245 protein-coding genes, 1 tRNA gene, 2 pseudogenes, 1 riboswitch and 1 other annotated feature (1 of these 250 only partly in view) are annotated in these 225,939 nt (G+C 53.9%); of the genes and pseudogenes, 219 read left to right on the forward strand and 29 right to left on the reverse strand.

Annotated elements, in window-relative coordinates; translation table 11 throughout:
* Positions 1 to 217, reverse strand: a 217-nt coding sequence (locus BLO51_RS00005) for a transposase (protein WP_143006794.1), incomplete at its 3' end; no start/stop codon positions are given.
* Positions 218 to 330: 113 nt separating this feature from the next.
* On the opposite strand from BLO51_RS00005, the gene BLO51_RS00010 reads away from it, so the two are divergent.
* Together BLO51_RS00010 and BLO51_RS00015 are read left to right on the forward strand one after the other, a co-directional pair.
* Positions 331 to 885, forward strand: coding sequence for an SMI1/KNR4 family protein (locus tag BLO51_RS00010; protein WP_090665507.1), 555 nt, complete (start codon positions 331 to 333; stop codon positions 883 to 885).
* Positions 886 to 940: 55 nt separating this feature from the next.
* Complete coding sequence (locus BLO51_RS00015; RefSeq protein ID WP_090665510.1) at positions 941 to 1,495, forward strand: O-acetyl-ADP-ribose deacetylase; 555 nt, start codon at positions 941 to 943, stop codon at positions 1,493 to 1,495.
* A 124-nt stretch (positions 1,496 to 1,619) separates the two neighbouring features.
* Here BLO51_RS00015 and BLO51_RS00020 read toward each other — a convergent pair whose 3' ends face one another.
* Positions 1,620 to 2,216 (reverse strand): pentapeptide repeat-containing protein, encoded by a 597-nt coding sequence (locus tag BLO51_RS00020; protein WP_090665512.1) that lies wholly within the window; start codon positions 2,214 to 2,216, stop codon positions 1,620 to 1,622.
* Between the two features lie 117 nt (positions 2,217 to 2,333).
* On the opposite strand from BLO51_RS00020, the gene BLO51_RS00025 reads away from it, so the two are divergent.
* Entirely contained in the window at positions 2,334 to 2,663 is a 330-nt protein-coding gene (locus BLO51_RS00025; RefSeq protein ID WP_090665514.1) for a hypothetical protein, read from the forward strand.
* A gap of 276 nt (positions 2,664 to 2,939) precedes the next feature.
* Here BLO51_RS00025 and BLO51_RS00030 read toward each other — a convergent pair whose 3' ends face one another.
* Positions 2,940 to 3,524: a LysE family transporter gene (locus BLO51_RS00030; RefSeq protein WP_090665517.1), complete on the reverse strand. Its 585-nt coding sequence runs from the start codon at positions 3,522 to 3,524 to the stop codon at positions 2,940 to 2,942.
* Between the two features lie 301 nt (positions 3,525 to 3,825).
* Positions 3,826 to 4,386 carry an NAD(P)H oxidoreductase gene (locus tag BLO51_RS00035; protein WP_090665519.1) on the reverse strand — a complete coding sequence of 187 codons (561 nt, stop codon included), beginning with the start codon at positions 4,384 to 4,386 and terminating at the stop codon, positions 3,826 to 3,828.
* 209 nt (positions 4,387 to 4,595) lie between these two features.
* Here BLO51_RS00035 and BLO51_RS00040 point away from each other — a divergent pair, with 209 nt between their 5' ends.
* The 6 genes from BLO51_RS00040 (at position 4,596) to BLO51_RS30710 (ending at position 7,193) form a co-directional block, all read left to right on the forward strand.
* Complete coding sequence (locus tag BLO51_RS00040) at positions 4,596 to 4,964, forward strand: winged helix-turn-helix transcriptional regulator (RefSeq protein WP_174551166.1); 369 nt, start codon at positions 4,596 to 4,598, stop codon at positions 4,962 to 4,964.
* On the forward strand, positions 4,951 to 5,370 hold the full coding sequence (locus tag BLO51_RS00045) for a ribosomal maturation YjgA family protein (protein WP_090665523.1): 420 nt from the start codon (positions 4,951 to 4,953) through the stop codon (positions 5,368 to 5,370). The genes BLO51_RS00040 and BLO51_RS00045 overlap by 14 nt, the downstream gene beginning before the upstream one ends.
* A gap of 111 nt (positions 5,371 to 5,481) precedes the next feature.
* The gene (locus tag BLO51_RS28375; RefSeq protein ID WP_143006795.1) at positions 5,482 to 5,862 is read left to right on the forward strand and encodes a hypothetical protein; all 381 of its coding nucleotides are present in this window, start codon (positions 5,482 to 5,484) and stop codon (positions 5,860 to 5,862) included.
* 10 nt (positions 5,863 to 5,872) lie between these two features.
* Positions 5,873 to 6,295: a GNAT family N-acetyltransferase gene (locus BLO51_RS00050; RefSeq protein ID WP_167670059.1), complete on the forward strand. Its 423-nt coding sequence runs from the start codon at positions 5,873 to 5,875 to the stop codon at positions 6,293 to 6,295.
* A gap of 131 nt (positions 6,296 to 6,426) precedes the next feature.
* Complete coding sequence (locus BLO51_RS00055; protein WP_090665527.1) at positions 6,427 to 7,083, forward strand: HAD family hydrolase; 657 nt, start codon at positions 6,427 to 6,429, stop codon at positions 7,081 to 7,083.
* Positions 7,068 to 7,193: a hypothetical protein gene (locus tag BLO51_RS30710; RefSeq protein WP_281180301.1), complete on the forward strand. Its 126-nt coding sequence runs from the start codon at positions 7,068 to 7,070 to the stop codon at positions 7,191 to 7,193. The genes BLO51_RS00055 and BLO51_RS30710 overlap by 16 nt, the downstream gene beginning before the upstream one ends.
* A gap of 114 nt (positions 7,194 to 7,307) precedes the next feature.
* Here BLO51_RS30710 and BLO51_RS00060 read toward each other — a convergent pair whose 3' ends face one another.
* Complete coding sequence (locus BLO51_RS00060; RefSeq protein ID WP_090665529.1) at positions 7,308 to 8,411, reverse strand: UDP-N-acetylmuramoyl-tripeptide--D-alanyl-D-alanine ligase; 1,104 nt, start codon at positions 8,409 to 8,411, stop codon at positions 7,308 to 7,310.
* Between the two features lie 169 nt (positions 8,412 to 8,580).
* Here BLO51_RS00060 and BLO51_RS00065 point away from each other — a divergent pair, with 169 nt between their 5' ends.
* The 3 genes from BLO51_RS00065 to BLO51_RS00075 all read left to right on the forward strand — a co-directional run bounded on the left by BLO51_RS00065 (position 8,581) and on the right by BLO51_RS00075 (position 11,857).
* Positions 8,581 to 9,729 carry an aminotransferase class I/II-fold pyridoxal phosphate-dependent enzyme gene (locus tag BLO51_RS00065; protein WP_143006797.1) on the forward strand — a complete coding sequence of 383 codons (1,149 nt, stop codon included), beginning with the start codon at positions 8,581 to 8,583 and terminating at the stop codon, positions 9,727 to 9,729.
* On the forward strand, positions 9,726 to 10,685 hold the full coding sequence (locus BLO51_RS00070; RefSeq protein WP_167670060.1) for a 2-hydroxyacid dehydrogenase: 960 nt from the start codon (positions 9,726 to 9,728) through the stop codon (positions 10,683 to 10,685). Before BLO51_RS00065 ends, BLO51_RS00070 begins: the two co-directional genes overlap by 4 nt.
* 86 nt (positions 10,686 to 10,771) lie before the next feature.
* Complete coding sequence (locus BLO51_RS00075; protein WP_090665535.1) at positions 10,772 to 11,857, forward strand: CapA family protein; 1,086 nt, start codon at positions 10,772 to 10,774, stop codon at positions 11,855 to 11,857.
* Between the two features lie 13 nt (positions 11,858 to 11,870).
* Here the strand turns inward: BLO51_RS00075 and BLO51_RS00080 are convergent, their stop codons facing one another.
* Positions 11,871 to 12,203: a low molecular weight protein tyrosine phosphatase family protein gene (locus BLO51_RS00080; protein ID WP_174551174.1), complete on the reverse strand. Its 333-nt coding sequence runs from the start codon at positions 12,201 to 12,203 to the stop codon at positions 11,871 to 11,873.
* Between the two features lie 157 nt (positions 12,204 to 12,360).
* Between BLO51_RS00080 and BLO51_RS00085 the strand changes: the two genes are divergently transcribed.
* The 11 genes from BLO51_RS00085 (at position 12,361) to BLO51_RS00135 (ending at position 28,596) form a co-directional block, all read left to right on the forward strand.
* Positions 12,361 to 13,134 carry a DeoR/GlpR family DNA-binding transcription regulator gene (locus BLO51_RS00085; protein ID WP_090665540.1) on the forward strand — a complete coding sequence of 258 codons (774 nt, stop codon included), beginning with the start codon at positions 12,361 to 12,363 and terminating at the stop codon, positions 13,132 to 13,134.
* Between the two features lie 290 nt (positions 13,135 to 13,424).
* Positions 13,425 to 15,119, forward strand: a complete 1,695-nt coding sequence (locus tag BLO51_RS00090) for an amylo-alpha-1,6-glucosidase (RefSeq protein WP_090665542.1) — start codon at positions 13,425 to 13,427, stop codon at positions 15,117 to 15,119.
* Positions 15,120 to 15,164: 45 nt separating this feature from the next.
* A complete protein-coding gene (locus tag BLO51_RS00095; RefSeq protein ID WP_090665544.1) occupies positions 15,165 to 15,947 on the forward strand; it encodes an SDR family NAD(P)-dependent oxidoreductase in 783 nt (260 codons plus the stop codon).
* A 23-nt stretch (positions 15,948 to 15,970) separates the two neighbouring features.
* Positions 15,971 to 17,362 carry an aminomethyl-transferring glycine dehydrogenase subunit GcvPA gene (gcvPA, locus tag BLO51_RS00100; RefSeq protein ID WP_090665546.1) on the forward strand — a complete coding sequence of 464 codons (1,392 nt, stop codon included), beginning with the start codon at positions 15,971 to 15,973 and terminating at the stop codon, positions 17,360 to 17,362.
* Between the two features lie 33 nt (positions 17,363 to 17,395).
* Complete coding sequence (gene gcvPB, locus BLO51_RS00105) at positions 17,396 to 18,973, forward strand: aminomethyl-transferring glycine dehydrogenase subunit GcvPB (RefSeq protein WP_090665547.1); 1,578 nt, start codon at positions 17,396 to 17,398, stop codon at positions 18,971 to 18,973.
* A gap of 216 nt (positions 18,974 to 19,189) precedes the next feature.
* Positions 19,190 to 20,899 carry a sensor histidine kinase gene (locus tag BLO51_RS00110; protein WP_245719471.1) on the forward strand — a complete coding sequence of 570 codons (1,710 nt, stop codon included), beginning with the start codon at positions 19,190 to 19,192 and terminating at the stop codon, positions 20,897 to 20,899.
* A complete protein-coding gene (locus BLO51_RS00115; RefSeq protein ID WP_090665551.1) occupies positions 20,896 to 22,083 on the forward strand; it encodes a response regulator transcription factor in 1,188 nt (395 codons plus the stop codon). The genes BLO51_RS00110 and BLO51_RS00115 overlap by 4 nt, the downstream gene beginning before the upstream one ends.
* A 165-nt stretch (positions 22,084 to 22,248) precedes the next feature.
* Positions 22,249 to 23,532 (forward strand): ABC transporter substrate-binding protein, encoded by a 1,284-nt coding sequence (locus tag BLO51_RS00120; RefSeq protein WP_090665554.1) that lies wholly within the window; start codon positions 22,249 to 22,251, stop codon positions 23,530 to 23,532.
* Between the two features lie 131 nt (positions 23,533 to 23,663).
* Positions 23,664 to 24,533, forward strand: coding sequence for a carbohydrate ABC transporter permease (locus BLO51_RS00125; RefSeq protein WP_425415793.1), 870 nt, complete (start codon positions 23,664 to 23,666; stop codon positions 24,531 to 24,533).
* 26 nt (positions 24,534 to 24,559) lie between these two features.
* Positions 24,560 to 25,369: a carbohydrate ABC transporter permease gene (locus tag BLO51_RS00130; RefSeq protein ID WP_090665558.1), complete on the forward strand. Its 810-nt coding sequence runs from the start codon at positions 24,560 to 24,562 to the stop codon at positions 25,367 to 25,369.
* A gap of 104 nt (positions 25,370 to 25,473) precedes the next feature.
* Positions 25,474 to 28,596 (forward strand): glycoside hydrolase family 2 TIM barrel-domain containing protein, encoded by a 3,123-nt coding sequence (locus BLO51_RS00135; RefSeq protein ID WP_090665560.1) that lies wholly within the window; start codon positions 25,474 to 25,476, stop codon positions 28,594 to 28,596.
* Positions 28,597 to 28,888: 292 nt separating this feature from the next.
* Here BLO51_RS00135 and trxA read toward each other — a convergent pair whose 3' ends face one another.
* Positions 28,889 to 29,242: a thioredoxin gene (gene trxA / locus BLO51_RS00140; RefSeq protein WP_090665562.1), complete on the reverse strand. Its 354-nt coding sequence runs from the start codon at positions 29,240 to 29,242 to the stop codon at positions 28,889 to 28,891.
* Positions 29,232 to 29,621 (reverse strand): MerR family transcriptional regulator, encoded by a 390-nt coding sequence (locus BLO51_RS00145; RefSeq protein WP_090666146.1) that lies wholly within the window; start codon positions 29,619 to 29,621, stop codon positions 29,232 to 29,234. The genes trxA and BLO51_RS00145 overlap by 11 nt, the downstream gene beginning before the upstream one ends.
* A 109-nt stretch (positions 29,622 to 29,730) precedes the next feature.
* Between BLO51_RS00145 and BLO51_RS00150 the strand changes: the two genes are divergently transcribed.
* The 3 genes from BLO51_RS00150 to BLO51_RS00160 all read left to right on the forward strand — a co-directional run bounded on the left by BLO51_RS00150 (position 29,731) and on the right by BLO51_RS00160 (position 32,019).
* Complete coding sequence (locus tag BLO51_RS00150) at positions 29,731 to 30,234, forward strand: GNAT family N-acetyltransferase (protein ID WP_090665564.1); 504 nt, start codon at positions 29,731 to 29,733, stop codon at positions 30,232 to 30,234.
* Between the two features lie 27 nt (positions 30,235 to 30,261).
* Positions 30,262 to 30,546, forward strand: a complete 285-nt coding sequence (locus tag BLO51_RS00155) for a hypothetical protein (protein WP_090665566.1) — start codon at positions 30,262 to 30,264, stop codon at positions 30,544 to 30,546.
* Between the two features lie 216 nt (positions 30,547 to 30,762).
* Complete coding sequence (locus BLO51_RS00160; RefSeq protein ID WP_090665569.1) at positions 30,763 to 32,019, forward strand: aspartate kinase; 1,257 nt, start codon at positions 30,763 to 30,765, stop codon at positions 32,017 to 32,019.
* A 1-nt stretch (position 32,020) separates the two neighbouring features.
* Here BLO51_RS00160 and BLO51_RS00165 read toward each other — a convergent pair whose 3' ends face one another.
* From BLO51_RS00165 to comA, 3 genes are read right to left on the reverse strand one after another with little or no spacing between them, the layout of a single operon-like run.
* Positions 32,021 to 32,485: a DUF441 domain-containing protein gene (locus BLO51_RS00165; protein ID WP_010499056.1), complete on the reverse strand. Its 465-nt coding sequence runs from the start codon at positions 32,483 to 32,485 to the stop codon at positions 32,021 to 32,023.
* Between the two features lie 60 nt (positions 32,486 to 32,545).
* Complete coding sequence (locus BLO51_RS00170; protein ID WP_090665572.1) at positions 32,546 to 33,295, reverse strand: 2-phosphosulfolactate phosphatase; 750 nt, start codon at positions 33,293 to 33,295, stop codon at positions 32,546 to 32,548.
* 21 nt (positions 33,296 to 33,316) lie between these two features.
* Positions 33,317 to 34,156, reverse strand: coding sequence for a phosphosulfolactate synthase (comA, locus tag BLO51_RS00175; protein WP_090665574.1), 840 nt, complete (start codon positions 34,154 to 34,156; stop codon positions 33,317 to 33,319).
* 136 nt (positions 34,157 to 34,292) lie between these two features.
* Here comA and BLO51_RS00180 point away from each other — a divergent pair, with 136 nt between their 5' ends.
* From BLO51_RS00180 to BLO51_RS00320, 29 genes are all read left to right on the forward strand, one after another.
* Complete coding sequence (locus tag BLO51_RS00180) at positions 34,293 to 34,565, forward strand: YqhV family protein (protein ID WP_090665576.1); 273 nt, start codon at positions 34,293 to 34,295, stop codon at positions 34,563 to 34,565.
* Positions 34,566 to 34,634: 69 nt separating this feature from the next.
* A complete protein-coding gene (gene spoIIIAA / locus BLO51_RS00185; protein WP_090665578.1) occupies positions 34,635 to 35,621 on the forward strand; it encodes a stage III sporulation protein AA in 987 nt (328 codons plus the stop codon).
* A 34-nt stretch (positions 35,622 to 35,655) separates the two neighbouring features.
* Entirely contained in the window at positions 35,656 to 36,174 is a 519-nt protein-coding gene (gene spoIIIAB / locus BLO51_RS00190; protein WP_090665580.1) for a stage III sporulation protein SpoIIIAB, read from the forward strand.
* A gap of 34 nt (positions 36,175 to 36,208) precedes the next feature.
* The gene (spoIIIAC, locus tag BLO51_RS00195; protein WP_010499062.1) at positions 36,209 to 36,412 is read left to right on the forward strand and encodes a stage III sporulation protein AC; all 204 of its coding nucleotides are present in this window, start codon (positions 36,209 to 36,211) and stop codon (positions 36,410 to 36,412) included.
* A 15-nt stretch (positions 36,413 to 36,427) separates the two neighbouring features.
* Entirely contained in the window at positions 36,428 to 36,817 is a 390-nt protein-coding gene (gene spoIIIAD / locus BLO51_RS00200) for a stage III sporulation protein AD (protein WP_090665582.1), read from the forward strand.
* A gap of 63 nt (positions 36,818 to 36,880) precedes the next feature.
* The gene (spoIIIAE, locus tag BLO51_RS00205; RefSeq protein WP_090666147.1) at positions 36,881 to 38,113 is read left to right on the forward strand and encodes a stage III sporulation protein AE; all 1,233 of its coding nucleotides are present in this window, start codon (positions 36,881 to 36,883) and stop codon (positions 38,111 to 38,113) included.
* Positions 38,114 to 38,151: 38 nt separating this feature from the next.
* A complete protein-coding gene (gene spoIIIAF, locus BLO51_RS00210; protein ID WP_245719472.1) occupies positions 38,152 to 38,877 on the forward strand; it encodes a stage III sporulation protein AF in 726 nt (241 codons plus the stop codon).
* Between the two features lie 5 nt (positions 38,878 to 38,882).
* The gene (gene spoIIIAG / locus BLO51_RS00215) at positions 38,883 to 39,515 is read left to right on the forward strand and encodes a stage III sporulation protein AG (protein ID WP_090665586.1); all 633 of its coding nucleotides are present in this window, start codon (positions 38,883 to 38,885) and stop codon (positions 39,513 to 39,515) included.
* Between the two features lie 64 nt (positions 39,516 to 39,579).
* Positions 39,580 to 40,551 (forward strand): SpoIIIAH-like family protein, encoded by a 972-nt coding sequence (locus tag BLO51_RS00220; protein ID WP_090665588.1) that lies wholly within the window; start codon positions 39,580 to 39,582, stop codon positions 40,549 to 40,551.
* 343 nt (positions 40,552 to 40,894) lie between these two features.
* Positions 40,895 to 41,386 carry an acetyl-CoA carboxylase biotin carboxyl carrier protein gene (accB, locus tag BLO51_RS00225; protein WP_090665590.1) on the forward strand — a complete coding sequence of 164 codons (492 nt, stop codon included), beginning with the start codon at positions 40,895 to 40,897 and terminating at the stop codon, positions 41,384 to 41,386.
* Positions 41,387 to 41,406: 20 nt separating this feature from the next.
* Positions 41,407 to 42,765, forward strand: a complete 1,359-nt coding sequence (gene accC, locus BLO51_RS00230) for an acetyl-CoA carboxylase biotin carboxylase subunit (RefSeq protein WP_090665592.1) — start codon at positions 41,407 to 41,409, stop codon at positions 42,763 to 42,765.
* 92 nt (positions 42,766 to 42,857) lie between these two features.
* Positions 42,858 to 43,268, forward strand: a complete 411-nt coding sequence (locus BLO51_RS00235) for an Asp23/Gls24 family envelope stress response protein (protein WP_090665595.1) — start codon at positions 42,858 to 42,860, stop codon at positions 43,266 to 43,268.
* A gap of 76 nt (positions 43,269 to 43,344) precedes the next feature.
* Positions 43,345 to 43,905: an alkaline shock response membrane anchor protein AmaP gene (gene amaP, locus BLO51_RS00240; RefSeq protein ID WP_090665597.1), complete on the forward strand. Its 561-nt coding sequence runs from the start codon at positions 43,345 to 43,347 to the stop codon at positions 43,903 to 43,905.
* 14 nt (positions 43,906 to 43,919) lie between these two features.
* On the forward strand, positions 43,920 to 44,159 hold the full coding sequence (locus BLO51_RS00245; RefSeq protein WP_090665599.1) for a DUF2273 domain-containing protein: 240 nt from the start codon (positions 43,920 to 43,922) through the stop codon (positions 44,157 to 44,159).
* A 131-nt stretch (positions 44,160 to 44,290) separates the two neighbouring features.
* Entirely contained in the window at positions 44,291 to 44,749 is a 459-nt protein-coding gene (nusB, locus tag BLO51_RS00250) for a transcription antitermination factor NusB (RefSeq protein ID WP_090665601.1), read from the forward strand.
* A 29-nt stretch (positions 44,750 to 44,778) separates the two neighbouring features.
* Positions 44,779 to 45,639 (forward strand): bifunctional methylenetetrahydrofolate dehydrogenase/methenyltetrahydrofolate cyclohydrolase FolD, encoded by an 861-nt coding sequence (folD, locus tag BLO51_RS00255; protein WP_090665603.1) that lies wholly within the window; start codon positions 44,779 to 44,781, stop codon positions 45,637 to 45,639.
* Positions 45,640 to 45,656: 17 nt separating this feature from the next.
* The gene (gene xseA / locus BLO51_RS00260; protein ID WP_090666149.1) at positions 45,657 to 47,045 is read left to right on the forward strand and encodes an exodeoxyribonuclease VII large subunit; all 1,389 of its coding nucleotides are present in this window, start codon (positions 45,657 to 45,659) and stop codon (positions 47,043 to 47,045) included.
* Positions 47,020 to 47,277 (forward strand): exodeoxyribonuclease VII small subunit, encoded by a 258-nt coding sequence (gene xseB, locus BLO51_RS00265; protein ID WP_090665606.1) that lies wholly within the window; start codon positions 47,020 to 47,022, stop codon positions 47,275 to 47,277. Before xseA ends, xseB begins: the two co-directional genes overlap by 26 nt.
* Positions 47,274 to 48,179, forward strand: coding sequence for a polyprenyl synthetase family protein (locus BLO51_RS00270; RefSeq protein ID WP_090665608.1), 906 nt, complete (start codon positions 47,274 to 47,276; stop codon positions 48,177 to 48,179). The genes xseB and BLO51_RS00270 overlap by 4 nt, the downstream gene beginning before the upstream one ends.
* A 172-nt stretch (positions 48,180 to 48,351) precedes the next feature.
* Entirely contained in the window at positions 48,352 to 50,259 is a 1,908-nt protein-coding gene (gene dxs, locus BLO51_RS00275) for a 1-deoxy-D-xylulose-5-phosphate synthase (RefSeq protein WP_174551168.1), read from the forward strand.
* Between the two features lie 22 nt (positions 50,260 to 50,281).
* Positions 50,282 to 51,118: a TlyA family RNA methyltransferase gene (locus BLO51_RS00280; RefSeq protein ID WP_090665611.1), complete on the forward strand. Its 837-nt coding sequence runs from the start codon at positions 50,282 to 50,284 to the stop codon at positions 51,116 to 51,118.
* Between the two features lie 70 nt (positions 51,119 to 51,188).
* The gene (locus tag BLO51_RS00285) at positions 51,189 to 51,671 is read left to right on the forward strand and encodes a hypothetical protein (protein WP_090665613.1); all 483 of its coding nucleotides are present in this window, start codon (positions 51,189 to 51,191) and stop codon (positions 51,669 to 51,671) included.
* Between the two features lie 14 nt (positions 51,672 to 51,685).
* Positions 51,686 to 52,135: a transcriptional regulator AhrC/ArgR gene (ahrC, locus tag BLO51_RS00290; protein ID WP_090665615.1), complete on the forward strand. Its 450-nt coding sequence runs from the start codon at positions 51,686 to 51,688 to the stop codon at positions 52,133 to 52,135.
* Positions 52,136 to 52,154: 19 nt separating this feature from the next.
* Complete coding sequence (gene recN, locus BLO51_RS00295) at positions 52,155 to 53,855, forward strand: DNA repair protein RecN (RefSeq protein WP_090665617.1); 1,701 nt, start codon at positions 52,155 to 52,157, stop codon at positions 53,853 to 53,855.
* A gap of 147 nt (positions 53,856 to 54,002) precedes the next feature.
* Positions 54,003 to 55,340: a SpoIVB peptidase gene (spoIVB, locus tag BLO51_RS00300; RefSeq protein ID WP_174551175.1), complete on the forward strand. Its 1,338-nt coding sequence runs from the start codon at positions 54,003 to 54,005 to the stop codon at positions 55,338 to 55,340.
* Positions 55,341 to 55,624: 284 nt separating this feature from the next.
* Positions 55,625 to 56,419, forward strand: coding sequence for a sporulation transcription factor Spo0A (gene spo0A, locus BLO51_RS00305; RefSeq protein WP_090665619.1), 795 nt, complete (start codon positions 55,625 to 55,627; stop codon positions 56,417 to 56,419).
* A 329-nt stretch (positions 56,420 to 56,748) separates the two neighbouring features.
* Positions 56,749 to 56,916 (forward strand): hypothetical protein, encoded by a 168-nt coding sequence (locus BLO51_RS28980; RefSeq protein ID WP_167670061.1) that lies wholly within the window; start codon positions 56,749 to 56,751, stop codon positions 56,914 to 56,916.
* A gap of 574 nt (positions 56,917 to 57,490) precedes the next feature.
* Positions 57,491 to 58,852: a hypothetical protein gene (locus tag BLO51_RS00310; RefSeq protein WP_090665621.1), complete on the forward strand. Its 1,362-nt coding sequence runs from the start codon at positions 57,491 to 57,493 to the stop codon at positions 58,850 to 58,852.
* A gap of 675 nt (positions 58,853 to 59,527) precedes the next feature.
* Positions 59,528 to 60,439: a copper amine oxidase N-terminal domain-containing protein gene (locus BLO51_RS00320; protein WP_217266669.1), complete on the forward strand. Its 912-nt coding sequence runs from the start codon at positions 59,528 to 59,530 to the stop codon at positions 60,437 to 60,439.
* Positions 60,440 to 60,491: 52 nt separating this feature from the next.
* Here BLO51_RS00320 and BLO51_RS00325 read toward each other — a convergent pair whose 3' ends face one another.
* Complete coding sequence (locus tag BLO51_RS00325) at positions 60,492 to 60,746, reverse strand: helix-turn-helix domain-containing protein (protein WP_342672318.1); 255 nt, start codon at positions 60,744 to 60,746, stop codon at positions 60,492 to 60,494.
* Positions 60,747 to 60,936: 190 nt separating this feature from the next.
* Here BLO51_RS00325 and BLO51_RS00330 point away from each other — a divergent pair, with 190 nt between their 5' ends.
* On the forward strand, positions 60,937 to 61,251 hold the full coding sequence (locus tag BLO51_RS00330) for a hypothetical protein (RefSeq protein ID WP_090665631.1): 315 nt from the start codon (positions 60,937 to 60,939) through the stop codon (positions 61,249 to 61,251).
* A 98-nt stretch (positions 61,252 to 61,349) separates the two neighbouring features.
* On the opposite strand, the gene BLO51_RS00335 is transcribed toward BLO51_RS00330, so the two are convergent.
* Together BLO51_RS00335 and BLO51_RS00340 are read right to left on the reverse strand one after the other, a co-directional pair.
* Complete coding sequence (locus BLO51_RS00335) at positions 61,350 to 61,529, reverse strand: DUF2524 domain-containing protein (RefSeq protein WP_090665633.1); 180 nt, start codon at positions 61,527 to 61,529, stop codon at positions 61,350 to 61,352.
* 80 nt (positions 61,530 to 61,609) lie between these two features.
* On the reverse strand, positions 61,610 to 61,930 hold the full coding sequence (locus tag BLO51_RS00340) for a hypothetical protein (protein ID WP_090665635.1): 321 nt from the start codon (positions 61,928 to 61,930) through the stop codon (positions 61,610 to 61,612).
* Positions 61,931 to 62,112: 182 nt separating this feature from the next.
* Here BLO51_RS00340 and BLO51_RS00345 point away from each other — a divergent pair, with 182 nt between their 5' ends.
* The 4 genes from BLO51_RS00345 to BLO51_RS00360 are packed head-to-tail and all read left to right on the forward strand — an operon-like array spanning position 62,113 to position 65,171.
* On the forward strand, positions 62,113 to 62,457 hold the full coding sequence (locus BLO51_RS00345) for a carboxymuconolactone decarboxylase family protein (RefSeq protein ID WP_090665637.1): 345 nt from the start codon (positions 62,113 to 62,115) through the stop codon (positions 62,455 to 62,457).
* Between the two features lie 14 nt (positions 62,458 to 62,471).
* Positions 62,472 to 63,542: a putative cytokinetic ring protein SteA gene (gene steA, locus BLO51_RS00350; protein ID WP_245719473.1), complete on the forward strand. Its 1,071-nt coding sequence runs from the start codon at positions 62,472 to 62,474 to the stop codon at positions 63,540 to 63,542.
* 19 nt (positions 63,543 to 63,561) lie between these two features.
* On the forward strand, positions 63,562 to 64,260 hold the full coding sequence (locus BLO51_RS00355) for a glycosyltransferase family 2 protein (protein ID WP_090665639.1): 699 nt from the start codon (positions 63,562 to 63,564) through the stop codon (positions 64,258 to 64,260).
* The gene (locus BLO51_RS00360; protein ID WP_167670062.1) at positions 64,254 to 65,171 is read left to right on the forward strand and encodes a hypothetical protein; all 918 of its coding nucleotides are present in this window, start codon (positions 64,254 to 64,256) and stop codon (positions 65,169 to 65,171) included. Before BLO51_RS00355 ends, BLO51_RS00360 begins: the two co-directional genes overlap by 7 nt.
* Positions 65,172 to 65,206: 35 nt before the next feature.
* Here the strand turns inward: BLO51_RS00360 and BLO51_RS00365 are convergent, their stop codons facing one another.
* Positions 65,207 to 65,467: a DUF2627 domain-containing protein gene (locus tag BLO51_RS00365; protein WP_090665643.1), complete on the reverse strand. Its 261-nt coding sequence runs from the start codon at positions 65,465 to 65,467 to the stop codon at positions 65,207 to 65,209.
* A gap of 148 nt (positions 65,468 to 65,615) precedes the next feature.
* Between BLO51_RS00365 and lpdA the strand changes: the two genes are divergently transcribed.
* From lpdA to BLO51_RS00385, 4 genes are all read left to right on the forward strand, one after another.
* The gene (lpdA, locus tag BLO51_RS00370; RefSeq protein WP_090665645.1) at positions 65,616 to 67,037 is read left to right on the forward strand and encodes a dihydrolipoyl dehydrogenase; all 1,422 of its coding nucleotides are present in this window, start codon (positions 65,616 to 65,618) and stop codon (positions 67,035 to 67,037) included.
* 148 nt (positions 67,038 to 67,185) lie between these two features.
* Entirely contained in the window at positions 67,186 to 68,196 is a 1,011-nt protein-coding gene (locus BLO51_RS00375) for a thiamine pyrophosphate-dependent dehydrogenase E1 component subunit alpha (RefSeq protein WP_090665647.1), read from the forward strand.
* 3 nt (positions 68,197 to 68,199) lie between these two features.
* Positions 68,200 to 69,180 (forward strand): alpha-ketoacid dehydrogenase subunit beta, encoded by a 981-nt coding sequence (locus BLO51_RS00380; protein WP_090665649.1) that lies wholly within the window; start codon positions 68,200 to 68,202, stop codon positions 69,178 to 69,180.
* 12 nt (positions 69,181 to 69,192) lie between these two features.
* Positions 69,193 to 70,575 carry a dihydrolipoamide acetyltransferase family protein gene (locus BLO51_RS00385; RefSeq protein ID WP_090665652.1) on the forward strand — a complete coding sequence of 461 codons (1,383 nt, stop codon included), beginning with the start codon at positions 69,193 to 69,195 and terminating at the stop codon, positions 70,573 to 70,575.
* A 56-nt stretch (positions 70,576 to 70,631) separates the two neighbouring features.
* On the opposite strand, the gene prli42 is transcribed toward BLO51_RS00385, so the two are convergent.
* A complete protein-coding gene (gene prli42, locus BLO51_RS28985; RefSeq protein ID WP_167670063.1) occupies positions 70,632 to 70,727 on the reverse strand; it encodes a stressosome-associated protein Prli42 in 96 nt (31 codons plus the stop codon).
* Between the two features lie 68 nt (positions 70,728 to 70,795).
* Between prli42 and BLO51_RS00390 the strand changes: the two genes are divergently transcribed.
* Together BLO51_RS00390 and BLO51_RS00395 are read left to right on the forward strand one after the other, a co-directional pair.
* Positions 70,796 to 71,929, forward strand: coding sequence for a M20/M25/M40 family metallo-hydrolase (locus tag BLO51_RS00390; RefSeq protein WP_090665654.1), 1,134 nt, complete (start codon positions 70,796 to 70,798; stop codon positions 71,927 to 71,929).
* Between the two features lie 108 nt (positions 71,930 to 72,037).
* The gene (locus BLO51_RS00395) at positions 72,038 to 73,246 is read left to right on the forward strand and encodes a DUF3866 family protein (protein ID WP_090665656.1); all 1,209 of its coding nucleotides are present in this window, start codon (positions 72,038 to 72,040) and stop codon (positions 73,244 to 73,246) included.
* On the opposite strand, the gene mciZ is transcribed toward BLO51_RS00395, so the two are convergent.
* On the reverse strand, positions 73,134 to 73,391 hold the full coding sequence (gene mciZ / locus BLO51_RS00400; protein ID WP_090665658.1) for a Z-ring formation inhibitor MciZ: 258 nt from the start codon (positions 73,389 to 73,391) through the stop codon (positions 73,134 to 73,136). The genes BLO51_RS00395 and mciZ overlap by 113 nt on opposite strands.
* Positions 73,392 to 73,548: 157 nt before the next feature.
* Between mciZ and BLO51_RS00405 the strand changes: the two genes are divergently transcribed.
* The 25 genes and pseudogenes from BLO51_RS00405 to sigF all read left to right on the forward strand — a co-directional run bounded on the left by BLO51_RS00405 (position 73,549) and on the right by sigF (position 92,665).
* A complete protein-coding gene (locus BLO51_RS00405; protein ID WP_025846519.1) occupies positions 73,549 to 74,118 on the forward strand; it encodes an NUDIX hydrolase in 570 nt (189 codons plus the stop codon).
* The gene (locus tag BLO51_RS00410) at positions 74,115 to 75,305 is read left to right on the forward strand and encodes an endonuclease Q family protein (RefSeq protein ID WP_090665660.1); all 1,191 of its coding nucleotides are present in this window, start codon (positions 74,115 to 74,117) and stop codon (positions 75,303 to 75,305) included. Before BLO51_RS00405 ends, BLO51_RS00410 begins: the two co-directional genes overlap by 4 nt.
* A 77-nt stretch (positions 75,306 to 75,382) precedes the next feature.
* Positions 75,383 to 76,030 (forward strand): stage II sporulation protein M, encoded by a 648-nt coding sequence (gene spoIIM, locus BLO51_RS00415; protein WP_090665662.1) that lies wholly within the window; start codon positions 75,383 to 75,385, stop codon positions 76,028 to 76,030.
* A 105-nt stretch (positions 76,031 to 76,135) separates the two neighbouring features.
* Positions 76,136 to 76,585 (forward strand): ferric iron uptake transcriptional regulator, encoded by a 450-nt coding sequence (gene fur / locus BLO51_RS00420; protein WP_036680872.1) that lies wholly within the window; start codon positions 76,136 to 76,138, stop codon positions 76,583 to 76,585.
* 133 nt (positions 76,586 to 76,718) lie between these two features.
* Positions 76,719 to 77,843: an alanine dehydrogenase gene (gene ald, locus BLO51_RS00425; RefSeq protein WP_090665664.1), complete on the forward strand. Its 1,125-nt coding sequence runs from the start codon at positions 76,719 to 76,721 to the stop codon at positions 77,841 to 77,843.
* A gap of 148 nt (positions 77,844 to 77,991) precedes the next feature.
* Entirely contained in the window at positions 77,992 to 78,237 is a 246-nt protein-coding gene (locus BLO51_RS00430) for a DUF4227 family protein (protein ID WP_090665666.1), read from the forward strand.
* A gap of 91 nt (positions 78,238 to 78,328) precedes the next feature.
* Positions 78,329 to 79,225, forward strand: a complete 897-nt coding sequence (gene xerD / locus BLO51_RS00435; RefSeq protein WP_090666157.1) for a site-specific tyrosine recombinase XerD — start codon at positions 78,329 to 78,331, stop codon at positions 79,223 to 79,225.
* Positions 79,226 to 79,463: 238 nt separating this feature from the next.
* Entirely contained in the window at positions 79,464 to 80,639 is a 1,176-nt protein-coding gene (gene deoB, locus BLO51_RS00440; RefSeq protein WP_090665668.1) for a phosphopentomutase, read from the forward strand.
* A 31-nt stretch (positions 80,640 to 80,670) separates the two neighbouring features.
* The gene (locus BLO51_RS00445) at positions 80,671 to 81,501 is read left to right on the forward strand and encodes a purine-nucleoside phosphorylase (RefSeq protein WP_090665670.1); all 831 of its coding nucleotides are present in this window, start codon (positions 80,671 to 80,673) and stop codon (positions 81,499 to 81,501) included.
* 70 nt (positions 81,502 to 81,571) lie between these two features.
* Entirely contained in the window at positions 81,572 to 82,423 is an 852-nt protein-coding gene (locus tag BLO51_RS00450) for a purine-nucleoside phosphorylase (RefSeq protein WP_090665672.1), read from the forward strand.
* Positions 82,424 to 82,673: 250 nt separating this feature from the next.
* Positions 82,674 to 83,006 carry a hypothetical protein gene (locus BLO51_RS29640; RefSeq protein ID WP_090665674.1) on the forward strand — a complete coding sequence of 111 codons (333 nt, stop codon included), beginning with the start codon at positions 82,674 to 82,676 and terminating at the stop codon, positions 83,004 to 83,006.
* Positions 83,007 to 83,084: 78 nt separating this feature from the next.
* Positions 83,085 to 83,375: a hypothetical protein gene (locus tag BLO51_RS00460; protein WP_245719474.1), complete on the forward strand. Its 291-nt coding sequence runs from the start codon at positions 83,085 to 83,087 to the stop codon at positions 83,373 to 83,375.
* A gap of 53 nt (positions 83,376 to 83,428) precedes the next feature.
* Positions 83,429 to 83,761 (forward strand): hypothetical protein, encoded by a 333-nt coding sequence (locus BLO51_RS00465; RefSeq protein ID WP_245719475.1) that lies wholly within the window; start codon positions 83,429 to 83,431, stop codon positions 83,759 to 83,761.
* A gap of 114 nt (positions 83,762 to 83,875) precedes the next feature.
* Positions 83,876 to 84,028 (forward strand): annotated as a pseudogene (locus BLO51_RS31105) (glutathione peroxidase); the annotation flags it as partial.
* Positions 84,029 to 84,186: 158 nt separating this feature from the next.
* Complete coding sequence (locus BLO51_RS00475) at positions 84,187 to 84,555, forward strand: GntR family transcriptional regulator (protein ID WP_090665682.1); 369 nt, start codon at positions 84,187 to 84,189, stop codon at positions 84,553 to 84,555.
* A complete protein-coding gene (locus BLO51_RS00480; protein WP_090665684.1) occupies positions 84,552 to 85,448 on the forward strand; it encodes an ABC transporter ATP-binding protein in 897 nt (298 codons plus the stop codon). The genes BLO51_RS00475 and BLO51_RS00480 overlap by 4 nt, the downstream gene beginning before the upstream one ends.
* Complete coding sequence (locus tag BLO51_RS00485; RefSeq protein ID WP_090665686.1) at positions 85,445 to 86,131, forward strand: hypothetical protein; 687 nt, start codon at positions 85,445 to 85,447, stop codon at positions 86,129 to 86,131. The genes BLO51_RS00480 and BLO51_RS00485 overlap by 4 nt, the downstream gene beginning before the upstream one ends.
* 108 nt (positions 86,132 to 86,239) lie before the next feature.
* Positions 86,240 to 86,572: a chaperone CsaA gene (csaA, locus tag BLO51_RS00490; RefSeq protein ID WP_090665688.1), complete on the forward strand. Its 333-nt coding sequence runs from the start codon at positions 86,240 to 86,242 to the stop codon at positions 86,570 to 86,572.
* Positions 86,573 to 87,074: 502 nt separating this feature from the next.
* A complete protein-coding gene (locus tag BLO51_RS00495) occupies positions 87,075 to 87,452 on the forward strand; it encodes a cupredoxin domain-containing protein (RefSeq protein ID WP_090665690.1) in 378 nt (125 codons plus the stop codon).
* Between the two features lie 132 nt (positions 87,453 to 87,584).
* Complete coding sequence (locus tag BLO51_RS00500) at positions 87,585 to 88,916, forward strand: pyrimidine-nucleoside phosphorylase (RefSeq protein ID WP_090665692.1); 1,332 nt, start codon at positions 87,585 to 87,587, stop codon at positions 88,914 to 88,916.
* A gap of 122 nt (positions 88,917 to 89,038) precedes the next feature.
* Positions 89,039 to 89,554: a YhcN/YlaJ family sporulation lipoprotein gene (locus BLO51_RS00505; protein ID WP_167670064.1), complete on the forward strand. Its 516-nt coding sequence runs from the start codon at positions 89,039 to 89,041 to the stop codon at positions 89,552 to 89,554.
* A 154-nt stretch (positions 89,555 to 89,708) separates the two neighbouring features.
* Entirely contained in the window at positions 89,709 to 90,887 is a 1,179-nt protein-coding gene (locus BLO51_RS00510) for a D-alanyl-D-alanine carboxypeptidase family protein (RefSeq protein WP_090665696.1), read from the forward strand.
* 213 nt (positions 90,888 to 91,100) lie between these two features.
* Entirely contained in the window at positions 91,101 to 91,454 is a 354-nt protein-coding gene (gene spoIIAA, locus BLO51_RS00515) for an anti-sigma F factor antagonist (protein WP_090665698.1), read from the forward strand.
* Complete coding sequence (gene spoIIAB, locus BLO51_RS00520) at positions 91,451 to 91,897, forward strand: anti-sigma F factor (protein ID WP_090665699.1); 447 nt, start codon at positions 91,451 to 91,453, stop codon at positions 91,895 to 91,897. Before spoIIAA ends, spoIIAB begins: the two co-directional genes overlap by 4 nt.
* Positions 91,898 to 91,909: 12 nt before the next feature.
* Entirely contained in the window at positions 91,910 to 92,665 is a 756-nt protein-coding gene (gene sigF / locus BLO51_RS00525; protein ID WP_090665701.1) for an RNA polymerase sporulation sigma factor SigF, read from the forward strand.
* Between the two features lie 120 nt (positions 92,666 to 92,785).
* Here sigF and BLO51_RS00530 read toward each other — a convergent pair whose 3' ends face one another.
* Positions 92,786 to 93,001 (reverse strand): DUF378 domain-containing protein, encoded by a 216-nt coding sequence (locus BLO51_RS00530; protein WP_090665703.1) that lies wholly within the window; start codon positions 92,999 to 93,001, stop codon positions 92,786 to 92,788.
* A 181-nt stretch (positions 93,002 to 93,182) separates the two neighbouring features.
* Between BLO51_RS00530 and BLO51_RS00535 the strand changes: the two genes are divergently transcribed.
* The 25 genes and pseudogenes from BLO51_RS00535 (at position 93,183) to BLO51_RS00655 (ending at position 117,374) form a co-directional block, all read left to right on the forward strand.
* Positions 93,183 to 93,824 (forward strand): stage V sporulation protein AA, encoded by a 642-nt coding sequence (locus tag BLO51_RS00535; RefSeq protein ID WP_090665705.1) that lies wholly within the window; start codon positions 93,183 to 93,185, stop codon positions 93,822 to 93,824.
* The gene (locus BLO51_RS00540) at positions 93,821 to 94,246 is read left to right on the forward strand and encodes a stage V sporulation protein AB (protein WP_090665707.1); all 426 of its coding nucleotides are present in this window, start codon (positions 93,821 to 93,823) and stop codon (positions 94,244 to 94,246) included. Before BLO51_RS00535 ends, BLO51_RS00540 begins: the two co-directional genes overlap by 4 nt.
* 45 nt (positions 94,247 to 94,291) lie before the next feature.
* Entirely contained in the window at positions 94,292 to 96,112 is a 1,821-nt protein-coding gene (locus BLO51_RS00545; protein ID WP_090665709.1) for a spore germination protein, read from the forward strand.
* 136 nt (positions 96,113 to 96,248) lie between these two features.
* A complete protein-coding gene (gene lysA, locus BLO51_RS00550; RefSeq protein WP_090665711.1) occupies positions 96,249 to 97,583 on the forward strand; it encodes a diaminopimelate decarboxylase in 1,335 nt (444 codons plus the stop codon).
* Positions 97,584 to 97,759: 176 nt separating this feature from the next.
* Complete coding sequence (locus BLO51_RS00555) at positions 97,760 to 98,191, forward strand: peptidylprolyl isomerase (RefSeq protein ID WP_090665713.1); 432 nt, start codon at positions 97,760 to 97,762, stop codon at positions 98,189 to 98,191.
* 227 nt (positions 98,192 to 98,418) lie between these two features.
* A riboswitch (FMN riboswitch) is annotated at positions 98,419 to 98,581 on the forward strand.
* A gap of 314 nt (positions 98,582 to 98,895) precedes the next feature.
* Entirely contained in the window at positions 98,896 to 100,011 is a 1,116-nt protein-coding gene (gene ribD, locus BLO51_RS00560) for a bifunctional diaminohydroxyphosphoribosylaminopyrimidine deaminase/5-amino-6-(5-phosphoribosylamino)uracil reductase RibD (RefSeq protein WP_281180307.1), read from the forward strand.
* Positions 100,012 to 100,061: 50 nt separating this feature from the next.
* Complete coding sequence (gene ribE, locus BLO51_RS00565; RefSeq protein ID WP_090665716.1) at positions 100,062 to 100,736, forward strand: riboflavin synthase; 675 nt, start codon at positions 100,062 to 100,064, stop codon at positions 100,734 to 100,736.
* Between the two features lie 40 nt (positions 100,737 to 100,776).
* A complete protein-coding gene (locus BLO51_RS00570) occupies positions 100,777 to 101,991 on the forward strand; it encodes a bifunctional 3,4-dihydroxy-2-butanone-4-phosphate synthase/GTP cyclohydrolase II (RefSeq protein ID WP_090665719.1) in 1,215 nt (404 codons plus the stop codon).
* 37 nt (positions 101,992 to 102,028) lie between these two features.
* Positions 102,029 to 102,499, forward strand: a complete 471-nt coding sequence (gene ribH, locus BLO51_RS00575) for a 6,7-dimethyl-8-ribityllumazine synthase (protein ID WP_090665720.1) — start codon at positions 102,029 to 102,031, stop codon at positions 102,497 to 102,499.
* A gap of 38 nt (positions 102,500 to 102,537) precedes the next feature.
* On the forward strand, positions 102,538 to 103,323 hold the full coding sequence (locus BLO51_RS00580) for a segregation and condensation protein A (RefSeq protein ID WP_090665722.1): 786 nt from the start codon (positions 102,538 to 102,540) through the stop codon (positions 103,321 to 103,323).
* Positions 103,292 to 103,906, forward strand: a complete 615-nt coding sequence (scpB, locus tag BLO51_RS00585; RefSeq protein ID WP_090665724.1) for an SMC-Scp complex subunit ScpB — start codon at positions 103,292 to 103,294, stop codon at positions 103,904 to 103,906. The genes BLO51_RS00580 and scpB overlap by 32 nt, the downstream gene beginning before the upstream one ends.
* Positions 103,907 to 104,027: 121 nt before the next feature.
* A complete protein-coding gene (locus BLO51_RS00590) occupies positions 104,028 to 104,702 on the forward strand; it encodes a DUF2953 domain-containing protein (RefSeq protein ID WP_167670065.1) in 675 nt (224 codons plus the stop codon).
* 151 nt (positions 104,703 to 104,853) lie between these two features.
* Positions 104,854 to 105,348 carry a GerW family sporulation protein gene (gene ytfJ / locus BLO51_RS00595; protein ID WP_090665729.1) on the forward strand — a complete coding sequence of 165 codons (495 nt, stop codon included), beginning with the start codon at positions 104,854 to 104,856 and terminating at the stop codon, positions 105,346 to 105,348.
* 273 nt (positions 105,349 to 105,621) lie between these two features.
* Positions 105,622 to 106,722, forward strand: a complete 1,101-nt coding sequence (locus BLO51_RS00600; RefSeq protein ID WP_090665731.1) for an HD-GYP domain-containing protein — start codon at positions 105,622 to 105,624, stop codon at positions 106,720 to 106,722.
* 23 nt (positions 106,723 to 106,745) lie between these two features.
* Positions 106,746 to 107,423: pseudogene (locus BLO51_RS00605) on the forward strand (SOS response-associated peptidase).
* Positions 107,424 to 107,611: 188 nt separating this feature from the next.
* A complete protein-coding gene (locus BLO51_RS00610; protein ID WP_090665733.1) occupies positions 107,612 to 108,784 on the forward strand; it encodes a D-alanyl-D-alanine carboxypeptidase family protein in 1,173 nt (390 codons plus the stop codon).
* Positions 108,785 to 108,802: 18 nt separating this feature from the next.
* The gene (locus BLO51_RS00615; protein ID WP_090665736.1) at positions 108,803 to 109,402 is read left to right on the forward strand and encodes a nucleoside recognition domain-containing protein; all 600 of its coding nucleotides are present in this window, start codon (positions 108,803 to 108,805) and stop codon (positions 109,400 to 109,402) included.
* 6 nt (positions 109,403 to 109,408) lie between these two features.
* Positions 109,409 to 109,942, forward strand: a complete 534-nt coding sequence (locus BLO51_RS00620; RefSeq protein WP_054977572.1) for a spore maturation protein — start codon at positions 109,409 to 109,411, stop codon at positions 109,940 to 109,942.
* Positions 109,943 to 110,080: 138 nt separating this feature from the next.
* The gene (locus BLO51_RS00625) at positions 110,081 to 110,422 is read left to right on the forward strand and encodes a peptidoglycan recognition protein family protein (protein ID WP_090665738.1); all 342 of its coding nucleotides are present in this window, start codon (positions 110,081 to 110,083) and stop codon (positions 110,420 to 110,422) included.
* A gap of 19 nt (positions 110,423 to 110,441) precedes the next feature.
* A complete protein-coding gene (locus BLO51_RS00630) occupies positions 110,442 to 111,203 on the forward strand; it encodes a pseudouridine synthase (RefSeq protein ID WP_090665740.1) in 762 nt (253 codons plus the stop codon).
* 73 nt (positions 111,204 to 111,276) lie between these two features.
* Complete coding sequence (gene resA / locus BLO51_RS00635; RefSeq protein WP_090665742.1) at positions 111,277 to 111,816, forward strand: thiol-disulfide oxidoreductase ResA; 540 nt, start codon at positions 111,277 to 111,279, stop codon at positions 111,814 to 111,816.
* 2 nt (positions 111,817 to 111,818) lie between these two features.
* Positions 111,819 to 113,498 (forward strand): cytochrome c biogenesis protein ResB, encoded by a 1,680-nt coding sequence (gene resB, locus BLO51_RS00640; protein WP_090665744.1) that lies wholly within the window; start codon positions 111,819 to 111,821, stop codon positions 113,496 to 113,498.
* Positions 113,495 to 114,742, forward strand: a complete 1,248-nt coding sequence (ccsA, locus tag BLO51_RS00645) for a cytochrome c biogenesis protein CcsA (protein WP_090665746.1) — start codon at positions 113,495 to 113,497, stop codon at positions 114,740 to 114,742. Before resB ends, ccsA begins: the two co-directional genes overlap by 4 nt.
* 69 nt (positions 114,743 to 114,811) lie before the next feature.
* Entirely contained in the window at positions 114,812 to 115,528 is a 717-nt protein-coding gene (locus tag BLO51_RS00650; protein WP_025846431.1) for a response regulator transcription factor, read from the forward strand.
* Between the two features lies 1 nt (position 115,529).
* Entirely contained in the window at positions 115,530 to 117,374 is a 1,845-nt protein-coding gene (locus tag BLO51_RS00655) for an ATP-binding protein (RefSeq protein WP_090665748.1), read from the forward strand.
* A 108-nt stretch (positions 117,375 to 117,482) separates the two neighbouring features.
* Here the strand turns inward: BLO51_RS00655 and serA are convergent, their stop codons facing one another.
* The gene (gene serA / locus BLO51_RS00660) at positions 117,483 to 119,066 is read right to left on the reverse strand and encodes a phosphoglycerate dehydrogenase (RefSeq protein WP_090665750.1); all 1,584 of its coding nucleotides are present in this window, start codon (positions 119,064 to 119,066) and stop codon (positions 117,483 to 117,485) included.
* A gap of 73 nt (positions 119,067 to 119,139) precedes the next feature.
* Positions 119,140 to 119,381 (reverse strand) — a binding site (T-box leader).
* A 161-nt stretch (positions 119,382 to 119,542) separates the two neighbouring features.
* Here serA and BLO51_RS00665 point away from each other — a divergent pair.
* Positions 119,543 to 119,863: a rhodanese-like domain-containing protein gene (locus BLO51_RS00665; RefSeq protein WP_090665752.1), complete on the forward strand. Its 321-nt coding sequence runs from the start codon at positions 119,543 to 119,545 to the stop codon at positions 119,861 to 119,863.
* Positions 119,864 to 119,924: 61 nt separating this feature from the next.
* Here the strand turns inward: BLO51_RS00665 and BLO51_RS00670 are convergent, their stop codons facing one another.
* Positions 119,925 to 120,839, reverse strand: coding sequence for a hypothetical protein (locus BLO51_RS00670; protein WP_090665755.1), 915 nt, complete (start codon positions 120,837 to 120,839; stop codon positions 119,925 to 119,927).
* A 71-nt stretch (positions 120,840 to 120,910) separates the two neighbouring features.
* Between BLO51_RS00670 and BLO51_RS00675 the strand changes: the two genes are divergently transcribed.
* Both BLO51_RS00675 and BLO51_RS00680 read left to right on the forward strand, forming a co-directional pair.
* Positions 120,911 to 121,507 (forward strand): CPBP family intramembrane glutamic endopeptidase, encoded by a 597-nt coding sequence (locus BLO51_RS00675; RefSeq protein ID WP_090665757.1) that lies wholly within the window; start codon positions 120,911 to 120,913, stop codon positions 121,505 to 121,507.
* On the forward strand, positions 121,504 to 121,734 hold the full coding sequence (locus BLO51_RS00680) for a hypothetical protein (protein WP_090665759.1): 231 nt from the start codon (positions 121,504 to 121,506) through the stop codon (positions 121,732 to 121,734). The genes BLO51_RS00675 and BLO51_RS00680 overlap by 4 nt, the downstream gene beginning before the upstream one ends.
* On the opposite strand, the gene BLO51_RS00685 is transcribed toward BLO51_RS00680, so the two are convergent.
* A complete protein-coding gene (locus BLO51_RS00685; protein ID WP_090665761.1) occupies positions 121,724 to 122,545 on the reverse strand; it encodes a polysaccharide deacetylase family protein in 822 nt (273 codons plus the stop codon). The two genes, BLO51_RS00680 and BLO51_RS00685, sit on opposite strands and share 11 nt — an antisense overlap.
* Before the next feature lie 120 nt (positions 122,546 to 122,665).
* Here BLO51_RS00685 and BLO51_RS00690 point away from each other — a divergent pair, with 120 nt between their 5' ends.
* The 63 genes from BLO51_RS00690 to BLO51_RS00990 all read left to right on the forward strand — a co-directional run bounded on the left by BLO51_RS00690 (position 122,666) and on the right by BLO51_RS00990 (position 173,944).
* Entirely contained in the window at positions 122,666 to 123,007 is a 342-nt protein-coding gene (locus BLO51_RS00690; RefSeq protein ID WP_090665763.1) for a hypothetical protein, read from the forward strand.
* 291 nt (positions 123,008 to 123,298) lie between these two features.
* Positions 123,299 to 123,898: a genetic competence negative regulator gene (locus BLO51_RS00695; protein ID WP_090665765.1), complete on the forward strand. Its 600-nt coding sequence runs from the start codon at positions 123,299 to 123,301 to the stop codon at positions 123,896 to 123,898.
* Between the two features lie 89 nt (positions 123,899 to 123,987).
* Positions 123,988 to 125,493 carry a DnaB-like helicase C-terminal domain-containing protein gene (locus BLO51_RS00700; RefSeq protein WP_090665767.1) on the forward strand — a complete coding sequence of 502 codons (1,506 nt, stop codon included), beginning with the start codon at positions 123,988 to 123,990 and terminating at the stop codon, positions 125,491 to 125,493.
* Between the two features lie 202 nt (positions 125,494 to 125,695).
* Positions 125,696 to 126,388, forward strand: coding sequence for a glutamic-type intramembrane protease PrsW (gene prsW / locus BLO51_RS00705; RefSeq protein ID WP_090665769.1), 693 nt, complete (start codon positions 125,696 to 125,698; stop codon positions 126,386 to 126,388).
* A gap of 54 nt (positions 126,389 to 126,442) precedes the next feature.
* Entirely contained in the window at positions 126,443 to 126,607 is a 165-nt protein-coding gene (locus BLO51_RS28990; protein ID WP_167670066.1) for a hypothetical protein, read from the forward strand.
* A gap of 144 nt (positions 126,608 to 126,751) precedes the next feature.
* The gene (gene ypeB / locus BLO51_RS00710; RefSeq protein WP_090665771.1) at positions 126,752 to 128,113 is read left to right on the forward strand and encodes a germination protein YpeB; all 1,362 of its coding nucleotides are present in this window, start codon (positions 126,752 to 126,754) and stop codon (positions 128,111 to 128,113) included.
* Between the two features lie 343 nt (positions 128,114 to 128,456).
* Complete coding sequence (locus BLO51_RS00715; protein ID WP_174551169.1) at positions 128,457 to 129,110, forward strand: flagellar brake protein; 654 nt, start codon at positions 128,457 to 128,459, stop codon at positions 129,108 to 129,110.
* Positions 129,111 to 129,176: 66 nt separating this feature from the next.
* The gene (locus BLO51_RS00720; RefSeq protein WP_090665773.1) at positions 129,177 to 129,410 is read left to right on the forward strand and encodes a hypothetical protein; all 234 of its coding nucleotides are present in this window, start codon (positions 129,177 to 129,179) and stop codon (positions 129,408 to 129,410) included.
* Positions 129,411 to 129,530: 120 nt separating this feature from the next.
* Entirely contained in the window at positions 129,531 to 130,211 is a 681-nt protein-coding gene (cmk, locus tag BLO51_RS00725; protein ID WP_090665775.1) for a (d)CMP kinase, read from the forward strand.
* Between the two features lies 1 nt (position 130,212).
* Positions 130,213 to 130,794 carry a lysophospholipid acyltransferase family protein gene (locus tag BLO51_RS00730; RefSeq protein ID WP_090665778.1) on the forward strand — a complete coding sequence of 194 codons (582 nt, stop codon included), beginning with the start codon at positions 130,213 to 130,215 and terminating at the stop codon, positions 130,792 to 130,794.
* A 91-nt stretch (positions 130,795 to 130,885) separates the two neighbouring features.
* A complete protein-coding gene (rpsA, locus tag BLO51_RS00735; protein ID WP_090665780.1) occupies positions 130,886 to 132,103 on the forward strand; it encodes a 30S ribosomal protein S1 in 1,218 nt (405 codons plus the stop codon).
* Positions 132,104 to 132,154: 51 nt separating this feature from the next.
* Positions 132,155 to 133,207 carry a type 2 isopentenyl-diphosphate Delta-isomerase gene (fni, locus tag BLO51_RS00740; protein ID WP_174551176.1) on the forward strand — a complete coding sequence of 351 codons (1,053 nt, stop codon included), beginning with the start codon at positions 132,155 to 132,157 and terminating at the stop codon, positions 133,205 to 133,207.
* Positions 133,208 to 133,282: 75 nt separating this feature from the next.
* A complete protein-coding gene (locus tag BLO51_RS00745) occupies positions 133,283 to 133,921 on the forward strand; it encodes a YphA family membrane protein (RefSeq protein WP_425415788.1) in 639 nt (212 codons plus the stop codon).
* A gap of 43 nt (positions 133,922 to 133,964) precedes the next feature.
* The gene (locus tag BLO51_RS00750) at positions 133,965 to 134,879 is read left to right on the forward strand and encodes a YIEGIA family protein (protein WP_090665786.1); all 915 of its coding nucleotides are present in this window, start codon (positions 133,965 to 133,967) and stop codon (positions 134,877 to 134,879) included.
* Between the two features lie 5 nt (positions 134,880 to 134,884).
* Positions 134,885 to 135,067: a capping complex subunit for YIEGIA gene (locus BLO51_RS00755; RefSeq protein WP_090665788.1), complete on the forward strand. Its 183-nt coding sequence runs from the start codon at positions 134,885 to 134,887 to the stop codon at positions 135,065 to 135,067.
* A 178-nt stretch (positions 135,068 to 135,245) separates the two neighbouring features.
* Entirely contained in the window at positions 135,246 to 136,568 is a 1,323-nt protein-coding gene (gene der, locus BLO51_RS00760) for a ribosome biogenesis GTPase Der (RefSeq protein WP_090665790.1), read from the forward strand.
* A 12-nt stretch (positions 136,569 to 136,580) separates the two neighbouring features.
* Positions 136,581 to 137,180, forward strand: a complete 600-nt coding sequence (plsY, locus tag BLO51_RS00765) for a glycerol-3-phosphate 1-O-acyltransferase PlsY (RefSeq protein WP_090665793.1) — start codon at positions 136,581 to 136,583, stop codon at positions 137,178 to 137,180.
* A gap of 24 nt (positions 137,181 to 137,204) precedes the next feature.
* Entirely contained in the window at positions 137,205 to 138,254 is a 1,050-nt protein-coding gene (locus BLO51_RS00770; RefSeq protein WP_090665796.1) for an NAD(P)H-dependent glycerol-3-phosphate dehydrogenase, read from the forward strand.
* A gap of 82 nt (positions 138,255 to 138,336) precedes the next feature.
* Positions 138,337 to 138,615: a stage VI sporulation protein F gene (locus BLO51_RS00775; RefSeq protein WP_090665798.1), complete on the forward strand. Its 279-nt coding sequence runs from the start codon at positions 138,337 to 138,339 to the stop codon at positions 138,613 to 138,615.
* Positions 138,616 to 138,728: 113 nt separating this feature from the next.
* Positions 138,729 to 138,908, forward strand: a complete 180-nt coding sequence (locus BLO51_RS00780; protein WP_090665800.1) for a DUF2768 family protein — start codon at positions 138,729 to 138,731, stop codon at positions 138,906 to 138,908.
* Positions 138,909 to 138,923: 15 nt separating this feature from the next.
* Positions 138,924 to 139,217 (forward strand): 2Fe-2S iron-sulfur cluster-binding protein, encoded by a 294-nt coding sequence (locus tag BLO51_RS00785; RefSeq protein ID WP_090665802.1) that lies wholly within the window; start codon positions 138,924 to 138,926, stop codon positions 139,215 to 139,217.
* Positions 139,218 to 139,244: 27 nt separating this feature from the next.
* Entirely contained in the window at positions 139,245 to 139,859 is a 615-nt protein-coding gene (locus BLO51_RS00790; RefSeq protein WP_090665805.1) for a nucleotidyltransferase family protein, read from the forward strand.
* 16 nt (positions 139,860 to 139,875) lie between these two features.
* The gene (locus BLO51_RS00795; protein ID WP_090665807.1) at positions 139,876 to 140,217 is read left to right on the forward strand and encodes a 2Fe-2S iron-sulfur cluster-binding protein; all 342 of its coding nucleotides are present in this window, start codon (positions 139,876 to 139,878) and stop codon (positions 140,215 to 140,217) included.
* A complete protein-coding gene (locus tag BLO51_RS00800; RefSeq protein WP_090665810.1) occupies positions 140,217 to 140,942 on the forward strand; it encodes a DUF3939 domain-containing protein in 726 nt (241 codons plus the stop codon). Before BLO51_RS00795 ends, BLO51_RS00800 begins: the two co-directional genes overlap by 1 nt.
* A gap of 255 nt (positions 140,943 to 141,197) precedes the next feature.
* Positions 141,198 to 142,676, forward strand: coding sequence for a stage IV sporulation protein A (spoIVA, locus tag BLO51_RS00805; protein WP_090665812.1), 1,479 nt, complete (start codon positions 141,198 to 141,200; stop codon positions 142,674 to 142,676).
* 193 nt (positions 142,677 to 142,869) lie between these two features.
* Positions 142,870 to 143,142: an HU family DNA-binding protein gene (locus BLO51_RS00810; RefSeq protein ID WP_010494971.1), complete on the forward strand. Its 273-nt coding sequence runs from the start codon at positions 142,870 to 142,872 to the stop codon at positions 143,140 to 143,142.
* 168 nt (positions 143,143 to 143,310) lie between these two features.
* Positions 143,311 to 143,384 (forward strand) — tRNA-Pro (locus BLO51_RS00815).
* Between the two features lie 169 nt (positions 143,385 to 143,553).
* Positions 143,554 to 144,462 (forward strand): HPr(Ser) kinase/phosphatase, encoded by a 909-nt coding sequence (hprK, locus tag BLO51_RS00820; protein WP_090665814.1) that lies wholly within the window; start codon positions 143,554 to 143,556, stop codon positions 144,460 to 144,462.
* A 198-nt stretch (positions 144,463 to 144,660) separates the two neighbouring features.
* Complete coding sequence (locus BLO51_RS00825; protein ID WP_090665817.1) at positions 144,661 to 145,587, forward strand: phosphatase PAP2 family protein; 927 nt, start codon at positions 144,661 to 144,663, stop codon at positions 145,585 to 145,587.
* Between the two features lie 88 nt (positions 145,588 to 145,675).
* Entirely contained in the window at positions 145,676 to 145,897 is a 222-nt protein-coding gene (gene mtrB, locus BLO51_RS00830; RefSeq protein ID WP_090665819.1) for a trp RNA-binding attenuation protein MtrB, read from the forward strand.
* Between the two features lie 107 nt (positions 145,898 to 146,004).
* The gene (locus tag BLO51_RS00835) at positions 146,005 to 146,526 is read left to right on the forward strand and encodes a hypothetical protein (protein WP_090665821.1); all 522 of its coding nucleotides are present in this window, start codon (positions 146,005 to 146,007) and stop codon (positions 146,524 to 146,526) included.
* An 88-nt stretch (positions 146,527 to 146,614) separates the two neighbouring features.
* Positions 146,615 to 147,478 (forward strand): heptaprenyl diphosphate synthase component 1, encoded by an 864-nt coding sequence (locus BLO51_RS00840; protein WP_090665823.1) that lies wholly within the window; start codon positions 146,615 to 146,617, stop codon positions 147,476 to 147,478.
* Positions 147,479 to 147,488: 10 nt separating this feature from the next.
* A complete protein-coding gene (locus BLO51_RS00845; protein WP_090665825.1) occupies positions 147,489 to 148,229 on the forward strand; it encodes a demethylmenaquinone methyltransferase in 741 nt (246 codons plus the stop codon).
* Between the two features lie 4 nt (positions 148,230 to 148,233).
* Positions 148,234 to 149,109 (forward strand): UbiA-like polyprenyltransferase, encoded by an 876-nt coding sequence (locus BLO51_RS00850; RefSeq protein WP_090665827.1) that lies wholly within the window; start codon positions 148,234 to 148,236, stop codon positions 149,107 to 149,109.
* A complete protein-coding gene (locus BLO51_RS00855; RefSeq protein WP_090665828.1) occupies positions 149,106 to 149,711 on the forward strand; it encodes a UbiX family flavin prenyltransferase in 606 nt (201 codons plus the stop codon). Before BLO51_RS00850 ends, BLO51_RS00855 begins: the two co-directional genes overlap by 4 nt.
* Positions 149,704 to 150,567 carry a menaquinone biosynthetic enzyme MqnA/MqnD family protein gene (locus BLO51_RS00860; protein ID WP_090665830.1) on the forward strand — a complete coding sequence of 288 codons (864 nt, stop codon included), beginning with the start codon at positions 149,704 to 149,706 and terminating at the stop codon, positions 150,565 to 150,567. The genes BLO51_RS00855 and BLO51_RS00860 overlap by 8 nt, the downstream gene beginning before the upstream one ends.
* Positions 150,564 to 151,538 carry a polyprenyl synthetase family protein gene (locus tag BLO51_RS00865; protein ID WP_090665833.1) on the forward strand — a complete coding sequence of 325 codons (975 nt, stop codon included), beginning with the start codon at positions 150,564 to 150,566 and terminating at the stop codon, positions 151,536 to 151,538. The genes BLO51_RS00860 and BLO51_RS00865 overlap by 4 nt, the downstream gene beginning before the upstream one ends.
* 239 nt (positions 151,539 to 151,777) lie before the next feature.
* Positions 151,778 to 152,221 (forward strand): nucleoside-diphosphate kinase, encoded by a 444-nt coding sequence (ndk, locus tag BLO51_RS00870; RefSeq protein ID WP_090665835.1) that lies wholly within the window; start codon positions 151,778 to 151,780, stop codon positions 152,219 to 152,221.
* Positions 152,222 to 152,239: 18 nt separating this feature from the next.
* Positions 152,240 to 153,019 carry a CheR family methyltransferase gene (locus BLO51_RS00875; protein ID WP_090665837.1) on the forward strand — a complete coding sequence of 260 codons (780 nt, stop codon included), beginning with the start codon at positions 152,240 to 152,242 and terminating at the stop codon, positions 153,017 to 153,019.
* Between the two features lie 84 nt (positions 153,020 to 153,103).
* On the forward strand, positions 153,104 to 153,268 hold the full coding sequence (locus BLO51_RS28995; RefSeq protein WP_167670067.1) for a hypothetical protein: 165 nt from the start codon (positions 153,104 to 153,106) through the stop codon (positions 153,266 to 153,268).
* A gap of 204 nt (positions 153,269 to 153,472) precedes the next feature.
* Entirely contained in the window at positions 153,473 to 154,636 is a 1,164-nt protein-coding gene (gene aroC, locus BLO51_RS00880) for a chorismate synthase (RefSeq protein ID WP_090665839.1), read from the forward strand.
* A 17-nt stretch (positions 154,637 to 154,653) separates the two neighbouring features.
* On the forward strand, positions 154,654 to 155,751 hold the full coding sequence (aroB, locus tag BLO51_RS00885) for a 3-dehydroquinate synthase (protein ID WP_090665841.1): 1,098 nt from the start codon (positions 154,654 to 154,656) through the stop codon (positions 155,749 to 155,751).
* Positions 155,752 to 155,754: 3 nt separating this feature from the next.
* Positions 155,755 to 156,132 (forward strand): chorismate mutase, encoded by a 378-nt coding sequence (aroH, locus tag BLO51_RS00890; RefSeq protein WP_090665843.1) that lies wholly within the window; start codon positions 155,755 to 155,757, stop codon positions 156,130 to 156,132.
* Between the two features lie 318 nt (positions 156,133 to 156,450).
* Complete coding sequence (gene trpE, locus BLO51_RS00895; RefSeq protein ID WP_090665845.1) at positions 156,451 to 157,992, forward strand: anthranilate synthase component I; 1,542 nt, start codon at positions 156,451 to 156,453, stop codon at positions 157,990 to 157,992.
* A 30-nt stretch (positions 157,993 to 158,022) separates the two neighbouring features.
* Positions 158,023 to 159,066 (forward strand): anthranilate phosphoribosyltransferase, encoded by a 1,044-nt coding sequence (gene trpD, locus BLO51_RS00900; RefSeq protein ID WP_090665847.1) that lies wholly within the window; start codon positions 158,023 to 158,025, stop codon positions 159,064 to 159,066.
* Positions 159,056 to 159,865 (forward strand): indole-3-glycerol phosphate synthase TrpC, encoded by an 810-nt coding sequence (trpC, locus tag BLO51_RS00905; protein WP_090665849.1) that lies wholly within the window; start codon positions 159,056 to 159,058, stop codon positions 159,863 to 159,865. Before trpD ends, trpC begins: the two co-directional genes overlap by 11 nt.
* A 7-nt stretch (positions 159,866 to 159,872) precedes the next feature.
* Complete coding sequence (locus BLO51_RS00910) at positions 159,873 to 160,565, forward strand: phosphoribosylanthranilate isomerase (RefSeq protein ID WP_090665851.1); 693 nt, start codon at positions 159,873 to 159,875, stop codon at positions 160,563 to 160,565.
* Positions 160,558 to 161,763, forward strand: a complete 1,206-nt coding sequence (trpB, locus tag BLO51_RS00915; protein WP_090665852.1) for a tryptophan synthase subunit beta — start codon at positions 160,558 to 160,560, stop codon at positions 161,761 to 161,763. Before BLO51_RS00910 ends, trpB begins: the two co-directional genes overlap by 8 nt.
* Positions 161,750 to 162,562, forward strand: coding sequence for a tryptophan synthase subunit alpha (trpA, locus tag BLO51_RS00920; protein ID WP_090665854.1), 813 nt, complete (start codon positions 161,750 to 161,752; stop codon positions 162,560 to 162,562). The genes trpB and trpA overlap by 14 nt, the downstream gene beginning before the upstream one ends.
* Before the next feature lie 46 nt (positions 162,563 to 162,608).
* Positions 162,609 to 163,709, forward strand: coding sequence for a histidinol-phosphate transaminase (gene hisC / locus BLO51_RS00925; protein ID WP_090665856.1), 1,101 nt, complete (start codon positions 162,609 to 162,611; stop codon positions 163,707 to 163,709).
* On the forward strand, positions 163,706 to 164,794 hold the full coding sequence (locus tag BLO51_RS00930) for a prephenate dehydrogenase (RefSeq protein ID WP_090665858.1): 1,089 nt from the start codon (positions 163,706 to 163,708) through the stop codon (positions 164,792 to 164,794). Before hisC ends, BLO51_RS00930 begins: the two co-directional genes overlap by 4 nt.
* Before the next feature lie 396 nt (positions 164,795 to 165,190).
* The gene (locus BLO51_RS00935) at positions 165,191 to 165,784 is read left to right on the forward strand and encodes an RNA polymerase sigma factor (protein WP_090665860.1); all 594 of its coding nucleotides are present in this window, start codon (positions 165,191 to 165,193) and stop codon (positions 165,782 to 165,784) included.
* Positions 165,781 to 166,407 (forward strand): anti-sigma factor family protein, encoded by a 627-nt coding sequence (locus BLO51_RS00940; RefSeq protein ID WP_090665861.1) that lies wholly within the window; start codon positions 165,781 to 165,783, stop codon positions 166,405 to 166,407. The genes BLO51_RS00935 and BLO51_RS00940 overlap by 4 nt, the downstream gene beginning before the upstream one ends.
* Positions 166,408 to 166,473: 66 nt before the next feature.
* Positions 166,474 to 167,064 carry a histidine phosphatase family protein gene (locus BLO51_RS00945; protein ID WP_090665863.1) on the forward strand — a complete coding sequence of 197 codons (591 nt, stop codon included), beginning with the start codon at positions 166,474 to 166,476 and terminating at the stop codon, positions 167,062 to 167,064.
* A 187-nt stretch (positions 167,065 to 167,251) separates the two neighbouring features.
* The gene (locus BLO51_RS00950) at positions 167,252 to 168,379 is read left to right on the forward strand and encodes a hypothetical protein (RefSeq protein WP_090665865.1); all 1,128 of its coding nucleotides are present in this window, start codon (positions 167,252 to 167,254) and stop codon (positions 168,377 to 168,379) included.
* 86 nt (positions 168,380 to 168,465) lie between these two features.
* Positions 168,466 to 168,978 (forward strand): gamma carbonic anhydrase family protein, encoded by a 513-nt coding sequence (locus tag BLO51_RS00955; RefSeq protein ID WP_090666163.1) that lies wholly within the window; start codon positions 168,466 to 168,468, stop codon positions 168,976 to 168,978.
* Between the two features lie 54 nt (positions 168,979 to 169,032).
* Positions 169,033 to 169,224 (forward strand): IDEAL domain-containing protein, encoded by a 192-nt coding sequence (locus tag BLO51_RS00960; RefSeq protein ID WP_025846329.1) that lies wholly within the window; start codon positions 169,033 to 169,035, stop codon positions 169,222 to 169,224.
* Positions 169,225 to 169,340: 116 nt separating this feature from the next.
* Positions 169,341 to 169,793 (forward strand): DUF2487 family protein, encoded by a 453-nt coding sequence (locus BLO51_RS00965; RefSeq protein ID WP_090665867.1) that lies wholly within the window; start codon positions 169,341 to 169,343, stop codon positions 169,791 to 169,793.
* 240 nt (positions 169,794 to 170,033) lie between these two features.
* On the forward strand, positions 170,034 to 170,579 hold the full coding sequence (locus BLO51_RS00970; RefSeq protein ID WP_090665869.1) for a Rieske (2Fe-2S) protein: 546 nt from the start codon (positions 170,034 to 170,036) through the stop codon (positions 170,577 to 170,579).
* Between the two features lie 19 nt (positions 170,580 to 170,598).
* Entirely contained in the window at positions 170,599 to 171,270 is a 672-nt protein-coding gene (gene qcrB / locus BLO51_RS00975; protein ID WP_090665871.1) for a menaquinol-cytochrome c reductase cytochrome b subunit, read from the forward strand.
* A 57-nt stretch (positions 171,271 to 171,327) separates the two neighbouring features.
* Positions 171,328 to 172,224 (forward strand): c-type cytochrome, encoded by an 897-nt coding sequence (locus tag BLO51_RS00980; protein WP_090665873.1) that lies wholly within the window; start codon positions 171,328 to 171,330, stop codon positions 172,222 to 172,224.
* A gap of 157 nt (positions 172,225 to 172,381) precedes the next feature.
* Complete coding sequence (locus tag BLO51_RS00985; RefSeq protein ID WP_090666166.1) at positions 172,382 to 173,005, forward strand: DUF1405 domain-containing protein; 624 nt, start codon at positions 172,382 to 172,384, stop codon at positions 173,003 to 173,005.
* Positions 173,006 to 173,059: 54 nt separating this feature from the next.
* Positions 173,060 to 173,944 (forward strand): sporulation protein YpjB, encoded by an 885-nt coding sequence (locus BLO51_RS00990; RefSeq protein ID WP_090665875.1) that lies wholly within the window; start codon positions 173,060 to 173,062, stop codon positions 173,942 to 173,944.
* A 7-nt stretch (positions 173,945 to 173,951) separates the two neighbouring features.
* Here BLO51_RS00990 and BLO51_RS00995 read toward each other — a convergent pair whose 3' ends face one another.
* On the reverse strand, positions 173,952 to 174,818 hold the full coding sequence (locus BLO51_RS00995; protein ID WP_090665877.1) for a YitT family protein: 867 nt from the start codon (positions 174,816 to 174,818) through the stop codon (positions 173,952 to 173,954).
* A gap of 209 nt (positions 174,819 to 175,027) precedes the next feature.
* Between BLO51_RS00995 and BLO51_RS01000 the strand changes: the two genes are divergently transcribed.
* The 14 genes from BLO51_RS01000 to BLO51_RS01065 all read left to right on the forward strand — a co-directional run bounded on the left by BLO51_RS01000 (position 175,028) and on the right by BLO51_RS01065 (position 188,444).
* Positions 175,028 to 175,363 (forward strand): nucleotide pyrophosphohydrolase, encoded by a 336-nt coding sequence (locus BLO51_RS01000; RefSeq protein WP_090665880.1) that lies wholly within the window; start codon positions 175,028 to 175,030, stop codon positions 175,361 to 175,363.
* Between the two features lie 81 nt (positions 175,364 to 175,444).
* The gene (locus BLO51_RS01005) at positions 175,445 to 175,975 is read left to right on the forward strand and encodes a tetratricopeptide repeat protein (RefSeq protein ID WP_245719476.1); all 531 of its coding nucleotides are present in this window, start codon (positions 175,445 to 175,447) and stop codon (positions 175,973 to 175,975) included.
* A gap of 44 nt (positions 175,976 to 176,019) precedes the next feature.
* Complete coding sequence (gene dapB / locus BLO51_RS01010; protein WP_090665882.1) at positions 176,020 to 176,823, forward strand: 4-hydroxy-tetrahydrodipicolinate reductase; 804 nt, start codon at positions 176,020 to 176,022, stop codon at positions 176,821 to 176,823.
* Between the two features lie 91 nt (positions 176,824 to 176,914).
* Positions 176,915 to 177,334 (forward strand): methylglyoxal synthase, encoded by a 420-nt coding sequence (gene mgsA, locus BLO51_RS01015; RefSeq protein ID WP_174551178.1) that lies wholly within the window; start codon positions 176,915 to 176,917, stop codon positions 177,332 to 177,334.
* Entirely contained in the window at positions 177,331 to 178,035 is a 705-nt protein-coding gene (bshB1, locus tag BLO51_RS01020; protein WP_090665886.1) for a bacillithiol biosynthesis deacetylase BshB1, read from the forward strand. Before mgsA ends, bshB1 begins: the two co-directional genes overlap by 4 nt.
* A gap of 44 nt (positions 178,036 to 178,079) precedes the next feature.
* Positions 178,080 to 179,246 carry an N-acetyl-alpha-D-glucosaminyl L-malate synthase BshA gene (bshA, locus tag BLO51_RS01025; RefSeq protein WP_090665888.1) on the forward strand — a complete coding sequence of 389 codons (1,167 nt, stop codon included), beginning with the start codon at positions 178,080 to 178,082 and terminating at the stop codon, positions 179,244 to 179,246.
* A 22-nt stretch (positions 179,247 to 179,268) separates the two neighbouring features.
* Entirely contained in the window at positions 179,269 to 180,564 is a 1,296-nt protein-coding gene (locus BLO51_RS01030; protein WP_090665890.1) for a CCA tRNA nucleotidyltransferase, read from the forward strand.
* Positions 180,561 to 181,535, forward strand: a complete 975-nt coding sequence (locus BLO51_RS01035) for a biotin--[acetyl-CoA-carboxylase] ligase (RefSeq protein ID WP_245719477.1) — start codon at positions 180,561 to 180,563, stop codon at positions 181,533 to 181,535. The genes BLO51_RS01030 and BLO51_RS01035 overlap by 4 nt, the downstream gene beginning before the upstream one ends.
* Positions 181,536 to 181,868: 333 nt before the next feature.
* Entirely contained in the window at positions 181,869 to 182,747 is an 879-nt protein-coding gene (panB, locus tag BLO51_RS01040) for a 3-methyl-2-oxobutanoate hydroxymethyltransferase (RefSeq protein WP_090665892.1), read from the forward strand.
* A 21-nt stretch (positions 182,748 to 182,768) separates the two neighbouring features.
* Positions 182,769 to 183,656: a pantoate--beta-alanine ligase gene (panC, locus tag BLO51_RS01045; protein ID WP_090665894.1), complete on the forward strand. Its 888-nt coding sequence runs from the start codon at positions 182,769 to 182,771 to the stop codon at positions 183,654 to 183,656.
* Between the two features lie 54 nt (positions 183,657 to 183,710).
* Positions 183,711 to 184,094 (forward strand): aspartate 1-decarboxylase, encoded by a 384-nt coding sequence (gene panD, locus BLO51_RS01050; protein WP_010501035.1) that lies wholly within the window; start codon positions 183,711 to 183,713, stop codon positions 184,092 to 184,094.
* A 119-nt stretch (positions 184,095 to 184,213) separates the two neighbouring features.
* A complete protein-coding gene (locus BLO51_RS01055; protein ID WP_090665896.1) occupies positions 184,214 to 184,861 on the forward strand; it encodes a tetratricopeptide repeat protein in 648 nt (215 codons plus the stop codon).
* A gap of 113 nt (positions 184,862 to 184,974) precedes the next feature.
* Positions 184,975 to 187,827, forward strand: coding sequence for an ATP-dependent DNA helicase DinG (dinG, locus tag BLO51_RS01060; protein WP_090665898.1), 2,853 nt, complete (start codon positions 184,975 to 184,977; stop codon positions 187,825 to 187,827).
* The gene (locus BLO51_RS01065) at positions 187,824 to 188,444 is read left to right on the forward strand and encodes a redox-sensing transcriptional repressor Rex (RefSeq protein WP_090665900.1); all 621 of its coding nucleotides are present in this window, start codon (positions 187,824 to 187,826) and stop codon (positions 188,442 to 188,444) included. Before dinG ends, BLO51_RS01065 begins: the two co-directional genes overlap by 4 nt.
* A 91-nt stretch (positions 188,445 to 188,535) precedes the next feature.
* Here BLO51_RS01065 and BLO51_RS01070 read toward each other — a convergent pair whose 3' ends face one another.
* On the reverse strand, positions 188,536 to 189,537 hold the full coding sequence (locus BLO51_RS01070) for an inorganic phosphate transporter (RefSeq protein WP_090665902.1): 1,002 nt from the start codon (positions 189,535 to 189,537) through the stop codon (positions 188,536 to 188,538).
* 57 nt (positions 189,538 to 189,594) lie between these two features.
* A complete protein-coding gene (locus tag BLO51_RS01075; RefSeq protein WP_090665904.1) occupies positions 189,595 to 190,215 on the reverse strand; it encodes a DUF47 domain-containing protein in 621 nt (206 codons plus the stop codon).
* Positions 190,216 to 190,528: 313 nt separating this feature from the next.
* On the opposite strand from BLO51_RS01075, the gene BLO51_RS01080 reads away from it, so the two are divergent.
* From BLO51_RS01080 to gyrA, 19 genes are all read left to right on the forward strand, one after another.
* Positions 190,529 to 191,788 (forward strand): amidohydrolase, encoded by a 1,260-nt coding sequence (locus BLO51_RS01080; protein WP_174551179.1) that lies wholly within the window; start codon positions 190,529 to 190,531, stop codon positions 191,786 to 191,788.
* A 36-nt stretch (positions 191,789 to 191,824) separates the two neighbouring features.
* Entirely contained in the window at positions 191,825 to 192,319 is a 495-nt protein-coding gene (locus tag BLO51_RS01085) for a cell wall elongation regulator TseB-like domain-containing protein (protein ID WP_090665908.1), read from the forward strand.
* A gap of 263 nt (positions 192,320 to 192,582) precedes the next feature.
* Positions 192,583 to 193,116: a hypothetical protein gene (locus BLO51_RS01090; RefSeq protein WP_245719478.1), complete on the forward strand. Its 534-nt coding sequence runs from the start codon at positions 192,583 to 192,585 to the stop codon at positions 193,114 to 193,116.
* Positions 193,109 to 194,608 (forward strand): AAA family ATPase, encoded by a 1,500-nt coding sequence (locus BLO51_RS01095; RefSeq protein ID WP_090665911.1) that lies wholly within the window; start codon positions 193,109 to 193,111, stop codon positions 194,606 to 194,608. The genes BLO51_RS01090 and BLO51_RS01095 overlap by 8 nt, the downstream gene beginning before the upstream one ends.
* A 217-nt stretch (positions 194,609 to 194,825) precedes the next feature.
* Positions 194,826 to 196,688 (forward strand): N-acetylmuramoyl-L-alanine amidase family protein, encoded by a 1,863-nt coding sequence (locus BLO51_RS01100; RefSeq protein WP_090665913.1) that lies wholly within the window; start codon positions 194,826 to 194,828, stop codon positions 196,686 to 196,688.
* 13 nt (positions 196,689 to 196,701) lie between these two features.
* Entirely contained in the window at positions 196,702 to 197,301 is a 600-nt protein-coding gene (locus tag BLO51_RS01105) for a GerMN domain-containing protein (protein WP_090665916.1), read from the forward strand.
* Positions 197,302 to 197,347: 46 nt separating this feature from the next.
* Positions 197,348 to 200,107 (forward strand): S-layer homology domain-containing protein, encoded by a 2,760-nt coding sequence (locus tag BLO51_RS01110; RefSeq protein ID WP_090665918.1) that lies wholly within the window; start codon positions 197,348 to 197,350, stop codon positions 200,105 to 200,107.
* Between the two features lie 170 nt (positions 200,108 to 200,277).
* Entirely contained in the window at positions 200,278 to 200,985 is a 708-nt protein-coding gene (nth, locus tag BLO51_RS01115; protein WP_090665920.1) for an endonuclease III, read from the forward strand.
* 21 nt (positions 200,986 to 201,006) lie between these two features.
* Entirely contained in the window at positions 201,007 to 201,279 is a 273-nt protein-coding gene (locus BLO51_RS01120) for an NAD/NADP transhydrogenase alpha subunit (protein WP_090665922.1), read from the forward strand.
* Positions 201,280 to 201,378: 99 nt separating this feature from the next.
* Positions 201,379 to 205,131, forward strand: a complete 3,753-nt coding sequence (locus tag BLO51_RS01125) for a dynamin family protein (RefSeq protein WP_245719479.1) — start codon at positions 201,379 to 201,381, stop codon at positions 205,129 to 205,131.
* 414 nt (positions 205,132 to 205,545) lie between these two features.
* Positions 205,546 to 207,414 (forward strand): ABC transporter ATP-binding protein, encoded by a 1,869-nt coding sequence (locus BLO51_RS01130; RefSeq protein WP_090665924.1) that lies wholly within the window; start codon positions 205,546 to 205,548, stop codon positions 207,412 to 207,414.
* Positions 207,411 to 209,261: an ABC transporter ATP-binding protein gene (locus BLO51_RS01135; RefSeq protein ID WP_425415789.1), complete on the forward strand. Its 1,851-nt coding sequence runs from the start codon at positions 207,411 to 207,413 to the stop codon at positions 209,259 to 209,261. Before BLO51_RS01130 ends, BLO51_RS01135 begins: the two co-directional genes overlap by 4 nt.
* 115 nt (positions 209,262 to 209,376) lie before the next feature.
* The gene (locus BLO51_RS01140) at positions 209,377 to 210,144 is read left to right on the forward strand and encodes a sugar phosphate isomerase/epimerase family protein (protein ID WP_090665926.1); all 768 of its coding nucleotides are present in this window, start codon (positions 209,377 to 209,379) and stop codon (positions 210,142 to 210,144) included.
* 165 nt (positions 210,145 to 210,309) lie between these two features.
* A complete protein-coding gene (locus tag BLO51_RS01145) occupies positions 210,310 to 211,728 on the forward strand; it encodes a M23 family metallopeptidase (protein WP_090665929.1) in 1,419 nt (472 codons plus the stop codon).
* Between the two features lie 171 nt (positions 211,729 to 211,899).
* Positions 211,900 to 212,862, forward strand: coding sequence for a GDSL-type esterase/lipase family protein (locus BLO51_RS01150; protein ID WP_174551170.1), 963 nt, complete (start codon positions 211,900 to 211,902; stop codon positions 212,860 to 212,862).
* A gap of 18 nt (positions 212,863 to 212,880) precedes the next feature.
* Positions 212,881 to 213,858, forward strand: coding sequence for an ABC transporter ATP-binding protein (locus BLO51_RS01155; RefSeq protein ID WP_090665931.1), 978 nt, complete (start codon positions 212,881 to 212,883; stop codon positions 213,856 to 213,858).
* Complete coding sequence (locus BLO51_RS01160) at positions 213,851 to 214,843, forward strand: ABC transporter permease subunit (RefSeq protein ID WP_090665933.1); 993 nt, start codon at positions 213,851 to 213,853, stop codon at positions 214,841 to 214,843. The genes BLO51_RS01155 and BLO51_RS01160 overlap by 8 nt, the downstream gene beginning before the upstream one ends.
* A gap of 54 nt (positions 214,844 to 214,897) precedes the next feature.
* A complete protein-coding gene (gene parE / locus BLO51_RS01165) occupies positions 214,898 to 216,871 on the forward strand; it encodes a DNA topoisomerase IV subunit B (protein WP_090665935.1) in 1,974 nt (657 codons plus the stop codon).
* 14 nt (positions 216,872 to 216,885) lie between these two features.
* Positions 216,886 to 219,321 carry a DNA gyrase subunit A gene (gene gyrA / locus BLO51_RS01170; protein WP_090665938.1) on the forward strand — a complete coding sequence of 812 codons (2,436 nt, stop codon included), beginning with the start codon at positions 216,886 to 216,888 and terminating at the stop codon, positions 219,319 to 219,321.
* Here the strand turns inward: gyrA and BLO51_RS29000 are convergent.
* Positions 219,318 to 219,485 (reverse strand): hypothetical protein, encoded by a 168-nt coding sequence (locus BLO51_RS29000; RefSeq protein ID WP_167670068.1) that lies wholly within the window; start codon positions 219,483 to 219,485, stop codon positions 219,318 to 219,320. The two genes, gyrA and BLO51_RS29000, sit on opposite strands and share 4 nt — an antisense overlap.
* Before the next feature lie 193 nt (positions 219,486 to 219,678).
* On the opposite strand from BLO51_RS29000, the gene BLO51_RS01175 reads away from it, so the two are divergent.
* Both BLO51_RS01175 and BLO51_RS30720 read left to right on the forward strand, forming a co-directional pair.
* Positions 219,679 to 220,098 (forward strand): MarR family winged helix-turn-helix transcriptional regulator, encoded by a 420-nt coding sequence (locus BLO51_RS01175; RefSeq protein ID WP_425415790.1) that lies wholly within the window; start codon positions 219,679 to 219,681, stop codon positions 220,096 to 220,098.
* Positions 220,099 to 220,248: 150 nt separating this feature from the next.
* Entirely contained in the window at positions 220,249 to 220,332 is an 84-nt protein-coding gene (locus BLO51_RS30720) for a putative holin-like toxin (RefSeq protein WP_220389023.1), read from the forward strand.
* A gap of 41 nt (positions 220,333 to 220,373) precedes the next feature.
* On the opposite strand, the gene BLO51_RS01180 is transcribed toward BLO51_RS30720, so the two are convergent.
* The 4 genes from BLO51_RS01180 to BLO51_RS01195 all read right to left on the reverse strand — a co-directional run bounded on the left by BLO51_RS01180 (position 220,374) and on the right by BLO51_RS01195 (position 223,535).
* Positions 220,374 to 220,577: a hypothetical protein gene (locus tag BLO51_RS01180; protein WP_143006799.1), complete on the reverse strand. Its 204-nt coding sequence runs from the start codon at positions 220,575 to 220,577 to the stop codon at positions 220,374 to 220,376.
* A 102-nt stretch (positions 220,578 to 220,679) separates the two neighbouring features.
* The gene (locus BLO51_RS01185; protein ID WP_090665942.1) at positions 220,680 to 221,387 is read right to left on the reverse strand and encodes an RluA family pseudouridine synthase; all 708 of its coding nucleotides are present in this window, start codon (positions 221,385 to 221,387) and stop codon (positions 220,680 to 220,682) included.
* Between the two features lie 3 nt (positions 221,388 to 221,390).
* Positions 221,391 to 222,254 carry a class I SAM-dependent methyltransferase gene (locus tag BLO51_RS01190; RefSeq protein ID WP_090665944.1) on the reverse strand — a complete coding sequence of 288 codons (864 nt, stop codon included), beginning with the start codon at positions 222,252 to 222,254 and terminating at the stop codon, positions 221,391 to 221,393.
* Between the two features lie 153 nt (positions 222,255 to 222,407).
* Positions 222,408 to 223,535, reverse strand: a complete 1,128-nt coding sequence (locus BLO51_RS01195; protein ID WP_090665946.1) for a peptidylprolyl isomerase — start codon at positions 223,533 to 223,535, stop codon at positions 222,408 to 222,410.
* Between the two features lie 213 nt (positions 223,536 to 223,748).
* Here BLO51_RS01195 and glgB point away from each other — a divergent pair, with 213 nt between their 5' ends.
* Positions 223,749 to 225,689, forward strand: coding sequence for a 1,4-alpha-glucan branching protein GlgB (glgB, locus tag BLO51_RS01200; RefSeq protein ID WP_174551180.1), 1,941 nt, complete (start codon positions 223,749 to 223,751; stop codon positions 225,687 to 225,689).
* On the forward strand, positions 225,682 to 225,939 hold the beginning of the coding sequence (locus BLO51_RS01205; protein ID WP_090665951.1) for a glucose-1-phosphate adenylyltransferase. 912 nt of this gene lie beyond the right edge of the window; only the first 258 of its 1,170 coding nucleotides appear in the window; its start codon is at positions 225,682 to 225,684; its stop codon lies beyond the right edge, outside the window. The genes glgB and BLO51_RS01205 overlap by 8 nt, the downstream gene beginning before the upstream one ends.

Below are 225,939 nucleotides of genomic sequence, written 5' to 3' on the forward strand. Positions count from 1 at the left end.
CTTTGCTCCACAAACGAAAACGGGAATATACGGTTTTCCAAGGACCAAAACGTTCCGGCAAATCACGCCAAGGAGCCCCTGTTTTTACTTTCCAAAGCATTCCATTCAGCATGACTCGATTGGGCTTCGAGGGTCTGCCTTCGCCTGTATTTTCGGGTGGCAATAGACCTTGGATCCGTTCCCAATCCTGGTCCTTGATTTCGTGGCGTCGTAGCATAATTTTACAGGCCTCCTCGTGATCTCGTCCCTGTAAAATTATGCTACGGTTTCTTCTTTGAAGCAATAGATAGTTTTCAGACACGTCCTAGTCAAAAAGGCGCCGTTCAATATTTGGAAAGCAACAACATTCCATTCGCCAAATCAGATCGGTATCAGGAAAACGACAGGAAAGAGCTGGACGAATCCGTCAAGGCGAAAAAGGAACGAAATAAACGGAAATGGAAGCAGTTGCAGGAGGAGCACCCCCGGCTTATTGAAGCGTATCCCAAATTTGCAAGTTCGTTAAAAAACGGTTTTTCCGAAGACGACAGCTTCGAAGCGAACGCAACCATCCAGGATATAAAAGAATACGAGCGTTTGATGAACATTCAGTTGCCCCAAGACGTGGCTAATTTTTTGCTGACCGTTTCGCGAATTTCATTGGAAGGTATTCAAATTGCACTGGGCGATGTGTATATGCTCGATTTGTTAGGCAAACGCTATGGCGTCCTCGGCGAGTTTTGGAAAGAAGCGGACGGCGATTTGATTCTGTTTGATGGCTCCGGGAGCAATACAGCTACGACCTTCTACTATTACGCTCACGAAGAGAATAAAGTGAAACCGCTCGCCAAGAGCCCGGAAGAACTTATGGAAAAAGTGTTTACCCGTTATCTTCGGAGCCTATAGATACTATCGTCTTTAGTTCAACTAATATAGAAAATATTTGCTTGGAGGTTCAATCATGGAAGAGATAAAGCTGCAAACGACTACCGTAAAGTTACTCCAAGGAGATATTACAAAAATAGCCGCGGATGTCATCGTGAATGCCGCGAATACAAGCTTGCTTGGCGGTGGCGGGGTTGACGGAGCCATCCATAGGGCTGGCGGCAAGCAGATTTTGGAGGAATGCAGGAAGATCAGAGATCAGCAGGGCGGCTGCCAGATCGGAGAAGCCGTTGTGACGACAGCGGGAAATTTACCGGCGTCATTTGTGATTCACACCGTAGGACCAGTTTGGAACGGCGGAAAGAGCGGTGAGGAACAGAAATTAATGAACTGCTATGTAAACACATTGAATTTAGCCTGCAAAAATCATGCCCGCAGTATCGCTTTTCCTAATATCAGTACCGGCATTTATCGGTTTCCGAAGGCTTTGGCTGCCAAAATTGCTTTAGAGGCAGTATCCAATTTCATCCGTGGCCATCACGAGTCGAGTCTAGAGCAGATTTTGTTCGTCTGCTTCGATGAGGAAAATTGCCGGATTTATCGGGAGCGTTTGCGGGAGTATGTGATATAAAAGAAGTATTTCCGAGCTAAATAATGGTGCTTACAGTTGATGGAAATTTACGGTGTGACGAGTGCTTGCCGGAAGACCATGGATGGTCGTTTTAACAAAGGGCAGGTGGGACTATGGGATAAGGTTAGTCGCCGTCGATCAATTGGATATCCATGCAATAGAGCAAAGATATCGCTTCGGGCAGCGTAAATTTGGCTTTCCGGATTGGATTGAGTCCCGGGTCGATCATGTAGTTGGTTGCAAAGGAGAAGTCCGCGGCCGTCAAGTTCGTCCGGTCAAATAGACTTTCGGAGAAATCCGTAGAACTCATGTTCGCTTCCGTAAAGTCGGCTTCCCTGAAATCTACATTCTTTGCCGTGCATTTTGTGATTACGCACTTCGGCAGCGTCAGTCCGATGAAAGTGGAATGACTTAGGGTGCATTCTTCGAATCGGAGCAGACCGGACCCGATTTTTCGGGGCGGAGCCATCTCGGACCAGTTGATGCCAATCAATTTGGAATGGGTGAAGGAAACCTGGGAGAAGTCGCAGTCGAGCACTTGAATTAAGCTTAAATTACAGCTTTCAAAGGTGCATCCCGAAAATTTGCAATCCTTAAAGACCGTCTCGCTGAAATCGCATTTGGTAAATGTGCAATCGTAGAACCGGATTGAGGTTACTTCCTTCTGCGAGTATTGGGCCTCCAAAAAGTGCTCGTCATAATATTCTTCTTCTATAAACAAAACGCATCACATTCCTTAGAGGTGTTTTTTCCTCAGTATACCATATCATAAACGTCTTAAGAGTTCATTTGAGCACGAATTAAATGGGGCTTCACAAAAAACTTAACGGAGGAATTTATGGAAGAATCCGATTTTATCTCTTATGTAGGTGATTATAGAGTCCACGACAGCACGATTGTCGAAATTCTGGATGATGGGCAGGGGCTTATTATTACATTACATGGCATGGAAGGAGAGAATTTGACCCTTTATTTAAGGGATGTGCTAACAATTAATATGCATAAAGCGGAAGGCATGATGTTGTACGCGATAAGTGAATATAAGTATCCGGCGCCGTACAGGAAATTTATTTTTGCTAATTGGAGAGACAATGATGACGCCTTCTTAGAAGTGATCGCCAAAGACTTTGTATTGGAGCCTGAATTAATAATGCCGGTAGAAGGGTGATGCCGATGTCGGAACAAAACACGGTAAACATGGAAGAGCATTGTGTACAATCCTGGGTAAAAACAGCGGAGGTATGATCATGAGAATTGCTGTGGCTCAAATGAGACCCCAAAAGGGAAATATTTTGGAAAATATCGAAAAACATAAAAAATGATATCGACTGCAATTTCTTATCAAGCGAATGCCATATTTTTTCCGGAGCTTTCTGTAACCGGCTATTTTATAAAAACACCCCGGGGCGTTCTCGGATGCTTGTTTGAACAGCGATCGGGCAGCTTACAAAAAGATGGAGATTGCGCTGTACAGCAGTAATAACCCCATGGCGATATGAAAGGGCCGTTCATAGTTGGACAAAAACTTTTGAAACAACGAACCGAACACCGCCCACATGAACGTGGACAGGAATCCGACAAACGCAAGCAGCACGGAAAAGAGCAGCAAGCTAAGGCCGGACTTGTAGAACGGAATGACGAAGGTGGAGATGGCCGTGATCCCGTACAAAATCCCCTTGGGGTTAATAAATTGCAAAATAAATCCCGTAAAGAACGAGTTTAACGTGTCGTTAACTTGTTCTTTATTTTGTGTTTTATGAACTTTCATAATTTTGAAGGCGAGATAGGCCATATACAGACTCCCCAACAGGTTCATTACGAATTTAATCCGCGGGATATAGTTGTATAAAACCAGATTGAAAAAGCTGGACAACAGCATAATGGCAAAAAATCCGACGGTGACGCCAAAAATAAATCGAAATGTTTTTCTTAGCCCGTGTTTATTCGCGTTGGACATCGCCATGATGTTATTGGGGCCGGGCGTGAAGCTCGTCGCTATGATGTACGACAGGAAAGGAAGGATAAGCATCATTCGCACCTCTATGTATGTTATAGTAAAATAACCATATGTTATGACATATATTCGTGCGTTATGATTATACAACAATAAGGTTATATTGCACAACCGCCATTTCAAGGGAGTTTGCTTGCGTTTTTTCGCGGGCGCCGAACAGGATCGACGGAACTTTGGAGCTGGGGATCGGGCGACGATCAGGGAGGTGGAGCAAAGAGTCCGGGCCGAAGCAGCGGCTGCTGCGGCCCGCAAAGCGTGGAGGACTGCACTGACCTTTATGCAAAGAAACCTTGCCTGATGGGGCAAGGTTTACTTATCATTCGTACTCGCGTCCTAGCTGATAAGCGCGTTCCAACAAACTCGCAATATGCTCCTTGGATTCCGAAAGGGTGTTGCATAGTAGCTCAACCCTGGATTCCTGCATGCGGGCGTAGCCAGAAACCGCTACATTGAGATAGTGCGTCAGCATCTCCTCGCGTTTGTATTTTGACATATGCTCTTGATCCCCGCCAGCCAGGCAGATCCACAGCACTTTTTTATTACTCACTTTCCCGAACAGCCCCAAGTTCCATACTTTGTCCAAGTACCCTTTAAGCATCGAAGGCACGCTGTACTGCCATAACGGGAACACGAAAACAAGCGTGTCCGCCGCTAGAATCCGGTCCATTTCCTTGCGAACCTCGGGAGGGTAGATTTTGTCAGGATTGATCCAATCTTTCTCATCTTCAGCCGTATATACAGGATTGAATCCGTCGTGGTACAAGTCCAACAGATCAACTTCGTGGTTGTTTTGCTTCAAGCCTTCGATAAAACGGTTCATTACAGCGTGCGTAAGCGAATTTTGGCGGGGGTGAGTGACGGTGACAAGAGCTTTCATGGGTTAACGACCTTCCTTTGTGTATTTTCCCGGCGGCTTCAATGGATAACAGTTCGATGCGGTAGTCAATGGCCGGTTACAGATGTTATTATGGATGATATAAAATATGGTGTGAAGTACGCACTTCAAAGTGCAGTAGGCACTTTCAGGTTCTGTAGTATCCTTTTTATACCGATCCTATTACCTTGGGAAGGCGAGGGAGCGTAACCTTGAAGAAATATCGCATTGGAGTAGAGGTCACGCTGGAAGTCATCGGGGGAAAATGGAAAAGCATCATCCTATACCATTTGACAACCGGCAAAAAGCGCACCAATGAGCTGAGAAGATTAATACCCGACATCACCCAAAAAATGCTGACGCAGCAGCTTCGCGAGCTCGAAAAGGATGGCATCATCCACCGGATCGTTTACCATGAAATTCCTCCCAAAGTGGAGTATGAGCTTAGCGAATACGGCTTGAGCCTGAAAACGGTTCTGGAGAGCTTTTGTGCGTGGGGAGAAAGGCATTTGGATAAAGTTTATGGAGACAGATCGGCCGTCTTGGAAGATTGTCCGGACTATACCTATGAGCACATTTAACGAGAGCTCCGCACGGCGACGGAGAGTCCGGATTGCCTATATCGTGGCCGTTTTCGCTGCTATGGCGTTAGGCTTAGGGTCCAGAACGTTCGCCGACCGTTTGCCTGTCTTTGTGGCTGAGCACTTTGGCGATGCATTGTGGGCTTCCATGATTTACTTTGGCTTTCGCGCATGCTTTGTACATAAGAAGATTTCTTTCGCGTTGTGGTGCAGCCTCGCGTTTTGCTTTGCGATCGAGTTCAGCCAGCTGTACCAGGCCGGTTGGATCAATCGGATCCGGGAGACCACCCTTGGGGCGTTAGTATTGGGAAAAGGCTTTTTGGCGGCGGACCTCGTGCGGTATAGCGCGGGAATTGCTGTCTCTTCCCTGCTCGACATGGTTTGGCATTGGCGCAAACGCTCGTGATGTTGACGGATGTCCGTGTCGGATGAAAGCTCCGCGAACGACACGGCGATGATCGAGAGCGACTTGCGAACGCTAAAGCGAATCATGGAAAAGTAAAGGGGTCACAATGTTATGTACGAACTGTCTCGGGATCATTTTTATAAGATTGCGCCCCTTCTTGAAAATGGTCATCCTCATCCTGAGGTTCAATCCATTTTAGAAAACAATAATCCGGGGTGGATATTTACCGATCGAATCGACTCGCCAAGAACCGCCTTAGTATGGAGCAAGGGTATGAAAGGATTTTATCTTATCGGAGACGAAACCAATGATGCTTTTACCGACAAGCTTGATGGCATTATAGGAAGCAGTATTGCACCAAGGATGGGGGAACTTGGCATGAACTATTTTGAAGTTTCAGGCCATCATGATCGATGGAGGCCTGAATTCGTTATTTGCTGCGAGGGAACTGCATCTATGGGATCAAATCGTGTACGTGTCATCCTATTCTGAAGCACCCGCTGTGAATCTTTCTAGTGATGGTAGTTTCCAGACCGTTAATTTACGATCACAAGAATGGAGAAATCAAGATTTCCTCAATCGGGAATTTGTGTATGCTCACATTGACCAGTTCTGGGAAACACAAGAGGATTTTTATAATAAAGGTTACGGTTATGCCGCAATTGAAGGTTCTACAATTATCGGTGTTTGCTATTCCAGCTTTGTAACTAAGGAAACGCACGCGATCGGGATTGAAACTCTTCCTCAGCATCATAAAAGAGGAGTGGGCGCATGTCTGGCAAGTCTGGTAGTGAAAGATATTGCCCAGAGTGGCTTTTCTTCCTACTGGGATTGTTCACAGAGCAACGAAGCGTCGAATAAATTAGCACTCCGGCTTGGATTTCAACAGGTGCACCAATACAAGTGCGTAGGCTTCGCTTTATAGGCTGCTGAAAAATGGTATGGTCGATTTTTTCATTTGGACGAACTGCGGCGTCATCTTTCACGGCAGGAAGATTGACGTTGTGCTGCGGGTGCTTGCTTAAAATAAACTAAAACGGGAAGCGGGGAACTTCGATGCGCGATAATCGCAAATATAAAGGCATTATTTTCGATATGGACAATACGCTGCTGCAATCCCGCATCGATTTTGCGGCAATGAAGGAAGACATCTACCGGCAATTGGTCGGGCACAGTATTTTGACGGAGCGGTTCCCGCTCCATGAGCATACGACATCCACCATGCTTGAACAGGCCAAGCAAGCCGGTATGGACCAAGCCTTATACCTCTCCTGTCTGAACATCGCGGAAAAGCATGAAGTGCGCGGGATGGAAGGCGCGGGGCTGGAGAAAGGCGTGCCGGAGCTGATCGAATCGTTATTCGGCAAGTTCGTATTGGTCGTGGTCACGAACAATTCGCTTTCCGCTGCCCTGAAGGCGCTCGAAGTAACGGGAATCAAGTCTTATTTCGACTCCATCATCGGCAGAGAGCAGATGGAAGCGCTGAAGCCGTCCCCTTCCGGTTTTACGTATGCCTTGAATCAGTTCCGTGCCATTGCGGCGGACGAATGGATATCGGTGGGTGATTCCTGGATTGACGGCAAAGCGTCCGCCGGGGCCGGCATTCCGTTTATCAGCTACAGGACGAGTATGGAAGCGATGATGGATAAAGGGGTTAGCCCAATAACGAGAATCGGCCATATTTCGGAGGTTCAGGATTGGATCTACGGTTGAACATTATGCTGAGCGTGACGGAAGTGACCGAAGAGACGCAGGAGCAGGCAAGACGGATCGTTTGCGCGGGGCTGGAGGAAAGATTCGGGGAACGTTCTATTATGTTATGAATGGTGGCTGGCATGGGGGAGAGCGCGATTCCCCCTCCACTACCGCTGAAAAACATACCGGCTTGCTGCGGCAAGGCGGTTTTTGTGCATGCGCCGGGACTTGCCGGGTCTGTCTTAGGACCGCTTCCCGGATAAACTTCGTTTCAGGAAGGAAACGGTCTTCTCCAGCTTTAATAAATGGGTGCCCTTGACTAGAATCGCGGTGTCCGGCTTGATCGTCCCGGCAAGCGCTCGCTGAAGCTGCGGCCTGGACGCGAAGCTGCGGATGCGTGTTGCGGGGAAGCCCGCGTTTCTGGCGCCCGATGCGATATGCCTCGCGAGCTTTCCGACCGTATAGAGCCGGGTGAGTCTTTTTCGGGCGGCATACTTTCCGACTTCATCGTGAGCACGGACGGCGTATTTTCCCATGTCCTTCATATAGCCGATGATGGCGATTTTGTGCTTTCGGTTTACCGAGGCGAGCGTGTCGAGGGCAGCCTTGGTCGCATCGGGATTGGAGCTGAACGTATCGTCGATCAAGGTGATTCGCCTCGGCAGCTCCGTTCGAACTAAGCGGCGATACGGAATCGGATAGTTCGCCAACCCCTTGCGGATTTTGCCCGCCGTGAATCCCATGCTGTGCGTAATGGCGATCGCATTAAGCGCGTTGTACACGTTATGAACCCCCAGACACGGAATGAAAAATCGCTCCTCTTTCCCGTTCAGCCGAACCCGGAAGGCCACCCCCCGGCCCAAGAACCGGATGCCGCGTGCCTTGTAATGGGCTTTGTTGCGGATGCCGACCTTCAGCAGCCTGCCTTGAAATCCTTTGACGGACAACAGCCTGGAATTCGCATTATCCGCATTCAGGACGAGCGTTCCGGTCTTCCGCATGTGCCGGATCAGCTCTGATTTCGCGGCCGCGATGCCTTGGACCCGGTGTCCGACATTGCCGATATGCGCCGTTCCGACATTGGTAATTATACTGTAGCCCGGTTTGATCAAGCGGCAATGCTCGCGAATATGCCCTTTGCGAAGCATTGCGAATTCAAGCACGGCCGCCCGGTGCCGGGCATGAATCTGCTTGGCGTACTTGCGCGTGTTCGGCGGCAAATTCCAGTTCGACACCGATTTGAAAATGGTCCACCGTCTCCGCAGGATGGAAGCGATCATTTCTTTCGTGGTCGTTTTTCCCGCGCTGCCTGTCACAGCGATGACGGGAATGTTCCGAGCCGGCATGCAAATCCCACCTTTTCACAGCGAATATACGCTTTAGTCTACGCCGGGCGCAAGCGGATGGAGTGGGTATGTGGGAAAAAATGGGCGTTTGTACGAGTCCGGCGGCAGGGGAATACCCATATGGTGTAAGATGACTGACCCTTGATTCTGCAGGTGGAGAGTGAGACAAGTGAAATCATTAATGCGGATGCCGAATTTGACGAGGTATGAATCGATCGGCATCAATCAGTTGTTTAACGTAGCCGACGGCCACGCCCATCAGCCGCAAAGCGATGCGCAGCGGCAAATTATCGGGCGGCTGCCCGACTTGTTCGATCAGGCGGAAACGGCGAGGCAAGCGGAGTTGGAAGACGAGTTCCGCCGTCTGTTCTACACCTTGGCCGGACAGCCGACCGCCGCCGGTCTTACCCGGACGCTGTTCTGTTATTCGGCTTCGTTGTCGACCGATTTGATCGCTACCTATTTGGCTTCGCGGGGATTGACGACCGCGCTGCTGCATCCCTGCTTCGACAATCTGGCGACGCTGCTGCAAAGAAGAAACGTAGCCTTGACGCCGCTGCATGAGGAGGAGCTCAGGCTCGACCGGATGGAAGAGACGTTCGCAGGACTGGCGGCGGATGCGGTGTTCGTTACGCTTCCCAACAACCCGACGGGCTTCGAGCTGTCGCGGGAAGAATGGGAGAGGCTTGTTGCAATGTGCGGTCAATACGGCAAGCTGCTTATCGTTGACTGCACGTTCCGATTTTTCTCAAGAAAGCCTTTATGGGATCAGTATGAGCTGCTGGAAAAGTCGAACATGAGCTATTTGATGGTGGAGGATACGGGAAAGACATGGCCGACCCAGGATCTGAAATGCAGCATTTTGGCAATGAGCGAAGATTTGGCCGATGACGTGCTTGAGCTTCACAACGATATTTTGCTTAACGTTTCGCCCTTTATCCTGCAGCTGCTGATCGAATATTTGAAGGACACCGCGCGGCACGGATTGCAGTCCGTCATATGGGAAACCATTGACCGGAACCGCAAGACGCTGCGGGAAGCCATTCGCTCCTCAGGGCTAGTCTTGAACAATCCGGGTTCGACGATCAGCGTCGAATGGCTTCGCATCACCGACCCCAACGTCCGCAGCTTGGACATGGTGGACCGTCTGCAGCGGCTGGGGCTCGGGATTTTGCCGGGGGACCACTTCTACTGGCACGACCACGGACAGGGGGAGCGATATATCCGGATTGCGCTTGCCCGATGCCCGAATATGTTCGCCGAGGCCTGCAACATCTTGCAATCGGCACTGATGACGAACAGGATGGATTCGGTATGAGAATCATCTATCTGGATCAGCCTACCTACCTGCCGGACAATTTTGTGCGAGAGATGGAGAAGCTCGGAGAGTTTGAAGTGTATTACGACCGCCCAGACGCAACGACGGCCGCTCTACGATTGTCAAAGGCGGACATTGCGATTGTGGAATGGACGCGGCTTCGGGAATTGGCGTTCGGGAAGCTGCAGAGGCTGAAGCATATCGCCCTCGTCATGACCGGATACGATCTGGTCGATATCGAGGCGGCCGGAGCCGCGGGAATTTCGGTGTCAAATTGTCCGACGTATTCGGCGCAAGCGGTCGCGGAGCATGTGTTTGCGCTTCTGCTCGCGGTCAATCGTCGCATCATCCGGGCGGATCGTCTTGTCCGGCAAGGGGAGAGCCATGTGTACGGCCCTTTCCTCGCGGGCGAACTGGCAGGCCGAACGTTAGGGCTGATCGGCACAGGCCGCATCGGGCAGGCGGTGGCGCGGATCGCCCGGGGCTTCAGGATGCAGGTGATCGGCGCGAACCGGTCCGGAAGGGCCGTCCCAGGGGTGGAAACGGCGGATATCCATGAGGTGATGCGGCGAAGCGACGTCGTCTCGCTGCATGTGCCGTTCCATGCCAAGACGAAAGGGATGATCACCTCGGAGCTGCTGTCTTTGATGAAAAAGACGGCCCTGTTCATCAACACGAGCCGGGGCGGTCTGGTGGACGAAGAAGCGTTGTTTGCCCTGCTTCGGGACGGGAAAATCGCCGGCGCGGGCCTTGACGACCTGGCACAGGTGACCGGCAACCCTTTGTATAAGCTCGATATCGTTGTATTTACGCCCGGCACGGCGTGGTATACGGATACTGCCCGGGAAGCCAATATGAAGGAGTTGCTGGATAACATTCGAGGATATATAAGCGGAATGCCGCGGAATATCGTGAATGAGGAGTTTCTGGCCTCGAAGAAACCGGAAAGCGAATGATCACGTGTTGTCCCGGCTGAACCAATCCGGCGGTATTGCATATAGTGGATGGAGAATTTCAGCCCAGCTATAGTGAGGACGATGGTATGTCGCGAGAGATTATCATTGCCGCTGTTGGCGATCTTTTGATGAAGCCGCTGCTGATTCGACTGATGCGTACCGGTGACAAACCGCGTGACTCCGTCGGCAATAAAGGCGGACTTTATAAGTTCGAGCAGGCGTTTGAATCGGTTGCCCGTTATTTGCAGGATGCGCATCTGACGATCGGAAATCTCGAAACCACCTTCGCCGGGGGACCGGAAGACGGCTACATGAAGACGAAGCGCAATCCGAAGACCGGCAATCCGTCCTTCAATTGTCCGGATGCCTTCGCCTCCGCGCTGAAGGCGTCCGGCTTCAATGTGCTTGCTACGGCAAATAACCATTGCATGGACTATGGCATCCGCGGGCTCAGACGGACGCTCGAAGTGCTCGACAAGAACGGGATCGCCCATGTCGGAACGTTCCGGAACCGACAGGAGTCCCGATCGCTCTTTGTTCAAAATGTCGAGGGGGTCCGTATCGGCATTGTATCCTATACGAGAGACACGAACGGGATACCGATTCCGAAGAACCAGCCGGCCGGCGTCAAGAAGCTTGTCCGTGCGAGTATGAAGAAGGATCTGAAGCGGTTACGGGCTATCTCGGATTTCATTGTTGTGTGCATGCACTGCGGCTACGAATATCATCAAAGTCCATCCGCTCACCAGAAGGAGCTGGTCCGGTTTTTGTTTCGTCAGGGGGCTGATGTGGTGCTTGGTTCGCATCCGCATGTTCTTCAACCGGCGGTGTGTCGCACGGTGAAAGACGTCGACGGCCGGACACGAGACCGGTTCGCGATCTACTCGCTGGGTAACTTTATTTCCACCCGGCTGCACAGCAAGGATGCTGCTTTAAGCGGGTTGATCGTCCGTATTCGAATTCGCAAAGCATCCCGTGGTTCCGTCCGGCTCGCAGGGGTCGAGTACGTCCCGACATGGGTATGCATTGCAAGGAATGGCAAGCAAAAAAAGTGCCGGATTGTGCCGCTTCGGAAGGCCATTGCGCAGCCAGAACCCTTTTTCGCCGGGCAGCTGGACCGGATGAAACGGGCCTACCGCAGCACGCTTCGCATGTATAATCCAAAGGAGTAAGCCGCTGCCGGGTTCAATTGTCCGGCAGGTCGATATGCTCGGAAACTCTGGATTTGAGAATTTCGATCAAGTCTTCGTCCATGTATTTGTATTCGTCCGGGATGTCCAGACAAATCATCTTTTTGCTTGCGGCGGCATGGGGGAATTTCTGGCGAATCCTTGCCACATGCTTCTTCTCCATCACAAAAATAAGTTCCGCCCAGCCGATATGCCCCTCGGTTATCTTGATCCGGGCTTGTTCCTCCGTCCCCGCGGACCGGACGTCATATCCGTTACACTGGTGAAAGATTTTTTCGGCCGTCAGACTCCGCCACTTGTTTCTGCTGCATACAAATAATAGTTTTATCGGTTTCAACCTGCCTTTTCCGCTTGTTTTTAGAGGAAATGGTCCCCGTCTTACGACATCAAATGGTTTGACATCCCTCTAGCTGCACGTTACCATAAAGCAATAAACAACACAAACATTCAACAATAAGCATAAATCAAAGAAGGGCGGGGCGGCGGTGTCATTAACGTTCGAGGAACGCAAAAAAACGATTATGGGGCAGCTGACGCAGGACGAAAAAGTGCAGGTGCATGCGCTGGCCGAGCAGTTGAACGTGTCGCCGGAAACGATCCGGCGGGATCTGGACAGGCTGGATAAGGAAGGCCTGCTCAAAAAAGTGTACGGCGGTGCGGTCAAAACCCGCATGGACAGCTGGGAGCCGCCGTTCATCCAACGGGAGCAAATGAACAACAGCGCCAAGACGTCCATCGGCAAGCTGGCGGCTTCGTTGGTCAAAGAGGGCGAAACGATCATGATCGACAACGGAACGACAACGATGGAGATCGTCCGTCATTTGCAGCACCGGCCCGATGTGACCGTCGTGACCCATTCCGTGCCGGTGCTGCTTTTGGCGATGGAGCTGTTCAAGGGCCGGATTATTTTTGCCGGCGGGGCGGTCAACGTGAATCAGCAATCCGTCGGGGGGACGCTGACCGAAGCGATGCTTCAGCAATTCAAAGTGCACAAAGCGTTCATTTCCGTCGGCGGCATCTCGCTCGTCGAAGGGATTACGGATTATGACTTAAACGAAGCGAGCGTCTCGCGCAAAATGATCGAGCGGGCCGAAGAATCGGTCGTATTGGCCGATCATTCGAAATTCGGAAAAACGACATTCGCCAACATTGCGGCGTTGCAAGATATTTCGATGATCATCACCGACAGGGAATGTCCAGCCGACTGGATTCATCAGCTGAGAGAGAAAGACATCGAGATTCTTATTGCGGAGGACTAAATAGTAAGATCGTGTGGAACCTAGAGCGAGCGGCCGGCTTGCTCTATTTTTGTTGTAGCTACATAAGAGCGTTCGTTATCGGATAAACTTACGATCCGCTGCGAACAAAATGACACCCTGGCGGGCTTCCGGAACGGTCCTGCGGAAAAACGTGCAAACAGACACGAAGCAGCGAACAGAAAGCCGTTTTGCGGGAAACGCATTTTACTTATAATTCATGTAAACGCTCTCTTACTCTTTTCGTTTGAGAGAGCCGATAACAAGACGACGGGGGGGCTATCGGAATCTGCATGTGGTTCGATCTTCATACCGTGCCGTTCAGCCGTTTCGGTTCGTATTTTGCCTTTTCGATGCTTACGGCGCATCCCGAGAGGGAAGCCGGTCTGTACTTGAGGCTCGTGCGGGGCGGGGATCAAGATATCGGAGCCGTGTTCCGAATCGAGCTGCTCGTAGGCGGCCAAGCCGTTCCTTTTACTTGCTCCGCTTCTCCGACGTTATTGCTTCTTGAAGCGAAGGAAGGAACAGCCGAGTGGTGCATACCGGAGCCGGATTTTATACGTGTTCGCACGCAGGGTGTCGGCGTGCGGTTGACCTGCGCGCCCGGCGTATACGATTATGCGTTTCCGCTCGGGGAGCGGGGCTGGGAGTTCAACAGCTTCGTGCGGGAACGACGCTTTCTGCTTTCCCCTGTAGCCGGGTCGATTCACGAGGATGTGCGCTGGGACGGGGTGAAGGCGCAGCGGCTTGCGTTCGACGGCGTGCCGGGCAGCGACGGGAGGCTGGAGCTTACGCTGGAGGAATACCGCACCGTTCCGCGCCCGCCGCGCCCCGGATCGTTCGACCAAGGGCTTGCGCAGGTGGGCGGCGAGTACGCCGCCTGGCGAAGCCGGATGCCCGCCGCTGCCGCGGTCTGGTCCGAAGCCGAGGAGCTGGCCGCTTATATTACTTGGTCCTGCGTTGTGCAGGCCGACGGGTATTTGCCCCGTCCGGCGATGTATATGTCTAAAAACTGGATGACGAACATTTGGAGCTGGGACCACTGCTTCAATGCGATGGCGCTGGCCGCAGCCGATCCCGATCTGGCTTGGGACCAGTTTGCAATCTTTTTTGACCGGCAGGACGATAGCGGGATGCTGCCGGATTTCATGAACGATAAATATGCGCTGTGGAACTGCTGTAAGCCGCCGATCCACGGCTGGACGCTGCGATGGCTGATGAACCGTTCCGAGGCCGTTACGCAGGAGCGGCTTGCGGAAATTTACGAGCCGCTGGCCCGCTGGACGCAGTGGTGGTTCGATTACCGTGACGACGACCGCGACGGCGTACCACAGTACAATCATGGCAACGACTCCGGGTGGGACAACAGCACGGTCTTTTTGGCGGCGATTCCCGTGGAAAGTCCCGATTTGTGCGCCTTTCTTATTTTGCAAATGGAGGCGCTTGCCGCAGTGGCGACCAGACTGGGACGCGCCGGGGAAGCGGAACGGTGGGAGCGCCGGTCACAGGAGCTGTTGACGCGGATGATTGAACATTTTTGGCGCGGCGACCGCTTCCAGGCCGTACAGTCCGGCACGCATGCCGGAGCCGGCGAAGGCGACAGTTTGATGGCGTATTTGCCTGTTGTTTTGGGCAAGCGTCTGCCAGAGCCGATTCTGCACAAGCTGATCGAAGGGCTGCGCGAGGAAGGGCGCTTTCTGACGGCGCACGGCTTCGCCACCGAAAGCGTCGGAAGCCCGCTGTACGCGCCGGACGGCTATTGGCGGGGACCGATCTGGGCCCCGGTCATGCTGCTGCTCGTGGAAGGGCTGAAGGAGGCGGGCGAGGAGCAGTTCGCGGCCGACGTTGCGAGGCGTTTTTGCCGGATGGCGACTTCCGCAGGCATGGCCGAAAACTTCGACGCGCTCGAAGGGCGCGGGCTGCGGGACCGGGCGTTCACGTGGACGTCCAGCGTCTTTCTGCTGCTGGCCCGGGAGTATGGGGCGTAAGCCGCTTAAACGGAGCTTGTCCGAGGATAAGGGGGAACAAGGGAGATGCAATCGACAGAACAATGGCTTGCATTGGATGGAAAAGTCGCTGCGGTCACCGGAGGCGCTTCGGGGATCGGACTCGCTACGGTGCGGAAGCTGGCCCGGCACGGGGCGTCCGTCGTCATCCTCGACGTGAACGAGAAGGCCGGCGGTCAAGCCGCAGAAGAGCTTCGGAGCGAAGGGCTTGCGGCCCGCTTCGTCGGCTGCAACGTAACATCTTCGGCCGACTGCGAAGCAGCGGTAGAAACGATACGCCGGGAATACGGCCGGTTGGATATTTTGTTCAATAACGCTGGAGTTATCCGGCGGCGCACCGTCGTTGAAATGACGGAGGAAGAATGGGACGCGGTGGTCGATATTTCGCTCAAGGGCGCTTTTTTGCTCTCGAAATACGCGGTTCCGCTCATGGCCGAAGGCGGCGGAGGCAGCATCATCAACACCGGGTCCGGCTGGGGGTTGAAAGGCGGCGACCGGGCCGCCGCCTACTGCGCCGCCAAGGCGGGGATCGTCAATCTGACGAAGGCGATGGCGATCGACCATGGCGGACAACAGATCCGGGTCAACTGCGTCTGTCCCGGAGATACGGATACGCCGTTGCTGCGGGACGAAGCGAAGCAGCTCCAGCGGGAAGAGCAGTCGTTTGTGCAAGCGTCGGCGCTCGAACGGCCGCTGAAGCGCATCGGCACGCCGGACGACATCGCTAACGCCGTGCTGTTTCTCGCGAGCGACATGTCCTCGTGGGTGACCGGCTCGGTGCTTGTCGTCGACGGTGGAGGACTGGCATAACGAAAAAGGAGGAATTGCGACGCATGGCCACGCTTAAAAAAACAACGTCTCATCCGTATATCCCCAACACCGTGCCTGAGGTCCAGCGGGCGATGCTAGACGAAATCGGCGTCTCCGATATTGACGAGCTGTACCGCATGGTGCCGAAGGAGCTTCGTCTGACGGGCCCGCTGAACGTGGAGCCGGCGCTGTCCGAGTACGAGCTGCAGCGTTATGTCGATAGGTTGCTGGAGCGCAACCGGAGCGCGAAGGAAACGATCAGCTTTCTCGGAGCGGGCTGCTGGCAGCATTTTGTGCCGGCCGTTTGCGATGAAATCAACCAGCGCTCGGAGTTCGTCACCGCGTATGCGGGCGAGCCTTACGAGGACCATGGCCGCTTCCAGGCGCTGTTCGAGTACCAGAGCCTGTTGGCGGAGCTGGTCGACATGGACGTCGTGAACGTGCCGACGTTCGACTGGGCGCAGGCGGCTTCCACCGCGCTGCGGATGGCGGGCCGTATCACCAGCCGCCGTACAGCGCTGCTTCCGGCAACGATGCATCCCGAGCGGCTGCGGGTCATCCGCAATTATTTGTCGCCGCAGATGGACTGCGTGCTCGTCGATTACGCGCCCGACACCGGACTCCTCGACATGGCCGACCTGAAGGCGAAGATGTTGGCCGACACGGCCGCCGTATATATCGAGAATCCGTCCTACATCGGACATATCGAGACGAAGGGCCGTGAAATCGCCGATCTGGCGCATACGGCAGGCGCGCTTTTCGTCGTCGGCGTCGATCCGATCTCGCTCGGCCTGCTTGAGCCGCCGTCCCGGTACGGCGCAGATATCGTCTGCGGCGACCTGCAGCCGCTCGGTATCCGCATGCAGTACGGCGGCGGTCAATCGGGCTTTATCGCCACGCGCGACGAGGAGCAATTCGTCATGGAATATCCGTCCCGCCTGTTCGGCATTGCTCCGACCGTGGTCGAAGGCGAATACGGCTTCGGAGACGTCGCTTATGAGCGGACTTCTTTTGCCAAGCGGGAGAAGGGAAAAGAATCAGTCGGGACCCAGACCGCGCTGTGGGGAATTACGGCAGGCGTCTACTTGGCCTTAATGGGGCCTCACGGCATGCGCGAGGTTGGCGAAACGATCATCCGGCAGGCGCGCTATGCAGCGGGCAGGCTGGCGGAGCTGGAGGGGGTGCGGATTCGGTTTCAGGCGTCGTCGTTCAAAGAGTTCGTCGTCGATTTCAACGGGACGGGGCGCACAGTGAGCGACATCAACAAGCGGCTGCTGGAGCACGGCGTCTTCGGAGGCAAGGATTTGTCCGGCGAATTTCCGGCCTGGGGCCAATGCGCGCTCTACTGCGTTACCGAAATCCACACGAAAGAAGATATCGACGCGCTTGCGGCCGCTCTGAAGGCGGTCCTGTAAGCCCGAGGGCAGAAGGGAGCCACGCGAATACCTATGAAACGGATACCTAGAAACCGGAACGTGCGTCAATTTCATCAGGCCAAATGGGACGAACCCGTCATTTTCGAGCTGCATCAGCCGGGCGAGCGGGGCGTCATCCCGCCGTCCGTCAGCGAGGAAGTGGCGGCGGCCGTAGGGGACGCCGAAGCTTGCGTGCCGCAAGGCATGCTGCGCAATCAAGCTCCGGCTTTGCCGGAGATCGGGCAAGCCCGGGTGCTGCGCCATTATCTGCGCTTGTCGCAGGAGACGCTGGGCTCGGATTTCAACGTCGAGATCGGGCAGGGTACCTGCACGATGAAATACATTCCACGGGTCAACGAAATGCTGGTCCGCAATCCGAAAATTTCCGAGCTGCATCCGCTGCAGGACGAGTCGACCGTACAGGGGATGCTGGAGGTGTACCACCGACTGGACCTCGCGATGCGCGAGATTTCGGGCATGGACCGGTTCACGTTCCAGCCGGGGAGCGGGACGCAGGCGTTATTTGCGATGGCGTCCATCGTGCGGGCCTACCATGAAGCGAACGGCGAAGGCGACAAGCGGGACGAAATCATAACCACTATATTTTCCCATCCGTCACAAGCGGCGACAGCCGCCGTCAAAGGCTACAAAATCATTACGCTGTACCCTGACAAGGACGGATTCCCGGATTTGGAAGCGCTGCGGGGGGCAATCTCCGAGCGGACGGCGGGCTTCGTCGTTGCCAATCCGGAGGATACGGGCATCTTCAACCCGCGGATTCGCGAGTTTACCGACCTTGTGCACGCCGCAGGCGGGATATGCTATTACGACCAAGCGAACGCGAACGGGCTGCTCGGCATTACCCGGGCGAAGGAAGCGGGCTTCGACATGTGCTTTTTCAACCTGCACAAAACGTTCGCCGCCCCTCATATGTGCGGGGGCCCGGCGACGGGAGCGCTCGGCGTAACGGAGCGGCTGGCCCCGTTTCTGCCCGGCCCGCTCGTCGAAACGGACGGAACCCGCTACACGCTGAACCATTCGCCCGCCCAAAGCATCGGCAAAGTCCGCATGTTCCAAGGCGTGGCCCCGACGGTGCTCCGCGCGTACGCGTGGATTCGCGCGCTGGGACCGGAAGGGCTGCTGAACGCGGCGAAGGTGGCGGTCCTGAACAACAACTATTTGTACAGCCGCATCCTGAAAATTCCAGGCGCCAGCGCCCCGTACGTGGAGGGCGGACGGCTGGAGCAGGTGCGCTACAGCTGGGAGCGGCTGACCAAGGAAACCGGCATTACGACGGAAGACGTGCAGCGCCGCATGTGCGACTTCGGCCTCCATTACTGGACCAGCCATCATCCGTACATCGTGCCGCAGCCGTTCACGCTGGAGCCGACCGAATCGTATTCCAAGGAAGACTTGGACGAATATGTGAGCGCCCTGGAGCAGATCGCCAAGGAAGCCTACGAGCAGCCGGACATCGTCCGCAGCGCCCCGCACAACAGCACCGTGCACCGGATCGACGAATCGAGCTTCGACGACCCGGCGAAATGGTGCATCACCTGGCGGGCTTATCTCAAAAAGACCGCCCCGGCCGAAGCCGGTATCGAGTCCTGAGCAAAAAAATAAAGCCGGGGTGATCCCGACCATGTGAGCAGCAGCCGGAATCCGCCTTGGAGTCCGGCTTTTTGCTTCATGTGACGTGGCCGCAAAGGGAAAAGTATCCGGCAGGCGCTGGTCCTGCGCTTGATGATGGCGGTCTTCGGGGCGTGGTATTATAAAGAGAGAAAGCGCTTACTAGATCACAAAAACAACTGCTTGCGGGGGATGTCCATGCTGCCTGGAAACGGATTGAAACTGCCGCGGGGTGTCCGAAGTACCCTGCAGACCAAGCTGATGCTGCTTATTGCGCTTGCTGCCGCGATTCCGCTGCTGACGCTTGGATACGTACTGTATCACAAATCGTCGGGAACGATCAACGAGCAATTTGGCCGCTACGGGGAAAACTCCGCCTCGCAGCTGCAATTTCAGATCGATTCCACCTTGGGGCAAATGAAGTATACGGTCAGCGACATTTTGTCGTACTTGCTCGACCCAAAGTTTACGGTGCTGCACGAGGAGGTGCCGACGACGTACAAGGGCTTCCAAGAGGAGCAGCAGCTTGAGCAGTATTTGAAAGCCCATAAGTCTTTGGATATGAAGGGCATTTTCCTGATTACAAAATCGGGCTACTATTACGGCGATCGGATCATCCGCTTCGATCTGCTCAAGGCGGAGCCTTGGTTTCGTGACGATGCCGACGGCTACCGCTTCGACCTGTACGAGCCGAACCATTATAACGACACGGCCCGCATTCCCGGGGAGAAAGTCATCGGTCTGCTGTTCCGCATCCGCAATCAGGTGGGGGTGCTGGAGAACAGCAGTATTTTGATCGAAACGAACGCCAACAAGCTGCTGCGGATGTTTCACGAATTCGAGGAGGATACCGGCTCGCAGCTGACGATCACCGGCGGCGGCAAAACGGTTTACCAGACGCAGGGCTCGTTTGCGAAGCGGGACGACGATGTCGTCTGGACGAAGCATTCAGACGAGACGGACTGGACGATTGAGGTGCGGACGCCGTACGAGCAATTTTATAAGCCGTCGCTTCTGATCCGCACCTTTACGTTTTCTGCGGTCAGCCTGTCGATTATGTTCGCGTTCGTACTGGCTTATATGTGTTCGGCTCCGCTGCTCAAGCGGGTCAAGAAAATGAAAGAATCGATCCGGCGGGTCAGCCTTGGAAAGCTCGATACGCGGATCGACGTGGAGTCCGAAGACGAGCTTGGGCTGCTCGCTCACAGCTTCAACCGGATGGTGGGGCAGCTTCAGACGCTGTTTCAAGAGGTGAAACAGGTCGAACGCCAGAAAAAAGAAGCCGAGCTTCGCGCGCTGCACCATCAGATCAACCCGCATCTGCTCATCAATACGCTCGCTTCCATTCAATGGAAGGCCAGATTGGCAGGTGCCACCGACGTCAACAAAATGATTTATCATTTAACCAACGTGCTGGACGGCAACCTGAATGTCGACCGGGAGCTCGTTACGCTGGCGCGGGAGCTTGAGGTGATCGATCATTATTTGAATTTACAGGAGCTGCGGTACGGCAGCGTGTTCGCTTACCGGATCGAAACTGCCGGGATCGACCTGTCCGCCGTGGACGTTCCGCGAATGACGCTTCAACCGCTGGTGGAGAACGTGTTTTTTCACGCGTTCGAGGACGGGGAGGGGACGATCGTGCTGCGCGTCGAAGCGGACGGCGCGGATGTGCTGGTCTCCGTGATCGACGACGGAAAAGGCATGGGCGAGCGCACGCGTCAGCAACTGCTTCAGCCGCACCCGGACGGCGTCCGAAAACGCCGAAGCATCGGGCTCCGCAATGTGGAGGAGCGCATTAAGCTGCATTTCGGCGAGGCTTACGGGCTGTCCGTTCAATCCGCGTCGGGAGCGGGGACCTGCATCGTTATCCGATTGCCGATCAAAGCCAAGGAGGGAATCGCATGAATGCCAAACCGATTAAAGTGCTAATTGCCGACGATGAAGTCATCATCCGCCGGGGGCTGATTTCGACGGTGCCGTGGGAGAAGTACGGAATGACCGTCGTAGCGGACGTGCCTAACGGCAGCCGGGGCTGGGAAGCGTTTCTGGAGCACCGGCCGGATGTGGTTATCACCGACATCGTCATGCCCGAGATGGACGGAATCGAGCTCGCCCGCAAAGTGAAAACATATGAGCCCCGGACTAAAATATTGCTGCTCAGCTGTCACCGCGATTTCGAATATGCGCAGCAGGGGATTAAGCTGGGCGCTTCCGGCTATTTGCTGAAGACGTCGTTCAACGACGAGGAGCTGGAGGAGTTTTTGGCTGCCTTCCGTCAAGAGCTCGGTGCGGCTGGCGCCGAGGCTCCACGGAACACCGCCGCCGAGCTTGCCGCCCCCGCGATTTCTGGGATGCTGCTCGAATGGTTGTACGGCGTCGGCGACCGGTTTCCAGCCGAGCTGGACCGGCTGCTTCAAGGGGCGTGGAACTGGATGAATGCGCCGACCGCGCTGTATCTGATCTCCGCGCCCGGGAAATGCGGCGGGACGCTGGAGCGCGAGCTGCGCGGCAGCGCGCCGGGCGAACCTTGCGAGGTGCTTCTCTTCGGGGACGGACACCTGCTGTTGTTTGTGCCCGAAGCCGAGCAGCGCGAGTGGGACAGCCGGCTGAGCGAGCGCAAGGCCGAGCGGCCGGAGCTGCATTGGTCCCGGCTAGCGCCGCTGGCCGGACGAGAGGCATGGATCGACGCCGTGCGCAAAGCCCGTGGGCAGATGGAGTTGGAGAAGCAGTATCGCATCAGCGTCGGGCAATGGCCCGCTCCGATTGCCGAAGCGGTGCAACTGATCGTCCGGCATGCGGATACCCAGCTGTCCGTGTCCGTGGTGGCGCATGAGGTAGGGCTGAGCCGCAGCCATTTCAGCACGCTGTTCAAAAAGACGGTCGGCGAAAGCTTCGTCACGTTCACGTACCGGGCGAAGCTAAAAATCGCCTGCGAGCTGCTTGCCGCCAAAGGGATTACCGTTCAGGAGATCGCGGATAAGATCGGCATGCCCGACGCCAAATATTTCAGCAAATGGTTCAAGCGCTGCACCGGTAAAACGCCGAGCCAATACCGGAGCGAGCGGCGTGAAGAACGAAGCGCCATCTAAAAACACGGCTCTCATCGAACGAAAAGACACCTTTGCTTGGCAGAGGCCGTTCGTGCAGCCGATGATGCACGATTTTCCGAACATCCCTCCGTTTTGTATGCGCTTTACTCTCGTTACAATAAGCATGTAAGCGGTTAACTAACAGACGTTCAGGGGGAATTCGAAATGAACCGAAGGATGCTTCTTGTTACGACAGCGATATTGTCCGCTTCAGTCATGGCCTCCGGGTGCAGCAAGCCGGCAAGCGAACCTCAAAACGGCGCAGCAGGGGCGCAGACGCCATCGTCCGAATCAGGCAAGCAGGTGACGCTGCGTTTTGCTACGTGGGATACGGGCGATCTGCTCAAAATCCAGGAGACGATTGCGCGCCAATTCGAAGCGAAGCACCCCGGCGTCAAGGTGCAGGTGGAGGCGTACGGGGACGGCTTCGACCAGAAGCTGGCCGCTTCAATCGGAGCGAACAACGCGCCTGACGTGATGTACATGTGGGATTTTCCGACCTATTCCCAGAACCTCGAACCGCTGGATGCGATGATGTCCGCCGATGCCGGGTTGAAGCCGGACGATTTTTATCCCGGACTGTTCAACTACGTGAAGATCGGCGGCAAGACATACGGCATGCCGGCCGGGTTTACGACCCGCGTTATGTACTATAACAAGAAGCTGTTCGACGAGGCGAACGTACCGTATCCGAAAGCGGGCTGGACGTGGGACGACTTCAAGGAAACGGAGAAAAAGCTGACGAACCCCGCCAAGAAGCAGTACGGCTTTGGGGTCCGGGCGGAGAACGATCCGTATGATCTGCAGGGGGTGATCTGGAGCAACGGCGGCAGCTTTATCAGCCCGGACGGCAAGTCGATCGAAGGGTTCATGAACGGTAAAGAAACGGCCGAAGTGCTGCAACTGTTCGGCAGCTTGGTCAAGGACAAAACGGCTGTCATTGTCGGCGGCAAAAACCAGCAGTCCGGTGACGACATCTTCAAAGCGGGCAAAATCGCCATGTGGGAAAGCGGCGTATGGCCGCTGGGCGGCTTCAAGGAGGCAAAAATCGACGTCGGTACGGTCATTATGCCGGCCTTCCCGGGCAAGAAGCTCAAGGGCGTCATCTCCGAATCGGCGGTATCCATCTCCAAATCGTCCAAGAACAAAGAGCTGGCTTGGGAATTCGTCAAGTATTATGCGTCCGACGAGGCGATTAAGCTGCGGACCTCCGACCTGCCGGTGCGCAAAAGCGTCGTAACCGAGAAAAAGCTCGACGAAGACCCGCTCTACCAATCGTTCTACAAAATGCTGGAGACTTGCGACGATACGCCGGCGTTCCTGCTGAATCCGAAATGGAACGAAGTGAACCGCAACCTCAAGTCGGCGATCAGTACGATGATGCTCGGTCAGAATGGGAAGGATTCGCTTGACAAGGCCGTCAAAGACTCGGAGAAATTTTTCAAATAAAGCCGTCAGGCGAAAAACGGAAGAAGGATGGACCTATGGATACGACCGCCGTTCGACAGGCAGCTAGGAGGCCGGGCATCCGATTGAAACGAAGAGGCTGGCTTACGCCTTACCTCTTCGTTCTTCCCTGGATGATCGGTTTCGTTTCCTTCACGCTGGGGCCGCTGCTGTTTTCGCTGGTGATCAGCTTGTACGATTGGCCGATTGCCGGAGAGCGTACGTTTGTCGGGTTGCAAAATTATACCCGGATGTTCACCGACGACCCGCTTTTCTGGGAGTCGCTCGGCGTTACGCTCAAATTCGCCGCGATCTTTGTGCCGCTGAATTTATCGGTAGCGCTGCTGCTCGCCTTACTGCTGAATCAAAAAGTGCGGGGAAGCGGCATATTCCGCACGATCTTTTATTTGCCGTCCGTCATCTCCGGCGTCGCGCTCGCGATGATTTGGGCGTGGGTATACAGCGGGGAGTACGGCATTCTGAATTACTTTTTGTCGCTCGTCGGCATTGCCGGACCGGATTGGCTTCGGGAGCCGGGCTGGGCGCTGGCGGCTATGGTAGGCGCGAGTCTATGGGCGCAGGGTTCGATGATGCTGATCTTTTTGGCCGGGCTTAAGAACATCCCGGGCGATCTGTATGAGGCAGCCTCCATCGACGGGGCCGGCGTGTTCACCCGATTTTTCCGGATCACGCTGCCATTGCTCAGCCCGACGCTGCTGTTCAACCTCGTCACCTCGATCATCGGCGCGTTCCAGCAGCTGACGCTGGCGTTGACGCTGACCGGTGGAGGGCCGTCGAACTCGACGTATTTTTACGCCATGTATGTTTATGAAAATGCTTTTAAATATTTTCATATGGGCTACGCCGCAGCGAATGCATGGATCATGTTCCTGATCATCTTGACGCTAACGATGCTCGTCTTCCGCTCCACCGGCATGTGGGTGTACTACGAGGGCGAAGTGAAGGCAAAACGGGCGGGCAAGCAGCGGCGGAAAGCCGCTTAAAGATGCTGGGGGAGGAGGGACCGGAGATGAAAAAAACGCTTACGTACGGGCTGCTCGTCTTGTTCTCGCTGCTGTTTCTGATGCCGTTCTTCTGGCTCGTGACGACGGCCGTGAAAGGACCGGATGAAGTCTACATGTACCCGCCCAAATGGATTCCGTCGGAGATTCAGTGGGGCAACTTCGTCAAAGCTTGGACGATTCAGCCGTTCAATACCTTTTTGCAAAATTCCTTGACCGTGACGATTCTGTCCAATATCGGGCAGCTGATTTCCTCCTCGCTGGTGGCGTACGGTTTTGCGCGCTACCGGTTCCCGGGACGCGACGCGCTGTTTCTGATCGTGCTGGCAACGATGATGATCCCGTGGGACGTGACGATGATTCCGCTGTATATGGAATTCAACTTTCTCGGTTGGATCAATACGCTCAAGCCTTTGATCGTCCCGGCCTGGTTCGGCTCGGCCTTCTATATTTTTCTGCTGCGGCAGTTTATTATGACGATTCCGACGGAGCTGGAGGAGGCGGCGAAGATCGACGGAGCCAGCGATTTCGGTATTTTCATCCGGGTGATCGTCCCGCTAATGCTGCCCGCCTTGATTCTTGTGAGCGTGTTCAACATGCTTGATACGTGGAACGATTACCTCGGCCCGCTGATTTTCCTGAACGACTCCAGCAAATATACGCTGACGCTCGGACTCGCCCAGTTCAAAGGGGTGCACGGCGTCGATATGACGTCCGTGATGGCGGTAACGTCGATCATCTGCCTGCCGCCGCTGCTTGTATTTTTCGGCGCGCAGCGGTACATCGTGGAAGGCATTGCACAGACGGGGATAAAATAGCGCGACGGCGGCGGGTGATACGGAAGCGAAGGCAACAACCCCGTTCTATGCCGTACAACACTACTAAAACAGAGTGATGAGATATGTTTATTAGGAGGTTTATCATGAGCGACCATCTGGCAAGACGGGATTGGCAAAATTTGAACGTACCGGAGCGGAATCGGCTGCCTGCCCGCGCCTCGTTTGTTCCGTACGGCGCTGCGGACGCGGCGCTGACGTACGACCGGGGCAGCTCGGACCGGTTCATGCTGCTGAACGGCGAGTGGGTGTTTCATTACGCCGGACGTCCCGAGGATGCCCCGACCTCGTTCTACATGCCGGAATTCGACGATAGCGGCTGGGATCGGCTTGTGGTGCCGAGCCACTGGCAGCTTAACGGATACGGCGCGCCGCATTACACGGATTTGTATTATCCGTTCCCGGTCTGTCCGCCCGAAGTGCCTGCGGATAACCCGACCGGGACGTACCGGCGGACGTTTACGCTGCCGGAGGGCTGGCTGTCCCGGAACGTGTTCTTGCAGTTTCAAGGCGTAGACAGCGCTTTTCACGTCTGGCTGAACGGCAGCTATGTCGGCTACAGTCAAGGCAGCCGCCTGCCGTCGGAGTTCACGATTGCCCCGTTTGTGCGCGAGGGTGAGAACGTGCTGGCGGTGCAGGTGTACCAATGGTCGGACGGCAGCTATTTGGAAGATCAGGATATGTGGTGGCTGAGCGGCATTTTTCGCGATGTTGCCTTGGTTGCTCAGCCGAAGACGTATCTAAGAGATTACACGGTCGTCGCCGATCTGGACGCAGATTGCCGCGTTGGATTGCTCCATGTACGGGCGCAGGTGGCTAAGGAGCGGACGATGACGGGAAACGTCGTTCTGGAGTGGCGGCTGACGGACGGGGAACAGGGGACGGAAGCCGCTTCCGGTGTTTGCCCCGTGGACGGCTGGAGCGAAGAAGGTGACGAAGCGGCGGCGAGTTTCCGGGCGCAGCTGAGCGACGTCCGCCCGTGGACGGCGGAAACGCCGGCTCTGTACGATCTGCTGCTCACGCTCAAGACGGAGGACGGCGATACGCTCGAAGTTGTGCCGACACGCGTCGGCTTTCGCCGGGTGGAAGTACGGGGCGGCAGGCTGCTCGTCAACGGGAAGCCGGTTCGGCTGCGCGGCGTGAACCGCCACGATCATCATCCAGAGCGCGGCCGGGCGGTCACGGTGGAGACGATGGAGCAGGACGTCGTCCTGATGAAACGGCACAACATCAACGCGGTGCGGACGGCGCATTACCCGAACGATCCGCGGTTTTACGACCTGTGCGACCGGTACGGGCTGTATGTGATGGACGAGACCGACCTAGAGACGCACGGCTTCGAGCTTGTAGGGGACGCCGACCGGCTGAGCAATGATCCCGCATGGGAGGAAGCTTATGTCGAGCGGATACGCCGGATGGTCGAGCGGGACAAAAATCATCCGAGCATCCTGTTCTGGTCGCTCGGCAACGAATCCGGCTTCGGCTGCAATTACGAGGCGATGGCCGCCTGGTGCCGCAGCGCCGATCCGACGCGGCTCATTCATTACGAAGGCGACCGCGAAGCGAAGGTGTGCGACGTATTCAGCACGATGTACTCGACCGTGGAGAAAATGATCGGCTTCGGGCAGCTCGACAACGAGGAGAAGCCGCATGTGCTGTGCGAATACGCGCATGCGATGGGCAACGGTCCCGGCGGGATGCTCGAATACGAGGAAGTGTTCCGCACCTATCCCCGGCTCGCCGGCGGCTTCGTATGGGAGTGGATCGACCACGGCCTTAGCCGCAGAACGGCGGACGGGCGGACGTACTACGCCTACGGAGGCGATTACGGCGACGAGCCGAACAACGGCAACTTCGTCATCGACGGGCTGGTCACGCCGGACCGCACCCCTTCGCCCGGACTGTTGGAGTACAAAAAGATCATCGAGCCGGTAACCGTGGAAGCGTTCGATGCTGAGGAAGGAACGGTCACGATCCGGAACCGGTACGATTTCCGTGACCTGAGCCATCTGCACCTCGCATGGACCGTATTGGCGGACGGCGCACCGCTTGCGAGCGGCAGCGCGCCGCTGCCGGACGTGCCGCCGGGCGGCACAGCGTCGCTGACGCTTCCGCCGCAAAGACCGGCGCGCCCGCTGCCCGGCGCGGAGTACCGGCTCGAGCTGCGCTTCGTGCTCGCCTCGGACACAAGCTGGGCGCCGTACGGCCACGAAGTGGCCTGGGCACAGCTTGAGCTGCCGGGCCGGGCAGCCGGGACGCACGCCCTTCCAACTGCTGCGCCTGCGCCGCACCCGCTGCTCGCGGAAGAGCGCGCGGGCGAGCTTGTCCTGCGCGGCGCGGACTTCGCGCTCAGCTTCGATCTCGCGCGCGGTGATATCCGCTCGTGGACCGGCGCGGGCCGTCCGCTGCTTCACCGAAGCCCCGCGCTTACGCTATGGCGGCCGCCGATCGACAACGACATGTACGTCGTGGCCGATTGGCGCAAGGCGTGTCTGCACTTGCTGCGTGACGATTGCCGCTCGTTCGTCTGGGAGCGGGTCGACTCCGGCACGGTGCGCTGCATCCGCCGCATACGCACGGCTCCGCCCGTGTACGACTGGGGCTATGAGTCCGTGTGGACGTATACGGTCCACGGCAGCGGTCTTGTCGAGCTTCGGGTGCAGGGAACGCCGTATGGCAAGCCGCCGGAGATGCTTCCGCGCATCGGGCTGCGGATGGAGCTGCCGGGCGATTATGACCGTGTCATCTGGTACGGCCGGGGGCCGGGAGAGTCGTACCCGGACAGCAAGCAGGCGGCCCGGTTCGGCCGATATGACTGCTCCGTCGACGGGCTCGGCTTCCCTTACGTGTATCCTCAAGAGAACGGCAACCGCTCGGACGTCCGGTGGGCCGCTTTTCTGAGCGGCAGTGGCGCAGGGCTGCTGGCCGCCGGGATGCCGCAGTTCGATTTCGGCGCGCACTGGCATACGCCGGAAGACATCGAGCAAGCAAAGCATACGACCGATTTGGTCAAACGGGATTTCATTACCGTGCACCTCGATTACCGGCACAATGGCCTTGGGAGCGCCAGCTGCGGGCAGGGACAGCTTCCGCCTTACCGGCTGGAGCCGCATGAATTTACGTTCGCAGTCCGGCTGATGCCGGTCAACGAGCAGGGCGCAGCGCTTGAGGTAACCGCCAGACGTCTACGTGCGGGAGAAGTGCGTTAAGCGAGATCGACACGTGCCAAGCATCAATCCCGCTTGAAATACGACCGCCTCCCGGCATCGATTCAAGCGGGACTGCGTTTCGCCGTTACCTCACATCCGGCACCTTCAGCTTCACGGATACATAACCTTTACTTCCTCATCTTTCGGTAAACTTAACCAATTTAACCCTAATTTTACATATGATATGACGTGACGAAAATAACTTCGTTACAGGCGTTTCAGCAAAGACAAACACGGGAATTCCACCATGCGCCAAAATATGGTACGATGAACAAGAAAAACGGGTGGCGGTCTACGACTGGTGCCCAACTGCTTGGCGGGCAGCCACAGCCGAATACTTGGCAATCAAGCTACGGTAGGTCTCTTTCGGCCTCAAGCCGACCAGCCTTTCGACAGGTTCGCCATCCTTGAGCAGGATGACCGTCGGCATCGACATCACCCCGAATCGGGCCGCAATATGCGGCGAAGCGTCGACGTCCACCTTCAGGATCGTCACGCGCTCTCCCAGCTCTTGTCCGAGCTCCTCCAGCAGCGGGTTCAGCCTTTTGCATGGCGGGCACCACGCGGCGGTAAAATCGACCAGCGTCAATTCAGATTGGCGGATATCCTCGGAAAATTCGGCATCGTTGCTTGTTTTAAGACTCATCGTTCGTTCCCTCCATGGATTCGTTATCGGTTTGTTCCGATACAATAGATTGTATGCGCTCCTCCAGATTGGACCTGATCCGGACCAACGTCTGGATTTGCTCGTCGATTTCCTTCAGCTTCTGCTGGTAAACGGGCAATATCTCGTTGCAGAACACTTCTTTGTTCGTGAGCACGCAGTGCAGAAAACCGGCAATCTGCTCGGTAGACAAGCCCAGATTCAGATACAACCGGATCGTTTTGACCTGCTCTACGGCAAATTTGTGATATTCCCGGTAGCCGCTTTCGGTACGGAGCGGTGCGATAAGCCCTTGCTTCTCATAATAGCGGAGCGATCGGATACTGGCTCCGGTCGCCTTGGACAGCTCGCCGATTTTCAGAGCACATCCCTCCTTCAGGCGGATTGTGGATCGTAGTTTTATTATAGACCGTGACATTAATGTCAGAGTCAATCGTTTTTTTACATCAATTAAAAAGTGAGGATGAGTCATGATACTTCGTAAACTGGAGCCTCAAGACGTGGAGGCATTTTGGAGCTTGCGGTTAAAATCGCTGAAAGAACATCCGGAATCGTTCGGATCGAACTATGAGGACGCGTCGCTTACTGGAATGGACGAGGTTCGCCGCCGTTTTCCGAATACGGCGGATCAATTTCTGCTGGGAGCGTTCGGAGAGAACAACGAGCTGATGGGCATGATCGGCTTTCGGCGGGAGCCTTCGCGCAATCTGGCTCATAAAGGCATACTGTGGGGAGTGTATGTAGATAGCGCCCATCAGGGGAAAGGGATCGCCCAAGCGCTGCTTCGGCATGTGCTGGAGGAGGCACGCTCGCTGGACGGGCTGGAGCAGGTTTATTTGTCCGTGGTGACCGTCAACGAACCGGCGGTCCGATTGTACCGTTCGGCCGGATTCGAAATCTTCGGAACGGAAGCGAACGCGTTGAAAATCGGTGACCGGTCGTTCGACGAATACTGGATGGCATGCAAATTATAGATGACGGGGATTCAAGGAGAGAAACGGATGGTTAAAACGATAAGGAACGCCCTTTTGTTCGCAGCGGCAGTTCATATTCTATATGTTATCGTGCAAGTCGTTTCGGGGATGCTTCTCACCATGTGGCATGTGCCCAAGATCGTCGACGCTTATTCAAGCAAGCAAGTGCTGGAATCGCAGGTTTCCTTCGGGGTGATGACGAGCCCATCCATATGGCTTTACGTGCTGACGTTCGCCGGCAGCGCCGCCTTGTACGCCTTCGTCCTGCAGCCCCTGCTGCGGAGATGGGCCAATCGACGGAACCGTTCGTAGCTTCACCGACGGCGCTTACGGCAGGCAGCATGAGGGACGCGCCGGTTCCGTATAAATGAACAGTGCTTACAGGAACGGGCCGGGCCTATCAGGCGCATCCGGCAGCTTCGCGTTATCTATCTGCTCGGGTTGATATTTTACTATTTCAAGAGAGACAGGGCTTATGATATAATAACTCACTAGTTATGTAAAAGTTTGCGTAGGGAGTGAGCAGCTTTGTCTCTGATAGTGATGAAATTCGGCGGGAGCTCCGTAGGTGACGCGGAGCGGATGAAGCGGGTGGCGAACCGCATCGTGGAAAGAAAGCTTGAAGGCCACGGTTGTGTCGTCGTCGTTTCGGCCATGGGAGATACAACAGACGATTTGATCGATTTGTCCAAACAACTGTGCCCCGGCACGCCGCCGGCGCGAGAAATGGACATGTTGCTGACAACGGGCGAGCAGGTTTCAGTTGCGCTATTGTCGATGGCGATCCACAGCCTCGGGCACGCCGCCGTTTCGTTTACGGGCTGGCAAGCCGGCATGTACACGGAAGCGCTTCATGGCAAGGCGCGCATTAGCGATATCCGCCCGGATCGTATCCGCGATGCGATCGCAGCCGGCAAAATCGTCATCGTTGCGGGCTTCCAAGGCATGACGGAGGAAGGCGAGATTACGACGCTCGGACGCGGCGGATCGGATACGACGGCCGTAGCGCTGGCGGCTGCCATTGAAGCGGACGTCTGCGAAATCTTCACCGATGTGGACGGCATCTATTCCACCGATCCGCGGATCGTGAAATGCGCACGCAAGCTGAGCGAAATTTCGTACGACGAAATGCTGGAGCTTGCCAATCTCGGGGCAGCGGTTCTGCATCCGCGCGCTGTGGAATACGCCAAAAATTACAACGTACAGCTGGTCGTCAGATCCAGCTTCAATCATAATGAGGGCACGAATGTGAAGGAGGAAGCGGCGATGGAACAAGGCATCGTAGTACGCGGCATTGCTTACGACAAAAATGTGGCGAGAATCAGTATTTTGGGAGTGGAAGAAAAGCCGGGGCAACTGGCTAAAGTTTTCACCGCCTTGGCCAATGCGCAAATCGATGTGGATATCATCGTCCAAAGCGGCGTACAGAACGGTCTCGCCGATTTCTCCTGCACCGTATCGCTGTCCGATCAAGAAAAGGCGCTTCAAGTCATCGAAGGAATTCGTCCGGAAGTCGGCTTCCGTCAAGTGACCTCGGAGACCAATCTGGTCAAAGTATCCATCGTTGGCGCGGGCATGGTCAGCACACCGGGCGTCGCGGCCAAAATGTTCGAGGTCATCTCCGAGCTCGGCATTAGCATCCTGCTGGTGAGCACGTCCGAAATCAAGACGTCCTGCGTCATTGAAAACGACCGTTTGAACGAAGTGATCGCGGCGCTGCACAGCGCTTACGGTCTCGATACGGATCAGGCCGTATTCGTGGGCGGTCCTTCCGAGCGAAGATAAGCTAACGCAGCTTATCGAAGACGAACGTAAACAGCTTAAACAGAAAAGCGGTAATTCCGGCGGCCATCAGCGGCCCGACTGGAATGCCTTTCAAGAAAATAATCCCGAAGATGGAGCCAATGACAAGACCCACAATCAATTGTGGGTCTATTTTTAACAGCTCCAAGCCTTTGCCGTTCATGTACGTTGCGATTGCGCCCCCGACTAAGGCCAAGATTCCCGGCCAAGTGGTGAACATCGATGTCACGTCTTTAATGGAAATTCGTTCGCTGGCGAACGGAACCAACACCCCCATCGTCAAAAACAGCAGCCCTAGTTCCAGCCCTCTCCGTTCGATGGTAGGCAAATACCGTTCCAAACTAATAAGCTTAATAATCAACAGCACGCAGGCGGCCGTTGTAATAATATGGGAGCGGCCGATCAGACCGATGATGATCAGCGCCACCAGCAAAATGTCTCCGTTCATGGTCAGGCCCCTTGTCCATTGGTTTCTTTTCCAGTGTATGAACGAGGGCTTGGTTTAGAACTAGAGCAAGGCGGAGGCGTGCTCCGGCTCCAGCTTCCCGGCACGTACGACAGGGGCCAAGGACAATACGTCGATTTGCGAGCAGTACGTCACATCGTGGCGGAAGCCGAGCTTGGTCAGCCGTCGTCCGCCGGCGCAGGAGACCAGCGTTTCGGGCAGACAGTCCTGCACCTGCCGGTAGGCGTGCAGCATCGCCAGGCCGAAATCGCCGACCGACTGCGCGGCGGCCGGAGTGTCCGGGTCGCAGCCGGACAGCCGGAGCAATTCGCGCACAAGCAGACCGGCGCAGAGGCCATCTTCCAGCGAGAATACGTCCTGGGCCCCCGAGCAGACCAGCACGATTTCCTGATCCAGCGAAGCCGCCTTGCGGGCGCAAGCCCCGGCGTTCAGGAAAGCGCCGATCAGTACGTGATCCGCCTTCCGGGCCTTATGAATCGCCCGGGTGCCGTTTGTCGTCGTCATGATTAGCGTTTTTCCGGACACGGCTTCAGGCGTATACTCGAGCGGAGAATTGCCGAAGTCGAAGCCGGGAATTTTTTTGCACGAACGTTCGCCCCCCAGCAAAGTTCCCGGGCCCTGCAAGCTTTTCGCCTGGCTCACTGTTTCCACCGGGACGAGCGTCCGGCATCCCCCGGCAAGCGCTGTCAGTATTGTGGATGTCGCACGAAGCACATCGATGACGATAACGGTTTTGTGCTGAAGATCGTCGGACCTCGCTTCGTTAATGGAGGCGATCACTTGAATATTCATGGAAACCGAACCTCCCCCGCTTCAAATTTGCCAATCCCACGAATGGCCGACGGCAACGGACTGCAGCCCTTCGGGAAGCATCGTATCCGAACGGAGCCCCCGACGGAGCGCCTCGAGCGAGATGACTTCCGAAGGAGCGACGTTGCCGAGATGAACGTCGGCTCCCAGCATTTGCATCAGATGCACCTGCTGCTCCTTTTGCGGCGCTTCCCAGAGCAGAACGCCCGGACTCGGCACCTGACTCAGCACCTGCGCGATTTCCTTATCCTTGCAAGCGCCTTGAGCGTCGTAGATGCCGACGCCTTTGCCGGATTCCCGGCCTTCGATCGTGACAAGCGCGGCGCCAAGTCCGGTATCCACGATCACCGTTTCAATCAATTCGTCCAATTCGATGGTGGAGCCCCACCCTTTTTTCCCGTATTCGGTGATGACCGTAAGCCCTGCTTCCACGCCTCGGGAGATCAGCTCGCTGCGCAGACTCCGAGAGACCTCGATGGTTCCGTCCGACACTTCCACACCGCTGAAGCCCATGTAAGCTGCCATATCAAAGTAATGGTCGACCGCATCCTGCCGGATCGCCACCTCCAGAAAAGTACCTCCGGGATAGACCATAATGTCGTGGGCTTTGGCCATTTCGATTTTGCGCTTAAGCAACCCCGTCTTATAAAGCGGCGAAGTGCCGAATCCGATTTTCAGCATGTCGATATAGACGCCGGCCGTCTGCAGCAAATCCTCAAGCGCATGAAGTCCAAGGCCCTTGTCGATCACCATCGTTTTGCCTAAGGCTCGCGGCTTATCCGTACGACGCCCGGTCGGATCGCTGAGCAGGGTGTTCCACTGCAGCGGTGATGTAACCTCCATCTTGTATCGCCTCGCAGTAACTTAAAGTTGAATTACGGTGTCATCATATGCATTTTGGGCGAATGGTGTGCCCTACAAGCCTAAAATGAGACGAGCCGGCATAACATGAGATAAGGAAAGCGAAGGGGGGAAACGCATGTCGGTCATTAACAAAATCGTCCTCAGCATGGCGTTAATCCGAATCTTCTCGGGGAGCATCGAGATCATGGCGGGGCTGCTTATGCTGCGCTATAACCAGATTGAGAAAGCGCTCCTGGTCAATTCGGGGCTGGCGCTGGTTGGACCTTTCGTGCTGCTTACGACGACGACGATCGGTCTTGTGGGGATGGCCGATAAGCTGTCGGCGGGCAAAATGTTATGGGTGCTTATCGGCGTGAGCTGCATTTTTATTGGAATCTTAAAAAAGTAATCGGTCATAGTTCAGTAGATTGCATCATACATATGATTGTAAAAGATGGACAGCTTGGGAGGGATAGCCATGATCCGGTCGCTGCTGCCGTTCTTCTCTGCCGATATGCGGCAGATCCTAGCAACTCTACCAACCCGCATTGAAGCCGAGCTGCAAGAAATCCGGATTCGCGAAGAGAGGCCTCTGGAAGTCGTCTGGGCTTCGGGCTGCGGCTTCGTATCGGACAAGGGCGGCTTGAGCGCTGATCCCGGGCAAGCCTACCGGCCGACGCGCCGGGACTGCGCCGAGCTGCTGGAGCAGCTGACGCAGCATTCGATGTACACGTTCGAAGAGGAGCTGAAGCGGGGATTCATCACCGTCTCCGGCGGACACCGGATCGGCCTCGCCGGACGAACCGTCCTCGAACAGGGAAAGGTGAAGTACATCAAGGATGTCAGCAGCTTCAACGTCCGGCTGGCACGGGAATGGAAACATGCTGCCAAGTCGGTCCTACCCTATCTGCTCGAACCGGGCGGCGAGCGGGTATACCGCACGCTGATCGTCTCTCCTCCGCAGCAGGGAAAGACGACGCTGATCCGCGATCTGGCCCGAATGCTTGGCACGGGAGGAGCGGACAACGGCTTGCGCCGGTCCTTCAAGATCGGCATCGTCGACGAACGGTCCGAGATTGCCGCCTGCGTCAAAGGGGTGCCCCGCTTCGATGTCGGGTACCGGACGGACGTGCTGGACGGCTGCCCGAAGGCGGAAGGCATGATGATGATGATCCGCTCCATGTCACCGGAGGTGCTGATTGCCGACGAGATCGGCCGGGCCGAGGACGCGCTTGCGATTCACGAAGCGCTGCACGCAGGCGTTGGCGTCATCGCAACGGCCCACGGCCGGGATGCCGCGGAGCTCAAGCGTCGTCCGATTCTGCGTGAGCTGCTCGAAGACGGCGTGTTCGACCGCTTCGTGGTGCTGGCCCGACCGCCGGGAGCGAGCCCGGAAACGGCTGTCTATGACAAGCAGGGCAAGCGGCTGGACGACAGGCTGGCTTGGAGAGGGGGGTTGAACTGATGAAACGAACCGGCGAAGAGGACGAGGACCCCGCATGCTGAAGCTGCTCGGCGCCATGCTGATATTGCTGGCAGGCACGCTGCTCGGCTTTTACCAAGCTTCTCAATTGTCGCGCCGACCGAGGCAAATCGCCGAGCTGATTCGCATACTGCTGCGGTTGGAAACGGAAATCGTCTACGGATTCACGCCGCTGCCGGATGCGCTCCGGCGCGCCGCAAGAGCGGATGACTCCCCAGTGGGCGCTTTGTTTGCGGCCGCGTCGGAGGAACTCGGCAAGCCCGGCGGCCGTTCCGTACAGGCCGTTTGGGAGCAGACGGTGAGCCGGGGATGGAAAACGACGTCGATGAAAGCGGCGGAGCGGGACATTTTGCTGCAGCTTGGCTCTACGCTGGGGCTGACGGATCGCGATGACCAGGTGAAGCACCTGAGGCTCACCGTCAGCAGCTTGCAAGGGGAAGCGGACATTGCGCGGGACGAGCGGGAGCGGTACGAGCGGATGTGGAAAAGCCTCGGCCTGCTGATGGGCGCGTTAGTCGTCATTTTAATGTATTAGAAGCAGAGCCAGGCTTAAGGGTGAGGTGCCGCCAATGAACGTGGACGTAAACGCGATATTCCAGATCGCCGGCATCGGCATCATTATCGCAATGATTCATACCGTGCTGAAGCAGATGGGCAAAGAAGATATGGCGCATTGGGTCACCGTGATCGGCTTCGTCGTCGTGCTGTTTATGGTGGTCCGGCTGCTGGACAGCTTGTTTAAAGAGATCAAGACGATTTTTCTCTTCCAATAAAAGCAGGTGAAGCCCGTGGAGATTATTCAAATCGTAGGGCTCGGGTTGGTGACGACCGTGCTGGTGCTAATCATCAAGGAGCAAAAGCCAATGTTCGCCTTCCTGCTGACGGCCTTCACCGGCATTACGATCTTCCTGTTCCTGATCGGCAAAATATCCGGCGTGATCGGAGTGCTGGAGGAGCTGGCCAACAAGGCGAACATCAACCTGATATTTCTCAAGACGATTCTGAAAATCATCGGCATCGCCTACATCGCCGAATTCGGCGCCCAGATCGTCCGGGACGCAGGTCAGGAAGCGGTGGCCTCCAAAATAGAGCTGTCCGGCAAAGTTCTCATCATGGTGATGGCGATTCCGATCGTCTCGGCGATCATCGAAACGGTCGTCAAGCTGCTTCCCGCGTAGCTCCGGAGAGGGGCAGCTCGGCATGAAAAAGCGGGTGGAGGCGAAGCGATGAGGCGGCGCTGGATGCAAAGGTTACGACATTCGTGCGGCAGACTGGCCGCCAGTGGCACACTCCGGCTCGGACTGCTGCTTGGCATGGCATTCCTCTCAGCGCTCATGCTGGACGGGGGAGTGGGCTGCTGCGGCGCCGCGTTTGCCGCCGTACCGGCGGAAGAGCTGATCCGGGAGCAGGCGCAGCGGCTGCCGCTCGATCAGGTCGAGCAATTCTGGAGCCGGCTGACCCGGCAGTACGGCGGATATTTTCCCGACAGCCGGGCCCCGAGCTTCATGGAGCTGCTGCTCGGAGCCAAGGATTTCGGCCTCGGTTCGGTATTCTCGGGATTGTTCAAATATTTGTTTCACGAGCTTCTCTACAATGGCAAGCTGCTGGTTTCCATCGTCATTCTTACAGTATTCAGCATGCTGCTGGAAACGCTGCAAAGCTCCTTCGAGAAAAATAACGTCAGCAAGATCGCTTACGCCATTTCGTTTCTGGTCCTGATGATTATGGCGGTCAACAGCTTCAGCGTCGCGATCGGCTATGCGAAATCGGCGATAACCGATATGATCCACTTCATGATCGCCGTCGTGCCGCTGTTGCTTACGCTGCTCGCTTCCATGGGCAACGTGGTGTCAGTCACCGTCCTGCACCCGCTGATCGTATTCATGATCCACGCCGTCGGGACGGCGATCTACTTCATCGTATTTCCGCTGCTGTTTTTCTCGGCGGTGCTGCATATTGTCAGCTCGCTGTCGGACAAATACAAGGTGACCCAGCTAGCCAATTTGCTGCGAAACGTCAGCGTAGGATGTCTTGGAGTTTTCGTTACGGTATTTTTGGGGGTTGTTTCGGTACAAGGCATCGGCAGCGCCGCGGCGGACGGGGTGACGATCCGGACGGCCAAGTATATTGCAGGCAACTTCGTGCCGGTGGTCGGGCGGCTGTTCTCGGACGCCTCGGAGACCGTGATCGGCGCCTCGCTGCTGGTGAAAAACGCGGTAGGGCTGGCGGGGGTCGTCATTCTTCTGGTGCTCTGCGCTTTCCCGGCGCTCAAAATATTGGCGCTTGCCTTCATTTATAATGTATCGGCCGCGGTGATGCAGCCCTTGGGAGATAACCCGATGATAACGTGCTTGGAAACGATTGGAAAAAGCTTGATTTTCGTATTTGCGGCGCTTGCCGTCGTCGGGCTGATGTTCTTCCTGGCGATCACCATTGTCATTGCCGCCGGCAACGTATCCGTCATGATGCGCTGAACCCCGCCCCACGAAGGAGAGGATGACGATTGGACTTCATGAGCGGGTGGCTCAAGTCGATCGTCATGGTCATCTTGCTCGCCACCTTCGTCGATCTGCTGCTGCCGAACCAGTCGATGCAGCGCTACGTCAAAACTGTGATCGGCCTGTTCCTGCTGCTTACGCTGCTGCAGCCGCTCTTTTCACTGCTTGGCCAGCGCTCCCAATTGGATGAGCGCGTCAAGGATGCGCTGTTCAAAAGCGGAGCCGCGAACCCGGAACGGATGGCGAGCGGAGAGGTCGAGTCGCTGCCGGTCACCCTGCAGCGGGCCGAAGCGCTGAAAGCCAAGCAGCAGGAGCAATCGCGCAAGCTGGTGGAGGCGCAGGCTGCCGGTCTGATGAAGCGAAGCATTGAGCAGAAGGCCGGGGTGAAGGTGCGAAGCATTCAGGTGGAGACCGCCGCCGATCGCGAAGGCCAGCTTATCATCCGCAGCGTCTCCCTCGCCTTGGAGCCGCAGCCGCCGGTTACTTCCGTTACGGATACGGCTTCAAGACCGGGTAGAGGGATCGAGCCGGTCAAACCAGTCGCGCCCGTTGCCGGTGTCGATATCCGCATCGGACAGCCGCAATCGAGTCCCGTTTCCCGAATGAGCAACAGGGAATCGGATGAAAATAAGCTGCCGCCTGAATGGATGCAGAAAAAGACGCAAATATTACTGATGTTGGAGCAGGATTGGCAGGTAGGCGAAGATCAAATCCGGCTGGAGCTGGCGGTGGGGAGGTGATGCGGATGGGAGAGATGCGGAGAAGGATGCAATCGTGGCTTGGCGGTGGCCCGGGCGGTCCGAAGCGGGTGCAGGCGTTTCGATGGGTGCTGTTGCTCGGGCTCGTAGGCGCTGCGCTTATGATTCTGAACTCGTTTATAACCGTGAAGGAGGTGGACCCCACCGGCACGGGACGGGCGTCTCCTCCCGATCAGACCAAGCCGGCCTTCGGTCAGGGCAACAAAGAGCGAAGCATGTTCAAAGATTATGAGGAAGCGTATGAAACCGAGCTCAGGGACGTATTGTCGAAAATTGTCGGAGTGGGCGATGTGGAAGTGCTGGTGACCATAGAGTCGACGGAGGAACTGAACGTTGAGCGCAACACCAAGGAAACGCAGCAAATTACCAATGAAAAAGATCCGCAGGGGGCCACGAGACATATCACCGACGTGACCCGGAACGGCGAAGTTGTGCTCTACGAAATTTCGGGCGGCAAGCAGCCGCTCGTCGTCAAGACGATTAAGCCGAAAATCCGCGGCGTGCTCGTCGTCGCCAAGGGCGCGGAAAATCTGACGGTGAAAAAAATGATTACCGAAGCGGTAGAACGCGGGTTGGATGTTCCTGCCCACCGGATATCGATCCAGCCTCGCAAGCAGTAAGCCGTACGAGGCCGGTGCGATACATTCAATATTAAACAAGGATAAACGTTAAGGAGGATATGCAATGAATTCGAAAAGACAAACCATTTGGCTTGTATCCATGCTTAGTTTGATGGTGGTGCTGTCCGCCTACTACCTGTTTACGGAAGACGTGGGCAATGTGGAAGTGACGGGAACGACACCGAAGGAAATGACGATCAGCGCCGGGCAAACGGATGCGATGCATCCCGCAGCGACGGATGCGAACACTGGTCCGAGAGGCGAGCAAAAGCCGGGGCAAAAACCGGAAGTGAAGCCCGAACAGAAGCCTGAGGTGAAACCGGAGCAGAAGCCTGAGATCAAGCCCGAGCAAAAGCCCGAGATAAAACCCGAACAGAAGCCTGAGATGAAACCGGAGCAAAAACCGGAAATGAAGCCCGAACAAAAGCCCGAGATGAAGCCCGAGCAGAAGCCTGAGATGAAGCCTGAGATGAAGCCTGAGATGAAGCCGGAGCAAAAACCGGAAATGAAGCCCGAACAGAAGCCCGAGATGAAGCCGGAAGGCAAACCGGAGCAAAAGCCTGGAAAGGGTGAAAAACCCAGCAGCGCGGGAGCGGAGACGTCGTCGATCGCCGCTCAGCCGGTCTCCAAAAACAAAACGGACGCCACAGTGCTGCAGCAGGTGCAAGCGCAGGCCCATGCCCAATCGGGGAAGGACTATTTTGTAAACCTCCAGTTGAAGCGCAACGAAGAGATGGCTAAGAAAGCCGAGCAGCTCCTGACGATTATCGCGGACCCGAAACAGACGTCCGAAGCAGCCGTCAAGGCGCAGGAAGAGCTGCGGAAAATCGAAGATATGGAAGCCAAAGTTACGAATCTCGAAGAAAGCTTGACGAAAGATTTCCCGCAGGCTGTTGTCACACAAGACTCCAACAAATGGAAGGTTACCGTCCAAGCAGGCAAGCTGGAGAAAAGCCAAGCGCTCAGCATCATTGACAAAACAATCAAAGAACTGAGCGTTGGTCCCGACAGCGTATCGGTGCAAATGATTCCTTAACCGGAATCTGAAGCCGATAGACAGGAAGAATGCGCATGTAAGGAGAGTCCGGAATGAATGAATCCAGGCTCTTCTTTTTTTGCATTATTCGACTGTTTTCGTCATTTACTTTTCTTATTCGCGGTGACTTTTCCGTCTTCCGGACGGGACCGGATACCGCGCGTTATTCCCGGAGAAGGAAACTCTTTTCTTACCGAAAGATTGTGATATAATAACAACGTCGTTTGTTTTACGGTGTTGACCGCTGCCGCGGGACAAGCCGTCGGTTTGCGCGCCGCTTGGCCGGGGCGTGCCGCAGCTTGCATGAGCAGTTGTCAACAAGATGCCTAAAGGAGTGAATTCCGTGTTTAAGTTAAGCGAAATTAAAGAATTGATCAAGCTGGTGGATCAAACATCATTGCAAGAACTCGAGATCGAAAACGAAGGCTCCCGCCTTTTAATCCGTAAACCGAATAAAACCGAGCAAGTCGTCGTCACCGCCGCACAGCCTGCGGCCAGCCTCGTCGCCCAGCAGCCTGCTCCTCAAGCCGTCGTTCAGACGTCCGCGGCAGTCAACATACCTGCAGCCGAACCTCCGGCAGCAGCCCAATCCAATTTACATACGATTGTTTCCCCTATGGTCGGCACCTTTTACGAAGCCTCTTCTCCGGGAGCGGCGCCGTTCGTTTCCAAGGGCACTAGCGTGAAGGAAACGACGATCGTCTGCATCATCGAAGCGATGAAGCTGATGAACGAGATCGAAGCCGAAGTCAAAGGCCAGATCGTCGAAGTGCTTGTCGAGAACGGGCAGTTGGTGGAGTACGGCCAACCGTTGTTCCTGGTGAAACCGGAATAATCCGCTAGGAGGAGAACCCATTGAAGTTTCAAAAAGTATTGATCGCCAACCGTGGGGAAATCGCCGTGCGCATTATTCGCGCATGCCGTGAGCTCGGAATTTCTACGGTCGCGGTTTACTCGGAAGCGGACCACGAAGCGCTGCATGTCCGTTTGGCGGACGAGGCCTATTGTATCGGACCTACAGCTTCCAAAGACAGCTATTTGAATTACATGAATCTGATGAGCGTCGCGACGTTGACGGAGACCGACGCGATTCATCCGGGATACGGCTTTTTGGCGGAGAACGCCGACTTCGCCGAAATTTGCGAGAGCTGCAACATTACGTTCATCGGTCCTTCGCCGGAAGCGATCAGCAAGATGGGCGACAAATCCGTTGCGAAGCAGACGATGAGAGAAGCGGGCGTTCCCGTCATCCCCGGCTCCGACGGCCTTGTCGAGGATATGGACGAAGCGGTCCGACTGGCCCGCGAGATCGGCTATCCGGTCATTATTAAGGCGACGGCCGGAGGCGGAGGCAAAGGCATTCGTCTGGCCGAGAACGAAGAGATGCTGATTCAGCAAATTACGACCGCCCAGCAGGAAGCGCAAAAAGCTTTCGGCAATGCAGGCGTCTATTTGGAGAAATATTTGACGGGGATGAAGCACGTCGAAATTCAAGTGCTGGCCGACAAGCACGGCAACGTGGTGCATTTGGGCGAGCGCGACTGTTCGGTGCAGCGCCGCCGCCAGAAGCTGGTGGAGGAAGCGCCTTGCCCGATTCTGACGCAGGAAATCCGCGACCGGATGGGTGAAGCGGCCGTTCGCGCGGCCAAAGCCGTCGATTATTCCGGCGCCGGTACGCTCGAGTTTTTGCTCGGACAGGACGGACAGTTTTACTTTATGGAGATGAACACCCGGATTCAGGTAGAGCATCCGGTTACGGAGCTGATTACGGGCATCGATATTATTAAAGAAATGATCCGCGTCGCGGAAGGCGAGCCGCTTTCGTTCACTCAGGACGAGGTCCGCATCGACGGCTGGGCGATCGAGTGCCGGATCAACGCAGAAGACCCGGATCGCAACTTTATGCCGTCCGCGGGTCAAATCAAGTTTTATTTGCCGCCCGGCGGCTTCGGCGTCCGTGTTGACAGCGCCGCATACCCGGGCTACACGATTCCGCCTCATTACGATTCGATGATCGCGAAGCTGATCGTGTGGGGAGCGGACCGCAACGAAGCGATCCAGCGAATGAAGCGCGCTCTGGCCGAATTTACGATCGAAGGCATTCATTCGACGATCCCGTTCCATCTGAAGCTGCTAGAGCATAAAAAGTTTTTGGCCGGCGACTTCGATATTAAATTTTTGGAAGAGCATGACGTGAACGATCCGGATTCGTAAGCAGGTTTACTGCGTTGTCATATAGTAATGGGAATGGTATAGTAATACAATAACACTAGGTGTGGGCAAGCCAAATTTAGGAGGTCCTGACCATGAGTACATTGGCAGAGGATTATGAGAAGACCGAGATGGGCACGATTCAGATCGCTCCGGAGGTGATCGAGATTATCGCCGGTATGGCGGCCGCGGAAGTGCCCGGCGTTGCAGGCATGAGCGGCGGATTTGCCGGAGATATCGCCGAGTTTCTCGGACGCAAAAATATGGCCAAAGGCGTAAAAGTCGAAGTAGGCCAACGCGAAGCGTCGATTGACGTGTCTGTCGTCATCGAATTCGGCATGCGGATTCCGGAGGTTGCAAGCGGGATTCAGCATAATGTCAAGCAGGCCATCGAATCGATGACCGGACTTAACGTCGTACAAGTGAACGTTCACATTCATGACGTCGTTTTCAAAGGTGCGGACAAAGTCGAAGAGCCGGAAACGCCCGCACAGCGCGTAAAATAATTTATAAATACCCCGGTTGAACCCCCATCCTTCACCGTTTGGGGGTTTCCTCCATCTTAGGAAGGAGTCAGGATTCGTGGTAAAAATTCTCGACAGACTGCTGCTCTTTATTTTCAGCTTGGCCGTGCTGATCGCAACGTTCATTCTGTTGTTCGCTGCATTTGGCCTGATTTCCTTCGACACGGCGGGCAACTTCGCTCACGACGTGTATTACGATTTAAAAACGGCGATTATTTTCATTAGCTCCACGGTGGTGGCTGCTCTGTTAAGCCTTCGCTTACTGTATTTGTCCGTACGGCGCGGCAAATCTTCGTCGCCCTCGATCGATCAGCGCACCGAATTCGGGGATATCCGGATTTCGCTGGATACGGTGGAGAATTTGTCGTTGAAAGCGGCAGGCCGGACGCGCGGGGTTCAAGATTTGCGCGCCCGCGTCAAAGTGAATCAATCCGGACTTGAGATCGTCATTCGCGCCATCGTGGACGGCGATACTTCCATTCCGGCGATGACCGAAGAGATGCAGGCGAACGTGAAACGGCATATTGAGGAAATTACCGGGATTCCCGTGGCTTTCGTCACGGTATTTATCGCGAATATTCAACAATCGTCCCCGACCTTCAAAAGTCGAGTGGAATAGAGGTGAGCCCCCGGATGTGGATGCGAATTTGGGAGCAGCTATGGGAACAGCACAGGGGTAAGACGATCGGCGTTCTGGCCGGGAGCGCCTTTGGCCTCATTTATTTGTTCTTCGGCTTCTGGCGTATGTTAATCTTTGTCCTGATCGTATATACTGGATACTACATAGGGAAAAGGTTGGACCGGAACGAGCCGGTGTTTCCCGCAGAAGACACTTGGCGCTGGCTAATGGACAAATGGAGACCGTTCCGCTAAAATCCTTGGATGACGCCCAAGGATTTTTTTCGGTTGATAACAATGTATAAGAGTCTTCAACTTAAGACAAGGAAGACGCAGCCGGTTTATTCTGGTGAAGCAAGTGCGAACCCACAGGAGGATTTGATCGGATGAGACGAAGATTGGCAAGGGAGCTTGCGGTGCAAAGCTTATATCAGATCGAAATGAACGAAGCGACAGCGGCCGATGCCATCGCGCACGTCATCGAAGAAGCGCGGACGGAGGACGAGGCGCAGCTTACGCGGGAGCGCGATCAGATTGCGCCTCATGAGGTGCTTGAGCTCGTGGAAGGCACGATGCAACACAAGCGGCAAATCGACGGCCTGCTTTCCGATTATTTGAAGGGCTGGCAGATGGACAGGCTGTCCAAGGTAGACCGGGAAATTATGCGGCTTGCCACGTATGAAATGGTATTTCGGGAAGATGTGCCGCCGAAGGTCGTCGTGAACGAAGCAATTGAAATGGCCAAAAATTTTGGCACGGAAGAGTCGGGGAAGTTCGTCAACGGCGTGCTCGGCAAAATGATCAAAGACCTGGAGACGATTCGCAACCGTTCGTCTGAAGTGTAGAAGCTACCGAGCGAAAGGGGAAATCAAGCATGTCCGCGCAAATCATTAACGGCAAAGAAATCGTCAGTTCTTACCGCGCCGATATTAAGCAGCAAGTCGAGCAGTTGAAGCAGCAAGGGGTACAGCCAGGACTTGCGGTGGTCATCGTCGGAGACGACCCGGCCTCGCACGTCTACGTGCGCAATAAAGCGAAAGCCTGTGAAGAAGCGGGCATGCATTCCGAAGTGTACAAGCTTCCGGAACAAACGCCGGAGGCGGATGTGCTGGATCTCATCTCCAAGCTGAATGGCGATCAGGCGATTCACGGGATTCTTGTCCAGTCGCCGCTGCCGGGACATATCTCGGAGGAACGGGTGGTCGAAGCGATTGCGGTCGAAAAAGACGTTGACTGCTTCCATCCGGTCAATGTGGGCAACCTTATGATCGGCAAGGAAGGGCCGGCTCCTTGCACGCCTGCTGGCGTCATTGAGATTCTCAAAAAAGTCGGCGTTGAAATTGCCGGCAAGCATGCCGTTGTGATCGGCCGCAGCAACATCGTCGGCAAGCCGATGGCGATTCTGCTGCTTCGCGAGAACGCGACAGTAACGGTGTGTCACTCGCGCACGAAAAATATGGAAGAAATTACGCGGCAGGCGGATATTTTGATCGCGGCAGTCGGCAAGGCCAAGATGATCAACCGCAGCCATATCAAGCCGGGAGCCGTTGTCGTCGACGTGGGCATCAACCGGCTCGATACCGGCAAGCTGGCGGGAGACGTCGATTTTGACGACGTTCTGGAAACGGCAAGCTATGTCACGCCGGTACCGGGCTGCGTCGGTCCGATGACGATTACGATCCTACTTCGCAATACGCTTGAAGCGGCACAGTGTGCGGCTTCGGCAACCAGCTAGCGGTAACGGGCGTAGTTATGAAAGAAAAACAAATTTTATCGATCAAAGAGCTGAATCGATACATTAAGATGCTGCTTGAGGGCACCGACCGGCTGCAGGACGTTTGGGTGCGGGGCGAGATTTCTAATTTTACCCACCATTCCAGCGGACATATGTATTTTACGTTAAAAGATGCGGACAGTCGGTTAAAAAGCATTATGTTCGCCTCCTACAACCAACGGCTTCCGTTCCTTCCCCGGGAAGGGACGAAGGTGATCGCCTGCGGGAACATCTCGGTGTACGAACGGGACGGGCAGTATCAATTCTATGTCACGCAAATGCAGCCGGACGGCATCGGGAGCTTGTATCTGGCATTTGAACAGCTGAAAAAAAAGCTGGAATCCGAAGGGCTGTTCGCGCCTGCGATCAAGAAGCCGATTCCGCGCTTTCCGCGGGCGATCGGGGTCATCACGTCGCCGACGGGCGCGGCGGTTCGCGATATTATTATCACCCTGCAGCGCCGTCATCCTACCGTTCCCATTCTGCTGTATCCGGCGCTTGTGCAGGGGAAGCAGGCGGCTCCTTCGATTGTGAGAGCGATCGAGGAGATGAATGCAAGAAACGAAGTCGACGTGCTGATCGTCGGCCGTGGCGGCGGATCGCTTGAGGAGCTGTGGGCTTTCAATGAAGAAGCGGTCGCCCGGGCGATCTTCGCTTCAAGTCTGCCGATTATTTCGGCGGTCGGCCACGAAACGGATTTCACGATCGCGGATTTCGTCGCCGACCTGCGCGCGCCGACTCCGACGGCGGCTGCCGAGCTGGCCGTTCCGCATCATCTGGAGCTGAAGCAGCAGCTCGGCTACTTGAGCCAGCAATTGTACGGCGGATTGACGCAGCAGCTGGAGCGAAGCAAAGAGCGCCTGAAGCGGCTCCAGCGGTCGCCTTACCTGACGAATCCCCGCCGACAGCTGCTGCTGCAGCCTGCGGAGCGTCTCGACCGCATGCGCGAGCAGCTCGGCTACAAAATGCGAGGCCGCCTGACGAAAAGTCACGAGCGGCTGATGAAGGCCGACCGGCAGCTCGCTTCGTTTAATCCGAAGGAGCAGGTCGTCTACTCCCGGAAGCGGCTCGACTCGTCCGCCCGTCTGCTTCGCCAGACGATGCAGGCGGTGCTGAGGCGCAAACAGCAGGAGCTCGTATCGTCCATTCGCCAGTTGGATGCGCTTAGCCCGCTCAAGATCATGCAGCGGGGATATAGCCTTGTCTATGACGAGAAAGAGAAACAGCTCGTGAAATCGATCCAGCAGGTGCAAATTGGGGATATTTTGAAGCTGCGCCTGATGGACGGACGGATCGATTGTCATGTTTGGTCTATGGAGGAGAAGACGGAGGAGAAAAGCGATGTCAAATCAGGAAGCGACGCCTAGCTTCGAGCAGGCGATGGACCAGCTTGAGCGCATTGTGGCACAGCTCGAAAGCGGGGATATTCCACTGGAGAAGGCGATAGAGCTGTTTCAAGAAGGAATGAAGCTGTCTCAATTGTGCGGGCAAAAGCTGGAGCAGGTGGAGCGAAAAATCGAAATTTTGCTGGAAGAAGAGGGCGGTTTGGCGAAAAAGCCGTTTCAGCCGCAGGAAACCGATAAAGGGGATAACCGATGAACGAGTCATCCGGCATCCGAGAATATATTCGAGACATGGCTTCGCTCATAGAGCGGGAGCTGCAGCAGTCGATTCCATCGTCGTGGGCGATTCCCGCCCCGCTTCGCGAATCGATGATGTACTCCTTGATGGCCGGCGGCAAGCGGCTGCGGCCGATTCTGGTGCTGGCCGCGGCCGAAGCGCTGGGCGGCAGCCCGGAAGCGGCCGTGCCCGCAGCGTTGGCCGTAGAGATGATCCACACGTATTCGCTTGTTCATGACGATCTACCCGCCATGGACAACGACGACTTTCGGCGGGGCAAGCCGACGAACCATAAGGTTTACGGCGAAGCGATGGCGATTTTGGCCGGGGATGCCTTGCTGACCCATGCGTTCTTCTCGGTCGTTCAATCCGCGAGGAAGCATAACATTCCGGCCGACCGGGTGATCGACATCGTCGAAGAGCTGTCCCGGCTGTCCGGAGCCCCCGGCATGGTCGGCGGTCAAGCGGCAGACATGCTCGGAGAGCAAGGGGTAACGAAGCTGGAAGAGCTGGAGTACATCCATCTGCACAAGACGAGCGACTTGGTCGTCTTTTCCTTGAAAGCCGGCGGCAGGATCGCAGGAGCAGCCGAAGCCCAGCTTGCCGCCTTGGAGCGGTTCGGCACGTGCATCGGGCTGGCGTTTCAAATTCAGGACGACGTGCTCGATCTGATCGGGGACGAAAGCAAGCTCGGCAAACCCGTACAGAGCGACGTCAAGCAGCAGAAAGTGACCTACCCTTATTTTATCGGGATTGAAGCATCGATTGCGAAGGTCGGGGAGCTGACGCGCGAGGCGAAGCAAGCAATCTTGGCGGCGGATTTCCCGCGCCCGGAGCGGCTGCTGGAGCTTGCGGATTATTTAATGAAGCGCGATCATTAGCGCTTTACCCTGTTCAGACGCCCGTGGCGGCTGCTGCTTTTGCACCGGTTCCGTTTGAGCGCGTGACGGTCCTGTGCTATAATGACATCGTATTCAAGCACATTACATAGCCTATGTAAGGAAGCGGATCGTTATCGACTCTTACCTGCCATTCGTTAGGCATACTCCAACTATGGAAAGCGAGGGAACAAGCGTGCTGCTCGATCACATTCATCAGCCTGAGGACTTGAAACGTCTGACTGTGGAACAGCTGGAGCAAGTGGCTGCGGAAACGAGACATTTTCTTGTCGAGAAGCTTTCGGTCACCGGCGGTCACCTCGCGCCCAACCTTGGCGTTGTCGAGTTAACGATTGCTATGCACTATTTGTTCGACAGTCCGAAGGATAAATTTATTTTCGATGTCGGCCATCAGTCGTATGTTCACAAGATTTTAACCGGTCGAAAAGATAAGTTCGATACATTGCGCAAATATAAAGGCCTGTGCGGCTTCGTGAAACGTTCCGAAAGCGAGCATGACGTCTGGGAAGCCGGTCACAGCAGCACTTCGCTGTCCGCTGCGATGGGGATGGCCGTCGCCCGCGATTTGAAGGGCGAGACGAACCGGATCATTGCCATGATCGGCGACGGAGCGCTCACAGGCGGTATGGCTCTGGAGGCTATAAATCATATCGGCCACGAGAAGCGGAAGCTGATGGTCATTCTGAATGACAACGAAATGTCCATCGCCCCGAATGTCGGGGCGCTCAGTCATTATTTGGCGCGCATTCGTTCGGACCGGCACTATGTGAAGGCCAAGGAAGAATTCGAGCACCTGATCAAAAAGATTCCGGCCATCGGCGGTACCTTGGCGAAGACGGCGGAACGGGTGAAGGACTCATTCAAATATTTGGTTGTCCCCGGCGTATGGTTCGAAGAGCTCGGCTTTACGTACCTGGGACCTGTAGATGGCCACAACTTGCCGCTGCTGCTCGAAACGATGAAGCAAGCGGATAAGGTCAACGGGCCTGTTCTTGTGCATGTGATCACGACGAAAGGCAAGGGCTATTCGCCGGCCGAGTCGGATTCCCACAAATGGCACGGCATCAGCCCATACAAAATCGAATCCGGCCAAGTCCTGAAGACGGTCGGCCCTCCGATGTATACGGAAGTGTTCGGCAGCACGCTCATTGAGCTGGCGAAGCAGGACGAGCGTATTGTGGCGATTACCCCGGCGATGCCCGGCGGTTCAGGGCTGCTCGGCTTTGCAAAGGCATTTCCAAGCCGGGTGTTCGACGTAGGGATTGCGGAGCAGCATGCCGCTACGTTTTCGGCCGGTTTGGCGGAAGAAGGGTTGAAGCCGGTGTTCGCGGTCTATTCGACCTTCCTTCAGCGCGCTTACGACCAAGTCGTGCATGATATTTGCCGCGCAAACCTTAACGTGGTATTTGCGATTGATCGTGCGGGCTTTGTCGGTCCGGACGGCGAGACGCATCAAGGGGTATACGATATTGCGTATTTGCGCAGCATTCCGAATATGGTGCTGATGATGCCGAAGGACGAAAACGAGATGCGGCATATGATGAAGACGGCTTTCGAGTACAACGAAGGGCCGATCGCTTACCGTTATCCGCGGGAAAACGGACTTGGGGTGCCGATCGATGAGACGCTTCAGCCGATTCCGATTGGTACATGGGAAGTGCTTCGTCCGGGGAGCGATGCGGCGATTCTGGCCGTCGGTCCGATGATTCCGCTTGCGCTGGAAGCGGCCGAGGTGATGAGCAAGGAAGGCGTTCAAGTTCGCGTCGTCAACGCGCGGTTTATCAAGCCGATGGACGAAGCGATGCTTCTCCAGTTGGCCAAAGAAGACATCCCGATCCTGACTCTGGAGGAAGGGGCGGAGCTCGGAGGCTTCGGCAGCGGCGTGCTGGAGCATTACTCGCAGCAAAATGTGTACGGCCTGCGAATCAAAATTATCGGCGTGCCGGATTATTTCGTCGAGCACGGCTCCGTCAAGGAACAGCGTAAAGAGGTTGGATTTACAGCCGAGCGGCTCGTATCGGAACTGCAGGCGCTCGTTCCGCGCAGACGGCAGCGGGCCTAACAATACGAGGTAGGAGCAATTCATGGCTGCGGACAAAGCGGAAAAAGAACGACTTGATGTCCTGCTCGTCGAGCAGGGCTATTATGAAACAAGAGAAAAGGCCAAGGCGGCCATCATGGCCGGCTTGGTGCTGGTTGACGACGTTCCGGTCGACAAAGCCGGAACGAAGATTGCCCGGAAGTCCCGGCTGATTGTCAAGGGTGCGGTGCATCCTTACGTCAGCCGCGGCGGGTTGAAGCTGGAGAAGGCGATCCATGTGTTTGGCATCAACCTGCAAGGGGTTACGATGCTGGACATCGGCGCATCGACCGGAGGATTTACCGATTGCGCGCTGCAGAACGGGGCGCTTCACGTCTATGCGGTCGATGTCGGCTACAATCAGCTGGATTGGTCGCTGCGCAAGGACCCCAGGGTTAGCGTCATGGAGCGGACCAATTTTCGCTATATGCAGCCGGGCGACTTGCAGGGACCCGAGCCGGCATTTGCCTCGATCGACGTGTCCTTCATTTCCTTAAAGCTCATTTTGCCTCCGCTGAAGCAACTGCTTGCGCCGAAAGGGCAAGTCGTTGCGTTAATTAAGCCGCAATTTGAGGCGGGCCGGGAGAAGGTTGGCAAATCCGGCGTCATCCGTGACCCCCGGGTCCATCAAGAAGTGCTGGAGGATATCCTCCAGCTTGCCCAGGAAATCGGTTATGTCATTCGGGGGCTGACATACTCCCCGATCAAGGGCGGCGAGGGCAACATTGAATTTTTAGTACATCTTCTCCATACGGACGAGCCCGGGTTGTCCGGTCCCGAATTGGACCGGTTGATCCGAGAGGTCACCCAAGAGTCGCAAAGCATGCAGAGCTCATCTTGACGGATGAGTTTTTTTGCCTTTACACAGGAATTTGGATACGGTTTCTCGAATATTCCTTCGAGGTGATTCCATGCAAAGCGGGGACGGCTTGATCGTGTTTTTGGTGGCGCTGGCACTGGGGGCATGGGTGTATGTTTACGCCCGAAGCAAGCTGAAGGAAGCCGTAGAGGATGAGCCTCCGTTCGAATTTCTCGCCGACGCGGAGGTGCCGGAGGATGAAGCGACGGAGCTTCTCAAGGCGCGCGGCTATTCGGTCCTTAGCGGGAAGAAACGCATTCCCGTACACATCAAAGTCAACCGCAGCGAAACGCTTCAAAGCCGGCTGTTCGTCGATTATACCGTTGAGAAAAACGGCCGGTATTACATCGCCAAAACAGCAAAAGAGCGTAAACCGATGGAGCGGACCGGAAGCTGTGTCCGCGACTTTCTGCTCGTGTATCAACTGCTATACCCGAAAACGGCAGGAGTATTATATGTAAATGTGCCTGAACAAACGGTGGATTGCTATGTGTTCGAGATGCAAGCCGAAGATGACGATACCGAGACCCCATAACCAGGGAGGATGCTATGAAAGGCCAACGACATGTTAGAATACGCGAAATCATCACCAACAACGAAATCGAAACGCAGGACGAGCTCGTCGAGCAGCTTCGCAAAGCGGGCTTTCATGTGACGCAGGCGACGATTTCTAGAGATATCAAAGAAATGCACCTGATCAAAGCGCCGCTGGACGACGGAAGGTACAAATATTCCATGCCGGCCGATCAGCGTTACAATCCGCTGCAGCGCTTGCGGCGGGCGCTCAACGATCATTTTATGCATATTGACCATACCGAGAATCTCGTCGTGCTCAAAAGCTTGCCGGGGACAGCCAGCGCGATTGCGGCGCTCATTGACAGTCTGGAATGGAATGAAATTATGGGGACGATCAGCGGCGACGACACGATTCTGATCATTTGTCGGACCAAGGATCACAGCTCACATATCGTTAATCAAATCTTGGGAATGCTCAGTTAACGTCAGAGAGGTGTAGTCTATGCTGCTGGAACTATCCATTCGCCATCTGGCGGTAATCGAACATGTCGAATTACATTGCAAAACCGGATTCCATGTCTTGACAGGCGAAACGGGTGCGGGCAAATCGATCATCATCGACGCACTCGGTCTGATTGCGGGAGGCCGCAGTTCGTCTGATCTGGTTCGCTACGGAAGGGACAAAGCGTCGATCGAAGCGTTGTATCAGATCGGGAAGGATCATCCCGTTTGGAATATTTTGTCCGGCGTGGGAATAGAAGCCGACCCGGAGGAGCATCTTATTATTCGCAGAGAAATAACGGCTCAAGGCAAAAGCACCAGCCGCGTAAACGGACAATTGGTCAACCGGGCGGTGCTTAGGGAGATCGGCGATTGGCTTGTCAATATCCACGGACAGCACGAGCATCAATCGTTGTTCCGGGTGGAGGAGCATATCCGGTGGCTCGACATGTTCGGCGAGCCGCAGATTTTGCCTGCCAAGCTTGCTTATCAGGAAGCGTACGATGTGTACCAGGGAATCCGCAAGCAGCTCAAGGAGCTTCAGGAAACCAGCAAGCAAGCGCTGCAAATGATGGATTTGTACCGGTTTCAGGTCGAGGAGATCCGTTCGGCCAAGCTGAAAGCGGGAGAAGACGAGGCGCTGGCCGATGAGAAACGAAAGCTGGTCAATGCGGAACGGCTGTTCCAGAACGCCTCCGACGCTTACGATCTGCTGTACGGAGGAAGCAAAGGGCTGGATGCCGTTGGCCGCGCTGTCCAGAAGCTTCAGGATATCGCCGCACTCGACCCCGCTAAGCTTCAGCCGCTGCTGGAGCAGGTGCAAGGGGCCTTCTATCAATTGGAAGACGCGGCTTACCAAGTGCGCGATTACCGGGATGAAGTGGAGTTCAACCCTTCCAGACTCGATTTTATCGAGCAAAGGCTGGATACGATTTCGTCGCTTCGCAGAAAATATGGAGAATCGGTTTCGGATATCCTTGCTTATGTTGAAAAGATTGAACGGGAATTGGACCTGATCGAGAACAAGGACGAAAAGCTTCAGCAGCTGCAAAAAGAGGAATCGGCGGCCCTTGAACAGGTACAACGGCTGGCTTCGGTTCTGACCGAGCAGCGTATGATCGTAGCGGACAAGCTCGCGGCGGAAATCGTGGCGGAGCTACGCGAGCTGCAGATGGAGCGGACGCAATTCCGGGTGCATTTTGCTGTGAATGGGGAGAAGAAGCTGACGCGCGAAGGCGCCGATCAGGTCGAGTTTCTGATTTCGGCCAACCCCGGAGAACCGATGCGTGCGCTCAGCAAAATCGCTTCCGGCGGAGAAATCTCCCGCGTCATGTTGGCGCTTAAATCGATTTTTGCCCGGGTGGACAGTATTCCGGTGCTTGTCTTCGACGAAGTGGATACCGGGGTAAGCGGACGCGCGGCTCAGGCCATAGCCGAGAAGATGTCCAAGCTGTCCCGGAGCTGTCAAATCTTCTCCATTACGCATCTGCCGCAGGTCGCCTGCATGGCGGACGTGCATTACCGCATTCATAAAACGACGGATGGAGACCGCACTTATACGAATATTGACGACTTGAATACAGAAGAACGCATTCACGAGCTCGCCCGGATGCTGGGAGGCGTCGAAGTGACCGACAAAACGCTCCAGCACGCGCAAGAAATGCTCGTCCTTGCCGATAACATGAAAGCAAAGATGAGCTAGTCAAGGGAGCATTTTGGAGTTATAAAAGAAAAGGGCGGGGGTTACCTTAAAGGTACACAAACGGCGGTGCAGCCAGCTTTGAAGCCGGAAGCCGGAAGTCGCAAGCCGCGTGCCGCAAAGCAAAGGAAGCAAGGGAGCGTGAGCGAATTGGGTTCCAACCACAGAAAAAGATTGATTGGATTACTGCTCGTCCTCTTCGTTTGTTTGGGTAGCCTCACCACCCCTTTCCGCAGTTTTGCCTCATTCCCCGAGGAGCTCCGGCTTTTTACTGGACAGCAAACCCAACTAAAGCTGGCGATGCCCGTCAGCGCGCAAGTGACGGTCAACCATCCGGAAGTACTCAAGGTCAATGGCTCGGCAAGGCACTCATTCCAAGTGGATCTTCATCATCCTATTGCACTTGAATCTTATCAAGCCGGACAAGCTGAAATGAAGCTGAAGCTATTCGGTAAAATTCCTTTTAAGACGGTTAAAGTCAATGTCGTCCCGGATTTAAAAGTGATTCCCGGCGGTCAGACGATCGGCGTGAAGCTGAAATCGGCCGGGATTATGATCGTCGGGCATCATTTGGTGGCGATCGCGGATGACCGCAAAACGTCTCCGGGCGAAGAAGCCAAGATACAACTAGGCGATCTCATTGTCAAAATGAACAGCAAAACCGTAAGCGACGTAAGCCGGGTAGCGGATCTCGTCAAAGCGGCGGGAGAGGGCAAAAAGCCGATTATGCTGACGATCCGCCGCGGAAGCGAAACGCTCGACATTCCGATTACACCTGCGTATGATATCGTGGACAAGGCATACAGGCTCGGGCTGTATATTCGCGATTCGGCCGCCGGAGTCGGGACGCTGACCTTTTATGCCCCGGATCAAGGCGTCTACGGAGCGCTGGGCCACGTCATTACCGATATGGACACCCAAGTGCCGATTAGGGTAGGCAACGGAGAGATCGTGCATTCAAACGTCACCTCGATTTCGAAGAGCCAGAACGGGGAACCTGGGGAAAAGCGCGCTCAGTTCTCTAAGGAAAGCAGATCCATTGGCAACATTGAGAAAAATACGCAGTTCGGCATTTTCGGTAAAATGTTTGATACGCCGGGGCATAGCTATAGCGACAAGGCACTGCCTGTCGCCTTCGCCGAAGAGGTGAAAGAAGGTCCTGCGCAGATTTATACGGTGGTCAATGGCCAGAAGGTCGAGAAATTCGATATCGAGGTCGTTCATGTAGCGAAGCAAGATTATCCGGCTACCAAAGGGATGGTGATTAAAATTACTGACTCCCGCCTGCTGGACAAGACCGGAGGGATTGTGCAAGGCATGAGCGGAAGCCCGATTATTCAGAACGGAAAAGTGATCGGAGCGGTGACTCACGTCTTCGTCAATGATCCGACGAGCGGCTACGGATGCTTTATCGAATGGATGCTGCAGGATGCAGGCATAATGCTTCGCCCTTCCAATACGGAAACAACGGAACTGAAGGCCAGTTAATGGTCTTCGGTTTTTTTGTGAAGTACGAAATATTTGCTACGTTTCGAATCGTTTATGGACGAAGTGTGGTTATTTCTTGATTAGAGACATACAATATGTAGCATTTAATCGTTCTTTGTCGAAAGATGTATAATGATGGAGTAAATTATTAATTATAAAATAAAAGTCAGAAAAAATCCAGAAAAATAATATTCGACAGAAGGAATTTTAACCTGCATGTCGAAATTGTATTGCAGGTAAATAATGCTAAAGCAAATTGCCGCAAATGAAGGAGGCGCTTACCATTGCAAACCATTGAAGTTCTTTTAGCAGACGACAACCGAGAATTTACAAATCTTCTTTCCGAATTCATCGATGATCAGGCCGATATGCAAGTGACCGGCGTTGCTTACAATGGAAATGATGTGCTTCGTTTAGTCGAGCAAGGCCCCCGAGTGCCGGACGTATTGATTTTGGACATTATTATGCCTCATCTGGACGGTCTTGGCGTGCTCGAGAAGCTGCGGGAAATGGATTTGAATCCGCAGCCAAAAATCATCATGCTCACTGCTTTCGGTCAAGAAAACATTACCCAAAAAGCGGTCCAGCTCGGCGCCTCGTATTACATTTTGAAACCGTTCGATATGGAAATTTTGACGAACCGGATTCGGCAGATGATCGGCACAGCGCCAGTGACTTCCTCTTCGTCGTCGCAGAAAGCAAACATCGTTCAATTGCCTAAAGGTAAAAATTTGGATGCCAACATCACAACCATCATTCACGAAATTGGTGTGCCCGCTCACATTAAAGGGTACCAATATTTACGTGAAGCGATCACGATGGTTTATAACAACATCGAAATTCTTGGAGCGATTACGAAAACGCTGTATCCGGCCATCGCCGAAAAGTACAAAACGACGCCAAGCCGCGTCGAGCGGGCGATCCGCCATGCGATCGAAGTCGCTTGGACACGAGGCAATATCGACAGCATCTCGCATTTGTTCGGTTATACGATCAATATCAGCAAAGCGAAGCCGACGAATTCGGAGTTCATCGCGATGGTGGCGGATAAGCTGAGGATTGAGCATAAGGTAAGCTGAGAGTAAGCATGACGCGGGTTAGAGCGTGTCAATGTCAAAAGCAAGGATTGCTATAAATATCGGAAATGTGCCGTTTTGAGCCGATAAATATCGAAGTGACAAACTAACAAATACCACTTGTTTATTGGTCTTCCTAGAAGCCGATAAGGAGTGGTATTTTTTAATGACTGATTTTGACTTTCAAATGGATAATCATGCTTTGCTGTTCATCCAAAAACCTTTCACGTAAGACCTTGGAAAATACTATTTACAAAAGGAGGTTTTGGTAATATAATGAATTTAGCACTCAGATAATCTGATTGCTAACAAAAAAGAGAGGAGAGGTGTTATTGGCTAAGAATACGAATGAAGGTTTTAGAATCGGTGCAGTTAAAGGTAGAAGTCAGACTAAAACTCACAGCGGTCATTACGTCGAAAGGGATACTGCTACTGGTCAATTTATTAATATGAAAACTAGTGATAAGACGCCATTTAAAGGTGTTAGAAAAGAAAAGTAAACCCAAGCCTAGTAATGAATCTTACTAAGGCCTGGGTTTTCATGTTTCAAATCCCGCTAAGAAAATGTGTTTGATACATACCCACTCCCTATTTTAAGCCGTTTAAAAGGCGATTTAAGGCTTTAAAAATATTAATAGGGATAAGAAGGGGAAAATCCATTAGAATTGACTAGAACATACTTTATGAGCTTCTGAGGGGTATACTACTATCAAAATGTTGACAAAAAAAATAAGACCTGATATATTATACATAAGGCCATAAAGGAATTAGTCTATGAAATTTTGGTCTAACTAAAGAATCATTTTAATGCGCCAACATCAAAATGAGTCATACTACATAACATCTGAGTAGGTTATCATCTTTTTCGATTGTTTACAAATTCGATGATACCAAATGTTCATGCAGAAATCAAGGATTTATTCTAATGTGAACTTTTAAAATACCTAGATGATATAGTAAATCCCTTTAGTTATGACCTTAGGATGAAGAAGGATAGTTTCAGCTAAAACTGATGACTTCTCATTGCTATGGCTGATTAACGAATGGGGATTTTTTTAAGGGGGTTAGTAGAATTTGTTTAATATACTAAAATATTCTACAACCTCAATGAAAAATCCTCCTTTGAAAAAACAAAATTTAGAGGTGGATTTTATGAAGAAAGATGAACTTATTGAAAACCTAATGTTTTTCCAACAATTTATTGGAAAAGAGAAAGTAAAGAGGCAATTACGTGATGTTGGTGAAGTAAGTAGTGATACTTTCCCTAATTTTGATGAAGTATATACTACTATTCGTAGCTCGAAGCCAGAGAAACAAAAAAGTGATTCAACATTAATTACTTGTGAAGCACTAGCGACAGGTTTCGAGGAGAAGATTTTGACTGAAAGTGATATTGATGACCTTTTATTCAGACTTATTGAAGATAGTTTGTTCAATTCCTACCTTTATAACATTACTTCTCATGATGTGATGCTAGAGGATATGGGGGCATTTCCAGAAGTGATGAAGGCATGGTCTGTTCCAGAACAAAAATCATTAATTAGAAATGTTTCAAAAGCTCAAAAAGGGATGGAGTATATTATTTGTACTTATCGGGAATATGTAACGGATGGTAAACTTGAATCGTTTAGAATGTTGTTACTAGACAAAGAACTTGTTATGATAAGTGGAAAAGGAAAAGATGACATTTATGTAGCGTATCCTACACTGGTTGAGTTCGATTTTAAACGGAACTTATTGCATATAAGACTTAGAGATGTTGATAATATTGATAGTGATGCAGAAGAAGTAGGAACTATGAGTGGTAGAATAGAACGTACCCTTAAATTTATATCCACTTTATCTCCAGTGATAAAAGTAGATAAATTCGGTGGTTTTAGAAAAAGTCTTTATCAAATTGAAGAAAACATACTATCCGAGAAAAGAACAAAAGCAGAAGAATTACTTGCCACGTTCGATGAGTCAATTAATATTTTTGTGGAACAGGTTGTAAAGAGATTCCAACCTCCTTTAGATGCTAAATCGACTCCTAAAGAATTTATCTCATATGCAGTTCTCTCAATTATTGCCACTACGCTTAAAGTTAATGAGCTTGGTGATGTGATTGGTATTAAATTCCGTAGCACACGCGAATCGGAATCAAACAAATATGCTGAAGTGTCTATTTCAGATAAAGATTACAAATGCATCTCGACTGATAAAGTTTATTGGCAAAACCTGATAATTTTGCAAGAACAAAAAGCAGTTGAAAGTCTAAAATTAATTAAGATATTAGATTCAGGGTTTGTTGAAGCTAAGCTAGAGTTCTCAATGGAAACAGCGAACGTAAGAATCCATCAGCGAAGCGAGCATCCTGACAAAAAGATGCGTAGTCAGCCATCTGATGAAAAGTATTCTGACTTTATTAATTACCTTCTTCCATTTCTAATCAATTAACTTTATTTGAGGGGAAGAATACAACATCTTCCCTTTTTCGATGAAAAACCTAATTATAAAGGATATCATATCGGATTTTTGAAAGAATAACTTGAATAACTTAAAATAAAGTTGATCGATATCATTGACTCTGCCCTTAATCTTTTGATTAGGGGTTATTACTTGTGCAATTTATTATATTCGTCGGGTTGATGAGGCGATGCGGTTAATGTATCTTTTGTTTATGTAGAATTACGGTATATACTGGGCGTGAAACATCTACGGGCTTTCATCACGGCGCTTATAATTTTTGTGATTAATGGTTGCGGAGTGGCACCTGCCAAGTGAAGCAAGGCACACCGGCAAAGGAAGCAAGCGCTTATGCAGAGGAAAAGACGATGGAATCGAAAGCAAGCGACCATCACGAAGAGGAGTTCGATAAGATTGAAATAGTCAGACCTACGAGGAAGTCACTAAGATTATCGTGGATCTGGGTGAATTGGTGGCCGATGCTTATGGCAAAAGCTCAATTCGGCTGAAAAATCGTGATTCGTCAAAGACAATATTGTTTCAGTACAATACAGTCATAAACAGCCAGCCATAGGCGGATGTCAAAAGACTGGCTGTTTGATTTTAATACCGTACAATTAAAGGAGTGTAGAAGTGAAACGTATACCAATCCTCCTCATTTTTCTCATGCTGTTCATTGCTCCGGAGAACGTAAAAGCCAACGAAATGTTGCTTCAATTTAAAAACAATCTGTTAGCAAGAGAGAACAAATCTGAAGCAACTGAGATTAAAGTAATTCTGGATGCCTATCCGGTTTCGTTTAGTGGTCCACCAATGATCACAAATTCGACGACACTTGTCCAATTCAGACCTGTCTTTGAGCGATTGGGGCTTCAAATCCGTTGGGATGAGCAAAACCAAATTATAATTGGACAAAAGGAAGGGACACAAATCCAACTGCAAATTGGAAACCCTAATGCAAATGTAAACGGTAAGGCGGTCGTCCTACCTGTTACTCCAACTATTGTTAATGGCAATACATTTGTTCCTATTCGTTTCATCTCCGAATCCGTCGATGCAAAAGTTGAGTGGGATGAAAAAAGCCGTACCGTTATCATCGAGAGTAAAAGACAATTTGCAAGCAAAGACGGGAAGTTCCATTTTACCGCGTATGGCCTATGGAAAAATATCGCTGACATCACCAAATCAGTCGATACCGGACAAATGGACGTATTCGGTGCCCAACTTGCTATCCGGTATTTTAACTACACATTGCTACTTATCTATTCTGATCCCAAGACTGCTGACAGCTTGAAAAATCTAAAGCTAGCTGAATATCTTGAACACGTTAAAAAGGGAAGGAATATTGCCAAAAAGGAGATTATCGAGGAAAAGCAGACAAAGCTATTCGGATTCGACGCTCTTCAGATCAAATATATGAATGGGAATGACTGGGATAAAAGAATAGATACTCTTCTAGCATTCGAATCATACTCCCATTTTTATACAATTTTAAATTCCTCCTACGAGGATACTTACAAAAGCTCCAGCAAACAATTTCAAGAGATCCTTGATAGTATGACATTTCGTGAATCTTAACGATTTCCGAAATGTCGCATCGTAACTAAGACCCCATGTCAGCGTGTTGCTATTACGGGGTCTTTGGGTTATCGTTCGGTACATATTCAATCAAATCTCCCGGCGTGATACCAAGTCCTCGACAGAGACCCTCTAGGGTGTCGTAATCAATTCTCTTTGTGGCATTAGCGGCCAACGAAGTAATAGTGTTTCGGCTGACTCCTGTTAACTCTACGACTTCTTTATTTGAAAGCCCACGCTGCTTCATAATGTCTCCAAGTTTACACCGAACGGACATGAGAATCCTCCTAAAACGTTTGCACAACATGTTGACATATCGAAATGTTGACTTTGATTTATGTACATCTTAACAAAAAGTTTCATCACTTTCAATTCACGAATAGGGGGATGTCATTCTTACGAACAAACCATTTCTTAATTCCAAGTTATCATCTGAATTTTGTGTGTTATGTTTCTGGACTTATTGAGAGGAATACAAACGAAAGGGGCTGCATTCCGTGTTAAAAAGAATCAAGCTCGTCATTGATTCGGGTAACGGTGACTTCGAAATCGCTGACGCTTTTCTGACACCCGATAAGAACCATGCCTACTTTGTTTCCGATGGTATCGTCAACTATACGATGGCCGCACGCACACAAGTTGAACGCGTCTATGTGGAATGCCACGTGTCGATCAAGCTGGGCGAAACGGCACGCGGCGATGTCGCCATTTACGATTTGCATGGAAAACTAAACTCAATGACGGCCTATCAACTATTGAACTTCCATGTCATTCATAATGTAAGCGACATCGGACTGCTTCGTGAAGACTAAAAAAAGCATTACTCCATCGTTTTTAATCCCACAAATGCAAGCAAGCCAGCCGTGGATGAATATCCGGAAGGGCTGGCTTTTCTCTTCAAAAGCTTGGATTAAGGGCGAATGTCGCACTTGTTCTTGATGAACCGTATCTGATTTTCCAGACGGTTGACCGTTTGCTGGGATTGTTCGTCCAACTCGGTAGTTTGCATCCCGGCCAACTGCTGCTGCAGCTCTTGAAGATCGCCGCCTGCATTGGAGCAGTCGTAATTGCTTTCGAGATTGTCAACCATGTCAAGAAGCACCTCCGCCTAAGTGAGTTCAAGCTTAGTATGGAACGTGCTTATCCAAGTATGCGGCTGACGTCAGGTAATTATAGGATCGACTGCGTGATGGGCAGCATAGCCTTATCTTCGGCGTTATTGTCGGAATACAAATCGTGTGCCCAATCCAGCCAGCCTTCGGGCAAACGCTTCGTGATGGAGGAACGGAGTTCTGAACTGGAGCAGGCCAACTCGTAAATGAGCAGCTCGTAAGTATGGAGTATGGAATCAAAATCCAGGCCAATATCGTCCATCAGCAATTCCTTCAATGCGCTTTCATTGTCACTGAAGTCTCGGTAAACCAAGCCATCATAAATTTCCGTAATCAGACCATTCTGAACACGAACAATTTTCTGACATGTTTTTTGCATTGAATCTACTCCTTACCCTAGGATAAAACTAATTATACCATACGATAAAATCGATTTTTGTAGAATATTGTAAGTGCTTTGTTAATTTTTGATCATTTTTTGGACAAGATATTCATTCTTTTTGCATATGCCTTTGGAACGAGGGGAAGCTAAACCAAGGAAAACAGGAAGGAGGCCCCGCGATGCATCAAGCGGATAGCTTGCAAAAAGTCGACTCCTATAAGGTCGGTGTCGGCCACATGAAAGAGCTTATGCCGACGATGGTGGAAGCATACCATCATTTTACAGCCGCTTGTTTTGCCCCCGGAGCACTGGATGAAAAGCAAAAGCAGCTGATTGCCCTTGGCATCGGCTTGTTTGCAAATAACGAGGTGTGTACGCTGTATCACGTTCAAGAAGCGCTGGCGAAAGGAGCATTCCGGCAAGAAATTCTCGAGGCGACGGCCGTAGCCTCGGCGGTGTCCAGCGGACATGCGATGTCTCAAGGGGTAACGAGGGTGGAACAGGCGCTGGATTCCTTGACGTGATTGGGGATGAAGCTATGAGATGGAGAACGAAAATGGGGCTTTTGCCCATCACCGGGATAACGGAAAGCGACCGAAGCACTAAGCGACTGCTTCAACGATTAGGACCGGGGCGAATCGTGGTGCTGGCGCACGATGATTTGGACGAGCTGGCCGTGCGCGGTCTGCTCCAGGCACGGGTGTCCGCTGTCGTGAACACGGGCCGGACGATGACCGGGACAATTGCCTCCCGGGCGGTTTTGGAGCTTCTGGAGGCGGGTACGCCGCTTGTGGAGACGTCTCCGGATGCCTTTGAGCTGCTGCAGACCTCCCGGACCATTACCGTGACCGACGACGGGATCAATACGGGAACGTCGTGGGTGCCCTGCCGTCGGTTTACCCGGCAAAGCTGGCTCGCCGGATACCGGGCCGCACAAGCTTCCGAACCGAAGCAGCTCGCCGGGTTTATCGAGAATACGCTAAAATACGCTGCCGAAGAAAAGGAGCAGCTGCTTGAACCGCTTCCGCCCGTTACGCTGCGGACGGAGCTGCCCGGAAGGCATGCGCTGGTGGTGGTGCGGGGAAGCGGGTACCGGGAAGATTTTGCTGCTCTGAAACGTTACATACGGAGAGTCCGTCCGGTGCTGATCGGTGTGGACGGAGGGGCCGACGCCATTCTGGAGGCGGGGTACAATCCCGACATGATTATAGGGGATATGGACAGCGTATCGGATTTTGCCTTATTCAGCGGGGCCGAATTAATCGTACATAGCTATCGGAACGGAGTGGCTCCGGGGATGGAGCGTCTTCGGTGGCTCGGGCTTGCGGCGGCTTCGCTGCCGACGGGAGGGACGAGCGAGGATGCGGCGCTCCTGCTGGCTTACGAACAAGGCTGCGAGCAGATTGTCACCGTTGGGCTCCACAGCCATATGCAGGATTTTATGGAGAAAGGACGCAAAGGCATGGGCAGTACCTGGCTGGTGCGGATGAAGATTGGAAGCAGGCTTGTCGATGCACGGGGGATCAGCCGCTTATACCCTGCAACCGAAAGGCGTAAGCCGGCAAGCTTAGGGGCGGCATGGCTCTCATTTGTCCGATTTTTGCATTGAGAGAAGGGAGAGAACGCCAATGGTTCCGCTTATATCCGTCATTATTCCGGCGTGGAACGAGTCCCGGCTGCTGGCTTCGACGCTGGAAGCGGTCTCGAAGGCGCAGGCGTCAGCGGAATTTTCATTCGATATGCAGCTCATCGTGGTGGATGACGGAAGCCGCGACGGTACGGGAGACGTTGCCTGCGCGTGGGCTGACGTCGTCTTGCGTTTTCCTGTGAATTCGGGCAAAGGAGCGGCGATGTTCGCGGGCTGGCAAGCGGCGTCCGGAGAGATTGTCGTGTTTCTGGACGCTGATCTCGGCAGCACCGCCGAAAAGTTCCCTCTGCTTCTAGAGCCTGTGCTGCGGGGGGAAGCGGATTTGACCGTGGCGAAGCTTCCGCCGGCAAGCATCCCGGGAGGCTTTGGGCTGGTCAGAGGCTTGGCCGGCCGCGGCGTTCGTCTGCTTAGCGGCTACGACTCGGGGGCTCCGTTATCCGGGCAACGCGCGATGCGAAGCGAAGTGCTGCGGTGCTGCGAAAGGAAATACCAAGGCTTCGGCGCCGAGGTCGGCATGATGGTCGATGCCGTCAGGCTCGGCTTTCGAATCGTCGAACTGGAGGTTCCTTTCCGGCACCGGGAGACTGGGCGGACCTGGCAGGGATGGATTCATCGCGGCAAGCAGCTCTGCGAGGTCGGACTTACCTTGTGGCAGTGCTGGCGGAAACCGGCATGCTAACTGTGACCGCCGGTTGGCTCTGGGAATGGGCGGTTCCGTCGGGCTTGCTGATCGCTGCAGGAGCCGTTCTGCTGCCGGGAACGATTCGTTTTTTGCAGGAGCACGGACTCTCGGAAACGAACTACCGGGGACTTCTTGTTCCGACGGCCGGAGGCGTGCTTCTATGGATGCTGCTTTTGCTATGGTATCTGTATGGGGTGTGCATACTGCCTTCCTCTTGGCCTGAAACAGACCGATGGATGCTGGCGGTCACGATGGTCGGTTTTGCGGGGCTGCTTGACGATCTGCTTGGGGAGCGGGAGGTCAAAGGGCTCCGCAATCATTGGAAGGCTTTAATCGAGCGGCGGAGGATAACAACCGGGTTCATCAAAGCGGGGACGACGTTAGTGGCCGGAATACTTATCCTGTTGCCGGTAACGGAGACGCTTCGCAGCGGGACCGGGACGACTTTCACGGCGGATAGCCGTACGCTGTGGTTTTTGCCCTTCAAGCTGCTTCTTATTCTGCTTGCCACCAATGCGGTGAATCTGCTTGACGTTCGGCCGGGACGGGCCTTAAAGGGCTTTTTTGTTTCTCTGCTTCTGCTCGTATGGCTTGCTTCTTGGAAGGAGGGCGGAACGGAAGCCGGTTGGAATGTATGGCGCCTGTTGGTTCCGCTAACGATTGGGGCGGGGATGCTCGCAGGCGCGGACCTGCGCGGGAAGGCCATGCTGGGCGATACCGGAGCCAATATACTGGGGTTTACGCTCGGCGTCGGGTTCTCGCTGCTGACCCCCGTTTCGGTGCAGGCTGCCGCATTAGCCTTGCTTGCCGGACTGCACGTGATCACCTGGCGGCGGTCGCTCAGCGTCATCATCGAGCGTCACGCGCTGCTCCGCTGGCTGGACCAAGTCGGCTGCGGACGAAGCTGAGCAACGACAAAAAAAGGGACAGGCGCATTGCTGACCTATCCCTTTTTGCGTTTCTTGCGAAAGCGCGGCGCGACATAATTGCGTTTGCGGTCCCGGAAAAAAATCCATCCCCCGATAAAAGCGACTCCTGCGGCAAATAGCAGCAATCCGAGCGCGAACTTCCACCAGAGGAAGCCGATCGCCGGATCGAATTGGGCGAACCAGGCGTCCTTCATGGCCAAAAATCCGTAAGTTGCCATGAGTCCGGGAACGACCAGCAGCAGCATCGCGATGAAACGAGAAATAACAGCCTTCATGCTTGGCTCCTTCTATGGCTTCAAAATCATTACTTTCTACGTTATCATAAATTTATCAAGAATTCATGTCATTTCACAATTTGGACTATATTTCTGCCGCACAATAGAGTTACAATAAGAGAATCTTAAGTAGAAGGAGGAATCATAGATGTCGCATACTTTTGATATGGTTGTTCTTGGCGGGGGCATCGGCGGTTATACGGCGGCCATTCGGGCCGTTCAGCTTGGAAAAAGCGTGGCCATCGTCGAGCAGGACAAGCTCGGCGGAACATGTCTACACCGCGGCTGTATTCCAAGCAAGGCGCTGCTGCGAAGCGCGGAAATATTCGCCCTCATGAAAGACAGCGACAAATTCGGCGTCGGAGCCGAGGCGGTCACCCTAGATTACTCTAAAGTCGCAAGCCGCAAAGACGCGGTAGTCGAGCAACTATACAGCGGGCTGCAATTTTTGATGAAAAAAAACAAAATTACCGTATTCCAGGGGAAGGGCAGATTAATCGGTCCTTCCATCTTTTCGCCGCGGAGCGGTACGGTATCCGTCGATCAAGGTGAGGACGAGATCTTGACGCTGCTGCCGGAGAAGGTGGTTATCGCGACGGGCTCCCGTCCGAGAAGCCTGCCGGGTCTGGAGACTGACGGCGAGACGATCCTGAACAGCGACGAGGCGCTTCGTCTGGAGAAGCTGCCGGCTTCGGCGGTCATTATCGGCGGCGGCGTCATCGGCGTCGAATGGGCTTCGCTGCTTAGCGATTTTGGCGTGCAGGTGACCGTCGTGGAATTTGCGCCCAGATTGCTTCCGAGCGAGGATGAAGACGTATCGCGCGAACTGGAACGGCTGCTGAAAAAACGCGGGGTTAGCGTGCGTACAGGCACCAAGGTGCTCACGGAATCCGTCCGCAAGCATGAGGGAGGCGTGACGCTGAATGTGGAACATCGCGAGGAACAAGCCGAACTATCGGCCGAAATCGCACTTGTTTGCGTAGGGCGTCAAGCGAACGTCGAAGGCATCGGCTTGGAAAATACCGATGTAAAGGTTGAAGGCGGCTTCGTTCGCGTCAACGATTCGATGCAGACGGCCGAGCTGCACATTTATGCGATCGGGGACTGCATCGGCGGACTTCAGCTCGCGCACGCCGCCGCCCACGAAGGATTGACTGCGGCGGAGCATGCCTGGGGCCTGCAGCCGCATAAGGTGGAGCCGCATCGGGTGCCGCGGTGCGTATATTCCCGTCCGGAGACGGCAAGCATCGGCTGGACGGAACGGGAAGCCAAGGAACGGGGACGCGACGTTAAGGTGTCTAAGGTTCATTTCCGGGCGCTCGGGAAAGCGATCGTGCTCGGGGAGACCGACGGTTTTATCAAAGTCGTAGCTGATAAAGAAACGAACGATTTGCTCGGCGTCCATATGATCGGACCGCACGTGACCGATTATATCTCCGAAGCGGCGCTTGCTCAGCTGCTGGATGCGACCCCATGGGAAATCGGGCAGACGATTCATCCGCATCCGACCCTCTCCGAGCTGCTGGGCGAGGCAATGCTGGCTGTGGACGGGCGGTCCATCAATATGTAGATTGCTGCCGTAAGGCCGGGAGAGCGCCTCTTTATCGAATAAAATTGTATTCATAAACCAAACGGTTTATAATATAGTTATAGTGTCTGGTATTAGCACCAGGTATTAAATATTCTCTTGCTTTTCTAAAAGGAGGCGTCTATACTCCATGTCCATCGGTCAAATAACAAAACACCGGCAGCTCGGATTGACGGACGGTCAGGCTCTGGAGATGTATACATACATGCTGAAAGCCCGCATGTTTGACGAGCGGTGCTTCCTGCTGCAGCGTTCGGGCAAAATTGCGTTCCACGTGTCCGGAATCGGCCAGGAAACGGCGCAAGTGGCTGCGGCCTTCGCGCTTTCGCGCGGGGAGGACTACTTTTTACCGTATTACCGGGATTACGGCTTCGTGCTTTCGGTCGGCATGACGTTAAAAGAATTGATGCTGTCCGTCTTCGCCAAGGCGGAGGACCCGAACAGCGGCGGTCGTCAAATGCCGGGCCATTTCAGCCATAAAAAGCTGAATATCGTGACCGGCTCTTCCCCGGTAACGACCCAAGTGCCTCACGCGGTCGGATTTGCGCTGGCAGCCAAGATGAAACGGAAAAACTTCGTGGCGTTCACGACCTTCGGCGATGGATCGAGCAATCAAGGCGATTTTCATGAAGGCTGTAACTTTGCGGGCGTTCACAAGCTGCCGGTCATTTTCATGTGCGAAAATAACCAGTACGCGATCTCCATCCCGCTGCACAAGCAGGTAGGCGGCAGCATCGCCGAGCGTGCCCACGGCTACGGCTTCCCGGGCGTTAAGGTGGACGGCCGGGATGTGCTTGAAGTGTACCGCGTCGTGAAGGAAGCGCGCGAGCGTGCCCTGCGTGGCGAAGGTCCGACCTTGATCGAAGCGGTCATGTACCGGATTCCTCCGCATTCGACGTCCGACAATGATTTGCTCTACCGCACCCCGGAGGAAGTCGAAGAAAACCGTGCGAAGGATGGCTTGCCTAGATTTAAGCAGTATCTGATCGACTGCGGCCTCTGGAGCGAAACGCAGGACGCGGAGCTTGCGGCGGCCATCAAGCAGGAATTGGTCGAAGCGACGAATTACGCGGACGATGCGCCTTTTTCGAAGCCGGAAGATACGCTCAAGCATGTGTACGCGGAACAGAGGGAGGGCTAATTCGTGGCGGTCATTACGTATTTAGAAGCGATTCGCACGGCAATGAAGGAAGAGCTGGAGCGGGACGAGAACGTGTTCGTCCTGGGCGAGGACGTCGGCAAGGGCGGCGTCATGAATGCGACGAAAGGGCTGAAGGAGCAGTTCGGGGAAGAGCGGATCATGGATACGCCGCTCGCCGAATCGGCAATTGCGGGCGTAGCGATCGGCGCCGCCATGTACGGGATGAAGCCGGTGGCGGAGATGCAGTATGCGGACTTTATTTTTCCGGCGACGAACCAGATCCTTAGCGAGGCGGCCCTCATCCGGTACCGTTCGAACAATGACTGGAGCTGTCCCATCGTGATTCGCGCTCCGTATGGGGCGACCGGTGGCGGCGCGCTGTATCATTCCCAATGTCCGGAATCCGTCTTTTTCGGCACGCCGGGGCTTGTCATCGTCGCCCCTTCGGACCCGTATGATGCGAAAGGGCTGCTGAAGGCCGCGATCCGCAATCCGGACCCGGTGCTGTACTTCGAGCATAAGAAATGCTATTTGTCTGTTACGGGCGAGGTGCCCGAGGAAGATTACATCGTGCCGATCGGCGAAGCGGCCGTGAAGCGGGAAGGCTCGGACATCACCGTCATCTCGTACGGCATCACCGTGCAATATGCGCTGCGTGCGGCGGAAGAGCTGGCCAAAGAAGGCATTCAGGCTCATGTGCTCGATCTGAGAACGCTGCAGCCTTTGGATACGGAGGCGATTCTCAAAGCGGCAGCCAAAACCGGCAAAGTGCTGATCATCCACGAGGATAACAAGACCGGAGGCGTCGGAGCGGAAGTGTCCGCGATCATCGCCGAGGAGTTGCTGTTCGAGCTGGACGCGCCGATTATGCGGCTCTGCGCGCCGGACGTTCCGGCCGTCGGAATGAACCCGCCGATGGAGAAGTTTTTCCTTCTCAATACGGATAAGATCATGGAAGCCATGCGTAAGCTGGCTTTGTTCTAGGAGGACCGTTACATGAACGATCAAGCGACGAAAGGAACCGGCGTCAAGGTTCCTCATCTGGCCGAGAGTTTGGTATCGGCGACGATCGGCAAATGGCTTAAGCAGCCGGGCGATTATATCGAACAGTACGACGCGCTGTGCGAGCTGATCACGGACAAGGTGACGGTGGAGATGCCGTCGCCGATCGAAGGCCGGCTGGTCAAGCTGCTGGCGGAAGAAGGATATACGGCGGCGGTCGGAGAAGAAATTTGTTTGATCGAGGAGCCGCATCAGGCAGGCGGCGGCGCAGCGGAAGCCGCAGAAGCCGCTTCTCAGCCACAGCGCGTTCAAGGCGGACAAGCCCGTCGCGAAGCTCAAGCTGCCGGCGGTGAAGCAGGTATGAGCGGCCGTTATTCGCCTGCGGTGCTCAAGCTTGCCGCAGAACATGGGATCGCGCTGTCGGAAGTGAAGGGAACAGGCCTTGGTGGCCGTATTACGCGCAAAGATGTGGAAGCTTATGTGGCAAGCGGCAAGCCTGCTTCGGTCGAAGCGGGAAAAACGGTGGCCGCCGTCAACGCGGAAGCCGCTGCGGAAGCTGCAACCGCCGGCGTATTCCTCCCGGTGCCGCCGAAGGTGCCGGTTCGTTCGACCGGCATCCATTTGTCGGAAAATCCGCCGCTGCCGAAAATTGAGGTGGAGGGTCAGCACCTTGATGGCCGCGGTGAGTATTTGATCGACGTGACGCCGATCCGCAATACGATTGCGAGCCGTATGCGTCAGAGCGTGACGGAAATTCCGCATGCCTGGACGATGATCGAGGTGGACGTGACGAACCTTGTGCTGCTGCGGAACAAAGTGAAGGGCGAATTCATGAAACAGGAAGGGATCAACATCACCTACTTGGCCTTCCTGCTCAAAGCGGTCGTCGGCGCGATCAAGGATTATCCGATCATGAACTCGGTCTGGGCGGTTGATAAAATTATCGTCAAGCGGGATATCAACATTGCGTTGGCTGTAGGAACCGAGGACTTCGTCGTCACTCCGGTCATCCAAAAGGCCGACCAAATGAATATTGCCGGCCTCGCCCGGGAGATCGATACGTTAACCCGGAAAGCAAGAGCCGGCAAGCTGACGCTTAACGATATGCAAGGCGGTACGTTTACCGTGAACAATACGGGCTCGTTCGGATCGATTTTGTCGTATCCGATCATCAACTACCCGCAAGCCGCCATATTGACCTTCGAATCGATCGTGAAAAAGCCGGTCGTCATCCAGGACATGATTGCCGTCCGTTCGATGGTCAACCTGTGCTTGTCCTTGGACCACCGCATTTTGGACGGGGTCATCTGCGGACGCTTCCTGCAGAGGGTGAAAGAGAACCTGGAAGCATACAATCAGGACACGAAGCTGTACTAAAAAGGTCGGCGGCAGCTCGGGGAGGCTTGTCCCTAACCTGTCGCCCGCCGACCAGCTTAGAAGAAATTGCTTACCGTAAACAACAGCGTGGACAACAGCATCGAGATGATCATCGTGTAGACGACGATTTTGAAAATCAATTTATTTCGCAACGAGTTCAGCTCCTTATCAAGGGAATACTATTCCTATAATAACCCAAGTGGCCTAATGGAGGAAAGCTATGATTCAACAAAAGCGATTGGTAGACGAATTTATCGAGTTGGTTCAAATCGACAGCGAAACGAAGCACGAGCAGGAAATCAGCCGCGTGCTGAAGGCAAAATTCACCGAGCTCGGCTTAAAGGTGGAAGAGGACGATTCCGCGGCAAAAACCGGCCACGGCTCGGGTAATCTCATCTGCACGCTGCCGGCGACATCCTCGAAGCCGCTGCCGAAGCTGTTCTTCACTTCGCATATGGATACGGTTACTCCGGGGAAAGGTATCAAGCCGCAGATCGGCGAAGACGGTTATATCCGCAGCGACGGAACGACGATTCTTGGGGCGGACGACAAAGCGGGTCTTGCCGCTATGTTCGAAACGATTCGCGTCCTGAAAGAGAACAATATCGAGCACGGGCAGATTCAGTTTATTATTACGGCGGGCGAGGAATCCGGCTTGATGGGCTCCCGGGCGATGGAGGCCAAATGGGTCGATGCGGATCTCGGCTTCGCGCTGGACTCCAACGGCACTATCGGGGATATCGCCGTAGCCGGTCCGACGCAGGCGAAGGTGTACATCACGTTCTGGGGCCGCTCGGCTCATGCGGGCGTGAATCCCGAAGCGGGCGTTAGTGCGATTACCGTTGCGAGCAAAGCGATTTCGCGCATGCCGCTCGGACGCATCGACAAAGAAACGACCGCGAACATCGGACGCTTCGAAGGCGGCGTGGAAGGCGCGACGAACATCGTCGTCGAGCGGGTAACACTCGAAGGCGAGGCGCGCAGTATCAAGCAGGCCAGAATGTACGAGCAGGTTGAGAAAATGCGTCAAGCGTGTGAGGAAGCGGCAGAGGAAATGGGCGCGAAGCTTGACTTTAAAAGCGAAGTGATCTACCCGGCGTTTATGTACGACGAGTCCGATCCGGTCGTAAAGCTTGCGATAAACGCGCTGACGAAGGTCGGCTGCACGCCGCGCACCTTCCATTCCGGCGGCGGCAGCGACGCCAATAATTTCAACGGCATGGGCGTACCGACCGTGAATCTGGCTGTCGGCTATCTGGACATCCACACGACGAAAGAACGGATTGCGATCTCGGACCTTGTCAAAACGGCCGAAGTGGTCGTTTCGATCATCAATGAAGTTGCCAAGGCATAATGCTTGACCTTCCGGCATAAAATAAGTGCATACAGGTTGTTTAATCGCTGCTTATCTCTTTTGGGTAAGCGGCGATTTTTTTTGTGCGGGAGCGGGAGGAAACGGTGCATGAGGATCCAATGGGAAACGGCTGTCGTTACGGAAACGGTGGGGGAACCTTTGTCGTCGCATAGTTTGCAGGAGGTCCGCGTGCGGCTTGGAAACGGTGAAACGGCGGCTGCGCTGCACGATCTTGCCGTAGGAACGCCGCTTCGGCCAGGGGACGAGGTGCTGCTGAATACGACCGCCGTTCGTTTGGGGCTCGGTACAGGCGGCGTGCATTTTGTTCATGCAAAACTTGGCAGGTTGGACGAGAGCGTCGACAGGCCGGAAGTTCCAGTAGGTATAAACCCGCAGGAGCCGGAGACGCAAGATAGGCTCCGGCCCACCGGGCCGCAGGAAGGGCACATTATGAAGCTGCGCTACACGTCTTTACAGCGGGCCGTGCTCTCGGTTGAGGAGCCGTCAAGTCCGCATCACGCTCTCTTTGCCGAATCACGTACGCTGAGCGGGATGCCGGTGCTCATCGGCGAGCTCCACAGCATGCTGCCTGCCGCCGTCTGCTGGCTCCGCGAGCTTGTGCGCGAGGCGGGAGCGTCGGTACCGCGCATCGCTTATGTCATGACCGACGGGGGCGCCCTGCCTCTGGCGGTCAGTGGACATGTACGGCGATTGCGAGAGCTTGGCTGGCTGGCCGGGGCGGTCACGTACGGCCATGCCTACGGCGGCGACGTCGAAGCCGTCAACAAATACACGGCGCTCCTTGCCGCGAGGCATGTGCTGGAAGCTGATCTGGCCGTCGTCTGCATGGGCCCCGGCATCGTAGGCACCGGCACGTCATACGGCTTCAGCGGCATCGAGGCGGGCGAGCTTGTGGGCGCGGTGCATACCCTCGGGGGCGCACCCGTGGCGATGGCCCGCATCAGCTTCGCCGATCCGCGGCCGCAGCACCGCGGGCTGAGCCGCCATACGGCGGTGGCGCTAGGCCAAGCCGCGCTCGCTTCGGCCTGCGTCCCGCTACCGCTGCTGCCCGCCGAAGCGGAAGCCGCGCTGCTGCGCGAGCAGGTCCGGCGGAGCGGGCTCGCCCGGCGTCACCGGCTGCGGTGGGAGACGCCGCCGCCCTTGGAGCACATGGCCGCCGCGCTGGAAGCGTACGGACGGCCAATTACGACCATGGGGCGAGCTTGGCAGGACGATCCGGCGTTTTTTTCGGCCATTTGTACGGCGGCAGGAACGGCATACCGGCTCCTTCGGAACGGGGGCCCGGATAAGTCATAGCTGCTTGGCCGGATCGCGTCCCGTCCAGAAAAGTCGCAAGCGGCACATCGGGCGGGACGCGGTCCAGCGCCATTTTCAAATAGTTGCGGATTTCCCAGCCTTTGCCCACCAAGCGAAGCTGTCCTGCATTGACATACGTTTTCATAGAGTACCCTCCTGCTTCGATAGGTTTATATAGTCCACCTTATGCGGGAGACGACACGATTATGTCCTTAGTCGGACGGCCAGCAGTCGCCGGATGTGATATAATGGGCCTTGGTCTTATTCTAACCATACCCGTTAAGAGAAGAGAGGAATCTTCCATGCCGCATAAGACGCATAAAAAATTCGAAGAAGTGACCGTCTCCACCCAGCCGATTTTTCAAGGCAAAATCATCTCTTTGCAAGTGGACACCGTAAAGCTGCCGAACGGCGGGGAAGCAACCCGCGAGATCGTCAAGCATCCCGGTGCAGTCGCGGTTCTGGCTCTTACCCCGGATGACCGAATGATTGTTGTCGAGCAATACCGCAAGCCGCTGGAGAAAAGCCAGGTGGAAATTCCGGCAGGGAAACTGGACGCCGGCGAGAATCCGCTGGATGCCGCCAAACGCGAGCTGGAGGAGGAAACCGGCTATACCGCCGGCTCGATCCGCCATATCAGCTCTTTCTATACATCGCCCGGCTTCGCCGACGAAATTCTTCATCTGTATGCCGCCGAGCAGTTGGTGAAGGGACAAGCGAACCCCGACGAAGACGAATTCCTCGAAATCGAAGAGCTTACGCTGGAGCAGGCGCAAGCGTATATCCGGGAGCAGCGGATCAGCGACGCCAAGACGATCATGGCCGTTTATGCCTGGCAGCTGTACAAGCTTACCGGTTCGTTCCCGACATGAGCACGAACGCTTACTACGCCGACCTGCACATTCACATCGGACGAACGGAAGCGGGCGAAGCGGTCAAAATCAGCGCCGCGAACAACTTGACGTTCTACAACATCGTGCGGGAAGCGTCGGAGCGCAAAGGGATCGACATGATCGGCATCATCGACTGCCATTCGCCGGGCGTGCAGCGGGAAATGCTGCATTATTTGGATACAGGCGAGATGGAAGAGCTGGAAGGCGGAGGCATCCGTTTCCATCGGACGACCGTCCTGCTGGGCTGCGAGATTGAGGTGCGAGACCCCGGCTTGGGGACCGCCCATTTGCTCGCTTATCTGCCTAAGCTTGGCGACATGCAGAGCTTCACGGATTGGCTGCGCAAGCATATGAAAAATGTGCAGCTCAGCTCGCAGCGCATCTATGTCACAGCTCGGGAGCTTCAACGAGAGATAATTGCGCGCGGAGGAATACTGATTCCCGCGCATATTTTCACCCCGCATAAAAGCGTCTATGGAAGCTGCTCGACGCGGATGGAGCATTTGCTCGATTTGGACGGGATCGCGGCGGTAGAGCTCGGTCTCAGCGCCGATTCCGTCATGGCCGGGTATATCAGCGAGCTGGACCGTTACACGTTTCTGACCAACTCCGATGCCCATTCGCTCCCGAAGATCGGACGCGAATACAATAAGCTGGCGCTTGAGGCGCCGACGTTCAAGGAGCTGCGGAAGGCTTTGTCGCAGGAGGACGGACGCCGTGTGCTGGCCAATTACGGACTCAATCCACGGCTCGGCAAATACCACCGCACGTACTGCGGCGATTGCAGCTCGATTCTCGACGAACAGGAGCAGACTGCCGTGGAGCGCTGCTTGTATTGCGGCAGCCCGCGGATTGTCCGCGGCGTCATGGACCGCATTTTGAGCCTTGCGGACCGAGCGGAGCCTTGGGTCGCCCCGGATCGTCCGCCTTATTGCTACCAAGTGCCGCTTGAGTACATTCCGGGCCTCGGGCCGAAAACGTTCAATCGTCTCATCGAGCGGTTCGGCTCCGAAATGAACCTGCTGCACCGCGTATCATTCGAAGAGCTCGCGGATGCGGCGGGCGAAACGATTGCCAGTTACATTATGGAAGCGCGCGCGGGCACGCTGCGGCTCGATACGGGCGGCGGCGGCAAATACGGCAAAGTGTCCGCACGGCAGCAATAACGCGATAAACGGACAGAGTCATAAACCTGTGCGCCCCCTCATATTCTGTACTATTCGGACAAGGGGGGCGCGCCAGCATGATGCGGAACCGTACGCTGGAACAGTACATGAAGGAGCATTTGTCGTTCTATTTATTCGTAGGCGTCGTCTTTGTCACAGGCGTCGTTTTTGGTGCGGTTATGGTGAACGCCCTGTCGCTGGAGCAGAAACAGGAGCTGAGCCGGTATTTGGGCAGCTTTTTTGCGTCCGTCCATCAAGGCGGTCTGGAAGGCGATGTTACGGGCTCGTTCAAGGATTCGTTTTCCATGCATATCAAATGGTTTTTAATTATTTGGGTGCTGGGCCTGTCCGTCATCGGCCTGCCGCTAATCCTTATTCTGGATTTTTTGAAGGGCGTGCTGGTCGGCTTCACCGTGGGCTATCTGGTCAGCACCTTATCTTGGAAAGGCCTGCTGTTTGCACTCGTTTCGGTCGTGCCGCCGAATCTGGTGGTCATCCCTTTGCTGCTCGTATGCAGCGTCACGGCGATGGCCTTCACGATTTATCTGGTCAAAAACCGGTTTATCAGCCGCAAAGGCGCTCTATACGAACCGTTTATGCGATTTTCGGGCGTCATTCTGGCTTCCGGGGCGCTGCTGCTCGGCGTGGCGGTATTCGAGGCTTACGTCTCTCCGGCCATGATGAAATGGGTAACGCCCATGCTGGTAACGATGTCCGGCTCTTAAAAGGTTTGACTTTCCCTAAGTCCTCCTCCTATAATGTAAGCATGAAGAAAGCTTAAGCTTACGAGAAAGGTTTTGCTTCGGTGCAAAACCCTGTGGGGGAGAAGCATGGAATCTCGCATCGATAAAATCAAACAACAGCTGCAATCGCAAGGCTACAAGCTGACGCCTCAACGGGAAGCGACCGTCAGGGTTTTGCTGGAGAACGAAGAGGATCATCTGAGCGCGGAAGACGTTTTTATGCTCGTCAAAGATAAAGCGCCCGAAATCGGCCTTGCCACCGTGTATCGTACGTTGGAACTGCTCAGCGAGCTGCACGTTCTCGAGAAAATGAACTTTGGCGACGGCGTGGCCCGCTACGACTTGCGCAACGACAGCTCTCATCACCATCATCATCACCTCATCTGCGTGCAGTGCGGCGCCGTCGACGAAATTATGGAAGACTGGCTGGGCGCGCTGGAAGAACGGCTGGAGCGGGAATACCGGTTTCAGGTGCTCGACCACAGGCTCGATTTTCAGGGCATTTGCCACCGTTGCCGCGATAAGAACAAAACGTAAAGACAAAACCTTCGGCTTGATGCTTGATCAAGTATGAAGGTTTTTTGCATTTTGCCACATATTCGCACCGAAAAGGCAAACGCTATACAATAACATACGACTTGGTTGAAAAAGGTACAGGAGGCATGGGACGATGATCATCGGGATACCGAAGGAAATCAAAAACAACGAAAACCGCGTCGCCTTAACCCCCGGCGGCGCAGCGGTCCTGAGAGAAGCCGGGCATAGCGTTATTGTGGAAGCAGGAGCCGGCGCGGGCAGCGGATTTTCCGACGACGAGTATGCGAAGGAAGGCGCCGAGCTGCTTCCTTCGGCTGCTGAGGTTTGGAGCAAGGCGGAAATGATTATGAAGGTGAAGGAGCCGCTGCCTGCGGAATTCGGTTATTTCCGTGAAGAGCTGACCTTGTTTACCTATCTCCATTTGGCAGCCGAGCCGAAGCTGACCGAGGCGCTCGTGCAGCATAAAGTAACCGCCATCGCGTACGAAACAATTCAGCTGCCGAACGGGGGGCTGCCGTTGCTAACTCCGATGAGCGAAGTAGCCGGACGGATGTCCGTTCAGGTCGGCGCGCAATTTCTGGAGAAAAATTACGGCGGACGCGGCATTCTGCTCGGCGGCGTACCCGGCGTGCCTCCGGCGGACGTGATCATTTTGGGCGGAGGCATCGTCGGAACCAACGCCGCGAAAATGGCGCTCGGACTCGGCGCCAACGTCGTCGTCATCGAACGCAGCGCGGAACGGCTCCGGTATCTGGACGACGTGTTCCACGGGCGCATCCGTACGTTGATGTCCAATCCTTACAATATTGCCAACGCGGTACAAAAGGCGGATCTGCTGATCGGGGCCGTCCTTATTCCCGGAGCGAAAGCGCCGAAGCTCGTCAGCGAGGAGATGGTGCGGCAGATGAAGCCGGGGGCCGTGATCGTAGATGTAGCCGTCGATCAGGGCGGATCGATTGCGACGGTGGATCGCGTGACGACGCACAGCGCGCCGACGTACGAGAAGCATGGCGTCCTTCATTATGCGGTCGCCAACATGCCGGGAGCCGTGCCGCGGACCTCTACGCTGGCGCTCACGAACGTGACCATCGGCTACGCCCTCGAATTGGCCGGCAAAGGGGTTACCCGCGCGCTCTACGGCAATCCGCCGCTGAAGCTCGGCGTGAATACCTACCAGGGCCACGTCACGTATCCCGCGGTAGCCGAATCCCTCGGCCTGCCTTATACGGGCTTGGATTCGCTGCTGCCGATCAGCTGATAAAGGCGGCGGCCCATTTCGTCCCCGTTCATTACCCGAGTACGCATAATTTGGCCGGTCCGGTCATAGTGTACTTTTAGAACCTGTCTGAACTCCCTCGGTCCGGCGTTAAGCCGACGGTGGGGAGCAGGGGAGGAGGGGACAAGCCGTGATTGTTCATGTTCGGGCGCGTAAATGGCTAGGCCGCTTTCGCTTCGCGTTCTTGTTCGTGGTGTTTACGTTCGCGCTTTATCACATGCTGCTTGTCGTTACGCGATGGCTGGAGCCGGAGCCGAAGTACAAGGAGCCCACAGGCCGCGCCGTCAAAGCGTTCCAGAACGATCCGGTAGCTGCGGCTTCGGACAAGATCACGATGAGCGAACGGCTGAAGCTGTTCTACCGGATTGGCGAGTAAAAAAGCTTCCCGATGAGGAAGGAAAATGGGTCCCGTATGTGGAATTGTTTTAAAAGCGCCGATGCAAGACACAAAAGGGGATCAATTGCGCATGAAACAGGAACTCAACTCGTTTATCCGTTTTTTGGCGGAGGACCGGGGCCTTGCTCAGAATACGCTGGACTCGTACCGACGCGATTTGTCTCAGTATATAGATTATTTAGAAATCTCTGGCGTCTCTTCGCTGGGCGACAGCGGGAAACTGAACATTTCCGGCTATATGCTGGACCTGAAGCAGCGGGGAAGGGCTACGGCCACGCTTTCCCGGAGTATGGTTTCCATCCGCGCCTTTTACCAATTCCTCGTGAAGGAGCGTCTGCTGGATAGCGATCCGTCGCTGCACTTGGAGACGCCAAGACTCGAGAAACGTATTCCGAAGGTACTGTCGGTTCAAGAGGTTGGCAAGCTGCTCCAAGCCCCCTTGACGACGACGCCCAACGGGATGCGGGATAAGGCGATGCTAGAGGTGCTGTACGCGACGGGAATCCGGGTATCGGAGCTCATCTCGCTTGACGTGGACAGCGTCAATCCGAGTATGGGCTTTATCCGTTGTGTCGGCAAAGGCAAAGAACGGGTCGTTCCGCTCGGGAGAATCGCTTCGGAGTACGCAGAGGCTTACATCCAAACGATGCGTGCGAAGCTGCTCAAGCCGTCCAAAGCCGAGGAGGCGCTGTTTGTCAGCCATTTGGGGACCCGGATGACGCGTCAGGGCTTCTGGAAAATCATTAAACGTTACGCTGCTGAATCCGACATTCAGATGGAAATCACCCCGCACACGCTCCGGCACTCGTTTGCCGCGCACCTGCTGGAGAACGGAGCCGACCTTCGGTCCGTTCAGGAAATGCTCGGTCATGCAGACATCTCGACAACGCAGATATATACACAAGTTACACGAAGCAAAATGAAGGAGGTTTATGATCGGACCCATCCTCGGGCCAAAATCGAATAGTCTTCCGGCGAGCCCGTTCCTCCGCGCCTGAGAGACCGGGTTTTTCGTATTGCGGCTTTTGCAAACCATGTCCGCTTTTGCGATAATAAAGGTAGGCTTGTCGAAAGGACCGGCCTGCAAGGATGGCATTGACTCACAATACTCAAGTTTACGATTTCATTGTCGCGTTGCTGCGCAATGCCCGAATCGGCGCTTACGAAGAAAGCATTGCTGTGCAATGCCCGGAGGAGGGACATCCATGAAATTTAAACGAGTCTGCTTGATTGTGCTTGATAGCGTTGGGATCGGAGAGCTGCCGGATGCCGCGCGTTTTAACGATACTGGCGCCCATACGCTCGGCCATATCGCGGAGCGCGTGCCGTCGCTGCGTGTGCCCCATATGCAGCAACTTGGCCTCGGGAATATTGCCGGGCTGCAGGGTGTTGATCCGGTTGAACGCCCAGGCGGATATTACGGCAAAATGGCCGAGGTATCGGTCGGCAAAGATACGATGACCGGTCACTGGGAAATCATGGGTTTGAATGTAACCGTTCCGTTCAATGTATTCCCGGAAGGCTTCCCGCCGGAGCTGATCGCCCGTTTCGAACAGGAAACCGGGCGCAAGGTCATTGGCAACAAGCCAGCCTCCGGAACGGAAATATTGGATGAGCTAGGCGAGGAGCAGATGAAAACCGGGGCTTGGATCGTCTATACTTCGGCGGACAGCGTGTTCCAGCTTGCGGCGCATGAAGAGATCATTCCGTTGGAGGAGCTGTACCGTGCCTGCGAGATTGCCCGCAAGCTGACGCTGGAAGATCCGTATGCGGTCGGTCGTGTCATTGCGCGGCCCTATGTCGGAACGCCCGGGGCGTTCAAGCGTACGCCGAACCGTCACGATTATGCGGTGAAGCCGTCGGCTCCGACGGTCATGAACCGGCTGAAGGATGCGGGATTCGGTTGCATCGCGGTCGGGAAGATCAACGATATTTTTGACGGCGAAGGCGTGACCCGTGCGCTTCCGACTAAAAGCAATCTTGACGGGATTCACAAGACGATTGACGTTATGGGAGAGTCGTTCCAAGGGCTGCTGTTTACGAACCTCGTCGATTTTGACTCGCTGTATGGGCACCGCCGTAACCCGGAAGGGTATGCTATGGCGCTTAATGAATTCGACGAATGGCTGCCTAAGCTGATGGAACGGGTCGGCAAGGACGACCTGCTTATTTTGACTGCCGATCACGGTAACGATCCGATTCATCACGGGACGGACCATACCCGCGAGTATGTGCCGCTTCTCATATACAGCCCGGCGTTCGAAACGACGGGGACGGTCGGAGTTCGCAGCACGTTTGCGGATCTCGGCGCGACGGTTGCCGATAATTTCGGCGTAAAGGGAACGGGCAACGGCACCAGCTTTTTGAACGAATTGAAATAACAAGTACATATTGCCGGGGAGGACGAATCGAATGAGCGATCAAACGACGCTGTTGAAGAACATTAAGGAAGCTGCGGAATATATCCGCGGGAAATATCCGGAAAAGCCGGAAATTAGCCTTATTCTAGGCTCTGGCCTCGGCGTGCTGGCCGATTTGGTGGAAGGCGGGGTAACGATTCCTTATGAGGATATTCCGCATTTTCCGGTATCTACGGTGGAAGGCCATGCCGGCGAGCTGCTGCTCGGCAAGGTGGAAGGCAAGCACGTGCTGATGATGAAAGGCCGTTTTCATATGTATGAAGGATACGGCGTCGAAACGGTATCGTTTCCGGTCCGTGTCATGAAGGAGCTCGGCGTGGAGAAGCTGCTGGTGACTAACGCTGCCGGAGGCATCAACACGTCGTTCGAGGTCGGTGACCTGATGCTGATCCGCGATCATATTAACTTTACGTTCCGCAACCCGCTCATTGGACCGAACCACAACGAGCTGGGCGTTCGTTTCCCGGACATGTCCGAAGCGTACAGCCGCCGTCTGCGCGAGACGGCGAAAGAGGTAGGGGCAGAGCAGGGGCTGAAGCTGCAAGAGGGCGTATACCTTGGGCTGCTCGGACCGTCGTACGAAACGCCTGCGGAAATCCGCATGATGCGGACGCTCGGCGGCGACGCCGTGGGCATGTCCACCGTGCCGGAAGTGCTTGTTGCACGGCACGCGGGTATGGAAGTACTCGGTTTTTCCTGCATCAGCAATATGGCGGCGGGCATCCTGGACCAGCCGTTGTCCCATGCAGAGGTCATGGAAACGACGGAGCGCGCGAAGCCAAAATTTCTTAAGCTGGTGCTCGGAATCATCTCGCGAATCTAGAATGTCATGCTGATGGAACGGCGTCCGCCTTCAAGCGGCTGCCGAATTCGATTCGAAAGAGGGAGAAGAGATGGAACCGAATTACGTTGAGCATATTCAAGAAGCGGCACAATGGATCAGCGACCGCATCGAACGAAGATCTTTAGATATGGGCTTGGTGCTGGGCTCCGGCCTTGGCGATATGGCCGCTCAGGTGGAGGATGCGGTCGCCATTCCTTACGATAGAATTCCGCATTTTCCGGTATCTACGGTGGAAGGCCATGCCGGGCAATTTGTCATTGGCAAGCTGGAAGGCAAAAATGTCATCGTCATGCAAGGCCGGTTTCATTATTACGAAGGCTACTCCATGAAAAAAGTCGTCTTCCCGATCTACGTCATGAAGCAGCTCGGCGTTCGGTCGCTTGTCATTACGAACGCGGCGGGCGGCATGAACCGCGGTTTTCAGGCGGGCGATTTGATGCTGATCTCCGACCAGCTTAACATGACCGGGGACAACCCGCTCATCGGTATCAATCATCCGGAGCTCGGTCCCCGTTTTCCGGACATGTCGCAGGCGTATACCCCGCAATTCCGCGATCTGGCCAAGCGGATTGCTGCCCAAATGGGACAGGAGCGCGGCGAAGCGATCCGCTTGCAGGAAGGCGTATACACGGGCAGTAGCGGTCCGAACTACTTGCCCCCAGCCGAGCTGACGATGCTCGCGAACCTCGGCGGCGACGCCATTGGCATGTCTACGGTAGGTGAAGTGATTGCTGCAAGCCACGCAGGCCTTAAGGTGCTCGGCATCTCCTGCATCACCGACATGGCAATTGGCGAAGAGTTGGAGCCTCTCACACATGAGCAGGTAGTCGCTGTAGCAAACCGCACGAAGCCGATTTTCATCGAGCTGGTGCGACGGTTTGTCCGTGAAGTGCAGGTGTAGAGAAGGTTTTAATAAGTCCCACCTTAGCAAGTAGTGGTGGTTAAAAACGAATTAGACACGATGACTACTTTCTGTCGATTTAATAAATCGAGAGGGAGTGGTCTTTTTTTTGTTATCGAAAATTGATATTTAGCTTTTTTTTAGATTCCTGCATTGAGAAGGAGCGGGAATTGTCATATCATCCCACTTTATAGCGAACCATGGTATAATGTGCCTATATTATTCAAGAGTTGATTACATAAAACCAACAATGAAGCAAGATTTTATGATTGGGGGTGTTGTTGTGGAGCAAAGTTCGCATTTGATCCTCCCTTGGGTAGTAGTTGACACAAGGACAGCGATAGCCTTGGAAAAGCAATTAATGAGGGAGATTAACCAACATCATCAGTTGTACGGTCGCATCCTAAAGACGATGGCGAGATGTGAAGCAAATGATGATGTTTTATTCCATGATATAGATAACAATCGGTTTGTGCTTGTACATTTAACGTGGTCGAACAATCAAAATGCAGAATTTCCTCGGTTCGACTATTTTTCTACGTTTAGTGACTTTATTGATTATTGCAAAGAAGAATACGAATGAAAGAGCGATTTTATTTAATTGGGGATGTTACATTTTATGAAAATGATGTGGTGTTGGCGATGTAAATGTGAGATGCCCATGTTAGAAGAAGATGAATACGCAAGGATATATGAACTTTATGGTCAGTGTTTTGAGGCAACAAAGAAATTTAGACAAGAACATGGGTTACCACTTGAAAAGATTACAATGAATGAAAGATTTAGTCCTGTTGTAAAGGAGTATGAGAATATAACAGGGGTTGCAGGGGTTCATCACAATGCAATAATGCACCATAGACTATCGCTTTTTGGAGAACCATGTGAATATTGCGGTAAACCACTAAGAACACCCAATGCAAAGCTATGTGCCCATTGTGGCAAGTATAAATAAAACAAGGATTTTGTATACTTATTGAGTGGATTTATATGAATCGGAGGATTTTTATGTACGACTTTATAAGCATCTATTCTGATACATTGCACTCGAAGTACATTAGAACAGAGGTACTTGAAAAATATTTGGTCTCCAATCTAAAGTTCAACAAGGAAAGCAACTTGAATTTTTTTAAAGAGATAGGTGGAGAGATCATTAAAATTAACGGTATCCCTGCTAATTCGCGAGGAAACTATGCGTATGATTCGCTTGAAGGGGTTGAAGAAATAAATTTGATTGAAATAGCTGTCCCATGGAAAATCGAAGATGATTCAAAAAAAGAAGTAATTGATATTGCTAGTGCTGTAGCAAAACATTTTTTATGGATGATTGATGAAAGTTAAACTAAGGTAGAGAACAATAGAAACCATTCCATTGTAAGGAGTAAAATAAATTGTGTAATCTCTCAACTGAGATAAATTTGTCAATACTGTTCGGCAGACACCAAGGGCTGATCAATTCTTGGCTTCCCTTGCAATCAATTCGGAGAGCAAGAACCGGGGAGCAGGTGCCAGTTGAACTACGGGGTCTCGTTTTCGTTGTGTGAGAAAGTGAACGTGCACGGTTCGGAGAAACTTCTGCTTTTTACTTATGTGACGGAGCAAGCCCCGCTCGAGGGGTATAATGGTACAATGAATAGATCCCTGAGAGCCTTCACTTCTAGGCCTTCGGGGATTTTTTCTGTGCATGGCTCGAATACGATTGACAATGAATTGGTTTGGATATATAGTTAGTTATATAAGTAATTAACCAGTTTGGTGGTGAACAAATGACCTTAATAGACGACAGCCGTCCGATTTTTGTTCAGATCGCCGAACGGATTGAAAATGACATCATCGAAGGCGGCATGCCCGAAGAATCGCAAGTACCTTCGACGAATCAATTCGCGGCATTTTATCAGATCAACCCGGCAACGGCGGCAAAGGGAGTCAATCTGTTGGTGGACCAAGGCATATTGTACAAGAAGCGGGGGATAGGCATGTTTGTAGCGTCCGGCGCGCGCGCACAATTGATGGAGAAGCGGAGAGAGCAGTTTTTTGAGCAATATGTGGTGACGATGGTCCGGGAAGCCGAGAAGCTCGGGATTACATCGGAGCAGCTGATGGATATGATCCAGAGAGGGGATGGAGGCAAATGAATCCGATCGTCGAAGTAACTCGGCTGACGAAGTCGTACGGGAACGTAACAGCGGTGGACGGCATCAGCTTTTCCATCGAGCCGAACAAAATTTACGGGCTTCTTGGGAGAAACGGAGCGGGCAAGACGACGGTCATGCATATGCTCACGGCTCAAATTTTTCCTACCAGTGGAGAAATTGAAGTGTTCGGTGAAAAACCGTACGAGAACAATAGTGTACTTAGCAGAATGTGCTTTATCAAAGAAAGTCAAAAGTACCCGGACAACTTCCAGGTTATCGATGTGTTGGAGGTGGCGGAATCGTTGTTTCCGCAGTGGGACCGGGAGTTCGCCTACGAGCTGATTGAGACATTCGGGCTTCCGCTGAAAAGGAAAATGAAGAAGCTGTCCCGAGGCATGCTGTCCGCTGCAGGAATTGTTGTGGGTCTTGGCAGCCGAGCGCCGCTCACGATTTTCGACGAGCCGTATTTAGGCCTCGATGCGGTAGCCAGAGGGTTATTCTACGAAAAGCTGCTTGAGGATTACTCGGCCCATCCGAGAACCGTCATTTTGTCGACGCATTTGATCGATGAAGTCAGCCGGCTTCTGGAGCACGTGCTTGTAATCGATCGCGGCAAGCTGATCTTGAACGAGGATACCGAAGCGCTTCGGGGGCGGGCGTTTACCGTCGTAGGAAAGGCCAGTACCGTGGAAAAATTCACTCGGACCCGGGAAATCATACATCAGGAAGGGTTCGGCGGACTGATTTCGGCAACGGTGATGGATGAACTGAGCGAGAAAGAACGGAAGGAAGGGGAAGGGCTTGGGCTCGAATTCTCCCCCGTTTCCTTACAGCAGTTAGTCGTCCATTTAACGAAGCATACCTCGGATAGAAAGGCGGGAAGTGCTCTATGAACCGCATTGTGAGCGTAACGAAAATGTATTTGAGAGATAAGCTTTCCTGGATATACATGCCTTGGATCATTCTGTTATTCAATCTCATCATACATCTTACCATCCGATTTTCGATCGGCGCGAAAGACGGAATGTATTCGGGCGGCATTACTTCTCTTTACGTATATACGCTTGTTATCGGGATCATCGCTCTGCCTCAAACGTTCGTCTTTGCACTTGGCTTGGGTGTCCGGAGAAAAGATTATTTTGCCGGTACGGCTATGAACTTCACTCTAATCAGCCTGGGTACGTCCATCCTAATACTGCTTTTCTCCCTGCTTGAAGGATGGAGCGGCGGCTGGGGAGTGGGGCTCCACTTCTTCCGTATGCCCAATTGGGGCGACGGTACGGTGATCGGGCAAGTGACGAGAAACTTCGTGTTAATGCTGCATCTGTTCTTTCTTGGATTTGTCATTTCGAGCGTCCAGCGGCGATATGGTTGGTTCGGTATGATCGTGCTATCAGGTGTCGTCTTCGCAGGTGTTAGCATCCTTGTCTTTTCTTTAAGCTATTACCAATGGTGGGGCGCTCTGTTTCAATGGATAGCGGGCATAACCGTGTCCGAATGGACAGGCTGGTTGTTTGCGCTAATGGTCGTCTATGCGCTTGCGTCGTATACCATGCTTCGCAAGGCGGCAGTATGACGAAACCGAAAGGTAAAATAACGTTATAACGAAACGGTTCGTTGCTTTGTCCTTCTGTGCTGCGCTATCATGGTTCTTAAAGCATGAATCACTTCGGGAGGAAGCAGAATGGAAGCAACGATCGACGATTTTCATAAGCTGGAACTACGGATCGGAACGGTGATTGCCGCCGAGCCTTTCCCGGAAGCGCGCATTCCGGCCATAAAGCTGCAGATCGATTTCGGGGAGCTCGGGATCAAGCGCTCCAGCGCGCAAATAACGAAGCGGTATGTGCCGGACGATCTTATCGGAAGACAGGTTGTAGCCGTTGTTAATTTTCCGCCCAGACGCATTGCCGGATACGTATCCGAGGTGCTGGTTCTCGGCGGGGTACCTGAGCACGGAGATGTCATTTTGCTCGCGCCGGACCAGACGGCTCCGAACGGGACGCCGATTGCATAGCGATGGAAAAAGTACTCCATCTTCTTCGGAAGCGGGAGTACTTTTTTTGTGCGGCTCTTTATTTCGATTTCTTCGCGCCTTTGTCACTGGTACGGGTCGTCGTATTCTGATTTCCGTGGCCTTGCTGCTTGTCGGACATGTGCGGCACCTCCTTTTTACTTGCTTCTCGAATAAATGGATCCTTTATAGTATGACAATCCGGGATGCGGTTATTCAGACATATTACTTTAGGGGCAGTCCCCAAATAAGTTGGGGACTCCCTCTGTTCGATCAGGCTCACGGCGATTTCGACCGGTGCGAAGAGTTTTTTTGCGAGCAAGGAAGTTTGCGTATTTTGGCATAAGCATTATCTCATGCTAAGAGTAAACTCCGTGGTGTGCCGGTCTAAATTTGTTCACAAATTTTTCACGGGAATGGTATGAAAGGGCATGTGTAAAGTCGCGCGTATTTTGTACAATAAGACTATACGTCTTTACGGCCAAACAGTAAGGGGGGATTATCTATGCAAAAGTGGGCTATGTTTTCACTATTCATCGTCGCCTGTCTCCTTGGCGGGGGCATTTTACTCCAGAACATCTCTGCCCGTCAAGCGGAAATGGCAAAAGAGGAATCGGCGGGCCCTTCGATTAAATTCGTAGCCACGAACTACCAGTTCGATAAGCCGGAATACACGGCGAAAGCTGGCGAGAAGATGAGCGTTTCTTTAATGAACAAGGAAGGGCTTCATGCGCTTGAGATCGTAGGTACGAACGTGAAGCTGGACAACAACAACAAATCAATGGAAGTGACCTTCGACAAACCGGGCACGTATGAAGTGCACTGCACGCTGCCTTGCGGTCCGGGACATGCGGAGATGAAAACCAAGATCGTCGTATCCTAAAAGCAAAGCAATATATCGTTTAACCAATGTGCCAAGGAAGTCTCGGGAGCCGTCTCCCGGGGCTTTCTTTTCTTTTTGCCGCGGAGGGAATATAATACGGGGGGAGACTACTTGACAGGGGAGTTGGTCTGGATGAGAACGGTCGATATCATACATAGCAAACGAGACGGCAAGGAGCTGTCTTCCGAAGAAATCACTTTTTTGATCGAAGGCTATACGAAAGGGGAAATTCCGGATTACCAAATGTCCGCTTGGGCGATGGCGGTATATTTTAACGGCATGTCCGCGCGGGAAACGGCGGATTTAACGCTGGCAATGGCGCGTTCGGGAGATCAGGTCGATCTAAGCTCGATTCCCGGCATCAAGGTCGATAAGCACAGCACAGGCGGTGTCGGAGATACGACGACGCTTATCGTAGGGCCGTTGGTGGCGGCGGCCGGTATTCCCGTGGCGAAAATGTCCGGCCGGGGCCTCGGTCATACGGGCGGGACGATCGATAAGTTGGAAGCGATTCCGGGCTTTGCCGTCGAGCGGACAACGGAGCAGTTTTTGGCGCAGGTGCGGGAGATCGGGCTTGCGGTAGTCGGGCAAACCGGCAACCTGACACCGGCGGACAAGAAGCTGTACGGCTTGCGGGACGTGACGGCGACGGTCGAATCCATTCCTCTGATTGCCAGCTCGATCATGAGCAAAAAAATCGCTTCCGGCGCGGACGCCATCGTCCTCGATGTCAAGACAGGCCGCGGCGCATTTATGAAATCGCTGGACGATTCGATCAAGCTGGCTCAAGCGATGGTCGATATCGGGACGGAGGTTGGCCGGGAGACGGTTGCGGTCATCACCAACATGGATGAGCCGCTTGGTCCTTCGATCGGCAACTCGCTGGAAGTGCTGGAGGCGATCGATACGCTCAGCGGCCGGGGGCCGGCTGAGCTGACGGAGCTTTGTCTGGAGCTGGCAGCGCATATGGTGCGCCTTGGAGGCAAAGCGGACGGCGAAGCCGAAGCGAAGGAACTCGTCACCCGCTTGCTTGAAAACGGTGAGGCGCTCGCAAAGCTGAAGCAGTTCATTGCCGCACAGGGAGGCGACGCCGGTATTGCGGAAGATCCCACCCGGCTTCCCCAAGCTGCCCGCCGCGTGGACGTTCCGGCGCCGGAAGAAGGCTGTGTAGCTGCGATCGATGCAGAGGCGCTGGGGATTACCGCCATGCTGCTTGGTGCGGGTCGTGCGACCAAAGAAGATCAGATCGATCTGGCCGTGGGCATCAAGCTGTTCAAGCGTGTCGGCGATCCGGTGAAAAAGGGCGAGCCGATTGCCGAGCTGTACATCAACCGCGAGGATTCGGCAGAAACAGCGGAAATGATGCGCCGGACGGCCGCTGCTTTCACGATCGCTTCGGCGCTTGCCGAAAAATTGAAGTTGATTTATGCCGTTGTTACGAAAGACGGCGTTCGCAAGCTGTAATAAGCTGGTGATCGCCACATGAATGCCCGGGATTTTCGTCCCGGGCTTCTTTGCGTGCATGCCAAACGATGGGAGTAAGCATACTAAAGACGGACAATCACCCACAGGAGGCTGAAACAACGATGAATCACGTTAAAGTATGGGTTCGTGCCTCGCTCGTGCTTGGCTGCGTCGCCGTCCTGACTGCCGGCTGCACGAACAGGCAGCAGGCGCGCATGCAGCAGCAGGCTGCTCAAACCCAACAGCAAACGCATCACGCACAGCAGGGAACGAATCAGGGGGCTCAACCGTATCAAAGCACCGCCAGAAAAATTGATATCGCAGATGCGGCGGCCACCAAAATTGTCTCCGAGGTGCCGGAAGTCCATTCGGCGAATGTGCTCGTTACCGACCATACGGCTTATGTGGCATCCGTGCTGAAACCTAACCAGACGCTGACGCAGGACGTTGAAAATCGCATCGCCGGGAAAGTCCGGGCGGTGGATGCGAATATACAACGCGTCTACGTATCCGTCAATCCGGATTTTGTCGGGCGCGTCAATACGTATATAGCGGATGTGCGTGCCGGACGTCCGGTCGGCGGATTCGTGCAAGGGTTTGCGGATTTGGTGCGCCGCGTGTTCCCGACCGCGCATTAGAGCAGCATCCTCCAGCGCGAATGTCAATGCCAGCCGGGGTCGAGCTTGCTACCCGGCTGGTTGTTTTCCTGTTTTGGAATATTTTGTTTCGGATTCGTCAACACTGAATACCAGTACCTACAATCGAGCTCCGACAGGAGGGGAGAATAGGGTTATGTTCAGCAAAGTGATCAAGTGGTCGATTTGCCTCCAGCTTCTGCTGCTGGTCGTGCTGCCGCCCGCGATGGCGGAGGAAGCGAAAAGGGCGCAGCCGGTTGAGCTGGCTCCGAATGCTGTGTCTTCCGTTATCATCGACGCGGATTCCGGCACGGTCATTCACGACAAAAACAAAGATGCCAGGCTTCCCCCGGCCAGCATCACGAAAATTATGACGATGCTGCTTATTATGGAAGCGCTGGACCAAGGAAAACTCAAGCTGGATGAGAAGGTGCGGACAAGCGAATACGCCGCTTCCATGGGCGGCTCGCAGATTTTTCTGGAAGTCGGCGAGGAAATGACGGTACGCGATATGCTGAAAGGCATCGCCATGGCCTCCGGCAACGACGCATCGGTAGCGATGGCGGAGAAAATTGCAGGTACGGAACAAGGGTTCGTTCGGATGATGAACGAGCGGGCCGCGCAGTTGGGAATGAAAAATACCCATTTTGCCAATCCGAACGGACTGCCTGCCGAAAATCACTACTCTTCCGCTTACGATATTGCGCTGATGTCCAAAGAGTTGCTTAAGCATGAAGAGATTACCCAGTATACCGGCTTGTATCAAGACCATTTACGCAAGGAAACGCCCAAGCCGTTTTGGCTCGTCAATACAAACAAGCTTGTGCGCTTTTATTCGGGGGCGGACGGCTTGAAAACAGGCTATACGAGTGAAGCGAAATTTTGTTTGTCGGCAACGGCGAAGCGCGACAATCTGCGCGTCATCTCCGTAGTCATGGGCGAGCCAGATACCAAAACGCGCAATGCGGAAGTCACGCGGATGTTCGATTATGCATTCTCGCAATATACGAATCATCCGATCTACAAGACCGGAGAATCGCTTGGCGAATTGAGAATCGGCAAAGGCGAGGTGCCGGTCGTACCGTTGACGGCTACACATCCGTACAGCGTGCTGCTCAAAAAAGGGGAAGCGGCTGACGGAATCCGCCATGAAGTCCAGCTGCGGACGGATTTGAAAGCGCCGATTGCAGCCGGGGATTCGATCGGGAAAATCGTCGTGTACAAAGGCGATCAAGTATTGACCGAATTTGCGCTTGAAGCGCCTATGGATATGAAAAAAGCCGGCTGGTGGACCTTGACGAAACGAACGGCGAAGCGGATGTTGTTCTTAGATTGAAGAACAGCCGCCGGCCTGACATACACAGCATGATCCCCGCAGATACAGCCTACGCCGCCGCGGGGATTTTGCGCTATTCCGCTGCGCTATTCCGCTGCGCTTTCTGTCGCTTTTGTTCTAGTTATAGCGCATTTCTTCTAGTTTTGTCGGGGGGCAGGAAAAGGATTCCTTCACGTAGAAATGAGTGTGCATGAACGGGAAGGAGTGAGCAGCTTGAGTCTGCAAATCGAACTCGAGCATTACCGCCAAACGCTGATCGTCAGGCTTCAGGGAGAGCTGGACCATCATTCGGCGGACACGGTCAAAACGCGGATGGAAGAGGCGGTCATGCGTGGAAACGTCAACCACATCATTATGAGCTTCAAGGAGCTATCCTTCATGGACAGCTCCGGCCTCGGCGTCATTCTGGGCCGCTACAAGCAGATTACGGCGCGCGGCGGCAAAATGGTCGTCTGCGACCTGAATCCCGCCGTGTACCGGCTTCTTGAAATGTCCGGGCTGTTCAAAATCTTATCGATTCAGGATAACGAAAGAAAAGCGCTGCAAAGTTTGGAGGTCGCCCTATGAGTGAACGAAACTTTATGACGCTGAAGTTTGCCAGCCGCTCCGAGAACGAATCGTTCGCCCGTGTCACCGTCGCCGCTTTCGTATCGCAGCTGGACCCAACGCTGGATGAACTGACAGATATCAAGACGGTCGTGTCCGAAGCGGTAACGAACTCCATCATTCACGGCTACGACAACCGCCCGGACGGGATGGTCACGATTACAGCCGAGCTCGAAGGGGACACGGTTTTTATTACCGTGACGGACGAAGGAGCGGGGATCGAGGATCTGGATCTGGCCAAGCAGCCGCTTTATACGTCAAAGCCGGAGCTGGAGCGGTCCGGTATGGGCTTCACAATTATGGAAAATTTCATGGACGCGATTGAAGTGACGACAACCTTAGGCACAGGCACCACGATTAGAATGAAGAAGCGAATCGAATCGAAAAAAGCTCTTTTCAATTAGGGGTCTGATCTCATGGATGTAGATTTGAAGCACGCCTCACACAGCTATTTGGATGATAGCGAAGTCAAACGATTGATTGCGCTCAGCCAGTCCGGCGACACTATGGCCAGAGATACGCTGGTGCAATGCAACATCCGTCTGGTCTGGTCGGTGGTGCAGCGGTTTCTTAACCGGGGCTACGAGGCCGAGGATTTGTTTCAGATCGGCTGCATCGGACTGCTCAAGTCGGTGGATAAGTTTGACTTGTCGTATGATGTGAAGTTTTCAACGTATGCGGTCCCGATGATCATCGGGGAGATCCAGCGTTTTCTGCGCGACGACGGAACGCTTAAGGTCAGCCGTTCGCTCAAGGAGCTGGCCAACAAAATCCGCAAGACGAAGGACGAGCTTTCGAAACGGAACGGTCGGCTGCCGACGATCAAGGAAGTGGCGGAGGAGCTTCAAATCACGCCGGAGGAGGTCGTCTTCGCTCAAGAAGCGAACAAGCCTTTGTCCTCGATTCATGAAACCGTTTTTGAAAACGATGGTGACCCGATCACCTTGATGGACCAGATCGCGGACGAGGGCGGAGACAAGTGGTTCGACAAGCTGGCGCTCAATGAGGCGATCGGCACGTTGAACGAACGGGAACGCTTGATCGTCTATCTCCGTTATTTCCGGGATCAGACGCAGTCCGAGGTGGCCAGCAGGCTTGGAATTTCCCAGGTGCAGGTCTCGCGGCTGGAGAAAAAAATCTTGCAGTCGATCAAGGATCAAATTGCTCAATAACCAAAGCTCTCCGAGGTTCCTCTTGCGGGAATTGACGGGGAGCTGTTTTCATTCCAACCGAAAAAGAGAACGAGCGAACGCTCTCGTCCTCTTGGCGCGTTCTTGAGGACAGTCTTGCCTTTACTGGGCGCGGGCTCTGTCGTCGTCGCGGAACAGCAAAGCGATGCAGTACAGCCCCGCCAAACCGACCAAGGTATAGATAATTCGGCTTAAGCCGGAAGATACCCGATGGGCGTCGCCTCCGAACAGGGCCGCAACCAAGTCCCATTGAAACAAACCGACCAACAGCCAGTTTAAAGCCCCGATAATCACGAGCGTTAACGCCGTTCTTCTCATCTGCTCGACACCTTCCTCTAAAGAAAAGTTTGGGTGATCTTGTTCTTTCCCTTACTGTTTGTCAAGCCGCTTTCGTTTATGCTTCGGCTCCCAGTGAAATTTTTTCCAAAGTCCGGGACGTTTACCACCATGCGTAATTATTCATACTACCGTTAAATGCAAGGTAAGGGAGGATTCGGAGATGAACCGTGCTTCCGCTCCGTCCCTGTACATCCGATTGCGCAAACGGATGCGGGCCAGCCGCGGCGATCCGATTCGGCTCGGGCATATTGCTGTCTTTATGACGGAGCCCGAATACGAGGCGGAGCTGCTTGGGCTGGAATTGTATCACCCTGAGGAGCATGACGGCAGCTTGCTGCTTATCGATATGATGCTGGTCGTGCGCAAAATCAAAGAGCGGTTTCCGTCCATGACCATCGAGCATTTCGGCGAACCGCACACGCTGGTTGAAATTTCAGGCAAAACTCGCCCTCCCAGCATGGTTCTCATCATTCTGGTGTGGCTGCTGCTTTTTGTTGGATCGGGTCTGGCTATTATGAACTTTCACGCCGACGTCAGCATGGCTGAAGTCCACCGGAGCATCTATAAGCTCCTCACCGGCAAACAAACCGAGCGCCCGCTGCTGCTGCAAATTCCGTATTCGTTTGGCATCGGCATCGGGATGATCGTCTTTTTCAATCATCTGTTCAAGAAAAAGTTCAACGAGGAGCCGAGCCCGTTGGAGGTGGAAATGTTCATGTACCAGGAAAACGTCAACCAGTATGTCATCGCTGAGGAATACGCCAAAATCAATCGCTCGCCGGACAGGGAGCCGCCGCCTTGACCGGACTGCTGAGCGGGTTTCTGCTTGCTTTTGTCGGCTTGTCCGGAGGCCTTGCAGTGGGCAGCGGCATGGTTGCTTTTCTGGTGGTGCTGGACATCATTCCGAGGCTGGCGCAAATCAGCAGATCGTACCGATCGATCCGCTTATACGAAGCTGCCGTCGTGCTCGGTGCGGTTTTTTTTACGGTGACGGATTTCTTTCAATGGAAGATCCGGCTGTTTCCGTTGTCTGCCTCGCTGCTCGGCCTGTTCGCCGGCTGCTTTGTCGGAATGCTTGCAGCAGCGCTGACCGAGGTTATCAACGTGCTGCCGATTTTGGCCAAAAGAATCCGGATGGAAGAATACATGATCTGGCTGCTAATGGCGATGATTTTCGGGAAAGTGTTTGGCTCGCTGATCGACTGGCTCGGGCTGGTGCAGTAAGGCCCGAAGCTGCGCCGCAGCAAAATTCACTGGGAGGTGAAGGGCGTGAACAAGCAAATCAAACGAGCGAAATTAATAGGCGGAAAACCGAAAAAGCTCCGCAGCTTCAAGCCCCCGGAGGAAGATAAGCTGATCGTTGACCGGGAAGGCAATATTATCGGCAGCCTGTCGACAGACGAACCGGAGGAGCTATCCGCGAAGGACGGAAGAGAGCGCGATACCGGCTCGGGCGATTCGGAAACGGGAATGTCGCGCAAGATGCGTCAGGAGACACAATTGACGGCGGAGGAGCGGGAGCTCAAGGAGAGCACGGAAATTTCCGAGGATTTCGACCGTCTGAAGCGGCAGTTGGAAGAGCAAGTAGGCTTGAACAAAAGCTTCGACGTCATCTTTCGCGAAATGGTTTTTGGCGGGCAAAAAACGGGGATTTTCTACTATAACGGGTTCATTAAAGATTATGTGCTGACCGAAATTCTGGAACGGCTTTCTTATGCCGATCAGGTGCGCCAGGAAGCGGAGCACCAGGAACCGGCAGAGGAGCGCCGGAAACCTTACCGGAACTGGAGAACGGACCATGAAGAAGAGCCGCCCGGCCGGCAGAAGGAGGGCAATCGCCGCAATATTATCGGCTTGTTCGACGAGGCGCTGATTCCTCATGTGCAGGTGAAGCGGACCTGCAAGCTGAAGGAAGCAATCGATAATGTCGCGATGGGCGGCACGGCCTTTTTCTTTGAGGGTCAACGCGAAGCCGTTCTGGTCGATGCCAAGAGCTTTCCTGCCCGCACGACCGAAGAGCCCGAGCTCGAACGGGTTGTACGGGGCTCTCGCGACGGCTTTGTCGAGACGCTGCTTACCAATGTTACGTTAGTACGCCGAAGAGTGCGGGACCCGCGACTGAAGCTGGAGATTACGCAGGTCGGCAAACGGACGCAGACCGACGTGTGCATTGGTTACATCCAAGACATCTGCGACATGAAGCTGGTGGAATCCGTCCGCGATAAAATCAAAGAAGTGAAAGTGGACGGGGTGCCGCTCGCCGAGAAACAGCTGGAAGAAGCGATCGTCGGAAAAAGCTGGAATCCGTATCCGTCGGTCCGGTATTCGGAGCGTCCCGATGTGGTGGCGGCTCACCTGCTGGAAGGCCATGTCATCGTGTTTGTCGATACGTCCCCTTCGGTTATGATTTTGCCGACGACGTTTTTCCACCATGTGCAGCATGCGGAAGAATACCGTCAGACGCCGATTGTGGGCACCTACCTCCGGTGGGTGCGGTTTATCGGCATCGCCGCGTCGATCTTTCTGCTGCCGCTTTGGCTGCTTATCGTGTCTTCGCCGGAGCTTAAGCCGGCGGGGCTCGAATTTCTGGGGCCGCAGAAGCCGGGTAGAATCCCGCTGCTCGGCCAGTTTCTTATTGCGGAGCTCGGCATCGACCTGATGCGGATGGCCGCCGTACATACGCCTTCGCCGCTCGCGATCGCGATGGGCTTGGTGGCGGCCATTTTGGTAGGAGAAGTAGCCGTCAAGGCGGGATTGTTTACAAACGAAGTCATCCTGTACTTGTCGGTTGCCGCGGTCGGTACGTTTGCGACCCCCAGCTACGAGCTTAGCTTGGCGAACCGCATTTGCCGACTCGCCCTGCTCGTGATTGCCGCGGTTTTCAAAGTGCCGGGTTTTGTCATCGGCTCCACGGTGCTGCTGCTCATGCTGGCGCTGCAGCGCTCGTACAATACCCCGTATTTGTGGCCGTTTATTCCGTTCAATGTGAACGCGATGAGGCATATTTTGGTAAGAGTGCCGTTTCTGTCCATGAAAACGCGCCTAAGTCTGACAAGGCCGAAGGACAGAACCCGGCAGCCGCAGCGTTAACCATACAAGAGCATCATCGCTCCCTGCGCCCCTTTGAAGCCCGGCTTCGGAGGGGTGTTTTGCATATTGTGTTTTGGCGCTTGTCTGTGGTACTTTAAAAGTAATGTCTTTTCATGGGGAGAAGGAGTCAAACAAGATGTATTTACACGGCACCAGCAAGATTAACGACAGGGGACATCTGGAAATCGGCGGCTGCGACACAGTCGATTTAGCCAAGCGCTACGGAACACCGCTGTATGTCATGGACGAACATTTGATCCGCCAGCGCTGCCGCGAATTTGTGCAAGCTTTTCGCGCTACGGGCCTCCGGTTTCAGGTAGCATATGCCAGCAAAGCGTTCTGCGTTATGGCTATGTGCCGTATTGTCGAGGAAGAGGGCATGTCGCTGGACGTCGTATCGGACGGCGAATTGTATACTGCATTGGAAGCCGGTTTTCCGGCCGAGCGGATTCATTTTCACGGCAATAACAAAACGCCGCAAGAGCTTGAGATGGCGGTTAACGCCAAGATCGGCTGCTTTGTCGTCGATAACTTCGTCGAGCTGCACATGCTGAACGCCATTGCAGGAGAGAAACGGCAAAAAGTCAATGTATTGCTGCGCATCACCCCAGGGGTGGATGCTCACACGCATGAATATATATCGACAGGCCAGACCGATTCGAAGTTCGGCTTCGATCTGGCTAACGGCGCGGCCGAGCAGGCGGTCAAGGAAGCGTCGGAGCTGCCGAATATCGAGCTGCTCGGCGTTCATTCGCATATTGGCTCACAAATTTTCGAGGTCGGCGGCTTCCGGCTTGCGGTCGATAAAGTGGCCGATTTCGCCGTCCATATTCGGGAACAGCTAGGTCTGACGTTTCCGGTCATCAATCTGGGCGGAGGCTTCGGTATCCGTTATGTCAATGGCGATTCGCCGCTGCCCGTCGCCGAGTACGTGCAGGCGATCACCGAAGCGATTCAAACGAAATTCGGCCAAAACAGCTATCCGCTGCCCGAGATCTGGACGGAGCCGGGCCGGAGCATCGTCGGCGACGCCGGAACGACGCTGTACACGATCGGCACGTACAAGGATATTCCCGGCGTGCGCAAATACGTTGCCGTCGACGGCGGGATGACGGACAATCCGCGCCCGGCGCTGTACGAAGCGCAGTATGAGGCCATGCTCGCGAACCGGGCGAGCGAAGCGGACGAAGAGGTCGTATCCATCGCAGGCAAGTGCTGCGAGAGCGGCGATATGCTCATTTGGGACGTTAGCCTGCCGCAGGCGCGCTCGGGCGATTTGCTTGCCGTTGCCTGCACCGGTGCGTATAACTACGCGATGTCGAGCAACTATAACCGGATTCGCCGGCCGGCCGTCGTTTTCGTGAAGGACGGCGAGGCCGATATCGTGGTCAAACGCGAATCGTTCGAGCATTTGCTCGGCAACGATGTCGTACCCGAACGGATGCGGCAAGTGACGGTCAAAACGTTATAAGGAAGCCAAAGAGAACGTCCGGTCCCTGCGGCCGGCGTTTTTTATCGTCGGCGTGAGCGATAAGGGTAGATGTGATTTGTGCGGAACCGCTTTTCATAGTAAAATAGGAAGGGTTGTCCGGGGCATCGCAGAAGGATGCGTCCGGCAGAACAAGCAACTAAAGGAGTGTACGTCCTATGGCAAAACAGGCGATTATTAAAATGACTGACGGCAACGAGATCGTACTCGATTTGTTCGAGAAAGACGCGCCGAATACGGTAGCGAACTTTGAAAAGCTTGCAAACGAAGGCTTCTACAACGGAGTCGTGTTTCACCGTATCGTGCCGGGCTTCGTAGCGCAAGGAGGCTGCCCTCATGGAACCGGCACCGGCGGCCCGGGCTATTCGATCAACTGCGAGATCAACCCGAACAAGCATGAACGCGGAACGCTAGCCATGGCGCATGCCGGCCGTAACACCGGCGGCAGCCAGTTTTACATCTGCTACCAGCCGCAGTCTCATCTGGACGGTCAGCACACCGTGTTCGGGAAAGTTGTCAAAGGTATGGAGCATGTCGATGCGTTCAAAGGCCGCGACAAAATGGAATCCGTTCAAGTCGTGGAAGCTTAATCGCTGTTCATTTCTTTAACGTTAAAACGCCGACCCCTTGGGAAATCATCAAGGGGTTTCGGCGTTTTTTAATTCATGAAGTCTACGTCGGAAGCATTGATTGGGAAGATCGCTCGGTCCTCCGGCTTTGAAAAAAGCAAAAAACCGCGCTTGCAATTTTTATTTCGCGATGGTACTATTGCAATCAATGCTAGGTATGTATTTCTGGTAGACCACAAGTTCATACAGCTTACCTTCGGGGCAGGGTGAAATTCCCTACCGGCGGTGATGTTTCGGCTTGTTTGTTATCGGCCGAACTCAGTCCGTGACCCGTGCAGCCAGCTTCTGGTTGCCGGTGGACTCGGTGCAATTCCGAGACCGACAGTATAGTCTGGATGGGAGAAGGGAAAGCGGAATCAGCGATCGACTGTCTGCGTGCATATGTGCGTTATTTCACATACTCAACATGCCACAGGTGCGTCTGTTCGAGCATGTCTTCTTGCCATGTGTCTTTGGACATGGAGCAAGGTTTATTTAGGTATGCATCGATGCAGCACTAGCGCCATGCACGGCATTGCATTGCGATCTGTCGCTGCAAGGATTCCGCCTGCGTTTGTTCACGTAAACGCGACGCTTCTCACAAGCCCCTTTTTGCTAGGAAAAAAGAGGGCTTTTTCGCATTTTCCGGCAAGCTAATCGAGAGAAGGAGGCTGCATCATTTGACCGTGAGGCTGCTGAACGACGAGTATTACATGAATCTGGCTTTGCAGCTGGCTGCTTCGGCGGTAGGACAGACGGGCATTAATCCGGTCGTCGGCTGCGTCATCGTCAAGGACGGCCGCATTGTCGGGATGGGCGCCCACCTGAAGCGGGGTGAAGCGCACGCCGAAATTCATGCGCTGAACATGGCGGGAAGCGAAGCGGCTGGCGCCACCGCCTACGTGACGCTTGAGCCGTGCAGTCACTTCGGCAAGACGCCGCCGTGCAGCGACCGGCTGATCCGCGAAGGCGTCAAGCGGGTCGTCGTTGCGGCCACCGATCCGAATCCGCTTGTGGCCGGCAGCGGGATCGCCCGGCTTCGGGCGAGCGGCATCGAGGTGACGGAAGGGGTGCTGGAGCAGGAGGCGAACGCTCTGAACGAAGCGTTCAATACGTTCATCGCCACCCGGCGGCCGTTCATCACCGTCAAATCGGCCAGCACGTTGGACGGCAAAATCGCCGCCAGGACGGGCGACAGCAAGTGGATTACGGGCGAGGCTTCTCGCGCTTACGTTCATACGCTGCGCCATCGCCATCAGGCGATTATGGTCGGCATCGGCACCGTGCTGGCCGATGACCCGTCCCTGACGACCCGGCTGCCTGTGCCAGGTCTGCACCCCATCCGCGTCGTCGTCGACTCGACGCTGCGGATGCCGCACGAGGCGAAGCTCGTGCGGGACGGGGCTGCGCCGACGGTCGTGCTCACGACCGAACAGGCGCCGGCGGCGCGCCGCCGCGAGCTCGAAGCGCGCGGCGTAGAGATCATCGACTGCGGGCCGGGCCCCGCTGTCGATTTGGACGCCGCCATGGCGCGGCTTGGCGAGCGCGAGATCGGCTCGCTGCTTGTGGAAGGCGGCGGCAAGCTGAGCGGCGCGCTGCTGGAGCGCAGGCTCGTCCACAAGCTTGCGCTCTTCCTGGCGCCAAAGATCATCGGCGGAGGCGCGCTGGCCCCGGCGAACTTCGACTTCGCCGGCTTCGGGCAAATGCGCGAGGCGATTCGGCTGGAGCGCATGCAGGTCGAGACGTTCGGTGACGACCTGTGCCTGGTCGGGTACCCAAAGTATGCGGAGCCCAGCGAATAGACAGGCTGCTCCCGAGAAGGACGGGTAGCGATGAATAGGAGGGATATTCCATGTTTACGGGAATTATTGAAGAAATCGGCACACTGCGCCGCATAGCCAAGCAAGGTCAGGCGATGGTGCTGACGATCGGGGCGAAGCGTATCTTGGACGATGTGAAGCTTGGCGACAGCATTGCGGTGAACGGTGTCTGCTTGACCGTCATCGCTTATGATGAATCTTCTTTCACCGTCGATGTGATGCCGGAAACGTTCCGGCGATCGAACCTGTCCCGGCTGTCGAGCTCGTCTCCGGTCAACCTGGAGCGGGCGATGACGACAGGCGGCCGGTTCGGCGGTCACATCGTGCAGGGACACGTCGATTCGACCGGCATCATCCGGGGGCGGACACCGGAAGAAAACGCCGTCGTCTTCCGCGTAGAGCCGCACGACCCGGGCATCTTAAAATATATCATCCCGCACGGCTCGATCACGATTGACGGGATCAGCCTGACGGTCGTCGAACTGGGAGAAACGTCGTTTACCGTATCCATCATCCCGCATACGCTCGCGGAAACGGTGCTGCAGTACAAGAAGCAAGGGGATGAAGTCAATCTCGAAGCCGACGTTCTCGGCAAATACATCGAGCGGCTGCTGACCTTCCGGACGGGAGAAGGAGCTGCCGCAACTCAAAGGACAACCCCCGGCGGTCTGAGCACAGCGTTTTTAACGGAGCACGGGTTCCTGTAATTCGGAACCGGCTCCCATCGACAATTAGGAGGAGAGAGGAATGGACGAACCGATCCAGTTTCATCCGATTGAAGAAGCGATATACGATTTGATGCTGGGCAAAGTCATTATCGTCGTGGACGACGAAGACCGCGAGAACGAAGGCGACTTCATCGCTCTGGCCGAGAAAGCGACGCCCGAGGTCATCAACTTCATGATCAAGGAAGGCCGCGGCCTCGTCTGCGCTCCGATTACCGAAGAGCGGGCCCAGGAGCTGGACTTGCCGCAGATGGTATCGCGCAATACGGATTACCACGGCACGGCCTTCACGGTTTCGGTTGACCACGTCGAAACGACGACTGGCATTTCCGCATCGGAGCGTTCCCGGACCGTGCAAGCGCTGATCGATCCGCAGACGAAGCCGCAGAGCTTCCGCCGTCCGGGACATATTTTTCCGCTCACGGCTAAGAAAGGTGGCGTGCTGCGCCGTGCCGGACATACGGAAGCGGCGGTCGATCTGGCGCGCATGTGCGGCGCTTACCCGGCTGCCGTCATCTGCGAAGTGATCAAGGAAGACGGCGAAATGGCCCGCGTCCCGGATTTGATGGAGATCAGCCGCAAGCATGATCTGAAGATCATCACGATTCAGGACCTGATCCGTTACCGTAATCAGAAGGAGAAGCTCGTGCAGCGCGAGGTCGAGGTGCGGATGCCGACGGACTTCGGCGTATTTACCGCCATCGCCTACTCGAACGACGTGGACCGCAAAGAGCATGTGGCGCTTGTCAAGGGCAAGATCGACAGCGACCGTCCGACGCTCGTGCGCGTACACTCCGAATGCTTGACCGGCGACGTCTTCCACTCTCATCGCTGCGATTGCGGACCGCAGCTTGCGGCGGCGCTGAAGCAGATCGAAGAGGCAGGCTCCGGTGTGCTGCTGTACATGCGGCAGGAAGGCCGCGGCATCGGCTTGATCAACAAGCTGAAGGCGTACAAGCTGCAGGAGCAGGGGCTCGATACCGTCGATGCGAACCTGAAGCTGGGCTTCGCCCCCGACCTGCGGGATTATGGGATCGGCGCGCAAATCTTGAAGGATCTCGGCATCAGACGTATCCGGCTCATGACCAACAACCCGCGCAAAATTCGCGGTCTGGAAGGCTACGGGCTTGAGGTGGACGAGCGTGTGCCGCTGCAAATGGAAGAAAACGAGGACAATACGAACTACCTGCATACGAAGCAGGCGAAGCTGGGGCATTTGCTTGATTTTACTATTTAAAAAAATATTTCATCAAATGAAGGGAAGTTGAAAGGACATGGCGAAAGTATACGAAGGACATTTGGTCTCGCAAGGATTAAAATACGGGATCGTGGTCGGACGGTTCAACGAATTTATTACGAACAAGCTGCTGGGCGGCGCGCTGGATGCGCTGAAGCGGCACGGCGTACAGGAAGACGAAGTCGAGATTGCCTGGGTTCCAGGCGCCTTCGAAATTCCGTTGATCGCCCAGAAAATGGCTGAGAGCGGCAAGTACGACGCTGTCATCACGCTTGGTGCGGTCATCCGCGGGTCCACTCCGCATTTCGACTACGTTTGCAATGAAACGGCCAAAGGCGTGGCTGCCATTTCGCTCAAAACCGGCATTCCCGTTATTTTCGGCGTGCTGACGACCGACTCGATCGAGCAGGCGGTGGAGCGCGCGGGAACCAAAGCCGGCAACAAAGGCTGGGAAGCGGCTTCGAGCGCCATCGAGATGGCCAATTTGACGAAACAGCTGACAAGCTAACGAAAGCTGCATGAGGATTAAGGGGGAACGAGAGGAAAGTGAAAGTCACAGTAAAGCTGGAAACCTTTGAAGGCCCCCTTGATTTGCTGCTGCACTTGATCGATAAAGCGGAAGTCGATATTTACGACATTCCGATTAAAGAAATTACGGATCAATACATGGAGTACTTGGACGCCATGCAGGAACTGGAGCTCGAAGTGACGAGCGAGTTCCTGGTCATGGCGGCAACGCTGCTTTCCATTAAGAGCAAGATGCTTTTGCCAAAGCCGCCCGTTGTGGATATGGAGTTCGACGATTACATGATGGACGAGGAATACGACCCCCGCGCCGAACTCGTAGCGAAGCTGATCGAATACCGCAAGTATAAGGCGATTGCGGATCATCTGCGGGACAAAGAGATGGAGCGCAGCCTCATTTATACGAGAGAGCCCGAAGACTTGACCCCGTATGTGCCTGCGTTACAGGAAAACCCGGTCAAAGGTCTGCATGTGGCCGATCTCGTGAACGCGTTTCGCAAGGCGATGCGGCGGATGCAGAGCCGTCAGGCGATTGCCAAGATCCGCAAGGATGAAATCTCGGTGAAGGATCGCATGTACGAGGTGATCGGTACGCTTGAGAAGTGCGGGGGCAAAGTCATGTTTTCGAAGCTGCTCGACGACGACGCGACGAAAGACACGATTGTCGTTACGTTTTTGGCGCTGCTGGAGCTGATGAAAGTCAAGAGGATCGTCTGCTTCCAGCATAAACTTTTTGACGATATTGTGATTCAGGCAAGAGAGGAAGGAACGACAGATGGATTTTGGGCAGATGAAATCAGTTATTGAAGGCTTGTTGTTTGTGGCGGGAGACGAGGGACTGGACGCCAAACAGCTGGCCGATGTGCTGGAGCTCAGAGCCGAGTTCGTGACCGATCTTGTGCTGGATCTGCAGGAGGACTTGAAGCGTCAGGGCCGCGGGATTCAAATTGTCGAGTTGGCGGGCACCTATCAGCTTACGACCGTGCCGGAGCACGCGCCTTATCTTGAGCGGCTGGCCTACTCTCCTTCGCGGACGTCGCTTTCTCAAGCGGCTCTCGAGACGCTTGCGATTGTAGCGTACAAGCAGCCGATCACGCGGGTGGAGATCGAGGAGATTCGCGGGGTGAAGTCGGAACGCGCGCTGCAGACGCTGATGGCCAAAGATCTAATTCAAGAGGTAGACCGCGCAGACGCGCCGGGAAGACCGATTTTGTACGGGACGACCAAATCGTTTCTTGATCACTTTGCACTTAGCTCGATTGAAGAGCTTCCGGAGACGGCGATGTTCGAAAATGACGATAATCTGGAAGAAGAAACACGGCTGCTTTTCGAGAAAATGGAAGGCAAGCAAATCATGTTCGAGGACGTAGCAGAACCGGACGGTATGTAACGTACGCATGTTTTTCCAATGCTGGGCTATACTAACTCCTGAGGAAACGAAGCCGGAGGCTTCCAGCCCAGGAGGTTTTGTGCTTCCCGCAAGCGTCCGGGCCGTAGAGGAGGAGCATCGCATGATATGGGCCTGGATCGCCGGAGCGGTTGTGGTCTTGATTTTTGCTGTGGCGCAAAGCAAGATTAAAATTTGCCTGTCTTTCGTACATATGGAACAAAATGACGAGATTCGAATCGATGTCCGCTCTTTATTCGGGCTTATCCGCTACAGGTACATCGTGCCGTTGCTCCGCTTCCAGGGATGGCTGGAAGGGCTGGAACTGAAATCGGAGAAGATGAATCCGAACAAGGGGCATTTTCAGGGCGAGCCTAGACGTAAAATCGACTTCGATAAAATAAAAGAGGCGATCGAAAACTTTCGTACTTTGCTGCACAACTGTTTTAAGTTTAACCAGTGGTTTCGCCGGCTGCTCAGCCGTTTTCATTGTACCGAATTGAACTGGAAAACATCGGCTGGCATCGGGGACGCGGCGGAGACAGCTGTTGTCGTAGGCACCTTATGGGGGCTTAAAACGTCGTTTCTGGGGTATATTTTCCAGACGGTTCGGCTTGAGACGAAGCCGGAGCTTCAGGTGATGCCTATCTTTAATCAGAACGTATTCATCATGGAAGGCACATGCCGCGTACATATCCGCTTGTGGCATCTTGCCGTGGCGGGACTCCAACTACTCTTCCGGATTTTAAAAGTAAAAGGCGGACTGCGCGCCTGGAAGAAAGTGCTGCTGCGCACCTGACGAAGCTGTCGTGAACTGCATTGCGCAGAAGCGGCGGCTTTTCGGCATTTACGGACCGCCTCTCGCATATCGCTTTTCGCTTTGGGTAATGCTAAAGAAGCAATCGAAAATTGTAGCGTTCAAGCCTTTTCGAAAAGGAGGATCTTCATTCATGTCTGAGCATCCGATTCAAGGACTCATGAAAACGGCCATGGAAAACATCAAAGAAATGGTCGACGTCAATACGATTGTGGGCGATCCGGTCGAAACTCCGGATGGCAGCGTCATTATGCCAATCAGCAAAGTAGGCTTCGGCTTTGCGGCCGGCGGCAGCGAATTTGTGACTGACGAGTCCGTGTCCGCAGGCATTAGCCGCAACGATCCGCATAACGCCAATGTGGTCTTGCCGTTCGGCGGCGGCAGCGGCGGTGGCGTATCCATCACACCGATCGCTTTTCTGGTCGTAGGCAAGCACGGCGTCAGGGTCGTGCCGCTCGATAACCAAACCCACCTGCTAGAGCGCCTGATCGATTCGGCGCCGCATGTCGTCGACCGTATTCAGTCGATGATCAAGAACGGAGTTAAATCCGGTGCGGGGGCGACGACGGAAGGAACCGGGGCTGCTACCGTCACGAACAACATCGAGAATCAGAACTTTATTGTCTGAGTTGTCGGCTTTTGGAAAGAGTTGCTTACCTTACCAGAAACAATCCCTTTTCACCCGTCCCATTTTTGAGCATAATAAAGTTTGTAGATAAAGACATAATCGATATGAAAAAGGTTAGATCGTATCATTCGGCGAGCTGCTCTCAGGAGCAGCTTTACCTATTTTTACTGTTAATTAATTAACATGATACATATATTGCTCTTTCCCGAAGGTTGGACTATAGTTAATTTTGTAACTGTAGGACCGAAGACATGGGGAAAGAGGTATACGTTCATGCGGCTGTTGCCCACCAGATCGTGCGAACCGGGTATGCGCCTCGGGAAGTGCATTTATAACGAAGAAGGTGTCATTCTTTTAAACGAAGGAGTGGAATTGACGGGGGGATTACTCGGGCGTTTGGAGAGACTCGGCATCGATTATTTATATATCGCCGATAAAGCGACAGAGGATCTTACGATAGAGGAACCGCTTTCAGATGAAACGAGAATCAGGGCGCTAACCGAAATCCGCACTCATTTTCGCAGCTTCATGGAAAACGAAAGCCGATCCAAATTTTCTAAAAACCACGTGCTCGGCCGTTCGTTCGGAAATGTCATGAAGATGATTATCGACGACTTGAACGAAAAGCAGGGCACCGCGATTATGCTGCTTAATATGAACGTTCTGAACAACTATTTGTATCAGCACTCACTGAATGTTTGTATTTATGCGACCATGCTCGGCATGGTCAGCGGCTACAACAAGGATGACCTAATGGCGCTCGGACTGGGCGCGCTGCTGCATGACATCGGCAAGACCAAGATCAATCTGGACATTATTAAGAAGCCCGGACCGCTCACGGCGGAGGAATTCGAAGAGGTGAAGAAGCACACAGAGATCGGCTTCCGCCTGCTTAAGGACGAGCCGAATATGCCCCTGCTTTCCGCCCACTGCGCCTTTCAGCATCACGAACGGGAAAATGGCAGCGGCTACCCGAGAGGGATCACGGGAAATGACATTCACGAATACGCCAAGTGGATCGCTGTCGCTGACAGCTACGACGCGATGACGACACACCGGCCGCACCGGCTCGCGATGCTTCCGCATCAGGCGATGGAAGTGCTGTTTGCAGGCGTCGGAACGCTGTATGATCAGCGTAAAGTAGCGATTTTCCGGGATAACGTCGCTATTTATCCGCTCGGCTTGACCGTCACGCTAAGCACGGGGGAGCAGGGCGTTGTCGTCAATATTAACCCTGCGGTGCCGCAGCGTCCTGTTGTCCGGGTGCTGATCGACGCCTATGGCCAAGTGCTGGGGCAGCCTTACGAAATCGATTTGGCCGAGAAGCTGACGGTGTTTATTAACCACGCGGACAATCTAACTCAAGCCCTTTAAGCTTGAAAGGGGGAGGCAATGGCATGTGCGGACGCTATACCGTTACCGTAAGCTTCGAAGAGCTGGTGCTTCATTTTATGCTGGACCGTCGCCCGTCGGCGTATCAGCCGCGCTACAATGCGGCGCCGGGCCAATGGATTCCCGCGATGATCGGGGGTGCGGGCGACGGGGCGAACCGGCTTGGCGAGCTTCGCTGGGGCCTGGTTCCCTCCTGGGCGCAGGATGACAAATCCGGCGCGCACATGATGAACGCGCGGGCCGAAACCGCCGCCGAGAAGCCCGCCTTCCGCAACCTGCTGAAGCGGAAACGCTGCCTCATTCCGGCCGACGGCTTTTACGAATGGAAACGGATCGGTTCGCAGAAGTAGCCGGTCCGCTTTGTGCTGGCGGACAGAGGATTGTTCGGCATGGCTGCATTGTATGACACATGGGTGGCGGAGGACGGAACGAAACTGCACACTTGCACGATCCTTACGACAGCCGCAAACGGATTGGTGGCCGAGGTTCACGAGCGGATGCCCGTCATTTTGCTGCGAGAGCATGAGAGCTTGTGGCTGAACCGGACCGTAGAGGACGAAAGGGAGCTGCTTCCTGTTTTGCAGCCGTATCCCGCCGAGCGGATGAGGTATTACGAGGTCGATCCGAAGGTCGGCCGTGTTTCATACAATGAGCCCGATTGCATAGAGCCTTTAGCCTTGTAGCCTGTAGGGGGACACCTGCAGGCGCAAGGCTTTTTTATTTGATATTTTTCCCCACACGCTTCCAGAGTGCTGCTTGTTATAGGCCGTTCATAACCTGAGGTGACAAGCATATACATATACAAAGACATGGAGTTGTCCGACCGATAGCAGTCGGCCTTTCCTGTAGGATGGCGCGTGGGAGGAAAAAGATGAGAAAAGGATGTCTGCTTTTGCTGGCTTTGCTGCTGGTTTATATGGGGGCGCTTCCGCCTGCGGGGGTCAGCGCCGCTCCGGGCGTATCGACCGGCGCGGCGGCTGCGGCGCTGATCGACGTCGCTTCCGGACGGCTGCTTTACAGCTCCAGAGGGGACAAACCGATGCGCATCGCAAGCCTGACCAAGATCATGACGGCGATTGTCGCGATTGAACATGGGCGTTTGAGCGACCAGGCGAAAGTAAGCAAGAACGCTTTCGGCAAAGAAGGTTCGTCCATTTACTTGAGGCTGAACGAGGAAATGAACCTCAAGGATTTGCTGTACGGCTTGATGCTCCGTTCCGGGAACGATGCGGCCGTTACGATTGCCGAGCACGTGGGCGGGAGCATGGAAGGCTTCGTCTTCTTGATGAACGAGAAGGCGAAAATCGTCGGGATGACGAACTCCAGCTTCAAAAATCCTTCCGGCTTGGACGAGCAAGGGCATTATTCGACTGCGAACGATATGGCCAAGCTGACCGCTTATGCGCTCAAAAACCCCGTGTTTCAGGAGATTGTGAAAACGAAAGTGAAGAAAGTGCCGAATCCGAACGAATCCTGGGGCTACAGCTGGATCAATAAAAATAAAATGCTTTCGCTCTACGATGGGGCAGATGGGGTGAAAACCGGCTATACGAAGCTGTCGAAGCGCTGCCTTGTCTCTTCGGCGACCCGCGTCGGGCAGCAGCTCGCTGTCGTGACGTTGAACGATCCCGATGATTGGATCGACCATACCCGGCTGCTCGATTTCGGCTTCAAGCATTATCCCCTGCTTTCTTTGGTCGAGAAGGGGGAGACGATTGAGGGGACCGAGCTTGTCGCCGGGGCCTCGTTCCGATATCCGGCGGAACAGGCGGAACGCGGACGGCTGGCGCGTCAACCGATTGTATACGATGCGGCTTCCGTCGAGACCCGGCTCGGAGAAGCGGGAAGGCTGCAATTTCTGCTGGACGGCAAGCCGGTCGGCTCGGTCCCGCTGGTTGCCAAGGACAGCCCCCGGCTGAAGCAGAAAGAACGGTCCGCGTATTCGTTCGCGGAAGCGGAAGGGCTTGGCGGCGGCTATTCGCGCAAATGGCTCTACATCTTGACCGAATTGACCCGGGTGCTGTTTACCGGGCAAGCGGATTAAGCGGAAGGAGCGGCGGGCATGGTCAATTGGATCTGGTTGTTTTTCATTGTTGCGGGGTTTGTCGTCGCTGCTTTTCAGGGCAGAATCGAATTGGTGACCGAGGCGGTATTTGACGGCGCCAAGAGCGGAGTGACGGTCTGCTTCGGGCTCATCAGCATTATGGTGTTCTGGCTCGGCATCATGCGGATTGCCGAGGACGCGGGTTTGCTGCAAAAGCTGGCGAAGTTACTCTCGCCGGTCGTGCGCGCGCTGTTTCCCAGCGTGCCCAAAAATCATCCGGCGCTCGGGTACATTATGTCGAACATGAGCGCCAACATCCTGGGATTGGGCAATGCCGCCACACCGATGGGCATTAAAGCGATGCAGGAGCTGCAGCTCCTGAACAAGCATAAAGACATAGCGAGCCCCGCTATGTGCACGCTTCTGGCGCTCAATACAGCCAGCATTACGCTGATTCCTACAACGTTGATCGCCATTCGCATGAATTACAATTCGGCGAATCCGGCCGAAATCGTCGGTACGACGCTGCTGGCTACCTTTATCTCGACCTTGGCGGCCATCGTGGTTGACCGGTGGTACCGCCAGCGATCAACGCCGCCCGGACAGGGGAAAGGGTGAACCTGCGTGTATAACTTGGTCAATTGGATCTCGGCATGGGCCATCCCTGTCGTGATCGTCTTCATTCCTCTTTACGCCGCTTACCGGAAAGTTCCCGTCTACGAATCGTTTGTGGAAGGGGCTAAAGAAGGCTTCGATACGACGATCCGGATTATTCCGCATCTGGTCGGCATGATGGTGGCGATCAGCGTGTTCCGCGCATCCGGGGCGATGGATCTGATGATCGGCTGGCTGAAGCCGATTTGCGAGCGGCTAGGCATTCCGGGCGATATTATTCCGCTCGCTTTTTTGCGCCCGATTACGGGAGCCGGCTCACTTGCCTTTACGACAGACCTGATCTCGGAGTTCGGCCCCGATTCAATGATCGGACGGATCGCTTCCACGATCCAAGGAAGCACGGATACGACGCTGTACGTCATCACGGTATATTTCGGCGCCATCGGTATCCGCAAGGCCGGCTACGCCCTCAAGGTCGGTCTTATTTCCGACGCCGTCGGATTTATCGCTTCGATTGCGATCTGCTCGCTGGTATTTGCCTGAACGCAGCCGGTGAAGCGCAGACCGCATGCGTGCGGACCCGTCTTCCGCCCGCTCCGGCTTATTCGCCGGACCCCGCATCACCCCCCATCCATTCCGCACATATACTGTGAGCAGTCCAGCCTTAACGAGGTGAACCGCATGCAGTATTACGGCATTGTCATCCACCACTCCGCCTGCACCTCCATAAACGGAAAAGGGTATGATTATTTCATCGCAAAAAACGGCGACATCATCCCTTCTTCCGAGCAAACCGATCCGCTCTACATCCACCTGTGTCTGGAAGGGGACTTCTCCGGGCCACGCGCCGTCAGAACTCCTGCAGAGAAAGAGCAGCTGTTTTTGATGAACAAGCTGATTCTCCGGCTGTCGGAAACGTACGGTTTTCAGCCCGACGACATTTTTCCGCATTCGATGACGTGCCCGGGCGACGATTTTCCGTGGGCGCAACTTGTGATTTCACCCAAGGATAGGTATCATTAGCTTGAGGTGAATCCAACAGATGGACAGATTGCAAAAAGTGTTGGCCGAAGCGGGTGTGGCCTCCCGCCGCAAGTGTGAAGAATTGATTACCGCAGGACGTGTGGAAGTCAATGACAAGGTAGTAAAGACCCTGGGGGTGAAGGTTGACCCTTCCCAGGATTTTATTAAAGTGGACGGCAAGCCGATCCGCCGGCAATCGAAAGTGTATGTGATCTTTAACAAACCGAAAGGCGTGATCACAAGCGCCCAAGATCCCGAAGGACGTAAAACGGTGACGGAGTTTTTCAAAAACATCAAGCAGCGCATTTACCCGATCGGCCGGCTCGATTACGATACCGAGGGCTTGCTGCTGCTCACCAACGACGGCGAATTCGCCCATTTGCTGACCCATCCGAAGCACCACGTGCCGCGTACCTATTTGGCCACGGTCAAAGGCGTACCTCACGGCAGCTTGCTGGACAAGCTGAAGAACGGGATTGAGCTGGAGGACGGGAAGACCGCGCCCGCGGAGGTGGAATACCAGGACGTGCGTCCGGAAACCAACGAAAGCGTCGTGAAAATAACGATTTACGAAGGACGCAACCGGCAGGTGCGGCGGATGTTCGACGCGATCCATCATCCGGTCATCAAGCTGAAACGGATTCAATTCGGGCCGCTTCTGCTATCCGGCATCCCACGGGGCAAGTTCCGCCACCTGACCCCGCAGGAGGTCAACGAGCTTCGTCAAGAAGCGCTTAAAGCGGGAGAAGGCAAGTCACATAAAATTCAAAAAGGCGAATAATTACAGTGACCATTTTCGATATAATGGAAATGTGATATTTGTCAGTCAACTCTCGTTTTAAAGGTGTGAGAATATGGGAAAACATAGACGATGGGTCCAAATTTCCATTTTTGCCGTCATTATCGTCATCGGCGCGCTCACGCTCGCGAGCAACCTGTTCGGGAGCGACAAGAAACCGACGCAAGGGTCGGAGGCGCCGGATTTTAAGCTGCTCAGCCTGGACGGCGCCACCCGCAAGCTGTCCGATTACCGCGGCAAAGTCGTCGTCGTCAACTTCTGGGGAACGTTCTGCGAGCCCTGCCGCAACGAGATGCCGGCGCTCGAAAGACAGCGCGCCAAGTGGAAGGATAAAAATGTCGAGATTCTCGGCCTCAATCTGGACGAGCCCAGAGTCGCGGTCGAAAACTTTGTCAGCCAATATAAGGTTACGTTCCCGATTTTGCTCGATAAGAATGAGGAAACCCGCAAGCGTTACGGCGTTTCCCAGTATCCGACCACGTACTTCATCGGACCGGAAGGGAAGGTCGATGTCATCCGGATCGGCGAAATGGACGAGGCATATATTGAGAAGACGATCACATCGTTATTACCGCAAAAGCAAGGGTGGAAGTAGGCATGATTCAAAATACGAAATGCGAATGCGGACACCAGAATCATGTCGGCACCCTGCTGTGCGAGTCCTGTGGCAAGCCGCTTTCGGATGAAGGCGGCAGCGAACCGCTTGAGATGCGGTACGACGGGGTCGCCCGGCGATCCCAGCGCGCGAATCCCGGCGTGCTGGACCGGGTGTGGAATTTTTTCTCGTCCGTCAAAATCGCCGTTTATCTCATCGCGATTACGTTACTGGGCTCGATTCTGGGGACTATATATCCGCAGGAAAATACGTTTCTAAACATCGATCCTGCGGTGTATTATAAAGAAACATACGGAACGATCGGGTACATTTATTATTTGCTGGGGCTGTCGCATACGTTCGAATCCTGGTGGTTCGTTACACTGCTGTTCATGATTGGCACGTCGCTCGTCGTTTGCAGTCTGGACCGCGTGCTGCCATTATACCGGGCGCTCAATAAGCAGCAGATTCGCAAGCATTTAAGCTTCATCACGCGTCAAAAGGTGACCTTTACCGGACCGCTTCCGGCCGCTGCCCAGGGCTCGGTACAAACGCCGGAAGCTTGGACGGAGCAGGCGGCGGAGGTGCTTCGCAAGCAGCGCTACCGCGTGCATACGGACGGCACGGCGCTGCTGGCGGAGAAAAACCGGTTCAGCCGCTGGGGACCTTATATCAATCATATCGGGTTGATTATTTTTTTGGGCGCTGTATTGATGCGAAGCATTCCGGGCTGGCACATGGATCAGCATATGGCTTTTCCGGAAGGCAAGCTTGTCAAAATTCCCGATACTCCTTATTATTTGAAGAACGAAAAATTCACGCTGGAGTTTTACAAGCCGGAAGAAATGTCGGAGGGCTTCCGGTCCAAAGGGCAGGACGTTCCGAAGGTGTACGAGACGAAAGCGGTGCTCTACATGTGCAAGGCGGACTGCGACGATCCGGCGAAGGAGCCGGTGCTTGAAGAAGTGCACCGCCAGGATATTGTCGTGAACAAGCCGTTGGATTACAATGGATTACTCGCGTATCAATTCGACTTCAAGCCGTCTCCGACGCTGATATCCGTCAAACCGACGCTGAAAAACAAACAAACCGGCGAGACGTTCGGAAGCTTCGAGCTGCCGATGAACAAGCCCGCGGAATCGTATAACGCAGGTCCTTACCAATTGAAGCTGAAGGCGTATTTCCCCGAGTTCGCTTTGGACGACAAGGGCTTGCCGATGACCAAGTCCAACGAACCGAAAGCTCCGGCGTTCGTATTCGCCATTTCGGGACCGGGCTTGAAGCCGGAAGGGGAGCTTTATTTGTACTTCCCGCGTCAGGTGGATAAAGTCAATTTCCGTCAAGACGAAATCAATGGAGCGCTTGGCGCCAAGCTGGAGCTGACCGTTGGTTCGATGGCCGATGTGGCCATTTCGGACTATATCAGTTACTTGAATATCCGGGTCGACCGGGCAATGCCGTTTATCTGGGTCGGCGCGGCCATTTCGATGATCGGCTTGATCATGGGCTTTTATTGGCACCATCGCCGGATCTGGCTGCGCATCGATAACGGACAGCTTGCGCTCGGCGCTCATACGAACAAGAACTGGTACGGCATCCGGAAGGAAGTGACCCGGGTTTTGACGAAAACGGGAATCGACATCGATCCGAAGACGCTGGAAAGAAAGGTGATTGAAACGTGAGCAGCACGTTTTTGCTGATTGCTTTTATCGTGTACGCCCTGGCTCTGCTCGGCTTCGTCATAGCCGTTACCGGGAAAAAATCGGTTCAGGAGGCGGACCCCGAAGGGTTCGCCAGACGATGGGGCTTCATCGGCTTCATCCTGACCGTGATCGGATTTTTGTGTCACGTGACGTTTTTCTTTACGCGCTGGGCGGAAGGCGGACATATACCGACGAGCAACATGTACGAATTCATGACGTTCCTTGGGATGATGATCGTGCTCGCGTTTCTCGTCGTCTACTTGATTTACCGCACGCCTACGCTTGGCGTATTTACGATGCCCGTATCGATCATCATCATCGCCTACGCTTCGGTGTTCCCGCGCGAAGTGCAGCCGCTCATTCCGGCGCTGCAAAGCTACTGGCTCAAAATCCACGTGACGACCGCGGCTCTCGGAGAAGCGTTTTTCGCCGTCGGGTTTGCCGCAGGCTTGATGTATCTGCTCCAGAACGTCAACTTCGCGGGAACATCCAAAGCGGACCGCAGAGAGCAGCGCGGGGTCGAGTTTACGATTTTTACCTTGCTCATGACGATCGCGTTCGTTGTTGCCATTTTCGGCTTTAGTGCGGCCGGATATAAAGCGAAATTCGCCAGCGACGTTAAGATGACCGATATCAATAACGTCGAGCAGGTCGTTAAGCAAAACGTTGAGTACGTTTTGCCTCCGATTGTAAAACCGTATCAGAGCGAGCAGTTGGAAATGAAGCCCTTTCTCGGGATGACCGGGCCGCTCTTCGAAGCTCCGTCCTGGATGGAGGGGGCGAATGCCGGGCGGAAGCTCAATACGGTGATATGGTCGGTCCTTTTGGGCGCCTTGTTGTATGCGCTGATTCGTCTTGTGGTCCGCAAGCCGTTAGGCCGGGTGCTTCAGCCGACGATCCGAGGGATCGACTCGGAGGATGTGGATGAAATCGGCTACAGGGCGATTGCCATCGGCTATCCGATCTTCACGCTTGGAGCGCTCATCTTTGCGATGATTTGGGCGCATGAAGCATGGGGACGCTTCTGGGGCTGGGACCCGAAGGAAGTGTGGGCGCTGATTGTCTGGCTGTTTTATGCGGTGTACCTGCATCTTCGTCTTTCCCGCGGCTGGCAGGGCAAAAAATCCGCCTGGCTGTCCGTGATCGGGTTTCTTGTCGTCATGTTTACGCTCATCGGCGTAAACCTGGTGATCGCCGGCTTGCATTCGTATTCCGGCGCGTAAACCGGCACAGCGACAGCATGCCGAGTTTCAATAAACGGTCGTTAATCTCAATTGAAAAGAGGTTCAGCCATGAGCGAGACGAAGTTGAACATATTGGTTGTAGATGATGAGGAACGGATTCGCCGCCTGCTGCGGATGTATTTGGAGAAAGAAAATTACAGCATTGACGAAGCCGAGGACGGCGAATCGGCGCTGCGTAAAGCGCTGGATCAGGATTACGACCTGATTCTGCTCGACGTGATGCTGCCGGGCATTGACGGTAACGAGGTATGCGCCCGGCTGCGCCAGGTGAAATCGACGCCGGTCATTATGCTGACGGCCAAAGGCGAAGAAACGAACCGCGTCCAAGGCTTCGAGTCGGGAGCGGACGACTATGTGGTGAAGCCGTTCAGTCCCCGCGAGGTTATTTACCGCGTCAAGGCGATTTTGCGGAGGTCTTCGGTCACCGCGTATTTGTCCAAAGAAGTGAATTCGAGCAACAATATCGTGTTCCCGAATCTGGTGATCGAGCACGACGCTCACCGCGTCACGGCCGGAGGACAGGAAGTGGCATTGACTCCGAAAGAATACGAGCTGCTTCATTATTTGGCGGTTTCGCCGGATAAGGTATTTTCCCGGGAGGAGTTGCTCAAGGACGTATGGAACTACGAGTTTTTCGGTGATTTGCGCACGGTCGACACCCATGTGAAACGGCTGCGCGAGAAGCTGAATAAAGTGTCGCCGGACGCCGCCTCCATGATTACGACCGTTTGGGGCGTAGGCTACAAGCTCGAGGTCCCGAAATAACGTGTTTATTTTAAAAAGCGTTGTCGGTAAACTGTGGATTACAATTATCGGGCTGGTTGTTGTCGTTTTATTGACGCTCAGCCTTTTTTTGTTCCGATATATCGAAACGTCGTTTCCCAAGTCGAAGGATCAGGCGGAAACGCTCACGAGGCTGGCTGTCAAGGTGGCCAATGAAATTTCCTTGCATAAGGAAGAACGGCGGTATTTGCAGGTTGTCAATGAACTGCTCAGCGCCCAAGGGGCGAGCATCCTGATGGTGACTGCCAATTTCGAGCAGATCGATCCGCCGTTTGCGCAGACGCAGGACAAGACGTTCCGTTATACCGATTTCTTCACGAAAGCGGACTTGCAGAAGGCGTTCGCCGGGCAGTCGGTCGATAACCGCAATACGAGTTCGGGCCTGCCGCGCGCGCCTTTGAGCAATCAATACACAGCCGTAGCCGTGCCTTATATGAATGAAGGCCAGACGCAAACCGCCGGAGCGCTGATCCTGTATCAGCTCACACAATCGGCGGAGGAGACGCAGGCTTATGTCAAAAAGCTGTTCGTTGTCGTCGGCGTCGCCGGCTTTCTGATGACGACGTTCTTCGCCTTCTTCCTGCTGACCAAAATTACACAGCCGCTGCTCCAGCTTAAGAAGGCAGCTGATCTGATCTCGATGGGCGAATACGATACCCGCGTGCCGATCACGTCTTCTGACGAGCTGGGCGAGCTGGGCAAAACGTTCAACCATATGGGAGAGAAGCTGTCGGATACAATCAAAGCGCTAAGTCACGAAAAAGAGCACTTGGCCAGCGTGCTGCGAAGCATGGGGGATGCGGTGATTACGTTCGACGCCGACGGGAAAGTCATTCTGACCAATCCTCCGGGAGAAAAGGTTGTGCGGGATTGGAACGAGATTCATTGGACGGACGACTGGTCCGGTCAGGAAGAAAGACGGATGCTGCGGAAGGCGGAAACGGTCCCCGAGCCGCTTCAACCGTTATTCCAAGGAGTTATTTCTGAGGCGAAGGAAATGACGGCGAAGCTGCATGTTCAGAGTGAGGTATGGTCCATCGTGATGGCGCCGTTGTATTCGCGTGAGCTTGTGCGCGGGGTTGTCGCCGTTATGCGGGACGTCACGGAGGAATTCCGGCTCGACAAGCTGCGCAAAGATTTTGTCGCCAACGTGTCGCACGAGCTGCGCACGCCGCTTTCGATGCTGCAAGGCTACAGCGAGGCGTTGATCGACGACATCGCGGCAACACCGGAAGAACGCAAGGATTTGGCGCAGGTCATTCACGACGAGTCGCTTCGTATGGGCCGACTGGTCAAGGATTTGCTTGACCTCGCGAAGATGGAGACGGGCAATGTGGAATTGAACTTTCGCGAGCTGGAAGTGAACACGTTCTTAAAGCGGGTACACCGTAAATTCGCCGGCTTGTCCAAGGAACACGGCATTACGATGACCTGCGTCCTGCCCGAGGAAGAGCTGGTGCTGTACCAGGCCGATGAAGACCGGATGGAGCAGGTGCTGACCAATCTGCTGGACAATGCGATCCGGCATACGCCGCCGCAATCGGTTATTCAGCTGAGCGCGGCACGGACGCGGTACAAAGGGGAAGAAGCGGTATTGATCGAGGTGGCGGACCAAGGCTACGGCATTCCGGCGGAAGACCTGCCCTTCATCTTCGAACGTTTCTACAAGGCGGACAAAGCCCGTACGCGCGGAGCTACCGGCGGAACGGGCTTAGGGCTGTCCATCGTAAAAAATATCATAGAAGCCCACGAGGGCACCGTTCATGTCAAAAGCCAGCCGGGGCAGGGGACGACATTTTCCATCACGCTTCCCTGCAAAACGGTGTAAACCCAGACAAAAGCCTCCGATTCGTCATCGGAGGCTTCTTTCTTTTTGTAGAACGAACGTCTTTTTTCTTGTTGTTCGTGAAACAATTGTGGAACGTTCGATATCCGATTAAAGCGTCAACTCGCGAGCATGGGTCAATTCCGGAAGCTGAATGAGGCGGTCGAGCACTTCCTTCGGCGTTTCTTTATCGGTAGTCAGCACCATGATCGCCGAGCCGCCGACCACTTTACGTCCGACCTGCATCGTCGCGATATTGACGCCGTTGTCGCCAAGCAGCGTTCCAACTTTGCCGATGATACCCGGCTTATCGTTATGCGAGATCAGAAGCAGATGGCCGGACGGCGCGATATCGACGGGAAATTGGTCGATCTGAACGATCCGCTCGCCGTAGCCGGACAGCAGAGTGCCGGCAAGCACACGTTCTTCTTGCTTCGTTTTCAGCGTAACGGAAACGAGGTTCGTAAAGCTCTTCGCTGCGGACGACTTTTGAATGACGACGTTGAGCCCGCGCGTTTTGGCCAGATGCATCGCATTGACGATATTCACGCCTTCCAATTGATTGGCGAGAATGCCTTTGACGATGTAGCGGGTGAGCGGCGTCGTATCGACATCAGTCAAATCGCCGGAATAGTTAACCACGATTTCGCTGACCGGCCCGTCGATCGTCTGACCGAGGAAGACGCCGAGCTTCTCGCCGAGATTGAAATAAGGCTGCAGCGCATGGAGCACGTTAGCCGGTACCGGCGGCATGTTGACGGCGTTCTTGAACGGCTGGTCGCGCAAAATGTGAAGCACTTCCTCGGATACGTCGATCGCGACGTTCTCCTGCGCTTCGACCGTCGATGCGCCGAGGTGCGGTGTGACGACAATTTTCGGATGGTTCAGGAACGGATGATCAGCAGCCGGAGGTTCCTTCTCGAATACGTCGAACGCCGCTCCGGCGACGATCCCTGCATCGATCGCTTCGACAAGCGCCATTTCGTCGATAATGCCGCCGCGTGCACAGTTGATGATGCGCGCGCCTTTTTTCATCAGCTCAAATTGCGGCTTGCTGATCATATGGCGTGTTTCGTTGGTCAGCGGCGTATGAACCGTAATGAAATCCGCTGCGGCACAAATGTCGTTCACGGTACCGAGCTTCACGCCGAGCTTTTCCGCACGCTCTTCGGTCAGGAAAGGGTCATAGCCGAGCACTTCCATCCCGAACGCTTTGGCGCGTTTGGCAACCTCGCTGCCGATGCGGCCCATGCCGAGCACGCCGAGCACCTTGTTGCGGAGCTCCACGCCGACGAACGTTTTGCGGTCCCACTCGCCGCCGACGGTTTTCTTGTACGCTTGCGGAATTATACGAGCGACGGACATCATCATCGCGAATGTCAATTCGCAAGTGGCAATCGTATTGCCATCCGGCGCATTGATGACGACGATGCCGCGCTTCGTCGCCGCCTCCAGATCGATATTATCGACGCCTACACCGGCGCGTCCGACAACTTTCAATTTGCTGCCGGCGCCCATAATGCGTTCGGTTACCTTCGTGGCGCTGCGCACCAATAAAGCGTCATAGTCTGCAATAATCGCTACAAGCTCGTCTTCGGACAATCCGTTCTTTTTTTCCACCTCGACATCTGGCGCGTCATACAACAGTTGAATCCCCATGTCGCTGATTCCATCCATAACTAACACTTTGTACATTTTTCCCAGACCTCCATGAAGTAAATTACGAAAAAAACACAAAAAACTCCCCGCCCCGACACGACTAACGTATACAAGGGACGAGGAGCTGATTCTCGTGGTACCACCCTACTTCGCTGTGCGCTCACGCGCAACAGCCTCATGAGGTCTGCGATGAACAGACCGGGAAAAATAACGGTTTCCGGCCGGCTGCGCCTACTGTAATGTTCGGCACAACAACTCAAGAGTGCTCCGCATATCGAATTCGTCCGGTTCGCACCGACCACCGGCTCTCTGATCGATTCGGGTTATGCTTGGCTCCGTCAAAGTTTGTTACAGGTGAAATTTTTCATTAGCGTAACATGACCATTTCGACATTGTCAATAGGCAGCCCACCGATTTGCAAATCCGAAATATTTGTGAAACCTAAATTCGCCGTGCTAAAATAAACCGTGCGACCTGCATGAAATTATCGTACAGCGAAAGGGGCATTCATCATGTTCGAAAGCATAGAGCCCGAAGCGTTCCAGGCAAAAACGGACAACGGAGAGTTGGGGGACGCGCTGATGCTCGACGTCCGGGAACCGTACGAATGGGAGTATTATCATTGGGAACAAGCACAGCTGATGCCGATGAACAGCATACCGGGAAGGCTAGCCGAGCTTCCGATGGATCGGACGATTTATATCGTTTGCGCCCACGGCGTGCGAAGCGCTAACGTGTGTTACTATTTGAAGCAGAACGGCTTCGACGATGTCATTAATGTCGAGGGCGGCATGGCTGCGCTCGCAGCCCTTCGCGGGTTCCAGTACGATTAACTGGTGCGGCAAAAAGCCACGAGTACGGGGACCGGACATCGTGGCTTCGGAAGCCTGCGTATTAATTGGCAGTGAAAAACGGAAGCTGCGGCAACGTTTCATTGCCGTAATATTTGTCTTTGTTGCGGATAAAATCGCTTTTGCGAACGGCATCAGTAGCCATCAGCACATCGACGACTTGCCCCACATCGTTCAAATTCATTTTTTGCGTTTGACCGGACTGAATCATTTCGTCGATCCGACTGGTCAGATCCTGCGGGGTGAACGGCTTAAACAGCTTTTTGCCAAGCATCAATTGGGCGACGTATTCGTTTTTCATATTCAGGCTCAGGCCCATCCAATCGTTCAGGGAGAGCGGCTTGGTTACATCAATAGGCTTAAATTGCGGTTTTATCGTAGCATACCATTTGTCGATCGATTCGTAGTAGCTTTTTTCAGCCTTGAGCGCAAATGTCTTCGCTTCGCCGAGATAAGGGTCAGCTTGAAGCTGCGCGATCAGCTCGGCCGCCGGAATGCCGTTTGCCTTGGCCGAATAGCTTTGCAGGCCTTCGCTGAACAGCTTTAAGCTTCTCATGTAGTCTTTATGCGCTTCCTGCAGCAGCGGAGAGGAGCCCGGCATCGATTTTGAACCGAGACTGTCGTAGCTTTCCTGCGCGAGCTTGCTCATTTCCTTGAGAATCAAGGAAGCGTCGGCCGTACGATTCGTCAGCAGCTCGTCGGTTTTCTCAAACCACTTTTTATGAAATTCCCTGTATGGCTGATAAATGGTATGATAGAAAGACACCAGATACTGCTGATGGTAGGCGGTAAAGCTCTTGGCCGCTTCGTTTTGCTTGTTGAGCAGATCTTCGTATTTCAGCGAAGAACGGTCCTGTCCCATTTTTAAACCGAAGAAGAAGGCCCCCGTAGCCAGGACAAGCATGAAAATGAAGGTAACGGCGAATAAGTAGTCCGTTCGGGTAAGCCGTTTTTCCATGATCGAGCACCTCAGATTTCTTAAATTCTATGCTGATAGTATAGGTGAAATTGTCGAAAAAGGGAATCAGTATGAAAAAATTTAACTTTAAGCGGATCAAGCTGCAAAAAATCAATCCGGACGAAATCGACGAGCGTTTACTGCTCATTAACTTGTATGTGACTCAGCTTCTCGTCTTTCTTGCAGCCGTCGTTCTGATGCTTTTTCAGAAACCGGACCTGCGGGCGATGTTTTCCCCGGGGTCGGGCTATACGATCCTGCTATGGGGAGCGGGCTTAGCCGTCGCCGTTCTGCTTGTCGATCTGCTCGTTTCCAGATGGGTGCCTCCCGAAGTGACGGACGACGGGGGCATCAACGAAAAGCTGTTTAAAAACAGGCCTCTTTGGCATATTGCACTCATTTCGCTCATTGTCGCATTTTGCGAAGAGCTGCTGTTCCGCGGTACGATCCAAGCGTGGTGGGGACCGTACTGGACCAGCATCCTGTTCGCGGCCATTCATGTCCGCTATTTGCAGCACTGGTTGATGACGGGACTTGTCTTCAGCATCAGCTACGGGCTCGGCTGGATTTATATTCGGACCGGGTCCTTGTTAACACCGATTATCGCCCATTTCCTGATTGATTTCGTCATGGGCTGCATTCTTCGTTACAGGAGAGAAGAATCATGAACAACAAGTATCTGCAACCTCCGTACCGACCGAAGGAAGAGGCCGATCATCAACCCGACCCGGCGAAGGAAGAGGGACCCGACGATCATTATTTGCCTCCCCGCAAAACCGTGCATCCGACAGAGAAAGAAAAGTGGCTGCCTTATTTTTATCGGTCGTTGCTGTGGATTTTTATACTCCTTGTTGCAGGTCTTTCCATTTGGGGCTGGAAGCTTGTCATGTTGTAACTTCAATTTCTTCCGGATCAACGAATCCGTAGCCTTTTTCCTCAAGTTGTGTCAAAAGTTTGTCCAGCGCCTCCACCGTCCACGGAAGTTCATGCATTAAAATGTTGCTCCCCGGGTGAAGCTGATTCAGCACGTTGCTGATCACTTGCTCGGGGCTGTTTTTCTTCACCGTCATTTCCCAATCCTTCGACCCGTTGGACCAGGTCATGAACAGCAGTCCCTCTTCCTTGGCCTTGGCCCGAACGTCATCGCTGCCGGACCCGAACGGCGGACGGAAGAAGACCGGCGCTTTGCCTGTCAGCTCTTTGATCGCTTTTTGCACATCTCCGATTTGTTGATTTACCTTTTCTTTGGTTTCCTTTTTCAAATCAATATGATCCCAGGAATGATTGCCGATCGTTTGACCGCTGGAGGCAAGCAGCTTAACGAGCTCGGGCTTCTGCTTGACGCGGTAGCCGTTCAGGAAAAAGATGGCCTTGGCTTTATGCTTTTGCAGCGTATCGAGCAGCGCTTTATTCATCTCAAGGTCCTTCGGGCCGTCATCGAATGTCAGGAGAACGACTTTTTTGGGCGCCCCGTTCGGATCGATCGGCACGATATCGTACGTTTTCGGATTCATCGTATAGCGCTTCGCGGCTTGCTGCTCTTGTTTTTTGACGCCGTCAGCGGTTTTCGTTTTCTCGCCCCCCGCGACCGGCTGCGAAGCAGGCGGCTCCGTTTTGGCCGAGGCGTCAGGCGACGCATCCGGTTTGGCGCCGCAGGAAGTCAGAAGCAGAAGCGCGGCCAGAATAGCAATCCATTGTTTAGACATGTGAAATCCCCTCGTTAGGTTTGGTATGAATCTTTTGGCTTTTCCTTATTTTATCATGCATGATTCATAGGATATAGCGAAAAATAGCAACGAATTAGAAAACAATACGGAGGGATTGGCATGAGATGGGGTGCTTTTCTGTTTGGCGGGCTTGTCGGGGCGACTGCAGCGGTCGTACTAACGGGCAAAAGAAAACCGATGCTGTTCTCCGCAATGACAAATAGCGACGCCATTGGAAGTTTCCTGAACCAGGTCACGGATCGGTCTGACAAAAAAGAAAAGGCTCCAACGGATTCGGCCGAGCCGAACGCCGATTACGGCAAGAGCGCGGCCGACGTGGCGACTTCCGCCGCGGGTCTCGGCAAGGTTCAGGAACTGATCAATCAGGATTCGGGGCTTAAGGCCGCAGTGGACGACATTTTGGCCGGCAACGGGGAAAAATCCGAAATTCGGGCGCATTAAGCGTTCGGTTTGTACGCAAAGACACAACGCCGCCTCCACCAAGAGGCGGCGTATGTGTCTTTTTGTATGAAAAGGGCATTTTTTCAGGCAACAACCGTTCTTTTCTTCACAGTTTGTGATATAATAGACGTAGCATGGCAAACAAGCTGTACCGTTTCCGGGGGGAAAGGCTGGAAGACGCAAATTCGAACGCGTTTTCGAATCCTTTATATGGCGGAACGAACGCGGCTCACCTTTGTTTACCAAACTTCATAAGCTATTTATTATTAGTCGGCAAGGGAGGAATCCAGTATGAAAATGGAGCGTTTAAGTCAAGACAAGATACGGATTTTCCTCACATTCGATGACTTAACGGAGCGCGGGATTCACAAGGATGACATGTGGAGAGAAATCCCCAAGGTTCACGAGCTGTTCAGCGAGATGATGGACCAAGCCTATACCGAGCTTGGCTTCGACGCAACCGGACCGCTTGCCGTGGAAGTCCTCGCCATGCCGGCGCAAGGGATGATGGTGATCGTCACACGCGGCCGAATGAATTTCAGCCAAGGCGACGGTACGTTAGAGGACGAAATGGAAGAAGTGTACGAGCTTGAAGTGACGATGGATGAGACCGATGAAATCATTTACGCTTTCCATGATTTCGAGGACCTGCTCCGGCTTGCCAAAGTCATCAATCCGCTCCTGCTGGACGGAGGAACGTTGTATTCTTATAAAAATAAATGGGTCCTGCTGCTGGATGCCGTTGAGATGGAAGAAAAGCGGCTTCAATCGGTCGTGGCTGTCTTGTCCGAGTTCGGAGAAGCCACATCCGTCACGCAAGCGGTTCTGGAGGAATACGGAAAGGTCGTCATTGAATCCGATGCCGTGAAGGTGCTTTGTTCCAAGTTTTAATTGAGGCTTGTTCAGCTTAACGAATCGTAAGCATTCTCAAAAACAGCATTGTTTTTGCGGGATGCTTTTTTTGCGGGGGGAAGACCGTCATGAGCGAACTACAACACCTTGGCGCAGCCAAGACCGCGTTTGATTTGGAGGAGCTTGTTACCCATTACCACAAACAGCTTAAGGAAGAAGCTTATGCTTATTTGGAGCGGCGGGGCATCCATCAGGAGACGGCGGAGCATTATCGAATCGGTTTTGAACCGGGCAAGTTCGGGTTTTACATCAACTCGGGCAAGCTGGGTGATTTTTTTGAAAACCGCATTATTATTCCGATCACGAACGCGGGCGGGGTTACGGTCGATTTAATCGGACGATCGCTTGACCAGCGCGAGCCGAAATACAAATCGCTGCTCGGAGTGGGCGACTATTTATTCAACGAGCAGATTCTGGAGCAGACGGAGGACGTCATCGTGTGCGGCGGGGTGTTTGATGTGCTCAGCTTGGCTCAAGCGCACCTGCCGGCAGTATGTGTGCCGATCTGGATGTCCTTTAAAGAAATTCATGCGGACAAGCTGCGGGACAAGCGGGTGTTCATCTGTCTGGGCAATGATGAGGCAGGGCGACGGGAAAGCGTCAGAATCCAAGCGCTGCTGCAATCGACGGCAAAGCAAACGTTTATCATGCAGCTGCCTGAGTCGATCCGGGACGTCAACGATTTCTTCGTGCGGGTGCAAAATCCGCTGGATTCGTTCATGCGGCTGTTGAATGAAACGATGGAAGAGACGATGATGCTTCCGATTGCTCCCGACACGAAAAACGTTTCCATATATACCGAAGAATTCATGAAGCGGCATCGCGGACAAGCATCGGGCGTGCCGACCGGTTTCGCCGCGCTGGACGAAGCGTTGTTCGGCGGGCTTCGAAGCGGGCTGTATCTGCTGGCCGGGGCCGCTTCTTCGGGTAAGACGATGCTCATGAAGCAAATGGCGGACCATATCGCTTTGCACCAGACGCCGGTCGTTTACGTATCCTGGGACATGACGGGATTCGAGCTCTGGGCGCGAAGCATAGCCAGGCTCATCGGCACCGAGCCGCAAAACGTACTCACCGGGAAGATCGAGCCGCGGCAAGTGGCCGAAGCCAATAAACGTTATATGCCCATTAGCCATATGCTTTGGACGATCGAATGCTCACTCGATTCCACAATCGACCGCGTCATGTCCAATGTCGAGCGGATTGCAGGGATGTCCGGCAAAACGCCTGTCGTATTCATCGACCATATTAACCGTATCCCGGCAGGCGGACTGCCCAATCCGCCCCGCTCGTCCGCTGAGCACCAGACGACAATCACTTATATGCTCAAGCATTGGTCCAAGGAATGGGGAGGCCCGGTTATTGCGGCTGTTCCTTCGGATATCGGAGATGAGCGTCTACCGGAAGGGGCGGAAGCGTCAGCCGACGTCATTATGCGGCTGAAGCCGGAGCCGGACGGAACGTCCGCTAACGGGATACGCTCGAGCTTGCAGCTTCTGAAACACCGCAATGGGACGCTGGCGACCATTCCGCTGCGGTTTTACGACCAGCAGGCGCGTTTTGCGGAAGAATGAAGCGCCTGAAGTGGGACAAATGCGGAAGTGTATGCCAGAATCCAAGAAATGATGGAAAAAGACATTCAAAATGTCTATAATATTTATAGGATTAAGAAATATCGACAAGCGCCTGCCCGTATCACGGTCGGCATCCGCAAAGTTGCGGGGGCCGGCCGTTGCTGCGGGCGGGTTTAACCTATTGTGATGGAGGGGAGACACTTTGAGCGTCTTAACTGTCCTGACGGCGGCTATAGCGCCGGGTGTCGCTCTGCTGGCCTATTTTTATTTAAAAGACCGATACGATACAGAGCCTATCTCCTTAGTAATCAAGCTGTTCATGTTCGGCGTTCTGATCGTATTCCCGGTCATGGTGCTGCAGCGGGCTCTGGTACATGGGCTCGGCGAGGACCCGTTCGTTTTTTCGTTCCTGACGTCTTCTTTGCCGGAGGAATTTTTTAAGTGGTTCCTGGTCTATTTCGTTACCTACAAGCATGCGTCGTTTGACGAACCGTATGATGGCATCGTGTACGCGGTGGCGGTGTCGCTCGGATTCGCCACGCTCGAAAACGTGTTCTATGCGTTCTTGAACGGATCGAGCTTTTCATCGCTTATGATTCGGGCGTTCCTGCCGGTGTCCGGTCACGCCATGTTCGGCGTCATGATGGGTTACCATTTCGGAAAAGCCAAGTTTACGCCGGAACACACCCGCAAGCATCTGATATTGGCGCTGGCGCTGCCGGTATTTTGGCATGGGGTGTTCGACTATACGCTGCTCTTAAGCCAAGCGTACTGGGTCTGGTTTATGGTGCCGCTCATGAGCTTCTTGTGGTTACGCAGCCTGCGCAAAGTAAACCGGGCCAATGCCAAGTCGCCGCTCAGGGTCGCCGCGCGGGAGGATCAGGTTAAAATTTAGCCGGAATGACCATAATGGATATGATAATACCATAGGTCATACCGGAGGGATATGATGAATGTCGTTAGTCCGCGGGTGAAAGTCGCCATCCGCTGCAAGCATTGCGGCGAGAAGTTCGTTTTAAAGGGCCGGAAAGAAAAGGAAAAGATCGATACCGGGTTCAAGCAGTGCATATGCAACAATGAAAAAGATTTCGATATCGAAACCCTTGATTTCTAGTCCGGGGAAAGAGTCGGCCAAGCGCCGGCTTTTTTCTTTTTTTTGAACGGCTCCAGTACGATGTCCTGCGCTTCGTGAATAATCCCCCTGTCTTCAGGCGAAAACTAAGCCCAAGTTTTGCTGATGAAGGGAGATTTCTCGAACATGTACAAAAGACTGAGCATCGTCATGTTTCCGATTCTTTTGGTGGCGCTCATCGGCACCGGGGTCTGGGGCTACTTGGAGCATCAAGAGAAAAACGCCGTCTTGATCAAGGCGGAAAACCATTATCAACGGGCGTTCCACGATTTGTCGTTTCACGTAGACAAGCTGCATACGGAGCTAGGCAATACGCTCGCGGTGAATTCAACGTCTCAGGACGCCTACAAAAAAGGGCTGATCAACGTTTGGCGGATCACGAGCGAAGCCCAGAACGAAATCAGTCAATTGCCGCTGACTTTGCTGCCTTTCAACAAAACCGAGGAGCTTTTGGCTAATATTTCGAATTTTGCTTATCGTGCGGCGGTCCGTGATCTTTCCAAAAATCCGCTGGACAGAAACGAAATGAAGACGCTCAATACGCTGTACGAGCACGCGGCGGAAATTTCCAAAGATTTGCGCGGGGTTCAAAGCAAGGTCATTCAAAACAACTTGCGCTGGATGGATGTCGAGCTGGCGCTCGCTACACAGAAGGAGCCGCATGACAACGTTATCGTCGACGGGTTCACTACGGTAGATAAAAAGGTGCGCGAATATCCGGAAATCAACTGGAGTCCGGCGGTCATGAGCATGTATCAGAAGCGGGACATGCACATGCTCTCCGGCCCGGAGACGAATGCCGACGAAATTAAGCAAAAGGCCGTGCAGTTTCTTGGCATCCAGGACCCATCCGGGCTTCAGGTCATAGAAAACGGACCCGGGACCGAGTACCAGTCCTTTAGCGTAACGGCGCCTAAACAAGGTACGGCGGACGGCGCTCATTTGGACTATTCGAAAAAAGGCGGCCAGCTTTTGTGGTTCGCGGCTTCCCGCAATGTGTCCGAAAAGAAGCTCGACTTGCGGCAAGCGCGTGACATCGGGGCGCAGTTCCTGGATGAGCATGGCTACAAGAACATGACCGCCGTCAGCTACGACGAATACGGAAACGTCGCCAATATGACGTTTGCACCGCGCACGAACGACGTGATCAATTACGTGGAAAAGGTTGCGGTTCAGGTGGCGTTGGATAATGGCGAAGTGACGGGACTTGAAGCGGCTGATTACGTGTACGGCAAGAAGGACCGCCAGATCAAAGCGCCGAAGCTGACGGCGGACGAAGCCCGTAAAACGCTGAATGCCGATTTTAAAGCAGATAGCGTCAACCAGGCGCTGATCAAGAACGATATCGACGAAGAGGTGCTCTGCTACCAATATATCGGCCGTGTCAACGGAGGACTATACCGGATCTACGTTAACGCTGAGAGCGGCGCGGAAGAGAAAATCGACCGCTTGGGCGCCGAAGAAGCCGCCGCCGTCACGCCAACCTGATTGTTTAGTTTTCTACTCTCTCCCAAGCCCGATGCGTTCGGGCTTTTTTGCATTTGTTTTCGGTTTAAGGTGATGAGCCGAAGGCGAAATCGCGATTGGCGGCGAGTTTTTTGACCTGGTCCCAATTCCATAGAAAATTGTTCCATGGGACCGGGTCAAAACGTGTCTGAGCATTAGCCAATCGCGATTTCGCCACAGGCCGCGCTACCGTTCCTCTCACCGTCCCACAACGCTCCAAAGAAGAAACTCCGAACGCTGCGCGCTCACCCCTTCCCATATTCTCTGCACGTGCTATAATAAAGCTTGGACTTATCGAAGTTTACACTCCGGGGAGGTGAGCCGATTGCTGCCGAAAGTAAACCAGATGCTTTTTATCCAAATCAATTCCATCGATGACGAAGAGGCGAGGCAGGAATATAAATCGAGGATCGCAGACGTCTCGGACACGTATATCAGCATGGAAGTTCCAATGAACGACAAATCGGGGAAGCTGAAGCGTTTGTATCCGGGCGACGAGCTTTCCGTTTATTTTATAACCGAGGGCGGCATGAAAAACTACTTCAATTCGTCCGTACTCGGATTTTCCGACGATGTGATCCGGCTTGTCCTGATCAAAAAGCCCGAACCGGAATCCATTACGAAAGTGCAGCGGCGCAACTTTTTGCGAGTGCCGGCCATACTCGAAATCGCCGTGAAATTCTCGGAGCAGCTGCAGTTCGTATCGCTGACCGACGATGTCGGCGGAGGAGGCATTTCCTTTCTTTGCGAAGGATACGTGCCTGCCGAGACCGGCTGCACGGTCGAGTGCTGGCTGCTTGTCCCGTTCAAAAGCGGTCTGATCGAGCACGTACCGTTCAAGAGCGAAATCGTGCGCGTCAAAGTGCTGGAAACGGGGAAAAAGCAGGTCATGATGCGCTTTTCGGAGATCACGGACCGTGAGCGCCAAAAAATTATCCGGTACTGCTTTGAGCGGCAGTTTGATATCCGCAAAAGATAATACATAATAACTTGGCATGACGGGCACACTATCCCCCGAATATTGGAGGGAACGGGGTGGCCGCGGATGAATACAAAGAATCAAAATGAATCGGACGATAGGTACGAAGAATTATTTTTGCAGTTTGCCCATCGGGCGGAACGATGGATTGCCTGGGCATTGGCTGGGTGCGCCATTACTTTGGTCGCCTCCCAATTGCTGCTTCTTAACCCGCGAATCCGCTATGCTTTAGTCAAGGTAGAGCAGCTGGAGGGACTGCCTTATTCCATGTCCCAGCTTCGGACCGCGGAAGGAAAATAATGGAGTGACGTGAGTTTTGCAATCCGCGGTAAAACTATGGTATAATTTTCTTCGTTCGAGGCTTCGGCCTGTTTTTTTTTCAGGTTGCTCGTCCGCTTCATTTTGTAAGGAGGCCGCATTTTGGAAAAGTTTAACATCGCAATCGACGGTCCGGCGGGAGCGGGGAAAAGCACGATCGCTCGTCTGGTCGCCGGTGCGCTCGGCTTCGTCTATGTCGATACGGGAGCCATGTACCGAGCCGTGACTTGGAAGATTTTACGGGAAGGCCTTCAAGAGGAACAAATCTCGGACATGATTGCGCTCACAGGCCGTATGGACATTCGCTTAGTACCGGGCAGCGATGGCCAAATGGTCTTTGTCGATGGCGAAGACGTGACGGGCATGATTCGCTTTGCGGAAGTGACCGGAAACGTCTCCAGAATCGCTTCCATCGCTGAAATTCGCAATATCCTTACCGCCAAACAGCAGGAAATGGCCCGAAGCAAAGGAATTGTCATGGACGGTCGGGATATCGGCAGTCATGTGTTGCCGGACGCCGAGGTCAAGGTGTTTTTGACCGCAAGCGTCAGTGTCCGCGCCCAGCGCCGGTTCAAAGAAATTTGCGATACGCAGCCGGATATCACGCTTGAGAGATTGGAGCGAGATATTGCCGAGCGGGACCGGATGGACGAGCAGCGCGAGGCTTCGCCGCTTGTGAAAGCGCCGGATGCCGTGCTGCTGGATACGACCGATATGACGATACCGCAAGTAGTGGATCGCATTTTGGAGCTTTTCAAGCTCCGGGTCGGTGGGGGGCAGTAGCATGTTGTACGTCTTTTTTCGAGGAATTTTTCGCGTGTTGTTCCGTACCGTGTATTTTTTGCGGGCGGAAGGGCTTGAGAACATTCCCGCCGAAGGCGCCGTCGTTCTGTGCGGCAACCACACCAGCAACTGGGACCCGCCGCTGATGGGCAGCCCGCTGAAGCGAAAGGTGCATTACATGGCCAAGGCCGAGCTGTTCGACGTTCCCGTTTTGGGGTACATTTTGCCGAGAATCGCGGCATTTCCCGTCAAACGCGGTGGTGTCAGCAAAGAATCGATCCGCTTGTCGCTGCAGCTGCTTAAAGACGGCGAAGTTATGGGCATTTTCCCGGAAGGGACGCGCAGCAACGCGGGAGGCATGGGTAAAAAGGGAGCGGCCAGCCTGGCATTAAAGTCCGGGGCTGTAGTCATTCCGGCAGCCATTATCGGCAATTATAAGCCGTTTCGGCAAATGAAGGTCGTGTATGGTCCGCCAGTCGATTTGAGCGAATTTGAGAACAGCGGTTCGGAAGGCTTGGAACAGGCGACCGACAAAATCATGAGCACGATCCGAAGCATGGTCAAGCAGCACGAATCGAAATGATAAATTGTGGCATACTTAAGAAAATGATGAAGTAAATTTTTTATCCAAATACATTACACGTTGTCAGGTTGTTTAAGGAGGGTAATTGGACATGTCAGAAGAAATGAAATTTGATCAAGAAGTTCAATCCGCAGAGGTATCTCAGGAAGAGTCCATGGCGAATGTCAACATCATTAAAAAAGGTGACATCGTTACCGGCAAAGTCATTAAAGTGGATGCGGATCAAGCGGTTGTCGACGTAGGTTACAAATACGACGGCACCGTGCCTGTAAGAGAGCTTTCGTCCGTCCAATTGGACAATGCGGAAGAGATCGTTCAAGTCGGTCAAGACGTCGAACTGAAAGTTCTTACTATCGATGACAACAAGGAAAAGCTCGTGCTTTCCAAACGCGCCATCGACAGCGAGAAATCGTGGGAGAAGCTTGCGGCGGACATGGAAAACAAAACGATCCTCGAAGCGAAAGTCGCCGAAGTGGTTAAAGGCGGTCTTGTCGTTGACGTAGGTCTGCGCGGATTCGTTCCGGCTTCCATGGTTGAGCGCACGTTCGTCGAAGATTTCAGCGATTACAAAGGCCGCACGCTGCGTCTGCGCGTAAAAGAAATGGACCGCGAGAAAAACAAGGTCATTCTTTCTCAAAAAGACGTGCTGGATGAAGAAATCGAAGCGAAAAAGCAAGAAACGATTGCGAAACTGTCGGTCGGTCAAGAGCTGACGGGAACGGTTCAACGTTTGACGCAATTCGGCGCTTTTGTCGATATCGGCGGCGTGGACGGACTCGTTCATATCTCCGAGATGGCTTGGAATCATGTCGAGCATGCGTCTGAAGTTGTGAAGGAAGGCGACCAAGTCCGCGTTCAAGTTCTGAAATTGGACCCGGCCAATGAGCGCATCTCCTTGAGCATCAAAGCAACGCAACCGGGACCTTGGGAGTCCGTGAAAAACAAGATCAATATCGGAGATATTGTTACCGGTACGGTTAAACGGATCGTGCAATTCGGCGCATTCATCGAAGTGGCTCCGGGTGTTGAGGGCTTGGTTCATATTTCCCAAATCGCACACCGCCACATCGCAACGCCGTTCGAAGTGCTGAAAGATGGTCAAGAGGTTCAAGTGAAAGTGTTGGATATGAACCCGGACGAGAAGCGCATTTCGCTCAGCATCAAAGAAACGGAAGAAGCGCCAGCCCGCGAACCGAGAGCTGAAAGAGAGCGTGCGCCGAAGCGGGAATCCGTTTCCCACGAAGAACTCCAAGGCTTGAACCTGACGCTCGGCGAGCGTTTTGGCGACAAGCTGAGCAAATTCAAGTAAACCGCTGTCTATAGACGAAAAGAGGAATCAGGGGTGCGCATACCGCGAAAAATGGAGCATGTTCATCATGCGCTCCGGCTTGGGCAAAGCGGCGAGCAGGGCTTCCGCGACATTAAGCTGGTCCATAATTGTCTCCCCGGTATTTCTTCGGAATCCATAGCATTGCATACCCGAATCGGCGAACTCCTATTGAGCTCGCCGATTGTTATTAATGCGATGACCGGAGGAGCCCGGGAGACCGAAGAAATTAACCGGGAGCTTGCCGTCGTCGCTCGAGAAACAGGGCTTGCTATGGCGGTAGGGTCGCAGATGGCGGCTATCAAAAACCCGGAGACGGCCGCAAGCTACCGTATCGTAAGAAAGATGAACCCGTACGGCGTCGTGTTTGGCAATCTGGGCAGCGAAGCGACGCTGGAGCAGGCGTTAAAAGCAGTAGATATGCTGCAAGCCGATGCGCTTCAAATCCACCTCAACGTGATGCAGGAGTTGATCATGCCCGAAGGGGACCGGGATTTCCGGGGAATGCTCGAACGAATCCGGACGATCGTCGAACGGGCGGGCGTCCCCGTTATCGTCAAGGAGGTCGGCTTCGGCATGGTGCGGGAAAGCGCCGAGAAGCTGATCTGCTGCGGGGTTGGAGGTATCGATGTCGGCGGATCGGGTGGCACCAATTTCGCCGCAATCGAGAACGCCCGGCGCGATCTTCCGATGGACTGGCTGAACGATTGGGGCTGCAAGACCAGCATCGCGCTGTTGGAAGTATTGGAGGCTAAACGTCGTATGAACCGGCCGGACGTGGCAGTCGTAGCGACGGGCGGCATTACAGGCGCGCTTGAGATTTGCAAAGCTTTAACGCTCGGAGCCTCCGCGGTCGGTATGGCCGGAGCTATGCTGCGAGTGCTGCGTACATCCGGGACCGAAGCATTGATTGGACAAATCACGTCATGGCATCACGAGCTCCGGCTGCTGATGACGGCGTTGGGCGCATCCCGAATTGAAGCTTTGCATGAGCTTCCGGTCGTCATTACATCGGAAACGGCAGAGTGGTGCTCAGTACGGGGAATAGATGTCTCTGTCTACGCAAGGCGATCGGGTTATGCTTAAGGATTGACTAAAACCAAATAAAGAAAGCCATACTAAGGAAAAAGAAGAACATGCTTTTTCTGCGGGTGAGAGCGAATGAATGCGGGTTACGTGTCCTTATTGCTAATCGTCGTTGCGCTGATTTTGTTCGCGAGTGGCTGGAAGAACGTCATATTAAGAGGTATTACTCCTACGAGTCTACTTCTTTTTTTTATGCTTTGGATATTGTTTATGCGGTGGGGCACGGACTGGGGCGGGATTCGGGTATACGGCTGCACGCTGCTGCTGCTGGCTGTTTCGCTCTGGGTCATATTCCGTACGCCAAGTTTTTTGTATCGGTTCCATTTGCTCTCCATCGCCCTGCTGCTCGGGTCGGTCTATTTCTTCCTGAGGGAGACGCTGCATCTGATGCCCGCAGTCATCTGGTTCAGCTCGGAATGGACCGTTGCCGCAAGCGTCGGTTTTTTGGCAGCGGCTCTGCTGCGTTGGCCCCCGCTGCAGATCGCAGGGCTATCGCTCGGACTGCTGATCGGCGACGTTATGTCGGCCTTCGCGCACAGGGAACAGATGGCGATGACGCTCGGGCAAGTGGAGTTTCAAGACGCGTGGTGGCTGACGGTCTTTGCGGCCCGAGGTTGTTCTCTACTGCTGGAAGGGATGGTCGCTGGGAGCAAACTGGCATTTAAGCGTGCGTGGCAAAGGACTAGGGCGGACAGTGAGCCGGAGAACGATTGACAGATGGAAGCTGTCACCCTAGAAGGAAGGAGACGCGATCGACGTGTGGGTTTGGCTGTTGGAGCAAAAATATACCGTAGGAATCATATTGGGCGTCATGTTCGGTGTATTGGCCCGGCTGACGATGCTGCGGACCGATTACCGGCAATATCCGACTTATCCTCACGGCAAAATTATTCATCTTTCCTTGGGCGTCATCGCGGCGGGGCTTGGCTCGGTCGCCGTCCCTTCGCTGCTGGATAAGAACTATACGGCCATGACGTTCTTGGCTATGGCGGCGCAGCAGTTCCGGGACGTCCGCAATATGGAGCGCCAGACGCTGAGCAAGATCGACAGCCTGGAGCTCGTGCCGCGGGGAGCGACCTATATCGAAGGGATTGCGATGGTGTTTGAAGGCCGCAACTATTTGGTCATTTTTACCGCGTTCACTACGGCGTTCTTCGGCATCGTGTTCCCTTGGTATTGGGGGATTGTGGCCGGCATTGCCGCAATTCTGGTCACCAATATGTTTAAGACAGGTAAAACCTTGTCCCACATTGCAAATGTAAACATCGGTCAGGTGCGGCTGGACGGACCGAATCTGTTCGTAGACGACATTTATATCATGAACGTAGGATTAAGCGATACGCAAAATGTCATCCGGAAAAAAGCCATCGGTATTGTGCTTGTGCCCAAAAACAAAAATGCAAGGGTCACCTTGGCTAACCCCGGACAGCGACAGGCGCTGCTGCATGACGTGTCAACGATCATGGGCGTCCATCGCGACGAAGGCGAACCGGCGCTCGTTCCGTTGGCCAAGCTGGATATGAATGACGGGCGGCTGGCGGTGCTGCTGCTTCCGCAGGAGCAAGATCCGGAGAAAGCCCGGCAAGTCGCGATGAACTCGCCGGTGCTGGAAAGCGCAGTGCGGATGCCGAGCGAAGCGCATGTGCAAAACGGCGGAAAAGCGGGAGGATAGCGCTTATGGGACAAATTATGGCGGTAGTGGCTACAGAAGCAAACCGGCAAACGGTGGCGGGCGGAGCTCCCATCTTTATCGCGGATGATGCAAATCATCAGCAGCAAGTAGCCTTTAAGCTGGAAAAAATTTTAGATTCTGCGGCTCACGATTTGGAGAACGGGATCGTTATTTTAGTGAAGCATTAACGGTTGGAAGGCTACCCGCTAACGTTTCGTTCATTTACTTGTGAATTCGATTTTGATATAATATCAGAGCTTGCAAGCCTTGAAAACAGGCTTGTCTTTGTACATAACGTCCCTTGGCCGAACGGGCAAAGGGAGACATGAAGCAACATTGCGGTAGTCGAAGAAGGGAATGAAGTGCATGGCAAGACCAATCATAGCGATTGTCGGCCGTCCTAATGTGGGCAAATCTACGGTATTTAACCGTATTATCGGCGATAAGCTGGCTATTGTGGAAGATAAACCGGGGGTTACCCGGGATCGGCTGTACGGCAGAGGAGAGTGGCTGGACACCGAGTTCAGCGTCATCGACACCGGCGGGATTGAGATCGACGGGGAAGATCAGATCATGAAGTCCGTACGCGTTCAAGCGGAGCTTGCCATCGAGGAAGCGGACGTCATCGTGTTTATGGTGGATGCCAAAGCGGGCATTACGTCGGCAGACAGCGAAGTCGCAGAAATGCTGTTCCGGGCGAAAAAGCCGGTTATCGTTGCCGTCAACAAAGTGGATAATTTGAAGCGGATGGACGATATTTACGAGTTCTACAGCCTCGGCTTCAGCGAAGTCGTCGGCATCTCCGGCTCTCACGGCACGGGAATCGGCGACCTGCTTGATGAGGTGATCAAGCATTTTCCGGACAAGAGCGAGGAAGAGTACGGCGAGGATGTGATCAAGGTTGCTTTGATCGGCCGACCGAACGTCGGGAAATCGTCGCTCGTTAACGCCATCTTGGGTGAAGAGCGCGTCATCGTCAGCAATGTCGCCGGGACGACGCGTGACGCGATCGATACGCCTTTTGAGAAGGATGGACAAAAGTACGTCATCATCGACACGGCAGGGATGCGCAAGCGCGGCAAAGTATACGAGACGACGGAGAAGTACAGCGTCATGCGCGCCATGAAGGCGATCGAGCGGGCGGACGTCGTGCTGGTCGTCATCGATGGCGAGGAAGGCATTATCGAGCAGGATAAGCATGTCGCCGGGTACGCGCACGAGGCGGGCAAAGCAGCGATCTTCGTTGTGAACAAATGGGATATCGTGGAAAAAGATGATAAAACGATGCATCAGTTCGAGCAAAAAATCCGCGACCATTTTTTGTTTATGACCTATGCTCCCGTCGTGTTTTTGTCGGCTAAGACGAAGCAGCGGTTGCAGAAGCTGTTCCCGGTCGTGACCAATGTGGCCGAGCAGCATGCGGCGCGCGTGGCGACGCATGTGCTGAACGACGTCGTGTCCGATGCCGTGGCCATCAACCCGCCGCCGACGGATAAAGGGAAACGGCTACGTATCAATTATGCGACGCAGGTGGCGGTCAAGCCTCCGACCATCGTTTTCTTCGTCAACGATCCGGAGCTGATGCATTTCTCCTATCAGAGATATTTGGAAAATAAAATTCGCGGCGCATTCGGTTTCGAGGGAACGCCTCTGCGCATGTTCACGCGTCGCAAATCGGACGACGAATAGGAGAGAACCGCGGTGACTAGTTTGCTCTCACTTTTGATCGGTTATTTGATCGGCTCGATCAGCTTCAGTTATTTGGCAGGCAAACTGCTGAAAGGCATCGATATACGCGAACACGGAAGCGGGAACGCGGGGGCGACGAATACGCTGCGGGTGCTCGGCAAAGGGCCGGGCATCGCAGTGCTTCTTTTGGATGTATTGAAGGGCGTGGCGGCCGTCTGGATCGGCACGTGGCTGAGCGGGAGCGAACCGCTGTTTGAAGTGCTTGCGGGGATCAGCGTCATCGTCGGGCACAACTGGCCCGTGTTTTTCGGGTTTCGGGGAGGCAAGGGCATTGCCACGACGATCGGAGTGATGCTGACGCTTGCCTTTTTGCCTGCGCTTATCGCTGGGATTGTTGCTATTGTTTCTATTGCTATTACGCGTTACGTTTCTCTGGGATCTCTATTGTTTACCGCACTTTTGCCGATCATGATCTGGTTTATGGCCGGTTCCCGGGAAGTTTTCGCGCTTAGCTTGCTTCTATTCGTATTCGCTTGGGTCAAGCACCGGAGCAATATCGTGAAGCTGTTAAAAGGACAAGAGAACAAGCTTGGTGCCAAAAAACAAGTTTGACGAAATAAACGGAGGTGTTCGTTTATGCCGATTTCCGGTAAAACCGCCGTGTTGGTAGCGGGAAGTTGGGGAACAGCCATTGCCTCGGTGCTGGCGGATAACGGCCGCGATGTGCTGCTGTGGTCCCGCAACCGCGACCAGGTACGGGAGATTAACGAGGAGCACCGCAACAGCCGATTTTTGCCCGAGGTTTTGTTGTCTTCGCGGATTCGGGCGACCGATTCGATGGAAGAAGCCGTGAAAGATGCGGAAGCCGTCGTGGTTGTAGCGCCGTCCTCGGCCATGCGGGATATCGCCGGTCAGCTTAAACCGCATTTGAGCCCTGATTCGCTCCTGGTCCACGCAACCAAAGGGTTCGAGGCCGGAAGCTTAAAGCGCATGAGCGAAGTGCTGGCGGAAGAACTGACATCCTACGATTCGAACCGGCTGGTCGTGCTGTCCGGGCCAAGCCATGCGGAAGAGGTCATCCGGCAATGCCCGACTACGGTCGTCGTTGCTTCGCTGGACAAAGAAGCCGCCGAGCAGGCGCAGGATTTGTTGATCAATTCGTATTTTCGCGTATATACAAACCCCGACGTCATTGGTGTCGAGGTTTGCGGCGCGCTCAAAAATATTATTGCGCTCGGAGCAGGTCTCAGCGATGGGTTGGACTTCGGAGATAACGCCAAAGCGGCTCTGCTTACCCGGGGACTGGCCGAAATCGCCAGACTTGGGACGGCGATGGGGGCGAGTCCGTTAACGTTCGCGGGGTTGGCCGGAATCGGAGATTTGGTGGTTACGTGCACGAGCAGGCACAGCCGCAACTGGCGGGCCGGATCGATGCTGGCACAGGGATATTCGCTGGAAGAGGTGCTTCAGCGGATGGGAATGGTTGTAGAAGGCGTCAAAACGACGCAGGCCGCCTATCAGTTGTCCCAGCACTATAAGATTTCCATGCCGATTACGGAACAGCTGTACCACGTCCTGTTTAACGGGAAAAACCCGAAAACGGCCGTAGAGCATTTGATGGGACGGGGGCCCCGGCACGAAACCGAAGAAATCGCCGACGATTCTCAAAACGGTTGGCTTCGTTAAGGCAAGCGCCTATACCGAAGGCAACTTTTCCACATATACTACCTCAGGCTTTATTGCATAACCAGTCTGGGGAGGGACGACGATGGCAGATAATAACATGCCGAAAGACGTGCTCAATGTGGTTAAGAAAAAAACCGGCAAAAGCGTCTCCGAGAAAGATATATACAAGCTTGCGAGCGGGGTAAAGCCGTCCACGCTGCAGAGCGATACGCAGCTGCGGCAGCTGATTAAGCAAGTTGCGGGCCTTGTGAATGTTCCCGTTTCGGATCAAACGACGAAAGAGCTGATCCAAGCCATTAAAAGCAGCAAAGTGAGTACGGACAATTTGGAACAGCTCATGAAGATGATCATGAAGAAGTAAAGTGACATTTTTAACAGTTTTATGGCATGAGCCGCCTGTCAAGCGCGCTTATGCTTTTTTTGTGTTATGATGGAGTCAATTACGTTACCATGCTAGGGGATGGAAAAACTATTATGTCACCGTTGGACAAAATGTGGGCATCTTTTATTGCGATCGGTCTCATGGTTCTTGCTTCGCTGCTGATCACGTTTGCGAGAAATAAAACGACGGGCATCATCCGGTTTGTGCTGTCTCTGGTCGCGTTCCTGATGTTTATTCCGATCTTTATTTATATGGTCGTATCCCTATTGTAAGGAGTTTGGCAGCTCATGATAATTTTAAAAGGACGCAGAGTAACGAAATCGATCGAACCGGTGACGGAGTTCACAATCTTGGATTTGGCGCTGAAGGCGGAAATGGACTGGGGGTTCTCCTGTATGCGGGGCACCTGCTCGCGCTGCCGCTGTCAAGTAAGCGAGGGGATGGAGCATTTGAACGCTCCGACGGACGAGGAGCTGGACAATTTGGAGCCGGAAGAGCTGGAGCAAGGCTTTCGGTTAGGCTGTCAGGCGAAAGTAAAAAGCGAGGGCGCGATTGCCGTTGCGCATAAGCCTTATTTTTGACTATTTTGTTTAGCATAGGATGATAAAATGAATACTCTACAACTTGGCATGGTACCGGAACCGCTCAAGGCGATTTTTTCCGAGCTTGCCTTACATACAAGGGAATCTGGCTCCATTTGGTTGGTCGGCGGCAGCACCGGACTGCTGCTGCAAGGCGTGGAGCTTAACGCGCTTCCCAGGGACTTGGATTTATACGCTGACCGGCGCGATGCGGAGGCTTTGCATATGGCGCTCCGGCAGTTCGCGACTGACGATCAGATGGGGAGTGAAACGCCCATTTACCGGTCGATTCTCAGCCATTATGAGATGAACGCCGTCAAGGTGGAACTGGTCGGGGCTTTCGAGGTACGGGCAATGGACAGCGAATATCGCGTGGAAGCCGAGTATTTGGCGCGGACACATGCGCTTGCTGTTTCGTATGGCGAAGGAGAGACCGTCCGGTTAATGCCGCTGGCCCACGAACTGGTATTTAACGTGCTGAGGGATCGCCCGGACCGTTACGAAGCGATTGCAAGGGTGTGCCGAGTCCGGGAGTTGGAGCGTCATAGGCTGGTTCTCGATGATTTGATTGCCCGCAACCGTTTCAGCGGGGAGCTCGCCGACAGGCTGCGTACGCTGCTCGACCCGAAAGCGACTAGTTAACGGAAGGAGAGCGCATATGGCCGCGAAAGTTACTTTTTTACCCGACAACAAAACGTTGGAAGCAAGACCGGGCACGACACTTCTGGACGCGGCACGGCGCGCCCGCGTGCATATCCGTACCCGGTGCGGGGGCAAGGCGGCTTGTCTGATGTGCAAGGTTCGCGTGACGGAGAACGCCGGCACCGGGCTGGCCGGGCCGAACCGCAACGAGGCGCTGAAGCTTGGCGGCTTGCAGCAGGACGGCTATCGTCTCGCCTGCCAGGCGAAAATCACCGGGCCTGTTACGGTGCTCGTGCCGGAGGATCCGTTGAAGAGTGCTATACGCAAGCAGTTGGAGAAGCAGGAGGAGGAATGGTGATGAAGCGTTGGTTGCAGGCGGCGTCTTTGCTGCTGGTCTGCACGCTGCTCGGCGGCTGCATGTATCCGAAGGAGATGCGCAAGGAAAGCCAGATTGCGAGTGGCGAGTATGTGATCGTCGTTCAGAACGCGATCGATCAATTTAAGGCAAAAACCGGCGTGCTGCCGATCAAAAACTTCGAGGCGACCACGCCGCTATATGAACAGAATCCGATCGATTTCAAAAAGCTGAAAGGGCGTTACCTTAGCGAAGTGCCGGCCAATGCGTTCGAGAACGGCGGGACGGCGACCTACGTCCTGATCGATGCGGAGACGAAGCCGACGGTCAAGATGATGGATCTGCCTTCGTTCCAGCAAACGGTCGAACTGCAGCAGGAGGTGGACCGTTACAAGTCGAAGACGGGCACGCTGCCGACAGGGGAGCCGGTCGCTCCCGGCTTTTTCGCCATTGATTATGCCAAGCTGAACCGGAAGCCTCTGGAAGTGACCAGCATGTATACGCGCTCGGTAAAGCTTCCTTTTCTGATGAGCGAAGCGGGTCAGGTCGCCATCGATTACGCGCCTGAATTGATGCGGCTTATCGATAAGAAGCAGCTTCAAAGCCGTCTTGACGCAAAGCAGGATTTGCGCGCGCTGCTTGTTCAGGAATCGTATTTCGTTCCTGCACGCTCGTTTGCTTATATGTGGAAAGACAATAAACCGCTTCCCGTCCCGGAATCATTCTGAACCTAACCTCTATCAACCTTCCAGCCAAGGTGATAGAGGTTTTTTTCTTGTCATAGCTAGAATAATCGTAGAATCTCCTACATATATTTGTCAGGGATGAAGTTAAGGACGCAAGCGGCGAACACGGTAAAGCCGGATTTCCGGTGAAAATTATTTCTGCGCCTGTCATCATATTTTGAACCGCCGTACATATATTTGTACTAGTCCAAAGCGTGTACGAGTTTCGTCTTAAACAACCTGTAGGAGGGATTCTCATTGGAAAAAGTGGATATCTTTAAGGACATTGCAGAGCGTACTGGCGGGGATATTTACCTGGGGGTCGTTGGAGCGGTCCGTACGGGAAAATCAACGTTCATCAAGCGCTTTATGGAGTCGATCGTGCTGCCCAACATCCAGAATGAAGCCGACCGGATTCGGGCAACCGACGAATTGCCGCAAAGCGCCGCCGGACGGACGATTATGACGACGGAGCCGAAATTCGTACCGAACAATGCCGTGCAGCTGCATGTCGCTGAAGGACTGAATGTCAACATTCGACTGGTCGACTGCGTCGGGTATGTTGTCGAAGGCGCGAAAGGATATGAGGATGAGAACGGCCCCAGGATGATCAATACGCCGTGGTTCGATGAAGCGATTCCGTTCCAGGAAGCCGCGGAAATCGGCACGCGCAAGGTGATTCAAGAGCATGCGACGCTTGGCGTCGTCATTACGACGGACGGCTCGATCGCCGAAATTCCGCGCGCCTCCTACGTGGATGCGGAGGAGCGTATCATTAACGAACTGAAGGAAGTCGGAAAGCCGTTCATCGTCATCGTGAACTCCACCCGCCCGCAGAGCGATGCCGTGATTGAGCTGCGCAACGAGCTGCAGGCAAAGCACGACGTACCGGTCGTAGCGATGAGCGTTGCCAATATGAGCGAGGACGACATGATGTCCGTGCTTCGTGAAGTGCTGTATGAATTCCCGGTTCACGAGGTCAATGTGAATCTGCCCAGCTGGGTCATGGTGTTGGAGGAGAACCACTGGCTCCGTTCCAGCTTTGAGAACTCTGTCCGCGAGACGGTTCAGGACATTCGCAGGCTCCGTGACGTGGATCGGGTCGTCAGTCATTTCGAGGAATACGAGTTTATCGATAAAGCGGCGCTGGCCGGAATGAATATGGGGCAAGGGGTCGCGGAAATCGATCTGTATGCGCCCGACGAGCTCTATGACCGCATTCTTATGGAGGTCGTCGGCGTGGAAATCCGCGGCAAGGATCACCTGCTGCAGCTCATGCAGGATTTTACGCATGCCAAGCGCGAGTACGATCACTTCGCCGAAGCGCTCGAAATGGTCAAAACGACCGGCTACGGGATTGCCCCGCCGACGCTCGCGGAGATGGCGCTCGACGAACCGGAGCTCATCCGGCAAGGCTCCCGCTTCGGCGTCCGGCTCAAGGCGACAGCGCCGTCGATTCATATGATCCGCGTCGACGTGGAGTCGGAATTCTCGCCGATTATCGGGACAGAGAAACAAAGCGAGGAGCTCGTTCGTTACTTGATGCAGGATTTCGAGGACAACCCGCTCAAAATCTGGGAATCCGATATTTTCGGACGGTCGCTGCACTCGATCGTGCGCGAAGGCATTCAAGGCAAGCTGGCCATGATGCCGGATAACGCGCGCTACAAGCTCCAGGAAACGCTTGGACGGATTATAAACGAAGGCTCCGGCGGCCTCATTGCGATCATTTTGTGAGAGGATTCTCCTTTTTCGTGAAAAATGCACTCCGAAGGGTGCATTTTTTGTGTTTGCACTTGAAAATGATTAACGCGTGTATTACTATAGTCTTGTTTCTTCACCTTTGCATCGTTCCGAATGTATATTTTTCAGCGAAACGGTTAACAAAGAAAGTAACAGGAATCGTTTGTTTCGGGGGGAGGTGAATCGCATGAATAAATCCGATTTGATCAATAAGGTAGCGGAGTCCACAGAGCTTTCCAAAAAGGACGCAACCAAAGCGGTTGAAGCCGTCTTCGAAGCTATTTCCGAGGCGCTTCAAAGCGGAGATAAGGTACAATTGGTCGGATTTGGAAACTTCGAAGTTCGTGAGCGTTCCGCCCGCAAAGGCCGCAACCCGCAAACCGGCGAAGAAATCGAAATTCCTTCCAGCAAAATCCCGGCCTTCAGACCTGGCAAAGCACTGAGAGACGGAATCCAGTAAGCTCTTGCGGCTTTTAGGCTTTCTACTACATAATGGAGCCGGTTCACCGGCTCGAAAAGCGCTCGAATGCGGTTCGGGCGTTTTTTCTTTTCTTTGGAAAAATCCTTTACAATCGATAGGGTTATAAGATATAATAGTCTTTGCCGGATTTTTTTACCGGATCATTTTCGGGGTATGGCGCAGTCTGGTAGCGCGCACCCTTGGGGTGGGTGAGGCCGTGGGTTCGAATCCCGCTACTCCGATAGCATGTTATGACCGAATCGCTTTCTTGACGGACGAAACCCGTCGGAGGAAGCGGTTTTTGTTTTCTATTCACAGGTCGGGAAGCCGAAGAGGGAAATGCTCTCTTATGTAGAATTAGTTAGCATATTCCGTTTGGCAAAGTCGTAGAAGGCGAAGGGGGATGAACGAGTGAAAGCTGTAACCGTAGAAGATTTGGTAAAACGATTTTCGATGGAAGTACTGACCGGGGCCACGCAGCTTCATCGAACGATTTCCAAGACGAGCGTGCACCGTCCGGGATTGGAATTTGTCGGGTATTTCGATTTTTTCTCGCAGTCCCACCTGCAGGTGCTGGGCCGTAAAGAAATTACTTACTTACATACGCTCACAGAAGAGGAACGCAATGAGCGTATCGGAAACATCGTGAAGTATCATCCGCCGTGCTTTGTCGTAACCCGCAATCAGGAAGGGCTTAAATATTTGATGAAATATTGCGAGGAAGAGGGCATCCCCTTATTGCGGACGGCTCAGCCGACGACCAAATTCATCGAGCTGGTGGACGTTTTCTTGACGAAATCGATGGCGCAGGAGATTGCCGTACACGGGGTTTGCGTTAACGTATCCGGGATCGGCATTCTGCTCCGGGGCAAATCCGGGGTAGGCAAAAGCGAGACGGCGCATACGCTCATACGGCGGGGACACCGGCTGGTGGCCGACGATATCGTGGTGCTTAAAAAGATCAGCCCGGAGACGCTTCTCGGCACGCATAACGGGAAGACAAAAGAGTTTCTCGCCCTCCGCAGCATCGGACTCATCAATGTTTCCCGTCTGTACGGACGCAAAGCGTTTCAGGACGAGACGCGTATCGTTCTCGACATCGAGCTGACAAAGTGGCAGGATAATGCGCTCAATAACGAATTGGAGCTGACCCCGAAATTCTCGGATTATATGGACATCAAGATTCCTCACATCGAGATTCAGCTTCAACCGGGCCGGGACGTGGCTGGCTTGGTAGAAGCGGCGGCCAACAACTGGTATCTCCGGCAGCAAGGCTACAGCGCGGCGGAGGACTTTATGAAGCGTTTGCAAGAGGAGTGAAAGAAGCGGCGATTCTTGACGAAGCACAAGCGACACGGGACGTGTGCCCCGTGTTTTTTTAATTCTGAAGCTTTTCTTAAATGTAAAAAAATTATGAAGCAATATCCTCGTTCTTTTGATATACTTAGTTGACCTCATTTCACGAAATGGTTATGCAGTAAGCGGATTAGGTACAGTATTTAGGAGGAGTTACCGAAAATGTCGGAAAAACTTAGACGATGGTCGAACGCAAACGATTGGACGATGTACGGCATTCTGGCATCGATCTTTTTGGTTTGGCGGATCGGCGTGGTCGGCAATTGGAGTTATGAATGCTGGGTCTTGCTTTTGATATGTCTGATGGGTATCCGGAAAGATCAGATTGACGTCGATTGGAAACGTTTTTTTGTGGTAGGCATTCCACTTCTTGGCGTCTTCTATTACTTTTATGGCTCCGGCAAAGGAATATGGTTTGATATTGCCAACTGGATGTTTGAAAACAATCGTCATCCATGGAATTGGGATAGCATGATGAACAGCATCCCCCTCAACGATGCGGCATGGGCCCGGGCGATCAACCACCCGGTGTTCGACAAGATCATGGTTTGGATCTACAACTACGGCTTCGTGCTCTCACTCTGGGTTTGCATTGTCCGAAGCTACTGGACCAAGAGCGTTAAAAAGATGATGTCCTACGCCTTATCCGGGCACTTGATGCAGTTTCCGCTGATCCTGCCGTTTTACAACTTGATTTTGCTTCGCGAGGTATGGTGGGTCAAAGGGCAGCCTGACTTGCTCGGGCGGAATTTCGCCTCGGAAAACGAGATGCTGGTCACTGTCATGAACTGCTTCCCGAGCATGCATACGTCGATTTCGTTCGCCATGCTGCTGCTGGCACTCCGGGAGAAAGACCGCATTTTCAAATACATGATGGTTACGTATTGCTCCTTGATCATTTTCTCGACGATGTATTTACAGATTCACTGGGTGCTCGACGTTATTGCGGGCATGCTGTTCGCTTACGGTGTCGTCAAGCTTGCCGATTTGATCATCCATTGGGCTTCCAAGCTCGTACCGAGCCGCTTCAAGGTGTTCTATAACAAAAAAGATCAAGCTTACGCGCCAGAGAAAACGGTAGCCGCCTAAGAGGGCGGCTTTTCTCTTGAGTTGACAGCACGAGTATTTTTTTGCATGATAAAGGTAATTGGACAGATTAGCCCCGGGGGGAATCAGGATGGACACGAATCAGAGTGAATATTTTGTGGTAAAAGCCAAGGAAAACGGAGTACAGGTCATTGGATTGACGAGAGGACAGGATACCCGGTTTCATCATACGGAAAAGTTGGATAAAGGCGAGGTCATGATCGCTCAATTTACTGAGCATACATCAGCTATCAAAATCCGCGGGAAAGCGGTTGTGGTCACGAAATTCGGCCTGATCGACACGGAGGAATAATTTTTCGGATAGCGGCAGGCATAGCCTGCTTTTTTTCGTTGTACAATGTAACAGACAGGGCATAAGCCAAGCATTCGGACCCCGTCAAAAGGAGGAAGCGGTTCGGGATGAAATGGGCTCCCCGTTTGTTGATCATAACAGCTTTATCGATAGCGGTAGCGTCGGCTTTGTCTTATTTGTCACAGCTGGATGAGAGTCTTAGCGTATTTCGAAGCGTTAAAGCGCATCCTGTATCCGAAAACAATATTGTCGACGTCGTATCGAGGATGCAGCTCCATTTAAGAATTCGCCGGGTGGAGGTTAATCATGCCGTTGTGTCGATCGATTTGCTGGCCGTAAAAACGAGCGACAAATCCGACCTGCTCAGCGATATGTACGAGGTGCCGACGATGATGTTCGCTTCGTCTACGAATATCAATCAGGTGTTGGTCCGCGTGCTGGATGCCTCCGGAGACCGGCAAGGGAATCCCCAGCCATTGGCAGCGGTGGATGCCAGACGGGAGAAATGGCTGCCGAACGAAGCGGGACTCCGCTCCAGAAACGCGGAAGAGCTGCAGCAGTATTTGGATACTCGTTTTCGGATGACGTATACCTCGAAATGGCAGGAGCGTTTTACTCCGAAAAGCTGATCCGGGATATGCGAAAATAATTTGATTATGCTATAATAGTTTAGATTGCGAGTGAAGAGATTTTTCTTATCGGTTCGGAGGCTTACATATGAACACTTATCGGATTCCGGAGATGGCCAAGAAATACACGGAGCATGACATGATTCAAAAGCATACGGATCTGCCGCTCTTTCCCGAATTCCGCACCCGGCTTCTGTATGCTTTTTTAAATAAACACAGCACATTAGCCGGACACAGCGAGCTCTACACGCTTGTGACGTCCCTTGTACAGCTTGGTCTGGATACGCATGATATGGTCAGCGTAACCAATGACGCCAAGGAGCAGAAATCCGCCCGCTCCCGGCAGCTCAAGGTGCTAGCGGGAGACTACTTCAGCAGCCGTTTTTATTACCTGTTGTCTCATTCCGGACAGATCGATTTAGTCGGGATATTATCTGCAGCGATATGCGAAGCCAACCGCCTCAAAATGAACCTGTACCTCAAGATGAAGCAGCTGAAGCTTACGGCCGATGAATATATTCGGCAGTCGGTAGAAGTGAAGACACAATTGTTTCTTTCCTTCGCCAATCTGCTTGAGGAGCGGTTTTACGCCGTTTGGCCCGAGGTGCTTTGCCTGTTTACCCGCTGCGAGGTGCTGCTTCAGGAAATCGTCCGGCCCGAATCGTCTCAGCCGTATCGGGATAGCTGGGGCTTTTGGCATGTTCTGCAGCAGGCGACACGGGAAGAAAAGAAGCTGCTGCAAAGCGAAGAACCGGACCCGGCAAAATGGCGCTCGCTATGGCTGAAGTACAAGGTAACGCCGCAGCTGCACCAAATGCTCGATGCCTGCATGAAGGAGCTTCAGGAAAAGCTGCAAGCGCTTGAGCCGGAGAAATTAGGCAAAGAGCTGCAGTCGATAGGCGAACCGTTCCGCCGGTACTTATCGGCCCCGCGGGCGACTCAAGAAGTTTGAGGTGATACTTATGGAAATGAAATCAACCAAGGAACAGTTCGTTCATTCCGTCTTTGAAAGCATTGCGCCGAAGTACGACTTGATGAACGACATTTTGAGCTTCCGCCGGCATAAAGCCTGGAGAAGCTTTACGATGAAGAAAATAAACGTCAAGCCGGGAGCAACGGCGATCGATCTGTGCTGCGGCACTGCCGATTGGACGATCAGCCTCGCTAAAGCGAGCGGCACCGGCAATATCGTAGGCCTTGATTTTAGTCAGAACATGTTGGATGTAGGCGACGAAAAGGTCAAGCGGCTCGGTATGGACAAGCAAATCAAGCTCGTACAAGGCAATGCCATGGCGCTTCCGTTCGAGGATCATTCGTTCGATTATGCGACGATCGGCTTTGCGCTTCGCAATGTGCCCGATTTGATCAAGGTCATCGAGGAAATGCAGCGGGTGGTGAAGCCTGGGGGAATGGTCATCTCGCTTGAGCTGTCCAAGCCGACCTGGCAGCCGTTCAAATCGATTTATTATTTTTATTTTCAAAAGGTTCTGCCGCTGCTCGGCAAACTGATCGTCAAACGGTACGAGCAGTACAAATGGCTGCCGGAATCGCTTAAGAGCTTCCCGGACCATAAGGAGCTCGCCGACATTTTCCGAAAGACCGGTTTGACCCGCGTTGAGGCTTACCCACTGACCGGCGGGATCGCGGCGCTTCACATCGGCATTAAGCCGCAAGCGGCAAATGGATCTAAGGGAGATGTCTGACAACATGGCATGGAGAAAGACCAAAATCTTTTTGGAAATGATTAAAATCGAGCATACGCTCTTCGCGCTTCCGTTTGCTTTCATGGGAGCGCTCCTCGGTTCGGTGGTGACCTTTAACCATCTTCCGTCATGGGGGCAGATCGGCTGGATTCTGCTGGCGATGATCGGGGCGCGGAGCGCAGCTATGGGGTTGAATCGGGTCATCGACAAAGTGTTCGATGCCAAAAATCCGCGGACGGCGATGCGTGCGATACCGGCCGGCTTGATTTCTTCAAAAGAAGCCATCATGTTTATTATCATTTCGTTCGTATGCTTGTTCTGGGCGGCCTATCATTTAAGCCCGTTGGCGACGAAGCTGCTGCCGGTTGCCGTATTTTTTCTGGTGTTTTACTCTTACACGAAACGTTTCACATGGACATGCCACTTGATTCTGGGGATGACGGTCGCGCTCGCGCCGCTGGGGGGCTGGATCGCCGTGACAGGGGAGTTTTCGCTGGCGGCGCTTGTGTTTTACGTATCCATCGTCTTTTGGCTGGCCGGCTTCGATACCATTTATGCGACGCAGGATGTCGAATTTGACAAGAAAGAAGGGCTGCATTCTATTCCGGCCCGGTTCGGCATTCCTAAGGCGCTGCTCATCGCTCGCTGGTTTCATATCGTCACCGCGGCAGGTTTGATCAGCCTGTTTTTTTTAACGGATTTGAGCTGGATCTACTTGATCGGGGTGCTGGTCTCCTACGCTCTGCTGATGTATGAGCATCTGATTGTAAAGCCGACGGACCTTACCAAATTGAATACGGCCTTCTTTACGATGAACAGTGCGCTCAGCATCTCGCTGTTTGTGTTCACCTTGATCGATTTGGTGGTGTTTACCGGATGAAAAGACCGTGGGTAGTCGGCATTACCGGGGCGAGCGGCGCAGCGTATGGCGTGCGGCTTTGCCGTTTTTTGCTGTCGGCGGGGGAAGACGTTCATTTGATCGTAACGGATGCAGGCTGGCGCGTGCTAAAGGAAGAACTCGGCTGGGACGCCTCGAAGCGGCAAGAAAGCATTCGTCTGCACTTCGAATCGGACAACGTACCGGGGAAGCTCGAATACGTGCCAGTACAGGATATCGGAGCGAAGACGGCCAGCGGCTCGTTCCGGACGCAGGGCATGGTGGTCGTACCGTGCTCGATGGGCACCCTATCCGGCATTGCGAACGGCGCATCGGACAACCTGCTTGAGCGAACCGCGGACGTGATGCTGAAGGAAGGACGCAAGCTAATTGTCGTGCCGCGGGAAACGCCGCTGCATGCGATTCATCTGGAAAACATGCTGAAGCTGGCAAGGCTTGGCGTACGTATCCTGCCGGCGATGCCGGCATTTTATCAAGGGCCGCAGACATTAGACGATATGATCGATTTTGTAGTCGGGAAAATATTAGACTGCATGGAGATCGAACATCATTTGTATAAAAGATGGGGTATGCCAAATGACTAACAGCCAGGCGTCTGTGCGCATCGGCCGGATCGATTTCACCAATGTGTGGCCGCTCTTCTATTACTTTCCTTTCTCTTCCTTTGGCAGCGTTCTGGAGGTTACTCAACAGGTGCCGTCGGGATTAAACCGCGCCATGGCCGAAGGACGAATCGATATCGGAGCCATTTCGTCATTTGCGTATGGAGAAAATTTTGACGAGTATTTAGTATTTCCCGACATGTCGGTCAGCGCTTTCGGACAGGTCAATTCTATTCTTCTGTTTCACCGAAAACCGCTGGAGGAGCTGGGGGACGCCAAGATTGCGCTGCCTACGACTTCCGCGACTTCCATCAATTTGCTAAAAGTTATTTTAGCCAAGTTTTACGGGCTTCAGCCCGAGTACGAGTACGCGGCACCGGAGCTTGAGCCGATGATGAAGAGCGCAGATGCCGCGCTGTTGATTGGTGATCATGCGATTCGGGCAAGCTGGGAAAAGAACGGATATCTCGTTACCGATCTTGCGACGGAATGGACTCGCTTAACCGGCCAGTGGATGACGTTTGCGGTCTGCACGATCCGGAAGCAAACCGTGGAGCAGTATCCGGAGCTTGTCAGCCGTATCTATGAGGCCTTTCTTGAGAGCAAGCGCAAGTCGCTTGCCGATCCGGCGGCGTTGGTTCGTGACGCGCAAAAGCTGATTGGCGGGACGGAGGCCTATTGGCAGCAATATTTCTCCGAACTGTGCTATGAATTTGGTCCGAAGCAATGGGCCGGGCTCTCGTTATATTATCAGTATGCCGCAGAGCTCGGATTTCTGGAGCGGAACGTTCCTCTACAAATATGGAAAGACAATTCTGTAGTACGGGTGACGGAATGAAACTTTTGGATTTATATGCTAAATTAAAAAAAGATATCAATTTGATTGAAAAAGAGCTGGAGCGAAGCATCGATGTCGATCATCCGGTGCTTCGCGAAGCTTCCCTGCACTTGCTGAAAGCAGGCGGCAAGCGGATTCGTCCGGTATTCGTGCTGCTTGGCGCCAAATTCGGGCAGTACAATCTGGAGCGGGTCAAGTTCGTAGCTGTTCCTTTGGAGCTGATTCACATGGCTTCGCTTGTTCACGACGATGTCATCGACGATGCAAACACGCGGCGCGGCCAATTGACGGTCCGCTCCAAATGGGACAACCGGGTTGCCATGTACGCCGGGGATTATATTTTCGCCAAAGCGCTCAGCATTATTACCCAGTTGCCTGACCCGTCCATTCATCGGATCATGTCTAATGCGTTGGTCGAGATGTCGATCGGAGAAATGGAGCAAATCCGCTTCTTTTTCCATACGGGGCAGACCGTCCGCGATTACATGCTGCGCATTAAGCGCAAGACGGCGCTGCTGCTGGCGATCAGCTGCCAATTGGGAGCGATTGCGGCAGGCGCCCCTGAGCAGATAGCCAAGCGGTTGTACGATTTCGGATATTATACGGGCATGGCGTTCCAAATCCGGGACGATCTTCTCGACCTGTGCGGAACGGAGAAAGAAATCGGCAAGCCGCCGGGCAGTGACATCAAGCAGGGAAATATTACGATTCCCGTCATCTTTGCTCTTCAGAATCCGCAGCATCGTCCGGCTCTTCTGGAGGAAATCTCGCGTATCGAGGCCTGCGACGGGCAAACCGACATCACCGCGTTTTTGAATAGGATCCGGCGCAGCGAGGGAATCTCCCGCGCCGAAACGATGGCGTCGGCATACATAGATAAAGCGATTCGTTCCCTGGAGGGCTTGCCCAATATCCAGGCGAAAAAAGATTTGATCAGCATTGCTCATTTTGTGGGGAACCGTTCTTATTAGGAGCTTGGTTTGACACCATGAAGAACTGCATTCATCTGTAAGTTAGTCGCGTAAACATTGTCACTCCACCGCTCTTGAAATTCAAGTTGTATTCAATATACCTTGCGGTAACAACTTGATTTCAAAGGCGGCCGTAAACTTTCCGTGACAATCTTTACCCTATGCGGATGATGTATGCCTAAAACTAACTCCAAAACCAATCTCCTAATAAACTTTATTATAGGTAGGAGGAGAAACACATGGAAAAAACGTTTTTGATGGTCAAGCCTGACGGAGTGCAGAGAGGGCTCATTGGGGAGATCGTGCGCCGCTTCGAACAAAAAGGGCTGCAATTGGTCGCGGCCAAGCTGGTGCAGGTTAGTCGCGAGCAAGCAGAAAGGCATTACGCGGAGCATGTGGGCAAGCCGTTTTTCGATAACTTGATCAAGTTCATTACCTCTGGGCCCGTGTTTGCGATGGTTTGGCAGGGGGATCAGGTCGTTGCGTTGTCCCGGGCGATGATCGGCAAGACGAATTCTTTGGAAGCGCTGCCCGGTACGATCCGTGGCGACTATGCAGTCCACACGAATTTGAACTTGATTCACGGGGCCGATTCTTCGGAAAGCGCCGAGCGGGAAATTGCAAACTTTTTCCGTCCGGAAGAATTGCTCGATTACAGCAAAGCGGTACAAACTTGGATCTGATAAGGCAGGGATGGCGGCATGGAGGATAAAGATTTCCTGTTATTCATCAAGAAAGTCAAGGACTACACGTCCATCGACTTGTCCCAGTATAAGGAAGCGCAGATGAAACGCCGTCTGACTACGCTGCGGATGAAAAAGGGGTACACGACGTTCGCTTCGTTTTTCGAGGCGATGACGAAGGACAAAGAGCTGTTTTACGAGTTTTTGGATCGGATGACGATCAACGTCTCTGAGTTTTGGCGCAATCCGAACCGCTGGGAAGTGCTGGAACAGAAGTTTTTGCCGGACACGCTCCGCAAATCGCGCAAGGTCAAGTGCTGGAGCGCCGCATGTTCTACAGGGGAGGAGCCTTATACGCTGGCGATGATCTTGGCGGAACTGAACGCGCAGGATAGCGTGGTGCTGGCGACCGATATCGATGAAGGCGCTTTGGAAAAAGCGAAGAAGGCGGTTTATTCGGATCGTTCGGTGCGGGACGTGCCGGCCAAATATTTGCAGAAATATTACCGTCAGGAAAATTTGACTTATCTTATTGCGGATTCACTTAAAAAATCGATCCGCTTTCAAAAGCAAAACCTGCTGGTCGATACGTTCGATACGGGATTCGATTTAATCGTTTGCCGCAATGTCATGATCTATTTTACCGAGGAAGCCAAGCACTTATTGTATCAAAAATTTGCCAATGCGTTGAAGCCGGGGGGCATCTTGTTCGTCGGCAGCACCGAGCAGATTTTCAGTCCGGCCCAGTACGGATTGGAATCCGCCGAAACGTTTTTTTACCGTAAAACGGAAGTGTAATGAATAAACGTTTCCATACGATTCCATACTATGAATAAAAAGTAGACAGATTCTTTATGCCCGAAAAGCAGTAGGAGGAATCGCATGGACAAACGTAAAGTCATTAACGCTTACCGTCGGGGTTTCATCTCGATACAGGAATGCGCCCAAATTCTCGGGATCGATTCGCTGCAAATTATGGGGCTGGTTCATGATCCGCAGGCTCAGGAACGCCCTCAAGTGTTAAAAAAACAACCGGCCGGAGGCTGACATCCCTTCGTCCGAAACGGGAAGAAGCGCAGCCATCGGCTACATGCCTTTGGCCGGCGCTTCTTTTTGTTCTTGCATATTCTTGTCAAAGCCGCAGGCCTATACTATAATTAGCACATGACTCAGCACATAAAAGCGCTAAAGCGTTTTGAAAGAAAGAAAGCTTACGCTTTTCATGGGATAGGATGAAAGGAGAAAAATCAGGTGAGATATTTAACCGCAGGGGAAACGCACGGACCACAATTGACAACGATTATCGAGGGATTTCCAAGCAACGTAACGATCGATTTCGAAGCGGTGAACGAACAGCTCGCCAGACGACAGAAAGGCTACGGGCGAGGACGCCGCATGCAGATTGAGAAGGATACCGTGAACGTTGTCGGCGGCGTGCGCCACGGCAAAACGACCGGCGCCCCAATTGCGCTTGTAGTGGAGAACAACGATTGGAAGCATTGGACTTCCATCATGAACATCGAGCCGATCGAAGGCAATGACGAGTCGAAGCGTCGGGTGAACCGCCCGCGTCCGGGTCATGCCGATTTGAACGGCGGTTTGAAATACAATCAGCGCGATTTGCGCAACATTCTTGAACGCTCCAGCGCGCGGGAAACGACGATGCGCGTAGCTGTCGGAGGCATGGCTCGCGAGCTGCTGAAGGAATTCGGCATCAAAGTCGCCGGTCAGGTGATTCGCATCGGGGAAGTGGAAGTGCAGCGGCAGGAGCTGCCGATCGACGAGCTGATCCGCATCACGGAGGAATCGCCGGTACGGGTGACGGATAAAGATGCGGAAGCGAAAATGATTGCGGCGATCGACGCGGCCAAGGACGACGGCGATACGCTTGGCGGTGTCGTCGAGTGCATTATCGAAGGCGTGCCTACGGGTCTTGGCAGCCATGTACAATGGGACCGCAAGCTTGACGGACGCATTGCGCAGGCGGTGCTGTCGATTCAAGCGTTCAAGGGCGTAGAATTCGGGATCGGGTTCGAAGCGGCCAAGCGCAGAGGCTCGTCCGTGCACGACGAAATCGTGCACGACGAGGAGCGCGGCTTTTATCGCGCAACCAACCGTGCAGGCGGATTCGAGGGCGGAATGACTACCGGCGAGCCGATCGTCGTACGCGGCGTCATGAAGCCGATCTCGACCCTCTATAAAGCGCTGCAAAGCGTAGATATCGATACGAAGGAAGCGTTCACGGCACAGGTGGAGCGCTCCGATACGTGCGCGGTACCCGCGGCCGGCGTCATCTTGGAGAACGTCGTTGCTTGGGAAGTGGCGAGAGCGTTTATGGAAAAATTCGGCGGCGATTCGCTGGAGGAAATCCGTAGAAATTATAATAGTTATTTGGAGCAAATCAAAACTTACTAAGCGGGAGAGCCGGATTTATGGTCAGAGAGCTAACGGTAGACCTTGGTACGAGGTCCTACCCGATTTATATCGGGGAGGGCCTGCTCGCGGATATCGCCGCGTACTTTGAGAAGCACGGGATTAGCAAAGCGTCGCCGCTGCTTGTCGTAACCGACGGTCATGTGGCGAAGCATCATCTGAAGCTAGTCATGGACCGATTGGCAGAAGGCGGCTATACGGCGGTGTCCTACACCGTTGCGGCAGGCGAGAAGTCCAAATCGCTCGCGGTGCTGGAAGACATCGTCGGCGCCTGCTTGCAGGCAGGCCTGGACCGCAAATCGACGGTCGTCGCGCTTGGCGGAGGCGTTGTCGGCGATTTGGCCGGGTTTGTGGCGGCCAGTTACATGCGCGGCATCCGGTTTGTGCAGATTCCGACGACGATTCTGGCTCACGACAGCAGCGTGGGCGGCAAGGTCGCCGTCAACCATCCGCTGGCGAAGAACATTATCGGCGCATTCCATCAGCCGGAGATGGTATTGTATGACACGTCTACGCTGCTCACTTTGCCGGATCGGGACGTGCGCGCGGGATTGTCGGAAATGATCAAGCACGGGCTAATCTGGGATGCGGAGTTTACCGCGTGGTGCGAAGCGAATGCGGAGAAGCTTATCGGGCTGGACCCGGAAGCGCTCCAGTACGGGCTGTACAATGGCTGCGCCGTCAAAGCGGCGGTCGTGTCTCAGGATGAACGGGAGAACGATCTACGCGCCATCCTGAACCTTGGGCATACGATCGGTCACGCGCTGGAGGCGGTGGCCGGCTACAACGAGCTGCAGCATGGCGAAGCGATCTCCATCGGCATGGTCGGCGCGGCGATGCTGTCGGTGCGTATGGGCAATCCCGTAGAGATTCTAACGGTGACCGAACGCATTTTCAAGAAGTTCGGTCTTCCTACGCGCATTCCGGCGCACTTCGATACCGAGGCGATCATGCGTGCAATGATGCATGACAAAAAATTCAGCGAAGGCCGCATGGTTTACATTATTCCGACGGCCATCGGCAAGGTCGAAATTAACAAAAACGTATCCGCAGAATGGGTCAGAGAGATCGTGGATCGGTTAAAACGGGAGGACTGACGGATGTTCGTAAGAGGAATCCGCGGAGCAACGACCGTGGAACGCAACGAAGAGAATGACATTTTATCGGCAACAACAGCGCTGCTTAATCAAATTATCGTGGAAAACGGAATCATTCCGGAGGAGATTGCCAGCGTATTCGTTACGGTGACGCCGGATTTGACGGCCACGTTCCCTGCGCGGGCTATCCGCCAGATGCCGGGCTGGGACTTAGTCCCGCTGATGTGCTCGCTCGAAATTCCGGTGGAGGGCGGATTGCCCCGCTGTGTTCGTTTAATGGTGATGGTCAATACGGACAAACAGCAAAATGAAATCATCCATGTTTATCAAAGAGAAGCGATGCGGCTTCGTCCCGATTTGTCCAAATTGACAAAAGCATAATTGAGGTAGTATAGTTGATTACAACGAGTTAAGCAGATAAGAGTGAGTTGCAGTAACAGAGCAGAGTAGAGAGTTAGCCTAGTTCAGTTTGAGATGAGATGAGAAGATTACCCGTTCGTGGAAAGAACCGCCAAGATGCGTGCGGGGCACTACCGGCAGGTTTATTTTAACCTATCCTAGGGCTCTTTGGCGTACTTTGAGCATACTTTCTGTTTGGACGAATCCTTCATCCGCTGAATACCGCCTCTACGATGCGTAGAGGCTTTTTTACGTTTGCAGAGCCCAGTTATTTTTGAGTCGAGAAGAGGAGAGAAGACGATGCACACACCGGAAGCAAAGGAAGTTGTTCGGCTTGCCAGCCAGTATAACCTGATCCCTGTCGTCCGCAATTTGATAGCCGATACGGAGACGCCGATTCGCGTATTTCAACATTTTTACGAAGAGAAGCGTGCCTTCTTGCTGGAAAGCGTCGAAGGCGGGATCAAATGGGCGCGTTATTCTTTTATCGGAACCGACCCGTTTATGTTTATTCAGGCCAAAAACGGTGTGACTCGCATCGAGGGGCCGGAAGGAACGACGACTTCGAAGGAAAAGCCGGTGGATGTGCTTAAAGCGCATTTAAGCGCGTTTACGAGCCCTTCGCTGCCGGATTTGCCGCGCTTTACGGGCGGAGCCGTCGGGTTTTTCGGTTATGATCTGCTGCAATATTACGAGAAGTTGCCGGCGCATCGGCAGGACGATCTGCAGATGAACGATTTGGACTTTATGTTTTGCGATCAAGTGATCGTGTTCGACCATTTTAAACAGCAGTTGAAAGTCATTGCCAACGTGCATGTGCCTCCCCAAGGAACGGAAGCGGACATCGTCGCCGCCTACGAAAAAACATGCGCTAAAATCGATGCGACCATCGAACGGCTGAAGCGCCCGCTTCCGGCGCTAACGATGAATCACCAGTCCATCCCCGACGACGTCGATTTGGGAGAAGTCCGCTCGAACGTGACGAAGGAGCAGTTTTTGGCAAACGTCGATCAAGCAAAGGAATACATCCGGGCGGGCGACATTTTTCAAGTGGTCCTGTCCCAGCGCTTCGAGATCGAAACGGACATTTCGCCGCTGCACGTGTACCGCATCTTACGAACGATGAATCCGTCGCCTTATATGTACTGCCTCAAAATGGACGAGGAGGTCATTGTCGGCACATCCCCCGAGCTGCTCGTCCGCGTTGAAGACGAGAAGGTGGAGACCCGGCCGATCGCCGGTACCCGTCCCCGCGGGCGGACGACGGAAGAAGACCTCGCGCTCGAACAAGAGCTGCTGGCGGACGAGAAAGAGCGTGCCGAGCACTTGATGCTCGTTGACCTGGGTCGCAACGACCTTGGGCGCGTCTCCGAATTCGGCTCGGTGAAATGCGACACGTTCATGCAAATCGAGCGGTACTCCCATGTCATGCATATCGTGTCCAACGTTTCCGGCAAGCTGGCGAAGGACAAAGATTTCTTCGACGCTTTTATTTCGTGCTTGCCCGCCGGTACCGTCTCGGGCGCTCCGAAGCTCAGAGCTATGGAAATCATTGCTGAGTTGGAATATGAAGCGCGCGGTCCTTACGCCGGAGCCATCGGTTACTTCGGCTTCTCGGGCAACCTCGATACATGCATTACGATCCGTACGATCGTATTCAAGAATGGCAAAGCTTATGTCCAGGCAGGCGCCGGGATCGTCTGGGATTCCGTTCCGGAGAACGAGTACCAGGAGACGATCAACAAAGCCAAGGGCATGCTGAAATCGATCCGCATGGCGGAAGCCGTTTTTGCATCGAAACCGCCGGAGGTTGCATTGATCAATCACGATTATTATCAATAAAACAATCGGGATAAAGGGGAGGCACGGACAATGGAGCAAACGACGTTGACGGTTCAACAGGCGATTGGGAAAATTATCGGGCTGCAGCATTTGACGCGGTCCGAGGCGCGAGATGTGATGTCCGACATTATGGAAGGCGGGGCGACGCCTTCGCAGATCGGAGCTTTGCTTACGGGACTCCGCATGAAAGAGGAAACGATCGAAGAAATAACCGGCTTTGCCGAGACGATGCGATTGAAAGCAAGCCGGGTCAGCACCAGACAGGCGAATCTGCTCGATACGTGCGGCACCGGTGGCGACGGCGCAGATACGTTCAACATTTCGACTACGGCGGCCATCGTAGCGGCGGCGGGCGGTATCCGCGTGGCAAAGCATGGGAACCGGGCGATGTCCAGCAAAAGCGGCAGCGCCGACGTGCTCGAGGCGCTTGGCGTCAACATTCAATTGAATCATCAGCAAGCGGCGCGCTGCTTGGAGCAGGTTGGCATTTGCTTCATGTTTGCGCAGCTGTATCATCAGTCGATGCGGCACGTTGCCGCCCCGCGCAGAGAGCTCGGCGTCCGCACCGTATTTAACCTGCTGGGCCCACTCACGAACCCCGCTGGAGCCGATCGTCAGGTGCTCGGCATCTTTGACCGCGGCAAAACGGAAACGATCGCCCATGTGATGCAGGCGCTCGGCGTAAAGCGCGCGCTCGTTGTCGCCAGTCTCGACGGGTTGGATGAAATCAGCATCTCTGCGGGCACGCAGGTGACCGAGCTGAAGGACGGGAACATTCGCACGTTTGAAATCACACCGGATGAGTTGGGGCTTCGCACTTACAGCATTAAGGATGTCATCGGAGGAGACGCCCATGTGAACGCGGGCATTATTCATCGCATTTTCGCCGGCGAGACCGGCGCTTGCCGCGATATCGTGCTAGCCAATGCCGGAGCGTGCTTCTACGTCACCGGCATGGCCGGAACGCTGCAGGAAGGCGTGAAGCTGGCCGCATCGGTTATCGACTCGGGCCGGGCCCAAGCGAAGCTGGAGCAATTAGTCCAATTTACGGGAGAAGAGAGCTATGTTTCTTGATCGCATTGTTGCCACCAAACGGCAGGAAGTAGCGTCGCTTAAAGAGCAGATTACCATCGCCGAAATGGAAAAAACGATCGCCGGACTGGCGCCGTGCCTCGGGTTTGAGCGCGCATTGAGTGCAGGACGGAAGCGTCCGATGGGACTGATCGCGGAGGTGAAGAAGGCCTCGCCTTCCAAGGGTTTGATCCGGGAAGATTTCGAGCCTGTCCGGTTGGCGAAGGCTTACGAGGAGGCGGGAGCGGATTGTCTTTCGGTGCTGACCGACGCTCCGTATTTTCAAGGCTCCAACGACTATTTGAGCCGGGTGAGGCAGGCTGTCGGCGTGCCGCTTCTGCGCAAAGATTTTACGATCGATCCGCATCAAATCTATGAGGCGCGCTGCATCGGAGCCGACGCGATTCTGCTGATCGCCGCTATCCTGACGACAGAGCAGATGCGTCAGTTCCAGTTGATCGCCCATAGTATCGGTTTGGATGTGCTGATTGAAGTGCATGATCAGGAGGAGCTTGCCCGTGTGCTGGAGCTTAGCCCAACGATGATCGGCATCAATAACCGCAATCTCCAAACGTTTGTGACCGATCTTCGCACGACGGAGCAGCTTGTTGGCTCCATTCCGAAAGGGACAACCGTCGTCAGCGAAAGCGGCATCTCGAAGCCGGAGGAGATCGAATGGCTTCATTCGGTCGGTGCTCGTGCGGTGCTCGTCGGCGAGCATTTCATGCGCCAGCCGGACGTTTCCGAAGCCGTCCATACCTTGATGGGTTCATATTCTGAAGCGGATGCCGGTAAGGAGTGAGCAGAGGATGACAGCAAGGGTGAGCGTAAAAATATGCGGTTTGCGGACGGCTGAAATGGCGGAGCGGGTTGCCGGGCTTCCGGTGGACTACGTCGGCTTCGTCTTTGCGCCGAGCAAGCGGCAGGTGACGCCGCAGCAGGCCGGCGAGATGATCCGCAGCATGAAGCTGGCTGCCGGGGCGAAGAAGCCCGCAGCCGTCGGCGTCTTCGTTAATCCGACGATGGAAGAGCTGAAGGCGGTCCTGCAGGAGGCAGCGCTGGACGTCGTACAGCTTCACGGGGAAGAGAGCGCCGAGTTTTGTAGTGCCGTGAAGCAGACATTTCCGGGGACGCGCGTCTTTAAGGTATTTACCGTCAAGGCCGGTGAAACGAAAGCCGGGAATGAGTCTCAGGGCATAAGCAGGTTGGAACCGTATCGCCATGCCGTAGACGGCATGCTGCTGGATACGTACGATCCGGTTTATGGCGGGGGCTCGGGCAAAACGTTTGCTTGGGATACGATTCCGCCTTATCTCGCCTGGTGCCGCGAAGCCGGCATTCCGCTGCTCGTGGCCGGAGGGCTGCAGCCGGATAATGTGCGGGACCTGGTCGATACGTATATGCCCGATGGCGTAGATGTGTCCAGCGGCGTTGAAACGGAAGGGGTCAAAGATATCGTGAAAATAAAAAAATTCGTCGAGAGGGTGCAGACCATTGTATAACGGACCGGATATTCACGGCCGATTCGGCAAGTTCGGCGGGCGTTACGTGCCGGAATCGCTGATGAATGCTTTGATCGAGCTGGAAGAATCGTTAAAAAAATACACCAAAGACGCTCGTTTTCAGGAGGAGCTGAACTACTGGCTGCACCGTTATTCGGGACGTCCGACTTCCTTATATTACGCCGGAAGACTGACCGAGCATTTGGGCGGTGCCAAAATCTACTTGAAGCGCGAAGATTTAAACCATACGGGCGCCCACAAAATCAACAACGCGCTCGGCCAAGGGCTGCTCGCGAAGTGGATGGGCAAAACGAAAATTATCGCCGAAACCGGCGCCGGCCAGCATGGGGTCGCCACAGCCACGGTTGCCGCGCTGCTCGGTTTCGAATGCAAGGTGTTCATGGGCGAGGAGGACATGAAGCGGCAGCAGCTCAACGTGTTCCGGATGAACCTGCTCGGCACGGAAGTGGTTCCGGTGCTTTCCGGCACCCGTACGCTGAAGGATGCTTGCAACGAAGCGCTGCGTTACTGGGTGAGCCAGGTGGAAGATACGTTCTACATCCTTGGTTCGGCTACAGGCCCGCATCCGTACCCGATGATGGTGCGGGACTTCCAACGTATTATCGGCGACGAATCCCGCAAGCAAATTCTCGAACTGGAAGGGCGGCTGCCGGATGCGGTTATTGCGGCCGTAGGCGGGGGCAGCAATGCGATCGGGATGTTCTATCCGTTCGTGCAGGACGAGAACGTGCGTTTGATCGGTGTAGAGGCCGCCGGACGAGGCGTCGATACGGATAAACATGCCGCGACGATGACGAAAGGCAGCCAAGGGGTGTTCCAGGGCTCGTACAGCTTTTTGCTGCAGGACGAATTCGGCCAAGTGCAGGAAGCGCACTCGATATCCGCCGGTCTCGACTATCCAGGCGTCGGGCCGGAGCATGCGCATTTGAAAGATACCGGCCGGGCGGAATACGTCCCGATTACGGACAAAGAAGCGCTGGACGCGCTGCAGCTGCTGAGCCGCAAGGAAGGGATTATCCCGGCATTGGAAAGCGCACATGCCATTGCTGAGACGATCAAGCGGGCGCCAGCGATGGGCAAAGACGAAATCATTGTTGTCAGTCTCTCCGGACGCGGCGACAAGGACGTGGAAGCGATCATGAATTATTTGGGAGGAACTGCCGATGAATCGCATTGACCGGAAATTTGCCGAGCTGCGTGAACAAAAACAGCCGGCTTTCATCCCGTTTTTGACGATCGGAGACCCGGACGTGCGGACCTCGGTCGACATCATAAAAGAGCTTGAGAAAGCCGGAGCGGCGATGATCGAGCTGGGCGTTCCTTATTCGGACCCACTGGCGGACGGCCCGGTCATTCAACGCTCGTCCATGCGCGCGCTCAAGGCGAACCGCATCTCGATTCTCGATTGCATCGAGGCAGCCCGCGAGGCGCGCAGTGAAGGCTGTGAAATCCCGTTTGTTTTATTTAGTTATTATAATCCGGTGCTGCAAACGGGGCTTGACCGTATTTTTAAGCTTATGCAAGAAAATGGTATTGACGGACTTATTATTCCCGATCTGCCGATGGAAGAGGATGAAGAGGTACGGGCGCTGGCGCAGCAGCACGGCCTTCATCTTATCCCGCTTGTTGCGCCGACATCCAAAGAACGCGTGCAGCGAATCGCTTCGCGTGCTAGCGGCTTCGTTTACTGCGTATCGTCGCTCGGTGTTACGGGGACGCGGACCGAGTTCCACAGCGGCATCGACGAATTTTTGACCATTGTTAAATCGTCGACCGATCTTCCGATCGCTATCGGCTTCGGCATCTCTACTCCGGAGCAGTTTGCGCGGTTCACGGGGATGTGCGACGGGATCGTAGTAGGCAGCGCCTTGGTGCGCACGGTGGAAGAAACGCTGCCGCTCCTCACGAATGAGTCGACAAAATCGCAAGGGCTCTTGCAAATTCATGAATTTGTGCGAAAATTAATGGGGAAATGATTCCGGTCTTGGAGCTACTAATTCATGTGACGAGGTGACCTTTGTCGTGCAGCCTAAACAAAATATCGTTCATCTCCCGGTCTACCAGCCGGGAAAACCGATTGACGAAGTCAAGCGCGAGCTTGGTCTGACGGAAGTGATCAAGCTTGCTTCCAACGAAAATCCTTTCGGATGTTCGCCCAAAGCGAAAGAAGCGATTGCCGCGATGCTCGACCAAATCAGCATATATCCCGACGGCGGCGCTGTTGAACTGACGAACGCCGTCGCCAATAAGCTGGGGGTACAGCCGAATCAAATTATTTTCGGATTAGGATCGGATGAAGTGATCTTGATGATCGCCCGCGCGTTCCTGACTCCGGAAGACGAGACGATTACCGCTTACCCGACGTTTCCGCAGTACAAGCACAACGCCGAGGTCGAAGGGGCCAAGGTAATCGAGGTGCCTGTAGACGCGAACGGAAAACACGATCTGCAAGCGATGCTGGGCAAAGTAAATTCCCGGACGAAAATTGTCTGGATCTGCAACCCGAACAACCCGACCGGGACGATGCTGAGCGAAGCGGAAATTACGGCGTTCCTGGAGGCCGTGCCGAAGAACGTCATGGTCGTGCTGGATGAAGCTTACGCGGAGTACAACGTCAGCGGACAATATCCCGACAGCATTAAGCTGCTGGAGAAGCATAATAATGTCGTCGTGCTGCGCACGTTTTCTAAAATCTATGGCTTGGCGTCTTTGCGCATCGGTTACGGCATAGGCCATCCCGATGTCGTCCGCTCGATCAATCAAGTGCGCGAGCCGTTCAATACGACGAGCTTTGCCCAAAAAGCGGCGCTGGCGGCGGTAAACGACGATGCGTTTATCGAGTCCTGCCGCGTGGCGAACGCGAATGGAATCCGTAAGCTGACAGCGAAATTCGCCGAGTTGGAACTGCCGTACTTCGATGCTCACGGCAACTTCATTATGGTGGACGTGAAGCGGGACGGAGGCGTGGTATTCCAAGGGCTGCTGCGTAAAGGAATTATCGTCCGTCACGATCCGAGCTGGGGCTACCCGACCATGATCCGGGTAACGGTGGGCAGCGAAGAGCAAAACAACAAATTCCTTGGAGCGCTGGAGCAAGTTCTGAGTGAAGTGGCCGCCTCATGACAAAGGTTGCTATATTCGGAGTCGGATTGATCGGAGGCTCGTTGGCCCTGTGCTTCAAGGGGAAGCCGGGACTGACGGTGGTGGGCCATTCGAATAACCCGAAGTCTGTAGAGAAATATTTGAAGCGCGAAGTCGTGGATCATGCGACTACTTCGATTGAGGAAGCAGCGGCGGAAGCGGATTTTATATTTTTGTGCGTTCCGGTCGGCAACCTTGAGGAGTATTTGCACAAATTGTCCGTGCTCCCGTTGAAACCGGGCTGCGTCATCACCGATGTTGGAAGCACGAAAGCGAGCGTAACGTTCTGCGCTTCGCGCCTTCAACTGCCGGGCGTCCATTTTATCGGAGGCCATCCGATGGCGGGCAAGGAAAAGTCGGGCGTGGAGGCGGCGAGCTCCAGACTGTTCGAGAACGCCTTTTATGTGCTGACGCCGGATGCCGGAACGCCGAAGGACGCTTACGACCGGCTTGCGGAACTGCTTCACCACACCCGGGCACATCTGGTGAAGGTAGACCCGGTGCTGCATGACGAGATCGTGGGCGCAATCAGTCACCTTCCGCATATTATTGCCGTGGCACTCGTGAACCAAATTGCTCGTTATAACGAATCGAACGAGCTGTATCAGAATTTGGCGGCGGGCGGCTTTCGAGACATCACGCGCATTGCTTCCAGCGATCCGGTCATCTGGCGGGATATTCTGATCAACAATCGTGAAGTGATCCTGAAGCTGCTTCGGGACTGGAACGACGAAATTTCCGGATTTATCGGCCGGTTGGAAGCGGAGGACGGTGTTGGCATCGAACGTGAGTTTCAGAAAGCCAACCAATTCCGCTCCGGATTGCCGGAGCGGCGCAAGGGCGTCATCCATTCGTTCTATGATATTTATGTGGACGTGCCCGACCATCCGGGTATCATCGCGCAGATTACGACGCTGCTCGGCAGCCAACGGGTCAACCTTAGCAACATTCAGATCATCGAAAGCCGGGAAGATGTCCCCGGTGTTTTGCGTTTGTCGTTCCGGGAGGAAGGACAAATGGACAAAGCGCTGGAATTGCTTAAAAAAGACTACGCGGTTCACGTGTAGTCTTTTTTTCTAAAAAAGTCGGAAACGTTTTCAAAAAAACCATTGACATTTTGTAAACGTATACATATAATAAAAGTACAGTATGGTTTCTCTCCACTCCTATCCGAATAATTGCACACTGTGCAACCGCCTGAGTTTCAGGCGGTCTTTTTTTTGCCCGTGTGCATATACAGAAAATGGGTCCATAAAGAAGTAAAAGTGCACACCTGTTTTTGGAAAAAGTTATGAATCTTGTCGGAAAAGCAGGATTTTTGGCTAGTTACCTCGAATCTTAGTATGATCGCCCCCAATTCTAAAAAAATTTTAAAATCGACCGCAACTTTTTACTCCCCCAAACAGTACAACAAAGTAGCATCGCTGGGAGTAAGCAGGAATCACAAGGAGGGTCGCACTCGGATGACCGATTCCCAGTTGATCAGAGAAATCAAGGACGGCAACGTCCAACTATACGACGAATTAATGCGCCGCTACGAACGTAAAATATTGGCATTCATCTTTCATATGCTGAAAAGCGCACAAATGGAATCGTTGGCGGAGGACTTGTGCAACGAGACATTCTACAAGGCTTACCGCAGCCTGCATTCATTCCGCGAGGTAGAGGCAACCTTCTCCACTTGGCTCTACACCATTGCGCGCAATACGGTTCTTAGCGAGCTGCGTAAACATAAGAACACCCAGGTTTCACTGGAGCAAAGCGGATACACGCCTCAAACCGCAGTGGAAACTTTGCCGGAACAAACGGTGCTTCGCAACGAAAAGGTGTCTATGGTTCGCGATGCGATCAACAATTTGCCCGAGAAGCAGCGTTCCGCGCTTATATTGCGAGAGTATGATCAGCTTGATTATCAAGAGATAGCGAATATCCTCGGACAAACGGTGAGTTCGGTCAAGTCTTTGTTGTTCAGAGCAAGGGCCAGTGTAAAGCTTCAACTGGAACCATACTTTCTTGAACCGATCTTTGAGGAGTATGAGGAGATGAATCGACGATGAAATGCGATGACGTTTACGATTTTTTCGGCGTATACTGGGACCTGCCGAAAGACGATCCGAATCGGCTGGCAGTGGATGAGCATATTAAAAATTGCCCTTCATGCGCTGAAGAATTTCAAATATGGCAGGAGAGCACGGAATTAATCCGAACGGCTGGGGTGGAAAAGACGTTCGATAGCGGCGAGGTTTCCGTATCTTCCAGCGTCATGAATCGAATCTATGCGGATGAGTCGTGGCGCATTCCGGTCGGCGACCGTCTGTATCAGTTTTCTAACAAGCTGCGGCGGAATCTGACTGCGGTGATCGTTTGCTTTGTCGCTCTGTTTATGGTCACCTTTTACTTTTCGTTTACGAACGACGGTCGGTACGAAGCCGGCTCTCTGCATGAATCCGCGGTTTTCGGGCGAATGAACGATCCCGTCGTTGCCGTCGCCGGGAAATCGGATTCGATGAACGTGCATGCGATGCCTACGGCCGTAGCAAGTCTGCGCGGGTTCAGTGATCCGTTCATGTATCAGGTCGGACCGATTCGTACGATCAACGATTATATGCTTTTCGTGTCGTTATTCGGATTGACCGGCACGCTCCTGATCATGAATTGGTTTTCGCGCACACGCCAGTAACGAGAAGGCCCCGTTTCCGGGGCTTTTGTCTTTTGCATCAGGCAGAAAAGGAGAGTCGGCAAACGAATGGTAACGCTTGGGTTTATACGTCACGGGACGACGGAATGGAATTTGGCGGGACGCATGCAGGGGCAGATGGACACGCCCTTGGCTGAAGTAGGACGGGTACAGGCCGAATTGCTGGCAAAGCGGCTTGCGGGAGAGGCATGGGACGGCATCATCGCCAGCGACCTGCTTCGGGCTAAAGAAACGGCTCTTACGATATCCCGCCTTACCGGTGCTCCGCTTCTTGGATTGGATGCCAGGCTGAGGGAGCGGGCGTTCGGCGAGTTGGAAGGGACCACGCTGCAAGAGCGCATTGAGCGCTGGGGCGAGGGGTGGAGAGACTTGGATCTCGGCAAGGAGAGCGATGAGAAGCTGCTGGCGCGCTGGGCGTCCTTTCTCGTCGACGTGGACCGCGAGCATCGGGGCAAACGGATCTTGCTCGTCAGTCATGGCGGATACATCGCACCAGTGCTGGCACAGTTTATCGGAAGAAAGATTGAAGAGCATCTGAGCAATATGTCACTTACGATTACGCAGCGGACACCGGATGGCTGGCAGTGCCGGCTGCTGAACTGTACGGTCCATCTCGCGGAGCTTGAGCAAAGGGCTTGAAAGAGGGATCATACTTAGCCGAAATGAAGCGGCTTTGCACGCATTTCTATTTTTTAGAAGTGCGTGCAAAGCCGTTTTTTTATATGGGACGGAAATAAACTTTTAACCGACCGCGTTTAAATCTAGAACATTTTCCCATACTGGGTACTAAGAAAGCCTTGGAGGGAAGTTCTGGAGGGACGAACGGATGAATTTAGCCGACATGTTAAGCTATGCCGACATTCACCAGTTGAGCCGCATCGCAGGTACGTACAACTGCGAGTGCAACGGGCATTCGAAGAACGAGCTGATTCAATCGATTTTGTCAACCGTAGGACGAAGGGACATTTTCGACCGTCAGATCGGAGCGTTGTCCACCCAGGATATCCGGTTTCTTAACTCGCTGCTTTTCGATCAGCGGGGATCGTTCAGTCTGGAGGAGCTGGTCGCCCGGGTGCAGCAAAGCCGGTTCGACAAAGAAGAAACGGATGCGGCTTGGAATCCGCGCGATACGATTACCCGCTTTAAGCAGCTAGGCTGGCTGTTTAACGGCCATTCGCAGCAGACGAAATATTTGTTTCAAGTGCCTGCGGATCTGAAACGCCGGTTTGTTACGGCCCTGACCAAGCGTTTCGAGCAGCAGTTGGATGCTGCCGATGAGCCTCCGGTCTACCGGGACGAGCAAAAGCTGATCCTGGACGACATCGCGAACTTTCTGCTCTTTCTCCGCGATCAGGAAGTGATGCTGACGAGCGAGAACGCGATGTACAAAAGGAGTCTTCAGCAGGTGCTGGATCGGCTGGCCGTGCGGGAGGAGCCGGTAGGGAAGACGGCGTGGCGATTCGGCTACGGACGGATGTTCCGCGAATATCCGAACCGCTTCTCCTTCATCTACGACTATTGCTACTATAACGACCTCGTCACCGAGCATCATCAGGTGCTTGCGCTGACGGAGCAAGGGCTGGCCCGGGTCAACGAAGGGGGGAAGGAAGACCCGGATCAAGTATACCGTTTCTGGTTAAGGCTTTATAAAGGGCCCGTTCCTCACCTGCAATCGATCGCTCAATGGTTGAACTGTCTGTGCAAAGGCTGGGTGACGTTCGATTCCGTGAAGCAGGCGCTCGTACCGCTGATCCGTTCCTTTTATTACGATACGCCCGATTCTATCCTGGAGCAGCGCATCGTCCAAATGATGATGCATCTGGGACTGCTGCGGATCGGAGAAGAGGAACGGTGCGGCCGTGTCATTCAGGTGACGAAGCTCGGCAGCAGTATTATTGAAGGCACCTATGTACCGGATGAAGAGAAGATTGTGCTGCCATTTGACAACCGGTAATCCCCTTGCTACAATCACTCCATTTAATCCGCCTGATGCGTCTATTCAAGAGCGATGCTCGGGCTTCCAAAGGAGTGGCGATAATGATGCTTCACAGCTATAACGGCATGACCCCTACGGTTCATCCTACCGCTTTTCTCGCACCGGGCGTGCAGATCATTGGCGACGTGGAAATCGGCGAGGGCGCAACGATCTGGTACAATACGGTGCTGCGCGGCGACCTGGCTCCGATCCGAATCGGAAAAAGAAGCAACATTCAAGACGGGTGCATCGGTCACGTCAATACGGACCAGCCGCTGATCATCGAAGACGAGGTTTCCGTCGGACATGGCGCGATTATTCACGGGTGCCATGTAGGCAAAGGCACATTAATCGGCATGGGGGCGATTGTACTTAACGGCGCCGTGATCGGTGAATATGCTTTAATAGGAGCGGGTTCTCTCGTAACCGAAAACAAAACGATTCCCCCGTTTACCCTGTCGCTCGGATCTCCGGCTAAAGTGGTGCGCGAACTGAAGGAATCGGATCTTGCACGAATGAAACGGACAATGGAAAGCTACTGCTTAAAAGGCGAGGAATATCGGAAGGAACGTACGTAAGGGAATGCTGGAATGAATCGAAATAATCATGACCCGGTTTGGAGGTAGGTTCTCATGGGCAAAATGAATGTGACGAACGAAATGATGCTGAGTTTGTTTGCTGAAATGTTGCTTGATGAAGCACTGCGTAACTACAAAGAGCAGGTTCTATATAAAGAGATCGATCAAGCTCTGGCCAAGGGAGACGAACAATCCTTCATTGCCCTAACGACCGAACTCAATGCGCTGCGCTCTCTGGGGAAATGAGGATTTCAAGGCAGTCCGGAATACAAACGTGTCATTTTTACGAAAAGACATATGAAGCCCGTTCATATGTCTTTTTTTCTATGTTAAAGTAAAGAGCGGGAAAGAAGGTGATACATATGAAATTCAGCGACATTCAAGAAACGCAGTGGGAGGAGCTCCGTCCTTACTTGGACACGTGCCTGCTGCCGGTAACCGGACTGCGGGGAACGGAAACGCCGTGGCAGGCGACAAGCGAGCTTGAGCGGCTTCGCGATGCTCTCGATTTATTGGAGATCCCTTTTAAAGGCCGGACCGTTACTTACCCGGCCATTCACTTCGTTCCGTCGGGCTCGGGAGAAACGTTCCTTGGAGAAACCTGTGCCGGACTTAAAGAAGCCGGGTTCCGGTATGTGGTGATCGTGACGGCCAAATCGGAGGAAGAGCTTGTTTTAAACCCGGATGAACTGGGAGGAAAAGCGGATCTTTTGCTTCGATTTACACCGGACGAGCTGCGCCAATCCGCTTCGGACGCGAAGAGACGAGCTGCTGAAGAGGTAATGGCTTTATGGAGCGGAAGGCAAACGTTGTGAAGCATGTATGATCTGTGGCAACTATGCAAATTCTAAGCAAGAGCCCTCGTTTTCAGGGTGTTCCGGCAGTTGTGACAATTTCGTTAACACTGTTATCAGCCGCCAGAATTACACGCTGGAATGGCCTGTCTGCATTCTTGACGCACCCAGAGACGTAAGCTATTATTAGTTATGTCCTAGTATATGGTGTAAAGTTATGTCGAACGACTGATATATGTTGCAAAAGGGGGTAGAACGAGAATGAACGATCACTCGAATCAAGAGTCGCAGCATCGCGGTGAGAAGCCGGTGGCGCGTCGTGAAATGTCCAGACGCCAGTTTCTTAACTACACCCTTGGCGGAGCGGGAGCTTTCATGGGCGCCGGGATGCTGGTTCCGATGATTCGGTTTGCAGTGGATCCGGTTCTTCAGCCTAAAGCTCAAGCGCAATGGGCTAAGGTTGTAGAAGAATCGAAGGTAGCGAACGAGCCGAAATCCTTTAAATTTAAAATTCATCAAGTGGACGGCTGGTACGAAAGCGAACCGGAGCTTGAGGCGTGGATTTCCAAAGGGAAGGACGGCAAAGTCTTCGCGCTCAATCCGACGTGTAAGCATCTTGGCTGTACGGTCAACTGGAACGGCAGCCCGGAATTTAAGGATCAATATTACTGTCCTTGCCACGGCGCCCACTATACGGCGGACGGCAAAAACTTGGCCGTCGCACCGCTGCCGCTCGACGAATACGAAGTGAAGATCGAACAGGGCTTTGTGTACCTGGGTCAGCTCGGTCCGAACAAACGGGTGTAATAAGGAGGCGTAACATCAGATGTTTAAAAGTGTCTATAACTGGATTGATGAACGTCTGGATATCACGCCGATGTGGAGAGACGTAGTGGACCATGAGGTACCGGAGCACGTAAACCCGGCGCACCACTTCTCCGCATTCGTCTATTGCTTTGGCGGGTTGACATTCTTTATCACAGTTATACAAATCTTGTCCGGTATGTTCCTTACCATGTATTATGTACCGGATATTATCAATGCCTATGCGAGCGTCGATTACTTGCAGCATAAAGTCGCTTTCGGCGTTATTGTCCGCGGCATGCATCACTGGGGAGCCAGCTTAGTTATCGTGATGATGTTCTTACATACGCTCCGCGTTTTCTTTACGGGTTCTTACAAGGCGCCCCGCGAGATGAACTGGGTTGTAGGTATGCTCATCTTCTTCGTCATGTTGGGACTCGGTTTGACGGGTTACTTGTTGCCTTGGGATAACAAAGCCTATTTCGCAACAAGCGTTACGCTGAAGATCGTCGAGTCGGCGCCATACATCGGTCCGTATGCCAAGACGTTTCTGCAGGGCGGCGAGATCGTAGGCGCACAGACGCTGACCAGATTCTTTGCTCTGCACGTGTTCTTCCTGCCGGGAGCTTTGCTTGCCCTGCTCGCCGGACACTTCTTCATGATCCGCAAGCAAGGGATATCCGGTCCGCTGTAAGAACCGGTGAGGCCTGCTGAGCCGGTATTCATGAGAAAATGAGAAGGAGGGCGAATCGTGGCTCACGGTCATAAAACTGATGAAAAAATCGTTTATGTTGGGGATTCACGCGTACGTATTAAGTCGTCACGGATGATTCCCCAAGATTATTCCGCTTATCCCGGAAAATCGGAAGTTTTTATTCCGAACTTTCTATTAAAAGAATGGATGGTCGGCGTTGTTGTTCTGGTCGGGATTTTGGCTTTGGTTATGTCCGAAGCGGCTCCGCTCGGTTATCCGGCTGATCCGACGAACACGCAATTCATCCCGATGCCGGACTGGTACTTCCTGTTTATGTACCAGCTGCTGAAATACCCGTACACTTCGAACCAATTTGTGGTGCTCGGTACGGTCGGCGTTCCGGGCATCCTCTTCGGCGCGTTGATGCTGGCGCCGTTCCTGGATACGGGAAAAGAAAGACGTTTTTATAAACGTCCAATCGCTTCTGCTCTGATGTTCTTGAGCTTGACTGCGGTTACATATCTGACGTATACGTCCTGGCATCACTATCAGCTGGAGCTGAAAGAGAAAAACGTGATTCCCGAGCATATTAAGCGGGAAGAGGAAATGCACGCCAACAAGGGGAAAGCTGGCGGAGAAGGCGGCGGAGGAGCCAAGAAACCGGCTGCGCAAGCTGCGGCAATCGTCGCTCCGGATGACCCGGCGGCAGCGATTTACCAAAAATCCACTTGTCTTTCTTGCCACGGCGGCGAGCTGAAAGGAATGCCTTCCGCCAAAATTCCGGCGCTTCGCGGAGTCGGTGACAAGCATTCGAAGGATGAGATTCTCGGCATCATCAAGAAAGGCCAAGGCAGCATGCCGGCCCAATATGATGCGAACATCTCAAAAGGTTTGACGGAAGCTGACATCGACAAACTGGCCGATTGGCTCGCCAAGCAAAAAGCAAGCAAATAATCCAACCAAACCTGACCGTTAAGCACGGTCAGGTTTTTTTAAGATCGAGGAAGCTAAGGATTGGCGGAGTTAAACACATAAAGAGCTGGAGGGAGCCATCTTGTTGGGAAGGAGCTTGTCGTACTGGTTTTCGCGCGAATTTTTGAGCAGTCGGTTCATGCTGTGGAGTTTATTCTGGATTAATCTGCTTGGGACAGTATACGGCTATATATGGTACGGCAATCAGTTGGTCTATACGGCTGTTGAAATATCACCGCTTTATTTGCCATTTGTGCCGGATAGCCCTACCGCCAGCTTGTTTTTTACTTGGGCGGTAGCCTATTGGCTTCTTGACCATTATCGATCCCCGGCTGGCAATTTGAATCCAGCAATGAAAAGTGGTTGGAGAAGCTTTGTTGAAGCGTTCGCTGTCGTGACTTCGTTTAAATATGGAATTTGGGCCGTTGCGATCATTTTTGCCGGGGCTTATAAGGGAGATATTCTTGTATGGCAGGATTGGATGCTGGTGTTCTCCCATCTTGGCATGGCAGCCGAAGCAGTGCTGTACTTTCGCTTGTACCGATACCGCTGGCTATCCGTCATTCTTGTCGCATGCTGGGTATTATTGAACGATACGATGGATTACGGGCAAGGAGTTTATCCGTGGCTGCCAAAAGTGCTGGAGGACAACTTATCTGAAATTGCCACGTTTACTATGGCTTTGAGCGTGTTTAGCGTTGCTTTAGCTCTCGTGTTGTGGCTCGTGAGAGAGCTTCGGCTGCCAAGAACCTCGTCCAAATAGTCGGTCTAATCGGCACTTTCTCTCCATAGGATGTACTTAGGAGGGGATGTCCCAATGGCCGGAAAGGTTCGAAGATGGCATAGGTTCGGGATTTGGCTGGCCCTGTCCGTCAGCTTATTGCTGATTGCAACAGGGTGCAGGGAGGAGAGAAGCGCAAAAGTAACGTCGGCGGCCAAGCCCTCGGCGGAGCAGGTGCAGAAGACAGAGCTGCTGGGCCGGACGGCGGAAGAGCTGTACCAAAAAGCAAAGCAAGGACACGTTTCGGGAAGTCTGATGGCGCTTCAGCAGCTAAGCGATCAAATACCGAAGATACGCTTTGAAGGCCTCACGTCAATCGAAGGAATGAACGCACTCACAAGAGCCGTTACGGATGCGAAACGGGTGTTCAACGCGTCAAGCTTCAAGCCAGAGGAAGGACAGATAGCAGCCGCAAAAATTCGCCTCGCAACGGATGCGCTGACGCACCCTCATACGCCATTATGGCTGCAGTATGACAAGCTGCTCTCCGACGACGTGAACCTGCTTGAAAAGGCCGCTACCGATAAAAATAGAGCCGAGGTTCGAAAAGGGGCATCATTGCTGGAGCAGCATATCGGCATGATCCGCCCGAGCTTGCTTATCAGCCGCAGTCCCACCGACGTCGAGAAGCTTGATTCGCTTGCAACTTTCATTAAGCTTCAGGCTCAAGGGGAAGGGGAGCTGTACCGCAACGTGCTCAATGCGGTTCCTCCGCTTCGCGGCCTGCTGGATAAACTGTTTCTGAAGCGGGAAACGACCGCCTACCTGCCTTACCCCGAACAGCAGACCCCGATTCTATGGATTGTGACCCTTGGTTCCGTCATCTTGGCATCGCTCGGCTTTGCCGCTTGGCGGTTATCCAAGAAAAACGGCGGCCTTGTTCCGGTCCGCCGTCCTGACCCGGAAAAGCCGGGAAGCTAAATAAGGTTTAATTGGGCTTAAAGCCTTCACCGACAACGTCGTGAACCTCCGTAATAATGAGAAATGCGAGGGGGTCGATGGAGCGGACGAGGTCTTTAAGCCTTTTCATTTCGCTCCGGGCTACGACGCAGTAGACGACGTTTTTGGGTTGCTTGGAGTAGGCTCCGACCGCGGGGAACAGGGTGGCTCCTCGGTCCAATTCCTTCGCGATTGCCGCAGAAACCTCATCCGCGTGATCGGTGATGATCATGAACGATTTGGCGGCGTACGCCCCTTCGATAAGAATGTCAATCAGCTTCGAAGCGATGAACACGGCGACAAAGGTATATAAGATTTTCTCCTTTGGGAGAAAGAAGAGTGAGGCCCCGATGACGACGACGTCCATGATCAATATCACTTGTCCGATGCTCCAGCCCTTCAGTTTGTGGGCGACTCTCGCCAGGATGTCCGAACCGCCGGTCGTTCCGCCGTACCGGAAAACGATACCGAGACCGAGACCGAGCGTAAACCCGGCATAAGCCGTTGCCAGGAAGAAATCGTGCTCCGTCCGGAACGGAACTAACCACCCCGTCTGAATCAGCCGCTCCATGACCCATAGAAAGAACGATACGGACAAGGTGCCGAGCACCGTATATCCCATCGACGCTTTGCCCAAAATACGCCATCCCAAGTAAAAAAGCGGGATGTTCAGACCTAACGTCGTCAAGGACGGCGGCAACCCGAAAATATAAGAGAGCAGCAGGGCAACCCCGGTCACACCGCCTTCCATCAATTCGTTGGAGATCACAAAATAATGAATGCCGAACGCATAAATCGCCGTTCCAATCAAGATCGGAACGATGTTTTTCAGATGGGCTTTTAGGGGTTCCGGCATAAATCCACCTCGATTCGAAAAGATGTTTATAGTAAGATTCTCTTAGGTTATCTCGATGCCCTTTTTTTCATGATTAAGTAAATGAAAAAGTTTTAAAAAGCAAAAAAAAATTTGTCATTCCCCCTCACTTTGCGTTAACATGGTACTGATACGGTTGTCTCGCACATCCGTTCGTCATCTGAATATAAGGTGGGTGAACATCTCCCGGTATGTCCGAGAAAACGTTAAAGAACCTCCAAGGCGAGGTGCACGAATACATATCGCAGTTTAAGGAAGGATACTTCAAACCGCTGACGATGCTGGCCCGAATGTCGGAAGAGGTAGGGGAGCTGGCGCGGGAAGTAAACCATCGTTATGGCGAGAAGCCGAAAAAGGCGACCGAGGAGGAAAACTCCATCGAGCTTGAGCTTGGCGACATTTTGTTCATTACGATCTGCTTTGCGAATTCGCTAGGCATCGATTTGACGGAAGCGCATGATAGGGTCATGCACAAATTCCGGACGCGGGACGCGGACCGTTGGACGAAAGTAAACACCGACGCTTGATCCTTTTCATATACTGTATCATCACCTTGTACTTCTCATGTCGGCTTGGAAGGCTTGCTTCCGGTTTGGCTGAGGAAGGAGATGATGCAGTTGAAAGGCGAAGAGGCAATCAAGAAAGCGTACGAATCGATTCTAAATCACGATTTCGAACAGGCCATCGCCTGGTTCGAACGTGCGATAGCGACGAATCCCGAATGCGCGGCGTACCATTATAAGCTGTCTATTACGTACGCCCGCAGCGGCAAGCTGGATAAAGCGGCGGCACATGCAAGCCAAGCGGTACGGCTTGAACCGAAGGATGAGCATTTCACATTCCATCTGCAGCACCTTCAAGCACGGCAATTGACGCTCCAAGCAGAGAAACTGTTCGAGGAGTCGGATGAACGACTGTGGCTGGCGGTGTCGCTGCTGCAGCAAGCGGTGAAGTTTGATCCGCTTTCGCAGGAAGCTTTTTTACTATTGGGTATCGCTTATTCCCGGCTTCGGGAGTTCGCTCCGGCCGTGCAGGCCATTCAGGAGCTGCTCAAGCTTGATCCGCAGCATTCCATCGGCTTACGGCTGCTCGCGGACTACCGGCAAAAGTGGAAGGAATATATAAGCGTTACTCTATAAGTGCCAATGATCGACACCTAGGCGGAAAGGACAATGAATCCACTATGAAACCAATCATCAAAGTAGCGGTTGCCGGAGCGGGAGGCCGTATGGGGCGCGAGGTCGTCAAGCTGGTATTAGGCGATCCGGAACTGGAGCTGGCCGCTGCGGTTAACCGTTCTGCTGTAGGAACGGATGCAGGCAGACTGGTCGGCCTGGATGCTTGCGGAGTTGCGGTTACGAACGATTTGGAGCTTGCTCTGGCAGAAACGAAACCCGACGTGCTGGTTGATTTTACAGCTCCACATTCGGCGGTAACGCACACCCGGTTGGCTATAAAACATAAGGTTCGCCCCGTGATGGGGACTACCGGCTTTACGCCGGAAGATATTGCCGAATTGGACAAGCAGTGCAAGGAAGCGGGGATTGGCGGATTGATCGCTCCGAACTTCTCGATAGGCGCCATTCTGATGATGAAATTCGCTGCGCAGGCCGCTAAATATTTTCCTCATCTGGAAATTATCGAGTATCATGGCGACCAGAAGCTGGACGCGCCTTCGGGCACTTCCGTGAAGACAGCGGAGCTGATCTCGGAAGCGAGGCAGGAACTGCGCCAAGGCAATCCGAACGAAGTGGAGACGATCGAAGGCTCGCGCGGAGGGTATTACAACGGTTTCCGGATTCATAGCGTTCGGCTGCCGGGTATCTTCGCCCAGCAGGAGGTCATCTTCGGCGCTTTCGGACAATCCTTGAAAATCCGTCACGACTCGTATGACCGCGCCGGTTATATGCCTGGCGTTAAGGTAGCCGTTCAGAAAGTCATGGAATATACCGGTATGGTTTACGGCTTCGAACATTTTATCGATTAAAAACGAAAGAGGACATGGGGCCGGACCGAAGAGGACCGCTCGAGTGTCCTCGTTTTATAGGAGTTTAGAGAGGAGCTGCCATCCTATGGCAATGAAAATCGCGCTTATCGCACACGACCGCAAGAAGGAAGAAATGGTCAATTTCGTTATGGCCTACGAGAATGTGTTTCAAGATCATACATTGTATGCGACAGGAACGACAGGCACGCGCATTATGGAAAATACGAGCCTGCAGGTGAACCGCTTTATGTCCGGTCCGCTCGGAGGGGACCAACAGATCGGCGCCTTGGTGGCGACCAATGAAATCGATTTGATTATCTTTTTGCGCGATCCGCTAATGGCGCAACCGCACGAGCCCGATATTATTGCTTTGCTTCGTCTGTGCGACGTTCAAGGAATTCCTTGCGCCACCAATATCGCGACCGCGGAAATTTTAGTCAAAGCGCTTGACCGGGGGGACTTCGCCTGGCGGGAGCTGGTGCATAAATACAAGCCGGGGATCGACCAATGAACGAGTCACTTGATTTGCTCGTTTTCGGCGCTCACCCGGACGACGCGGAAATCGGCATGGGCGGTACGATTGCGAAGCATATGGCAGCCGGGCTTAAGGTAGGTATTTGTGACTTGACTTTGGCGGAAATGTCCTCTAACGGCACGATCGACACGCGTCAACAGGAGGCTAAGGCGGCATCGGAGGCGCTTGGCCTGACCGTTCGCACCAATCTGCAGCTGCTGGACCGCGGACTTTATCTGCTGCCGGAGTATGTGGAGCGCATTGTCTTGGAAATCCGCACATGGAAGCCGCGCATCGTATTCGCTCCGTATTGGGAGGACCGGCATCCGGACCATATCGCCTGCAGCAAGCTGGTGCAGGAAGCGCTGTTCAATGCCAAGCTGAGACGGTACTTGCCCGATCACCCGGCGCATACGGTAGAAGAAAGCTACTTTTATTTTATTAACGATGTGATAGAACCGGACGTGATGGTTGACGTGACCGGCCAGTATGAGAGCAAGCGCTCGTCGCTGCTTGCGTATCGGAGCCAATTCGAAACTTCGGGTTCGGGTGCCGGGAACGACATCGTACGTACACCGCTGAACCAAGGCTATCTGGAGCGGGTGGAAGCTCGGGACTCTCTCCTTGGGCAAAAACGGTCGGTCCGGTATGCGGAAGGATTTATCAGCAAGCTGCCTTACTTGACAGAGCTGTTCTAAAAGCATGATCAAATTCAGGAGCAAAAGGAGGCGGCTCGAAAACAATGAACCGGCTAAAAATCGGAATTACATGCTATCCCACATTAGGGGGGTCGGGCGTCGTCGCCACCGAGCTCGGAAAGCTGCTTGCGGAAAAAGGGCACGAGGTTCATTTTATTACGCACAGCATGCCGTTTCGACTTGGAAAGTTCGACCGCAACATCTTCTATCACGAAGTCGAAGTCAACGACTATTACGTGTTTAAATATCCGCCATACGATTTGTCTCTGGCCAGCAAGCTTGCACAGGTGGTGAAGCTGGAACAGCTGGATCTGCTGCATGTCCATTACGCTATTCCGCACGCCGTCTGCGCCCTGCTTGCCAAGCAGATGGTTGGGCCAGAGCTGAAAGTGGTAACGACTTTGCATGGCACCGATATTACGGTTCTGGCGCAGGACGAATCGCTAAGCGATCTGATCCGGTATGCGATCAACCAAAGCGATGCGGTGACCGCCGTATCGCAGGATTTGATACAGGAGACGCGGCAGCTGCTCGGAATCGAGAAGCCGATCGATTTGGCTTACAATTTCGTGGACAAACGGGTATATTATCCGCGCGAAGTGGCAACGCTCCGCAAGGAGTATGCGCATCCCGACGAGAAGATTTTGATTCACATTTCCAACTTCCGTCCGGTCAAGCGGGTAACGGATGTTGTGGACATTTTCGACCGCGTCCGCAAAGAAGTACCTTCCCGCCTGCTGTTTGTAGGCGAAGGCCCGGAGTTGTCCAAGGTGCTCTGCAAGGTTAAGGAGCTCGGGCTAATGGATCGGGTGACTTTCTGCGGCAAGCAGGACGACGTCGCCCAGCTGTTGTCGTTAGCCGACCTTATGCTGCTTCCGTCCGAGAAGGAAAGCTTCGGCTTGGTTGCGCTGGAAGCGATGGCCTGCGGCGTACCGACGATCGCATCGAACGCCGGCGGCATTCCCGAGTTGATTACTCACGGCGAAACCGGTTATTTGGCGGATATCGGCGATGTAGAGCAAATGGCGGCATATGCGATAGCGCTGCTAAAGGACGAAAGCTTGTACAAAAAGACGGTAGACGCCTGTTTGTACCGGGCACATTGTACGTTCTGCAACGATTTGATTACGCAGCAGTATGAAGCGTTGTACTATCGGGTGCTTGGGCGGCCGATCCCGGAATCGATTCGGGAAAATCCGCTTAACTGCTGACAAGGGAAGCGGGAGTACATACATGAGCGATGCTTTAAAGCAGGGGGCCATGCAGATTGTCCAGCGTTTGTGCGAGTCGGGCTTCGAGGCTTATTTGGTCGGCGGATGCGTTCGGGACGAACAGCTCGGACGCCCTGTGAAGGATTACGATATTGCCACTTCGGCTCATCCCGGCCAGGTGCAGCGGCTTTTTGAGCGCACGGTGCCCACCGGATTGCAGCATGGGACGGTTACGGTCGTGGCGGATAAGATGCCTTACGAAGTAACGACGTTTCGCCGGGAAGGCGGATACGAAGCGTTCCGGCGCCCGACTGAGGTGGAATATATCGACAGCTTGACGGAGGATTTGCAGCGGCGCGATTTCACGATGAATGCGATGGCTATCGACCAAAACGGCCATCTGATCGATCCGTTCGATGGCATGAAGGATTTGGAACGCGGCGTCCTTCGCTGCGTTGGTCAAGCGGAAGCGCGGTTCGGAGAAGATGCGCTGCGAATGATGCGGTGCCTCCGTTTTGCATCGGAGTACGGCCTGACAGTGGAACAGGCGACCTGGGACGCTCTGAACTCCGGCATTTCGTTGCTGCGGCATATCGCCATGGAACGGACCCGGGCGGAGCTGGAGCGCATGGTTGGGGGCAGTGACCCGAACCGTGCCTTGGAGTTGCTCGCGGAAAGCCGGGCGCTGCGTCACGTGAAGCAGGAACTGCTGCTGTCCGGGCTGGACAAGGAAACGGAATGGCCGCCCCTCTCACGGTTAACGGAAATGGAGCATCGGATTGCTTTTATCTACATTCGACTGGGAGCCGTTCCGGCGGATGTTGAAGAGGATATGATCAAGCTAACGTTCTCCAGACAACAGATGGAGACAGTCAAACGAATCGTTGCCGCGCATACTGCTCTTGTATCCGGATTGGGTGAATCGACGGAACGGGGCGGAGAACCCTACTTGAGAAAAGTATGGATTGCGGCCGTACTCAAGTATGGCGTTTCTGCGCTCCGTACGTTAAGAGAGATTTACTTGCTGGAGGACGCCCCGATTCGGACTGACAACGTCAAGGTTGGCAGGGCCGTGGATGTATGGAGAAGAATAGGCGCCGTGTGGCTAGAGCAGATGCCCGTTTCAGCTCTTGCAGAGCTTGCCGTCGGAGGGAAGGAGCTTATGGATCGTCTGGGAGTCCAAGGCGGTCCGTGGACCGGCCGGCTGCTGCACCGCTTGCTTGAAAGCGCTGCGCTCGGCGAACTTCCCAACGACAAAGAAACGCTGCTTGCGGCAGCGAAGGAGCATTACGAAAACATGCAGGAGAACGATGAATGATGACGGATCGACTGATCGGACTGTTCGAGCAATCGGATGGTAAATTTTTGTCCGGCGAACAGCTGAGCGAGGAGCTTGGCGTCAGCCGGACGGCCGTTTGGAAGCAGATCGAACGTTTGCGGCAGCGAGGATACCGCTTTGAAGCAGTATCGCGCAAAGGCTACCGGCTGTTGTCCAAGCCGGACAGGCTGGATATAAGCCGCCTGCAATTGAAGCTGGAGACGGAACGGTTCGGCCGGTTCGTGAAATATTACGACCAAGTGGAGTCGACGCAAATCGTCGCGGCTCGCTGTGTCGCGGAAGGTGCCGAGGAAGGCACGCTTATTCTTACGGAAGAGCAAACAGCCGGGAAAGGCCGGATGGGACGCAAGTGGCATTCTCCGGTCGGAAAAGGCATCTGGATGAGTCTGATTTTGAAGCCGGTGTGGATTCCTTTGTTATTCACCCCTCAATTGACTTTGCTCGTTGCCGTCGCTTTATGCCGGGCCATCCGCAGCGCGGCAGGTGTGGAGGCAGGGATCAAATGGCCGAACGATCTGCTTGTCGGCGGCAAGAAGGTCGCCGGTATTTTGCTTGAATCGAGCGCCGAGGATGAACGGCTGCAGCACATTATCGCCGGAGTCGGCATTAGCGTGAATCTGCAATCGGACGATTTTCCTCCGGAGCTGAGGGATACAGCCACCTCGCTTGCCATCGAAGCAGGTCGTCAGGTGGACCGGATCGAGGTGCTCAGCCGATTTTTGCTGGAGTGGGAGCAGTTGTACGAGTTGTACCGGCGGGAGGGCTTTGCCCCCATCAAGCTGCTGTGGGAAGCGCTGAACGTATCGCTTCACCGGAATATCCGCTGCCGGACCCCTCAAGGGGACTTCGAAGGATTTGCCGAGGGGATCGATGAGCATGGCGCTTTGCAGCTTCGCACAGCAGACGGATCGGTAAAAAAGCTGTATTCCGCCGATATCAGTTTCGGGTGACACAAGTTGAAAACTTTGGTATAATGTACGGTACGAAGACGGTATCCGCATGGAGCTGTACTTCAGCCGTATGTTTCTTGCTTGAACAACCGAATAGCTTGACCCAAGCAATATGTCGGATTCTGCTCTGAGCCTAACCGGACCGAGACAGAAGGATCATATGAGAAGGACATGTGAACCTTTTAGCCTCTGTATGGGCTGAAAGGTTTTTTTGCTCTTTGCAACAATCCGGCCGATTATCGCAATACTATCAGGGAGGAAGGACGGCAGAGGGATACTTTCCCGAGCGACGGAACCCTGAACCATTCTAACCCGGAAGGCAAGGTGTTAATCATGGACATGCGTAAACCAGTCACGACGGCCAAACTGAGAAAAATGAAGGAAGACGGGATTCCGATCAGCGTGATGACGGCATACGATTACCCGACGGCCATGCTGGCGGAGGAAGCCGGCATCGATGTGATTCTTGTAGGGGATTCGCTGGGGAATGTTGTGCTCGGCTACGATTCAACGGTCCCCGTCACGCTGGACGATATGATTTACCATACGCGTGCGGTTACGCGTGCGGTCCGGACCAGCTTTGTGGTAACGGATCTTCCGTTCAATACGTATCACGGCAGCATCAATGCGTCGCTTCGGAATGCGGGACGGATTATGCAGGAAGGGCTGGCCAAAGCGGTGAAGATGGAAGGCGGCGCGGAGATTGCGCCGACGGTCGAAGCGCTTGTGCAAGCAGGCATTCCTGTAATGGCCCACCTCGGCCTGACCCCTCAGTCGATTCACCAGCTCGGAGGCTATAAAATCCAGGGCAAGACGACCGCTCAAGCACAAAAATTGCTCGACGATGCCAAAGCTTTGGAGCAGGCGGGGGCTTTTTCCATCGTGCTGGAACTGGTAACCGATCAGGTGGCCGCACATCTGACGAGCAAGCTGTCCATTCCGACCATCGGTATTGGCGCCGGCAAAGATTGCGGCGGACAGGTGCTCGTATTTCACGATGCGCTTGGCTACGGATCGGATATTCACCCGAAGCGTTTTGTGAAGACTTACGGAAACGTCGGCGATATGATCCGCAGCGGGCTCCGCCAGTATGTGGACGACGTGAAGCAGCGCAGCTTCCCGGGGCCGGAGCATTCGTTCCGTATGGATGACGAAGTGGCAGAGTCCTTGTACGGCGGCGGGAAACCGGTAGCAGCAGCACATAGAGAATAAGAAACGGAGTTTCGATAACCGATGGAAATTGTTCATCAGATTGAATCATTACGACAGTTGATAAAAGCAAAACGGGCTGCCAATCCCGCTGTACGCATCGGCTTCGTGCCGACAATGGGCTTCCTGCACCGAGGCCATGCCTCGCTGCTCGAAGCTGCGCGCAAAGAGTGCGACGTGGTTATCCTGAGCATTTTCGTCAATCCGCTGCAGTTCGGGCCGAACGAAGATTTGGAGCGGTATCCGCGGGACGAGGAGCGGGATATGGCCATCGCGCGCGAAGCCGGGACAGACATCGTATTTTTCCCGCAGGTGAGCGAGATGTACCCGAAGCCGACCCGAACGATTGTTACTGTCTCCGGAGTAACCGAGCGTCTGTGCGGCGCTTCCCGGCCAGGGCATTTTGACGGTGTTGCCACGGTTGTTACCAAGCTGCTGAATATCGTACAGCCTGACAAAGCGTATTTCGGGATGAAAGACGCCCAACAGGTAGCGGTCATCGAGCAGATGGTGTACGATCTGAACATTCCTGTCACCATCGTCCCATGTCCGATCGTCCGGGAAGAAGACGGACTTGCGCTGAGCTCGCGCAACGTGTATTTGAGCGAGGAAGAGAGAAAGCAGGCGCTTGTCCTCTCCGCAGCGCTGGAAGAGGCGGAATCGCTGCTCGAAGCTCGTAAGGAAGCGATCTCCCCGGAAGAGCTGCGCCAAACGGTCGTTCGGCATATTCAATCCTCACCGTTGGCCGATATCGATTATGTGGAGCTGCTATCTTATCCGGATCTGGCTCCAGTGGATTTTTGGAGCAGTAACGAGAGGATGATTATCGCCGTGGCCGTTCGTTTCGGGGCGACGCGCTTGATCGATAATCGCATACTTCACGCTCCCGTAGCTTCATTGAGCCATTTGTAATCCGACAGCTAAGGGGCAGGTCCCGAGAGCGCAAAAACGTAGGAGGCGTCAGCCATGTTTCGTACCATGTTAAAATCGAAAATTCACCGTGCGACTGTAACGGAAGCGAATTTAAACTATGTCGGGAGCATTACGATCGATCAGGATTTGTTGGATCTGGTCGACATGCTGCCTAACGAAAAAGTCCAAATCGTCAATAACAACAATGGCGCCCGATTCGAGACCTATATTATTCCCGGGCCGCGGGGCTCGGGTGTTGTTTGCTTGAACGGTGCTGCGGCCCGAATGGTTCACCCCGGAGATATTGTCATTATTTTATCGTATGTCATGTTATCGGACGAAGAAGCCCGCAAGCATACCCCGAGCATTGCCATTATGGGCGAGAACAACCAAGTCGTTGGCGTGTTGAAGGAAGAAATTCATTCCACGGTCCTTTAAACGAGAATGAAACGGGACGGGTAGACGCACAATGTAGATACGATCACAGCGGGCGCCACAGCCGCGGCGAAGACGTTTAAAGCTGCTGTGGGAAAAGAAGCAAAGGTGGGATACGGCCGATGTTTAAACATCTTTTTGCTTCCATGAACGAAATGCTGGATGAAGTCATATCACAATACCCGTCCTCCCAAGGCGCCGCGCGCAGGGAGCTGCAGGAAAAGCTGCGAGCTCTAAAGGCGATGAGCGACGCCTGCATTGAAGAATGGCTGCAGTTCGAAGAAAAATGGAGTAAGCTAATAAGCCTTGCAGGCATTTCATTGAACGGTATGGGAGCCGATCCGCTCGATCCCGAATTTTCAGGCAAACGAACCGATTTGTTTATCCGGGGACAAGGGTATTACAAGCTCCACATGTTCGACCGGGCGATTGCCGAATTCGACGAGCTGATCCGGCTCCAGCCCGATTTCAATTTGGCGCGGATTTATTTGGCCATGTCTTACTTGCTCAAAGGGGAAGCCGGAGAAAGCTATCTGCATTTTCAATTTTTATCCCGGTTGACCGAAAATATGCAGCTCAAAGCGATTTCCTTTAATGCCATGGGGTGCATCCAAGCGCAGCTGCGCAATATGGACAAGGCGTGCGAATTGTTCAACATGGCTTACCGGACCGATCCGTCCAGCGTTCAGCCTTTGCTCGATTTGGGCGTTTGCTGCGAGAAAAAGGGTGGGCTCCAGTTTGTGTTCGATATGTCCCGGCCTTCGGATTAAGCGAATGTTCGTTCCTGTTTTTTTGTAAAAAGGTTAAGTTTGCTATTCCCTTTTTCCCTCAGTATTGGTATGCTTATGAGAAGAGTGGGAATGAAGGGATTGACACGACTCCGATGAAATTTGCAGTTTTAGATTTTGAAACGACGGGGAGCACGGCGACGGATCGCATTATCCAAGTCGGGCTCTTTCTTATAAACGACCAAGAAATAACCGACAGGTATACTTCTCTCGTCAATCCGGGTATAAGTATACCTTCTTCAATTACAACGCTTACCGGAATCGACGACGAGATGGTAAAGGATGCTCCTTCGATGGAAGAGGTTATTGCCGAAATGGTTCCTCTCCTCCAAGACGCAGTCCTGGTTGGTCATAATATTGCTTTTGACCTTGCTTTTCTGCAGCGGGCGTTGGACGATAACGGTTACTTCCCGTTCGATGGACACGTACTGGATACGATGGACGCGCTGCGCGTCTTATTCCCCGGCTTATCGAGCCTGCAGCTTTCGATGGTATGCCACGCTTTCGGTATCGAGCACGAACGGCCGCATCAGGCGGATAGCGATGCTGAAGTCACTGCGCTGATCTGGCTCCGCTGCATGGAACGGTTTCAATCGCTTCCGCTGCTTACTCTGCAAAGGCTGGAGCTGGTATTTGCCGATTCGGCAGGAGATTTCGGCTGGTTTGTGAGCGAAATGCGGCAATACAAAGAGCTGCACCAACCGCTTGATCCCGATATGGATCGTTATTTTCGGCAATTTGCCTTGAACGTAGGCGAATGGGGAGAAGAAGAGCCGGTGCGGGAGGAGGAAGATGTCCTGCGGCTGCCGGACGATTTTCCTTCCTTCTACGATCAGCTTAAGCAGGAGCTTCAGCGGCGTTTTGCGGCTTACGAGGATAGAGAGTCGCAGGTGCAAATGCTCAGCGAGGTAGAGACGGCCTTCGAAGACGGCAAGCACCTGATGATCGAAGCCGGCACAGGGACGGGGAAGTCGCTCGGTTATCTGATTCCTTCGCTGTATTACGGGCTCAAGCAGGACAAGAAAGTGCTGGTCAGCACGCATACGATCAATCTGCAAGAGCAGCTCAGAGAACGGGACGTGCCGCTGCTGCACGAGCTGTTCCCGGTAGGCTTCCAGGCGGCTGTCCTGAAGGGGCGGAGCCACTACTTGTGCCTGCGCAAATTTGAGCACAAAATGAATACGCTCGACTTTGAGCACGGCAAGGAAGACCGGATTACGGCCGGGCAGATGCTGGTCTGGCTGGGAGAAACGAAGCATGGGGATGAAGAGGAGCTTCATTTCGCCAATAAAGGAAAACAATTCTGGCAATCGGTGGAAAGCGATACGGATTCTTGTTTGAACCGCGCTTGCCCGTGGTTTAAAAGATGCTTCTATCACCGCGCCCGTCACGAGGCGAACACCGCAGATGTTATCATTACCAACCACTCGCTGCTTTTCACCGATATGAAAGCGGAAAACCGGCTGCTGCCCGGATACAAGCATTTGGTTATCGACGAAGCTCATCACTTCGAGGAAGTGGCCGGCAAGCATCTTGGGATCGAGCTGCACTATCACGGTTTGTCCAACACGCTCCTCTGGCTTTATAAAGATGCGCGTTCAGGACAATTGTCCAATCTGCGTATTCGGCTGCAGCGGTTCGAGGACGAGCGGGCTCAAGGCTGGTGCATAATGATTGATCGCGTTGTCGAAAAGCTTCTGCAGTTGAAGGAAGAATGGGATCAACTGACGGAGCTGCTGTATCAGCTTTTGGCTTCGCGAAGCGACCAGTCCCAATCGGAAGGGAATGGCCTTGTCTACCGAGTCAAAAAAGATTCGCTGCCTACGGGTTGGGATAATCTGGGAGTGCTTGAAGAGAACATGCAGCTTAACTTCGGGGAAGCTCTGAAGCCGCTCGATAAGCTGATCTCGGAGATCAAAGAAGTGCAGGATGAATACGATGTCCAAAGCTTGATTACGGACCTCACCGGTACCGTCAAGGAGCTGTACAGGCACAGAGATTCGCTTCATTTTTTTATGACGATGCCGGATGCGAACTACGTCTATTGGCTTGAAGCCGGGACCTACAGCAGAAACCGGTCGCTCCAGCTGTTCTGCGTGCCGATTGACGTTAGCGAGATGCTAAAGCAGCATTTCTTCGGGCCGAAGGATAGTGTCATCCTTACTTCGGCTACGTTATCTGTCGGCAAATCGTTCGATTATACGTGCAACCAGCTGGGTTTGCGAGAAAACGGGGCGGACGGCAAACTGAAAACCGTTCAGCTTCCTTCGCCGTTTAATTACCGTGAGCAGGCGCTTGTTGCTATTCCCCGGGATTTTCCTACGCTGCGCGGAGCCAGCGGCGAGAAGGAGTTCGTCGATCGGCTCGTGCCGTCGCTGGCCGAGGTGGCGCTGGAAACGAAAGGCCGGATGCTGGTATTGTTTACGTCCAATCGGATGCTGAAGCTGGTTCATGGCGCGTTGAAGGAGATGCTGAGCCCCTTCGGGATCGACGTGCTTGGCCAGGGTGTGGACAGCAGCAACCGGAGCAAGCTGACCAGACTGTTTCAGAGCAGTCCGAATTGCGTTCTGCTGGGTACAAGCAGTTTTTGGGAAGGTGTCGATATTCCGGGGAATGCGCTTAGCTGTCTGGCCATCGTCAGGCTGCCGTTTCAACCGCCGAACCATCCGTTGATCGAAGCAAAGACGGAGATGATCAAGCAGCGAAACCAGAATCCGTTCATGAAGCTGTCGGTTCCGCAGGCGGTTATCCGGTTCAAGCAGGGCTTTGGCAGGCTGGTGCGCACGGCTACGGATAAAGGCATCGTCATTATATACGATACCCGGGTGATCGATACGAATTACGGCAAATATTTCTTGTATTCGCTGCCCGGCCCAAAAATCGAGCACATGAATTCGAACCAGCTCGTACCAAGAATAAAGCAGTGGATGGGTGAGAACCAAGCATGAAGACGATGAAAATTTCCGAGGCCGTCGTGCGCCGGCTTCCGGTGTACCTCCGGTTTTTAAACGAACTCAGCAAAAAGAACGTACAGACGGTGTCTTCTCAGGATCTGGGGCAAAAGCTGGACTTAAATCCGGCGCAAATCCGTAAAGACCTCGCTTATTTCGGGGAATTCGGAAAAAAGGGGATCGGCTACGACGTCGACTATTTGATCGAGAAAATCCGTCAAATTTTAAAGCTCGATAAAATTATCCCTGTGGCGCTGGTAGGGGCGGGGAATTTGGGCCGCGCCTTATGCAATTATAATGCCTATTTGAAGGATAATATGAAAATTATCGCCGTATTCGATTCGCACGGCTCGAAGATCGGGGATACGATCAACAATTTGAAGGTCAAGCCGACGGGCGAAATGAAGGCGATCATCCAAGAGCAAAAGGTACGCATCGGGATTATTACCGTTCCGGCGGCAGAAGCGCAGCATGTAGCCAATCAGTTTGTGGAGGCCGGTGTCGAGGCGATTTTGAATTTTGCTCCGATGATTATTAAAGTGCCTGCCGAAGTACGGGTGCATCATGCCGATTTTACGACGGAGCTGCAAAGCTTGGCTTACTACTTGGATTAACGAAAAAGGATAGAGCCTGACAGAACGTTGTTCTGAAGCTCTATCCTTTTTTTACTTGCCGTATTGCCTGGGCATGTCCGTTCTTACGCAATTACGCAACAAGTGCGAACATAATTTTATAAATAACAAAAGCAAGAACCATACTGATCGGAATGGTAATGACCCACGTCATGAGCATGCGGGTGACCGTTCCCCATTTCACATCGTGAAACCGCATCACGGAGCCCGTTCCGATGATGGAAGACGAGATGACATGCGTTGTCGATAACGGCATGCCGAGATGCGTAGATGTCTGAATCACGATAGACGAGTTCAAGTCCGAGGCAAAGCCGTTAATCGGTTCGATTTTGAGCAGCTTTTTGCTCATCGTCTTGATAATTCTCCAGCCGCCGATCGAGGTTCCAAGTCCCATAGCCGTCGCGGCCGATATCTTAACCCACATCGGCACATCCAAATTATCCTGATACCCTAACGTGACGAGACCGAAGACGATGATCCCCATCGCTTTTTGTGCGTCGTTACCTCCGTGGGAGAAAGACAGCAGGCCTGCAGAGAGTACTTGGAAACTCTTGAAGGTACGATTCATCTTCGAGCGAGATTGGTTGCCGCTAACCAAGATAAGTTTGCGGATGATCCACATGATGACAAATCCCGTTGCGAAGGCGATAATTGGCGAAAAGACAAGAATCAGCACGATTTCTTTAAATCCGGACCAATTGAGCGCTCCGGCTCCCGCACCTGCAATGACCGCTCCGGCGAGAGAACCGATCAACGTATGGGAGGAAGACGAAGGAATACCATAGTACCAAGTCAGCAGGTTCCAGATAATGGCGGACAACAGCGCTGCAATAACGATGTAGACGCCGTTGTCGATCGTAGCGGGATTGGCGACCTTGCCTCCGACCGTTTTGGCAACCTCCGAGGAAAAGACCGCACCGATGAAGTTCAGTATCGCGGCGTAAAATACGGCAAAACGGGGCGATAACGCCCGGGTTGAAATCGACGTAGCGATGGCATTGGCCGTATCGTGGAAACCGTTAATGAAATCGAAGAGGAGCGCCAAAGCTACGATGATAATGATAGTGGTTAACATAGTTTCCTCCTAAGCATGCTGAGTCTTACCCATGTTCCGAATTGTAAGACGGTCCTGTTAAGAATACCGCAGGACTACGCTATCCAAAATGTTGGCTACGTCTTCGCATGCGTCGGTCGTTTGCTCCAGGCGCTCATAGAGCTCTTTCAATTTAAAATCGTGATAAGGATCTTTAGGGTGGGTGAAAATTTCGCGAATGCCTTCTCTCATGAGGCGGTCCGCTTCATTTTCCAAGCTGTTGATCTGCACGGTATGCTCAGTGATTTGCATAAACTTTTTCTTGGATAGCAGCTTGAAAGCGTCCAAAATATGCTGACAGCTGGCAACGAGCACGGCGGAAAATTCTTTCATATATTTATCCGATGCGGTTATGTTCAAGTAATCGAAACGGGCGATCGTGGCTTCGATCCCGTCGAGCACGTCATCCACTTTGGAGGCCAGCTCCAGAATATCTTCTCGGTCCAGCGGCGTGATGAACACTTTGTTCAATCCTTTGAAGATCTGGTGTGTGATTTGGTCTCCTTTGTTTTCAAGTTCTTTCAGCTGCGGATAAAACGTAGCCGGCGGCTCGCTACCCATGACGGCGTTCCGAAACATCTGCGCGGCATCAAGCGTATTTTCCGACGCTTTAATGAGCAGCAGCAGAAAATCGGTGTCATTCTTTTTTGTAAACAACATACAGTTTTGGCCTCCCAAGTAATTGAAGATTTACAAGAAAAAAAATTAAATAGCGAGAAATATGTAGAAAAAACGCGCCAATTCACACAAAATTAAAAATAACATAATCAAACAACGGATTGCAATTCTTAGTTTATCCATTTAACAATATGTTCATGAATCTTTTACTATGTAAGCGAATTACCCTGGTGGGTATGGTCAGCTTGATTTTTGTCCTCCGCAGGGTGTACATTGAAAACGAGATTGTATTTGATATTGGGAGGGGTTGTGTCCGGTGAAGAAAACAATAATCGAAAACGGAACGTTTCTAACGATGAATGAAGAGGCGCCAATGATCCAGGGGTGCATGGTCATTGAAGGAAATCGCATTACATATATCGGAGAACAGGCGCCGCTTCCTGCTGGCTCATACGACGAGCGTATCGACGGCTCGGGCAAGCTGTTCATGCCGGGGCTCGTCAATACGCACGGGCATGCCGCGATGTCGCTGCTTCGCGGTTACGGCGACGATATGGCGCTTCAAGTCTGGTTACAGGAGAAAATGTGGCCGATGGAAGGCAAGTTCACAGCGCAGGATGTACGTGCAGGCACCCGTTTGTCCGTGCTGGAAATGCTGAAAGGCGGAACGACGACCTTCGTCGATATGTACGATCATATGAACGAAGTCGCGAATGTGGCGGTCGAGAGCGGTATCCGCGCCTGCCTGACGCGCGGCGTGATCGGGCTGTGTTCGCGGGAGGTACAGGACGCTAAGCTGGCCGAAGCGAGTGCTTTTGCAAAAGATTGGCACGGCCAAGCGGAAGGCCGCATCACGACCATGATGTCGCCGCATTCTCCTTACACCTGCCCACCGGATTATATTGAACGTATTGTGCAGGCGGCTCACGATTTGAATTTGCCGATCCACACCCACATGTCAGAGACGGCCAGGGAAGTGCAGGAAAATGTCGATCAATACGGATTGCGTCCGGTAGCTCATTTGGAGAAGCTCGGCGTGTTTTCCCGTCCGACTCTCCTAGCTCATGGCGTACATCTGACGGACGAAGAGATTGAAGTGCTGAAGCGGTACGACGTGCGTATTTCGCACAACCCCGGCAGCAACCTGAAGCTGGCTAGCGGCGTAGCACGCGTGCCGGAGCTGCTCAAAGCGGGCGTACTTGTGTCCTTGGGAACGGACGGAGCCGCCAGCAATAACAATCTGGACATGCTCGAAGAGGTACGACTGGCCGCCCTGATTCATAAAGGCGTATCCGGCGATCCGGTTGCGGTATCCGCTTCGGAGGCTTTGAAGCTTGGTACGCTCGACGGCGCCCGTTCGATCTGGCTAAACGACGTCGGAGCGCTTCAGCAAGGAATGAAGGCCGACTTTATCGCGCTTGATATCGATCAGCCGCATTTTTACCCGCGGACGAATTTCATCTCGCACGTCGTATATTCCGCCGTATCCAAGGATGTGACGGACGTCTGCATCGACGGACGTTGGGTTGTCCGAAAAGGCGAATGCCTGACCATGGACGAAGAGAAGGTCAAATTCGAGGCGCAGCAAAGCTTCGAGCGATTGACGGCACTCTAACCGTCTCAACACGACCAGGCAGAAAGGAGGCCGACGGTGCGCAAAGCATGGAAAATCACGATCATTGCCGGGGCCGCGGCAGTTGTGATTGTGACCGGGATGAGCATGGCTTTTAATTCGATTATGGGTAAGGAATGGACAGAGCAGCGCGCTGCCATCCTTGCCGCTTACGAGAAGACGATATTGACCAAAGCTGTGAAGGTCGAGCGGTTCGTTGCAGAGAAGCCTTATACGGTCATCACCGGGGAAGATAAAATCGGCCAGCCGGTGTACGTATGGATAGGTCAGGACGAGATGCATACGGAAATGGGCAGTGCGGGAATCGATGCGGCGCAGGCCGAAGCGAAAGTGAGAGCGACGCATCCGGAAGCGAAGGTGCTTCGGACGACTCCGGGAATCCGCAGCGGCCAGTTGGTCTGGGAGGTATTCTATAAGCTGCAGCCGGAGGGCAAGGTGGAACAGCATTTTTACGATTACTACACTTTTAAAGAAGGTCAAGCGATCGATACGTTGCGCTTGACCATTCAATAGCGCAAACCGGCGATCAAACGCTGAAGCACGCCGCGGGAAACGCCGAATGAAGAGGCATTTTCCGCGGCTGTTTTTATCGCAAACTTGCAAGCGGAGTTCCAACGGGCTTTGCGGCTGTGCGCGCCTTTCATTCAATTGCCACACATTGCATCCACATTCGTATATACGATATGATATACTATCAGTATGGCTAAAACGTATAGATGGGAAACTTCGTCGGAAGCTTTTTCACATGAATTTATAGAAAGGGGGACGTATAGCTGATGAATATGAAGTTACGTCTCTTGCCTGTCGTATTGAGTGTTCTTGTGTCGGCAACGCTGCTGTTCGGCGGTTATTTTGCTTACCGGACATTGGCGATGGAAAGTCCGCTGCAGAAGGTCGTCTCCGGCATTTCCGGGGTTGAGCTGGTTTCTATGGACTTAAGCGGGCCGGATGCCCGGATGGAATTGAAACTCGCACCGGGTACGAGCCTGCGTGAAGTATATAGCAAGATCCAAACCGATGGTCGTTCGACGCTTGGCGCCAAGGAATTGAAGCTCAAAGTCGTGAACGATCCGTCACCGAAGTTGGAGCAATGGTGGTCTTCCGCTTTGTTCGAGGTGGCTCAGGCCATGGAAACGAAGCAGTATGCGCAAATCCCTAAAACGCTGCAGGCTCAGGGCGGCGACGGGATTAAAGCGTCCACCGAGATGGACGATAAATATGTGTACGTCACGCTATCGGACGGCACGGCAAGCAAGTATGTCATGCTGCCGAGAACGCCTGCCAAATTGGGGGTGTGGCCGAATGAGTAAGTACGGTAAAGAGATTTTGCTCGGCTTTATCCCTGTTCTTGTTATTTTCCTGCTTTATATCGGAGTTAATCTGTTTCCTATCGTATTTATGGCCGCGATTTTGGGTACCTTTTTGTATATGGCCCGCGCCCGCGGAGGGCTGAACGTAGGCTCGGAGCGCAAAGCGCGCGGCAAAACGCCGGGATTTCTGACGTTCGACGATATCGGCGGACAGGATCGGGCAAAGGGCGAGCTGAAAGAGGCGCTTGATTTTCTGATCCGTTATGAGGATATTAAAAAGCTCGGCATTCGTCCATTGAAGGGCATTCTGCTGACGGGTCCTCCGGGAACCGGCAAAACGTTGATGGCGAAGGCTGCCGCGCATTACACGAACTCCGTGTTTCTGGCGGCATCCGGCAGTGAGTTCGTTGAAATGTATGTCGGTGTCGGGGCGAGCCGTATCCGCGACTTGTTCAAGGAAGCCCGCTCGCGCGCCGCGAAGGAGAATAAGGAGAGCGCCATTGTATTTATCGATGAGATTGACGTGATCGGCGGCAAACGGGACGGCGGTCAGCATCGGGAGTATGACCAGACGCTGAACCAGCTGCTCACCGAGATGGACGGGATTCATACGAGCGAAACGCCCCGCGTACTGATCGTTGCGGCCACGAACCGCAAGGAAATGCTGGACGGCGCGCTGCTGCGTCCGGGACGGTTCGACCGTCATATCGAAGTCGATTTGCCGGACAAGAAGGGCCGGCTGCACATCTTGAACATTCATGCCAAAAACAAGCCGTTGGCCGACGGGGTTGACCTGGACGCCATCGCGCGGGAAACGTTCCATTTCTCCGGCGCGCAGCTGGAAAGCGTGATGAACGAAGCGGCGATTTATGCCATGCGGGACGAATTGGATGTGATCAAACAACAGCACTTGTCGCTGGCGGTCGATAAAGTCATGCTCGGTGAGAAGACGGACCGCGAAGCGAATAAAGAAGAGCGGGAACGCGTTGCGCTCCATGAGCTTGGACATGCTATCGCAGCGGAACTGGTGAGGCCGGGCTCGGTCTCTCAAGTTTCGCTCAGCCCTCGCGGGAAAGCGCTCGGTTTTGTGCGTCATAATCCGCAGCAGGACCAGTATTTGTACACGAAAGCGGAGATTGAGCAGCAAATTATGATTGCGCTCGGCGGAGCCGTGGCGGAGGAAATGTTCTACGGCGGACGTAGCACCGGCTCGCGCAACGATTTCGAGCAGGCGCTGAATATGGTGCGTACGATGATGGATTCGGGGCTTACAAGGCTCGGCATCATGGACCGCGAGATGGTCACGAAGCAGGAGCTGATGAAGGAAAATACCGCGATTTTAGAAGAGTTGACGGAAGCGACCCGGCACATGCTGGAAAGCCACAGAACCGTATTCGAACAATCGCTTGACATTTTGATTGCCGAAGAAGTGCTTTCCGGAGACCAGTTCCGCGAGCTCCTCAAGCAATCGTCGCAAGCTCAAATTGCCTGAAAATCATGGAGAACCGAAGCCGAAGGCGACTAGCCTTCGGTTTTTTCGTATTTTCTCGCGAATTCTACGAAATTTGCCGAACGTGCAACTTTTTTGATAGAATTTAGTCTAATATATTGGTAGTTTTCGCCACGGTATTCTTTTTGTCGGCTGGAAGCTGAAGTCACTTCCAGCTTTCTACATAAAGCAAAAAAATTACAAGATTTAGAGGTGCAAAATGAAATTTTTAACGGCTTGCTTCACCCTGTCGATCGCGTCGCTCCTGTTGCTGCCGGCCGTAGGCTTGGCTGCCGCTCCGTCCAAGTCATCTACGCCGAAGTCGTCTAAGCCGCCCGCACCGCCAATTCAGTTGGTTTTAAACGGAAAAAAACTCGCACCGGAAGTTGCTCCGCGCAACGTGGGCGGGAGTGTGATCGTGCCCGTTCGTATCATTGTGGAAGAGCTCGGCTCCAAGGTTACATGGGACGAGAAGCAGCGAAAGGTTACGGTAGTTAAAGACGAAACCAATATACAGTTGTTTATTGACAAAAAGAATGCAACGGCAGGAGGAAAACCGTTTCAGCTTGAGGCGGCGCCTACGATCATCGAAGGGAGTACGATGCTGCCTGTACGATTCGTAAGCGAGCAGCTAGGGGTAAAAGTATCATGGGACGAACGCAACCAGTCGGTTAATTTGTCCACGCCGGAAAAGGGCAAAGACGATAAAACGCCTTCGAAAACGGAGAAGCCCGGCGCAAAAGAACCCGGCAGCGGAACAGCCGACGGCAAGCCCGCTTCCTCGTTAGAGCCGGACAATACGGTGAAAGCAGGAGATAAACCTGACAGCGGAAAGAACGCTGGAAAGGAAAACGGCGCTTCGCCGTTACCGGGAGGCACCTCGCCAGCGGGGGGGACATCGCCGGGGAAAAGCAGTTCCGGGCAACTGTTGGCCTGCGTCCCCGCTGCTGGGGGCACGCAGTCGACTAGCGGGGGCACATCAGCAGCCGGAGGCAGCCAACAGGCCGCGAACGTCGGTGCGCAAACGGCTATCGATGGCAAACAGCCGGCAAACGGTAGCACGCAAACGTTGTCCGGCGGCGCTCAAGTCTCAAACGGAGCGGAACAGCCGGGAAGCGGGGCCCAGCAGACAACGAGCGGGACGCAGCCGCCGATCACGGGCAAGCAGGAAACGGCTGGCGACAAAAAAGTGACGAACGGCGTGGTTACCGTACAGGCTATTTCGCTGCAAGGTGATACGTTGACGATCAAAACGTCGGATTGCGCCAGAAAGCCGAGCATGTTCCGTTTGGCCAATCCGGACCGGGTCGTCCTCGACCTGCCTAATGCGCAGCTTGACCCGGCGCTCATGGCCAAGCTCAACCCGCAAGGCGAAGGAACCTTGCCGGATAAGAGCGAATTTGTCACACAAATTCGTTATTCGCTATTTTCAAAAGAAGCATCTATCGTTAGAATAGTATTAGATTTGCCGCAGAAGGGGGAGTTTCGCTTGGCCTCCGTGCAGCAAAATGGGGAAATTACCGGGAAAATATCTTTCGGTAAAACCCGCTACCGGGTCTTCATCGACCCCGGACATGGCGGCAAGGATAACGGCGCCAGCTCGCTGAATAAGCGACACGAGAAAGATTTTGTCCTGTCGCTTGGCCAAAAAGTGGCGGCACTGCTGGAGAAAGAACCGAAGATCGAAGTGACGATGACCCGCTCGGACGATACGTTCATCGAACTGGAAGAACGCCCGAACCTTGCGAATAACGTCGACGCTGATTTGTTCGTCTCGATTCATGCCAATTCCGCAGGAAAAGAAACCGTTGGCGGGACCGAAACGTATTATTGGACGGAGCAAAGTCTCGATTTTGCCAAGCTGATGCATAAGTATTTGGTTGAGGCTACCGGTTTTTCGGACCGCAAAGTAAAGCAGGAACGTTTTGTTGTTATTAAGAACTCAACGATGCCGGCCGTATTGCTGGAGATCGGCTTCTTGACGAATCAATCGGAAGAGGAACTGATGTATCAGGATGCTTTTCAAAGCAAGGTCGCCGCATCCATCGTGACTGCCATCAAGAAGCAGTTGAATCTTGAGTAAGGAGTGGGTGACGATGCATAAGACATGGCAAAAAGGAATGGCTACTGCAGCAATCGCGGCCCTGCTGCTGGCAGGCTGCGGAACGAGCAAAGCGCCGTTACAAGGCATGGCAGAACCACCGTCCTCCAAGAGCGGAGAAGCTGCGCAGCCCGGGACGGGGGGAGACAAAACGATCACTCCGCCGGAGACGTCGGCCCCGAAGCCGGACCCGGAAAAAAAGGAGTTAAAGATCAAAACGTATTACAGCGATGCTCAGCTTGAGAAACTGGTTCAAAAAGATGTGACGATCAATATCAAGCAAGATCAGGACAAATATCTGGCGGCGCTTAACCAGTTGAAGAAAAGCCCTGACGGCAATACCATTCCTTTATTTAAAGGGTTTACGTACAAAAGCGTCGGGTTGAAAGACGGCCAGCTGAATCTGGACGTGTCCATTGCGGATGAAGGAAGGCTGGGTTCCGGCGGGGAAGGAATGCTGTTGGATGCTCTGCAAAAGACGATGTTCCAGTTTTCCGAAATCAAATCCATTGAAGTGCTGGTTGACGGAAAGCAGGTCGAAAGCTTGATGGGACATATGGATCTGCCGCATCCGATCAAACGGAGCAAAAGTTAAACGTACATCATGAACTGACATAAGTCGATCGAGAGGAGCAATTTTCATGAAAAGCATCAATTCAAGACAAGCACGCAGACTGGCGGCAGCCGTTTTGGCGCTGTCGCTGGCGTTCGGAAGTCCGGTCTTCGCCGCCGCGGCTGAAACCAAAAGCAATACTTCGACGCGAAACTCCGTAAATACACAGCGCTTTACCGACGTCGGGGACCAGCACTGGGCGGTCAAGCATGTCGCCAAACTGGCTTCTCTCGGGGTGATTGAGGGATATGAAAAAGGGGAATATCGACCGGAAAATTCCGTATCTCAGCAGGAAGTCATCGTGATGGCGCTGCGGTTTATGGGGCTCGAATCGGAAGTAATGAGGAGCAAGGCGGGAACGGCGCTGCCTTTTAGTGTAGATAATTTCTTCAAGCCGTATGTTGCTTATGCGATCGATCGCGGCTTAATTAATATTCAAGAGGAAACAGCAAACGGCACGAACGCCAAAACGGCTTGGGGAGCTAAGGAAGCGTCCCGCGAATGGGTGGCCAAGCTGGTCATCCGCGCCATTGGCAAACAGGATCTGGTCAATCAGCAGACGCAATCTTCTTCATCATTTACGGACAGCAAGGATTTCTCGTCGTGGGCGGCCGGTTATATCAACGCGGCGGTATCGCTTAAGATCGTACAAGGCTTTGAGGATAACAGCTTTAAGCCGAAGAATAAGGTTACCCGCGCCCAAATGGCGACGTTCCTAAGCCGTGCGGATAAAGAATCGAGTTCCCGCTCCTCCCGGGTCGTTACCGGGTATGTGATGGAGCTGAAGGACCGCAAAATCAGCCTGATGAATGACAATGGGCAAACGACGGAATATACGCTTTCTTCCGATACGGCCCTCTATAACGGCAAAGATGACAGCCGGATTTCACTGTCCAACATTAAGCTCACAAACGAAGTGTACCTGGTGCAAAATCAAGGTGCGGCACTGTACATAGAACTCACCAACGAGCAACAGAAAATGGAAACTTATGAAGGAACGCTGACGGAAGTATTCACCGACCGGATGATAGCCTCGATTCAGCGGAACGGAAAGAGCGAGCTCTATGATTTGTTCTCGACCGTCACGGTGACGGATAAAGACGGCCGCGGCTTGAGCTTGAGCTCTTTAACGCCGGGGAGCATCGTCGAATTGAAGCGGAATACGCTGCTCAAAGAGTCGAAAATCTCGCAAATCGTACTTAAGCAGACGCCTCTCAGCAAATCGTCTGAAGGTACGGTGCTTAGTCTCAATAAAGAACAAAACCAAGTGACGTTCCTGGAGCAGGGGACTGGGCTGAACGAATCGTTCGCACTTACAACGCGTACGGTCGTGAAGCTGCAGGACGGCTCGATGGCCGACCTCTCGAAGCTGCGCGTCGGCGATGCCGTCAGCTACGAGGTGAAAGCGAACGAGCTTCAAATCGTTACCATCAAAAAGCCGGCGGATTTCAGCCAATCCGTTGAAGGAACGATGGCAAGCTTAAGCAGCGACAAACGGATCTTGACGATTAATAAAGCAGGCGGCTCGCTCGGCGCTTATCATATCGCGGACAATGCGATAATTTCGATTGACGGATTGACGAACCCGAGTCTGTTCGACATCGAAGCCGGGGATCAATTGAAGATGGATCTGATCAACGATAAAATCGTTAAAGTTTCCGTTACCAGCCGTTCGGCCAAGCAATTCATCTACGCTGAGATCCTTAGTTATGACGCCAATTCCAAAGTGGTGACGATTAAAACCGAGAGTGACGGGGTTGGGGCATACCGGCTGACGGACAATACGAACATCCGCTATATGGGAGGTCCGATACAGCAATCCAACTTCCAGAGCTCGTTCGTAGGCAGCGGCAACGGCAACGACAGAAAAAGAGTGGACTTGAAGGTCTCCAAAGATAAAATCGTTCAGATTGAAACGACGATGAATGTGGAAGGCACGATCGCTCAAATCAATACGAGCAATATTACAAACGACTTGACTATTCGTACCGCCGGAGGGCAGAACATAACGTTCAAAGTCAATTACGGCGCGCCTGTGGAAATGTTTAACAAAACGAACGGCACCATTTCGGACCTGAAAGTCGGCGATGCGATCCGTGTAACGCTCACAGGGAATCAGGATATCGTAACAAACCTGATGGCTAAGAAAACAGGCGTGTACAAGGTATTGGTCACCAATCCTAGCACGAACCAAGTTACCGCCAAGGATGAGACAGGCTCACAGTTGACGTTCAAAGTCGAGAACAACGATCAAATTATTAACCCGGGCAAGCAATCCCGCGCCTTCTCGGATATTTTGATAGACGAGTACGTCAAAGCCAGCTTTAGCGGTACCAAGCTCGACAATCTTCAATTGCTGAATTCGATTCGAGGCAAAGTAACGAATGTGGACGTAGCGGCGGGTACGTTGACCATTCAGGACTTCCAAGGCAACATCCAGGTGATCACGGTCGGCCAGCAGTTCACAATCAGGCAAAATGCCAATACGTCCGCAGCGTTGAATACGATCAAGCAAAATGACCGGGTGGAAATTATCCGGGACGCGAAAGACAAAGCGATTATTCAAGTGGCGACCGCGACCAAGCGGACGGTATCCTCTTACGATACGGTGCTGAATCAATTGCTTCTGAAGCCGACGACGAATAACGATAAGACGTCATACAATTTATTTGCTAAAGCGTATTTACACAAAGGCACGCAAACGGTTGCCCCAAGTACGTTTATGGAGAACGAAGAAGTGATGGTTTACGTGATCGACGATAAAATTTTCGAAATTGAAAAGCCCTGATCGGTTTATTTGAAACTTTTATCCGCTTTGAGCCGTCTGTGTAGTGAGAACTTCTTGCTGCATAGGCGGTTTTTTTCGTAAAAAGTTCGCATTTTGTCGGCATTAGTCATTGATTCGCCTGCCGCGTTTCGGTAAACTGTAAGAAACAGGCGAAAGAAAGGACAGGGAGCATGAATCAGACGCAAGCGAGAACCATACTGGATACGATTGCCGAGATGTTCCCGGATGCCCATTGCGAGCTTAACCACTCGAATGCTTTCGAGCTGACGATCGCCGTCCTGTTGTCGGCCCAATGTACGGACGAGACGGTCAACAAAGTTACCACCACATTGTTTCAAAAGTACAAGAGGCCGGAAGACTATTTGGCCGTGCCGCTCGAAGAGCTGGAGCAGGATATTCGGCGGATCGGTTTGTTCCGGAACAAAGCCAAGAACATTCAGGCTTTGTGCGCAATGCTTTTGGACAAGTATAACGGGGAAGTTCCCCGTGAACACGAGAAGCTGGTGGAATTGCCGGGCGTCGGACGAAAAACGGCGAACGTCGTCGTTTCCAATGCCTTTGACGTGCCTGCTATAGCCGTCGATACGCATGTGGAACGAGTATCCAAGCGGCTCGGGCTTGCCGGGGTTAACGATTCGGTGCTTGAAGTGGAAAAAAAGCTGATGAAACGGGTGCCGCGCGAAGAGTGGACGCAGACGCATCACCGGCTCATTTTTTTTGGACGCTATCACTGTAAAGCGCAAAACCCCAAATGCGAGGTTTGCCCGCTGATCGATCTTTGCCGAGAAGGTAAAAAACGAATGAAATCGAACTCGAATAGGAAGCCTATACCAAAAGCGAAAGCAGCTGTCAAAGCTGCAAAAACTAAAGAAGCGTAATACGAAAGGATAGGATTAGAGATGAAATGCATATCTGTCTACACCAGCGATTTTGAATTGTTTTCGGATATTTACGAGAAGGTGCTTGAGACTCCTTTGCAGGAAAACGAAGAGAAGCAGGTTGAAGGCGTCGTTGTATCGGAGTCGGGCAGCGTACCGGAAAATTATTTGAACCGCATGAAGCAGCGTCCGGAAGTTGTCGTGATGAAAGTAAAGGATAAAGACATTACGATTTTGCAGCATCGCGATGTTTTCGAAATATTTATTCCAGAGACGGAAAATATGGTACACTAAAAACCGAAGCGATTCGGTTTTTTCTTTTTGTTCGAAAACAAAAAGATCGATGACGAGCGCTTGCTTTTAGATAGAGGAAGAACAGGGGCAGGAGAAACGATGAAAAGCGAATTGACTATAGCAGAAGCAACGTCAGTAGAGACAGGGAACGAAGAGGGGATGCTAGGCGGGACACCGCAGGATGACATGCTTGCCGCTGTTCAAGGGCTGCTCGCGAAGGTAGAGCAAAAGGGAGACGGAGAGCACGGAAAGAAGCTGCGGCAGCTGTTGGCGAAAGCGCAGAGCGAGCGGCTTTATTTGGCGTTTTGCGGGCACTTCTCGGCAGGGAAGTCGAGTCTGATCAACCGGCTGTGCGGTCATATGCTGCTGCCGTCGAGTCCGATTCCGACGAGCGCCAACATTGTGAGCATCGTGAATGGGGAAGACGGGGCACGGGTCATTTACCGCAGTGACGAGGCAGGCGATCAGGCTCAAGGAATGAGCGAGCCGCGGTCCGAAACGGTACCATTGGACGAGTTGGCGGAGCATTGCCGTAACGGTGAAGCGATTGAAACGGTGGAAATCGGTTACCCGATCCCGTTCTTGGGAGAGCATGCCGCGCTGCTGGATACGCCGGGAATCGACTCGACGGACGACGCGCACCAACTGGCGACGGAATCGGCGCTGCATTTGGCTGATGTTGTGTTTTATGTGATGGATTATAACCATGTGCAGTCGGAAATCAATTTGGCGTTTGCGAAAAAAATGACGGAGTGGGGCAAGCCGCTCTATTTGATCGTGAACATGATCGATAAGCACCGGGAGCAGGAGCTGTCGTTCGCCGCATATCAGGAAGGCGTGCGCGAAGCGTTCGCCAGCTGGGGCGTGCGGCCGGATGGAATCGTTTATACGTCGGTAAAAGTGCCGAATCATCCGTCCAGCGAGTGGAGCAAGCTGGATGGGCTGCTCGGGCAACTGATCGAGCTGCGGCAGCCGCTCGTGCGGCTCAGCCTTGAGAAGTCGGCGCGGGCGCTGGCAGCGGCGCACGCCGAGAAGATGGCCGAGCGCAATGAGCCCGCGAAGGAAGCGCTGCGCGAGCAGCTGGCTGCCTCCGGCGAAGAGCTGGACGCCGTCCAGGCGGAGTATGCGGAGGCGCGCGCGGGGCTGGCGCGGCTGGAAGCGCTGCCGGCGGAGCTGCAGGCAGCCGTGCGCAAAGACGTGGTGGCGGTATTGGACAACGCCAACGTCATTCCTGCCGTGACGCGGGACTTCGCGCACGCGTATTTGGAAAGCCGCCGACCGGGCTTCAAGGTAGGCTGGTTTGGCGCTGCCACGAAGACGGCGACGGAACGGGAGCAGCGGCTTGCTGCGCTGTATAAAGATTTTGCGTCGCAAGTGGAGACGCAGGTGGCCAGACACGTGCAGCAGACGGTCAAAGCGAAGCTGGAAGGCCACGGACTGCCGGCCGCTGCCATTACCGAGGCGGCCGACCGGATCAACGTGGAGCTGACATCGGATTGGCTGGCCGGTCAGGTGAACGAGGCCGCGGTGTTCGGAAACGAGTATACGTTGACATACTCGAAGCAGATTGCCGCGGAAGCGAAAAGCTTGTACCGCAAGGAGGCGTACGCCGTCAGCGACGAGCTGATCGAGACGCTGGCGGCCGCCCTGCAGCCGCGCCTCGCGGCGCTGCGCGCGCAGCTCGCCGAGCTCGACGCGTGGCTCGCGGGCCTGCGCGAGCTGGAGCGCCTCGCGCAGGCCGAGGCCGCCTACGGCGCCGCGCTGCTCGCGCAGCTGCCGCCCGCGGCTGCGCCGGCGCTGCCCGCGCCCGCGGCTGCGCCCGGCTCGCCTGCGGCAGCGGCGCCCGCGCCGCAGGCCGCGGCGCCCGCCGGGCGCGAGTCACGCGAGTCCCTCGCGTGGCTCGCGCAGCGGGCGAGCCGCGGCGACGCCGATGGTGGCGCGGACGCGCTCGCAGCAGGCGGACACCGGCGGCGGCTGCACGAAGCCGCCGCACGCCTGAGCGCCGCCGCGCAGGAGCTTGCTGGCGCCGCGGCGCTGCAAAGCATCCGCCGCTCGCTCGAGGAGAAGGCGGAGCGGCTGGCGAACAACCGCTTCACGATCGCGCTCTTCGGCGCGTTCAGCGCGGGCAAATCGTCGTTCGCCAACGCGCTGATCGGCGAACGAGTACTGCCGGTATCGCCGAATCCGACGACCGCGGCGATCAACAAAATCATGCCGCCGGCCCCGGAAGAGGGCTGGCCGCACGGCACGGCCAAGGTCCGAATGAAATCGCCGGAACGGTTGGCCTCCGATGTTTTTTATTCATTGGAAGTGTTGGGCGTAGCTGTAAATTCGATGGAAAAGGCGCTGGCCGCGATTCATAAGCTGGCGGCCGATCAAGTTCCGGGCAAGGGCAAGCCGCATTACGCGTTTCTTAAAGCCGTCGAGAAAGGCTGGGCGGAGATGAGCCCTCACCTAGGGGAGGAGCTGCGCGTCACGGCCGATGAGTTCGGCCGTTATGCCGCCGACGAGGCTAAATCGTGCTTCGTCGAGCTGATCGAGCTGTACTATGCGAACCCGCTCACCGAGCAAGGCGTCGTTCTGGTCGATACGCCGGGAGCGGATTCCATTAACGCGCGTCATACCGGCGTAGCGTTCGATTACATCAAGAACGCCGACGCGATTTTGTTCGTCACGTACTATAATCATGCGTTTTCCCATGCGGATAAAGAGTTTTTGCTGCAGCTCGGACGCGTGAAAGATAGCTTCGAGCTGGATAAAATGTTTTTCATCGTCAATGCGGCAGACCTGGCTTCCTCCGCCGAAGAGCTGGACGGGGTCGTCAAGCACGTCGAAACGAACCTGCTCCAGCATGGCATTCGGCACCCGCGGATTTATCCGCTGTCGAGCTACTATGCGCTCGAAGGGAAAATTCAAGAGGACCGGGAAACGGTCGTGCAATCGGGCATTTTGCGCTTCGAGCGGGAGTTCGTCCGCTTTACGTTCGCGGAGCTGACCGAGATGGCTGTACGAGCGGGCGATGCGGATATCCGCCGTGCGGCCGATGTGCTCCAGCGCTGGATGGACAGCGCCCGGGCGGACGCTTCGGAGCGCCGCCGCCAGGCCGAAGCGCTGCGTACGGCGCTTGCGGAAGCTCAGAAGCGGCTTGCCGCTCCCGACATGGACGCGGAAGCCCGCGAGCTGTCCAAGGAAATTCAAGAGCTGCTGTACTACGTCAAGCAGCGCACGTCCTACCGCTTCGGCGAGTTGTTCAATACGGCCTTCAACCCGGCCGTATTCCGCGACGATCGGCGCGATGCGAAAACGGTCATGCAGTCCGCATGGGAAGATCTGAGACGGATGCTGTCCTTCGACTTGAACCAGGAGGTGCTGGCAACCACGCTGCGGATCGAGAACAAAATCAACCGTATGGCGGGCGACGCCTCGAAAAACTGGTCGGAAGCCATCCGGACCGGAGGAATTTCGTCCTTTGAAGCCCCGGGATTCGAGCCGTTTAAGCTGAATACGCCTGAGCTAAACGCGATGCTGGAGGCAGCAGACGTACAGCCGAAGTGGCTGGCAGGCTTCTTTAAAAATGCGAAGCACTTCTTCGAAGGTGACGGGAAAGCGGAGCTGCGCCGGGAGCTGGAAGCCCGCTTGAACGCGCCGATGACGCGCTTTGCCGACACGCAAGCGGCATTTCTGGAGGAGACCTACACGGAACAGCTGCTGAGCGTAATGCAGGAGCTGGCGGCAAGACTCCGGCAGGCGCTGGAGGAGCACGGCGAAGGGCTGCTGGAGGCGCTCGAGATGAAGATCGACTTGAACGAGCTTCAGGCGAAGCACAGCAAGCTGTTGGATTTTATTGCATGAAATGACGATATGTTTAGATAAGTGAGCCACATTTTTGTTCAGTGCTAAACGGTTTATTCCGAGGTTGTCCGCTAGTAGGCAGCCTCGGATTTTTGTTTTCATGAAAAGGCTTACATTTCAACGATTTCGTATTATTCGGGAGAAATAGTAGCGCTGTGCTTCCATATTGTGACGATTTGAAGAAATATTCTGGGAAAATCAAGATTATGGGGCAACCCGTATTTGCCGCCCCTTGGGGATGATGCTACACTACTTCTCATAGCTGAAACGCTTTCGGAGCCATCATTCCGCTTCGAAAGCCATTTTTGCTTTTGCGGCCCTACCGCCGTATTCCATGAGAAAAAAATGTGTCGGCTGAGGCTTGGCGCAGAACGGAAACGCTCTCGCAGCAAAGCCCGGAGAAGGAGGATCTCCATGGAAGTATTTAAGCAGCTGAAGGAGTTTTACTGGTCGGAACGAAGGTTTCTGTATGCCTCGATCGTTTGCTTGATGACGACAACGGCGCTGGGACTCGTGTACCCGAATCTGCTTCGGTACTTGATCGACGAAGTGATTTCGAAAGGGCAGTTCTCGGCCGTCCCGTACTTGGCGCTTCTCGTAGCCGGCGTGATGATCGTCAAGGCGACCTTTCAGTTTCTGCACGGCGTGACCAGTGCGCGGCTCGGCAACCAAACCGCATTCAACCTGCGGGCCGCCCTTTACCGGAAGCTGCAGTACTTGTCGTTTCAGTATTACGACAAAGCGCGTACAGGAGATTTGATGTCGCGCCTCACGGCCGATCTGCAGGCCGTACGGGATTTTATCGGCTTCGGCTTCGTCCAAATTTTGAACGTGATTATGATGTTTGCTTTCGGCGTAATCATGATGGTGTCGATCAATTGGCAGCTTACGCTCCTCACCATGATTTGCATGCCGTTCCTCGTCTTTACGGCGATCCGGTTCGAGGGGAAAATTCATCCGGCGTTCCGGTTGATCCGTCAATCGATGAGCAACATGACGACTTCCGTGCAGGAAAACATCACCGGGGTACGGACGGTCAAATCGTTCGCGAGAGAACCCCACGAGATCGACAAATTTGCCGAACGCAACGAAAACTACAAGGAAAACAACGTGTTGACCGCAGGTATTTGGGCCAAATATTTTCCTCTGATGGAGCTGTTCGCCAACTTGAGCGTGGTCATTTTGCTCGGAGTCGGCGGCTGGATGGTGATGAACGAAAGCATTTCCCTCGGGGAGCTTGTCGCCTTTTTCAGCTTGATCTGGTATATTATCGGCCCGATGTGGGGCATCGGCTTTCATATCAACAACTTCACGCAATCGAAAGCGGCTGGCGAGCGGCTGCTCGAAGTGCTGCATCAATACGAACACGTGAAAAATAAAGAACATGCGCTCGTTTTGCAGCCTGACCGGGTGCAGGGCCACGTCCGTTTCGACAACGTGACCTTCGCGTATACGGATAAGCATCCGGCGCTCACCGATTTCAATCTGGATGCGCCTGCGGGCACGGTCATCGGCCTGCTCGGCGGTACTGGCTCCGGGAAATCGACGGTTATTCAGCTCCTGCTGCGGGCCTATAATGTGAAGGAAGGCCGGATTACGCTCGATGGAACGGACATTCGCGACATCACACTGGAAAGCTTGCGCAGTCAGATGGCCATTGTATTTCAGGAGACGTTTCTGTTTTCTTCCAGCATCAAAGGCAATATTGCTTACGGCGTCAACGACGTGTCCATGGAAGAGGTCATTCAGGCGGCGAAGCTGGCTAAAGCGCATGATTTCATCATGGAGCTGCCGATGGGCTACGATACGATCGTCGGCGAACGGGGCCTGGGTCTATCCGGCGGGCAAAAGCAGCGGATTGCGATTGCGCGGGCGCTGCTGATAAATCCGAAAATTTTAATTCTCGACGATGCCACAAGCGCCGTAGATATGGAAACCGAGCACGAAATTCAACGAGGGTTTGAAGAGGTAATGAAAGGCCGCACGACGTTTATTATCGCGCACCGGATTTCTTCGTTGAAGCATGCGGATGAGATTTTGGTGCTGGATCAAGGCCGCATCGTGCAAAGAGGAGCCCACGCCGAGCTCATGAAGCAGGAGGGGCCGTACCTCGAAACGTACAAAATTCAATTTGCCGATCAGCCGGAAGATATCGATGCCGATGAGGGGCCGCTCCATGAAAGGGCAGGTTCTGCAGGGACCGAAGAACCGGCTCAGCACAACGAATCGACGGCGGAAGTGGCTGCTGCTTCTCAAGCTGACGTAAGGAGGTATTCACATTGAGCGGACAACGGAACAACTCATCCGGCGGTTCGAAGCCTGAAGGCGAGGAACTGCTGAAATCCCGGTTCGTCTATCAAGACGACGAGGAGCTTGACAAAGGGTTCGACTGGGTTCAAGTTAAGCGTGTCGGCAAATATATGAAGCCGTATGCGAAGCAGATGGCGCCTGTCATCTTGATCATGATGGCCGTCGGCGCTCTGACGAAGCTGCTGAATCCGCTTTTGATCGCCTTTGCGATCGACAACGCGCTGAAGCAGAAGGACGGCAAGCTGCTCGCACTCTGCGTAGGCGCCATGTTCGTGCTGTATATCATTCAATGGCTCGCGAACAACTACCGGATCCGGTATACGAACGAGATCGGCCAGCGGATCATCTACGATTTGCGCCACGATTTGTTCAGCCATATTCAGCGGCTGTCGTTCCGGTTTTTCGACAAACGTCCGGCCGGCTCGATTCTCGTTCGCGTGACGAACTATGTAAACTCGCTTCAAGACTTGCTGACGAACGGCGCCGTCAATCTGATGATCGACTGTGTGCAGCTGATCGGCATCATCATTATCCTATTATTATACAATGTCAAGCTAGGCGCGGCGATTGTTCTCACGGTTCCGATCATGTTTCTGATTTCGACACGGCTGCGCGTGAAAATTCGCCGCGCCTGGCAGGTCGTCCAGACGAAGACGTCGCGTATTAACGCTCATCTGAATGAATGCATCCAGGGCATCAAGGTGACGCAGGCGTTCACGCAGGAAAAGCAGAACATCGCTTATTTCGAGCAAATGAACCAGGATAACCATAAATCGTGGAACCGCGCATCAACCTTGAACCAGTCGTTTAACCCGATCATTGAGGTCACCGGGGCGGTCGGCTACTTTATTTTGTTCCTGCTTGGCGCTTATTTGATTCAAAGCGGGGAAATGACCGTCGGCTTGTTCGTAGCTTTCGCCTCTTACATCGGCAGCTTCTGGGAACCGATCAACCGGCTCGGCCAAATGTATTCGCAGATGCTCATTGCGATGGCTTCGTCGGAGCGGATCTTCGAATATATCGACGAGCAGCCCAACGTGGCGGAGAAGCCGACGGCCCGGCCGCTGCCGACGATTCGCGGAGATATCGACTTCAGGCAGGTGGAGTTCGAATACGAGCCCGGCCGGCACGCGCTGCAGCGGATCGATCTGAACGTGAAGGCGGGCCAATCGATCGCGCTTGTCGGCCATACCGGTTCGGGCAAAAGCACGATCATCAACCTGCTTTGCCGCTTTTATGATGTAACGGGCGGCGGCATTGTCATCGACGGCCACGATATCCGCGATGTAACGATTCAAAGCTTGCGTTCGCAGATCGGGATCGTGCTTCAGGATACGTTCATTTTTTCCGGGACGATTCGCGACAACATCCGGTTCGGACGGCTGAATGCGACCGACGAGGAAGTGGAGGCGGCGGCCAAGGCTGTCCGAGCTCACGAGTTTATCGTGAATTTGCCGAACGGCTACGATACCGAGGTGCAGGAGAGAGGGAACGTGCTGTCGATGGGACAGCGCCAGCTGCTTTCGTTTGCCCGGGCGCTTCTGGCGGACCCGCGCATCCTCATTCTGGATGAGGCGACGGCCAGCATCGATACGGAGACGGAGCTGAAAATTCAAGAAGCGCTCAAGACGCTGATGGCCGGGCGGACGTCCTTCATCATCGCTCACCGGCTGTCGACGATTCGTCATGCCGATCATATTCTCGTACTGGATCACGGCCGAATTATGGAGCAGGGCAATCACGAGGAGCTGATGCGTCACCAAGGTATTTATCACGGACTGATTCAAGCACAGTACCGCTTTTTGAAAGAAACAGGTTAACAGATGCTGGCCGGTATGGTATGATTGTTAACGTGAACAATACCTGCCGGAAGCGCATTTGTCAGGCACTGGTCTGCTTTATGCGCTCTCTAAATTCAAAGGAGCTGACATCGTTGTGAAGAACAAGTTTGCGGCACAATTGTATACTCTGCGTGACGAGCTGGAGAAAGATTTTCCGGGCGTGCTGCGGGAGCTGAAGCGTATGGGCTGGGGAGGCGTGCAAATTTCCGGTTTGCGGGGCTATACCGCCGAAGAAATCGCAGCCGTTCTCAAGGAGACGGGGCTTGGCGTCGCAGGGATGCACGTTAGCTACGAAGCGCTGCAAAACGAACTTGAAACGATTGTCGAGCAGGCCAAGCTGTTCGGAACGCGCGACCTGATCTGCCCGTTCATCGCTGCCGATCTGCGCGGCGAAGAAGGGTACCGGGCGGTACGCGCCAAGCTGAACGAAGTGGCGGCGAAGCTCGCTCCGCTCGGCCTCCGTCTCAGCTACCACAACCATGCGTTCGAGTTCGAGACGACCGTGAATGGGGTATCCGCGCTCGAATATTTGCTGGAGCCGTCCAAGAACAACGCCGTACTGGCCGAAATCGACGTGTACTGGGTGAAAAAGGGCGGCCTCGATCCGGTGTCTTTTATCCGCCCATATACCGGCCGCATGCCGATTATTCACCTGAAGGACATGTCGAATGACGAGCATCAGACGTTTGCCGAAGTGGGTACGGGCGTCATCGATTTCATCCCGATTCTGCAGTGGGGCGAAGTGAGCGGCGTCGAATGGTACGCGGTGGAGCAGGACGTTTGTCCGGGCAACCCGCTGGATAGTCTGCAAATCAGCTTAACCAACCTTCATCGCATGGCCGATCAACTGGCGTCCAATTAAGCGGATCGTTCATGTTATGCCTGCCCTCGTCGTTTTTGCGCAAGCAGAAACGTCGGGGGTATTTTGTTTTTTTGTCTACTCGCTACATCTCTGACATATACATGGGGAAGTGAACTTGTTCGCCGGTACGAACATCGAATCGATCCGTTAAGGGAGGGAAGGACGTTGAAAAAGCGCATCGTCACACGCAGCTTGCTGCTTGAGTTGGTGCAATGGGGAACGGCCTTTGCGGTCATCGTCGCCGTCTTGATCTCGTGCCGCTGGTTCGCAAAGTCGCAGCCGGTGTATTGGTTTGACGTGTTTCTGGATGATCAGCATGTAGGGACGGTCAGTGACCCGGAAATTGTAAAGCAATGGAAGGCGGCCCGATACGAAGAAGTAGGGCAGCAATACGACCATGCGCGCGTTACGTCCAATCTGGAGCAGCTTCGGTTCGTTCGATTCGATGGAAACAAAACGTTCCAAGGCGCATACGACAATGATGCGGTGATTGCCGCGCTGAACGATAAGTTAGTTTTTGCTTTTTTTGCCACGGAAATTCGGATCGACGGCACGCCGGTCGGCATTGTGAAGGACGTATTTACTGCCGCAGCCCTCTTGGATCAGGTGAAGGCGCCTTTTTTGAACGTGTCCAAGGAGGTTGCAATCTTGTCGGAAGCAGGCGCTGGAAACCGGCCGAAGGTGAAAATGACCGCCGAATTTACCCAGGAAGTGCAACTGCTCGAAGCGGCCGTTGCCCCGGGCAAGGTCGAGCCGGCCGAAGCGGTGCTGAACCGGATATTAAGCGGCGCCGCCCAGCCTCTTACGTATACGGTGCAAAAAGGGGACTGCATCTCGTTGATCGCGCAGCGGTTTCAAGTCGCTGCCGATGTAATCCGGGCAAACAATCCGGAGATTAAGAAGGATTTGATACGGGTCGGACAAACGCTTAAGCTTTCGGTCAATCAGCCGCTCTTGTCGGTCAAAACGATCGAGACGCATACCGAGGAGATCCGGATAGCCAGCGGCATCGTCTACGAAAAAGACAGCGAGCTGCAGGCGGGCGTCATTCAGATCGTGGCTAACGGCAAGCCCGGCTGGAAGCAGGTGACCTACGAGTCCGTCCGTGTGAACGGCGAGCCGGCAAGTCAATCGGTGGTCGACGAAACGATACTCGAATTGCCGGTACGGACGGTTGTGAGGCAAGGGACGAAGGTGATACCCGGCGTAGGTACGGGCAAGTTCGCCCTGCCGGTGCTGCAGCCCAAAGTAACGAGCGAATTCGGATTGCGCTGGGGGAAAAATCATAACGGTACCGATTTCGTTTCGGAGCAAAAAGCGATTATGGCCGCCGATCACGGCAAAGTAACGTTTGCCGGCTGGAAATCGGGCTACGGCAACTGTATCGTCATTGATCACCAGAACGGGTACGAGACGCTGTATGGGCATCTTAGCAAAGTCGTAGCCCGCGAGGGGGACGGCGTCAAGAAAGGCGATAAAATCGGCGTGATGGGCAGTACGGGAAATTCGACCGGCGTCCATCTGCATTTCGAGATCATCAAGAACGGCCAGCAGCAAAATCCGCTTCAATATTTGAGCGTCTGAACTGGCAGTTTGACGCTTTTCTTCGTATGTCGCTTGCCTCTGGCTACCCCTCTTTCAATCCTCTCTCCTCCCCAAAGTTTGCAAATCGCGCGGCAAACCGCTACTCTAAAATGTATAGTTACTGAAGTGACGAGTCCTTGCAGTAAAGCTGCCGAAACTGGGGGAGAACGCATGAAATCCACGCGATGGTTGTGGCGGACTGTCGGCTTTGCCGCACTGTTATCGACGGTGCTGTGTGCTGTCGGATTCGCCTACGGCATCAATCAGATTATTTTTCCGAAGCCCGTTGCGCGCGACGCAACAGAGGCTCCGCAGCAGCCCGCTGCGAAACCGAAGACGGACAACTGGGAAGCGAAGGAGCAGATCCGCATCGTGGCGCTGGGAGATTCGCTAAGCGCAGGCACCGGCGATTTGTCGGGCAAAGGATATGTCGGCGGCGCAAGGGACAAGCTGGAGAAGCAGCTGGGCAAGCCGGTGTTCGTCTACAACAATTTTGCGATTCCGGGTTATCGGACAGCGGATGTGCTCAAGGATTGGGACAAGAAAGCCGATATCGACAAGTCGCTCGCCGAGGCGGATCTGGTGCTGCTGACGATCGGGGGCAACGATTTGTTCCAGAGCGGCGCGGGCATTTTTAGTTCGGGCGACGGTACGAACGGCACGTCCGGTTCCGATGGCACAAGCGGCACGTCAGGCGCGGACTCTTCGAAGGAGCGGACGTCTCCAAGCGGCCAGGCCGCAGAGACGCCGAAAAGCACCCCGGGCTCGCCGGATCAGGAGGCCGGAGCGGGCTTTAACCCGAAAGCGGCGGCCGAGCGTATTCCTGACGCATTGAAGCGTCTTGAGCAAATTTTTGATCGGGTCAGCAAGGCGAGTCCGCAGGCGCGGATTTTTTACGTCGGCTTGTACCATCCATTCCTCGATCTGGACCCTCAGCGCGAAGGAGCCCCGGTTATCCGGCAGTGGAACGCGGCGGCGTTCGATTTGGCGAACCGGTACCCGAACATCACGCAGGTGCCGACGTACGATTTGTTCGAGCTGAATTTGAGCAAATATTTATACACGGACCACTTTCATCCGAACCAGGACGGTTACGACCGGATCGCGGATCGGATCGTCGATATTTTAAAATAGCGGGGAGGCCGGAAGCGTATGGTTCAGACCGGAGAGCAGCATCGGAAAGGAAGAGACACGGACATTGTTCTGGCGGTCGATAACGTAAAAAAGACGATCGGCAAACGGCTGATCATCAAAGGCATTTCGTTCGACGTGCGCGCCGGGGAGATTTTCGGCTTTCTCGGGCCGAACGGCTCGGGAAAAACGACGACGATCCGCATGCTGGTGGACTTGATCAAGCCGACGGAAGGCTCGATCCGCATTTGCGGCTATGACGTGCATAAGGAGCATAACGAGGCGCTGCGGTATGTCGGCTGTATTGTGGAAAATCCGGAACTGTATTCGTACCTCAGCGGCTGGGAAAACCTGGAGCATTTTGCTCGAATGCTGCCTGGCGTGGGCGAGAAGCGCATCCGCGAAGTGGTGGACATCGTCGGCATGGACGCGCGCATCCACGACAAAGTCAAAACATACTCGCTGGGAATGAGGCAGCGTCTGGGTATCGCCCAAGCGCTTCTGAACGACCCGAAGCTGCTCATTTTGGACGAGCCGACCAACGGCCTCGATCCGCAGGGAATCAAGGAGCTTCGGGAATTTATCCGCCAGTTGGCCGAGAACGGGCTCAGCTTGTTCATTTCCAGTCATCTGCTCAGTGAAATTCAGCAAATGTGCGACCGTGTCGCGATCATAAGCCATGGCGAGGTCATTACGGTCGGCGAGGTATCGTCGCTTGTGGACGAATCCGTTAGCACGGTCGTTTGGAGCGCACTCCCGGCCGAGATTGCGCTAAAGGTTCTGCAATCGCATCCCGAGGTGCAGTCGGTCTCGGTCGCAGATGAGGCCGGGACGGAGACAGGGGTGCTGCGGCTGATTGCCCTGCAAAATTCGGCGGCGATTCCGGAGCTGTCGAGGCAGCTTATGGAAGCAGGCGCTGCGCTCCACGGCATCGAAATCAAGCTTCCGACGCTGGAAGATTTATTTCTGAAGCTGACGGAGGGTGAGCGCATTGGTTAGTTTATATCCGCTGGTCAAGAACGAATGCATCAAAATGATCAAAAAAAAGCGGCTGCTCGTCGTGCTGCTTATTTTGGCCGCAATCATCCCGATGTTCACGTATGCGCAAATGAAGGTGGCGGAAAGCAACCGAAAGCAGTTCGGAACGACCGACTGGCGGGTCGAGCAGCGGCAGAAGATTGTGGACTATACCCGCAGTCTCAGCAGCGGACGCGTGCCCGAGGAATGGAAGCAGTGGCGCCGCGTCGAAGTGAAGCTGGCTCAGTACTATCTGGATAAAGATGTGAATCCGGCCGAGCCGAACGGGGTAACCTTTACTAGAGAGTTTGTGAAGAATGCCGTTAATCTGTTCATTCCTCTCATGGTTATGGTCGTCGCTGCCGATATGGTATCCGGGGAGCATACGACGGGGACGATCAAGCTGCTGCTGACGCGTCCGGTCCAGCGCTGGAAAATCCTCCTGAGCAAGCTGTTAAGTCTGATTTTGTTCACCTCGTTTATCGTGATTGCGACAGCCATGTTATGCTATCTTATTTCCGGCGTCGTGTTCGGCTACGGGGGCTGGGACATGCCGGTTTTCTTCGGGTTTCAGGTGAAGGGAACGGAGGTTGACTTCTCGTTCGTCCGCCCGATCGACCAGTGGCTGTACCTGATCATGGAGTTCGGGCTGGTCTGGTATGCGGCGATCGTCGTCGCGGTGATGACGCTGATGATCTCGGTGCTCGTGCGCAGCACGGCAGCGGGAATGGGCATCATGCTGGCGCTGCTCATCTCGGGCACGATCTTGACGAATATGGTCTCTTCCTGGGAGGCGGCCAAATATTTGTTCATGGTCAACTTGAACTTGACAACGTATCTCAGCGGGACGCTCCCGCCTATCAAAGGCATGGATTTGCCGTTCTCCTTGGCAGTGTTGACCGTATGGGGAATCGCTTCGGTCATCGTCTCGTTTGCGGTATTCACGAAAAAAGATGTATTGAACTAATCCGATCAAATGTTATAATGTTGCGGAGACATAGGTGTTTTTAGGGAGGCTGCGATGGCGGATCAACTCGATTTGTTTGGAAAAACGACAGCAGCGCCGGCGGACTACGGTGCAGACGATATCCAGGTGCTCGAAGGATTGGTAGCGGTACGAAAGCGGCCGGGGATGTATATCGGCAGTACCAGTACGTCCGGGCTTCACCATTTGATCTGGGAAATCGTCGATAATGCCGTGGATGAGCATCTGGCCAAGCATTGTACGCAAATCGACGTGACGATCCATAAGGATCAGTCCGTGACGGTGTGCGACAACGGCCGCGGCATTCCGACCGGCATGCACAAAACGGGGATTCCCACACCGCAGGTGGTGTTTACGATGCTTCATGCCGGCGGAAAGTTCGGCGGCGGGGGATATAAAAAGTCCGGCGGCTTGCACGGCGTAGGCGCTTCCGTGACGAATGCGCTGTCCGAATGGCTTGAAGTGGAAATTTACCGCGAAGGCAAAACACACCGCCAGCGGTTTGAATATTGGGTGGATGAACAAGGAAAGGAGCACGTCGGAGAGCCAGTCACCGGCCTGGAAGTGATCGGGACGACGCGCAAAACCGGAACGAAGGTCACGTTCAAACCCGACAAGCGCGTCTTTCAGGGCGGGACGACGATCAATTTCGATACGCTCTGCGAGCGATTGCAGGAAATCGCCTTTTTGAACTCGGGCCTGAAGGTCACGCTAACCGACCAGCGTGCGGATAAGCAGGAGGAATTCCAATACGAAGGCGGCGCCAGCCAGTTCGTGCAGTTCTTGAACGAGGAAAAAGCGGTGCTGCATGACGTCATTCATTTTGTGGCGGAGAAAGACGAAATCGAAGTCGAAGTGGCGATGCAGTATAACGACGGCTACACAGAGACGCTCGTTTCGTTCGTCAACTCGATTCCGACACGTGGCGGGGGAACGCATGAAACGGGCTTCAAAACCGCCTATACCCGCGTGATGAACGACTATGCGCGCAAGAACGGGATGCTCAAGGAAAAGGAAAAAAACCTGGACGGGCAGGACCTGCGCGAAGGCATGATGGCGGTCATCAACATCAAGATGGGCGAGGTCGAATTCGTCGGCCAGACGAAGGACCAGCTCGGCAGCGCTTCGGCGCGGAGCGTGGTCGATTCGGTCGTCTCCGATAAAATGGCGGTATTCCTCGAAGAAAATCCGCAGGTCGCGCAGCTGATCATGAAAAAGGCGATCCAGTCGGCCAAAGCGCGCGAGGCGGCGAGAAAGGCGCGGGAAGAGGTGCGCAGCGGCAAGAAGGGCAAGAGCGAAAGCTCGAACCTCGGCGGCAAGCTGACCCCGGCCCAATCGAAGGACTACACCCGCAACGAGCTGTTCATCGTCGAAGGCGATTCCGCCGGCGGGTCGGCGAAGCAGGGGCGCGATTCGAAGCATCAGGCGATTTTGCCGCTCAAGGGCAAGCCGATGAACCCGGAAAAGGCTAAGCTGCTCGATATTATGAAAAACGACGAATACAAGGCGATCATCGCCGCCATCGGCGCAGGAGTCGGCCCGGAATTCGACGAGTCGGAAAGCAATTACGCGAAAATTATCATTATGACCGATGCCGATACCGACGGCGCGCATATTCAGGTGCTGCTTCTGACGTTCTTCTACCGGTACATGAAGCCGCTCATCGACGTGGGCAAGGTGTATATTGCCCAGCCGCCGCTGTTTAAGGTGACGAAAAAAGCCGGCAAAAACAGTACGGTCCGTTACGCTTGGACCGACGAGCAACTGCATGCGCTAACCAAGGAGCTCGGCAAAAACATCGAGCTGCAGCGTTACAAAGGACTCGGTGAGATGAACCCCGACCAGCTCTGGGAAACGACAATGGACCCGGCGACGCGCACGCTGCTGCAGGTGCAGATTGAGGATGCGGCCAAAGCCGAGCGGCGCGTATCTACGCTGATGGGGGATAAAGTCGATCCGCGGAAGCGCTGGATCATCGAGAACGTGGACTTCACGGAATTTGAAGAATAAACGGGGGACCTTTTGTGAGTATCCAGGAAAATTTTTTGCCGGCCTTTCTGGAAGAGGTTGTAGGCGACCGGTTCGGCCGGTATTCCAAATATATCATTCAAGACCGCGCGATTCCGGACGTGCGCGACGGGCTGAAGCCGGTGCAGCGGCGTATTCTGTACGCCATGTACGATTCCGGGAACACGCCGGATAAGCCGTATCGCAAATCGGCGAAGACGGTTGGGGACGTGATGGGCAATTACCATCCACACGGCGACGCCTCGATTTACGAAGGCATGGCGCGGATGGCGCAGCCTTGGAAAATGAGCCATGTCCTGGTTGACGGCCACGGCAACTGGGGCTCGATGGACGACGACCCGCCGGCTGCGATGCGGTATACCGAAGCGCGGTTGTCCGAAATCGCGATGGAGCTGCTGCGGGACATCGAGAAGCGGACGGTCCAGTTCAAGGATAACTTTGACAACACGACGAAGGAGCCGGTTGTGCTGCCTTCGCGGTTTCCGAATTTGCTGGTTAACGGCGTTAGCGGCATCTCGTCCGGATTTGCGACGGAAATTCCGCCGCACAGCCTGCGAGAGGTGGTTAATGCCTGCATAGTGTTGATCGATAAGCCGGACAGCACGCTGGAGGAATTGATGGGCACCATCAAAGGCCCAGATTTTCCGACCGGCGGCATTATTATGGGCTCGGAAGGGATACGCGACGCGTACCGGACCGGCCGGGGCCGTATCTATGTGCGGGCGCGCACGGCGATCGAGGACCTGCGGGGCGGACGCCAGCAAATCGTCATTACCGAAATTCCTTATCAAGTTGTAAAATCCCGCCTGGTAACGGCGATGGAAAATATCCGTCTGGAGAAAAAACTCGAAGGCATTGCGGAGGTTCGCGACGAGAGCGGCCGCGAGGGTCTTCGTATTGTCGTCGAACTGAAAAAGGAAGTGGATGCACAGGGGATTTTGGCGTATTTGTATAAGAAAACCGACCTGCAGGTGGCCTATAATTTCAACATGGTCGCCATCGTCAACAAGACGCCGAAGCAGCTCGGGCTGCGCGATATGCTGGAGGCCTACATCGACCATCAGAAAGAAGTGGTCACCCTTCGCTCGCGATTCGAGTTGGAGAAGGCGGAAGACCGCGCCCATGTGCTCGAAGGACTGGTCAAGGCGCTCAACATCCTGGATGAGGTCATCGCCGCAATCAAAGCGTCGAAAAACCGTCAGGACGCTCAAAACAACCTCGTCGCAAAATTCGGCTTTACCGAACGGCAAGCCGATGCGATTTTGACCTTGCAGCTGTATCGTTTGACGAATCTGGAGATCCATTCTTTGGAAAAGGAATGGAAGGACGTTCAGAAAACGATCGCTTATCTGAAAGGAATTCTTGGCAGCGAGAAGAAGCTTTTGACTGTCATTAAGAATGAAATGTCGCAAATCCGCGATAAGTACGGTATCGACCGCCGATCGGACATCCAGGACGAAGTGGAAGAGCTTAAAGTCAATTTAGAAGTTATGGTGACGGCCGAAGACGTCTTCGTTACGCTTTCCAGCGAAGGCTATATCAAGCGTACGGGCAAGCTGTCGTTTATCCGCTCCGGCGGCGAGATTGACAAGACGGGACTGAAGGAAGGCGACTATCTTCGCTATCTGCTCGATGTCAATACGCTGGAGAGCCTGCTTATTTTCACGCAGAAAGGGCAATACTTCCTGCTGCCTGTGCATCAAATTCCGGAGTACAAATGGAAGGAGAACGGCACTGCCATCGTCAACGTCATTCCGATTTCCAAGGACGACCGTATTATTCACGTGTTGCCGGTCAAAGATTTCGAAGAGCCGGGCAAGTCGCTCGTATTTGTTACACGCAAAGGGCAGGTCAAACGGACCGAGCTGAAGGATTATTTTACGAATCGTTCGACCGGGATCGTCGCTTGCAAAGTGGGCGATCAGGACGCGGTGCTCGACGTATTGCTCAGCACAGGCTCAAAAGAGCTGCTGCTGGTGACGAAGCAGGGGATGGCCATCCGCTTCAAGGAGGACGAAGTGAATCCGATGGGACGCGCCGCTGCCGGGGTTCGCGGCATTCAGCTTAAGGATGACGATGAGGTCGTTGCCGCCGATTGGATCGACGGGGACGAAGGAGAAGTCGTCGTCATGACGGAGCTTGGGTATGCGAAGCGTTCACTCGTAGCGGATTATCCCGTTCAAGGACGCGGAGGCAAGGGGATTATTACGTTCGAATTCAAGGAGGGCAAGCGGGTAAAGCCGAACGGATCGGAGCTGAAAGGCGCTTTTGCGGTTAAAGAGCCGTTCGACCTGACCGCCATCCTTAGTACGGGCGGAAGAGTAGCTTTCTCAACCGAGCGGACGCCGATTGATGACCGCAAGTCCACAGGGAAATGCGTCGTTCCGGTCAATAAAAATGAAACAGTAACGAATATTTTGAAGATTACTTAGTCATAGCTGGTGTACTGCGGCTCGAGCTTTTCGAGCAGCTCCAGCATCAATTGCAGAACGGCCCATACCGGCATCGAATCGTCCAGCTTTTCGAGCCAGTCTGGGTCGTTTATAATTCCTTTGGTCAATGCGCTTTCTCCGATTTTGCGCTTCCAGTCTTCCATTCCTTCCACTCCTTGTCTTTCATGGATTGACAAGCTCCGCGTATAGGCGAACGTCCCATGTGCAGTATATGTTGAACTCCGTCAAAAGGTACCCGATTTTATCGTTTTATGTCCTAAAATATTTATGGAGTTAACCTTTAAAAAGACGGAGGTCAATGTTATAATTAGGAAAAAAATTGGTTTTTCAGGAGTGATGATTGTGATAACTCAGGAATTTGCCAAGCTGTGGTGGAAATTGTCCAAAGATTTGCGCACGCATATGGAAGCGGAGCTTGCTCCGACGCTGACGGAAGGGCAGCTTACGGTGCTCGAAAGGCTGCTGGCTTCCGAGCGGGACCGAATGAAGCCTTCGGATTTCATCGAGTATTTGGCGACGACGCCTGCGGCGATTACGACGCTGCTTGACCGGATGGAAAAGAGCGGGTTAATCGCAAGAGAGCGGGATGAGAAGGACCGCCGTATCGTGTGGGTATTGGTGACGGAGAAGGGACGCTTCGAATGCGAACGCGGCGTACAAATCCGCGAACGGTTTTTGCAGCAGTATTTGAGCCGAATTTCCTCGCATAATCAGCAATTGCTTGTATACTTGCTGGGTAAGGTTGCCAACGCTTAGCGTTTTGGTGAACTAAAAACAAGAAAATATGTTCTCATTTATCGTGGTATATGGTATAATGTGGATGCAATAGGGAAGGCACTCAAGGACGGTTAGCACACCCCTGCCATTGATGGGTTCGCATAAGCGAATCCGGAAGGAGGTGATGCCATGGAAGTAAAGGATGCCGTAACGTTGATGTTTATGTTCGGCATGTTTATTCTCGCTTTACTTTCCTACTTAAAAAAGAAGTAGACCTCCCTTGAGCCTTGGAACCCGAGAGGTCTACCGCTTGGTTATTCCTTGCGCCGATCGCCTTGAGGGCAATCTATTGTAGCGAGGTCGCGGATGCTGGAACATTCGCGGCCTTTCTGGTTTGCAGGCAATAACTTTTTTTGTAAATCCATCATACCATATTCCCGTTTGCTTTGAAAAGACGTTCGGCGATTTTGTACAACCTTGTCGGATAACGGCGACTGGTCTTTTTCCAACTCCGTCATATATGCGCGGCCGCCGCTCATAGACTTATATACTGGGGCGAACGAACAACCTCCGTCACCACGCGAATCTTGGTTTCGGAGGTTTTATCGCATTCATGGGGTTTACACGGCCCCTGCGGCCTTCAGGTCCCAGAGCAGCCAGGGAAAGGCTCCCGGCGGCTCCGACGTGAAGCGAAGCGCTTCCTGCGTGACCGGGTGCGTGAATTCGAGCAGGGTGGACCACAGCGCGATCTGCTGACCGGGCTTCGCCAGAGCGCCGCCGTACCGCTGATCGCCTACGAGCGGGCAGCCGATGGCCGCGAACTGGACGCGGATTTGGTGCGGCCGTCCGGTGTGCAGCTCGATCTGTACAAGCGATAAGCCATCCCGGCCGGACAGGACGCGGTAATCGAGCACAGCCTCCTTGGCGCCGGCCTTCGAAGCGGGAACGACGGATACCGTATTCGTTTTGGTATCTTTCAGCAAGTGATGCCGCAGCGTTCCTTGAGACTCTTTGGGTCGGCCGTTAACGACCGCTGTATACACCTTGCGGATCGTGCGCGTACGGACCGCGTCGGAGAGCCGGGAGGCCGCCTTGGAGGTTTTGGCGAAAACCATGACACCCCCTACCGGCCGATCAAGCCGGTGGACCAAACCGAGGTACACGTTGCCCGGCTTCCGGTGCCGCTCCTTGAGATCGGCTTTGATCAACGTCAGTAGGTCGGGGTCCCGGGAGGCGTCCTCCTGTGTCGGAACGTTCGGCGGCTTAACGACGACGATGACGTGATTGTCCTCATACAGCACCGGCACGTGCGGGTGAGAGCCACCCATATGCTAAGCCTCCCAGCGGCCGAGGATGCCGCACGGCAGCATCAGCTTCGAGGCTGTAATCGGCAGGCCGATCTCGCCGCAAGTGATCGTTCCGCCATGGCTCCGGCCAAGAGACAAGGCAAGCGTGTTGTGAAGCACCGTGGCGGAAATGCCGGTCGTATAGGAATTGATGAGGAAAAACAAAGGCTTGTCCGTCAAAATGCTCATGCATGTTTCCACAAACGGATACAAGTTCGTCTCCAGCTTCCACGTTTCGCCGTTCGGTCCGCGTCCGTACGACGGCGGGTCCATAATAATGGCGTCGTATTTGCTGCCGCGGCGCTGCTCGCGCTGGACGAATTTGAACACGTCGTCCGTAATGAAGCGCACCGGGCGGTCCTCGAGACCGGACAGCTGCAGGTTTTCTTTCGCCCATTGCACGACGCCTTTGGACGCGTCGACATGGCATACCTCGGCGCCCGCCGAAGCGCACGCGACGGAAGCGCCGCCGGTATAAGCGAACAGATTCAGCACGCGGATCGGCCGGCCGGCGCTGCGAATTTTATCCATCATCCAGCTCCAGTTGACGGCTTGCTCCGGGAACAGGCCGGTGTGCTTGAAGCTGGTCGGTTTAATATGAAACGACAGCCCGCGGTACGAGATTGTCCAGCGCTCGGGAATGTCCTTGCGGTATTCCCAGCTGCCGCCGCCGCTGGAGCTGCGGTGGTAATGGGCGTCGGCTCCGCGCCATACGCCTGTCTCCTTAGGCAGCGGCCAAATAATCTGCGGATCGGGACGCCGCAGGACGATACTGCCCCAGCGTTCCAGCTTCTCGCCGCCTCCGGTGTCGATCAATTCGTAATCTTTCCAATCTTGTGCTGCAAACATAAGTAGCGACCATCCTTTAATTTGATTTCCAGTCTCAGCATTGCCCATTCGGCAGAGCCATTATTCTTCAACATTTTACACGATTCCGGCAGACGAATCCATCGGCCAGACGCAAAAAACCGGAGACGCTCCGAAAGAGCGCTCCGGCATGTATTACTTTGCTTTAGGCAGGTCCAGTTTCTCGATCAATCCCGGCAGCTCCTGCTCCGTAAACGTCACGTAGGCTTCGGTCATCACGTCCTGCTTCAGCTCGTCCTTCACTTCGTCTAACGTTTGCGTGGAACGGGCTTCGACGCGCATGATATGGTAGCCGAACTCCGTTTCAACCGGTTCGCTGATTTTGTTCAGCTCCAGCTCGGCAGCCGCTTTCTTAAACGCGTCGACCCAGAGCGCTATGGCCTGATTCTCGTACAGACCGCCCGAATCTTTGGAGCCCGGGTCGTCGGTATATTGCTTAGCCAGCGCGGCGAAATCCTCGCCGTTTTTCAGCTTCGCGGTGATGTCGAGCGCCAGCTTCTTGGCGTCATCCTTCGAACGCTCTTTGCCGTCGGAGTCCTCGAAGCCGATCAAAATATGCCGTACGGACGCTTTCACGAACTCGCCGGTTTTTGCAGCAATGGCCGCATCGTAGGCTTCTTTCAGCTTCGCGTCGGTCACTTGGGCGGAAAACGCCAGTCCGGCGGCGATGTCGAGGCCGAGAAAGTCGCGGACATCCTGCTCGCTTAATCCTTCTTTGGCCAGCAAGGCGGCAAGGTCCTCGGTTTGGTTGAATTTGGTCAAATAACCTTTCATCACCGCGTATTGCTTGTCGATTTCGGCGGGAAGGGCAGCCTTCTGCTCCGCAGTGACCCGCCCGGCTAATACTTTGTAGCCGATAATACGCTTCAGGAACTCTTCGTCTGTTTCTCCGGTGTCGGGCAGCAAGCGCATGACCGCATCGAGCTTGTTGAACTCGCCCCATGTCATCTTTCCGCCCTTGTAAGTCGCGACGACGTTGTTCGGATCGCCTTTCTTGCCGACCCAGATCGTCCCAGTGCTCTCATCCCAGCTTACTTCCTTGCCGAGCGTTTCGTTGATGAATCTGAGCGGCACGTAGGTGGTGCCGTTATAAATGAAACCTTGCCCCTGCTCGGCGGTCGTTTTTTTCTCTACACCGTCGAACATATATTTGAGCTGCTTAAAATATACCTCAATTTGAGTGCCGCTCGCATAGGCGACCGACCCCGTCAGCATGACGCCCAGCGATAGGCCCAGCGCCAAACCCTTCAGCTTGTCATTCATACGTTAATCCATCCTCTCCCTTTGAGTGTGACTTACTACTTCCACAAAGGGAAGCAAAATCCTTTTTTTATCTTTCTCGAATGACCATTGATTTTGCCAAATTCTGAATTCACGAAGAATTTGCACTTTTCAGACAGGAATTTATTCAAGCGTGTAGTATTTGTGTAAGTAGAGACAGAAACAATCATCGAAAAGGGGGATGAACGGAACGTGATGAGCTTGATCCCCGGTCCGGAGGACTTGTATCTGTTCCACGAAGGCAATTTATTCCGAAGCTACCGGATGCTTGGTGCCCATCTGGCCGAGTCGGAGGGGAAACGCGGCGTCCGCTTCGTCGTCTGGGCCCCTCACGCCCGCGAAGTCCGGGTAGTCGGCGACTTCAATTGCTGGGACGGCTCGGGTCATGCGATGCAAAAGGTCAGCACCTGGGGCGTCTGGTCGTTGTTCGTGCCCGACGTCCGGGAAGGAGAGTACTACAAATACGAAATCATCACCTCTGCCGGAACGCTGCTGTATAAAGCCGATCCGTACGCGTTCTGGTCCGAGCTCAAGCCGGGAACGGCTTCGCGCATCTGCTCTCTGGACGGCTACGAATGGACCGATCAGGAATGGCAAGCGCGCAAAGCATCCCAATCTGTCTACCGCTCCCCTTTAAACATCTATGAAGTGCATCTCGGTACCTGGAAAAAAAAGCCTGACGGTGCCTACTACTCCTACCGCGAACTCGCAAGCGAACTGGTCGATTACGTGAAAGAGATGGGGTACACCCATATCGAGCTGCTTCCGCTTGCCGAACATCCTTACGACCGGTCCTGGGGCTACCAGGCCACCGGCTACTATTCGGTCACCAGCCGCTTCGGCACGCCAAAAGATTTTATGTATTTCGTCGATTGCTGCCACAGGGCCGGAATTGGCGTCATTATGGACTGGGTGCCGGGCCATTTCGTCAAAGACGAGCACGGTCTGCGGCAGTTCGACGGCCAGCCGCTATATGAGCACAGCGATCCCGCCTTAGCCGAGAAGCCCGAATGGGGCACACTCGCTTTTGATTTTTCCAAGCCGGAAGTCGTCAGCTTCCTGATCTCGAACGCGCTGTTCTGGATAGATATGTACCATATTGACGGACTGCGCGTCGATGCGGTCGCGAGCCTTCTTTATCTGAATTTCGGCCAGCCGCGCGGGCAGTGGATCAAGAACGTCGATGGGGGAGACGAGAATCTCGAGGCGATCTCTTTCCTGAAAAAAATGAACCGCACGGTATTCGCTAGTTATCCGGATGCGCTGATGATGGCCGAAGATTCGACCGCTTGGCCGCTTGTAACGGCGCCGGTCGACGCCGGGGGCCTTGGGTTCAACTACAAGTGGAACATGGGCTGGATGAACGACATGCTGAAATACATGGAGACAGACCCGTATTTCCGCCCCGGAAGCCACGGCCTGCTGACGTTCAGCTTCATGTATGCCTTCTCCGAGAATTATGTACTGCCGCTGTCGCATGACGAAGTCGTGCACGGCAAAAAATCGCTGCTCAACAAAATGCCCGGGGATTACTGGCGCAAGTTCGCGAATTTGCGGCTGCTCTTCGGCTACATGATGGGCCATCCGGGTAAAAAGCTGCTGTTTATGGGCGGCGAATTCGGTCAATTCGACGAATGGAAGGACCTGGAGGATCTGGATTGGGAGATGCTCGGCTACGACAGCCACCGCAGCATGCACCGGTACGTCCGGGACCTGAACCAGTTGTATCTGCGCGAGCCGGCGCTGTGGGAGCTGGACCATCAGCCGGAGGGGTTCGCCTGGATCGATCCTCACGACCAGCGCCAGAGCGTGACGACGTTTATGCGCTGCTCCAGCAATCCGGAAGACGTGCTGGTGATCGTCTGCAACTTTACACCCGTGTATCATGCCAAGTACCGGATCGGCGTTCCGTTCGCCGGAGAGTACGTGGAGCTGTTCAACAGCGACGCAGGCGAATACGGCGGCTCCGGCAAGCTGAACGGGGGCAGGCTGCGGACGGAAGACGTCCCGTGGCACGACCGGCAGGACAGCCTGCATATTTCGCTGCCTCCGTTGGCCGCCGTCATCTTCAAGCCGGTTAAAATCAAGCGTAAGCGTACCAATGCGACGACGAGGAGGGGGAAAGCCGATGCGTAAAAAAGAGTGTGTGGCCATGCTGCTGGCCGGCGGGGAAGGAAGACGTCTGGGCGTCCTGACCAGCAAGCTGGCGAAGCCTGCTGTTCATTTTGGCGGAAAATACCGGATCATCGATTTTACCCTCAGCAACTGCACGAACTCGGGCATCGATACGGTCGGCGTTCTGACGCAGTACCAGCCGCTCGTGTTGAATACGTATATCGGAATCGGAACACCGTGGGATTTGGACCGCAAGAGCGGCGGCGTGACG

Source organism: Paenibacillus tianmuensis, from assembly GCF_900100345.1.
In the GTDB taxonomy this organism is placed as follows: domain Bacteria; phylum Bacillota; class Bacilli; order Paenibacillales; family NBRC-103111; genus Paenibacillus_G; species Paenibacillus_G tianmuensis.

Bases quoted from the DNA above. Each gene is read 5' to 3' on its own strand.
- BLO51_RS01180 (WP_143006799.1), bottom strand. From the start codon at position 220,577: ATGACGGAGTTGGAAAAAGACCAGTCGCCGTTATCCGACAAGGTTGTA.
- BLO51_RS00930 (WP_090665858.1), top strand. From the start codon at position 163,706: ATGACAAAGGTTGCTATATTCGGAGTCGGATTGATCGGAGGCTCGTTG.
- BLO51_RS00615 (WP_090665736.1), top strand. From the start codon at position 108,803: ATGGTCAATTGGATCTGGTTGTTTTTCATTGTTGCGGGGTTTGTCGTC.
- serA (WP_090665750.1), bottom strand. From the start codon at position 119,066: ATGTACAAAGTGTTAGTTATGGATGGAATCAGCGACATGGGGATTCAA.
- recN (WP_090665617.1), top strand. From the start codon at position 52,155: ATGCTGCTGGAACTATCCATTCGCCATCTGGCGGTAATCGAACATGTC.
- BLO51_RS01055 (WP_090665896.1), top strand. From the start codon at position 184,214: ATGTTTAAACATCTTTTTGCTTCCATGAACGAAATGCTGGATGAAGTC.
- BLO51_RS28990 (WP_167670066.1), top strand. From the start codon at position 126,443: ATGAATGTCGTTAGTCCGCGGGTGAAAGTCGCCATCCGCTGCAAGCAT.
- BLO51_RS00630 (WP_090665740.1), top strand. From the start codon at position 110,442: ATGGACAGATTGCAAAAAGTGTTGGCCGAAGCGGGTGTGGCCTCCCGC.
- BLO51_RS01185 (WP_090665942.1), bottom strand. From the start codon at position 221,387: ATGGGTGGCTCTCACCCGCACGTGCCGGTGCTGTATGAGGACAATCAC.
- panB (WP_090665892.1), top strand. From the start codon at position 181,869: ATGGACATGCGTAAACCAGTCACGACGGCCAAACTGAGAAAAATGAAG.
- BLO51_RS01030 (WP_090665890.1), top strand. From the start codon at position 179,269: ATGAGCGATGCTTTAAAGCAGGGGGCCATGCAGATTGTCCAGCGTTTG.
- BLO51_RS00410 (WP_090665660.1), top strand. From the start codon at position 74,115: ATGAGCACGAACGCTTACTACGCCGACCTGCACATTCACATCGGACGA.
- BLO51_RS01080 (WP_174551179.1), top strand. From the start codon at position 190,529: ATGAATGAAGAGGCGCCAATGATCCAGGGGTGCATGGTCATTGAAGGA.
- BLO51_RS00955 (WP_090666163.1), top strand. From the start codon at position 168,466: ATGCTTCACAGCTATAACGGCATGACCCCTACGGTTCATCCTACCGCT.
- BLO51_RS00965 (WP_090665867.1), top strand. From the start codon at position 169,341: ATGAAATTCAGCGACATTCAAGAAACGCAGTGGGAGGAGCTCCGTCCT.
- BLO51_RS00690 (WP_090665763.1), top strand. From the start codon at position 122,666: ATGAGATGGGGTGCTTTTCTGTTTGGCGGGCTTGTCGGGGCGACTGCA.
- BLO51_RS00395 (WP_090665656.1), top strand. From the start codon at position 72,038: ATGAGGATCCAATGGGAAACGGCTGTCGTTACGGAAACGGTGGGGGAA.
- BLO51_RS01130 (WP_090665924.1), top strand. From the start codon at position 205,546: ATGGAAGTATTTAAGCAGCTGAAGGAGTTTTACTGGTCGGAACGAAGG.
- BLO51_RS01125 (WP_245719479.1), top strand. From the start codon at position 201,379: ATGAAAAGCGAATTGACTATAGCAGAAGCAACGTCAGTAGAGACAGGG.
- BLO51_RS01090 (WP_245719478.1), top strand. From the start codon at position 192,583: ATGAATATGAAGTTACGTCTCTTGCCTGTCGTATTGAGTGTTCTTGTG.
- BLO51_RS01150 (WP_174551170.1), top strand. From the start codon at position 211,900: ATGAAATCCACGCGATGGTTGTGGCGGACTGTCGGCTTTGCCGCACTG.
- BLO51_RS00720 (WP_090665773.1), top strand. From the start codon at position 129,177: ATGAATACAAAGAATCAAAATGAATCGGACGATAGGTACGAAGAATTA.
- BLO51_RS00675 (WP_090665757.1), top strand. From the start codon at position 120,911: ATGAAAAAATTTAACTTTAAGCGGATCAAGCTGCAAAAAATCAATCCG.
- BLO51_RS00670 (WP_090665755.1), bottom strand. From the start codon at position 120,839: ATGGAAAAACGGCTTACCCGAACGGACTACTTATTCGCCGTTACCTTC.
- bshA (WP_090665888.1), top strand. From the start codon at position 178,080: ATGAACCGGCTAAAAATCGGAATTACATGCTATCCCACATTAGGGGGG.
- BLO51_RS00745 (WP_425415788.1), top strand. From the start codon at position 133,283: ATGAATGCGGGTTACGTGTCCTTATTGCTAATCGTCGTTGCGCTGATT.
- spoIIAB (WP_090665699.1), top strand. From the start codon at position 91,451: ATGAGTGAACGAAACTTTATGACGCTGAAGTTTGCCAGCCGCTCCGAG.
- BLO51_RS00270 (WP_090665608.1), top strand. From the start codon at position 47,274: ATGAACGAGTCATCCGGCATCCGAGAATATATTCGAGACATGGCTTCG.
- BLO51_RS00785 (WP_090665802.1), top strand. From the start codon at position 138,924: ATGATAATTTTAAAAGGACGCAGAGTAACGAAATCGATCGAACCGGTG.
- BLO51_RS00865 (WP_090665833.1), top strand. From the start codon at position 150,564: ATGAAACTTTTGGATTTATATGCTAAATTAAAAAAAGATATCAATTTG.
- csaA (WP_090665688.1), top strand. From the start codon at position 86,240: ATGGAAGCAACGATCGACGATTTTCATAAGCTGGAACTACGGATCGGA.
- spoIIIAE (WP_090666147.1), top strand. From the start codon at position 36,881: ATGCAAAGGTTACGACATTCGTGCGGCAGACTGGCCGCCAGTGGCACA.
- BLO51_RS00510 (WP_090665696.1), top strand. From the start codon at position 89,709: ATGTTCAGCAAAGTGATCAAGTGGTCGATTTGCCTCCAGCTTCTGCTG.
- BLO51_RS00320 (WP_217266669.1), top strand. From the start codon at position 59,528: ATGCTGTTCATTGCTCCGGAGAACGTAAAAGCCAACGAAATGTTGCTT.
- lysA (WP_090665711.1), top strand. From the start codon at position 96,249: ATGTATTTACACGGCACCAGCAAGATTAACGACAGGGGACATCTGGAA.
- BLO51_RS01120 (WP_090665922.1), top strand. From the start codon at position 201,007: ATGAAATGCATATCTGTCTACACCAGCGATTTTGAATTGTTTTCGGAT.
- mtrB (WP_090665819.1), top strand. From the start codon at position 145,676: ATGGACACGAATCAGAGTGAATATTTTGTGGTAAAAGCCAAGGAAAAC.
- der (WP_090665790.1), top strand. From the start codon at position 135,246: ATGGCAAGACCAATCATAGCGATTGTCGGCCGTCCTAATGTGGGCAAA.
- BLO51_RS00035 (WP_090665519.1), bottom strand. From the start codon at position 4,386: ATGAAAGCTCTTGTCACCGTCACTCACCCCCGCCAAAATTCGCTTACG.
- BLO51_RS30720 (WP_220389023.1), top strand. From the start codon at position 220,249: ATGGAAGTAAAGGATGCCGTAACGTTGATGTTTATGTTCGGCATGTTT.
- deoB (WP_090665668.1), top strand. From the start codon at position 79,464: ATGAAATTTAAACGAGTCTGCTTGATTGTGCTTGATAGCGTTGGGATC.
- BLO51_RS00950 (WP_090665865.1), top strand. From the start codon at position 167,252: ATGAATTTAGCCGACATGTTAAGCTATGCCGACATTCACCAGTTGAGC.
- lpdA (WP_090665645.1), top strand. From the start codon at position 65,616: ATGTCGCATACTTTTGATATGGTTGTTCTTGGCGGGGGCATCGGCGGT.
- BLO51_RS00060 (WP_090665529.1), bottom strand. From the start codon at position 8,411: ATGCCGGCTCGGAACATTCCCGTCATCGCTGTGACAGGCAGCGCGGGA.
- xseA (WP_090666149.1), top strand. From the start codon at position 45,657: ATGAAAGAAAAACAAATTTTATCGATCAAAGAGCTGAATCGATACATT.
- BLO51_RS00780 (WP_090665800.1), top strand. From the start codon at position 138,729: ATGTCACCGTTGGACAAAATGTGGGCATCTTTTATTGCGATCGGTCTC.
- panC (WP_090665894.1), top strand. From the start codon at position 182,769: ATGGAAATTGTTCATCAGATTGAATCATTACGACAGTTGATAAAAGCA.
- trpA (WP_090665854.1), top strand. From the start codon at position 161,750: ATGAATCGCATTGACCGGAAATTTGCCGAGCTGCGTGAACAAAAACAG.
- BLO51_RS00385 (WP_090665652.1), top strand. From the start codon at position 69,193: ATGAACGATCAAGCGACGAAAGGAACCGGCGTCAAGGTTCCTCATCTG.
- BLO51_RS00995 (WP_090665877.1), bottom strand. From the start codon at position 174,818: ATGCCGGAACCCCTAAAAGCCCATCTGAAAAACATCGTTCCGATCTTG.
- BLO51_RS01155 (WP_090665931.1), top strand. From the start codon at position 212,881: ATGGTTCAGACCGGAGAGCAGCATCGGAAAGGAAGAGACACGGACATT.
- BLO51_RS00770 (WP_090665796.1), top strand. From the start codon at position 137,205: ATGCCGATTTCCGGTAAAACCGCCGTGTTGGTAGCGGGAAGTTGGGGA.
- BLO51_RS00465 (WP_245719475.1), top strand. From the start codon at position 83,429: ATGTACGACTTTATAAGCATCTATTCTGATACATTGCACTCGAAGTAC.
- ypeB (WP_090665771.1), top strand. From the start codon at position 126,752: ATGTACAAAAGACTGAGCATCGTCATGTTTCCGATTCTTTTGGTGGCG.
- trpE (WP_090665845.1), top strand. From the start codon at position 156,451: ATGCACACACCGGAAGCAAAGGAAGTTGTTCGGCTTGCCAGCCAGTAT.
- BLO51_RS00625 (WP_090665738.1), top strand. From the start codon at position 110,081: ATGCAGTATTACGGCATTGTCATCCACCACTCCGCCTGCACCTCCATA.
- trpC (WP_090665849.1), top strand. From the start codon at position 159,056: ATGTTTCTTGATCGCATTGTTGCCACCAAACGGCAGGAAGTAGCGTCG.
- BLO51_RS00685 (WP_090665761.1), bottom strand. From the start codon at position 122,545: ATGTCTAAACAATGGATTGCTATTCTGGCCGCGCTTCTGCTTCTGACT.
- BLO51_RS00855 (WP_090665828.1), top strand. From the start codon at position 149,106: ATGAAAAGACCGTGGGTAGTCGGCATTACCGGGGCGAGCGGCGCAGCG.
- fni (WP_174551176.1), top strand. From the start codon at position 132,155: ATGGAGCATGTTCATCATGCGCTCCGGCTTGGGCAAAGCGGCGAGCAG.
- BLO51_RS00825 (WP_090665817.1), top strand. From the start codon at position 144,661: ATGTCGGAAAAACTTAGACGATGGTCGAACGCAAACGATTGGACGATG.
- xerD (WP_090666157.1), top strand. From the start codon at position 78,329: ATGAAACAGGAACTCAACTCGTTTATCCGTTTTTTGGCGGAGGACCGG.
- BLO51_RS00535 (WP_090665705.1), top strand. From the start codon at position 93,183: ATGAACCGTGCTTCCGCTCCGTCCCTGTACATCCGATTGCGCAAACGG.
- spoIIIAG (WP_090665586.1), top strand. From the start codon at position 38,883: ATGGGAGAGATGCGGAGAAGGATGCAATCGTGGCTTGGCGGTGGCCCG.
- BLO51_RS00125 (WP_425415793.1), top strand. From the start codon at position 23,664: ATGATCGGTTTCGTTTCCTTCACGCTGGGGCCGCTGCTGTTTTCGCTG.
- BLO51_RS00570 (WP_090665719.1), top strand. From the start codon at position 100,777: ATGGACGAACCGATCCAGTTTCATCCGATTGAAGAAGCGATATACGAT.
- BLO51_RS00220 (WP_090665588.1), top strand. From the start codon at position 39,580: ATGAATTCGAAAAGACAAACCATTTGGCTTGTATCCATGCTTAGTTTG.
- BLO51_RS00500 (WP_090665692.1), top strand. From the start codon at position 87,585: ATGAGAACGGTCGATATCATACATAGCAAACGAGACGGCAAGGAGCTG.
- BLO51_RS00155 (WP_090665566.1), top strand. From the start codon at position 30,262: ATGGTTAAAACGATAAGGAACGCCCTTTTGTTCGCAGCGGCAGTTCAT.
- dinG (WP_090665898.1), top strand. From the start codon at position 184,975: ATGAAATTTGCAGTTTTAGATTTTGAAACGACGGGGAGCACGGCGACG.
- ribH (WP_090665720.1), top strand. From the start codon at position 102,029: ATGGCGAAAGTATACGAAGGACATTTGGTCTCGCAAGGATTAAAATAC.
- BLO51_RS00755 (WP_090665788.1), top strand. From the start codon at position 134,885: ATGGGACAAATTATGGCGGTAGTGGCTACAGAAGCAAACCGGCAAACG.
- trxA (WP_090665562.1), bottom strand. From the start codon at position 29,242: ATGAGTCTTAAAACAAGCAACGATGCCGAATTTTCCGAGGATATCCGC.
- BLO51_RS00055 (WP_090665527.1), top strand. From the start codon at position 6,427: ATGCGCGATAATCGCAAATATAAAGGCATTATTTTCGATATGGACAAT.
- BLO51_RS29640 (WP_090665674.1), top strand. From the start codon at position 82,674: ATGAAGCAAGATTTTATGATTGGGGGTGTTGTTGTGGAGCAAAGTTCG.
- comA (WP_090665574.1), bottom strand. From the start codon at position 34,156: ATGGAGGTTACATCACCGCTGCAGTGGAACACCCTGCTCAGCGATCCG.
- BLO51_RS01105 (WP_090665916.1), top strand. From the start codon at position 196,702: ATGCATAAGACATGGCAAAAAGGAATGGCTACTGCAGCAATCGCGGCC.
- BLO51_RS00090 (WP_090665542.1), top strand. From the start codon at position 13,425: ATGTGGTTCGATCTTCATACCGTGCCGTTCAGCCGTTTCGGTTCGTAT.
- BLO51_RS00150 (WP_090665564.1), top strand. From the start codon at position 29,731: ATGATACTTCGTAAACTGGAGCCTCAAGACGTGGAGGCATTTTGGAGC.
- BLO51_RS00845 (WP_090665825.1), top strand. From the start codon at position 147,489: ATGGAAATGAAATCAACCAAGGAACAGTTCGTTCATTCCGTCTTTGAA.
- aroB (WP_090665841.1), top strand. From the start codon at position 154,654: ATGGTCAGAGAGCTAACGGTAGACCTTGGTACGAGGTCCTACCCGATT.
- BLO51_RS00990 (WP_090665875.1), top strand. From the start codon at position 173,060: ATGGCCGGAAAGGTTCGAAGATGGCATAGGTTCGGGATTTGGCTGGCC.
- BLO51_RS00340 (WP_090665635.1), bottom strand. From the start codon at position 61,930: ATGCAAAAAACATGTCAGAAAATTGTTCGTGTTCAGAATGGTCTGATT.
- BLO51_RS00375 (WP_090665647.1), top strand. From the start codon at position 67,186: ATGTCCATCGGTCAAATAACAAAACACCGGCAGCTCGGATTGACGGAC.
- BLO51_RS00030 (WP_090665517.1), bottom strand. From the start codon at position 3,524: ATGCTTATCCTTCCTTTCCTGTCGTACATCATAGCGACGAGCTTCACG.
- BLO51_RS01005 (WP_245719476.1), top strand. From the start codon at position 175,445: ATGATGCAGTTGAAAGGCGAAGAGGCAATCAAGAAAGCGTACGAATCG.
- scpB (WP_090665724.1), top strand. From the start codon at position 103,292: ATGGATTTTGGGCAGATGAAATCAGTTATTGAAGGCTTGTTGTTTGTG.
- BLO51_RS01035 (WP_245719477.1), top strand. From the start codon at position 180,561: ATGATGACGGATCGACTGATCGGACTGTTCGAGCAATCGGATGGTAAA.
- BLO51_RS00840 (WP_090665823.1), top strand. From the start codon at position 146,615: ATGAACACTTATCGGATTCCGGAGATGGCCAAGAAATACACGGAGCAT.
- BLO51_RS00960 (WP_025846329.1), top strand. From the start codon at position 169,033: ATGGGCAAAATGAATGTGACGAACGAAATGATGCTGAGTTTGTTTGCT.
- BLO51_RS00390 (WP_090665654.1), top strand. From the start codon at position 70,796: ATGATTCAACAAAAGCGATTGGTAGACGAATTTATCGAGTTGGTTCAA.
- ndk (WP_090665835.1), top strand. From the start codon at position 151,778: ATGGAAAAAACGTTTTTGATGGTCAAGCCTGACGGAGTGCAGAGAGGG.
- BLO51_RS01100 (WP_090665913.1), top strand. From the start codon at position 194,826: ATGAAATTTTTAACGGCTTGCTTCACCCTGTCGATCGCGTCGCTCCTG.
- BLO51_RS00555 (WP_090665713.1), top strand. From the start codon at position 97,760: ATGGCAAAACAGGCGATTATTAAAATGACTGACGGCAACGAGATCGTA.
- qcrB (WP_090665871.1), top strand. From the start codon at position 170,599: ATGTTTAAAAGTGTCTATAACTGGATTGATGAACGTCTGGATATCACG.
- spoIIIAA (WP_090665578.1), top strand. From the start codon at position 34,635: ATGATCCGGTCGCTGCTGCCGTTCTTCTCTGCCGATATGCGGCAGATC.
- BLO51_RS00405 (WP_025846519.1), top strand. From the start codon at position 73,549: ATGCCGCATAAGACGCATAAAAAATTCGAAGAAGTGACCGTCTCCACC.
- BLO51_RS00850 (WP_090665827.1), top strand. From the start codon at position 148,234: ATGGCATGGAGAAAGACCAAAATCTTTTTGGAAATGATTAAAATCGAG.
- BLO51_RS00935 (WP_090665860.1), top strand. From the start codon at position 165,191: ATGACCGATTCCCAGTTGATCAGAGAAATCAAGGACGGCAACGTCCAA.
- BLO51_RS01195 (WP_090665946.1), bottom strand. From the start codon at position 223,535: ATGAATGACAAGCTGAAGGGTTTGGCGCTGGGCCTATCGCTGGGCGTC.
- BLO51_RS00700 (WP_090665767.1), top strand. From the start codon at position 123,988: ATGAGCGAACTACAACACCTTGGCGCAGCCAAGACCGCGTTTGATTTG.
- BLO51_RS00095 (WP_090665544.1), top strand. From the start codon at position 15,165: ATGCAATCGACAGAACAATGGCTTGCATTGGATGGAAAAGTCGCTGCG.
- BLO51_RS00875 (WP_090665837.1), top strand. From the start codon at position 152,240: ATGGAGGATAAAGATTTCCTGTTATTCATCAAGAAAGTCAAGGACTAC.
- sigF (WP_090665701.1), top strand. From the start codon at position 91,910: ATGGATGTAGATTTGAAGCACGCCTCACACAGCTATTTGGATGATAGC.
- BLO51_RS00075 (WP_090665535.1), top strand. From the start codon at position 10,772: ATGTCGCGAGAGATTATCATTGCCGCTGTTGGCGATCTTTTGATGAAG.
- dxs (WP_174551168.1), top strand. From the start codon at position 48,352: ATGGAAAGCGAGGGAACAAGCGTGCTGCTCGATCACATTCATCAGCCT.
- mgsA (WP_174551178.1), top strand. From the start codon at position 176,915: ATGAAAATCGCGCTTATCGCACACGACCGCAAGAAGGAAGAAATGGTC.
- BLO51_RS00110 (WP_245719471.1), top strand. From the start codon at position 19,190: ATGCTGCCTGGAAACGGATTGAAACTGCCGCGGGGTGTCCGAAGTACC.
- BLO51_RS28995 (WP_167670067.1), top strand. From the start codon at position 153,104: ATGGACAAACGTAAAGTCATTAACGCTTACCGTCGGGGTTTCATCTCG.
- BLO51_RS00025 (WP_090665514.1), top strand. From the start codon at position 2,334: ATGGAAGAATCCGATTTTATCTCTTATGTAGGTGATTATAGAGTCCAC.
- BLO51_RS00165 (WP_010499056.1), bottom strand. From the start codon at position 32,485: ATGAACGGAGACATTTTGCTGGTGGCGCTGATCATCATCGGTCTGATC.
- BLO51_RS00245 (WP_090665599.1), top strand. From the start codon at position 43,920: ATGTGGATGCGAATTTGGGAGCAGCTATGGGAACAGCACAGGGGTAAG.
- spoIIM (WP_090665662.1), top strand. From the start codon at position 75,383: ATGATGCGGAACCGTACGCTGGAACAGTACATGAAGGAGCATTTGTCG.
- BLO51_RS00650 (WP_025846431.1), top strand. From the start codon at position 114,812: ATGAGCGAGACGAAGTTGAACATATTGGTTGTAGATGATGAGGAACGG.
- BLO51_RS00970 (WP_090665869.1), top strand. From the start codon at position 170,034: ATGAACGATCACTCGAATCAAGAGTCGCAGCATCGCGGTGAGAAGCCG.
- bshB1 (WP_090665886.1), top strand. From the start codon at position 177,331: ATGAACGAGTCACTTGATTTGCTCGTTTTCGGCGCTCACCCGGACGAC.
- spoIIIAB (WP_090665580.1), top strand. From the start codon at position 35,656: ATGCTGAAGCTGCTCGGCGCCATGCTGATATTGCTGGCAGGCACGCTG.
- panD (WP_010501035.1), top strand. From the start codon at position 183,711: ATGTTTCGTACCATGTTAAAATCGAAAATTCACCGTGCGACTGTAACG.
- BLO51_RS00135 (WP_090665560.1), top strand. From the start codon at position 25,474: ATGAGCGACCATCTGGCAAGACGGGATTGGCAAAATTTGAACGTACCG.
- BLO51_RS00280 (WP_090665611.1), top strand. From the start codon at position 50,282: ATGGCTGCGGACAAAGCGGAAAAAGAACGACTTGATGTCCTGCTCGTC.
- spoIIIAC (WP_010499062.1), top strand. From the start codon at position 36,209: ATGAACGTGGACGTAAACGCGATATTCCAGATCGCCGGCATCGGCATC.
- BLO51_RS00485 (WP_090665686.1), top strand. From the start codon at position 85,445: ATGAACCGCATTGTGAGCGTAACGAAAATGTATTTGAGAGATAAGCTT.
- BLO51_RS00130 (WP_090665558.1), top strand. From the start codon at position 24,560: ATGAAAAAAACGCTTACGTACGGGCTGCTCGTCTTGTTCTCGCTGCTG.
- BLO51_RS00355 (WP_090665639.1), top strand. From the start codon at position 63,562: ATGGTTCCGCTTATATCCGTCATTATTCCGGCGTGGAACGAGTCCCGG.
- BLO51_RS00120 (WP_090665554.1), top strand. From the start codon at position 22,249: ATGAACCGAAGGATGCTTCTTGTTACGACAGCGATATTGTCCGCTTCA.
- BLO51_RS00360 (WP_167670062.1), top strand. From the start codon at position 64,254: ATGCTAACTGTGACCGCCGGTTGGCTCTGGGAATGGGCGGTTCCGTCG.
- BLO51_RS00480 (WP_090665684.1), top strand. From the start codon at position 84,552: ATGAATCCGATCGTCGAAGTAACTCGGCTGACGAAGTCGTACGGGAAC.
- BLO51_RS00115 (WP_090665551.1), top strand. From the start codon at position 20,896: ATGAATGCCAAACCGATTAAAGTGCTAATTGCCGACGATGAAGTCATC.
- BLO51_RS00365 (WP_090665643.1), bottom strand. From the start codon at position 65,467: ATGAAGGCTGTTATTTCTCGTTTCATCGCGATGCTGCTGCTGGTCGTT.
- BLO51_RS29000 (WP_167670068.1), bottom strand. From the start codon at position 219,485: ATGGAAGACTGGAAGCGCAAAATCGGAGAAAGCGCATTGACCAAAGGA.
- gcvPA (WP_090665546.1), top strand. From the start codon at position 15,971: ATGGCCACGCTTAAAAAAACAACGTCTCATCCGTATATCCCCAACACC.
- gcvPB (WP_090665547.1), top strand. From the start codon at position 17,396: ATGAAACGGATACCTAGAAACCGGAACGTGCGTCAATTTCATCAGGCC.
- xseB (WP_090665606.1), top strand. From the start codon at position 47,020: ATGTCAAATCAGGAAGCGACGCCTAGCTTCGAGCAGGCGATGGACCAG.
- BLO51_RS00460 (WP_245719474.1), top strand. From the start codon at position 83,085: ATGTTAGAAGAAGATGAATACGCAAGGATATATGAACTTTATGGTCAG.
- BLO51_RS00530 (WP_090665703.1), bottom strand. From the start codon at position 93,001: ATGAGAAGAACGGCGTTAACGCTCGTGATTATCGGGGCTTTAAACTGG.
- BLO51_RS01095 (WP_090665911.1), top strand. From the start codon at position 193,109: ATGAGTAAGTACGGTAAAGAGATTTTGCTCGGCTTTATCCCTGTTCTT.
- BLO51_RS01070 (WP_090665902.1), bottom strand. From the start codon at position 189,537: ATGTTAACCACTATCATTATCATCGTAGCTTTGGCGCTCCTCTTCGAT.
- BLO51_RS00790 (WP_090665805.1), top strand. From the start codon at position 139,245: ATGAATACTCTACAACTTGGCATGGTACCGGAACCGCTCAAGGCGATT.
- ytfJ (WP_090665729.1), top strand. From the start codon at position 104,854: ATGTCTGAGCATCCGATTCAAGGACTCATGAAAACGGCCATGGAAAAC.
- BLO51_RS00345 (WP_090665637.1), top strand. From the start codon at position 62,113: ATGCATCAAGCGGATAGCTTGCAAAAAGTCGACTCCTATAAGGTCGGT.
- BLO51_RS00235 (WP_090665595.1), top strand. From the start codon at position 42,858: ATGAGTACATTGGCAGAGGATTATGAGAAGACCGAGATGGGCACGATT.
- ahrC (WP_090665615.1), top strand. From the start codon at position 51,686: ATGAAAGGCCAACGACATGTTAGAATACGCGAAATCATCACCAACAAC.
- BLO51_RS00070 (WP_167670060.1), top strand. From the start codon at position 9,726: ATGAGAATCATCTATCTGGATCAGCCTACCTACCTGCCGGACAATTTT.
- BLO51_RS01075 (WP_090665904.1), bottom strand. From the start codon at position 190,215: ATGTTGTTTACAAAAAAGAATGACACCGATTTTCTGCTGCTGCTCATT.
- BLO51_RS01110 (WP_090665918.1), top strand. From the start codon at position 197,348: ATGAAAAGCATCAATTCAAGACAAGCACGCAGACTGGCGGCAGCCGTT.
- parE (WP_090665935.1), top strand. From the start codon at position 214,898: ATGGCGGATCAACTCGATTTGTTTGGAAAAACGACAGCAGCGCCGGCG.
- BLO51_RS01190 (WP_090665944.1), bottom strand. From the start codon at position 222,254: ATGTTTGCAGCACAAGATTGGAAAGATTACGAATTGATCGACACCGGA.
- ribE (WP_090665716.1), top strand. From the start codon at position 100,062: ATGTTTACGGGAATTATTGAAGAAATCGGCACACTGCGCCGCATAGCC.
- BLO51_RS00665 (WP_090665752.1), top strand. From the start codon at position 119,543: ATGTTCGAAAGCATAGAGCCCGAAGCGTTCCAGGCAAAAACGGACAAC.
- BLO51_RS00940 (WP_090665861.1), top strand. From the start codon at position 165,781: ATGAAATGCGATGACGTTTACGATTTTTTCGGCGTATACTGGGACCTG.
- BLO51_RS00945 (WP_090665863.1), top strand. From the start codon at position 166,474: ATGGTAACGCTTGGGTTTATACGTCACGGGACGACGGAATGGAATTTG.
- BLO51_RS00505 (WP_167670064.1), top strand. From the start codon at position 89,039: ATGAATCACGTTAAAGTATGGGTTCGTGCCTCGCTCGTGCTTGGCTGC.
- BLO51_RS00795 (WP_090665807.1), top strand. From the start codon at position 139,876: ATGGCCGCGAAAGTTACTTTTTTACCCGACAACAAAACGTTGGAAGCA.
- BLO51_RS00860 (WP_090665830.1), top strand. From the start codon at position 149,704: ATGACTAACAGCCAGGCGTCTGTGCGCATCGGCCGGATCGATTTCACC.
- resB (WP_090665744.1), top strand. From the start codon at position 111,819: ATGATTCAAAATACGAAATGCGAATGCGGACACCAGAATCATGTCGGC.
- folD (WP_090665603.1), top strand. From the start codon at position 44,779: ATGTCCGCGCAAATCATTAACGGCAAAGAAATCGTCAGTTCTTACCGC.
- steA (WP_245719473.1), top strand. From the start codon at position 62,472: ATGAGATGGAGAACGAAAATGGGGCTTTTGCCCATCACCGGGATAACG.
- fur (WP_036680872.1), top strand. From the start codon at position 76,136: ATGGAATCTCGCATCGATAAAATCAAACAACAGCTGCAATCGCAAGGC.
- dapB (WP_090665882.1), top strand. From the start codon at position 176,020: ATGAAACCAATCATCAAAGTAGCGGTTGCCGGAGCGGGAGGCCGTATG.
- BLO51_RS00835 (WP_090665821.1), top strand. From the start codon at position 146,005: ATGAAATGGGCTCCCCGTTTGTTGATCATAACAGCTTTATCGATAGCG.
- BLO51_RS00475 (WP_090665682.1), top strand. From the start codon at position 84,187: ATGACCTTAATAGACGACAGCCGTCCGATTTTTGTTCAGATCGCCGAA.
- BLO51_RS00170 (WP_090665572.1), bottom strand. From the start codon at position 33,295: ATGAATATTCAAGTGATCGCCTCCATTAACGAAGCGAGGTCCGACGAT.
- BLO51_RS00590 (WP_167670065.1), top strand. From the start codon at position 104,028: ATGATATGGGCCTGGATCGCCGGAGCGGTTGTGGTCTTGATTTTTGCT.
- ald (WP_090665664.1), top strand. From the start codon at position 76,719: ATGATCATCGGGATACCGAAGGAAATCAAAAACAACGAAAACCGCGTC.
- nusB (WP_090665601.1), top strand. From the start codon at position 44,291: ATGAGACGAAGATTGGCAAGGGAGCTTGCGGTGCAAAGCTTATATCAG.
- BLO51_RS00325 (WP_342672318.1), bottom strand. From the start codon at position 60,746: ATGTTGTGCAAACGTTTTAGGAGGATTCTCATGTCCGTTCGGTGTAAA.
- BLO51_RS00800 (WP_090665810.1), top strand. From the start codon at position 140,217: ATGAAGCGTTGGTTGCAGGCGGCGTCTTTGCTGCTGGTCTGCACGCTG.
- BLO51_RS00180 (WP_090665576.1), top strand. From the start codon at position 34,293: ATGTCGGTCATTAACAAAATCGTCCTCAGCATGGCGTTAATCCGAATC.
- rpsA (WP_090665780.1), top strand. From the start codon at position 130,886: ATGTCAGAAGAAATGAAATTTGATCAAGAAGTTCAATCCGCAGAGGTA.
- BLO51_RS00775 (WP_090665798.1), top strand. From the start codon at position 138,337: ATGGCAGATAATAACATGCCGAAAGACGTGCTCAATGTGGTTAAGAAA.
- BLO51_RS00680 (WP_090665759.1), top strand. From the start codon at position 121,504: ATGAACAACAAGTATCTGCAACCTCCGTACCGACCGAAGGAAGAGGCC.
- BLO51_RS00335 (WP_090665633.1), bottom strand. From the start codon at position 61,529: ATGGTTGACAATCTCGAAAGCAATTACGACTGCTCCAATGCAGGCGGC.
- aroH (WP_090665843.1), top strand. From the start codon at position 155,755: ATGTTCGTAAGAGGAATCCGCGGAGCAACGACCGTGGAACGCAACGAA.
- BLO51_RS00695 (WP_090665765.1), top strand. From the start codon at position 123,299: ATGAAAATGGAGCGTTTAAGTCAAGACAAGATACGGATTTTCCTCACA.
- nth (WP_090665920.1), top strand. From the start codon at position 200,278: ATGAATCAGACGCAAGCGAGAACCATACTGGATACGATTGCCGAGATG.
- BLO51_RS00810 (WP_010494971.1), top strand. From the start codon at position 142,870: ATGAATAAATCCGATTTGATCAATAAGGTAGCGGAGTCCACAGAGCTT.
- BLO51_RS00730 (WP_090665778.1), top strand. From the start codon at position 130,213: ATGTTGTACGTCTTTTTTCGAGGAATTTTTCGCGTGTTGTTCCGTACC.
- BLO51_RS28375 (WP_143006795.1), top strand. From the start codon at position 5,482: ATGTACGAACTGTCTCGGGATCATTTTTATAAGATTGCGCCCCTTCTT.
- BLO51_RS00285 (WP_090665613.1), top strand. From the start codon at position 51,189: ATGCAAAGCGGGGACGGCTTGATCGTGTTTTTGGTGGCGCTGGCACTG.
- BLO51_RS01065 (WP_090665900.1), top strand. From the start codon at position 187,824: ATGAAGACGATGAAAATTTCCGAGGCCGTCGTGCGCCGGCTTCCGGTG.
- BLO51_RS00910 (WP_090665851.1), top strand. From the start codon at position 159,873: ATGACAGCAAGGGTGAGCGTAAAAATATGCGGTTTGCGGACGGCTGAA.
- BLO51_RS00495 (WP_090665690.1), top strand. From the start codon at position 87,075: ATGCAAAAGTGGGCTATGTTTTCACTATTCATCGTCGCCTGTCTCCTT.
- BLO51_RS00610 (WP_090665733.1), top strand. From the start codon at position 107,612: ATGAGAAAAGGATGTCTGCTTTTGCTGGCTTTGCTGCTGGTTTATATG.
- BLO51_RS01000 (WP_090665880.1), top strand. From the start codon at position 175,028: ATGTCCGAGAAAACGTTAAAGAACCTCCAAGGCGAGGTGCACGAATAC.
- BLO51_RS01175 (WP_425415790.1), top strand. From the start codon at position 219,679: ATGATTGTGATAACTCAGGAATTTGCCAAGCTGTGGTGGAAATTGTCC.
- glgB (WP_174551180.1), top strand. From the start codon at position 223,749: ATGAGCTTGATCCCCGGTCCGGAGGACTTGTATCTGTTCCACGAAGGC.
- BLO51_RS00985 (WP_090666166.1), top strand. From the start codon at position 172,382: ATGCTGTGGAGTTTATTCTGGATTAATCTGCTTGGGACAGTATACGGC.
- BLO51_RS00445 (WP_090665670.1), top strand. From the start codon at position 80,671: ATGAGCGATCAAACGACGCTGTTGAAGAACATTAAGGAAGCTGCGGAA.
- mciZ (WP_090665658.1), bottom strand. From the start codon at position 73,391: ATGAAAACGTATGTCAATGCAGGACAGCTTCGCTTGGTGGGCAAAGGC.
- BLO51_RS00015 (WP_090665510.1), top strand. From the start codon at position 941: ATGGAAGAGATAAAGCTGCAAACGACTACCGTAAAGTTACTCCAAGGA.
- BLO51_RS00450 (WP_090665672.1), top strand. From the start codon at position 81,572: ATGGAACCGAATTACGTTGAGCATATTCAAGAAGCGGCACAATGGATC.
- resA (WP_090665742.1), top strand. From the start codon at position 111,277: ATGGGAAAACATAGACGATGGGTCCAAATTTCCATTTTTGCCGTCATT.
- BLO51_RS00045 (WP_090665523.1), top strand. From the start codon at position 4,951: ATGAGCACATTTAACGAGAGCTCCGCACGGCGACGGAGAGTCCGGATT.
- BLO51_RS00600 (WP_090665731.1), top strand. From the start codon at position 105,622: ATGCGGCTGTTGCCCACCAGATCGTGCGAACCGGGTATGCGCCTCGGG.
- spoIIIAF (WP_245719472.1), top strand. From the start codon at position 38,152: ATGAGCGGGTGGCTCAAGTCGATCGTCATGGTCATCTTGCTCGCCACC.
- trpD (WP_090665847.1), top strand. From the start codon at position 158,023: ATGGAGCAAACGACGTTGACGGTTCAACAGGCGATTGGGAAAATTATC.